This is a genomic window from Moellerella wisconsensis, assembly GCF_022592395.1.
In the GTDB taxonomy this organism is placed as follows: domain Bacteria; phylum Pseudomonadota; class Gammaproteobacteria; order Enterobacterales; family Enterobacteriaceae; genus Moellerella; species Moellerella wisconsensis.
Map to the genome: position 1 here is coordinate 2,191,513 of NZ_CP093242.1, position 230,686 is coordinate 2,422,198.

A 230,686-nucleotide genomic window follows, 5' to 3' on the forward strand; every position below is an offset into this window, starting at 1 on the left:
GTAACCGATCTAGTTGATAAGTATTGTGTTTCCACTCACCCGGTTTAACCAAACGTACCTCGCCAATATAAGTGGCGGCTAATCGGATAGTTCGCGGTATGTCCAATGAGCTATATACCGGGTTGTCAGTCAATAGTAGGGCGTAATTTCCTCGGCTATGGCGCTCATCAATCAGAGTTACATTAAAGCCATGGTGTTCAAGCAGACGAGATAAATATTGCCCCAGAAAATCATTGCGGCATAACACAGCGATCGGGAAGACTGAACGGTATTCTGGTACTTGGATTGGCAAATATTTACCGTTATATAGTGGAATACGTATCACAAAAGTACTGCCTAATCCATATTCAGAATTAATTTCAATATCACCATCCATTAAACTGGCTAATTTTTCACAAATGGCCAAGCCTAGTCCAGTGCCTTTACTGGCCATATTATTGTCATTATTGACTTGAAAGAAAGGATCGAATAGTTGCATTTGTATGGCAGAAGTCATGCCAATACCAGAGTCTTTAATCTCGATTCGTAAATAGTGTTCATCACGCCAGACGTAAAGAATAATAAATCCTGATTCAGTAAATTTAATGCTGTTATTCAGTATATTAGAAATTACTTGCTGAAGCCGCACTGCGTCATTATTAATTAAATCGGGGACATTAGGCTCAATAAATGAATACACTGATAGCCTTTTTTTAGCGATTAAAGGTACATAGTTAGATAAGACAAAAGAAAAAATCTCTCGGCAACTGAACGCTTTGTGTTCAATTTTTAATTGTTTAGATTCAATTTTAGAAAAATCTAAAATATCGCTGATAATCTGTAATAATAATGCAGATGAATTATCCATCGTTTTTACCAAACGATTAGCTTTACCCGGTAAATCATATGATTGCAATAATTCAATATTACCAATAATTCCGTAAAGCGGCGTTCTTAATTCATGACTAACGGTCGCCAAAAACATTGATTTAGCATGGTTTGCTTGCTCCGCTGCTTCGGCTACATCTTGCAGAGATTTTTCCATTTGTACTCGAATGCTAATATCAACAAAGACACAAATGGCTACCTCTTCATTTTGATAACGTGAATTCACGAAACTAATCTGCAAATGTGTTTGATTTGTGGTCACTACATCGATGTAATTAGAGGACTTCTCACGAATTATTTTTAATATTCGTTGTTTATCTTTATCATTGAGCAACTGGAAATAATCATGGGCTAATTCGTTACTTAATATATTTCCACCATCACTCACTCGTAGAATAATAATTCCGACTGGGGCAGAGGCCACTATTTTGTGGTTAAATTGTTCATGTTCTTCTAAGCGAATCGCATTATTTTCTGCTGGCGCAAGCATTTTTCTTTCCAACAACCAAATCATAATAACAATGCTAATAGCCGAGATGAAATTTAAAATAAAAGCGTTGAGTAAGGAAAGATTAAATTCAGCTAATAATCTATCCGTTGGTATAGAAAGAACTACACTAAGCGCCGAAGGAGATAAACGTTTTTTAAAAATTAATTTTGAATAATCATTATTAAAACCAAAATATGGGGTATCAATTGATTCAAGCATACTCGCAGAAATTGGAATTTTACTGATAGAGTTATAGATTACCGGCTGATTATTTTGATTAACAATCGCTAGTTCAAGCGGGCTATCATAGCGTTGATTAAATTGGCTAAGGCTTATATTTCTTTCTATGCCCATTAAACCAACTAATATTCCCTCTTTATAAATCGGGGACATTAGATATAACTGACCAGCATCAGGTTGTGGATTCGGAACAATCCAATATAAGCTGCGCTCTTGCCCCTGTGTTTTCATGCTCATATAGGCGCGCATATATTCATAAACTACCCGCTTCAGTAATTCAATATTTGAAGCGAACATTCGAATTGGAAAATCCACCATACAATGACTATTAACGCCGGCAATAAATACATGGTTAATACCTTGCGAGGCCGCAATGCTATCTTTCCAAAAATAAATTAATTGCTGGAAAGAGGATAAGTAATCTTGGGTTTTTTCTTTGAATATACGGCAATCGCCATTCACTTGTAATGGATGGTAAACAAAAGAAGAATGTTCGACTTTGTTAGAAAAAAAATCAGGTTGTGCTTTTCTTTTTTCAATATAACTTTCTGTCATAAATTGAATTGAGCGCAATGTACCGTTAGTTTCTCTTATATAAGCCTGCATATGATCATAGCTAGAATTAAACTGCTGACGAATATCTGATTTAGCTTGGTTAAACTGATTTATTAGGTAGGATAATGTAAGAATAGCTCCCATCGCCCACAGCATAAAGCCGAGAATTCGGAATAAATAACGGGATATTTTAAGCGATGTTCGAAAAGAAGATAAATATCTCAAGCGTATACCTAAACCTATTCAATACATTAAATTAGCTATCATAGATTATAATATCAGCCAGAGAATAAACAGTAGTAATTAGCGTTTGTTAAAATAAAAACAGACGGTAAACCGTCTGTTTTTTATTCAGCTTTCAGAATTAAACGTTATCTTCTACGCCATCATCTGTGTCTGGGGTTGCTTGTGCTCCATCAGAGTCAGTGATAACTTCACCTTCTAATTCTGTGGCTACATCACCATCAGCATCCAGTAATTCATCATCGTCTTCTGGCTCAGCAACACGTTGAAGACCAACAACCTTCTCATCTTCAGCAGTACGGATCAAGGTGACCCCCTGCGTATTACGGCCAACAATGCTAACTTCTGATACGCGAGTACGTACCAAAGTACCAGCATCAGTGATCATCATAATCTGGTCAGTTTCTTCAACCTGAATAGCGCCAACAACTTGACCATTACGTTCACTAACTTTAATCGAGATAACACCTTGAGTCGCACGAGATTTCGTTGGGTATTCACGTTCGTTAGTCCGCTTACCATAACCATTCTCAGTAACTGTTAGGATATCACCTTCGGCGCGCGGAATAATTAATGAAACAACTTTATCGTTATCCATCAATCGAATACCACGAACACCTGTAGCTGTACGACCCATTGAGCGTACGGCATCTTCAGCAAATCTAACCACTTTACCTTGTGCAGAGAACAGCATAACTTCGTTAGAACCGTTGGTTAAATCAACGCCAATCAATTCATCACCGTCATTCAGATTCACCGCAATAATACCGGCACTTCTTGGGCGGCTAAACTCTTTTAATGCAGTTTTCTTCACGGTACCACTGGCTGTAGCCATGAAGACAAAATAGCCATCTTCATAGTCTCTGACAGGCAGAATAGCCGTAATACGCTCATTCTGTTCCAGCGGCAGCAAGTTAACGATTGGTCGACCTCGCGCTCCCCTGCTGGCTTCCGGTAATTGATATACCTTCATCCAATACAAGCGACCACGGCTTGAGAAGCATAAAATTGTGTCGTGGGTATTAGCCACCAGCAAACGTTCGATAAAATCTTGTTCTTTTATTCGTGCTGCTGATTTACCTTTACCGCCACGGCGTTGCGCTTCGTAGTCTGATAATGGCTGATATTTAACGTAACCTTGATGTGACAGGGTAACAACAACATCTTCCTGGTTGATCAAGTCTTCGATATTAATATCGGCGGTATTCTCAGTGATTTCAGTACGACGCGCATCATTGTACAGATCGCGGATAGTTTCTAATTCTTCACGAATCACTTCCATCAGACGATCTGGGCTATTCAGAATAAACAGTAATTCTTCAATAATTTTGAGTAAATCACGGTATTCTTCGAGCAGTTTTTCATGCTCAAGCCCAGTTAATTTTTGTAAGCGTAAATCAAGAATCGCTTGGGCTTGTTGCTCAGTAAGATAATATTTACCGTCACGAACACCAAATTGCTCTTCCAACCATTCAGGACGTGCCGCATTATCACCCGCACGTTCTAACATTGCTGCGACGTTACCTAATTCCCAAGGCGATGCGATTAAGCCCGCTTTGGCTTCTGCAGGGCTCGATGCCCGGCGGATCAATTCGATAATCGGATCAATATTGGCTAAGGCAACCGCTAATGCTTCCAAAATGTGAGCACGATCGCGGGCTTTGCGTAATTCATAAATTGTACGACGAGTCACTACTTCACGACGGTGACGCACAAATGCTGAAATAATCTCTTTCAGATTAAGGATTTTCGGTTGGCCCTGATGCAGAGCAACCATGTTTATCCCGAAAGAAACTTGTAACTGAGTTAATGAATAGAGGTTGTTAAGAACCACTTCACCCACTGCATCGCGTTTAACTTCAATCACAATACGCATGCCGTCTTTATCAGACTCATCACGTAAAGCACTGATGCCTTCGATACGTTTGTCTTTAACTAGCTCCGCCATTTTTTCAATTAAGCGTGCTTTATTAACCTGATACGGGATTTCATTAACTACGATGGTCTCGCGACCATTTTTTTCGTCGACTTCGATATCAGCACGAGCACGGAGATAAATTTTACCTCGGCCAGTACGATAAGCATCGATAATCCCTCTGCGACCATTAATAATCGCAGCAGTAGGGAAATCAGGCCCTGGGATGTGCTCCATCAGACCTTCAATACTGATATCTTCGTCATCAATATAGGCTAAACAACCGCTGACCACTTCGCCCAAGTTGTGCGGTGGAATATTGGTAGCCATACCAACCGCGATACCTGATGAGCCATTAACCAATAAATTGGGTACACGGGTCGGCATAACTGCGGGAATATTTTCCGTTCCATCATAGTTTGGAACGAAATCGACCGTTTCTTTATCGAGGTCCGCCAGCAATTCATGGGCGATTTTAGCCATACGGACTTCCGTATAACGCATCGCTGCGGCTGAGTCACCATCGACTGACCCAAAGTTTCCCTGACCATCAACAAGCATATAGCGCATTGAGAATGGCTGTGCAAGACGAACAATTGTCTCATAGACAGCACTATCACCATGCGGATGGTATTTACCAATAACGTCCCCGACTACACGGGCGGATTTTTTATAGGCTTTATTCCAATCATTTCCCAGTACATTCATCGCAAAAAGTACTCTGCGGTGTACCGGCTTCAGTCCATCACGAACATCTGGAAGTGCACGCCCGACGATCACGGACATAGCATAATCCAAATACGAACTTTTTAGTTCTTCTTCGATGTTGACTGGTGTGATTTCTCTGGCAATGTCGCTCATGGAACCACTGTCCCTCATAACTTCGGATTCAAAGGTTTAGAACTATACCACAATTCGTCAATTTAATAAAAAAGAGAAGCGAGTATTTGTCTTTCAAGCTATGTATAATAGCCAAAAAAATTGAGTTATGGATCGGTTCAGCTACTATTTTTAACTATTGGTCGACCGTATCTCGGCAGTAATAGGTAATTTTATGCTTTTCTTCCACCGCTGGATCGCCAATTATGCACTTAAGGAGTTATCCCCTCATGACTAATGCCCCGCTAAATAATCAACAAAATGTTGATTTGCACGAAATCGAAAAATTTGAAGCCGTTGCTTCCCGCTGGTGGGATCTCGAAGGTGAATTTGCCCCACTGCATCGTATTAATCCCTTACGCTTAAATTATATTATGCAGCGCGTTGATGGGCTATTCGGTAAAAAAGTGCTCGATGTCGGCTGTGGTGGCGGAATTTTATCTGAAAGCATGGCACGTGAAGGGGCTATTGTTACAGGACTCGATATGGGCGCTGAACCACTGCAAGTAGCTAAGCTGCATTCATTAGAAAGTGGGATCCCGGTCGAGTATGTACAAGAAACTGTCGAAGAACACGCAGAAAAATATCCACATGCCTACGATATTGTTACCTGCATGGAAATGCTGGAGCATGTTCCAGACCCTGCATCTGTTGTGCGTGCCTGCGCAAAATTGGTTAAACCTGGTGGGCACGTTATGTTCTCAACCATTAATCGCAATAAAAAGGCTTGGTTAATGGCCGTCGTCGCAGCAGAATATATTATGAAGATTGTCCCCAAAGGCACGCATGATGCGAAAAAATTTATTCGCCCTTCCGAATTAATAGGCTGGGTTGATCAAACCCCATTAAAAGAGAAAAATATCATAGGGTTACATTACAATCCTATCACCGATAAATTCTGGCTAGGACCGAATGTGGATGTGAATTATATGTTACATACTCAGTGTGCTGATAAATAACACAGCACCGACCAATAAATCAGCAAACGAACACTCATTTACAATTTTTTTTTTTACTAATGTCGGCTAATCTAATTTCGCGCTTTCCTTTTGGGGTGCAGGTTACCGACATGATCACCTAATTTATCCAGAAACTTATCCACAAGATCAGCCAAAATTGTACACTTGATAAAATCCGTCATTAACATTATCTTGTTATCGAACAATATCAAAACCACTACATATAGTGTGATAAGACACCACCAAATACTACTCTCATGGGGTTACCCCGTGAGTTTTTTTTATGCTTGTCGCCACAGTCATATGTAGCACAACTCAAGGTATATCTGCTCATGAACCAGAGTCTGTTAGTCACCAAACGTGATGGACACAAAGAACGTATCGATCTCGATAAAATCCACAAAGTAATCACCTGGGCCGCTGATGGGCTCAATAACGTATCAGTTTCACTGGTGGAGTTACGTTCACAGATTCAGTTTTATGATGGGATCAAAACTTCTGATATCCACGAGACGATGATCAAAGCAGCCGCCGATTTAATTAGCGGTGAATCGCCGGATTATCAGTATGTCGCTGCTCGCCTTGCGATTTTTAATTTACGCAAAAAAGCCTACGGTCAGTTTGAACCACCAAAACTGTATGATCATGTGAAGCGCTTAGTTGAAATGGGCAAATATGATAAGCATTTGCTCGAAGACTACACCGTCGAAGAATTCCAGCAAATGGATGATTATATTGATCACTGGCGTGATATGAACTTTTCCTATGCCGCGGTTAAGCAATTAGAAGGGAAGTATTTAGTTCAAAACCGAGTGACCGGTGATATTTATGAAAGCGCGCAGTTCCTGTATATTTTAGTCGCAGCCTGTCTGTTTTCTCGCTATCCCAAAGAAACGCGTTTAGATTATATCAAGCGTTTTTATGATGCCGCTTCAACCTTTAAAATTTCATTACCGACGCCTATCATGGCGGGGGTTCGTACGCCAACACGTCAATTCAGCTCCTGTGTTCTGATTGAGTGTGGTGATAGCTTAGATTCAATTAATGCAACATCAAGCGCAATTGTTAAATATGTCTCTCAACGCGCAGGGATTGGTATCAATGCGGGTCGAATCCGCGCATTAGGTAGCCCAATCCGTGGTGGTGAAGCGTTCCATACTGGTTGTATTCCTTTTTATAAGCACTTCCAAACTGCGGTTAAATCTTGTTCTCAGGGCGGCGTACGTGGCGGTGCAGCAACTTTATTCTACCCATTATGGCATTTAGAAGTTGAAAGCTTGTTAGTGCTTAAAAATAACCGTGGGGTCGAAGGTAACCGTGTTCGCCATATGGATTATGGGGTTCAAATCAATCGCTTAATGTATCAGCGCCTGATTAAAAACCAAGACATCACGCTATTTAGCCCATCAGATGTTCCTGGCTTATATGATGCTTTCTTTGCTAATCAAGACGAATTCGAACGTCTGTATGTGGCTTATGAGCAAGATCCAGCTATTCGCAAATCAAAAATTAAAGCGGTGGAATTGTTTTCATTAATGATGCAAGAACGTGCATCTACTGGCCGAATCTATATTCAGAATGTGGATCACTGTAATACCCACAGCCCATTTGATCCGGCGATTGCACCAGTACGCCAATCCAATCTGTGCTTAGAAATTGCGTTACCGACCAAACCGTTAAGTGACATCAAAGATGAGAACGGAGAAATTGCTCTGTGTACACTGTCGGCCTTCAACTTAGGTGCGATTAACAGCCTTGATGAGCTCGAAGAGTTAGCCACGCTAGCAGTACGCGCATTAGATGCTCTGCTGGATTACCAAGATTATCCCATTATTGCTGCACAAAAAGGCGCTATGGGTCGTCGTACGCTAGGTATCGGCGTAATTAACTTTGCCTATTATTTAGCTAAAAATGGCGTACGCTATTCTGATGGCAGTGCTAATAACCTTACTCACCAAACGTTTGAAGCTATTCAATATTATTTATTAAAAGCCTCTAATGAGCTGGCAAAAGAGCAAGGCGCATGCCCTTGGTTCAATGAAACCACTTATGCAGCGGGTGTGCTGCCTATCGATACCTATAAAAAAGAAATCGACAAGCTAACCAACGAGCCTCTGCACTACGATTGGGGATCTTTACGCCGCGATATTCAACAATATGGCCTACGTAATTCAACGTTATCGGCATTGATGCCTTCTGAAACCTCATCGCAGATTTCTAATGCCACTAACGGAATTGAACCGCCGCGCGGTTATATCAGCGTTAAAGCGTCTAAAGATGGTATTTTGCGCCAAGTGGTTCCAGAATATGAACGCCTGAAAGATGCTTATGAGCTATTATGGCAAATGCCATCAAATACCGGCTACTTGCAATTAGTCGGCATTATGCAGAAATTTGTTGATCAGTCGATTTCGGCCAATACTAATTATGACCCAACTCGTTTCCCTAATGGCAGAGTTCCAATGAACCAACTGCTCAAAGATCTGCTACTGACGTATAAATTTGGCGTCAAAACGCTTTATTATCACAACACTCGTGATGGCGCAGAAGATATTCAGGGCGATCTGGAAGAAGTCATTGAAGCTGAAGATACCGACTGTGAAGGCGGCGCGTGTAAAATTTAATTTGAGGAAGCTATGTCTCATACGTATACCATCTTCTCACAGAAGAAAAATGACCAGTTACAGGAGCCGATGTTTTTCGGCCAACCGGTTAACGTTGCACGTTTCGATCAGCAAAAATATCCAATTTTCGAAAAACTGATCGAAAAACAATTGTCCTTCTTTTGGCGTCCAGAAGAAGTGGATGTGTCTCGCGATCGTATTGACTACAATGCGTTGCCTGATCATGAGAAACATATTTTTATCAGCAACTTAAAATATCAGACTTTATTGGATTCAATTCAGGGTCGTAGCCCTAACGTGGCTTTTCTACCTCTAATTTCGATTCCAGAGCTGGAAACTTGGGTTGAGACATGGTCATTTTCAGAGACAATTCATTCACGTTCATATACCCATATTATTCGTAATATTGTAAATGATCCGGCGCTTATTTTTGATGATATCGTCGAAAATGAAGAAATTTTAAAACGTGCTCGTGATATCTCGGCCTACTATGACACCTTGATTAATATGACTAATCAATACCATATGTATGGTGAAGGTGAGCATATCGTCAATGGTCAAGAAGTCGTTGTTTCGCTACGTGCACTGAAAAAACAGTTATATTTGTGCTTAATGAGCGTCAATGCCTTAGAAGCTATCCGTTTCTACGTTAGTTTTGCCTGCTCATTTGCCTTCGCTGAACGTGAATTAATGGAAGGTAACGCCAAAATCATTAAATTGATTGCGCGCGATGAAGCACTGCATTTAACCGGCACTCAGCATATGCTAAATCTGTTACGTTCAGGTCAAGACGATCCTGAAATGGCAGAAATTGCCGCCGAATGTGAAGATGAATGCTATCGCCTATTTGTCGATGCTGCTGAGCAAGAAAAAGAGTGGGCTAGTTATCTGTTCCGCGATGGTTCTATGATTGGTTTGAATAAAGATATTCTGTGCCAGTATGTTGAATATATTACTAATATTCGTATGCAGGCCGTTGGCTTGAAATTGCCTTTTGAAGGACGTTCAAACCCAATCCCATGGATTAATTCGTGGTTAGTCTCAGATAACGTTCAAGTTGCACCACAAGAAGTTGAAGTCAGCTCTTATTTAGTCGGTCAAATTGATTCTGAAGTTAATACCGACGATTTGAGCGATTTCGAGCTCTAATCATGTCGAGCCATAAAATCACCCTGCGCCAACCGCAGGGTGTTGATGTTCCCTTCCATTCGGAGCTTCACGACTCACTGCTTGAAGCTTTGGAAGATGGTCAGATTGCTGCTGAATACCAATGTCGAGAAGGTTATTGTGGCTCGTGCCGAGTCACTTTATTAACTGGCAAAGTGGCGTATCGCTGCCAACCATTGGCCTTTATTAATAAAGGCGAAATTTTGCCCTGCTGCTGTCACCCGTTATCGGATATTGAAATTGAATGACAGCGATTCATTATAGCCATTTATATTCAGTAGTTGATTGATCATACCGCTAAGGCCGACTTAAAATACAAAGGCGCTACTTATTGATTAAGTTGCGCCTTTTATTTATTAACCTATTAAATCGTCTATCAACTAATATCGATTCCTTACTTTCTCTCGATACTTCAATCCACGTCTATTTAATCATTACTTGGCTGTTGCTCACCTTTGCAGGGGTATCCACCGGCACAAAAAAGCGATATCTAATCCCTGATGTCATCTTGATTACAAAAATCCATACATTGCAGCAAAAACCCAACCAAACACACAAGAAACACTTACCCCGATTAAGCCGGGAAAAATAAAGCTATGATTAATAACATATTTACCGATTTTAGTCGTCCCTGAACGGTCAAACTGGATTGCCGCTAAATCGCTTGGATACGTCGGTAAAATATAGTAACCATAACAAGCAGGCGCAGAAGCGATGATATACGCTGGCTCGACTCCGATAGCCAAAGCAATCGGTACAATGGCAGCCAGTGCCGCCGCTTGTGAGTTAACAAATTTAGATACTAATAACAAAACTATCGCATATGCCCAAGGATACTCTTTAACTAGCGCGCCTAATGCACCTTTAATTTCATTCATATGCGCGCCAAACATAGTTTCGGCCATCCACGCAATGCCATATACCGCAACAATAGCTATCATTCCTGAACGGAACACTTCGTTTTTTGAAATTTGTGCTGGATTGGTTTTACAAATAATGATAATCAGCGCACCGGCTAATAACATAAACATTTGAATAACCAGTACCATCGATAAAGGCTTGTCATTGATCAGTGGACGCAATTCAGAAAATGCACCTAATGTAGCAACCACCGCTATTGAGGCCAAAAAAATCCACATAGCTACCCAGTTAATTGTCGGCAGTTTTTTATCGAGTAATGTTACTGTACCGCCATAAACATATTCACGGTTTTCTGGGTCAGAAATAAATTCTTGAAACACTGGGTCTTTATCTAAATCCTTGCCGCGAAACCAGCTAAAAATACCAATCGCTAATATACCTAACAATGTTGATGGAATAGTAATTGCTAATAAATCTAAAAATTCTAATGACTTACCATTAATAGTAACTCCACCCAGCATCGCCACTAATGAAACCACTGCGACAGAAACTGGGCTAGCAATAATGCCCATTTGAGCCCCGATGCTACTGGCTGCCATTGGACGTTCAGGGCGAATATTATTTTTAATCGCTGCATCGTAGATAATAGGCAATATGGTATACACGACGTGCCCTGTACCGCATAAAATAGTCAGAATACAAGTCACAAAGGGAGCAACAATAGAGATATATTTCGGATTTTTACGCAGCAACCGCTCGGCGATTTGCAGCATAACATCAAGCCCTCCTGACGCTTGCAAAGTGGCAGAAGCTGCCACAACAGCAATAATAACCAGCATTACATCGACAGGGGGTTTTCCGGGCGGGATACCAAACACAAAGACCAGAATAACCAACCCGACACCACCAAGTAATCCTAACGCCATACCGCCTTTTTTGGCCCCGTAAAACAGACAGACCAGTATGATCACCAGTTGTATTAAAAAATCCATATTGCCATCCTTTTTATAATGTTTGTTTACATTATGCGGAGGCTAAAATTACAATTGTTGACCTGGATTAATTATTAAACTAATTTAAATTAAATTAATATTGGCTTTTATCTTTCCTATCACATATTTTTTATTATCTATTTGCCATACTATTCTGTTATGTTTCTTTTCAAATAATTAGCAACATCCCACCTAATTTTATTCAACCTTACGTTGTCTGTTTAGTTTTATTTCAACAGTAATTCTAACAAATAAACCTTAATTATCGGTTAAATTTAACACTAAATGATGATCTTCATTATGCGTGTGTAAAATAATAATTACAGTTGTTGTAATTGATATTTGACACGTTTAAACAGATCGAATAATCTGCCTAACACATTAAGTATTCATTTTTAATCCGAGGAAGTTGTGAAGAATCGTACGCTAGGTAGCGTTTTAATCGTCGCTGGAACAACGATTGGTGCAGGGATGCTGGCAATGCCTCTGGCGGCCGCCGGTGTTGGTTTTCCTGTTATGACAGTCATGCTTGTCACGTTATGGCTATTGATGAGTTATACCTCTTTACTATTAGTCGAGGTCTATCAACACAATCCTGCGGATATGGGATTAGGCACTATCGCCAAGAAGTATCTGGGTCGTCCGGGCCAATTAGTGACGGGATTCAGTATGTTGCTATTGATGTACGCCTTAACAACCGCCTATATTGGTGGTGCTGGAGTCTTAATATCTAGTAGCTTATCTTCTTGGTGGGGATTATCTATCTCGGTCGAAACCTCGATTATTCTATTTACTCTAATTGGCGGTATCGTTGTTGGTATTGGTACTCATTCCGTCGACTTTATAAATCGCTTGCTGTTCTCGGCAAAAACTATTTTCTTGATTATCATGCTCGGTGTGATGATGCCGCATGTTGAAAGCGTAAACTTAATCAATATGCCGCTAGAAAAAGGTCTGGTTCTCTCTGCTATCCCAGTAATTTTCACTTCGTTTGGCTTCCATGGCAGCGTACCGAGCTTGGTCAGCTACATGAAAGGTGACGTGCGTAAATTACGCATGATTTTTATTTGCGGCAGCGCCATCCCGTTAGTCGCTTATATCTTTTGGCAAATAGCCACATTAGGCGCTATCCCGTCTGATACTTTCATGGGAATTTTAGCGCAACAAGCTGGATTAGATGGCTTATTAACTGCAATCCGTGACGTAGTCTCTACCCCACGAGTCAATGTGGCGGTGAGCTTATTTATGGATTTAGCACTCGCCACCTCATTCTTAGGCGTCGCATTGGGGTTATTCGATTATGTTGCCGACTTATTTAAACGCAGTAATGAGTTATCTGGCCGCTTGCAAACCGGCTTATTGACCTTTGTGCCGCCGGTATTATGTGCCCTGTTCTTCAGTAGTTTTGTTCAAGCTTTGACCTATGCGGCAGTAGCACTCTCGCTGTTAGCCTTAATTATTCCATCATTATTAGTGATGAGGGTCAGAAAGTTAGAAAAAGCCGGGGATTACCGTGTTATGGGCGGAAAACCTGTACTGATCATGGTGCTACTGTGCGGTATCAGCGTGATATTAATTCAATTTGCCATCGTCGGTGGTTTGCTACCAAGTGTTGGATAACAGAACAAAATCTATGCTAGTCGCAGTCATAATATAATAAAACATTACATAAAAAAGTAAAAAAGCCATGACAGAATTATTCTGACATGGCTTTTTGTCTATTAGCTATATTAACTATAAACTCAACTAATTATGGGCTCAATATTTCAAACCTAACGTTTAAACGATTAGAAACTCAACCCTGCGCCAAGATAAAATCCATCGGCAATTTTATTACTCGGACGATGATCAGCCCCTTTAACATCAATCATACGGTAGCCTGCATCCACCGACAGTGGTGAAAATATAGTGTAACGCGCACCCACTTTGGTCTCGGTGTAAGAATCGCTACCTGAGGTTAATCCCGCAGGTGCACCGTAAGCTTCACCATAAATATTTAATGACGGCATAACGGTCCAATTTAGCCCGGCACCTGCGGCTAACGCCATACCATCTTTATTATCTTTAGGTGATAAATATAACGCTTTACCCCCAACATAAGCTGAGACTGGTCCAAACGGTAACCCAAATGTCGCGCCTAAACTGCCCATTTGTCCGTTGTGATCACTACGCGTCCACGCACCATTGAATGCCAGACCTGAACCTTGAGTACCAATTCCGGCATTCATCTCGGTATAGTGTTCGCCCACCTGAGCCCCTAAAGAGATTGCCTGTGCGCTCCCGGTACACACCATCGCAGCTGCCGCCATTGCAATTAAACTTTTGCGCATAATTTTATCCTTTAATTTACTTAGCTTATTATTCTTCAATGATACTTAATAATAGTGAAACAAACCGCATATATTTATACTTTTATCTCTACATATATATAGTTTTGTAAATATATTAATGCCAATATTAATCACAGCAATTGGTCATAAGTATTAGTGTTATACTACCTATAATCAGATAATAATAACAATTGAATGTTTTTTATTCGCTTTCTACGACAGTAATTCACCTGTTTTTTTGAACTAAAAAAATGAAGGCTTAATGTGTGTAATTTAACTGGAGTTATATGATGAAGAAAAAAGGTCTTACAACTGCGGCGGGCGCTCCTGTTGTTGATAATAACAACGTAATGACCGCTGGTCCGCGTGGCCCTATGTTATTACAAGATATCTGGTTTTTAGAAAAACTGGCTCACTTTGACCGCGAAGTTATCCCTGAACGTCGTATGCACGCTAAAGGTTCTGGTGCTTTCGGTACTTTCACTGTAACTCATGATATTACCAAATATACACGGGCAAAAATCTTCTCTGAAGTCGGCAAAAAGACTGAAATGTTTGCCCGCTTTTCTACCGTCGCAGGCGAACGTGGTGCGGCTGATGCAGAGCGTGATATTCGTGGATTCGCCTTAAAATTCTATACTGAAGAAGGAAATTGGGATTTAGTTGGTAACAATACTCCGGTATTTTATCTGCGTGATCCACTGAAATTCCCTGATTTAAACCATATCGTTAAACGTGATCCTCATACCAATTTACGCAATATGGCCTATAAATGGGATTTTTTCTCACATTTACCCGAAGCTCTACACCAATTAACCATTGACGTCAGTGACCGTGGTATTCCAGCCGGTTATCGTTTCATGCACGGTTTTGGTAGCCATACTTACAGCTTCATCAACGATAAAAATCAACGCCATTGGGTTAAATTCCACTTCCGTTGCCAGCAAGGGATCAAAAATCTACAAGACGAAGAAGCCGAAGCGATTGTTGCTAAAGACCGTGAAAGCTCACAACGTGACTTGTTTAATGCAATTAAAGATGGCGATTATCCACGTTGGAATTTGCAAATTCAGATCATGCCAGAAGCTGACGCCTCTAAAGTCCCTTATAACCCATTTGATTTAACTAAAGTTTGGCCACATAAAGATTATCCATTGATCGATGTTGGTTTCTTTGAATTGAACCGTAACCCAGACAATTATTTTGCTGATGTAGAACAAGCCGCATTTAGCCCAGCCAATACCGTGCCAGGCATTGGTTTCTCGCCAGATAAAATGTTGCAAGGCCGCTTGTTCTCTTATGGTGATGCGCATCGCTACCGTTTAGGCGTAAACCATCATCAAATTCCAGTAAATGCCCCACGTTGCCCATTCCATAATTATCACCGTGACGGTGCCATGCGCGTCGATGGCAACAGCGGAAATGGTGTGACTTATGAGCCAAACAGTGCCGGTTTGTTCCAAGAACAGCCAAATTACAGCGAACCGCCATTAACTATTGAAGGTGCGGCAGATCACTGGAATCATCGTGAAGATACCGATTATTTCAGCCAGCCTCGTGCACTGTATGAATTACTCAGCGAAGATGAGCATCAGCGCATGTTTGCACGTATTGCCGGTGAGTTAATTGAAGCCAGCGAAGAAACACAGCAGCGCCAAATTGACTTATTCCGCCAAGTTCATCCGGAATACGGTGCTGGCGTCGAGAAAGCATTAAACGCGCTAAAATAATCGTGTTATCTAGTTGCTTCAACGTCAGGCAACTGTAGTCGTAGACACCCGCTTTGGCGGGTGTTTTTTCATGTTAAGGCCGCTCGGCAACCCAGCGTTTGATTGCTTGACGAGAGATCTTAATACCACCAGATTTTAATTGTTCATCGAGCCAATAAAAAGCCACAGGATACTGAAACACCGCCAATTTCGGCTTTAGCCATATTTGTAGTTGCTCTAGACACAAATCAGTCGTCCCTTCGATAACCGCTACCGGGCGATGACCAAATTCAATATCAGCACGCGGAACCACAAAACACTGAGTGACTTGCGGATGGCTCGCTATCACTGCTTCTATGTCCTCTGGCTGAATACCTTCGCCACCACTGAAAAATAAATTATCTAAGCGGCCTAAGATTTGATATTCACCGTCGATAAAAGCGCCTTTATCATTAGTAGCAAACCAACCTTGGAGATCTTCCTGCATCGGTTTTTCTGACGATAAGCATTTTAGCGGTACGATTTGATGATCAAACCAATAGCCTAACGCTTGGCTATCCGCACAAATTTGGATTTCACCATCAACCAATCGGACTTTTTTACCCATAAGTGGTAAGCCCACCCCGGGTTTACCATCGGCTCTTTTGGCACAAATAGTCGAGGCCATTTCAGTCATGCCATAACCACTCCAGCAACGGATCCCCTGCTTCTGCGCAGCGTCGGTTAATTCCGTCGGAATAGCCGCTCCGCCAAGTAACACATCGTGCAAAGTTTGTAGATGTGCTTCTGGCTGGGCCAATAAGCGCCATAATTGTGTCGGCACTAATGATGCGTGAGTTACCCCTTGCAATGCTTGCGCTAATGGCATTGAAGGCTTAATTGCCAAGATTGCACCGCGTAATAACCAGCGCCAAACAATCCCTTGACCAGAAACATGAAACAGCGGTAGCGATAATAACCAACAATCTTGTGGCTGATAGGTAAGCAATCCTAATACACCCTTGGCACTCAGTAAATGCGCCGCCGTATGATGTACCGCGGCTTTGGGTAATCCGGTCGATCCTGAGGTTAAAATCAACGTCGCTGGACGATACAGATCGCAAGGCGGCAATGCTTGAGAGAGGGGATTATCTGTTCGTACTTTGCCTGAGACTGATTTATTAGTCACGGCATCGGAGGTGATTAATTTTCCAGTACACAGCGCAGCAGCATCATAAGTTAAGGCCGGATAAGATAATGTTCGACAAGGCGTTGCTGGGTAAACGCTGTCTGTAGTCAAAATAGTCGGTTGCGAATCAAACTCAATCACAAAATCAATATTGAGCCGTGGCAACAATTGCGCCAACAAATCAATCGGTAAACGAGGATTCAACGGTAATACACGCGCACCACAGGTTATTAGTGCTAACTGGCACAACAGCAAATCTAGACTATTTTTACCGCGCAATACTACGCCATGGCCCGGTAGAACACCTTGAGCGACAAAACTGCAGCTATATTGTTCAATCCGCTGATTTAATTGATACCAACTCAGAGACTGAATGGCTTTAGCCTCTGTGCTTTCGGTGCCAATATCCACGCAGCTATCAACGCAACTATCAGTACAACTATTCGCCAACGAATCGGCAGAAAAATACAGTGCCGTAGCGTCACCGCGCTGAGCTGCCCAGTGACGCCACGGCCAATCAGTAAATTGACTCAGCACTGCCATGGAGCGCCTAAATCATTCAGCGTTAACGCCGGAATCGTACAATCTGGCCAGGTTCTCACTAGCTGATGTTGTATTAAATCCACCGTATCTAAACCTGGTAGCGTATTTGGGGTCAACCAATGTGCGATACGGGCTAGTTGAGTCAAACCAAAACTGGTCTCAATCGATGAGCTGATCACGGCTTGCAAACCACATTGATGCGCTTGTTCGATTAAGCGACGGCAATAGGACAAACTGCCCGTTAAAGTGGGTTTAATCACAATCGCGCTAACTCCCGCTTGCGCCATAACCTCAAAATCGGCCTCACGCACACTTTCATCCCAAGCAATAGCAATACCGGTATCTGCCGCAAATGACAACGATTCTGCACGCGTTTTGCAAGGCTCTTCGAGAAAATCAATCCGGGAGCGATATTCTGGATTGACATATTTGGCAAATCCATCAGCTTTTGCTCGGGTCCAGCTGCGGTTAGCGTCTAAACGCAAGCGTAAATCAGGGATGGCTTCTAACAATACATTCACCACCATACCATCGCGTACCGCTTCATATAATCCTACTTTAACTTTGGCAATTTTATCGCCAGCCATATCGTTCAAGCGAATGATGAGATCGTCAGGATCGCCAGTACACAAGGGCGCTTTGCGATAATCGGCGGTATCTGGTAATTGGCCCTGTAATTCTGCCAATGCACAGCTAATACCAAAGGCTACCGAAGGTAGATCGCTCATCGGCGGAGTGTTATCCCCCTGCGCTACCCACTGGCTTAACCATTGTTTTGCCGCTTCTGCAGCCTGTTCACAGGTTTCTTGGCTAAATTCGGGCAATGGTGAAATCTCACCCCAACCGGTCTTTTCACCTTCCTGTAACTGGACTAAAAAGCCATCACGAGTTTTAAGCCGCTGATAACGTAGAATAACGCCCGCCTCCATCGGCAGGCTAAAAGCATATAATTTGGCGCTTCGCATTATGGATTACGCTTGAATTTAGAGAAGTCCGGTTGGCGTTTTTGATTAAAGGCATTGCGGCCTTCTTGGCCTTCTTCGGTCATATAAAACAGCATAGTAGCATTACCCGCCAGTTCTTGTAGCCCCGCTTGTCCATCACAATCAGCGTTTAACGCCGCTTTTAAGCAACGTAAAGCCATTGGGCTATTTTCTAACATTTCACGGCACCAACGGACAGTCTCTTTTTCCAAATCTGCATACGGAACCACGGTATTAATTAAGCCCATATCAAGTGCTTGCTTAGCATCATACATACGGCATAAGAACCAGATTTCACGAGCTTTTTTCTGGCCAACAATGCGCGCCATATAAGCAGCCCCCCAGCCTCCGTCAAATGAACCTACTTTAGGTCCTGTTTGACCGAATTGTGCATTTTCAGCCGCAATAGTCAGGTCGCACATCATATGTAATACATGTCCTCCACCGACAGCATAACCCGCTACCATCGCCACGATAGGTTTAGGGCAAGTGCGGATTTGACGTTGGAAATCCAAAACATTTAAATGATGAACGCCGCTATCATCTTGATATCCGCCGTAATCACCACGAATTTTCTGATCGCCACCCGCACAGAAAGCATGCTCACCCGCGCCGGTTAAAATAATGGTGCCGATATTATCGTCGTAACGTGCATCGGACAGTGCATTGATCATTTCTTTCACCGTTTGTGGGCGAAATGCATTGCGTACCTCTGGGCGATTGATGGTGATTTTTGCAATACCATCTTCTGATTTATGATACAAAATATCATCAAATCCAGCAGAACAATCCAGCCAGTGAATCGGGGCATACAGTTTTTCTTCGCTTGGATAAAGCATGTTTTAAGTTCCTTTAACCACAATGTGATAAAAATTGGTGTATTGCATCAGCAAATGCATTCGGAGAAGCCTGATGGGCGTTATGACCCGCCTCAGGAATTAAATCCATCGGTAAGGCATATTGTTGTGCTAACCGGCGAAATTTTTGATCATGTTCACCGCATAAATAGAGTAAGGGGCAATCTATGCGCTGTAATTTATCGGCCATAAATGGCTGCTGAGCCAACGAGGTAGCCTCTAGCATATCCGCAATAGCCTGGGGATTATTATGACTACGCAAAGCAATAAGCTGTTGACGCTGTTGGTCATTTAATTGACTAAACACCGCTTGACGATACCAATCGTCTAAAACTTGGCTGAATGGCTGATGGCGAAAACGTTCGGCCCAATAATGATCATTAATAGAGCGCTGCCGTTTTTCTGAAAGATCAGTTAATCCGACATTTCCCCCTTCAATGATCAGCCCTTTTAGCCCTGAAGGCCGTGAATAACAAGCGTGATACATTGCCAAACGACCGCCTAATGAGTAGCCAATCAAGTAATAATCTTCAATCTGATACTGCGCCAAAGTCGCATTTATGAGCGAGCTTACTGGTGCAAATCCGGTACAGCTAATATTTACCGATTGCCCATGCCCCGGTAAATCTAATGCCAGCGAAGGATAATCTTTAAGCTGATTAATAATGGGTAGCCATTCGGTACTGTCTCCGAGTAACCCGTGCAGCCACACCAACCACGGCCCTGATTGGTAGCGATGAAATAAGCGTGCCGCCAGCATTATAGATTAGCCATCTGATTAACGAGCTGTTTTAAGGTTTGCGCACCGTGATCACCCTCGACACATAATTCCACCAACAAACAGCCGTGTTGATTATGCCAAAATTGTTCAATTGTTGTTTTTAATGATAACCAATCTGATGGCTGGCAATATTGCAGGCCAAACATAGCCGCTGCATGGGAAAACTCGACATTTTGTGGCATACAATAAAAACGCTGGCGCTGGTCATCAGGCGTCGGTAGCATTGAAAATATTTGTCCGCCATTATTATTAACTACAATTAACACTGTAGGCGCCGAAGGTTGACGCAGTAATGCTAAGCTATTGAGATCATACAACGCTGATAAATCCCCCACGATACTTAGGGTTGGCAATGTAGTCGCCCGCTGCACACCGGCAGTCGTCGAAATCAACCCGTCAATACCACTGGCACCTCGATTACTGTAAACTGGATAGCCTTTTGGCAATTGGCAAAAAGCATCAATCAGACGCACTATCAAGCTGTTGCCAACAAATAGCTGCCCACGTGGCGGCAATAATTCATTTAGCTGATGGGCAACGCCAGCTTCTGAGAATTGTTCGGCTAATTGCTGAGCCGTCAATTGATAAGCATACTGTGCAATTTGATTCAATTCAGTACACCACGGATCACGACGCTGAGGTGAATGCGCTTCTAGCCAGCCACCGATTGAGCAAGTTAATTTGCGCCCTTGATGCTGGGCAGGATCCAGCCGACCGGGTGTGCTATCGACAATCCAATATTCTTCTGGAGTACATTGAGCTTGCCATTGCAATAATCGTTTACCGGTTAAACTGGCTCCAAACTGGATAACCAATTGTGCCTGTTGCAAGAGTGCTTGCGCCTGTGGATTATTGAGCCATAAATCGGCACACGGTAAGGGTTGCCCGGTTTGCGACAACACGTCACTTAATAGTGGCCAACCGAGTTGTTCCGCCCAGAGAGCCACTTTTTCGCCCTCTTCGGCACTCATTCTGCCGGCAACCACAACACCGCGCTTTTGCCGCCAAAAGTACCAATCCGAAATATAGGCTACGCTAAGATTTAATGGTTCACTTAACCATGGAAGATTTGAATTCCACCAGTTACCTAGCTCGGCATGCCACTCATAATCGCCCTCGGTATCACCATACAGAGGCTCAGCAAACGGGCAATTAATATGAAAAGCACCGTGATGAAGCTGATTCATGCCATTATCGATAGCACTCACTAGCCAGCGCGCCGAGATATCACGCGCAGGTCGCGGCAGCATTAAACGCTGGGCGGGATGAGAGGCAAAAATATCGGTTTGTCGAATTGCCTGATTCGCACCGCAATCAATTAATTCTGGTGGCCTATCAGCGGTGATAAAAATGACTTTCTCACCAGTCAATCCAGCTTCAATTAATGCCGGATACAAATTTGCGACCGCGGTTCCAGAAGTCACGATAACGCCGACCGGTTCTTTAGTTGCTTTAGCGAGCCCTAAGGCTAAATGTCCGAGTCCACGTTCATCAAAATGGGTATGGCAATGCAGCTTACGGTTCTGCGCGGCCGCCAAGGTAAGCGGCGTCGAACGAGACCCCGGGGCAATACAAATATGCCGCATACCGTGACGAGTCAATGACTCGAGGATCACTTCCGCCCAACGACGATTAAACACACTATTCGGCATACTATTCGACATAACTCACTCAATTTATTTATGATTATTATAATTTTTGCACTGCATATTATTTGCCTAGTACATCTTATATTCAGTACATTTTATTCAGTAGATTAAAGCCACAACAGAGCTATCACATACAGCCTCATAATATTTCGTTTATATGATCCTGCGTATATTAGTGTAGCCGCCCGGCTAAAATTTTCTTGATCTAGGAACAATTTTCAACGAAATAATTGAAATAAATAAGAAAATAACCTTTTTAATTATACGGTTATTTTAGTATTTTAACTCAGGCTAATAAAATAAGTCATACCGCTGAACGGTTATCTTCGCGTCTAAGAATTGTTAAGCAATGAAATTAATCCCGCCGCTTTATTGTCAATTTCTTGCCACTCTTGTTCAGGGCATGAATCGCTGACAATCCCCGCGCCAGAATATAAATAGATATGATGGCCATTAATTTCAGCGCAGCGTAATGACACGGCAAACTCACTTTTATTAGAACTAATATAACCGCCACTGCCGGCATACCAACGGCGCTCAAACGGTTCATGCTCTGTCACAAACTGACGGGCAATTGTACGCGGTAATCCAGAGACTGCCGCTGTTGGCTGCAAGCGATTCAGACAATCGCTATCCGATGCTGAAAATAACACCGCCTTAATTGAACGCCGTAAATGCTGGACTTTGCGTAACCGGATAATTTCTGCGGGAGAAACATCCACCGCAGAAACGCGACCTTGCAGTTGCTGGCAGATATCGTCGACAACAACTAAATTTTCATGTTGATTTTTACTGTCTTCCATTAGCCAGCGAGCATTTTTAGCCGCGATTTGATCATCATCACTGCTCGCTACTGTTCCAGCTAATGCCTCAGTAAGCAACTGTTTCCCCTGACGTAAATATAAACGCTCAGGCGTTGATGAAATAAAACCCTGTTGCTTATCAAAAGCCAGCATAAAATGATAACACTGATGATTAACTTGCTGGCTGGCATATAAAAAATCTGCTACCCCTAATGGCGCTGCCAATGTCAGCGCTGTTTGGCGGGCCATCACCACTTTTTCTAACGGGTCAGTTTGCATTTTAGCAATAGCTAAAGTTAATAAACGGCACCATTCATCATGCTGGGGATGATGCTGCTGCTGTATAATTTGGGTATTCAATGTGTGTATATTAGCCGCCGGCTGCAATGACAATAGAAATTGTTCAGTCGCGGGAATATCTTCCTCGCCAAAGAGCGTCAGAATCAATCGCTGCCCTTGAAGATCACGCTGCCATTCCAAGCGCGGCAGAAAAAAGAACGCGCTATTTTCTGGTGGAGAAGAACAACTGCCACCGATAGCCTCCCAACCATTTAGCCCACAAATACGCATATCGGGATATTGAGGGTTCTCTAATAGGAATATTTCTCCCTCTTGCACCGAGTTAAATTTTTTCCCTAGCCCCAGCGCAGCACTTTCTTCATTGCCACAACGGGTTGCCCAATAGAATTGAGGAAAACACGGTTGTGCAGCAAGCCAATTGAGCCCAGAGAAATCAGCATCTGGTCTTACTGAATAAACTAATCTAGTTATTTCTTTTGGCGCTAATGACAACGTTGGTAGCAGGCATAGCAATTGAGTGATGACATTTTCAACACTGTTATTTTCATTATTTATTTTATCGGTAGCTGTTTTTTTACCGCGCATATTCTCAGCACTCTGATTGCTCACTTACCAGCCTCACTCGCTACATCACTGATTTAAGGAATAGATGATTATACGATTCAATAGAAAATATTAAAGCATTGATTATTTATATTAATTAAACATTCTCGGTATCCACGGCAGTTTATGCTAAAAAGAAATCTCGCTAACGGCGAAGTATTGTTAAGAATTAAGAACTGAGCATTAAGAGCGGTATATTTTATTAACCTTTGTTACCTACTGGATAAAAATCTATGAATACTGAACTCGTCCATGATAAAGAAATAGACAGAAAAACTATTCCCTCTGAAACATTAAAGCTATTGAGTATGTCTGACTCTCTGGTTAGTCGAAAGCCGGGAATATTTACTGTTGAGGATTTAATAAATATAAAAAAATACATTAACTTTAGTTTACTTTTACCTATTAAACATAAAGATATGGTTTTTGATACAAAAATCAGTCAGAAAAATACCCTACCCATAAAAATATCTGAACTTATCGATTTATTTATTAAAATTAGACAACATGCATTGAGCTGGAATAATGTTGAATATCAAGTTAAACAACAATCAATCGATTTAGAACTTACCGGTAGAAATATTACAATGACTGGCAATCAATTAATTGATTACATTAATCAAATGCCTTTATTAGAACGAATAAGCCAACGTATTGAGGAACTAGACATTTCCAATATTGAGTTAATTGGATTTTCCTCTGATGATTATATTATCGCCAATGAACTAGTTAATATTTTAGAGTTAATTAAAGATGATATTATTCTTCAATCAAAAAAAACCACGGTTGTTAGAAATACAGTCGCCGATTTTAGAACATATATAATTGGGGGTAATCTATCTAATGAACAACAGATAGATTCTTTATTATTTGCCACTCGAAAAATAAAACAACAATTAGAGGATATTATTGATAGTAATGAAACACATCATTTATTAAATCAAATTGAATTAAAAAAAGATGAAGTTGGTCAGTTAGAACAAGAGTATAGCCATTATGTTAAGTTGGCTTTTACTGGTTTAGCAGGTGGTATTATTGGCCTAATTATTACTGGTAGTATTTTTGGCGATAAAGCTGAAAAAATTAGAGCGCGGAAAAATATACTATTAAATGAAATTATTGCTCTTGAAGAACAAATTAATATTGATAAAAAATTAAATGGATTATTATCTAATATAACAGTTCGTCTACAACATATGGACAGTTATTTTCGTGATGCGCGGCTAGCTTTAGATCATCTTGATTACATGTGGCAGACTATTCTGGCTGAAATCAATGATTCAATAGCCAAATTTAAAACTATTAATAATAGTCACTGGCGGATTCAAGTCCGAAGTGCAACGCTAAGCCGCCTTTCTTAGCTCCGCAAACACCACCGAAGGTTGTCTGAACCCCAGACACTTGCGTGGCCTGCTGTTCAACGCTCCCTGATAGCGTTGTAAGTCTTCTTCTGTCACTGTCCGCAGGTCTGTTCCTTTCGGGATAAACTGTCTTAACAACCCATTCGTATTCTCGTTCAGCCCACGCTCATGCGAGGCATACGGATGGGCAAAGTACGTATCTGCGTTCAGTGCTTCTGCTATCGCCTTGTGCTCACTAAACTCTAGACCGTTATCGAACGTTATTGTGTGACATACATCCTGATACTCACTCAGCAGTGAGATAATGGCCTTACTGACTTCCACCGCATCCTTTGAAAACACCTTTTTTGTCAGGTAAATACGGCTTTTGCGTTCTGCCAGTGTCACGATAGCACCAGTGCCCTGTTTACCCTGCACCAAATCGGCCTCCCAGTCCCCCAGACGGCTACGGTCATCGACGACTGACGGCCGTAGCTCAATGGATACCGCGTCAGGGATGCGCCCTCGTTTCTGCCCGTAGCCCTTACGATATCGCCGTTTGCCCTGCCTAAGATGCCTGTACAACTCGCCACCGCTACGCTTATCCGCATAGATATACTGGTAAATCCATTCATGGCTGACGCTAAGACCAATAATGCTGCCAATTGCACTTATTTGCTCAGGACTCCACTTCCACTCCAGAGCAAATATCACGAAATCTATGGTCTGCTGAGGAATTGTCCTTTTGGCAGATGACAGCCGCCTATCACAGCACTTCTGGTGTGCCTGTTGTGGGTTATAACCAGTATCTGAAGTGTTACGCCTCAGTTCACGGGAGACCGTGGACTTGCTTACACCGATACGGATACCTATCTCATGGCAGGATAAATTATCCTCACGCAGTATCGATATCTGGTATCGTTGTCCTTCGGTTAGTTGCTGATACTTCATACTTACTCGCTCATCTTTGGTCGGAAGAGCAGGATAGCTTATCAGTAGCTAACCGTCCTTCCATCTAACATGACCGAGCGTTGCACTTATTATCTGAATTCGCGACTTATTGGCTCAATTCACTATTCAGCTCAAGAAAATTATTTTATCTTGGGATGCAGTCACCGATTATTCTCAACATTTAATCTTATTATTTGAACATAAAAATATAAATCCTCTCTCGCCAATATAAAATTTATTTTATCGGAGTAAATATGTCAGAAAATGATTTTCTACCTTCGACCTTAGAACCTATTGATATTTTTAATTTTAGAATGAGCGCTAATAGCATTAGTCAATTAATTCAACACAAGTCAGATTATAACCCTGATATCTATCAACGACTAATACGAATTAACCATAATAGCCAACGGTTAAATGAACATATTCGCTATTCATTACCCATCGTAACCGCTAACATTAGTAAACTTACGTTTAATGATACAATAAATATTTATCAAGAAATAGATGAACAACTAATTAGTAATACTAATCAGCAACAGATAAATGAATTGAATAACGCAAAAGAGCAATTAAAACAAGGTATTCATTATGATATTAATGAGTTGATATCAATTATTAAATTTATTATCAAAAAGCAAATTGAATATAATGATAATATTAGTGGCTATCAGCTCACTCAAGATATCGAGAAAATTAATCTGCGTTATCAACGTAAAAAAAATAATTTACAGGAGTTAATTACTGAAAAGCAAACTCAATTAAAGCAGGCAATAGAAAAAATCGATGTAATAATAGCTGCTGAAGAAATTATTATTCGCCGAAAATTAAAATCTTTATTTGAACAAAGTTTACCTAGTTCAGAAAAATTATCCTCACTATCTATTCCAAGTAATGAAATAGAAATTCTAAAAATGACATTATCATTTTTATCAGAATTTATTGATGTAATAGATTCTGGATTGGAGTTTAGTCTATTAGTTAATGCACGAATTATTCTTGCCGAAAAGCGAATTACCCTAGTTTTAGCTTTACAAACATTAACCTATAGACTTAATTCATTGACAAGTAAACTGGCATTGTCTGATGACATTAATCAGATTAACCAAAAAAGAAAATATATTTACCAACAATCACAAAATTTATGCCTTATTTGGCAATATTATAGTGACCAATTAACCATAGCCTTACATCACTCAGAATTTATACCGCAATTGACGCTTACTTTGCAGAAATTTAGCGCATTTATTGATAATTTAGCTTACCACTATAATCGATTATTGACAGATTAACCCTGATTACAGCCCATTAAGCCATAGGATTAATCGATTGAACTATCATCGATTGAACTATAATTAATTAAACTATAATCGATATCTTAAATAATCGGATTTAGGTGAGGTTAAAATATCAGCGATATCTTTATGATCTTATCTGGCGGAGATTTCGATTAGCGATAAAATTAAAGGCCCCCGATCATTGTTACTCTAACAATCGGGAGCCTTTTAATTACTAGAAATAGCCTGAAAAAGTATCGCTAATTCTTGTGACTACATTCTAATTTCATTATAAATTTTGCAAATTAGAAACTCATCAGTGCTTGTGCTGCATAATCTAATAATGGTTGTGGCCAAACGCCCAGCAACACAACCATAATCGCGCAAATAACAGCAACCACCGTGCCTAAAGTAGCTTTATTTGGGCCTGTGTAACGGTCAGCATGTTGCGCATCACGGCTATATAAACTCGCCATAAAACGCAGATAATAATATAGACCTATCGCACTACCCACCACTACCGCACCAGTCAACCACCATAAATCAGCATTAACGCCGGAGATGATGACATAGAATTTACCAATAAATCCTAAGGTAATGGGTACCCCAGCTAACGAGAGCATCATCACCGTCATGACCGTCGCTAATACTGGCTTATGCCAGAATAAACCGCGATAAGCGCTGAAATCATCCTGATCGTCGCCACGGTATGGGCTAGAAATAATACTCGTCACCCCAAAGGCGCCTAAACTGGCAAACAAATAACCGGTTAAATAAATCGCTACGGTTATCTGAGAAGCAATAGGATCGGCACGTAAAGCAACCAACGCTACCAATAAATACCCCATGTGGGAGATAGAAGAGTAACCCAGTAAACGTTTGATATTTTTTTGCGATAATGCCAGCAAGTTACCAAATAGAATCGATGCAATAGCGATTACACTAATTACGATTGATAACGTTTGGCTATCTGCGGCTGGCGCTTCATAAAATAAACGCATCAGTACCGCAAAAATACCAATCTTACTGCCGGTTGCCAAGAACCCAGCCACAGGCGCAGGTGCCCCCTGATAAACATCGGGAGTCCATAATTGGAACGGAAATAGCGATAATTTAAAACCAATCCCGACGATCATCATCCCCAAGCCAATCAAAATCAATGGCTGGTGGATAGTACTGTCAGCGAGGCTTTTGCCGAGGCCGACAAAGCTCATATCACCAGATTCAGCATACAGTAACGCCATACCGAACAGCAGGAATGACGAAGCTGCGGCGGATAACAGCATATATTTGATAGCCGCTTCCAAAGAACGACGCTGCTGGAAAGCATAACCAACTAAGCCAAATAATGGCAGAGAGATTAATTCAATCCCGATAAACAGCGTGGCAAGATGATTGGCCATGGATAACAACACGCCACCCGCTACGGCTATCGCCAGTAGCAAATGAAATTCATCTTTATTATCCGGATAACCTTCTAGCCATTGGAAAGCATAAATCGACGTAGCTATACCGGCCAAAAGGACTAAGGCGGAATAGAACAGCGTATAACTATCGATATGCACCAAACCGGTGACATCAATAGGGGTAAGGTTGTTAACGAAAATCAGTGATACCAGCGCGACAACGAAGCCGAACACGGTCACAGAAGCACTGGTTAAGTGATCGCGTCGCCACGCAATGGACAGCATCACAACCACCACCGTCAATCCGACGATCAACAGCGGTAACAGCGCGATCAGTTGTTGAGGAGTTATTGTCATGGCGAATTACAGCCTTAATGTTGAAAGTGAAGCCGAATACAGGTTTTGCAAGGTTTCCATCGCACCCGCTGAAGTATCCAGTACAGGTTGCGGATAAAAGCCGAGAATAACCAGTAATATAGCCAGAGTAATTAACACGCCGAACTCACGCGCTGATAACCCTTTAAATTCCTTCTCAGATTTTGGTGTTCCATAATATGTTTGCTGCATCATCCACAATGAGTAGACAGACGCAAACACTACACCAAATACCATAATACAAGTCACCACAGTAAACTGACTGAAGGTACCAAAGAAAATCAGGAATTCACCGATAAAGTTACCGGTTCCCGGCATACCCAATGTGGCGGCAGCAAAGAACAAAGATAACCCAGGTAACCATTTAATCCGTTTCCATAAACCGCCCATCATACGCATATCGCGCGTCTGGGTTCGTTCATATAACTGACCGCTGATAATAATCAATGCCGCGCCAGAAAGGCCGTTGGTCATCATTTGCAGTACCGCGCCTTGATAAGCCAGCGCAGATCCTGCATAAATCGCTACGGTTACAAAACCCATGTGCGATAAGCTACTGTAAGCGGCTAAACGCTTGATATCAGTCTGTTTAAATGCCAGCCATGCACCATAGAAAATACTAATTACACCCAACGCCATGGCTATTGGTGTAAATGTAATCGAGGCTTCAGGAAACAGTGGCAGCGTAAAACGTAACAAACCGTATGCCGCGGTTTTCAGCATAATACCAGAAATATCTACCGAACCTGCGGTTGGAGATTGTTCCTGTGTATCGGCCATCCAACCATGGAATGGTACCAATGGCATTTTTACCGCGAATGCAATAAAGAAGCCCAGCATTAACATAAACTGTACCGTTGGCGACATTGCCGTGCCTAACAGCTGGTTATAGTTAAAGGTCCAAACATCACTAGTGCGGAAATGGACAATCGCTAGACCAACAATCGAGATAAGCATGATCAAGCCACTGGCTTGGGTATAAATAAAGAACTTAGTCGCTGCGTTAATGTGCTTTCTGTTTTCAGAGCCTTTATGGCCCCAATTAGCAATCAGGAAGTACATCGGTATCAGCATCATTTCCCAGAAGAAGAAAAAGAGAAATAAATCGACAGCCAGGAAAATTCCCATCACACCGGCCAAGATCCACAGCAGGTTAAAGTGATAAGCGCCCTGATTCGGTTGGTTTTCACTCCATGAACTGAGAACGGAGAAGATCCCCATCACCGCAGTCAAAACCACCATTAACAGTGATAAGCCATCAACAGCCAGTTGAATGTTTATGCCCAGCGTAGGGATCCATGGCATGAAGAACTCTTCTTGCCAGATAGGTGCTCCCTGAGGGTTCACTAATGAGTAATCCCCTGTCAGCCATAGCTGAACGGAGAAAATAAGCGTTAATCCCATCGTAGCCAGCGCTATCCAACGTGGAGCGCGATGGCTAAATCGGTCAGCCTGCCAGCTCAGCAGGCCTCCGATGAAGGGAATAAGTATTAGCCAAGGTAATAGCATGGCGCAATGTGTCCCTTAATTAAACCAAAAGCAGCAGAGCTAAGATGAGCACTGCACCCAGCCCCATAGAGGCGATATACCAACGGATTTGACCATTCTCACTGACAGCCAGCCCTTTGTTTGCCCAACGGGACAAATGTGCAGGCAGGTTCATCAATGAATTCACCGGATCGCTTTCCAATAACCAAGCAGCCCCTTTGAATGGTTTAACAAAAATAACGTCATACAGCCAGTCAAAGCCCCAGCCGTGGAACCACAGCCCTGAGAACATCCGACCAAGCAAACTTTTTGCAATTCCATTGACCAGTTTACGGTTACCTAAGTACAGGAAGGCAACCACCAGTAAACCTGCAATCGCCAAGCCACCGGAGATAGTTTCTAATACTGTTTTACCCGCCTCATGAGCGTGCGAATTCACTGGGAATACGCCTTCAAGTGGCTGATGAATAAACAGAGCGCCAACAAAGGTAGCTAATACAGCTAACACAGTTAACGGTAATTTTTGGGTTATACCATTAATAGGCTGCGTTTTGATTTTTGCTTCGCCATGAAACGCGATGAAAATCATACGGAAAGTATACATTGCCGTCATAAACGCACCAACCAAACCGGCCCATTTCAGGATTTGCTGACCATCAATCGCCGCGCCCCACAAAATATCATCTTTACTGTAGAAGCCTGAAGTGACCAGAGGTAAGGCCGCAAGTGCGCTACCACCGACAATCATACAGACATAAATAAACGGAATCTGCTTGCGCAAGCCGCCCATTTTAAAGATATTTTGTTCATGGTGGCAGGCAATAATCACCGAGCCCGCCGACAAGAACAGCAATGCTTTAAAGAATGCATGTGTCATTAAGTGGAAAATCGCTGCATCCCATGCTTGCACGCCCAATGCCAAGAACATATAGCCTATTTGGCTCATGGTTGAGTAAGCTAACACACGTTTGATATCGGTTTGTACCAGTGCACAGAAACCGGCAAACAGCAACGTTACTGCACCTATAATCCCGACTAAATGTAAGATCTCAGGCGCCATCAAGAACAAGCCATGAGTGCGTGCTATCAGATAAACACCGGCAGTAACCATGGTTGCCGCATGGATTAAGGCAGACACTGGGGTCGGCCCCGCCATCGCATCAGCTAACCAAGTTTGTAACGGTAACTGCGCCGATTTACCAACGGCGCCGCCCAAGATCATCAGCGTTGCCCAGTTGATCATCACTGAGCCTTCCGCCAATTTCTGTGGCGCTAAAATAGCCATTTCACGGAAGTTCAACGTGCCTAATTCATTGAATAGGATAAACATACCGATAGCTAAGAATACGTCACCGACACGGGTTACAAAGAAGGCTTTCATCGCCGCTTTGCCGTTGTCTGGATTGGTATAATAAAAGCCAATCAGCAAATAACTGCACAGCCCTACCCCTTCCCAGCCCATGTACATCAGCATCATGTTATCGGCTAAAACTAACACCACCATGCTGGCAATAAACAGGTTAGTGTAAGCAAAGAAACGAGAATAGCCCTCTTCACCGCGCATATACCATGAGGCGTACATATGGATTAAAAAACCCACGCCAGTCACGATACTCAGCATGGTCAGAGACAGACCATCTAACGCTAAGGTAAAGGGAATATTAAAGCTACCGACCGAAATCCAATGCCACAGCGTTTGGCTATACACATAGCCGCCTTCGCTATTATGAGCAAGAAAATCAATCCCCGCATTGAGGGTCACTAATGCCGCTAATCCAACCGAACCTATTCCGACAATGGCGGAAACATTTTCTGACCAGCGTCCCCGGGAGAATGCCAGCAGCAAAAATCCCAATAACGGCAGCAGAATGGTTAAATAAAGTAAATTCATCCGCGCATCTCACTGACTTTATCAATATTCAGGTTCTGGCGATGGCGGTGGAGTTGTAACAACAACGCCAAGCCAATACTCGCCTCCGCTGCAGCCAGAGCAATTGCCAGGATATACATCACCTGGCCATCTGGTTGCCCCCAGAAACTCCCAGCGACGACAAAAGCCAACGCAGCAGAGTTAATCATCACTTCCAGTCCGATTAGCATAAACAGCAAGTTACGGCGAATAACAAGGCAGCTTAGCCCCATTACAAACAAAATTGCCGCCAAAATCAGACCATGTTGAAGAGGTATCATTTTTGTTCCTCCGCATGACGGTTACTGACGATATCACCGCGTTGGCTTTTATCTTCACGACCAATGTGGAAAGCCACCACTAGACCGGCTAATAATAGCAATGACGCTAACTCGACCGCTAAAACATACGGACCAAATAAGCTGATACCGACCTCTTTCGCGCTGATCATTTCACCGGTAATACCGTGAGTGTAAGACAAGCTGTTGATGCTGTAGATTAAAATTCCTAACAGCACCGCAGAAAGTATTGCCGGTCCAATCCACGCTTTCGGCGTTAACCATGCACGCTCCTGCTCAACCACCGTCCGGCCTAGATTCAGCATCATGACGACGAAGACAAACAGCACCATGATTGCGCCCGCATAGACGATTATCTCCAACGCACCGGCAAAATAAGCGCCAAGCGAGAAGAACACCACGGACAGTGCCAGCAAAGAAACCACCAGATACAGCAGTGCATGCACCGGATTGGTATTGGTTATCACCCTCAGTGTTGCCAAGATGGCTACCAGTCCGGCGATATAAAATGCAAATTCCATGAATATCGCTCCTTACGGCAACAGGTCTTTGACGTTAATCGGTTTGGCTTCGTTATCCGCCTCGCCTTTGTCTTTACCAGCTATCGCCATACCGGATTTACGGTAAAAGTTATAATCTGGATATTTACCCGGGCCTGAGATTAATAAGTTTTCTTTCTCATAGACCAGATCCTGACGTCTCCATTCGCCCATTTCAAAATCCGGTGTTAACTGGATTGCAGTTGTTGGGCAAGCCTCTTCGCATAAGCCACAGAAAATGCAGCGCGAAAAGTTGATACGGAAGAATTCTGGATACCAGCGACCGTCTTCATGCTCGGCTTTTTGTAGCGAAATACAGCCAACTGGGCAGGCAGCCGCACATAAGTTACAAGCAACACAACGCTCTTCACCGTCAGGATCGCGAGTTAACACGATGCGCCCACGATAACGGGGTGGCAGGTAGACCGGTTCTTCCGGATACATTAGCGTTTCGCGCTTCTCGAAGGCATGTAGCCCGACCATCCAAATACTGCGTACCTGGGTGGCGAAACCGACCACTAAATCTTTCAATGTCATGGTTCAATCACCCCTTATTGAGCGTTGCACAAAATTACTGCGGCGGTTACCAGCAGGTTTATCAGAGTCAATGGAAGACAGACTTTCCAACCAAATGACATCACCTGATCATAACGCGGACGCGGTAAAGAGGCACGGATCAAGATAAACATCATCATGAAGAACGCCGTCTTAATTGCAAACCAGATAAATGCTGGCAGGAATGGACCATGCCATCCACCAAAGAACAGTGTCACTATCAATGCCGATACGGTCACAATACCGATATATTCACCGACAAAGAACAGACCGAACTTCATACCGGAATATTCAACATGATAACCGTCAGCTAACTCTTGCTCAGCTTCTGGTTGGTCAAAAGGATGACGGTGACACACCGCAACCCCTGCGATAGCAAATGTCAGGAAGCCAAAGAACTGAGGAATAATATTCCACATATGCTCTTGGGAATTGACAATATCTAGCATGTTGAATGAGCCCGCCTGAGCCACAACGCCGAGCAGCGAGATGCCGAGAAACACTTCATAGCTAACGGTTTGCGCTGAGGCACGCATCGCGCCAAGCAATGAATATTTGTTGTTACTGGACCAGCCAGCAAACAGCACCGCATACACCGCTAGACCGGCCATCATCAGGAAGAATAAAATCCCGATATTTAAATCAGCCACATACCATGTTGGGCTAACCGGAACGATAGCAAAAGCCAAAAAGAGCGAACAAAACGCAATCACTGGTGCCAACGTAAAGATTTTTTTGTCGGCAAATTTAGGGATCCAGTCCTCTTTAAACAGCATTTTGAACATATCGGCTACTAGCTGTCCCATACCGAATGGACCCACACGGTTCGGGCCATATCGATTCTGGAATAATCCCAGAATACGACGCTCCCCGAGACTCATATAAGCACCACAGGTGACGACGACTAACAGAATCACGACTGATTTCAAGATTGAGATCAGCACTTCCATTACCGCCGGAGATAACCAATCCATCATGCAACACCTCGCAGGTTATTCACTGATATACCCGCCATTACAGGAGCGATACCCGGCATTCCCAGTGGCAGACCAATTTGTCCCTGAGCAAGATGGGCACTGATACGCACCGACAAACGATACGCTTGTCCAGCATGGCTAAATTCCGCCATTGCGCCCGGCGTCATTCCCAAGGTTTGAGCGTCTGATTGATTTAACATCACATACGGTTCTGGCATCCGTTGTTGGATAACCTCGGCACGTTGAGACATTTCGTCGCTGCCAAATAAATGGTAATAAGGCGCAACAATCCACTCGGATTCTTTTGGCTGGTAGGCCGCTGGTATCGTCGTGAAATAGCCGATATTGCCATCTTGACCGTCAAATAAACGCACACCAGGATCGCCAAAGCGTAAATGCCCACCGACTTCAGTTTGGAATTTATTCCATGCCTGTGGTGAGTTCCAGCCTGGCGCCCAAGCAAATGGAATTTGCTGACGTGGCGCGGTTGGGCTGTTATTTCCTTCCATAGAGAAAGCAAAGGCAGTGTCTTTATCTTGTGGCTGACGTTGCTCATGCACACTCACATTTGCCAGCATTGAGGTGCGGCCACTGTAGCGATGCGGTGAACGTGCCAGTTTTTGCCCACGAATACGGAATGAAGCTTTTGGTGCCGCATCGACAATCGGTGCAAACTGCGGTAATGCAGCCACACAATCAGCAATAACATCATCGAGTTGAGACCAATCAATTTCGCGCATCTGTGCTTCTGTTTGCAGCGAATGCAACCAACGCCAGCTTTCGTTCATCACAATCGAGTGATCGTAAAAACTGGGGTCGAAAACTTGGAAATAACGTTGTGCACGACCTTCCTGATTGACTAATGTTCCGTCGCTCTCGGCAAAACTCGCCGCAGGTAAGATAAGGTCAGCCTTATCCATAATCGCGGTACGTTGATGATCAGCGACAATTAGCTGTTTCAATTTAGTCAGTGCCGAATCAATCGCTTTGGCGCTACCGTGACGGTATAAATCATTTTCCATCACAATCGCGGTATCTACCGCACCGGATTCTATCTGTGCTAAGGCGCTATCCAGTGGTTCGGCATTCATCATGGCTAAACCAAAACTGTTAGCATGAGGCGCGATATAAGACAGCCCAACCTGATTACCCTTGGCTTTTAAAGCCAAAGCCACGTTGGCGGCAGCTTGAATAATCGCGTCACTGGCGGCGTGACTACCACTAATAATTAATGGTTTTTTAGCGCTGGCTAACGCTTGAGCAACCATCTCTACTTTAGCGCTTAACTCAGCGGAAAGCCCATCAACCGCCGGTGCTTCGCCATTAATCGCATGTGCAATCGCAAAACCAAAACGGGCTTGATCGTCAACAGCCGCACGGTAATTAAAGGCCGCCACATCGTCCAAACGCGTATCATCAACGTGAGTCACAAACAGCGGATATTTAGCTCGCTGGCCAATGTTCATCACTGCCGCGATTTGCCAGTCTGCCACTTTTTGGGCTGCTGCCATTTCACGCGCTTTACCTTTCACGGCTTGACGAACCGATAACGCCATACGTGCGCCGGTTTGAGTTAAATCTTCACCCAGCACCAGTACCGCATCATAGCCTTCGATTTCACGCAGATTCGGCGTATAAATACCACCTTTTTGCAGCAGATTAAGCATCAGCTCTAAGCGACCTTGCTCAGCCGCAGATAGGCCGGAATAGAAATTCTCAGCGCCGACCAGAGCACGCAGTGCGTAGTTACTTTCAATGCTGGCGCGGGGTGAACCGATACCAATCACTTTTTGTGCTTGGTTTAGGATTTGCGCACCACTGCGCATCGCATCGACCGCAGAGAGAACTTGCTGTACGCCGTCTTTTATTAACAGCGGCTGACGCGGACGATCTTTGCGATTGACATAGCCGTAACCAAAACGACCACGGTCGCAAAGGAAATACTGGTTTACCGAACCGTTAAAACGGTTTTCGATACGCCGTAATTCACCATAACGCTCGCCCGGGCTGGTATTACAACCCAAACTGCATTGCTGGCAAACGCCCGGTGCAAACTGCATATCCCATTTACGGTTGTAACGCTCAGAATGGGTTTTATCGGTAAAGACCCCAGTAGGACAAACTTCTACTAAGTTACCGGAAAACTCACTTTCTAAGGTTCCGTCTTCAGGACGACCAAAATAGATATAATTATGCGCGCCATAGACACCTAAATCGGTACCGTCGGCATAATCTTTGTAATAACGCACGCAGCGATAACAGGCAATACAGCGGTTCATTTCATGACTAATGAATGGGCCGAGATCCTGATTAAGATGTGTACGTTTGGTAAAACGATATTTACGCATGGTATGACCGGTCATCACTGTCATATCCTGCAAATGACAATTACCGCCTTCCTCACAGACTGGGCAGTCGTGTGGGTGGTTGGTCATTAGCCATTCAACGACGCTCTCGCGGAACATTTTGGCTTCTTCATCATCAATAGAAATGAAGGTGCCATCTGCCGCAGGCGTCATACAAGACATTACCAGTCGACCGCGAGTGTCTTCTGCGTTTTGGTATTGCTTAACCGCACACTGGCGGCAAGCGCCAACGCTTCCCAGCGCCGGATGCCAGCAAAAATAAGGAATATCCAGCCCTAATGACAGGCAGGCTTGTAACAGGTTATCAGCCCCGTTTACATCATATTCTTTGCCGTCTACATGTATTGTAGCCATAGTCAGCATGCTTCCCAAAGGCCCGCGTTTCGGCAGGCGTTAATCAAAAATTCTCACTTCGTGACCAACCTGTCGGAGAACCGACAGTGGGTGTTGTTACCAGTGATAGTTACTAGTATTGTTACCAGCGTTGCTTCAGCAAATTAGGCTGAATCCCCGCGATACTGCTTAAATTACGCAGATCTTGTTGCGAGATACCGGCTTCAAATTCATCACGAAAATATTTGATGGCGCTCTGTAGCGGTTCAACCGCTCCCGGAGCATGGGCACAAAAGGTTTTACCCGGCCCTAAAAAGCGACACAGCTGCTCAAGAGTTTCAATGTCTCCCGGCTGCCCTTCACCGCGCTCCAGTGCCTGAAGAATTTTCACGCTCCACGGCAAACCATCACGGCAAGGTGTACACCAGCCACACGATTCCCGCGCGAAAAATTGCTCCAAATTGCGCACTAACGAAACCATATTGACTTCGTTATCTACGGCCATCGCTAAGGCAGTCCCTAAACGACTGCCCGCTTTACCGATCGATTCAAAATCCATCGGTAAATCCAGATGATCGTTAGTCAAGAAGTCGGTCCCGGCACCTCCCGGTTGCCATGCTTTCAGGGTAAACCCATCGCGCATTCCGCCGGCATAATCTTCCAACACTTCACGCGCCGTCGTTCCGAAAGGCAGCTCCCACAGGCCCGGATTTTTTACCCGTCCAGAGAAGCCCATTAATTTGGTGCCCGCATCTTTACTTTTACCTGCGCTTAAGTCGATATACCACTGTGAACCGTGTTCCAAAATTGAGGGAACGTTACAGATAGTTTCTACATTATTAACGCAAGTCGGTTTGCCCCAAGCACCTGAGGTTGCTGGGAATGGCGGCTTAGAACGTGGATTAGCACGACGACCTTCGAGCGAGTTGATTAATGCGGTTTCTTCACCGCAAATATAACGGCCCGCACCGGTATGGACAAACAGCTCAAAATCAAATCCTGAACCTAAAATATTTTTGCCCAATAAACCTGCGGCTTTGGCTTCTTCAATCGCTCGACGTAAATGGCGTGCAGCATCAACATATTCCCCACGTAGGAAAATATAACCGCGATAGGCTTTCAGGGCATAAGCCCCAATCAGCATGCCTTCAATCAATAGATGGGGCAATTGTTCCATCAATAAACGGTCTTTATAGGTGCCCGGTTCCATTTCATCGGCGTTACATAAGAAATAACGCAAATTCATGCTTTCGTCTTTGGGCATTAAGCTCCATTTCAGCCCCGTGGAGAAGCCTGCGCCTCCCCGCCCTTTTAGGCCGGCATCTTTTACTAATGAGGTAACCTCATCCGGTGCCATACCTTTTAAGGCGCGCTCTGCACCTTTGTAACCGTTTGTGCTGCGGTATTCATCCAACCAAACTGGTTGATGGTCGTCACGCAAACGCCATGTCAGAGGATGGTTTTCCGCAGTACGGATAACTTGCTTCACTCCGGATACTGTCATGGATACTGCTCCAATAACGTTTTGATATTTTCAGGCTTGACGTAACTGTGTGTATCATCATCAATCATCATCGTTGGCCCTTTATCACAGTTACCCAAACAGCAGGTCGGCAATAAAGTAAAACGACCGTCAGCAGTGGTTTGCCCCGGACGAATATTCAGCTGGTTGATAATTTCGGCTTCAAGCCCCTGATAACCTGTGATATGGCAAACAACACTGTCACAATAGCGAATAATATGACGGCCAACAGGTTGACGGAAAATCTGGCTGTAAAATGTTGCTACCCCTTCCACATCACTGGCAGGGATCCCCAACGCATCGGCGATGGCATAAATCGCACCATCTTCTACCCAGCCACGTTGTTTTTGCACAATTTTCAGTGCTTCAATCGATGCCGCGCGCGGATCTTCATAGTGATGTTTTTCATGTTCGATAGCGTCACGCTCTTCGACACTCAGCTCAAAAGTAGGTTTGGCTGGTGGTTCGTACACGTTAACCACATCAAGATGGGCGGGCTGATTGTTAGCATTAAATTCATTCGGCATTGTTAGCGGTCCACATCAGACATTACAAAATCGATACTGCCCAGATAGACGATAAGGTCAGATACTAGGCTACCCCTGATAACAGCAGGAATTTGCTGCAAATGCGCGTAACTCGGCGTACGAATACGGGTCCGATAGCTCATTGTGCTGCCATCGCTGGTCAGATAATAACTGTTGATCCCTTTGGTCGCTTCGACCATCTGGAATGATTCATTTGCAGGCATTACCGGCCCCCAAGACACTTGCAAGAAGTGGTTGATCAGCGTTTCAATATGCTGCAATGTGCGCTCTTTTGGCGGCGGAGTAGTCAATGGATGATCGGCCTTAAATGGCCCTTCAGGCATATTCTTCAAGCACTGCTCAAGAATACGAATACTTTGACGCAGCTCTTCCACTTTCAACATCACGCGGTCATAACAGTCACCGTTATGGCCTACTGGCACTTCAAAATCGAAGTTTTCATAACCAGAATAAGGACGCCATTTACGCACATCGAACTCAATACCTGTCGCACGTAATCCCGCGCCAGTTACGCCCCATTCCAGAGCCTCTTTCGAGTTATACGCAGCTACGCCGACCGAACGACCTTTCAAAATGGAGTTTTTCAGCGCAGAGGTCACATAAGACTCAAGGCGTTTTGGTAGCCAATCGAGCAATTCGCGCAGCAGTTTATCCCAGCCGTGCGGTAAATCATGCGCTACACCACCAATTCGGAACCACGCAGGGTGCATACGGAAGCCAGTAATCGCCTCAACCACGTTGTACACTTTTTGACGGTCAGTAAACGCAAAGAATACCGGCGTCATCGCACCAACGTCTTGAATGAAGGTACTGATATACAACAAGTGACTGTTAATGCGGAACAACTCAGAGAGCATGACGCGAATGGTTTTAACGCGGTCAGGAACTTCGATGCCAGCCAGTTTTTCGACCGCCAAAATATAAGGCATCTCATTGACACAGCCACCGAGGTATTCAATACGGTCGGTGTATGGAATATAGCTATGCCATGATTGACGCTCGCCCATTTTCTCAGCACCACGATGGTGGTAACCGATATCTGGCACACAATCGACAATTTCTTCGCCATCAAGCTGAAGAATAATGCGGAAAGCACCATGAGAAGAGGGATGGTTAGGCCCCAAGTTTAGGAACATGAAATCTTCATTTTCATTGCCCCGTGCCATGCCCCACTCTTCTGGCTTAAAGGTTAACGCCTCCATTTCCAACGCTTCTTTCTCTTTTGTTAAGACAAAAGGATCGAACTCGGTAGCACGCGCGGGATAATCTTTACGCAGCGGATGACCTTCCCAATTAGGAGACATCAATAAGCGGCGTAAATTTGGGTGCCCTTGGAAGGTGATACCAAACATATCCCACACTTCTCGCTCATACCAATTGGCATTCGGGAACAGTGAAGTAATAGAAGGCACATTGAGATCTCTTTCGCACAGTGCGACTTTTAACATCAGGTCGCGATTACGCTCGATAGAGGTCAAATGATAAAAAACAGAAAAGTCTGCTTCAGGTAGGCCTTGTCTATGGATACGCTGACGTTCATCCGTCCCGTGCATATCAAACAACATGACATACGGTTTAGGCAGTCTTTTAAGAAAATCGATTATTGATAATAACTGTTCGCGTTTCACCCAGACTACTGGCATGCCAGTACGGGTGGCCTGAACAGAAAAGGCATCCGGGCCAAATTGATTGCGCAGTTCCAAAATCACAGGATCATCGAGGTGTTCCTGCGTTTGCCATGCTGGCTTGGTACCGTTTTGCGCTATCTGATCTGTCATCATTCTTCACCACAACGCTTGATCAGGTTTATTGTGACCGCAACACATTGCTCTGGTTACGCTGAATGGCTATAAGCCTTAAATTTCGTCTGGTGTCCGCAGATTAGTCACTGCGATACGCTCGCCGTGCTTTCTGTCTCTTTCTGACTGCATGTTGGCACGATAGACACCTTGATCGCCGACCACCCAAGACAATGGGCGACGTTCTTTACCAATAGACTCTTGCAGCAATAATAGTGCCTGCATATAAGCTTCTGGTCGTGGTGGGCAGCCCGGAATATAAACATCAACCGGGATAAATTTATCAACGCCCTGCACCACAGAATAAATATCGTACATTCCACCAGAGTTCGCACATGCTCCCATCGAAATAACCCATTTAGGTTCAAGCATCTGATCATAAAGACGCTGGATAACCGGAGCCATTTTGGTGAAACATGTTCCAGCAACCACCATGAAATCGGCTTGGCGTGGAGAGGCACGTAATACTTCTGCACCGAAACGTGCAACGTCGTGCACCGCAGTGAATGAGGTAACCATTTCTACATAGCAACATGAAAGACCGAAGTTATACGGCCATAAAGAGTTCTTACGACCCCAGTTAACCACATCGTGCAATGCATGAGACAGCTTGCCCATGTAGATATTACGACTAATATCTTGCTCCAGCGGATCGCCGACGATTTCCTGAGTTTGCAGGGGGTAACGGTCATTCTCCCCGTTAGGATCTATGCGGGTAAGCGTATAATCCATTGTTTAATGCCTCGCTTTTTACTGCGGATGATTATTGTTGGTTTTGATAACTTCGCTCGGACCATCGACCTGACGGCGTGAACGAATTGGGGTCCAATCTAGTGCACCTATGCGTACTAAATAAAACAGCCCGGCCAACAACACCAGAATAAAAATAGTAGCTTCAATAAAGCCCAGCCAGCCTACTTCACGAATGGATACCGCCCACGCGTATAGGAATAAAGCTTCTATATCGAAGATAACGAAGAACATGGCAACCAGATAAAACTTGGCTGACATACGAAGACGGGCACTCCCTACGGAATCGATTCCTGACTCATAAGGGACATGTTTAGCTCTTGCTTTTGACCGGCCACCTAGGAAATGTCCAGCAGTGAGCATGAAAGCACAGAGGGCGAGAGTTCCAATAAGGAAAATCGCAAATGCCCAGTGATGGGCTAACGCTTCAATTGATGTCGACATATTCGTTGCTTACTCGTTAAAAATGGTGCCAGTAATTCTGCTCTTATTATATAACGGCAGTGTCACACCATAATTTGCCCAGTTAATTGAGAAAAATAATCAAAAAGGAACAATCTACACCAAAAGCAGGTTGAAAGATCCTTATTGGCTTTCCTCCCCATACGGCTATTTTGCTTAATTGAGACAAAATAAACGCAATTTATTTACAAACAAAAGACAGTTAATTAACAAAAACCATCTTAAAACAGCTAAAACGTGTCAGTCTAACCATAAGCCTATCAACACGGCATATAGTCTAACTGATTATTCGCTTTTACTACACTATTATCTCAGGAAAAACCTGTTCTATTAGAGCATTTTATGGACTATTTTTTTGATCTAGCTCACGGTTTTATTGAAAAAACTTTGCTTCTGTTTACATTTAAATCAATTTTAGGCTAAGCCATAAAAATAGTATTTTTTGCTTTAAATCAATAGACTGTTATCACATTAGTTACTATTTTACTGATTTGATACATAAAATATTGTTAACAAGATAACAATATTTTAACCTACAAAGTGAAATTCAGGTTATGCCGGGAGCATCACGGAATATGATGACAAAAATAATCTTCTTATTCTGAATAATTATGGTGAGACGGTATAGACTAAGCACAATTTACACTATTAACCATACCAATTGAAAGGCTAATATTCTCTATTTTATCATCTGACGTATTACGTCAAAAATAGCGCTGTATATTGCTACCCTTCGGAGTGGGTTTGTCTGGAATAGCGTATTAAATAAGTTTTAAAACGCAGGCTAAAATATGATCTAATACGTTAAAATACTGATTTGAAATCTAGGCAATAAGCTGACTGTTATCGCCATTGAATCAATAGCGATAACAGTAAATAACTCAGTATGAATATATTTAATTAATGCAGATAATTAGGCAGTAGTATTGTCTGTGTCGGCAAGATTATCATCCCCTGCTGCAACCGTAGCATAGCTAATCTTTTTATTTTCGATCGCATTGAACACGGTCAATACTGATTCTTTTTGCTCATCCGCATTTTTATATAACCAATATTGAATATCTGGCAAACGAGGTAAACCATCGATTTCGCCTAAAATTCGTAAATCTGCATTCTGCATTTCCATCGGGCGAGCCGTCACACCGACTTCGGCATTTACTGCCGCACGGACCGCAGGTAAAGAAGCTGCTTCATAGGCGATATGCCAAGCTATCCCAGCTTCATCTAATGCTTCAATGCTTAGTTTTCGGAAAGGATTAGATTCTTCCATAGTGACTAACGGAATAGGTTCATTAGTACGTAATTGGAAATCTGCTGCGCAATGCCATAAAACAGGCACTGTGCGTAATGCAGTTTTAGGATGATGAGCAATACGCGCGGTGGTTAAAGCGAGATCGATTTCATGATTATCTAGCATGCCTTCAATAAACTGTGCGCGTTTGATGCGGATATCTACAGCCATTCGAGGATAAACAGAAGCGATTCTATTCAGCAGAAATGGCAACAATATATCGACAGTATCATCAGATGCGCCAATTCTTAATTCACCTTCGGCATCATTATAGGATAACGAAGCTGTCGCATCATCATTGGCACGCAATATTTGCCGAGCATATCCCAGCAACTGTAAACCGTGTGCAGTCAGCAGTTTATTACGACCATGACGTGCAAAAAGTTCTCGCCCAATTAACTGCTCTAGGCGCTGCATTTGTTGACTTACCGCAGATTGGGTACGACATACCGCGGCCGCAGCTGCGGCAAAGGTATTCAAATCCGCGACCGCAACAAAGGTTCTTAATAAATCTAAATCTAGGTTCATAATAGGGCGGTTAGAATTTATCATCATTTATTCTCTTATACTTTATAAGCCTGGTGTTTTGTGATCTCAAAAAAGAGACCTAGTATTCATTTTTTTAAACATTAGCAAAGTTATCTAAATCTACACATTCACCAGCATACTGTATGACCTTGGGCTAAATTAAAGTGATATAAAAATATATTTTTCTATATTTACTCTTCTTAATTAACTTTTAGCGTAGCGACAGTTGTATGCAAATATGAATGTTCTTTTTATGAATAAGTAAAAATAGTAGCATATTTAATGTAATTGCAATTAATTTAATGTAAATACATAAACATTACTTATGCTCGCTCATCATACCTGCATAGAACTGACCGATAAACAGCCGTTTAACCACTTTTAGCATAAATTTGGGGGGTTAAAACGATAAATATCACTAACAAGCATGATTAATTTAGAATTTAATAGATAAATTTTTAGCAAAATTTCGTATATTTCCACATGATTACTCAAAAAACCTTACAGTTTGATACAAAATAAATATTCTTATTAATCGCTACTTTTTAGCTAAGACATCTAATCCCCCACTAAAATTCAGCAATTAATTAGATGATAACTCCAACCTAAATAGAACAATTGGCGCTAACAACTAACTTAATGGGGATAAATGGTCATCAGACATTAACCTAACGGTCTTTTACAACCTTTTACACCAAAATTCTCGCGGATCTTCAAAAGCTTCCGTGGTAGGAGTACAGTGGTAAGACTTAGATTTGCTGGGATGCCTCCCTGCTGTAAATGCCGAAAGGTGAGTGAGAAGATAATGAATATCATAAAAAAATCGCACAAACTGGATAATGTCTGCTATGACATCCGTGGACCTGTATTAAAAGAAGCTAAGCGCTTAGAAGAAGAAGGCAACAAAGTTTTAAAACTGAATATTGGCAACCCGGCACCTTTTGGTTTTGATGCACCGGACGAAATTCTGGTTGATGTTATTCGCAACCTACCCAGCTCTCAAGGCTATTGTGACTCCAAGGGCCTATATTCCGCCCGTAAAGCTATCGTTCAATTTTACCAAGCTCGCAATATGCGCGATCTAACCGTTGAAGATGTCTATATTGGTAACGGAGTTTCTGAACTTATCGTACAGGCAATGCAAGCGCTGTTAAATAGCGGTGATGAAATGCTAGTACCTGCGCCAGATTACCCACTCTGGACTGCTGCCGTTTCTCTGTCTAATGGTAACGCCATTCATTATATGTGTGATGAGCAACAAGGATGGATGCCCGATATTGAAGATATTCGCCGTAAAATTACCCCACGGACGCGCGGTATCGTCATTATTAACCCAAATAATCCAACCGGTGCGGTCTATAGTAAAGAGCTGCTATTAGACGTAGTTGAAATCGCACGACAAAATAATTTGATTATTTTCGCTGATGAAATCTACGATAAAATTCTTTATGACGATGCCGTACATCATTCGATTGCCGCTTTAGCCCCAGACCTGCTCACCGTCACCTTTAATGGATTATCAAAAACCTATCGCGTGGCCGGTTTCCGCCAAGGGTGGATGGTGCTGAATGGTCCCAAAAAACACGCTAAAAGCTATATTGAAGGCTTAGAAATGCTAGCATCAATGCGCTTATGCGCTAATGTGCCAATGCAGCATGCGATTCAAACTGCACTCGGTGGCTATCAGAGTATTAGCGAATTTATCAATCCCGGCGGACGTCTTTATGAACAGCGTAATCGGGCATGGGAATTAATTAATCAAATTCCTGGCGTTTCTTGTGTTAAGCCTCAAGGCGCTCTATATATGTTCCCAAAAATTGATATTAAACGCTTTAATATTCACGATGACCAAAAAATGATCCTCGATTTGCTCTTGCAGCAAAAAGTCTTGTTGGTTCAAGGAACTGCTTTTAATTGGCCTGAGCCTGACCATTTCCGTATTGTCACTCTGCCGCGTGTTGATGATTTAGAAATGGCAATTACTAAATTTGGCCGTTTCTTAGAGCACTATCATCAATAGATGATAAAGATGAAAAAACCTTCATTCCAGCGAAGGTTTTTTTATTCTCCCCCCTCCATACAATCAAACACGGTCATTTACAAAATGTATTGCCTCACTCACAATGGACAAGTGCTTCTGGCATAATTTGTCTCCCTTGTATTTATAGCGTCATTAGCAGACAAGAGCGAACTGTATCCAGACATCAACTTAAGGAGAAATCATGAGCTATTTTTTTGCCCATATTGCCCGTATGAAGTTAATCAATCGTTGGCCTCTAATGCGCAATGTCCGGACTGAGAATGTGTCTGAACACAGTCTACAAGTCGCCTTTGTTGCTCATGCTTTAGCAATTATTAAAAATCGTAAATTTAACGGCAGTCTCAATCCGGAACGCATTGCATTACTCGCTATGTATCATGATGCCAGCGAAGTGATTACTGGCGATCTACCTACGCCTATTAAATATCATAATCCGCAAATTGCTCATGAATATAAAAAAATTGAGAAATACGCCCAGCAGAAATTAATCGCGATGCTACCAGAAGAGCTGCAAGAAGATTTTCGTTCACTGGTGGTTGAAGATTTACAAACAGAAGAAGAACATTCGTTAGTTAAACAAGCCGATTCACTGTGTGCTTATTTGAAATGTTTAGAAGAATTAGCGGCGGGTAACAGCGAATTTAAACTGGCCAAAAAACGTTTAGAACAAACATTAGCGGATAGAAAAAGCCCAGAAATGGACTATTTTATCGAAATTTTTGTTCCTGGCTTTTGTTTATCATTAGATGAAATAAGTAATTGATTATGAATCATAATCACGGTAGTCAGCTATCCTGCTTGACTTTACTACCGTGATTATTTTATTTATCAAACTTAATCATTAAACTAAGCTACATAACCTCGCTGCTGCACGACATCTCCCCAAGCCTGATTTACCCCGATAGCTATTTGCTCATCAATACCGTTCAATATTGAGCCAGAGTGCTGCTTGAGTGCAGAATAATTGATACCAGAATGTCCCATTAGATTCACTAATTGATCCACTGCCTCGCCAGTTAACGCCATATAATCGCGCTGATTATCTGACTCTCGCTCATTGGCATGGATCACTATTTTTGCCCGCTCTGTAGCAAGAGTTTCAGCAAAATAATTATCAAATGTGACCATACCTAGCGATTCAAATTGTTGTTGTGCACCTTGCGGTAATTCAAAACGTTTGAACCATAATCGTAAATCATTATTACTACGCTCAAAGCCTAAGTTATGGCGGTCTAATCCTTTTAAGACAATATAATCATTCGCTTGGATATCCATAACACGATTACTGATAATATCCTTGCTAACAATAAAACTATTACTTCCCCCGCCGCCATAAAACTGATTTTCATAGCCGCCTAATGAAATAATATCGTTGTCTTCACCGCCATCGAACACACTGAATTTAGATAAATTGCTAGCGATTAAATGATCTCGTCCGGTCCCTCCACTGATCACCGAGTGGTAGCCCATTAATTTTAGTCGATCATGGCCTTCTTGCGCATGTATTTGATTTTCATTACCAAAAATAGTGGCTAAATCATTTCCTTCGCCTAAACTCAATTTATTATTATTACCTATCACCACGGCATAATCTTGCCCTTGCTGCATCGAAACTTGATTGAAATTACCTGAAACTATCGCGTAATCCCCCCCTGTCCCCATCTCGATGATGCCATTTTCACCAAATACAAAGGCTTTGTCATTCCCATCTCCCATATATAGCGAATTCACCCGCCCGGCAACCAGACCAAAATCATCGCCCTTGCCACCGAACATAGTATTTTCTCGACCGGTAAGCACGCCTATATCATCGCCTTCCCCGCCAGAAAACAAATTGGAGAGACCCGAACCATAAAATGTATCATCCCCTCGTCCTCCCCAAAAATTATTGTTATCTCCGGTATAGGCGCCAAGATCGTTACCATCGCCGCCCCAGTTAAAATTGTAATTTCCCATCGAAAGATGAAAATCGCCATCATTTTTTAGGAAACCGCTGTGACGCAGAAAATCAACGGTTTTTTGCTCCATATTTAAGATGTCTTTAGTAAATTCACTGGATATTTCGGTTAGTTTTGTTGCCATTTCACTCTGTTTATCGCGATTAAATAGCATGGCAAAAATATTAGGCAGTTGTAATGAATTAAAACCAAAATCGCACGCTTCAGGCTGCGAATCTATCGCGGATGCCGTGGCTGAATGGGGATGATCAAATAGCAGATTTTCATCATCTGATGGCTGATCTATGCTATTGGGATCCGCAGCTATTTCACTATGTTTCTCAATTAATCCATGTTGTTGCAACGTTGTACGTATTCCTTCTTGACCCAACGCTAGATTAGCTTGCAGGCTATTGAGGATCGCCTGTGGATCGGTAAATTTACTTAACTGCTCGCCGCCAAATTGGAACATGATTTCACTCAGTTCTAACAATATCCCCTGTGTATCTAGCGGCTGGTTGTCGATTGAAATCAACGCGCCCGTCGCACTATATTGCACGCCAAAAATATCTGCTAAGGTGGTATCCGCATTTATACTCGCCATGCGTTGTAGCATTCGATGTTTAAATTGGCGCGGCATATCATCAATCGCATAAGTCCATGTGGTTTTAGGTAACCCTGTCGCGCTGTATTGTTGGCTAATAATGCCAAACAACGAGCCGATATTCGTGTCTAAAATAGACTGAATATTATCGCCGAATATAAAATTCCAATTTCCATGAGTAAGCTGAATATCCTCGCCCTGGCCACCGACCGCAAAATTAAATGTTATTTTTTGATTCAGCTGCTGTAATTTTTGCGCGCGCGAAAGCTTTTGCCCGTCCGCCTGAGAGGGATTTCCACTGAGCCACTGACTAAATCGTTTATTTAGATTAGCTTCAATATCAGCATCTAATCCGCGACCACTGCGCTGATATTGAGAATTTAACTCGGTTAACGTGGTGTAATCGACGTTGCTGTAGCCGTCTAGCGTTGCCATCTCGTGCAAATATTTTTGCACTCCCGCTAACGACCATTGCTGATCCTGAGTTTTTAGCCTGCCATTTTGCTCACCCGCATCGGCTATCTGTTGTAATTGCTGAGCCATACGCGCTGCACCATCAAAAGGATTAACTAATGGCGGCAGTGGAATAGATTTTTCTGCCATTAAAATCACATCGTTACTGCGCCCATGATTAAAACTAATATTGCGCGACCCAATAAAGATCTGTGCACCTTCAAAGGCTTGATATCCACCAATATTAATACTATGTTTGCTATCACCATCGCCAATATGCAGAAGCAAATTATTATCACCAAAATTAACGGCCTTAACCCCGCCATTACCGACTTTGATTACGGCATTACTGGTTCCCCAATTAAGGAGAGTGCTCTCCCCATCGCCAATTTGTACCTCTATATTTCCGGAATAACTAACGGACTTATCTGCCTCTGTAGATTGCGGTGCTGTCGGTGATTCAGAGCGCAGTGGAGGGGTGTAAATTTCACGATCATCACCAATGACACCATAGGCAATTTTAGGCTGTTGATTAAGCCCCATACGGTGAATATCAATCTCACCTTCTGCTATTCCCTGACGAATGGGTTCTTGGTAACTCACTATGTGATTATTATCGTTCCAATCTAAAACTACTTTATTCGACGCATGTTTCTTGTTCCATTTTCCGTGCTCATCACGGGTTTGTTTATGTCCATATAAATCAACAGCAACTTCACTATTGCGTGCCGATATCTTACAACGAATTTGCTGCTCTGCGAGTGATTGCATAAAGTCACGAGCAAACCCTTGCTGTTTATCTTCCCCGATTAGAGAACAACCCACTAGACTTATCTTGTGTGGCGATAGCGCTAAAATATTGTTCGCCTGAAAATTATTCTGAAAACGGGCTAAATTTACCGCTAATTGATCAGCAGAATAGCCGGCTAAACTTCGATGATCAGCTTGATGATTATCTTGGCTTAACTCTCGCCCATGCCCCACTAATTGCCAACGAATTTTGCCTTGAATTAACGAGGGATCGCCATACACGACACGGTAATCTCCTACACTATCTAACTGCACAATTACTGTGTTTTTAGGGTGCTTGCCCGCTAAATTTGCCGCTGCTTTTGCCACTGTGATATCATTTTCTAATTGGATAATAAGCTGCGTGTCGTACTGCGACTTGTGCGATTGACTGGGGGGATTTTCTAAATCATTTATAGAATTATTTCCTATAATATTGGTAGAGTTAACATCTAAACGCATCCAATTATCAACCTGACTATTATACAATAAACGCTCAGATGTTTGATTTAAGGCGTCATCTCCCCCGAGCAAATGTAATCCACGTTCAAATTGCGCGACGGCTATCTGCGAATTAATATTTCTACTTTGATCAGCATCTTGGCTGCTTTCAAAATCTATCGGCCAGAAGCGCTGATTTTCTGCATCGTACATTACGTTGCCTAAATGCAAATCCTGATGGTAAATATTGCGGTCGGCTAAATCAGCTACCATCGTCAAATACAACTCGCGTGCATTGATTGGCAATTGCTGTGCAGAAAGCGAAGAAACAACTGTTCCCGGCACTTTTAACATCGTTAAATAGACATTTCCTTGCCCATCACGATGCACATCAGCACTGCCATCACCATAAAACCGATTGAAATATATCGCTTCATTGACCGCAGATTCATAGGCTTGTCCCATATCCTTAATTAATAAATGTGGCTCTTTAGGATCGCAAATAACTAAACCAAACGAGCCCTCAGCGACTAAAATACCTTGACGTTGATATTCAGCTTTACGCATTTCAAATGGCGTCATTTCTGGCGTGATAGTTAATTTCAATCCGGTCTTACGTTTTGGTCCTAAAGGCGCTAATTGCTGCTGAAGAATATCGATTTTTGATAAATCACTAAACAGTGTTTTTAGTTGTGCAAATGTCTGATGTACATCAATTTTGTGGTTATTAGGATTAAATAACATGCGATCCATAACACTATGGTGAAAATAACGTCCAGTCCATGGGTCAAGGATCAAAGCATCTGGCGAATCTCCACCAATTCGTACGAATACATGGTCACCATCGCCGGTTAATTTTAATAACTCGACCTCCCCCTGATAATTATGATCATTAATAATTAAATGGGCAGCATACAATGCACGATCACCACAATTACCTACGCGGTACTGTTTTAATGTGGCAAAATATCGTGCGATATCATGAGGAAAATAAACCTGTCTAATGGTATTAATATTTCGGAGCATTTCCTGCCATTCTTTGTGTATTGCTGCACTATTTGGGGTAAATGTTTTTAAGTCTATAAAATCGATAGTACTAAGGAGGGTCGAGGATTTATTTAAATCATGATTTACTTTATCTAGGATATCGCAAGGATTAAAAGTAAGAGGATTAATATTGCTATTTTTTAATACTTCGATATTAATTCCTTGATGAAATTCAGCAGGTTTGATAGCTATTTTTTCTGCATGGCTATAAATTAATATTTTTGCTAAGTTCTTTTCTAAGATATTAATTAGACATTTTATATCACTATTTTTAGTATTATTATTTTTTTGTCGATCTACAAATATTTCACCTTTTTCTATATGCCTAATTTTTTCTTTTGAGATTTGAATTTGTAATTTTTTTTCGGTAGGTGTAGTTAACTCGACAGTAATAATATCATTATCATCAGAAATTATTTGAACATAACTTTTATTTCCTATCGAGAGTACTTTTTTCTGAGCTTGTAGCTGCTGTATAACATACTGTGCCTCACCCTCAATCGCCTGTTTCCATACACTATCAGAGGTTATTATCTTACTGTTTTTATACTGATTATATCCCATCTCTAACACAGTGGATTGTTCTCGCGCTTTAGAATGTTGCTCGGCAAAATAATTGGTAATAGGTGCTTGATAAAGTCTATCTGTCATTTGCTGAAAATCAGCATAATGATCAAATGATTGAATGCCAATATCAGGATCATATAACGAATAAATATATTGTCCTTCAGATTGCCCTTCGTAATTAGGATTTACTGAAATCGCCAGTGTTTGATGGCTTGAATTTAACTGAAAATAACTAGACTCTTGGCTATTTTTAATGCTATCCATTAATTTTTGATAACTGGCTTCCTCATTATTTAACCCGTTAATCTGATTATTTTTTGTCATCCCATTCTGTTCTAAATTATGTTTAAATTGTTGATTTACATGCTCAACAATGTGTTGTTTTTTTATTTTTATAGTTTCGTTATCTAGCAAGTTAATTTTATTAAGATGATTGGCGTGAATTAATGATTGTGTGGTTAATAATAAGTTTATCTGTGCCGATAAATATCGTTGATTATAAGTAGCAATTAATTGCTGTTCTACTGAATCAATATCCGTACTTTTAGTTGTTCGAACAGATTGCTGTTCTAAAAGATAATTTAACCACTGTAAATAGGCTTTTCCTCCCCCTGATCCATGTATTCGTTCTTCAATTAAATAACGGTTAGCTAACGCATTAGCCATCGCATGTTGCAGTGCTCTCGGAGCTGATTTTTGAAGTAAGTCCATATCATTGATAGGATCACCCGAAAATGTAGGTAGCCACTGTTTTAGTCTGGCTAATAATTTTTTTATCGGGCGAGAGTCGACAGAAGATTCGGCGAGTATTAATGAACGATGAATGTCATCAAGCGTATAATCGATTTCATGATCTGAAGGATCAATCACTGTTGATGAAGATGATTCGACCTTCTGCCCCCCTTGTTCCCATAGCGGCGCTAAATAATCATTGGTAAAACGATTCTCTGCTAGCGCACTATTTCTACGCTGATTGATACCTTCGGGAGCTAGCGATTGATCAAACAGTTCAGTCTGGGATAAAACTTGCTGAGCCGCTGAAATTAGCGGTGTAAACTGGTCTAATTTAATTTGATTACTCAATCGGCCATCGATTGGTTGCTCTGATGCTCGAATACCTGCTGTATCAATATTTAGTACGATTTCTGACTCACTAGATCCATCTAAATCTTCATTTTCCAATTCAACATCATTTAATTTATTAAGCGCTAATCCACTGACTGTTGCTGTCGTTCTCTGTGGACGATAATCATCATTCTGCTTCAAGGCTTTAACTTCATCGATACTTTGAGCCGCCAATTTTTTATTACTTACGATAATTTGGCGTTCGGCGGCATCTTTGGCTGCGGTACTTCGATTTAACGCTTGGTTTTTGCTGTTATTAGTCTCATTCTGTTGCTCTACAGCTTGCGCCACCTTTTGAGCAACCTGTTGCTGTGTAATAGTAATATTTGGTTCAATTACGGTGTAATCACTTTCAGTATTAATTAAAGCCTGTTCAGATTGGAGCACCGACGTTTTTACCTGGCTATAATTGGTACTTAATTGCTGTTCAATTGTATTTAATATTTGTGAGGAGTCTGCCAGGTGTTGCTGCGCTTTATCTTGAGTTTGATGTATAAATTGAGCCGCATATTGCTGACGCCAATGCATACCTGAACTTAATGGCTGTTGAATATTCGTTATTTCTGGCTGAGAAAAGAATATAGCTCGTTGTGCTATATCTGTTGCTTGACCACTTAATATCGACGAATTAGCGAGTAAACTTTGCTGTATTTCATCGCCATTGTGTACCAATTCCTGCGGCTGGCTATGATTCAATTGATCCAGCGAAAGTTGTGCATGAGATAAATGACGATTTTTTTCTTTATTTAGGCGCTGTTGTATCTCGAGTGCGGCCTGCTTATCTTGCATTACTGGTTGTAAAATATCAGGTGAAACAGAGCCCAGAGTAGAATTGTCAGTGGTGGATTGCACCCGCTCCGTCGTATTTAACGCAGTCGTATTTGACGATGCGTTTTCAACAGAAAATTGCTCCGCCAGACTGTCTAAATCCGGGGCTTTTAACTCACTGAGTTGATGCGTCAACGACGACTCTAGCGGTGCAGCTAACGATGTATTTTCCGTCAACATCAATCCAGCCAATTTATCCGGGATAGGCGAGATATGTATATCATCGACCCCCGAACTATTCCCCGATATTAAAGCGTTTTTGCCGCTAATAAGCTCATTTATTGCCTGACTTGCTGCATTCCCGAGCACGGATTGTTTTATGTTATCGAACAATGCTGCTAACTTATTACTTTGCGTATTGCTTGAAGCCACCGACAACGCATAAAAATCGCCATTACCCACCTTAATCGCGATATTATTACGCGCATAAGTGGCGTGGATCATTAATCCGTCGCCGATATGAATGTTGGCATTGCCCTTGCCTTTCATTACTGCGATATTCGTGCCGTCGCCAATGTGGCTGGTTAAAATATAATTGCCCCATACCGCATTAATCGCCGTGCCAGCGCCAATTTTGGTATTTATATGAGTATCCCCGTAAGCGGCAACAATATTAGTCCCGGTACCTATGGTGGTAGTAATATTTCCTTTAGCTTTTAATACGTTGATTTGTAGGCCATTTCCCATTTTAGTGGCTATATTTAATTTTCCCCACAAAATATTAACGCCCATCCCCGTACCAATCTGACTAATAATATTCGAGTCCCCTTTAGCGACAGATATCAGCCGGCCATCGCCTACCTTAGTTACTATATTCGCCTTACCTTTAGTACCAACATAATCATCACCATCGCCAAGATGAGTGATGATATTTGCGTCACCTTGAACCAGCGTAATTTCGCGTCCCTCTCCTATTTTGCTGATTATATTGGCGCGCCCTTTAGCAAAATTATAGCGTTCACCATTTCCAATTTGTGTGGCAATATTAGCTTTTCCCCATAGCGCATTAATAGATAAACCACTGCCTATTTTATTGATTAAATTGGCTTTTCCTTTAGCAAAAGCGACGGTATTACTGGGCTCTCTTTGGCTCAAATGCGTCATCACATTACCGCCATCTGAAACCAATAATCCAACCAAAGCCCCATCTCCCACTTTGGTTAAAATATTAGCTTTACCAAAAAGTAACCCTGCGGTCGGGCCATCACCGATATGGGTAATTACATTCCCCTTAGCCTTAGCAACAACCCCCATAAAACCATCACCAACTTTGGTAATAATATTAGCTTTACCCATGGCTAATGCGCCCGTTATACCGTCACCGACATGGTTCATAATATTGGCATCACCGAACATCAGTCCCAATGAAGTCCCCGAGCCAACTTTATTCATGATATTAATTTTTCCGAGGAATATACCGAGTGTTGTACTGTCTCCACGGTGTACATGCGTTAAAATATTGGCACTTCCAGCTAATAAAGCGGCAGTAAATCCATCGCCTACTTTAGTCAATACGTTAGCTTTTCCCAACATTATAGAAAACGTCTCACCATCCCCAACATGAGTAAAAATATTCCCAACCGCTAACATGGCATTTAAAATACAACCGTTACCAACTTTAGTGGCGATATTACCTTTTGCCGCCATGACTATAACCGTCGTACCGTGGCCTATCTGAGTAAAGATATTCGCTTTAGCTATCATCAAAGCGATAACATCATCTTCATTGTCGCTGTCGTTGACTTTAGTGAAAATATTGCCAATACCCGCCATAAAAGCGTAAGTATTACCTACCCCGATATGGGTAAAAAGATTTCCTCCACCTAGCATCGCAGCAATGATTTGACCATCACCGACTTTGGTAAAAATATTACCCGCCGCCCCCATAATACCTATCGTACGTCCATCACCAATTTGGGTGAAAATGTTCCCCAAACCAAACATGATCCCACTGACATTTCCATGCCCTACTTTGGTTAATATATTCCCTCCCCCCACCATTAAGCCAAAACTCTCACCATCCCCGAGATGTGTTAATACATTTAATCCGCCCCCCATAAATGCCTGAAGGTCGCCCACGCCCTGCTTAGTAATGATGTTGGCTCCACCTACAGCAATCGCCCATAAATGATTTTCTTTTTCTCTATCGCCTTGGTTAATTTGCGTTAGGATATTACCCATACCCAGCATATTGGCCTTAATATTACCGTTACCTATTTTAGTAATAACATTTCCCCCACCTGCCACAGATGTAGTTAAATTACCATTACCTTGATGAGTTAGTAGATTAAGACCTCCCGCGGCTAACCACAGGTTATCCCCATGCCCAAGATGAGTATGGGTATTCAATCCCCCCAACATATACAGCTTATTTCTCTCCTCGTTATCACCAGACATTATCGAGATATTCGCCATGGCTAAGAGATTAGCGTTATATTTCCCATTACCTTGACGTATAAAAACATTAGCCACACCTTTAGCCTCAATAGTCGTGGTTCCATGACTCACTTTATTTACTACGACATTGGCGATACCTTGCCCCTCAAAAACTAAATCACCTTGCTGCCCGGTTTTTAAAACTATATTCGCCCCCCCCGTTCCGCGAAAATAAGTATCTCCTTGTTTAGAACGGTGGTTAATAATATTAGCTATACCATTGCCTTCAAAATTAACTTGTCCGTTATCAACATCAGATACAATATAATTCGCTATTCCATTCCCCCAAAAAGAAATATCCCCTGTGGTTTCCGGTTTTTGTATATCTGATGGATTAAGTAATAAATTATTATGTTCACGTATGATTTTATTATAGCCGGCAGTTAAATTAACATTAATATCTCCATCTATTACTGAAGAGTATATATAATTAAAGGCTGAAATCCCTTTTATATTAACATTTCCCTTTTGTCCAAAATGAGAAACACTATTGTGAGCCGCCAATAGATTAGCATTAACATCACCATGAACAACATTTGAAACTATATTGTTATATACGGAAATGGCCTTACTATTAATATTTCCTTTTCGTCCAGAGTGCGTGACTTTATTGTACCCACCTAATAAATCAATATTAATATCACCTTGCCAAACTCGAGAAATTATTTCATTATAAGCCGCAATCCCATTAGCATTTATATCACCAACACCGCCTTGGCGAGTGATGCTATTATACCCTCCGGATAAATTAATATTAATATTACCAACATTAGCACTGGAGTAAATCTCATTATATCCTCCGACACCTTCAACAATTAAATTACCATTTCCTCCCATACGTTTAAATTTATTATATAAACTGTATGTTTTCGCATAGGTATGACCGGTTATTGCCTGATGCACTAGTTCTACACCGCCGGTAGCCCCAACATAATTAATATTGCCAGTTCCTAGACTGTGGATTTGTGCATAACCTGAGGCTCCACTTACGTTTAAATCGCCATCAGGGTTAGTAATCGACATATAAGCAGTCCCCCCAACGACGGTATCATTTCCCGAACCGGTATTTATAGTCACAGCTAATGTGGCTACTTTTATGTTATCATTGCCACCATGGGTATTAATTCTTAATCCATCGGTTAAACCTGAAAATAAGGTGGCTGGCGTTATTGCTATCGCATCGACATCATTATCTTCTTCATTACCTTCATAGGAACCCATAATGTTATATTCGAAAAAACTAACAATATCTCTTTTCTGACGTCGATTTTTAGGCAGAAGGCGATTACTTTCTTTTTCCTTAAATAAACCATTAGATGAACTTACACTTTCATTATTAACTTCTGTTATTTCTTTTTCATATGAATCTTTTTTTATTATTTCTTCTTTATTAGAAATTTTATTTATTCGCTTATCCATAAGACATGTCCTTTTAATAATAGGGGATATTAGAGTTAGCACTAACAATTATTAATAATGAAATATAAGTATTTTATTATTAATGATTAACATACTTAACTATTAATAAAAAACAATACTTACTGCTAATAATTAGCATTAGATTAATATCGAAAAAAACAATAAATGTCTGATGGAAATATTAATTATTTATTGGCTGATTTATGATGAGAATAAGAAGCTATAAATTGCTAACAGACTGAGATCATTGGCAGCCCTCTGCCATTAAGCCAATGGGCTGCCAAATAATTAAAAAGGAAATAAAACAGGGATAACTGCAATACTAATCAGCATCACAATAAAGGTAAACGGCACGCCGAATTTTAGAAAATCAGCAAATTTATATCCACCTGGGCCTAAGACTAAAGTATTGACGGGGGAAGATACCGGAGTCATAAATGCCGCCGATGCCGCCACGCCGATAACCATAGCAAAAGGCATCGGTGACACTTCCATTTGCCTTGCTGCCGCAATCGCAATCGGAGCCATTAACACCGCAGTGGCGGTATTAGAAATAAATAAGCCAATGGTTGCACATAAAATAAATAAGCACAGTAACATGACTCTCGGCCCCATATTACCCGCGACATCCATCAGAAATTTAACAATTAAATCAATACCGCCGGTTTTTTGTAATGCAATTGCAAATGGCATCATTCCCACAATCAAAATAATACTTGGCCAGTGAATTGATTTATAGGCACTTTCCATATCGATGCAACGAAATTTTCCCATCAATAAGCAGGCAATTAATGCGGCAATAAAGTTTGGAATTTCATTGGTCACCATCATAGCGACCATCAGCGCTAAACAGAATATCGCATGGGCAGCCTGAGATGATGCGGGAGCAACCGCCTCAATTTCCGCAGCTAAATTCAGCACAATAAAATGGCGTTTTTTGGTGGATAACACCCGAATTAACTTCCAATCGCCGATCACCAATAACACATCACCTAAGCGCAACGGCTCGTCAACTAATTTACCCTCTAACGCCATGCCATCACGGCGGATCCCGACCACGTTAAGCCCATAACGGGTGCGATAACGAATTTCCCGTAAACTTTTACCCAATAAGTCGGAATCGGGATTCATAGATACTTCGGCCATCCCTACATCGCGAGATTGGTCAGAAAAATATTCCCCCCGTAGCACCATCGGCTCCAGCATTTGCTCATGGCAAAATTGCCGCAATTCATCATCAGTTACCGAGATATCTACCAGCAAAACGTCTCTTTCACGCAGTTCAGTTCCGCCCGTCGCACTCACCATTACTCGACGAAATTTACGCCACCGTTCAATCCCCACAACGTTAGCTTCGTAGCGAGAGCGCAAATGTAATTCATCCAATGAATGCCCTATCAGCGGAGAACCTTTGCGGATCGCTAAACGACGTGCCCGGCCGGTTAAGCGGTAATCGCGGATTAAATCACGGAAAGTTCGCTGATAGCGTTCTGGCCCCTTATCCGGTTTATCTGAGCCTAACCAACGCCTTGCCACCCACATATAAGCAATGCCGGCGACTAAAATCAACAAACCTATCGGCGTAATAGAGAAAAAGTGAAAACCTTTTAGACCCTCCCGCACCAGCTCGCTGTTAACCACCATATTAGGCGGGGTCGCCACCAAGGTCATCATGCCGCTGATTAAGCCAGCAAATCCGAGCGGCATCATCAATCGGCCAGGCGAAGTTTTCATCCGCGCCGCAACACTGAGTACCACGGGAATAAAAATAGCCACCACTCCCGTTGAGCTCATAAATGCCCCCAATCCAGCTACGGTTAGCATCAAAAATACCAACATTTTACTTTCACTGCTGCCTGCTACACGTACTAGCCAATCGCCCATTTGGTAAGCAACACCGGTTCTGACTAAGCCATCACCTATCACAAATAAGGCCGCAATCAGTAAAACGTTTGGATCACTAAATCCTGAGGTTGCCTGTTCGAGACTCAACGTTCCACTGAGAACAAAGGCAATAATGACCAACAGCGCTACCACATCCATTCTGATTTTGTTGGTAGTAAAAAGAACAATTGCTATCAATAGCAGGGTTAATACCCACAGTAATTCGCCGTTCAAAATGGCCTCTTTCGTCGGTAAGAAACATCAGTGTGATCAATTTAGCTTAGTTAAGCATTTTTTCACCTTAAAATCTTTGATTAAACCCGCGCTATGATTAAAAGGCATTGAATAATAACCTCACCGATCAATACTTAGTGACTCGCCTCTAATCGCAGATACAAAAGATAGGATAGAATAGTCAAATTCCACCGAATAATTTAATATTATAGAAAGTAACATAATGAAAATTAGACGCTTTATGTATGGTGATGAATTACCTTTATTAGCGGTATTTATTTCTTCGGTGCGGGGCCTAGCTATACGGGATTATACCCCTGAACAAATTGATGCGTGGGCTCCGCAACAATCTGCTCGCTCTAAATGGGATAATGATGATTGGCAACAAAAAATGCGTACTTTACACCCATTTGTCGTCGAGATTAAACAGCAAATAGTTGGCTACGCCGATCTGCAATCCACCGGCTATATTGATCATTTTTTTGTAGCGCAGCACGCAGCACGTCAAGGCGTAGGTAGCTTATTAATGCAGCACATTGAGGCACAAGCCAAAATTCTCAACCTCTCTGAATTAACTGCCGATGTTAGCCTAACGGCAGAGCCGTTTTTTGCTCGACATGGTTTTCAAATCATCAAACGTAACCGTGCGATATGCCAAGGTGTAACCCTGCTTAATGCCAGCATGAAAAAATCAATTTAGGTATCAGGATGTTATTAATGAAAGGAAATAATGTAAGGAAGGAAATAAAATTATTATTCAACATTGATAGAACTCAAATCAGTGCTGCCAAACGACAGCACAGCTAATCAATGCGGCAAATACGACCCCGAATAGGGGGATAGATTAATCAACCGAAAGTGTAAAACTGCCAGTTGAACTATTATTTTCAATATTCAGTTGTTGCAGTGAATGGATAATTAAACTAATTTCATCACGGCGAGGCATCCCCTCAGGGGCATGAACCGCAATTACCTGACATCCTGCGGTTAGTGCAGAATGGATCCCCGCTGGCGCGTCTTCAACTGCCATGCACTGTTGTGGGGCTAACCCAAGTAACTCCGCGCCGAGTAAAAAGGGATCAGGTGCCGGCTTACCCCGTTTAACTTTCTCAAAAGTTACCCAATGTTTAGGTTCAGGCAATCCCGCTGCGTGTAAACGTGCCGTGGCAATCGGTACAGTGCCAGAAGTGACTATCGCCCAAGGGATAGCTAATTGATTTAACCGATTTAATAACTCGACAGCCCCCGGTAACGCAACTATTCCTGCCGTTTCGGTAGCTTCTAAATGCTCTAACCAACGAAACTTCGTGGTAATTTCTTCTTCGGTTGCAGTAGGCATAAAGTGACGTAATGATTCTAACGCTGGCTTACCATGAATATAGTTTTTTATTTCATCGTCGCTAATTCCTTGTTCTTTACCAAACAAGCACCAGCAATATTCGACGACGGCTAATGAATCCACCAGCGTACCGTCTAAATCGAATAAAAAACCTTTGCCTTGTAACGCCACTGTTATGCCCCTTGCTATATATTTATAATCGCGGTATTTACAATAATGGTACTTATAATAACGATATTAATAATACCTGTATTGATAAATAGGTTTATGCGTTGATAATTTGATTAATTTCCACCGCAGAAAGATGATATTGACGTGGACAAGACTGCCAAATATTTAGCATTCTCGAATATTTATCCCACATAGGTGTTTGTGAGTTAAACCCATGGGTTCCGCTATCAAAATGGGTATAACGCCCTTCGGTATTCACCATAAAACGCACATAGCTAAGATAACGCGCTTCGGTTGCGGCGTCGAATCCTAAAAATTGCACCCGACGAGGATCAACACCATCGATATCTTTTAGGTTCTCATGCGAGACTTGTAAGGCGTGATACATTTCCATGATATTAATAATTTGACGGCAACTATCTTCGGATAGTTCACCAAAATCTCTATCCAGCTCACGCATTTGTAAACCGAAACCACGTTCAATAACGGTTTGTAAACGGCGATAACGCTCAGCATTATCAGGGTCAAGCATGGTCATCATTTTATATTGATTGGATAAAATTAATCGCTGAGCATTGGTCATTTCCATTATGTCTCTCCTCACAGGAAAATTTTTTATTATCTTCGCATTCAACAATCCAGATGGACAGTCAAAACAAACCTTTTATTGATCTGGAAGGGGTTTTTGCCTTACTGATTGTTTAATCAGTATTTAATAATCTTAATCAACCAAAGTTAGCCACTAATGGAGGCATAAATAATGACAAAATTTAGACTCGAAATGTCATTTAAATTCATATAATTACAGCCGGTAATTATCAATCAACGCAACGTACTAGATATCTTCGATAAAAGATTTATCTAATTGTTTAAATGCGCGTTTAAGTAACTCAGCTAAAGAGAAATAGGTCGGCTGGCTTTCGATAGGCGCAATGGATAAACCGGCTTGAGAGAATTTTTCTCTAATTTCATAAAACCAATTCAATAATGAGGCCGGCAATGGCGTAGCCGCACGTTTACCGAGCCACCATAAGCCTTGCATTGGTAGGCTACAAGCAAATAGCGCAGTAGCTACGGCAGGGGCAAGTTGTCCTCCCAGCGCAATTTGCCACGCTAAAGTGAAAATTGCTATTGGTGGCATAAAACGAATGCCAAAACGGGTGGCCTTGATCATTCTATTTTCAGGAAAGATCGGCGCCAATTGTTTTTCCAGCGGAAAAGTATTCATATATTGCTTACCCAAGCGGAATTTTTTAAAAAAACCGGGGGTCGGCGTTGGCAATGTACTCATTATGGCTTCCTGTTTAATCAAATAGTTATTATTTTTATTCAAACAATTATTATTTGCAGCCTTAGCAGTATAGCGCTTTTATCTCGCTCGACCGAAGGATTTACACTTGTTGCATCAGAGTCAATACATCACTGGAGCGATAGCTTTGCCAATAGAATCAACATCAATTCATCAGTTTATTGAAAAAATATTCTCCGACGAGTTATGACCCTAATCAATTTCTCATGCAATTATTAAAAAAAGCATACAAAGAATAAAATATTTTTAGTAGAATTAGGTATATTTTGTTTTTACTGCATTTTTCTGGACTAGACCGTCAGCAACGAGACGGCTATCATCTAGCAGGTTATTGCATTAACATCTAGCAAGTTTATTGCATTAAATAGGTATATTGGGGATTTTATCGTTATTTCAATCCAAGATAGCCAAACATTTTCAGCGTAAATGACTTAAATTGCCACCAAATGCGCAACATGACGCACCTAAACAGCATAAGTTATCTTTCGGCTCGAACCCATGAGTCAACGCCGATGGTTTATTTCCCTCGGTAAACGCCATAAAATGTATGAGTTATCACGATAAATAGCGCAAGTTTATCCTGCTAAATTTGTTTTGCTGATATTTTAGGCTTTTTATCTTTATCATGATATCAGTCATGAAAAATCAGTTGAAAAATGCGCTAGTCTTTACAGCGCGACGCTCTATAGCAATGTTACATAAACTAAAAATTAAGCAAAATTTTGCTCACAAAAGTCTTTCTGCCTATTTCGGCGTAATTTTTTATTGTGCTGAATGACAGCAAGATGACTATACAACAACAAACAACAATAGGTATTTCCATGTCAAGTAAGCTGGTACTGGTTCTAAACTGCGGTAGCTCCTCACTTAAATTTGCTATCATCGACCCTGCAAATGGCGAAGAATATTTATCTGGTTTAGCCGAGTGCTTCAATTTGCCTGAAGCCCGTTTAAAATGGAAAATGGACGGCGCTAAACACGAAGCTGCTTTAGGTGCTGGCGCTGCGCACAGTGAAGCTTTGACTTTCATTGTAAACACCATTCTTGCTGAAAAACCTGAACTGTCAGCACAGATAGCCGCTATCGGCCACCGTATTGTTCATGGTGGTGAGAAATTCACTAAATCTGTTCTGATCGATGACCAAGTTATCGCAGGCATTGAAGCCGCTATTCCTTTTGCTCCACTGCATAACCCGGCTCATCTGATCGGTATCGAAGAAGCGCGTAAAGCCTTCCCTCATTTAGTGGGTAAAAACGTAGCTGTTTTCGATACTGCATTCCATCAAACCATGCCTGAAGAAGCGTATCTGTATGCTCTGCCGTACAACTTGTACACAGATCACAGCATTCGCCGCTATGGTGCGCACGGTACTAGCCATTTCTATGTTTCTCGCGAAGCGGCTAAAACACTGAATAAACCCGTTGAAGAATTGAATGTCATCACTTGCCATTTAGGCAACGGCGGCTCAGTTTCTGCTATCGTTAACGGCCAATGCGTTGACACTTCTATGGGGCTGACCCCTCTGGAAGGTCTGGTCATGGGAACGCGTAGCGGTGATATCGATCCTGCTATCATTTTCCATCTGCATGATTCTCTGGGCATGAGCGTTGACGAAATCAACAAAATGCTGACTAAAGAATCGGGTCTACTGGGTCTGACTGGTGTTACCAGTGACTGCCGTTATGTTGAAGATAACTATGAAGTTAAAGCTGACGCAACCCGTGCAATGAACGTGTTCTGTCACCGTTTAGCTAAATACATCGGTGCTTACGCGGCGCTGATGGAAGGCCGTCTGGATGCAATTATCTTTACCGGTGGTATCGGTGAGAACTCAGCCCACGTTCGTGAATTAACGCTGAATAAACTGGCTCTGCTTGGTTTTGAGCTTGATACAGAACGTAACTTAGCCGCTCGTTTCGGCAAAGAAGGTCTGATTACTACCGATAATAGCCGTCCTGCGCTGGTTATTCCAACCAATGAAGAATTGGTTATTGCACAAGATTCAGCTCGCCTGACTGCATAATAGCGTTAAAAACCGCCAGCCTAATCCGCTGGCGGTACTGTTTTAAGTAGAGAGCAACCGATAAAAAGAGGTTCCCGTGTCCCGTACAATTATGTTAATTCCGACCGGCACCAGTGTTGGTTTGACCAGCGTTAGTTTAGGTGTCGTACGCTCAATGGAACAGAAAGGCGTTCGCCTGAGCATGTTCAAGCCTATCGCTCAACCACGCAATGGCAACAAAGACCAAACCACTGAAGTTCTGCGCGCACACTCTAGCAACAATACCATTATCGAACCCCTGAACATGGAATATGTTGAGTCATTACTGACCAGCAACCAAAAAGATGTTCTGATGGAAGAGATTGTAGCGCGTTACCACCAGAATACTAAAGATGCCGAAGTCATCTTGATTGAAGGTCTGGTGCCTACACGTAAGCATCCATTTGCTCAATCGTTGAACTACAACATTGCTAAAACGCTGGGTGCAGAAATCGTATTTGTTACCGCACCGGGCAACAATTCTCCAAGCCAAATGCATGAACGTTTAGAATTAGTTCGTTCTGAATTTGGCGGTCAACGCAATGAAAGCATTATTGGTGTGATTGTTAACAAAGTTAACGCACCGGTTGATGAGCAAGGCCGTACTCGCCCTGACTTATCTGAAATCTTTGACGATTCAAGCAAAGCAACGATTGCTAATATCGACCCTAAAGAATTAGCTGAAAACAGCCCGCTGCCAATCTTAGCCTCTATTCCTTGGAATTTTGATCTCATTGCGACCCGTGCAATCGATATGGCTAAACATTTAGGCGCAAGCATTATTAACGAAGGCGAAATTAAAACTCGTCGCGTAAAATCAGTCACCTTCTGTGCGCGTAGTATTCCACATATGCTGGAACATTTCCGCCCTGGTTCACTGTTAGTCACTTCTGCTGACCGTCCAGATGTTTTAGTTTCTGCGTGTCTTGCAGCGATGAATGGCGTAGAAATCGGTGCTATCTTGCTGACGGGGGGTTATCAAATCGATGCACCTATCCGTGGTTTATGTGAACAAGCATTCGCCACCGGTCTGCCTGTATTTATGGTTGATTCAAACACTTGGCAAACTTCACTGAATCTGCAAAGTTTCAGTCTCGAAGTCCCATCTGATGACCATGACCGTATCGAACAGATTCAAAACTATGTTGCTCGCCATATCAGTAGCCAATGGATTGAATCACTCGTTGCCGATTCAGAGCGCCCTAACCGTCTGTCACCACCGGCTTTCCGTTATCAATTAACTGAACTAGCACGTAAAGCTGGCAAACGTATTGTACTGCCAGAAGGCGATGAGCCAAGAACTATCAAAGCAGCCTCTATTTGTGCTGAGCGTGGAATTGCCAATTGTGTGCTATTAGGTAATCCAGAAGAAATTCGCCGTGTTGCTGCAGCTCAAGGTATCGAGCTGGGTACAGGTATCGAACTGGTTGACCCGGTTAAAGTCCGTGAAATCTACGTTCCTCGTTTAGTTGAACTGCGTAAAAACAAAGGCATGACCGAAGTTGTTGCGCGTGAACAGCTAGAAGATAACGTGGTTCTAGGCACCCTGATGCTGGAAAAAGGCGAAGTTGACGGCTTAGTTTCTGGTGCGGTTCATACCACCGCCAATACTATTCGTCCACCACTTCAGTTGATCAAAACTGCGCCTGGCAGCTCATTAGTCTCTTCCGTATTCTTTATGCTACTGCCAGACCAAGTCTTTGTTTACGGTGACTGTGCTATCAATCCAGACCCAACCGCAGAACAATTGTCAGAAATCGCCATTCAATCTGCTGACTCAGCTAAAGCATTTGGTATCGAGCCACGTGTTGCGATGATCTCTTACTCCACCGGCAACTCTGGTGCAGGTAGTGATGTTGAGAAAGTACGTGAAGCGACGCGTTTAGCACAAGAAAAACGCCCTGACTTGATGATAGATGGTCCGTTACAGTATGATGCTGCGGTAATGGCTGATGTGGCTAAATCTAAAGCACCAAACTCTCCTGTTGCAGGTAAAGCCACCGTATTCATCTTCCCAGATTTGAATACCGGTAATACGACTTATAAAGCGGTACAACGCTCGGCGGATCTGGTTTCTATCGGTCCAATGCTGCAAGGTATGCGTAAACCTGTCAATGACTTATCTCGTGGTGCGTTAGTTGATGATATCGTGTATACCGTTGCACTGACCGCTATTCAAGCCGCTCAGGCTGAAGCACAGGCTGAATAAGTTAACTTATTCACGTTAATGCTGATTTGACAGTCCGTGTATTAAGGCATCCTTTGGGGTGCCTTTTTTATTGCGCTTTATTATCTTTTATTTCTTATGTTTTAGAGCAAATCACGGTTATTTATTTGCCGTAGATAAATAGAGCCACAATACATACCATTGGAATAAAAAAATCGATATAACAAATGAAATATATAAAAAATGAAATGGGCCAGAGGGATATAATGTGGAAGAAAATAAATGTCGCGGATATAAAGGCAATTAAAGATTAAACATAAAAACGGAATAAACCAAATTATCCCGTTTTATATCAATAATAGATCAACTAAAACGTTATTGGCTTTTATCAATATAGCTATTTTCGCTACTATCGGTATGACTTTCTAGGTTTTTTTCTACGCTACGTTCGATATCGCGATCTACGTTTCGATCGGCGCAATTTATCCCTTTAGTAAAATCATTATTACGCGTCAACCAGAGAGATAATGCCTTTAATGAATCTGGGGTAAACTCATCACAACGTGCGGTAATTTCGGTCGGCGTCAACCAGCTCACTTCCACCACTTCAGCTTCCTGCAAAGCGAATGGCCCATGACTCACACAACTAAATAATCCGCCCCAAACACGGCAGCTTTCAACTTCATAATAAAACACACCGTGCTCAGCAAAAGGGACGCCAGCAATACCTAATTCTTCTTCGGCTTCACGTTTCGCGGCATCCAACATGGTTTCATTAATAGTAACCACCCCACCGGCTGTAGCATCTAATAATCCAGGAAAAAAATCTTTGGTCGCAGTTCGACGCTGTACTAATATTTTGCCCATGCCATCATGAACAACAATATAGGTTGCTCGATGACGCAGATTTTGAGAGCGCATCTGCTGCCGTGTTGCCTGTGCGATAACCTCGTTATTTTCATCAACGATATCCACCCATTCAACCACTTCGGTATCTTGTTGTTCCATCCTCAAAACCTTTTTTATATCAGCTTATTAATTTGCTGTTCATGCCGTAGACGTTTACGTACTTTAAAATAATCATAACTTGTTCTGAAATAATCAGAAATTGCTGTAACACATTTATTATAAACAATTTACATTGAATTATGCGCTACAAAATATGCTTTTCCTGCCCACCTTGCAAGCGCTTCACTTAAAATTTGCTGCCTTGCTCTTTAAGTTGCTAACTAATGTTAATGTAATCTACAGTTATTCCCAATAATAGTTATACTAATATTAACCTAAAGTATAAATTTATCTGTCATTGACTCAATAATGACCAATAACATAGCGAGGTTTTTATGATTGATCTCTATTATGCGGCAACACCCAATGGCTATAAAATTAAGCTATTTCTGGAAGAAACTGGGCTGGAATATACAATCCATCCGATTAATATTAGCCAAGGTGACCAATTTGCGCCCGATTTTTTAGCTATTTCACCGAACAATAAAATTCCGGCGATTATCGATACCCAACCTACTGATGGTGGACAACCTATTTCCATCTTTGAATCTGGGGAAATCTTGATCTATCTGGCGGACAAAACCGGCCAATTACTAAGCCGCGATATCAGAACGCGCGTCGCACAATTACAATGGCTATTTTGGCAAGTCGGCGGATTCGGCCCGATGCTTGGGCAAAATCATCATTTCACTCAATATGCCTCCGAGAAAGTCCCTTATGCTATCCAGCGCTATCAAACAGAAACCGAGCGTTTATATCGCGTATTAAATAGCCAACTAGAAAAAACCTCTTATTTAGGCAGCGATGAGTTCAGTATTGCTGATATTGCCACATTCCCTTGGGCTAAATTTCATGAACATCATCACATTGATTTAAACGACTATCCGGCGGTAAAACGTTGGTTTGAGGTGATTGAACAACGCCCGGCGACACAGCGTACTTTTGCCTAAGCGATATACGATGATACACCTAACTTATCTGAAAAATTTATCGACCTGAAAGACAAAGGTATCCGGCAGCGGCGTCTAATGCTATACCTAATATCGTTAGCACGCACAAGAATCAAACCACAGGGATAACCGCAGGAGGATATTATGCACATTCTTGTCACTGGAGGCACAGGATTAATTGGAACGCGATTAATTCAGCAACTGATCCTTCAATCGCACCAAATCACAGTTCTTAGTCGCTCACCACAAAAAGTGTACAGCCAATTTTGTCGCGCAGTAAACCATTTAGGATCGTTACAAAATATAACCGATTTAAATCAATTTGATGCAGTGATAAATCTGGCGGGTGAACCGATAGCCGATAAACGTTGGACGGCGGCACAAAAGCAGCGATTATGTACTAGCCGCTGGGAGATCACTCAAAGATTAGCTACGCTGATTAACACCAGCAGCCAACCTCCTCAGGTATTTATTTCTGGCTCTGCCGTTGGTTATTATGGCAGCGGACACGACCAAAAAATACTAACAGAACAAAGCCCAGCGCATGACGAATTTACTCACCAGTTATGCAAACGCTGGGAGGAACTCGCACAACAGGCAGAAAGCCCAAAAACTCGAGTCTGTTTATTAAGAACTGGAATTGTCCTAGCCAAAAATGGCGGAGCCTTGGGAAAAATGTTGCCACCATTTAAATGGGGAGTCGGAGGGCCAATAGGCCGCGGTACCCAATATATGCCGTGGATACACCTGAATGATATGGTAAATGCCATTATCTTTTTATTAGATCATTCAACGCTTTCTGGGCCTTTTAACTTAACTAGCCCTAATCCTGTTCACAATGCACAATTTGCCAGCGCGCTAGGAAAAGTACTTCATCGGCCAGCCTTCATGCGGGTACCCGCATTAGTGATTCAAGCTATCATGGGCGAATCGGCAGTATTAGTTTTAGAGGGTCAACGCGCGCTCCCAGCACATCTGCAGCAAGCTGGATTTCACTTTGAGTTTTCTTACATCTCAGATGCACTAAACGATATCTTCAATTCGACGGCAAAATAGGCCACGCTTTGAAAGGCCATGATGCGTACGGTAAAAATGATGATGCGTAGCGTTGACCTTATACCAAAGCCACCACATCAGCAAAGGTAGGTGGTGGAAAATAAAGCATAATAAGCCTCAGTTACTTCGCGCCTTGCCAACGTTGGAATAACGGTTGTTCGGGTTCTATATCAAATTGATCAAGGATCCGATTGACCGTTTGATCAACAATATCTTGTATGGTTTGCGGTAAATGATAAAACGCAGGCATCGGCGGCATAATCATTGCCCCCATCTCAGCCGCTTGCACCATCAAGCGCAAATGCCCAATATGCAAAGGAGTTTCTCGCACACCGAGAACTAATTTTCGGCCTTCCTTTAATACCACATCAGCAGCGCGCGTCACTAGAGTATCGGTATAGCTGTGTACAATCCCTGACAGCGTTTTCATCGTACAAGGCATAATCACCATACCGGCAATCCGAAATGAACCTGACGAAATAGCAGCAGCGATATCACGGCTATCATAAACATGATCGGCTAATTCTTGCACCTGCCGTAAGCTATACTCAGTTTCAAGAGCCAACGTTTGGCGACCAGCAGCGCTCATGACTAAATGCGTTTCGACCTCAGCAATCGGCTTTAATACTTGCAATAACCGCACGCCGTAAATCGCACCACTCGCCCCGGTAATACCAATGATCAGTTTTTTCATTTCGTCTCTCATTAATCAAAGTGAAATTTGGCCGCGGCCGAGTAACTGATTTTATCAGCTTATTCAGCCAATTACTGCTAAAGGTTTTGAGGATAAATGATCGACGTGAAACCCAACTATCCCACCATAAGCGCGACTATAAAAACCAATAGACCGATAACAAAAAGGAGCACCAAAGTGCTCCTTTTGCCAAAGTGCTATTAATCAATATTTGCCACGATACCGGCTAATATCAACTAGCATCAACATTTAGCCTTCATTATAAATTTCTAAATCTTCAATTTCATGCTGATCTTTTACCTTTGAATCGTCATCTCGGCGTAGATTTTCAACATAATCAAGATAGGTCTGATCTATATCTTTGGTCACATAGATGCCATCAAAGACAGAGCATTCAAAAGTATCGATATCTGGATTTTCTTCATGCACCGCAGCCACTAAATCGGTTAATTCCTGAAAAATCAGCCCGTCGGCACCGATTAATTGGCGAATTTCATTGATTTCTCGCCCATGAGCGATTAATTCATTAGCATTTGGCATGTCAATACCATACACATTCGGGAAGCGAACTTCTGGCGCAGCAGAAGCAAAATAGACTTTTTTAGCCCCCGCTTCACGCGCTAGCTCAACAATCTGTTCTGAGGTAGTGCCGCGAACGATTGAGTCATCAACTAACAACACATTTTTATCGCGAAATTCTGCTCGATTCGCATTCAGCTTGCGACGTACTGATTTACGACGTTCTTGCTGACCCGGCATAATAAATGTCCGGCCAACATAACGATTTTTAACAAATCCCTGTCGGTAAGGCTTATCTAAAATATGCGCGATCTCTAATGCAATATCACACGACGTTTCAGGGATAGGGATCACCACATCAATATGAATATCGTCCCATTCGCGAGCAATTTTGGCCCCTAGTTTTTGTCCCATCCGCAACCTCGCGTTATAGACAGAAATTTTATCCATAAAAGAATCTGGGCGAGCAAAATAGACATATTCAAATAGGCATGGGGTCAATTGTGGATTTTCAGCACATTGACGGGTAAATAACTGACCTTTTTCGGTGACATAAACCGCTTCACCCGGAGCAACATCACGTAAGAATTCAAAACCGAGGGTATCTAAAGCCACGCTTTCCGAGGCTACCATATACTCTTCTCGGCCATTTTCCAGTGTACGACGCCCTAACACCAACGGACGAATACCGTGAGGATCACGAAATGCCAGCATACCGTGACCGATTATCAAAGCAACACAGGCATAAGCGCCACGGAGCTTTTTATGCATTGCAGCAACGGCAGAGAACACATTATCTGGCTCTAATGGGAAATGATCGAATTTATCCAGTTCGAATGCCAGTACATTTAATAAAATTTCTGAGTCTGAAGAGGTATTAACGTGGCGGCGAGCGGTTTCAAATAACTGCTTCGCTAACTCATGTGCATTGGTTAAATTACCATTATGCGCCAGCGTTATACCAAAAGGTGAATTGACATAAAAAGGCTGTGCTTCTGAAGCACTTGAGCTACCGGCGGTTGGATAACGCACATGGCCTAACCCCACCGAACCTTGTAGCCGCAGCATATGCCGGGTTTCAAATACATCTTTTACTAAACCGTTCGCTTTACGCAGGCGTATATTATTGTTGTCATCAATAGTTGCTATGCCCGCTGCATCTTGTCCACGATGTTGAAGCACCGTCAACGCATCATAAATTGATTGGTTTACCGGTGAAACACCGGCGATACCGACAATACCGCACATTTAGTCTTTCCTCATCAGCCACGCGGAGAGATATTCTCCGGCAGGAAACTTGACGCATTTTGCAGATAGTCAAAAAACCACCTGATTATATGACTGAACTGCGGGATCAGCTCTGAACGCTGCCACTCCTCACTTTGAGGTAACGGAGTAAAAGTATCGAGAAAAAATAACAGCGCCGATACAATCAATACACCGCGTAACGCCCCAAAACAAATCCCCAGAACACGATCTGTACCTGATAATCCAGTACGTTGAACTAGCGAGCTAATCACATAGTTAACAACGGCTCCGACAATCAACGTCGCGATAAACAGTGCTGCGATAGCCACTCCATTACGTACCATAATATCTTCGAAGCGCGTAAAATAAACCGCTAAGTAAGAGTAAAATTGGCTGGCGACAAAAAAGGCACAGCCCCAGGTAATCAACGAAAGTGCTTCACGAACAAAGCCACGGATCAGGCTTACCACTGCTGAGAAGCCAATTATGGCAATAATGACGTAATCAATCCAAACCATCTTTTATCCCAAAATTAAAACACCCAGCAAGGCGTGAGTGCATTTTAACAGAAAACGAAAACGTTTGCGTAACCAAATTTTGCCCTAATTTAAAAAATCAGCGCTGAAATTTAAAATTTATAATAACTGCAATTAGTTAGTTACTTTCTAAATAGCTAACCTCGCTTATCTCCAAACTATTTATGCCTAGATAGCAAAAGGCGGCAACAAATTTATTCCGGATAAATTGATAAGCCAGTTATTGTCGCACTGGTTATCACCGGATAAATAAGAAGCCGCCCATCATTTATCGTTTAAATTGACGCTATCAGTTACGGTTTATAGGGTTTGACTTGACCTTCTAAACTCGAAATACGTTTCAACTCAGCTAATGAGTTTTGTAATTTTTGTTTTGAAGCATCAGGACCGACAAAAATTCGCGTTAATTTACCATTAACAGGGGATGAAGGCACGGTATACGCCGAGTAACCAGAAAAACGCAATTTAGCAATGATTTCCTCAACCTTCGCCGCATTAGTTAATGCTCCAAGCTGCACCACATATCCGTGCCCTTGAGGCGCGCTTACCTCTGCTTTAGCCGTTGTTTCCTGCACCGGCTGAGGCTTAGGCTCAGGTTTTGGCTTAGGTTCAGGTTTAGGCTCGGGTTTAGACTGTGGTTTTGGCTCAGGCTTTGGCTGCGGTTTAGGTTCGGGTTTCGATTCTGGTTTAGAACTTACCGCCACCTGAATATTTTGTCCCGAAACTTGCCCAGCAATCGCACTGCCTTCTTTAACTTGCTCCGTCAGCGCCTCGGAGAGCATCGCTTCTGAAGTATTCTCAGAAATAGCCGCAGGGCCTGTTTGGCTAATCGGGGCAATAGCTTCGATATCTTCTTCATCACCCGGCTTTGGCACAATAGGAATTGATGCAAACTGGTCTTCATTATATTTCTTATCACCGTCAAGTAATGCAGGCAGAATAATCACCCCTGCAGCCACTAAAACAATGGCTCCGACTAAGCGATTTTGAAATTTACTGGCCACCGGTAATCCCCTATTTTTCCAATAATGTCATGACATGTGCCACAGTATGAAAAGAACCACACACCACGATAATATCGTGTTGCTTGGCGTCAATTTGAGCCTGTTTCCATGCAGATTCAACGCTGTCAAAGACCTGTGCTTCAGGCAAATATTGAGCTAAAACAGCGGCTTCAGCACCTCGAAACTCGGTTAATGGCGCCACGTACCAATCTGTAACTTGCGTGGCTAAACATTGTAAGGTACCGGCAATATCTTTATCACCTAGCATGCCAACGACAGCGCGGATCCGACATCCAGAAATCTTAGGTAATTCAGCCAGTTTAGCGACCAAATAACCTGCCGCATGGGGGTTATGTGCCACATCAAGGATTGTTAGCGGTTGACGATTGATTATCTGAAAACGACCTGGCAATTGAGCCGATCTCAATCCGTTATGAATAATGTCTTCGGTCAGTAACTGTTGCCATTCGGGATCGGTTTTCATTATACAATGCAATACACCGAGCGCAGTGGCGGCATTAGCTAACGGAACGTTAGGCAGGGGTAAATGCGCGTATTGACGCTCAGCAGTTTGCCATGACCAGCTATCGGCATTCTGAGTGAAGCACCACTCTTTATCGCGACGGAACAACTGAGTACCGAGCTGATCCGCAACTTGCTGAATAGATTTCGGCATGTCCGGTTCGCCAATCACCGCATAACAACCCGCGCGGAAAATACCGGCTTTTTCATAGCCGATATTTTCACGATCAGACCCTAACCAATCGGTGTGATCAAGGGCGATGCTGGTAATAGCCGTGATATCAGAATCCACTACATTGGTAGCATCCAGCCGACCACCAAGCCCAACTTCTAAAATCAATACATCTAGCTGAGCATCTTTAAACAGCTTTAAAGCCGCTAACGTGCCGTATTCAAAATAGGTCAGAGAAATATCTGCACGTTGGGTTTCTATTTCAGCAAAGGCCTGACAAAATGCTGATTCTGTCGGCTCTTGTCCTTGAATACGCACACGCTCGGTATAACGCACCAAATGCGGGGAGCTATAAACACCGACTTTTAGCCCGGCCGCCAGCAGAATAGACTCTAGTGTATGACACGTGGTGCCTTTGCCGTTCGTCCCAGTCACAGTAATAACTTTTGTTTTACCCTGCCCAGTTGGCGTGGATTGATTAAAATTCACCAATCCCATTTTACGCGCCACGTCACCGACACGCTCAAGCCCCATATCAATCGCTTGGCTATGCAGATCAGTCAAATAACTTAGCCACATCTCCAAAGAAGACGTGGCTTGTGGAATATTACTTGGGTTATGCATTATCTTTCTTTGATTTAGTTTCTGCGGTTCCCAAAGCCTCATGCTCTGCCATATCGACGCTATTTTCACCGTCGATAGTCACAATAAGCTCGTCTTCAATCACTTCTGGCTCTGAACCTTGTGGATTGGGCTGATTAGTTAACATTGCTAAAATATTGGCTAATTTATCCCGCATTTCAGGGCGGCGAATAATAATATCAATCGCCCCTTTTTCAATTAAGAATTCACTGCGCTGGAAACCTTGTGGTAATTTTTCGCGTACGGTTTGTTCAATAACTCGCGGGCCGGCAAAACCAATCAACGCTTTAGGCTCAGCGACATTAATATCGCCCAGCATCGCCAAACTGGCAGAGACTCCGCCCATTGTTGGGTCAGTCATTACTGAGATGTAAGGTAAACCACGCTCTTGCATTTTTGCTAAGGCTGCACTGGTTTTTGCCATTTGCATCAAGGACATCAAGGCTTCTTGCATTCGCGCACCGCCACTGGCAGAGAAACAAACCAGTGGGCAATTATCTTCTAACGCTTGTTCTACCGCACGGACAAAACGTGCCCCGACAACAGAAGCCATTGAACCGCCCATAAAAGCAAATTCAAAGGCTGCTGCAACAACCGGCATGCCTTTCAGAGTTCCTTTCATTACAATAATCGCGTCTTTTTCGCCGGTTTCTTTCTGAGCAGCAGAGATACGATCTTTGTATTTTTTAGAGTCACGGAATTTTAATAAATCTTTAGGCTCAAGCTCACTTCCCAGCTCTGTCATGCTGCCTTCATCTAAAAATGATTCCAGACGCTGACGGCCGTGAATGCGCATGTGGTGGTCGCATTTCGGACAAACTTGATAATTGCGCTCTAATTCAGCGCCATATAATACCTGTCCGCAGCTATCGCATTTCGTCCAGACACCTTCTGGGATATTGGCTTTATGCGAGTGGGTTAGGTTGCTCTTTTTTAAAATTTTCTCAATCCAGCTCATTAATGGACCTTTCTGTCTGATTTTTGGCATTCACCAGTGAGTATTTTATGCCATTAAACCACAATGATATCTCACTGTGGATAAAAAACTGATCAAACCTGTTTAAGGGTTGATTTATTTTTGTGCATTTACGCGTTTAGCTTTAGTTGCCGCACGGCGGTGACGAATAATTTCAATCACTCCCGGTAAGATAGAAACAAAAATAATCCCCACAATCAATAACTTGAGGTTTTGTTGTACCACCGGTAAATCACCGAACAGGTAGCCCGCATAAGTAAACGAAATTACCCAAAGCAGTGCACCTGTGACATTGTAAAAAGCAAAGTGACGATATGACATTTTGCCCATTCCTGCAACGAATGGCGCGAAAGTTCTGACGATGGGTACAAAACGCGCCAATATAATGGCCTTACCGCCATGTTTTTCATAAAACGTATGGGTTTTATCTAAATAGCTCCGACGAAAAATTTTAGATTCTGGATTACTGAATAATTTCTCACCGAAAATACGGCCGATAGTATAATTCAGCGCATCGCCAATAATCGCCGCCATAATCATTAATACCACCATAAGGTGAATATTGAGATCATTAGATGCCAATGCCGAGATTGCGCCGGCAACAAACAGCAGAGAATCTCCCGGTAAAAATGGGGTCACCACGAGTCCGGTTTCACAAAACAAAATCAAAAATAATATGCCGTAGACCCAAGTACCATATTCTGCAACTAATTCAGCCAGATGAACATCAATATGCAGAATAAAATCGATAATAAAGGTAATAAATTCCATACATTTCCTCGTTACAAACAGCATCCTTGCTGCCCAGTAGAATAGTCAATTTAAAATTTCAGTCCGATTCTAAATCGACAATAGACATAAATAATCAGAACTTACTACCTGCACTTTATTTAATCGCGCGTGATTGCCTATTGTTAGATTTAAACTTGTTAAATTTAAACTTGTTAAGTTTAAACATAGTTTCTTTTGCTAGATCCGCTGAATGCTCATTATAGTATCGAAATGATATTATCAATTAAATACTTATCAATTGAACACTCAGCAGAAAATGCAATTATCGCCGATTATACTAAATCATCTGCCAAAAATAGAGGCCCCATCACCGGGGTCGGTAAATTGAATTCTGCCGGATAATCGACCGCGACTAAATAGAGACCTTCAGCTTTAGCTGTGGCTGCCGCTTTACTTCTATCTTTCATCGCTAATAATTTGGCCATCCAATCAATATCCTGATTACCACAACCAATTTCCAACAAACTGCCTACGATATTTCTCACCATATGGTGAACAAATGCATTGGCTTTAATATCCACAACCACATAATCGCCGTGACGCGTTACCTTAATATGTTTCATATTACGCCAAGGAGATTTAGATTGGCATTGCATCGCACGGAACGAGGTAAAATCGTGCTCGCCCAGTAAGGCCTGCGCTGCGATATGCATGCGTTTTTCATCCAGCGGATAATGAAAATGTGTCATACCACGCGATAATACAGCCGGACGATAGCGGTGATTAAAAATAACATAGCGGTAGCGTCTCGCTGTGGCACTGAAACGAGCATGAAAATCAGCAGAAACGGCATGGCACCAACGTACTGCGATATCAGCGGGCAAATGCGTATTGACCCCCATCGTCCACGCTGATCCTTTCCGCTGAGCCGTTGTCTCAAAATGCACCACTTGCCCTGTGGCATGTACACCTGCATCGGTTCTGCCTGCACAAAATACATTAATCGGCTCATTAGCGACTTTAGATAACGCCGCCTCAAGCCGACTCTGTACGCTTTCAACATCTGACTGCCGCTGCCAGCCATAATAACCACTACCATCGTACTCAACGCCCAAAGCTATCTTTAATACTGGCGCTTGATCATTTGTAAACATTAGTAGAACTGCTCCTGGGTCAGTTTTTCTGCTGTTTCTACGGCCATTAATGCGCCGCCAAAGCGCACATTATCGGCGACTGACCAGAATTGAATAATTTCTGGAATACCGTAATCATTACGAATACACCCCACGCTAAGTAGCTCATTACCTGAGGCTTCAGTGACTTGGGTTGGGTAATCATTTTCATCGGTGACTTGAATATCATCAAAACCTTGTAACTCATCTCGCGCCTCTTCAGCGCCGATAGGACGTAAAGTTTCTAGATGAACAGTCTGTGCGTTGCCGTAAAATACTGGAGATTGTAAGAAGTTAACCGCCACCGGTAGGCCTTCGTCTTGTAGAACTTTACGCACTTGATCAACTAAACGACGTTCCTCGGGTACCGCACCTTCACTATCAGCGAGCAATGGCAGCATATTAAATGCTAATTGCTTACTAAAGCGACTCCCTTCTTCGGCGGGAACACCGTTTAGTAACCGTGCGCTCTGGCCAGCCAACTCATCGATAGCGGCTTTACCGTACGCAGAAACGGATAATAAATTAGTTAGCGTGATACGTCCTAAGCCAGCAACATCCATTAACGGTTTGATAGCGGTTAATAATTGACTCACTTGGCTATCTGCCACCGCAATAATATTACGATTGCGATAGTCCGCTAGCACTGCTGGGTTAACAGTCGGTACCACTAAAGGAACATCGGGTTCCATGGCAAATAACCCACTGCAATCAATTACGATGCAGCCATCTTGTGCTGCGATTTCAGCATATTGAGCCGAGGCCTCTGCGCCTGCTGCAAAAAAAGCTATCTGTGCTTGGGACCAATCAAAATCCGCAACATCTTTAACCAAGTAACTTTTACCCTCGAAGCGAATATTCTCTCCGGCACTGCGCTCACTGGCGAGTAGATACAGTTCGCCCACAGGAAATTCACGCTGCTGTAATAATGTTAAAATGGCTTCGCCGACCGCACCTGTTGCGCCTAACAGAGCAATATTCCAACCTTCTGTCATTGCTGTTTTCTCCAATATTGAAAACTAAGATGGTGCAAATGCACCCTCAAATTAACTGGGTTGTGAACCCTAACGCAGTAAGTTGCGCCAATGTTTCACGGTTATCGCACGCCACGCATAGAGACGACCATTCACGGCGTTCGGGATAATTTTTACGTAATTTATCAAATTCCCCAGCCATCGCCGCTACTTTTCGCAAAGGCGCATCATCGCGGCGCACATCATAAACTAAATGGATCAGTCGTTTTAATCTGTCTTGAGTAAGCTCACCACGTAATGTCACTGTGTCAAATTCGGGGACAGGCAATAAATCAGATAATTCAACTTGATGGGATAACCCTAGAAATTGACTATAAGCCTCAAAAACCTGTGTCGTACCTCGCGCTTTACCTTCTAACGAATAACCCGCGATGTGAGGCGTCGCGATATCCACTAACGCCATTAATTCAATCGATAAATTAGGTTCAGGTTCCCACACGTCCAGAATAACACTGAATTTTCGCCCCGCCTTGAGTTGTTTTAATAACGCTTGGTTATCAACTACTTCCCCTCGGCTAGCATTAATGATAATCGTCTCATCGGGTAACTTTTCCAGCGCCGGCTCATCAAGTAGATGATAGGACCGGTACTCGCCAGATTTGTTCAATGGTGTATGAAAAGTTAAGACATCGGCCTCAGCTAAAAGCTGTTCGAACGGCAAAAAATCTTCTTTATCGCCTTTATCATGACGAGGCGGATCGCATAATAATGTCTTAACCCCCCAGGCCTTGAGTCGTGCCGCTAGGCGTCCACCCACATTTCCCACACCGATAATACCGACGGTTTTATCGCGCAAATCAAAATTATCACGCTGCGCCAACATCATTAAGGCTGAAAAAACATATTCAACTACCGCAATCGCATTGCAGCCCGGTGCTGAGGAGAATCCAATGCCCGCTTGTGTTAATCCGTCAATATCTACATGGTCAAAACCAGCGGTCGCGGTACCGACAAACTTGACGGGCGTGCCTGCTAATAGTGCCGGGTCAACTTTAGTAATTGAGCGCACCATTAATGCATCGGCGTGTCGCAGTTCGGCAACAGGAATCGGGCGCCCCGGTATCGCCTTAACTTCGCCTAATCGGCTAAATAAAACTTCGGCGTAAGGCATGTTTTCATCAACTAAGATTTTCACGGCAGCTATCCTATGACTGTTGGGATACATATTTTAACGCGTCATTTTGCCACGTTAAGTCAGTAAAACCTACGATCAGTTACTGTTTAGCTTGTCTTTATTGCGAAAACGCTCGGGAGTCAGCCCAGAAATTTGCTGAAACATGGTGATAAAAGCCGACGAAGAGCTATATCCAACATCCAATGCTACTTGATGGATAGTTTTTCCTTGCGTTAATCCCGCAACCGCATGCAGATAACGTAAGCGCTGACGCCATTCACTAAATGACATACCCAGCGCTTGCTGGCAACGGCGCGATAACGTCCGTTCCGAGGTATAGCCACGCTTTGCCCAACAAGCTAGAGAGTCATTATTGGCGGGATCATGCTGTAATGCGCTGAGGATTGGCGCTAATAATTTATCTTTAGTGCCAGGTAAATAACTGTCTTCTGCGGGTAAGTATTTCAATTGGTCGATCAATACCTGCGCTAACCGCCTATCTTCTGGGCTCTCAGGTTCAATAACTTTACGCGAATACAAATCCGTCATGATTGCGCGAAAAATTGGACTTAGACGAATGACACAAGTATATGCTGGAAACTGGCCGCTAAGCTGATGATTGAAATCAATAATTTGAAAATTCACACTGCTTTTATTATAACTGGAATGCTCGGTTTGCGCGGGGATCCAAATACAAAATTCAGGCGGAGCAATATAATGCTGCCCTTCGACAACCATCTCCATAATGCCGCATACCACATACAATAACTGCCCAAACGGGTGTGTATGTGAGGAGAACTCCGTGGTTTTATCAATACTTTCCTGACGGCAAGCAATTAATTGGGGCTCATCTATTTGATGACATGTCAGTTGCACTTGCTGTGTATGCTTCATTTTCCGCCCTTTTAAGATTGGCTGGAAACCATTATCAGTTGTCTGATTATAGGTATATATAATAAACCAGACAAGTGTATACTGCCGATCAGTGTTGACTAGTATTGATCGAATTAATTGGGTTAAATTCTATTTTGTACGATATTTGTACAAAAAGGTGCGTCGTATAACGAGTTGAGTTAAAATGAAAAATATTCTATTTCCGCTGATTGCGGTTTTATTATGGTCGATGAATGCCATTGTAAATAAAGCGGCCTCTGAGGCTATCGATCCTGCCGCTATATCGTTTTATCGCTGGGCCATGGCATTGTTAGTCATGACACCTTTTGTCATCCGCTCGGTATGGAAGAACCGCCAAGTTATAGTCCAATATTGGTGGAAATTCGCCATTCTAGGGGCGCTCGGCATGATGCTGTATCAAAGCTTAGCCTATTATGCCGCGCACAGTGTTAGCGCGACGTTCATGGGAATTATGAATTCATTAATCCCACTATTGACCGTAGTAATCAGTATTTTTGTCTTACGAGTGATCCCTACCGTGGGTATCGCACTCGGAACCGTGCTCTCATTACTCGGTTTAAGCTGGCTGGTAAGCCAAGGAAATCCTGCATCATTGTTACAGCATGGGCTGGGATCCGGTGAATTAATGATGCTGATTGCCTCGGCGGCTTACGCGCTATACGGCGTACTCACTAAACGCTGGGCCATTCCTGTCGCTAATTGGGATTCGCTGTATATTCAAATTTTATTTGGCGTGATTTTACTGCTGCCTAATTTCTTATTGGCCGACGATGTTTCGTTAAATCGGCACAATATCGGCTTAGTCGCCTTTGCAGGGATTGCGGCCTCGATTATTGCGCCGTTTTTATGGATCCAAGGCGTTATTCGCTTAGGAGCAAACACTACCTCAATTTTTATGAATTTAGCGCCAGTATTCACCGCCATTATTGCTGTATTCGCTTTAGATGAACAATTAAAAAGCTATCATTTTATCGGTGGTGGCGTGGTATTACTGGGAGTAATGTTGGCACAACAATTACGTACCCCGCTAACTCAAATATTTAGCCGCAAAAAAATAGCAAGTGAGCGTACAGGCGTAAGCAATAAATAAAAATCAATAGTTATTAAAATGCGAAAATCTACTATGCTGTGACCATGAAAAAAGCCTCGGATTAATAATTTTAATCACGAGGCTTTTTATTATCTGGTTAACGCTATTAGTTTGATTTTATCTCTCACTCAGTGACTAATAACATTTTTTATACGCTGAGCAACAATTATTTTTTATATTTACTCATAACTAAAGTCGCGTTAGTACCACCGAAACCAAAGCTATTAGACATTACCGTGTTCAGTTCACGTTCGGTTGGCTGAGTAATAATATTCAATTTTTCCGCTTTATCATCTAAGTTATCAATATTGATACTTGGTGCAATAAAACCGTGTTCCAGCATCAGCAAGCTATAGATAGCTTCGTGTACGCCAGCTGCGCCCAGAGAGTGACCTGTCATTGCTTTAGTGGCTGAAATCGCTGGAGAATGATCGCTAAATACTTCGCAAATAGCTTCCAGTTCTTTTGTATCACCGACTGGAGTAGATGTTCCGTGAGTATTGATATAATCCACAGGACCATCGATAGTTTGCAGTGCCATATTCATACAGCGCACCGCGCCTTCGCCGGAAGGAGCAACCATGTCGGCGCCATCAGAAGTCGCACCATAACCGACGATTTCAGCATAGATATGTGCACCACGAGCCAGTGCATGTTCTAGCTCTTCAACGACTACCATACCGCCGCCGCCAGCGATAACAAAACCGTCACGATCTTTATCGTAAGTCCGTGAGGCTTTATCTGGTGTTTCATTGTATTTGGTTGATAATGCGCCCATTGCGTCAAATTCACAGCTCATTTCCCAGCTAAGTTCTTCACCGCCACCGGCAAAAACTACATCTTGCTTGCCTAATTGGATCAGTTCAACCGCATGGCCAATACAGTGCGCTGAAGTTGAACAAGCGGAACTGATTGAATAGTTAACACCTTTAATTTTGAATGGGGTTGCTAGACATGCAGATACGCCAGAAGCCATCGCACGAGTCACCATATAAGGACCTACGCCGCGTAACCCTTTGGCGCGCATACCGTCAGAACCCGCAACCTGATTACGTGGTGAACCGCCACCAGAACCAACCACCAAACCGGTCCGGAAATTAGACACTTGTTCTTCGGTTAATTTAGCATCGGCAATAGCTTGTTCCATCGCTAAATACGCATAAACCGAGCAGTCGCTCATAAAACGGCGAACTTTACGATCGATACTAGTTTTATCCGTATCCATTTTGACATTGCCCCAGACGTGACTACGCATCCCCGCCTGTTTAAATTCTTCTGAGAAAGTGATCCCGGAACGACCTTCCTTCAGAGAAGCCAGTACTTCTTCCTGGTTATTACCAATACTGGAAACAATACCCAGGCCAGTGATTACTGCACGCTTCATTTATTACCTCATGTCTTTATAATATGTTTACGGGATTATATACCAGCACTTTAGCGTACACTTGTAAGCTGAACAAGTCCGATCAGGGTAAATAAATGTATTTTTTATCTAAAATTAAAAATTTTTTCCCTTAAGGTAGCACCGCCCGACTAAGCCAGTTAAAATTCAGTATTGTTTTTAACATCACAGGTACTTGCGTGAAAAAAACGACCGTTCATAGCACCAAACTAAGCTGGAATGAGGATGGAACACCGATTTCCGAACAATTTGATGATGTCTATTTTTCTAATCAAGATGGCCTCGAAGAGAGCCGCTATGTGTTTTTAGCCGGTAACCAATTTCCTGAACGCTTTAAAACTCATCCAAGGCACGACTGCGTTATTGCAGAAACCGGCTTTGGCACTGGCCTGAACTTTATCACACTGTGGCAATCATTTAAGCAATTCCGCCAACAAAACCCCACCGCCGCACTGCGCCAACTGCACTTTATCAGTCTTGAAAAGTACCCTTTACAAGTTGAAGATTTACGTGCAGCGCATCAACGATGGCCGGAGTTGAAGCCGTTCACTGAGCAGCTGTGCCAGCAGTGGCCCCTGCCGTTACCCGGCAATCATCGAATTGAACTGGATAATGGCGCGGTGATTTTAGATTTATGGTTCGGCGACATTAACACGCTATTGCCCGCGCTCGATTTTACTTTATTCAATCATATTGACGCTTGGTTTTTAGATGGCTTTGCTCCGTCGAAAGATGCCGCCATGTGGAGTGAACAACTGTTCACTAGCATGGCGAGATCAATGCGCGAAAATGGCACTTTTGCTACCTTTACTTCGGCAGGTATGGTACGCCGTGGTTTGCAAAGTGCAGGCTTTACGCTGAAAAAAATAAAAGGTTATGGTCGCAAACGTGAAATGCTGACCGGCTATTTATCCGCAGTAGAAAAAAAAGCCCCGCGACCTTGGTATTGCCGCAAACCCGCAAGCTGCAGCTCGATGAATAATAAACCCGATATCGCCATTATTGGTGGCGGCATCGCTAGCTTAACTACCGCAGAAGCCTTAATGCGACGAGGCGCGCAAGTCACCCTGTATTGCCAAGATAATAACGTGGCGCTTAATGGTTCAGGTAACCGGCAAGGTGCACTATATCCGTTATTAAATGGTGCCGATGATCCGCTGGAGCGGTTTTTCATTGCAGCCTTTCCCTACGCTCGTCGATTTTATCAACGCTTAAATCAGCAAGGAGTTAGCTTTAGCCATCAATGGTGTGGTGTTACTCAGTTGGCTTACGATGAAAAAACGCTAAAAAAAATTACCGCTATACAACAAATAGAATGGCCAACCGACTTCGCTCAACCCCTCACTCGCCAGCAATTACAGTCTATTTGCGGTTTGGATGTCGGTCATGATGGGATACATTATGCCTTAGGCGGTTGGCTATCACCGGCGGAACTTTGCCAGAATTTATTGGCACATTTGCAACAGCAAGGTTTAGTTGTCCACTTTAATCATCGCGTGGTAAAACTGTCTCTCGACGATGAGAATTGGCAACTGGGCATAGATACCCCCGCCGGGCATCAGCAGCGTAACCATTCTGTGGTGGTGATTGCTAATGGGCACGCATTAATTCAATTTGCTCAAACTGAACGTTTACCGGTAACCGCAACACGCGGCCAAGTTAGCCATATTCCTAGCACCCCGCGCTTGCAGCAACTCGATAGTGTACTGTGCTATGACGGCTATCTTACCCCGGTGGACCCACACTACCAGCAACATTGTTTAGGAGCCAGCTATCAGCGTGAAGGAATAGATACCGACTATCATGAGGAAGAACAGCAACAAAACAAACAGCGCTTACTTGATTGTCTTCCTGAAGTAGAGTGGACTAAAGATATTGATATTTCAGAGAAAAAATCTCGCCAAGGAATAAGAGGTGTGATCCGTGACCATCTGCCGCTGGTCGGTAATGTCCCTCATTTTGAGCAGTTAATAACCCAATATGCCACACTGGCACAACAAATTAAGCAGCAACAACCGATTGCTGAAGCCGCGATATGGCCAAATTTGTTTGTTAACGGCGCATTGGGCTCGCGTGGCTTATGCAGTGCGCCATTATGTGCAGAAATTATTGCTGCGCAAATTTTTGCCGAGCCACTGCCGCTGGATGATGAAACGTTGGCCGATTTAAATCCCAATCGTTTTTGGATTAAAAAATTATTGCGCGGCCGTACGGTTACCACCAAACTTTTATGGCAAGAACCAAATTAAAGCGGATAGCAATGGCGATAATGATGCTGGGCCACTCGCGCAAAATTTATCACAATTAGCTGCATGAATAATTTATTCTTTGTTTTTCATTCACACAATCGCTGCATCGCGCAGCGGCTGTGTGGTGTAAAACCTGCCGCCGCTTCGCGCTGTAATATTGCCGTTAATGTGGGGGGCAATTGATGTTCATCGAGGATCACAAAGCCTAAGCGCTGATAATAAGGGGCATTCCAAACCACATAGCGAAAAGTGGTCAAGCTAATTGTTGCCATGCCGTGCTGTTTAGCATACGCGATAATAAACGCCATCAATGCCCCTCCTGCCCCTTTGCCTTGCCATTTTTGTGCGACTGATAATTCACAAATATGTAAATTATTGGCCGAACATTTATTATCAGCACACTTATTATCAAAATACTGCACATTAATAAATCCTATCGGCTGTGCGGTATCGGGTTCCACAGCGACCCAACTGGCATGGTTAGCAATAAACTGTTGATGTACTTCAACCGATTGCACCTCGCTGGTGGCTATCCAAGCGTATTCAGTATCCGTCAAAAAAATTTGTGCGGCGCTGCGCTCTATCTCGGTTAATAATGGGGCTTCATCGGGATGAGTCGGGCGAACAGAAAAAATAGACGGCATAATGAATTTATCAGTTGGTTAAGAGAGAGAGAGCCATGATAAATAGCAAGTTTAGATTTAAATTCAGGGAGCCCACAAGGCTGACGAGTTCCCTGACTCACGACGTTAGTACTAACAATTAATCGCGTACATTATCGAGCAATTGTTTCCATGTATCGAGCACCAATACTTGATCAGGTGGAGACAATTCACCGGCTTTAATGGCTTTTTGGATGCTCTCTTCAACACGTTGATATAATGCCTCAACGCTGGTGTCATTTTCTTCTTCTAACTCCGCCACAGCAAGGGTCAAGTGACCTCGCAGATAGCCTCCTGCAAAGAGTTCGTCGTCACTGCCGTGTTCAACCCTATCATCAATTTGTGCCAGGATGCGTGTTTCAAAATCCGCAAGCATGCTAAAAATCCTTACTGTAGTTAGTCAAATAAATCATCAAGCGGCAAAAGGATCTTCCGGATAAGGGAAGCTCTCAGCCGTTAAAGGGGGAGTATTGTAAAACGATTGTAGTTGTTTAATAAACCTTAATGGTCGCTCTGGGATACCATTTTCCAAATACTGCATCACTTGTGCATGCACTTTACGCTGGAATAAAATTCTATCGGGTTCAAAATCTCCCTCTAAATTGTCGCAACTGACATTAAATGGGAAACCCGCGGCAACACAGAATAACCAATCAAAAGCTTGTGGTTTGATTTCTACACGTTCAAATTCAGCTTGAGTTTGTTGATCTCGCCCATCAGGGCAATACCAATAGCCAAAATCGACTAATTTCCGCCGTTCTTCTCCCGCGATACACCAGTGTGAAATTTCATGTAACCCGCTGGCATAAAAACCATGAGCAAACACAATTCGGTGATATGGCACCTCATCATCGGCAGGTAAATAAATGGGTTCACCATCGCCTTTGACTAATTGAGTATTATAACTTTCGCTAAAACATTGATTAAAAATATCGATAAGATGCTGATAATGGTGTTCAATCATGAGTCGTTACGGTCAAATTAAAAGAGTGATGAGAGCCATGCATAAATTTTATCACCATGGCTATCGATTAATAATTTTAAGCTCATCAACAAAGAAATAATAACAATCATCGGTCGAATGAGTTTCTGTCCTTTGGTTAGAACCAAACGTGCGCCTAGGCGTGCGCCAATCATTTGGCCGACTAGCATAACAAATCCCAGCACCCAAAGCACATGACCGCCGATAATAAAAAATACTAATGAGCCCATATTCGAAGCAAAATTCAGTACTTTGGCATGAGCCGTTGCCTTGGCTAAATTAAATCCCAACAAAGAAACGCAGGCTAATGCAAAAAATGAACCGGTTCCGGGGCCAAAGGCGCCGTCGTAAAAACCAATCCCCGTACCGAAAATTAAGCCAAACGTCGAGGTGGATACACGTTGCTGTCGATCTTCAAGGCCAATTGCGGGGCTAAGCAAAAAGTACAGCCCAACAAATATCACCATTACTGGCAGTAATTGGCGTAAAAAATCGGTTGTGATCATTTGAATAATGATAGCGCCTGCCATCGCACCGACCACCGTCATAATAAATGGCAGCAGCATATCGCGCAGATTAACGGCCTTACGCCGGACAAAATAGAGACTGGCTGAGAAAGATCCTCCTACTGCCTGTAATTTATTGGTCGCTAATGCCTCAACAGGTGTAATACCTACCGACAATAAAACAGGAATAGTCAATAATCCACCACCACCAGCGATGGAATCAATAAATCCAGCCAATAACGCAACAAAAAATAATAACGCATAAATAGCCAACGCATAATTTTCTGATGCGCCGATAAGCCAATCCATAATATTTTCCCTAAAAATACGCTGCTTAACTTACTGTATTGACAGTATTACGCTATTTATCTCTCGTCAGACCGACAGTATTCAAGTGATTAAATATCAACAATCTCCTGTTATTTTCTCGGCCAATCGTTAATGGTTAGCCTCGAGCTTGTGGCTGGCTTAGATCAAAATAATGTTCTAACGAAATCAATAATTAATTATCAAAATAATAGGTTATCTCCAAGCACAAGTTTCAGCCATATAATTCTTAATGCGAAAATTAGGTGACCCAAACAGCTTGCACTTGGGGAACAATAACTAACTAAATGACGGCGCGGACGGCGTGACATCCGCACACTGTCCACGATGGCGTAATAAATGATCTAGCAGCACAATCGCTAACATCGCTTCGGCAATCGGGACGGCACGAATACCGACACAAGGATCATGACGGCCTTTGGTTATCATATCGACTTCTTTACCTTCACGATTAAGCGTACGTCCTGGGACCGTAATGCTGGATGTTGGTTTTAACGCGATATGGGCAATAATTGGCTGACCGCTACTGATCCCACCTAATACGCCTCCCGCATGGTTACTAGTAAAACCATGCGCGGTTATTTCGTCTCGATTTTCACTACCTTTCAATGAGATAACACCAAAGCCATCGCCAATTTCAACGCCTTTAACCGCATTAATGCTCATCATCGCATGTGCAATATCTGCATCTAAGCGATCAAACACTGGCTCGCCTAGTCCTGCGGGGACATTCTCTGCCACCACGGTAATTTTAGCGCCAATTGAGTCGCCTTGTTTTTTTAATCCACGCAATAGTTGATCTAAATCCTCTAGCTTGCTCGGATCAGGGCAGAAAAACGGATTTTCGCCGACAATTGACCAATCTTTTATCTCGCAATTAACCTCACCCATTTGAGTTAAACAGGCGCGGATTTCTACCCCGTATTTTTCTCGCAGATATTTTTTAGCAATCGCCCCTGCCGCCACACGCATCGCCGTTTCACGTGCAGAAGAACGCCCGCCACCTCGGTAGTCTCGTAATCCATATTTTTGCTCATAGGTGTAATCGGCATGCCCAGGGCGGAAAACATCTTTAATTTCGCTGTAATCTTGAGAACGCTGATCAGTATTCTCAATCAGCAAACCAATACTGGTGCCGGTGGTTACACCTTCAAACACTCCAGACAAAATTTTAACTTGATCGGGCTCTCTGCGCTGAGTGGTATAACGTGAGGTGCCGGGACGACGGCGATCGAGATCGCCTTGTAAATCAGCTTCGGTTAATGCCAGCCCGGGCGGTACGCCATCGACGATGCAGCCCAATGCAATCCCATGTGATTCCCCGAATGTCGTGACACGGAACAATTGCCCGATAGAGTTTCCTGCCATTGCTGATATTCCTATTAATTAAGTGGCTATATTGAATAGCTATTGTGATGTTATGTCATTATTTATCCTATTAATCACAATAGTTCAACTCACTGCAATAGTTCAACTAATTATATGCAAAATAACCCATTTTTAACGATAACCGAATAGTCTGTAATAGGATAGGGATCGCCTATTATGTACGTGCCATAAAAAACCAGACCCCTGTTATTTTCAGGGATCTGGCTCATAAAACATTATTGATGGTCAGATTAGCGCGGGGTCAATAGCCAATCTTCCAGCGATTAATTTAATCGATATACAACTCAAAATGATGATGGCACTCAATCAGTTGCTTACGCGTAAGCATGAATACGCCGTCACCGCCGTATTCAAATTCCAGCCAAGTAAATGGAATATCTGGATACTGCTCCATTAAATGCACCATGCTGTTGCCAACTTCGCATACTAGCACACCATTATCCGATAAGAATCGCGGCGCATTGGCTAAAATACGACGAACTAACTTCAGCCCATCACTGCCTGCTGCCAATGCTAGTTCAGGTTCAACCTGATACTCTTGCGGTAAATCGCCCATATCTTCAGCATCAACATACGGTGGATTAGTGACAATTAAATCGTATTTAACGGCAGGCATATCACGGAATAAATCTGAGCGAATAGGAATAACACGATGACTTAAGCCATGGTTTTCAATATTTTGCTCAGTAACCGCCAATACATCGACAGAAATATCGGCAGCATCGACTTCCGATAATGGGAATTCATGAGCACAGGCTATCGCAATACAGCCACTGCCTGTACATAAATCTAATATCGTTGACGGTTCGTCAGTTAAAATGCCAGAAAAATGATTATTAATCAGTTCACCAATCGGTGAGCGTGGAATTAATACACGCTCATCAACATAAAATTCATGTCCACAAAACCAAGAGCGGTTCGTTAAATAAGCCACCGGAATGCGATCGTTTATCCGGCGCAATACACGATCAATAATGCGATGGCGCTCCGAAGAGGTTAGTTTAGACGCTAACATCGCATCCGGCAGATCCAACGGTAAATATAACGTTGGAAGTACTAACTGCAACGCTTCATCCCATGCATTATCTGAACCATGACCATAATAAATATCGGCCGCATTAAAACGGCTCATGGTCCAACGCAGCATATCCTGAATGGTGCGTAACTCCGCAACCGCTTCATCTACAAAAATCTTATCCAAAAAATCTCTCTTCGGCCTTTCTAAAGCCACGGTTTATTAAAAATGATTGAGCGTAAGTTTGCCATGAAGTGACAGACAAATCAGCATTTGATTGACAGAATTTATTGGCTAGCATGTTTTCATCTAGATTTAATCTTGTTCATCATGCACCTATCCGCATCGCACCCCATAAACTGCAAAAATATCAAAAATAGAAAATTATTAGTAACATAATGAATTAATAAGAAAAATTAAATATCTCAGCTAATTATCTGTCTTTTTATTAGATTTAAATCAAATAAATGGCACTTTTTTTAGTATTTTTATTAGATTGATCCATAATGAAAACACAGATATACAACAGGATTAATCATAATCATCTTTTGATTTAACAAAAAAATTAATAAGTTAGCACCGTCTAATTTATTAATTAGCGTCTATACTTAATCATGAGTTTACATAATCACGTTGATGTATCGAAATTTAGGGAATCAATAGGAGATCACAATGAGTAAAACAAAACTGACTAAAGCCGAAGCTAAAGAAGCAGAAGCTGCACTGTTGCGTCCATTAACTACACCTACTGATTTAGGCGAAAAGGCAAGTCAGGATATTAGCGGTGCAATGAATGCCGTGTTAGCAGATATTTTTGCCATCTATTTAAAAACAAAAAATTTCCATTGGCATATGAGTGGTCCTCATTTCCGTGATTACCATCTGCTGCTTGATGAGCATGCTGATCAACTGTATGCAATGACCGATCCTATTGCGGAACGAATTCGTAAAGTGGGTGGTATGACCCTGCGCTCTATTGGTCAAATATCAAAAATGCAACGTATCAAAGATAATGATGCAGAATATGTAGAACCATTAGATATGCTGGCTGAGTTATGTGAAGATAATAAACAATTGGCTGCAGAATTCCGCGCTGCCCACCAAGTGTGTGATAAATATGGTGATATTTCTACTGCAAGTTTAATTGAAAACTGGGTTGATGAAACCGAACGCCGTGTTTGGTTCTTATTCGAGGCATGCCGCGAAGCGAAAACCTCGGGCCATTAATTCTCATTAACGGACCATTAAAGCATTATCTATGAATATTAGCGGGGCTTTGGCTCCGCTTTTTAGTGAACTATTTTTTTCAATGCTAGCCCAAATATGGGCTAAATTTCAGTGTCCAACTTATATTTATCGGGTTTATTTATCCTTTCCCCCTAAAATCTCACCAGTTTACGAACCAAAAATAACTAAAATCAGGTAAACTAAATAAAAAAGCATTGTGAAAAAATAAAATGAAAAATAAATTTGGACTTAATCAAGAAGATATTCTTTTATTTAAAGCATCGATTAATGGTGCCCGAAAAATTAAACAAGACACTATTGTTCATCCACCGAAGCGTAAGCAAATAACTAAACCTTCCGCACAACGAGTGATACAAGAACAAGTCGATGCCTCGTATTATTTTTCTGACGAATTTCAACCACTATTAGATAATGAAGGACCCGCGCGTTATTTACGCCCGAACGCCAGCCCGTACGAATTAAAAAAATTACGTCGGGGCGATTATGTCCCTGAATTATTTTTAGATTTGCATGGATTAACACAATTACAAGCCAAACAAGAAATTGGGGCGCTAATTTCAGCCTGTAAACGCGAGCATGTCTATTGTGCTTGCATTATGCATGGGCACGGTAAACATATCTTAAAACAGCAAACCCCGCTATGGCTGGCTCAACATCCTGATATTATTGCTTTCCATCAGGCCCCTAAAGAATGGGGAGGAAATGCCGCACTGCTACTATTAATTGAAACTGAAGAAACAGCGCGACGTTAACCCTTATTGGCTCATTAAGCGAACCTGATTTGGGCCAATTTGCCACTCTAACTGCCCTTTTTGGCGTTCTGTATCAAATTGAATGCTGGCGATAGAGGATGTACTAAACATCGGTGGCTGCTCTGCTGGGCACAATTGTGCGACTAAATATCCCACCAACGGTAAATGTGAAACAATCAGTATCGCGTTAATACCTTCTGAGGCCAGCGCACCAATGTAACTGGCGATATACTCCTCATTACCGCTAGGCGTTAATTGAGGCATTACTTCAGCCTCGGCGGGTAATGTTAATGAGCGAGTTAATACCTCGAGCGTCTGCTGCGCGCGCAAATAGGGACTAACCAGAACCTTATCGACGTGCGGTTGGCGTGCTTCTAGCCATTGCGCCATGATTGTCGATTCATCCCTCCCTTTTTGACTTAATGGACGCTCAGCATCACTCGCTGCATGCATAACTGCATCGCCATGACGCATAATATAAACCTGCATATTTCACCATTAGAGTCGCTTACTGCATGCTTGACTGAGTATCCGCGCTATATCAGATAGCATATTAAGCGACATACCAGCTGAATATTAGCCATAGAACTACAATATTAGCCTTAAAACTACAAGCGTTAAATGATGCAGCTATGCACTAACTATGCAGCAGCGAGCTTCTTCAATTAAGTTCATTATTGTCTTCCCTCAATCACACCAATAACCGCTAAATAACCAATATGATCAGTGTTAAACCACCAACTTTTTAATATTTCAATCACATACAAATCGGTGTGTTGAGAGCAAAAGACGATTTTGCATCAATTAAGGTAGAAATAAAATGACTTAATCAGCATTTTCCTGCAAAAAGACCAGCGAGTATAATATTTATCTTTTTGTTTAGCCGATTATTTATCAAAATAATCGCCGAATATTCAAACTTATTATTCAAACTTATATGACGGTTATCGCGCAGCTTTCCGCCATTTGGCAACTCAGGGAATATTTGATAGGACTCAATCTACAATAAGGCCAAACCGGTCTAAGAATAAAATTTCTGATTATTTTCAGCCATATGAAGTAATTTATCACAAGGTTCAAATTTATCACCCCATTGCTGAGCCAAACGTTGTAAAGTTTCAACCACTTTACAACTCCCCACGCTGTCAATATATCGAAATGGGCCGCCAAAGAATGGAGGGAAACCGATACCAAATACTGCACCAATATCGCCATCTCGCGGGCTACGAATAACCCCCTCCGCTAGACAACGTACAGATTCATTAAGCATTAACATGACACAACGCTCTGCAATATCAATTTTGCTCAATTTATTTAATGGCTTGATACCAATCAAAGGATAAATCGACGGATCTTCTAATCGACGATCCTTGTTCCAAAACATTAATTTAGACAAGCTCTGGGAAGATGCACTTTCAGGATATAAATAAAAACCTCGGTTATTTTTACGTCCCTGTCGCTGATCGTTAAGGATAATACTCAACACTTCCGGGGCATTAAAACGTTCACCGAGTTGCTGGACTAATATTGGCAAAATTTTAGTACAAACATCAATGCCGACTTCATCTAATAAATTCAATGGGCCTACGGGAAAACCAAAATCGACCAATGCCTGATCAATATGATGAATAGATTCTCCGGCTAATAAACAATTTGCGGCCTCACTCAGATAAGGCGCTAAAATACGATTAACATAAAATCCAGCGCTATCCCCCACCACAATTGCGGTTTTCCCCTGTTTTTTAGCCAATGCAACCACTGTAGCGATCGTCTGTTCGTCGGTGGTGGCATGAGGGATAACTTCGACTAATGGCATTTTATCGACCGGGCTAAAATAATGAAGACCGATCACTCGTTCAGGGTGTTGTGCCTCTGATGCAATTTGATGAATTGGCAATGAAGAAGTATTTGACGCAAAAATAGTCTTTTTTTGGCTTTTTGTTTCAATTTCTGCCAACATTTTTCTTTTTAAGCCCAGATCTTCAAAAACAGCTTCAATTACGATATCACTATTTTCCAAACCACTGTACTCAAGGCTACCGGATAAACGAGACATAATGCGTTCTCTTTGTTGGTGAGAAAGCTGCTTTTTGTTTACTCGCTGCGTCAATAAACGCCAACTATAATTAAGAGCCTGAGTTATTCCTTGATTATTGATATCTTTGATTCTAACCGGTAATTGAGCACGCATTGCCGTAACATAAGCGATACCTCCCCCCATTAGCCCGCCCCCAAGAATACCTACTTTAGCTATTTTTTCAGCTTTTGCCGTTGAGCCAGATTCATTTTTTAGTGCTGTAGAAGCAAAAAATAGGCCTCTTAATGCCGCAGAAACTGGCGTCATTGCTAATTCGCCAAACGCATTCGCCTCCGCTTGTAAGCCCGCTTGTATGCCCTTTTCTAGCCCAATACCCACCACCTGAATAATCTTTTCAATCGCAGGATAATGCCCTTTACTTTTGGCTAAGGCTTTTTTTCTGACCGAATTTAACACATTGTTAGCAATCAATTTATGGGATAATAATCGTTGCTGCCAAGCCAACGGTCGGCGGCATTTAAGTCCTAATTGGACTTGCTTTATCGCAGTTTCAAGTAAAATAGCCTGCGGCACAACATCGTCTACTAAGCGCATTTTTAATGCCTGCTTGGCTTTAATTGAGCGCCCAGTCAGCATTAAATCGAGAGCATTGGCAAGACCAATTAAGCGCGGCAAACGTTGAGTCCCCCCTGAACCCGGCAATAATCCTAATTGAACTTCGGGCAGCCCTAAACGGGTTTTATCATCGAGAGAACAAATTCGCGCATGGCAGGCTAATGCCAGCTCTAGACCCCCGCCAAGGCAAGCTCCATGGATCGCGGCAATAATAGGCAAAGGATAATTTTCAAGTTTTTCAAACAGTAATTGTCCCGCTTTCGCTAATGAACTAGCATCTTGTTTAGTTTTACACTGTGCAATCATGCTAATATCCGCACCAGCAATAAAGCTGTCGGCTTTACCCGAGGTGATAACTAACCCTTTTAGGCCGGGCGTCGCTTGTACCCGCTGTAAAATAGCAGCAAATTGATCGACAAATTCTGCTTTAAGAGTATTCACTTTCTCATTAGGCACATCTATAAAAATAATACCGACATTCTCTGCATGTACTTCAAACTGAAATGCCTCTGCGGCATATTCTGTTTTTAGAGAACCTGAATTTAGCGGTTCATGATTGTTAACTTCATGCTTTCGTTGGGCATTATTTTGCAGATCGTTATGTTGTAACTCATGATTTAGAGGATCATGGTTCATTATTCCACCTCCAGTATCATAGCAGCGCCTAAGCCGCCCGCTGCACAAGCGGTAGTTAATCCGAATCCTCCGCCTCTGCGACGTAGCTCATGTAAAGTCTGAGTGACCATACGCGCCCCTGTCGCGGCAAAAGGATGCCCATACGCTATAGACCCACCCAATACATTAAATTTATCCATATCAACCTCACCAATTTCATGGGCTAAACCTAATTTTTGTTGGGCAAATTGCTTACTACCAAACATTTTAATATTCGCCAGTGTCTGCGCGGCAAAAGCTTCGTGCATATCGATTAATGTTAAGTCACACAAGGTTAAACCTGCCCGTTTTAACGCCAGAGGTGTCGCATAAGAAGGCCCAAGAAGCATATCCTGCCAAACATCAATAGCAGAAAAAGCAAAACTTCGAATATAGCCTAGAGGCGTATAACCCAGCGCTAAGGCTTTAGTTTCAGTCATCATTAATACCGCAGCCGCCCCATCAGTTAATGGCGTGCTATTGGCAGCAGTAACTGTGCCATGTCGCTTATCAAATGCAGGTTTTAATTGACTATAAGCAGCTAAAACAGAATTAGTACGAATATTATTATCTTGCTGGAATGCTTGTTGATAAGGCGGGAAATAGGCGGTCATCACTTCCTCATTTAGCGCCCCTTTAGCCCATGCGTTGGCAGCCAATTGATGAGACCTATGCGCTAACTGATCTTGCTGCTCACGGCTAATATGATAGCTTTTCGCCATCTGCTCAGCGGTATCCCCCATCCGTAACCCGGTAGAATACTCGGCTACCGCAGGTGCAACGGGCAATAAATCATGCGGACGTAAGCCCGATATAATAGATAATTTTTGAGTCAGCGATTTTGCTTTGCTTAGGTCTAATAACGTCGCGGCTAATTTTTTACTTACGCCAATAGGCAACACCGACGATGAATCCGCTCCGCCGGCAATTCCCACAGAAATATGCCCCGCTAACATACTCTCCATTACGTTTGCTATTGCCTGAAAACTGGTGGCACAAGCCCGCGAGACGCTATAAGCATCAGTATTCACGCTCATACCGGTCGCTAATACAATTTCACGCGCAATATTGGGTGCTTCAGGCATTTGAACAACTTGACCAAATACCAATTGTTCAATTAATTGCGGATCAATACCACTGCGGATAATTAACTCAGAAACCACTGATTTTCCGAGTGAGATGGCAGGAATGCCTTGATAAGCAGTCGCTTGTTTAGCGAAAGGCAAACGCAATCCACTAACGATAGCAATTCGCTCTTTTGCAGCGGCAACACCTTCTGTACCAAGGGGAAATTGACTCATAGTAGCTCCTGCTAGCGCTATGCACGAATATAAATACAGTTAACATAATCCAAGTAAAGTCAAATTATAGAGTCAGAGGTCTGACCTGTTATTATTGTTAACTAATTATTCACAATTCGCCAAGGACGATAAGACAAAAATGCGAAGCTGCACACAACTTAATCATAATCTATAGAGATTTATCGGAAATTATTTGAGAAACAAGTCTGGCGGGTGATAACTCAGCGCACTAAATAACGACTGAATTTTATTCGGTTAGTGTATTGATTAGCGGATTAGTTAATAGCAATAGAAAAGAGGAAGATAAATAATTTGTAAGTTAACTTTAATCAAAACTAACTATTCTCCACCCGAATAACGGGCGGAGAATTAAATTAATCAATTGATTAACGCAGGCCTAATTGAAAAATTAGACTTTCAGCTTCGCAACTAAAACTAAAATCTGCGGTTAATTGAGCACCATCAGTGGTAGTTTCAATTTTATGGCTAATCACACAAGGATCAGATTCTACAGATTTCGCTTTTTCTGTTAGCGTTTTCAGCATGGCTTCAGCCTCTTGCTGAGTAGCAAACAAGTGCTGATACGATGCGGTACAGTCTTTATTATCAAGCACTGTACCCACATCTACACAGCAACATGCTGCCGTTTCTTCCGCGCTACAGCGTTTAATCGCATCAGTCATTTTAATCTCCCAATAAAACCGTTTGGTAAAAAGTTATCATAGCGCTCTCAACCCCCTTAAAACCAGTCATACCGCTGCTTTTCTAGCAATATTACTCATAAATTTGATCTAATCATGGTTTTCCGCTTATTCTGCACTTTTCATGCTATGTGGATGTTGATTTTTTGTTAAACAGCTCGCATTTTTGAAAACAATTGAGCGATAAATCAAAAACACACTTGCAACAATCAAGGTGGTCAGACCTATACTCTAGCAACTGGTCAGATTTGTCATCTGGGCAAGCGACCCTACAATCCAGCGCTTCTTGCGATAGAAGTCGCTTTAATTACAATAAAACATGAGGGTTTTGGTCATGAGCCAAAAAAACCTGTTCATTCGCTCAACATTAGCCATCGCCGTTGCCTTAATTTCTTCAAATGCAGGCGCAGCAGGCTTTCAATTAAATGAATATTCAACCACCGCACTAGGACGTGCTTTTTCCGGGGAAGGTGCAATAGGCGATAACGCAAGCGTAGGTAGCCGCAATCCCGCAGCAATGATGTTGTTTGATAGACCCGCTATCTCTCTCGGGGCTATTTATATCGATCCTAAAGTGGATATCAAAGGTAGCTCACCTAAAGGGAATAGCACCAATGCCAAAGATATCGCCCCCAGTGCCATAATTCCTAATGCGCATTTTATTTTTCCAATTAATGACAAATGGGCTGTCGGTTCTTCCATCACCAGTAACTTTGGCCTCGCCACTGATTTTAAAAAGGACTATGCGGCTGGACCGATTGGTGGGAAAACCGACCTTAAAACAGCCAATATTAACCTCAGTGGTGCTTACCGTTTAAATGATCACTTCAGTTTTGGTTTAGGCGTTAATGCAGTATATGCCGATGCTAAAATTACCCGTCATGCAGGCGATTTAGGTAAACTAGTAGGAAAACCAGCTAGTACCACGATGGCCAACTTAACTGGGGATACTTGGGGTTATGGCTGGAATGCCGGTATTTTATATGAATTAGATAAAGACAACCGATTCAGCTTAACCTATCGTTCTAAAGTTAAAATTAATTTCAAAGACGGTAAATACAAAAATGATATCCCTGTCGGAATGCTTCCGGGCTTTGTTGGCACAGACGGTGCTACCATAAAAGGTAAATTAGATCTTGAATTACCCGATATCTGGGAGATTTCAGGGTATAACAAAGTGGCACCTCAATGGGCAGTGCATTACAGCTTCGCCTATACGGACTGGAGCAGCTTTAAAGAATTGCGCGCTAACGCAAAAGGCAGCAATGAAGAATTATTTTATAAAGATGAAGGTTTTAAAGGCGCATACCGCCTAGCTTTAGGTACCACTTATTATCATGATAATCATTGGACCTTCCGTACAGGGATGGCTTTTGATGATAGCCCAGTTCCGGGTAACAAACGTTCAATTTCGATTCCCGATCAAGACCGCCTGTGGTTCAGTGCCGGTACAACTTACGCCTTTAATGAAAACGCCTCTGTTGACTTCGGCATTTCTTATATGAGCGGACAAACCGTTAAAATTAAAGAAAGACTATTAAACGTCACTGAAAAAACAAAAAATATTCCTAACCCAGAATACGAGTTTAAATCTAGCGGCTCTGCGTGGTTATCAGGAATTAACTTTAACTATAGCTTCTAGAAGCATTGCTTTAAAACATTACTTTAAAATGTTTAAGTTTAGAAATATCACTTTTAAAAATATAGCAATATTTAAATATCAATAGCGTTGTTAATAAAAACACAATAAGGGATAGGATTATCAACTATCCCTTATTTTATCCTCTTGTCATGTATTCGCTGGCATCATTTTGATAGCTCAGCGATAATATATAACCTGTATGTGATGTGCCCTTTTAAACACATTCACAGCCAATAATCATCTGTAATTAATAATTCAAATATTCTATATGATGTGAATTATTATCTTATCTATTGTTTTTATTTGTTTTTTTATAAAAAATACCCGTCAATGATCCAGTTCACATTTTTTAAACACTTGACCTTTTTTTACACTTCATTTATTAATTAAGTTAAGGCAAATTATATGTATTCGTTAACCGCGAACTAACACTAATTGCTGATTATAACTAAGCTAATTGAATGGCTAAATACGATTAAGCCTGTATTTTATCTCAGGATTAATTTCATCGTTAACTCTCCCTTTAGCTAACAATAACTTAATTTTACTTTCACAACATCACAACACTTGTAATAACTTTATTAACCCAATGATATTATGCAGGCAAGTGAAAAAGAGGTTTAGATATGACCACATAGGAGGATTATTATGGGTGTACTATTTTCTATCGGCTTTATTGGGATCCTCAGTGTCATGGCACTGATAGAAACCTTGTCTAACCGAGGCAATACTGAGAAATGAACTACCATACAACATCACTCTCTTACTGGTAAGAGTCGCCAATAAGAGAGTGATGCATCTAATTAATATTCTTTATTTACGATAAACAACCCAAAAATATTTTCCTTACCGCTAATATTTCAATCATTAAATCGATAACTAATTAATCTATTGAATCTAAATCGCCTTCGATAGCCACCGCATTAGGATTCGTTTCAGGGGAAAGTTCGCCCCCACGCGATAAGAAATCATTACGCTGGAAATATGCTTCACGCATCATTAAATAAGGGTCGGATGAATTCTTTAATAAGCCATCAGAATCAAGCAATTGAGCTCGTGTTTCTACACCTTCAAGTACCCATTTTCCAGCTGACATCCAAAACGTCAAATAGCTTAGTAACGGATAGGTTTTATCAACCCAATCGCCACCTTCTTCACGCACTGTAAAGCTACCGTACCCCGGTAGAACCACATAAGGACCATAGCCCACATCATAATAACCTAATGTATTACCAAAACGGCTAGGTTGTTCTTTGGCTAAATGTTGTGGATTCGCCATCGCGGCAACATCAATTAATCCACCCATACCGAAAACAGTATTTAAAAAGAAACGGTTAAAATGTTTAAATCCTTGTTTAATCTCACCCCGCAAGAAACTATTCACCATACTGGCTGGCTCTTCTAAGTTTCCAAAAAAATTACTCATTCCATTTCTAGCTGGCATTGGTACATAATCGCGCCATGCAACTGCGACTGGACGTAGTACATAGGGGTCTAACACATTGTAGTTAAAATTAAACATCGCGCGGTTAAATCCTTCTAACGGATCTGAGCGCTGTTGATGGTTAGTCTCTGTTGAACTTGAGCAGCCTAGCATTAATACAGCAGCCAAAATAACTCCGCTTAAGCGAAATCCCATAACATTCTCCGGCATATATAAGGGCCATACTTATTCTGTATCACCGCTTTATAACAGTAAAAATAATCTACTAATAATACTGATAAAATAAATTAAGTGTTAATTAATTTAGTTGCTAAATATTATTCTTACAAGAATAAAGCACTATTTATCCCGTTTGATTCATCTCCTTCCTGAATAACTAAAGCTCTATTCCTCACATATTATGGCTGAAAATTTACTTTATTCCTCTCCATGGCAACATTTCTGTTTATTCCTATATCCTCTAATTTAATTATTTGTTAATTATTAAATCCAAAAACCTTAATAATGAGTGATAACATGGCGCTGACACCATTAAAAATAATTGCCTCTGGCATCGCATTGCCGCGGAATAAGGTCTGGTCATCCCAATTAGATCAAAGACTGAATAAACAACTAGGTTATGTAGAAAAACATTCAGGAATTGAGTATCGTTACCATGCAAAGGATAATGATAGCCAAGCAATTTTAGCCGCAGAAGCTCTGCATAACACCTTATCAGCCCAACATATTGCTCCCTCAAGTATTGATTTATTGATTTCAGCTTCCGCAATCGCGGTTCAGGCATTGCCCTGTACGGCGGCACATATTCTTGCCGTTTCAGATTTGCCAGCTGGCATTGCCTGCTTCGATATTAATACCAGTTGTGTGAGCTTTATTAATGCATTGCAGGTTGCCGCTGGGTTATTAGCTACAGAACAATATCAGCGTATTGCTATTGTCTCGGCCGATTTAGCCTCACGTGGAATCGACTGGCAACATGAAGAATCATCATTAATTTTCGGTGATGGTGCTGCCTGTGTGATTGTCGAAAAAGGGGATGGCAACAGCGGCATTCTAACTTATCGGCTTGAAACCTACCCTCAAGGCCTTGATTTATGCGAAATTAGAGCCGGGGGGACACGATGTAATCCGCGTTCAGGCATGCAGCCTAGTGATTTTTTATTTCATATGCAGCCAAAACCGTTATTCCGTTTAGCATCATCATTGATTGAAGATTTTATGCAGCGCATACTGACACAAGCACACTTAACACTCAATCAAATTGATACCGTAATACCACATCAAGCCAGCCATCTATCACTTGAACATATGCGTCGGCGTTTAGGTGTTCCCACCGAAAATTTAATTGATATTTATCGCCATCACGGTAACCAAGTCGCCGCCTCTATTCCCACAGCATTACATCACGCGATTATTAGCGATCGTTTTTATGGTAAATCTTGTTCCATGCTGATAGGAACGGCGGCCGGGCTAGCGCTCTGCGCCATGATTTTAGTCCCATAGTAGAAGAGGGAACGATGAAAATCTTAGTCACTGGAGCAACCAGCGGATTAGGCCGTAATGCGGCCGAATGGCTATTACAACAAGGGCACCAAGTGGTTGGTTGTGGTCGTGATCAGCATGCAGGCGCTGAGCTAACCGCGCAAGGTATGGTATTTCAACCGATTGAGTTACTTAACTTAACCCACGAAAAAGCGCAACTATTAATCGCCGATTGTGATGCGATTTGGCATTGCGCGGCACTTTCTGCGCCTTGGGGTAAACGGGCTGATTTTGAAGCTATCAATTGGCAGGCAACCCAAATATTAGCTAATGTTGCTGGTGAGATGAATGTTGCTAAATTCGTCCATATCTCAACTCCAGCGATCTATTTTAATTTCAGCCACCAGCAACAGATCCCCGAATCACAAAGCAATACACAATTTGCCAACGATTATGCACGCAGCAAATATTTCGCCGAATTAGCTATCCAGCAATTAGTTAATCGATACCCCGCTACTCGTTATATCATTTTACGACCTCGTGGATTATTTGGCCCGCATGACAGAGTATTATTACCTCGCTTACTGGCACAAATTAGGCACAGTAAAGGAAAATTGATTTTACCCGCGGGTGGAAAAAATACTTTTGATCTCACTTATGTTGGGAATGTGGTTCACAGCATGCAGTTAGCAACGCAAAAACCCGATTTATCCAGCGGCGCTACCTATAATATTACCAATCAACAGCCTCAGCCTTTAATTCTCACCTTGCAGCAGCTATTTCAACAATTGGCGCTTAAATGCCACATAAAATCAGTACCCTATCCACTTTTATGGAGTTTAGCCGCGTTATTAGAAGCAGGCTCCTACATTAACCGTAAAGAACCTTTATTAACTCGCTATAGCGTCGGTGCCGCTTATTTCACCATGACACTGAATAATCAAAAAGCCCAACAAGAATTGGGATATTACCCTGTGTATGATATGAAAACTGGTATCGAATTAACTGCTAACTGGTTGAATAATAAGGCCATACTATGATTGAAATTCGTCGATTTGAAGTCGGTTATTGTACCCACCCGGGCTGTATTGCGTTGCAAGGTGCCAGTTTTAAAGCCTGCAAATTCCCGGCTAGGGCATGGCTTTTACAAAATAATCATCAGCGCTGGTTATTTGATACCGGATATGCTCAGCATTTTTATGATCATACCCGTCATGGCATTATTCGCTTATATCGGTCTATAACACCGGTCTATTTCGAAACTAAAGATTCACTAGTCAAACAATTACAACGTGAAGGTATTAGCCCTGCCGATATAAATGGCTTAATTATTTCGCATTTTCATGGCGACCACATTGCCGGATTACGTGACTTTCCACAGATTGATTATATTTGTTCCGGCGATGGCTGGCAAAAAACCCGAAAGCTGCGCGGATTTTCGGCCTTAAAAAATGCCTTTGTGCCTGGGCTTATTCCTGAGGATTTTGAAACACGCGTTAAATTTTATGAAGCTTTTCCTCGTTGTCCATTACCCGACGAATTACAAATTCTCGGCGAAGGCTTTGCGGTTAATACAGAGAAAACATTACTCATTGTTCCTTTGCCAGGCCATGCCGCGGGACATATTGGTTTATGCGTTTTAACCGAACAAGGATGGATTCTATTGGCGGCAGATGCAGCATGGTCACCGACCAATTATCGTCAATTACGCGGGCCTATGGCAATTGCCAATATCATCATGGATGATAAGCAAGCTTACTATGAAACTCTAAATAAATTACACGAAATAGACAAACGCCACGTCGAGATCCAGCTCTGCCATGAAGGAGAGTTAGCCTAATGTTAGCGACACTATGGCATTATTGGCGAGCATCTCAGCGCTCATTTGCCGATCGTTCTGCACTAGAGGCCCATCAGCAAGCCGCTTTTCAACGGCATGCTCAACGAATACTGACTAAAAGTCGCTATTTCGCCCCTTATGTTGGCAAACCCTTAGCCGAATATCCATTGATGAATAAGCAGATCATGATGGAAAATTTCAATGAAATGAACACCGTAGGATTATCAGCCGACATATTAATAGACTGCGCACAACGGAGTGAAAAATCACGCAATTTTTCACCAACCGTAGGCAAATATAGCGTAGGTTTATCTTCAGGAACCTCCGGTAGACGGGGCTTATTTGTTGTTAGCCCCAGAGAACAACATATTTGGTCTGGGGCCATGTTAGCAAAAACGCTGCCTAACGGTTTATTCCATGGCGAACGGGTCGCGCTTTTTTTACGAGCTAATAACAATCTATATGAGAGCGTAAATAATCGCTGGTTATCCTTTCGTTTTTACGATTTGATGGCAGACTTTCAACAACAATTAGCCCAATTAGCCGTTTATCAGCCCACCATTATTGTTGCACCGGCACAAGTCTTATGTGCGATAGCTAAAGCATGCCAGCGACAAAAAATCAGACTATCAACCAAAAAAGTAATTTCGGTTGCAGAGGTATTACAACCGCACGATAAACAATTCTTAGCGCAAACATTTTCCTGCGTCGCAGAAGTCTATCAAGCAACCGAGGGATTTTTAGGCTGTACTTGTGCTCACGGTACTTTGCATTTAAACGAAGCTTTTTTACACATCGAACCTAAATGGCTAGATAGTCACAGATTTTCACCGATCATTACCGATTTTACCCGCGAAACGCAGCCCATTATCCGTTATCAACTCGACGATATTCTCGTCATTCGTACGATACCTTGCCCCTGTGGTGATCCACAAATAGCGATTGAAAGAATCGAAGGTCGCTGTGATGATCAATTACAACTCAAAGATGAAACCGGTCATCCCATCACTATTTTTGCTGATCCTTGCGCACGATTAATCGCCAATCAACTTCCATTAACGGCAGATTTTCGATTAATACAACACGGCTCGCATCTCACACTGCAAGGTGAATGTAATTTATCCCAACTTAGCGAGTGCCAACACAAATTAATGGACTATTTTAAGCAACAGGGCGCAGATACTGAGATATTAGGATGGACATTACAACCAGCAATGATTGAATCACACTTAGCCAACAAGCGCCGCCGAATTATGCGCAGGGAGGAGGCATGAGACACCCGTTAGTTTATCGTATTTTATGCGGCATGATTGGCTGGGGCACGGTCGGAATTATTTATCAATTTACCGGCCAATTCTCTGAACATGCCACCAAATTAATGCCCAGCTGGCTAGATAAAAATATCGCTTACTCGGTACAAGGGATCTGGTTGTATTTATCTTTTTTCTTATTTATTCCCTGTGGTTATCTGCTAGCTGAGCGAAATAAGATAGTGCCTCTCATGCTCTCTATGCAGTTATGCGCTCTACTTTCAGGCATAATTTATCTTTTATTTCCGACCACCATGGACTATCCCAACACGCTTGAGCATGGTTTGGCTCAGCAATTAGTACTACAACTCGTTGCTATTGACACTCAACAAAATTTATTACCTTCATTGCACGTGTCATTAACACTATTGGTATTGTATGCATTATGGTCAAAAACCCACAAAATTCGAACCGCAGGCTATTTTGTTTGGGCTCTATTGATCTGCTTCTCGGTGATCCAATTGCGTCGACATTTAGTTATCGATGTCATTAGCGGCATAATCACCGCTACGATGGCTTGGTATGTTGTTGATAAAATTCAGCTTAGACGACAAGAGAACTACCATGAATGAATTAACTTTCCCGATTATTTTTATGTTGGCCGTGGTGATCATCGAAGGATTAATTATTACGCGCTCCCATCACCAATCGGTCAACTGGCGAGAGCTAACCTTCAATCTAAATTCTGGCCATATTATGCTGTGGCTATTCCGTGGATTAGAGTTATTCTGCTACGGATTTGTCGTCAGCCACTATTCTTTGGGTATAACAGATAACTGGTCGCCGCTTTGGGTCTGGATTTTGGCTATTTTAGCCTGGGATTTTGGTTTCTATTGGCTACACCGCTTACACCATACCTTCCGTGCCTTATGGGCGGTACATGTTGTTCATCATCAAGGGGAACAGTTTAATTTATCGCTAGGCGTTAGGAATTCTTGGTATTCATCGTTAACTTCAATACCGTTTTTTATGTTATTAGCCTTAATCGGCATCCCATTAGAAATTTTTATTACCGTCTCTATTGCTCATTATACCATCCAATTTTTTAATCACAGTGCGCTGATCCCTCCATTAGGATGGTGGGAAAAAATAATGGTCACACCGCACCACCATAAAGTGCATCATGTCAAACAAGGCCATTATTCACAGCGTAATTTTGGAGGTAGTTTTATTATTTGGGATAAATTATTTGGGACATATTCAGCATTACCCGACGCTGATTATCAATACGGTATCCGCGGCGAACCTGCCAGTGAAAACCCATTCATCGACAGCAATCGGCCTTTTTTACGCTTACTGGGTATCAAACGCCAAGTAATAACTAACTTTCAGTCTAAATATCATATACATGCCTTTGCATTAGTCAGCGGTACTTTACTGCTGTTCACCCTCGTGATTGGCTATGTTTATTTATACGGGTATGGCTATAACGGAACTAGCATGCAGCAAGTCAGCTTATTTATCCTCTTGGGGCTCGGCACGATTGCATTATCTGGCTTATCCTCCGGTTACTCTTGGGGGCTCTACAGCTGGTTTATTTTAGCCTCTGTTCTTGGCAGCGTGATTATCTTCTATTGGCACTGGCAAAATATTTTTTGGCTACTAACAACTAGCCTATTATGGCTGCATGCACTGGCGTTATTGTGTGGCTTAGGTAGAAATCCAAACCATGAAAATATTTATGTTAATTAAAACCATCATATTGAATAAAAATGCCAATATAAAGCCACTGCGCGCATTAGGTTATCATTCTCGTAGCGATTTAGCTTTTCATCGCGAACTGCAAGCTGCCGCGCAACGCTATTTGCAGCAGCATAATGATCATCGTTTCGCTGATCTACGTTTTTACGTCAAAAGCGGGATATTAATTTTATTGTGCCTAGGAAGTTATGCCATTAGTTTATGCGGCAATCTATTCAGCCTAAATAATATCAGCCTCAATTTTTATATTTTTTATCCTATATTTATTTGTTTTGCGCTGTTATTAGCGATTAATATCGTTCACGATGCCTCACATAACGCTATCTTTAAACAAGCTACAGCTAATCGTTGGATTAATTTTTGGATAACTATCCCTTTAGGTTTAGATCCTGATTGCTGGCGAGTACGGCATATTATTTTTCATCACGCGCATACCAATATTCGTTATTATGATTTAGATATTGAAGAAAACTTTCTATTGCGCCAAACCCCTTATCAGCGCTGGTATCCCTTTATGCGTTGGCAACATATTTATTGGCCTTTTATCGCAGCCATGACATTTCCAGCATTAATTTGGGGATACGATTGGCTCGATCGATTCAAATTTACTCGTGTTGCCGCTAAAATGCGCCATCAAGGCAGTAAAGGTATTGGATTGTTTTTATTATCTAAGCTACTGCATTTAATATTTACTATTATCATTCCCACATTATTGCTTGCGGATACAGGTATCGGGATCAGCACTATTTTGGGGGTTTATCTCGCTAGCCAAATGTTCGCCTCACTAATTTTTGTGGTATTAATTCTCGGCACACATTGGGCGAAAGCCACTTTTTATCTCGCCCCAGAACAAGGTAATATGCCACATGGTTTTTATACCCATACCTTTTCAACCACTTATGACTGGTATACCCGCCCTCAATGGATTAATTATTGGCTTGGTGGGCTTAATTTACATTTAACTCATCATCTATTTCCACATTGGAATCATCGACATTATTCGGCGCTAGCAAAGATTATTAAACACACCGCAGAAAAATTTGGTATGGATTATCACTGTATAACAGCAACTGAATTATTCCGCTATCAACAACGTTTTTTGAAATCGATGGGAGCAAATCAATATGCAAAATCTCCCACTTAATTGCTTGAAAACAATCAACAGCAAAAAATTAAATTTTGTTTATGCGGAGAGTCAATGAACCCATCGTCGGAATATATTCGCTTTTCAACCGCGGATGAAACCGCTTTTCATCAAGCATTACTCCAAGCTAGTCAGGATTATCTGCAAAAAAATAACGATCACCGTTTAGCTAATAAGCGAAATATAGTTGTCGCTGGGGGTTTATTTTTATTATCCATAGCCAGTTATCTTTACGCGTTATCCACACAATCTAGCGCTGTTTATATTATGGCTTACAGCTTTTTTGTCATCCTTATCATGTTTCTTAATGTTATTTGCCAACACGATGCCTGCCATAATACCTTATTTAAAAACACACGAATAAATCGTGTTATAGGACGCTTAGTCACGCTCCCTTTAGGTATAGATCCCGATTTTTGGCGTGTAAGACATGTTGATTACCATCATCATTACGCCAATATTGAACACTATGATCTTGATACCGAAGAAAATGGCATTTTCCGTCAAACACCATTTCAGCAATGGCGCGGTTTTATGCGCTATCAACATATTTACTGGCCGTTAATTGCTGCTTTATCATTATCATGGGTTGCACTAGTCTTTGATTGGGCTGACCGTACCGGAAGAACACGTTTACGCGAGAATAATGTATTATCTGGTTGGCAGGGCTGGTTACTGTTTTTACTCAGTAAATTATTGCATCTCACCGTAATGATTGGTTTACCTCTCGCTATAGCTCACACTCACGGGATCAGTATTAGCACGATTTTATTCACTTATTTAGTCAGCCAAATGATGGCTTCAATGCTTGTTGTATATCTACTGCTTGGAACCCATTGGGCTGAAACCAAGTTTTTCACACCTCCCGCCAATCATCAGATGCCCCATGGTTGGTATCAGCATAATTTTATGACCGCCTGCGATTGGTTACCCAGCCCTCATTGGCTGTGGCGATTGACCGGAGGATTAAATTATCATTTAACTCATCATTTATTTCCTGGTTGGCACCATCGCCATTATCCAGCCCTTGCCCAAATAATTGCGCGCCTCGCTGACGAATATAAAATGCCATATCGCTGTATTAGCTATCGTCAATTGGTTCAATCACAAATATCATTTCTGCGTCGAATGGGAACAAATAATATGAACAAAACTGATTAACGTAATTAGTTTCATATCAATTAGCTCAATATTAAATATTGATTAATATTGAGCTAAAAAAATAGAACCACTATGCTAGAGTAGCTACTATATTGAAATATAATAATAATTTAATAAAAACCAAATTTAGTTAGTTATCTAAACCAATTAATCATCCCAAAGATAAATAATAGAACTAATACAATAATCATAGTATTTTGAATGAATTTAATTAACTTTCGAAAAAAAATAGGCCAGTTCATTTGTATTCTGCCTTATAAATTACTTCTGATAAATATCATATCTATATTAAGTAAGTCTATAGTGAATATACTTGTATTAAATAAGCCTATGTTAAGTAAATTCACTTTAGCTAAGCCTGTAATAATAAAACAAAATAATCTAAATATGACATATTGAAGCAACACTGTAACACAGTTTCTAGATCCCTCTACCTCATTATCATCCTATTTTTATTCTCGTATCAGTCGGTAACATAAAACATTCAGTTAAAGGTGATGATAAATGTTATTGTAAAAAAATGCCTCGGCGTTTAGCCAAGGCGCCATTTTCTACCTGATACCAATGGATAAGGTAGAAAAGAACCGAATTCTTTAGTGATCCTGACACATTTTTCCTTTTTCAGCCTGAGTTAACGCTAAATCGAAAAATTAATGTGAAATTATTTACTAACCCACAATTGCCATTATATTAGCGTCAGAACAGCTTAGAAAATAGCTAATCGAACATAATCTAATTCATTTTATATAAATAATATAATTATATTGGATTATTATCAGATAACTAATTATACCTCTCTTCTATTTACACTGAATAAGCATGAGTTATTTTAAATTAATTAGTTTATTATTTTAATTTGATACATTTAATTTAATCACTGAGTCTCTAACAATTAATTTACCTTTAATCTCATTCTCTTTATGCGCTAATTCAGGATTTATTATTCTCATAATAGCTTGTTCAATAATTTCATCAAAAGGAAAATTAACGCTAGTAAGTTGCGGTAAAGTATATTCACACATCATCGTATTATCAAATCCAGCGATAGAAATATCCTCAGGTAATCGATAGCCCGCTTCTTTTAATGCTTTAATCGCCCCAAAAGCCATATCATCATTACCCGCGACTAACGCAGTAAATTTTATATTTCTAGCTAGAAGCTCTTTTGTCGCGGTATAACCACTAATCGATGACCAATCACCGAATACTACAAGCTGTTCATTTAAAGGGATATTTAGTCTCGCTAATCCTTTTTTATATGCAGCATAGCGATAATGATCACTAAATGAATCTTTCATTCCATGAATATAAGCAATTTCTCTATGCCCTTGCTCTAGCACAAAGTTTATTAATATTTCACTACTTTGAACGTGATCAGCAGTCACAAACTGTTCTACATAATTAGGTAAATAACGATTAATTACGATAATAGGCGTAGTATTATTGCTTATAATTTCTTCAAGTTCTTGAACAGATAAATATTGCGGATAAACAATAATACCTGAACATTTCATATCTAATAAAAAATTAATCGCTTTACGTTCGTCTTCTGCACTATGTTTACCATCCGCTAAAATTAACTGATGGTCATGTTTCTCACTGGATGAGGCAATATTATATACAATGGTCGAAAAATAAGAACCATTGTATAACGCATTGGTCATTACAAATCCCATTAAATAGGTTTTACTTGTCGCTAACTGACGCGCCAGTAAATTAGGCCGATAACCAATTTCATCAATTGCGGCCAAAACACGCTGTTTTACATCTTCACGAACAATATTTTTACCATTGAGCACACGCGATACTGTTGATTTTGAAACGCCCGCTTTTAGCGCTACATCAAGCATGGTAACCATAAGTAAACCGTCTTTGAAATAAAATGGAATGAAGAAGAAAGTTAGGCGGGATGAACGGCGGGCTATATTAGCTAGCTGACTATATAAGCTAGCTAATTAAATAGACTGTGCCAAGCTCCCAGCACAGCACAGTCTATCATATTGATTAGCGTTTTTCTCCGTTTGATTCAATAACCTCTTTAAACCAATAGAATGATTTTTTACGTGAACGAGCTAAGGTTCCTGTGCCATCATCATGCTTATCAACATAAATGAAGCCATAACGTTTTTTCATTTCGCCCGTAGTAAAAGAGACTAAATCAATACAACCCCATGGGGTATATCCCATAAGGTCAACACCATCAATTGTTACTGCTTTAATCATTTCATCAATATGAGCGCGTAAATAATCAATTCGATAGTCATCAATACAATATCCTTTTTCATCAGGCATATCGACAGCACCAAAACCATTTTCTACGATAAATATTGGTTTTTCATAACGTTCATATAATGAAGTAAGTGTATAGCGTAAGCCAACAGGATCTATCTGCCATCCCCAATCACTAGCTTTTAAGTACGGATTTTTAACCGAAAATTCACTACTCCCATCCATTGATTCAGCATTCGATTTTACTACATCTGATTTCACTGTATTAGACATATAATAACTAATACCAATGTAATCTACTTTTCCTGCGCGTAAAATAGCCTCATCATTTTCATCCATGAGGATGTTATAGCCTTTAATTTGCCATTCTTTTTTAGCATAGGCAGGATAATATCCACGCACCATTACATCTGAGAAATAATAACGATCACGCATAGCAATTTCGGCTAGCATCACATCATCAGGGTTCGATGAATAAGGATAGTAAGGAACAAATGCACACATACAGCCAATTTTTAAATCTGGATTAATTTCATGGCCTTGTTTTACGACTAATGCACTAGCCACAAACTGGTGATGAACCGCTTGATACATTGCTTCTTCAGGTTTTTCAAACTCGGAATATTTTACGCCAGAGCACATCCAACCAAAAATATCTGCAGCAACATTTTTCTGATTATTAATTTCATTAAATGTCATCCAATATTTTACTTTATGCTGATAACGTTCAATCACCACCATTGAAAAATGTACGAAATAATCAATAACTTTTCTATCCATCCAACCGTTATATTTTTTGGCTAAATAATAGGGCATTTCAAAGTGGCTAAGCGTAATAACCGGCTCAATGTTATATTTCAATAATTCATCAAATAAATCATCATAGAATTGTAATCCCGCTTCACAAGGTTCTGTTTCATCTCCATTTGGGAAAATACGGGTCCACGCGATACTAGTACGAAAACATTTGAACCCCATCTCTGCCATTAATTTAATATCATCTTTATAATGATGATAAAAATCAATAGCTTCATGATTTGGGTATTGCTCATTAGGATCAATCCCTTCGGTGATTTTTCTTAATCTACCATGAGCGCCTGAAGTTAAAACATCAACAACACTGAGGCCTTTTCCTGCTTGATCCCAACCACCTTCAAGTTGATGAGCAGCAACAGCTCCGCCCCATAAAAAATTGTCAGGTAAAGTATTACGCATGATTGCTCCTAATTTTCTGGTGATAACTTAAAAATTGGTTGTCCGGTAGTAATCTTTCCGGGCGCTGTCAATATCTGAAGTGGATACTCATCGCTATTGAGAACCAGAACTGGCGTCGTTAAATCGTAGCCGGCTTTCTCAATATTAGATTTATCAAATCGAATCAGTGGGTCTCCTGCTTTCACCCTATCGCCTTCTTTAACTAGTGTATGGAAATACTGTCCATTAAGTTTTACTGTATCGAGTCCCACATGAATTAATATTTCGACACCACTTTCGCAAGTCAAACCAACCGCATGTTGTGATCCAATCACAGAGGCAACAGTGGCATTGCACGGGGCACTGATTAGTCCGTCACTAGGAATTATGGCAATACCATCTCCCAGTAACTTCTGGGCGAAGCTTTCATCATTAACATTTTCTAATGGGATAATTTCACCATTGGCAGGGCTAATAAATGTATTATCAGCTACAAAAAAATTCGTTGTTGTAGATGGGGGTGATGTAGGTGCTGTTTCTGATAAATTCGTAGTTGCTCCATTCTGATGAGCACTTTCAGTTATCGCTTTGTCTTGCGGATCGTCAAATCCAATAATCAATACCAACACTACAGTGACAATAATCGCAACGGTAACTCCGATTACTTCACCAATAAATGAGCTTGGATTAGTAGGATTAATAGCATTAACCACAGTCAGTATGCTTGGTAACCCAGCATAGGCGTAGTAATAGCTGCCAAAGAAACTCGTAACAATAGCGCCAACCCCAGCCCCAATACATCCACAAATAAATGGCTTTTTCAGGCGTAACGTAACGCCATAAATAGCAGGCTCTGTAATACCAAAAATACCAGTAACACTTGCGGAGAATGATGTTGTTTTGAATTCTTTATTGCGTGATTTTAAACCACAGGCAAATGCTGCCGCCATTTGTCCAACAACAGCCATGGTTTGGAAAGCTTGGAAAGAGTCACGGCCATATAAGTCAAAGTTGGCCATAATCACCGGAGTAATTCCCCAATGAACCCCAAAAATAACGACAATTTGCCATAAACTGCCGATAACACCTCCGGCAAGGAATGGTGAAGTTTCAAACAACCAATTGTAACCATTTGCCAGACTTTCAGCGACATTGGTCATTGCAGGCCCTGTCAAAATCAATGTTACAGGTACTACAATTAGCATACAAATCAATGGGGTAAATAAGGCAGTAATAACATCAGGTAATATTTTTTCCACATACCGTTGTACCCAAGATAATCCCCAAACAAGAATTAATGGCGGTAATACTGAAGAGGTATAAACCGTTTGGGCTAACGGAAAGGATAAAAATGTAATTGATTCTCCACCAGCAATACGGCCAGCAATTGATGCCCACTCGGGGTTAATCAATGCACAACAGCACAATACCGCGATATAAGTATTACATTTAAAATGTTTGGCGGCGGTGATAGCGATAAATACCGGTAGAAAAGCGAATGGAGTCCATGACATAAAATTCAGAACACTAAAAGTTCCTGTGTTACTGAAACTAGGATCAATCAGCTTAACGATAATTAGTGCGCCTTGTAAAATACCTGCAGATGCCAAAATATACACAAAAGGTGCAAAAACAGCAGACATCGTTGCAATAATAGCGTCTAAAATCCGTTTTTTTTGTTTTGGTGCTGCCTGTAATAAATCTGAATCAACCAGTTTGCTCATGGCGCTATACACATCTGCAACATGAGTACCGATAACGATTTGAAATTGTCCACTGTTAATAATAACTGTAATAACACCCGGCATAGCTTTGATGTTATCAATCGCTTCTTTGGGGATTTCTTTTAAAACTAATCGTAAGCGAGTTGCACAGCGAGAAAAGCCGATAAGGTTATCTTCTCCACCGACCTCTTTAAGAATATCACTCGCTAATTTTGAATAATCTCGAATCTTTGTCATGAGCGTACCTTACTGACTTATATTTTGGAATATGCGCCACTGAAACCGATTTCAATGCATTGTTGACGTAATAAAACCATTCTGCAACCGGTTTCAATTTGTTTTGTGCGCTAGGCCGCAAAATTAAGAGGTACTATTTTATGGATTGAATAAGTCAAAAAGATGCTAAGCATAAGATAAAAATAGATAATACGAGGCTATTTCAGCGAAATATAATTTAGACAGGAAAATTTCAAAATAAGGGATGAAAAACACATTAGAACAGTTATCAGCTCTAAAATTAACCATGGAATAACCTATAATATGCCTTAAAATTGATTATTCCATGAAATAAACTCGTTAAATATCAGTCTGTTTATTTTTATTGAAAAACTAAAATACGTTGACGTTCAAAACCTAATTCACTTGCAAACTGAATATATTGATTTAATAGTTCAGCAGGCATTGTCGGTGTTCGAGATAATACCCATAGATAATTTTTATCCGGCCCTACAACTAATGAATATTGGTAATCATCATCAAGTTTAATAATATTATATCCACCATAAAAAGGACCAAAAAATGAAACTTTTAGCGCTCCCGTTTGTGGAGATTCAACAAAATAGGCTTTTCCGATGCTTTCCTTCCAATCTTTTTTAGTCGCGCTCCAACCTTTATTAACAACTTTAACACCACCATCTTCACGTAGAGAGTAATTTGCAGAAACTTGGGTTAATCCCTTTTCAAAACGGTTGTCAATTCTAGCAACCTCATACCACTCCCCTAGATAACGAGATAAATCAAAGTTCTTAATTGGATCAATATCACTTGGTACTTTAACGCTGCACCCATTAATCAGAAATGAACTGAACAAAATAAAAAATGAGCGAAACATATCCCCCCCGTTCTAATCAAGAAAATATCAAGAGTACCTCAACCAACTTTCATATTATTATATAATCTCTTTCACTGCCTTTTACTAGGTAATATCACTTAACTTATTTTTAGAATATATAATTTGCTACGCTGTTTAATCGATTTGGCTTATCTGCGTCAATTTGCTTTACGGTAAGCATGATGAGTAAACTCCAAGTAAATAAATTATTTTACTCATTATTTACCCAAGATGGCATGCGGCTGTCAACGAACTAATGCGAACTATGACGAACAGGATTTATTTGGAGATGCTGATTACAAAAGGATTTAGCGGACTGAGGTGAACTGCAACGAACTCGGTTATGGTGTCCCCTGCAGGAATCGAACCTGCAATTAGCCCTTAGGAGGGGCTTGTTATATCCATTTAACTAAGAGGACATCTACTATAATAACCAGTGTGCTATGCGGCGATAATGATACCGCCACCCTCTATGTAAATCAAGTTGTTACATCTATTCATAAGGGATTTTTCAGATTCTGTCCATTATCACTATAAACTATTCTTATTTTATTCTAAGGCTAGTTACTGATAAATAGTTAATTGAATGAACTATAAATATTAGAAAATCCCCTATTCTTGCCGATATACATTCTAGCCACAGCTCAGTATTCGATAAACAATTCGCTGAGTTGATCACTTTCTATCCATCAATTAGCTAGGATGCACTGATGATCCAAATAGATCTTTCCACTCTGATTAACCGACTTAATCCTATCACGCGCCAAGCGATGGAAAATGCGGCGGCGCGCTGTGTACATGAACAACAATCTGAAATTACAGTTTCACTTTTCTTATTGCAATTACTCGATGTATCTCTTTGTGATGTACCTCTAATTTGTGAGAAATCAACGGTTCAAATTGATAAGTTCATTACTCAACTAAGTTATTTTACCCCCCCTAATCAATTAATATCCCAAGAGTCTCCAAGCTTTTCACCATTACTTGTTGAATGGTTAAAAGATAGTTGGCTACTAGCTTCTGCGGAAATGCAGCATTCTCAACTGCGCTCTGGGGTAATGTTACTGACCCTGCTGCAAACACCTTACCGGTATCTGTCTCGTCCAGCGGCTGAATTATTAACTCCTATTAACCGGGAACAATTTAAGCTCTATTTTGATACTTGGCTATCAAGCTCTATTGAAAATAATACAGAAAGCCGCGATAACATGATGGCAACTGTCTCTTCGGAGAGTCTTTTATCACGATTCAGTCAAAATATGACTCAGCAAGCTGCTGACGGACGATTCGATCCTGTGCTCTGTCGAGATCATGAAATTGATTTATTAATTGATATTCTGTGCCGACGAAGAAAAAACAATCCAATCGTCGTTGGTGAGCCTGGAGTTGGAAAAAGCGCATTAATTGAAGGTCTTGCTCTACGTATTGTAGCTAATGATGTGCCAGAAAAACTTAAAAAAAGCCAATTATTAACGCTTGATCTCGCTGCTATGCAAGCAGGTGCTGCGGTTAAAGGCGAATTTGAAAAACGATTTAAAGGGATTATTCAGGAAATAAACCAATCTGCTCAGCCTATTATTTTATTCATTGATGAGGCACATACATTAATTGGTACTGGCAATGCTCAAGGAGGATTAGATGTATCTAATTTATTAAAACCAGCCCTTGCACGTGGTGAGCTAAAAACAATAGCTGCCACAACCTGGAATGAATATAAGAAATACTTTGAAAAAGATGCGGCGCTTACTCGACGCTTTGAACAAGTGCCAGTAAAAGAGCCTACAGCCGCTGAAGCCACTATTATAATGCGAGGATTGCGAGCAGTTTATGAATCTGCACATGGGGTATTTATTGACGATGAGGCCGTATGTGCCTGTGCAGAATTAAGCGCACGTTATTTATCTGGCCGTCAATTACCGGATAAAGCGATTGATGTTTTAGATACCGCCTGTGCACGTACCGCAATTAATTTGACCTCGCCACCAAAAAAGCTTTCAACATTAAAAACTAAGCTATATCAATATTCTATGGAGCAAGATTTATTAGTTCATGAACAACAATTAGGTTTGCATAACCATACCGAGCGTTTATCTAAATTAACCAATAAATCTGAAGAATTAAAACAACAACTAACTAGTTTACAAAATGATTGGGAAACACAACAAAATCTAGTTAATCAAATCATTAGATTACGCTCCCAACTTAGTGAGTCAATCAGCGATAATTGTCATGATATGAATAATATAGCCGCCATTAAGATGCAACTTAATCAATTAACTAATGAGTTAGATAAACTCCAACAATACTCGATGCTTATTTCTCCACATGTTGATAAGCACCAAGTCGCCGCAGTTATTGCAGAATGGACGGGGGTTCCACTCAATCGTTTATCTCAAGATGCGTTATCGGTTGTGACTGAATTACCTCGCTATCTTGAGCAATCAATCAAAGGCCAAACACTGGCTATTGCTGATTTACATAAACATTTACTCACTGCCAGAGCAGATTTACGCCGTTCTGGTCGCCCATTAGGTGCATTTTTATTGGCTGGTCCCAGTGGTGTTGGAAAAACAGAGACTGTTATTCAAATTGCCCAATTAATGTTTGGCGGTAACCAATATCTAACGGTTATCAATATGTCAGAATTTCAAGAAAAGCATACGATATCACGTTTGATCGGCGCTCCTCCTGGTTATGTCGGTTTTGGTGAGGGCGGTATATTAACTGAAGCTATTCGACGTAAGCCATATTCAGTCGTTCTATTAGATGAAGTTGAAAAAGCTCATCCTGATATCTTAAATTTATTCTATCAAGCTTTTGATAAAGGTGAATTAGCTGATGGCGAAGGCCGCATTATTGATTGTAAAAATATTGCTTTTTTCTTAACCTCTAATTTAGGCGACCAGATTATTGTTGATAATGCAGATCAACCAGACCTATTACGTGATGCGCTCTATCCTGAACTTACACGTTTTTTTCGCCCTGCTTTACTCGCTCGTATGGAAATCATTCCTTATTTACCACTAAATCAAGAGACATTAACCTCAATTGTTCAAGATAAATTAAGCTATTTAGAGAATCGTTTAAAACAGCGATTTAATGCTGAAGTTATAATTGAGGATGAGGTTTATAACGAGATATTAATCCGTGCTAATCGATCAGAGAATGGTGCCAGAATTTTAGAATCAATCATTGATGGAGCCTTACTACCGCCTTTATCATTGCTATTACTGCAATATGCTGCCCATGGTGATGATATTTCAATAATCAAGCTATCTGTTAAAAATCATGAGTTTATAGCACAAATAAATAATAATCCCGTAACACCTTAATCTTATTATTGCCTAAAATATCTTAAAAAATGCTTTGTTCCGTTGTAGCAAAGCATCTACTGTTTAGATTTAAAATAAACCAACTTTCAAATATGCAACAAGCAACTGAGATCTTCTACTACGATAAATACATCAAATATTAGAAATGAAATCTAATATCAATTAATATTTTTTAAGATTACAGATAGAATTATTAATCAAAAGATACCGCTTATTTTTCCAAATACAACCTTTAATTAAACTGAACTGTATACACATGCCACTGTCCACTTCCCCTAAAATAAGACAGCTATAATTAGATTTTCTGCCCTAAAATTTGCAGAGGTCATGATGAAAAAAGCTCGTTTTACTGAAACTCAAATCGTTAATATTTTAAAACTCGCTGATTCTGGTATGAAAGTGGAAGATATTTGCCGCCAAAATGGGATCAGCAACGCCACTTATTATAATTGGAAATCAAAGTATGGTGGCATGGAAGCGAATGATGTTAAACGATTAAAAGAGCTTGAAGATGAAAATGCGAAACTGAAAAAGCTCTTTGCGGAAGTTAGCCTTGAAAACCACGCGATGAAGGAGCTTTTCGCAAAAAAGGGTTGGTAGTGGCTGAAAAGAGATCCTGTGCTCAATCATTAAAAGAGGCAGGCTTATCAGTCATTAAGGCTTGTAAGCTAACGTCGTTGTCACGAGCCACGTTTTACCATCAGCAAATAGATTGGCGTAAAAAAGACCAAGTAGTGATCGATGCCATACAATCTGTGTTAGCGAAATCACCACAATCGGGATTCTGGAAATGCTATTTCCGACTGAGATTTCAAGGCTATCCTTTTAATCATAAACGAGTTTATCGCGTTTATTGTCGATTAGGATTGAACCTGAAACGACGGGTTAAAAAAGTGCTTCCGAAGCGTGAAAAAAGACCATTAGTGATAGAAAAAGTCCCGAATATTCAATGGGCATTGGATTTTATGCACGACAGTTTATATTGCGGTAAGCGCTTCAGAACTCTCAACATTATTGATGAAGGAACGCGTGAATGCTTGGCGATTGAGGTTGATACGTCATTACCGGCTGAACGCGTCATCAGGGTGCTTGAACGTTTAAAAGCCGAAAGAGGGTTACCGAAACAGATCCGAGTCGATAATGGCCCTGAACTCATTTCAGTTAACTTATTGAATTATTGTGAAGATAACCAAATTTTACTGTGCCATATTCAACCGGGAAAACCGCAGCAAAATGGGTTTATCGAACGTTTTAATGGTTCGTTCCGTCGAGAGTTTTTAAATGCGTATTTATTTGAATCATTAAGCCAAGTGCGAGAATTAGCGTGGTTTTGGCTGCAAGATTATAACCAAAATCGAACCCATGAAAGTTTAAATCACCTCCCACCGGAGGCCTATCGTCAACAGTTAGAAAACTCTAATTTAACGTGTCTCAATTAAAGGGGAGTGGACACCACTAGATGTCTCTATTGTGACAATTCCACGAGCAGCAGCACTGAGTTTTGAGCTTGCTAGCATGCTGCAGAGAGTCACAAAGTTCGAAAGGTTATCGGTTATTTATATTTTTATATCCAAATAGTCCAACAGAAATGATCATATCAGCTATAACTTTAATCTTAGCCTTAAAATCAGTTAGTTATAGATATGACTGATAATCAATTCTTTATTGTCGATGAAGCCTATGCTGCATTTTTTACTGCCCCAGCATTCAGTAGTCAATAGAATCAGTCAAAAAAAGAAAATAAACTGGAAATTTCGTACCCATTGATAATACAAATACTGTAGGCACGGTACCACAATCATAACATTTAATAATCCAAAATTTATAGGATATAACCTAGTTTCTAACAATGCATTACGAAGAATAGTCACCCAAATGCTAGATTAATTGGACTTAAAATTGATACCTATCATACATTAACTTCATTTTTACTAAATCAATGACAAGTTAACTGTCTACATAAAGCATATAAAAGAACAGAACATAATAACAGATCGTGAATTTCAACCAGCTATCGGTTGGAGCTATTAACATTAGGAATGTCCGAGTAAATGGTGCAGTTTGTCACAGTATAAAATCAGCTCCACGATAATTTTTCAATTAAAAATTTGCCATCCAATATATTAGTTATTGATAATTATTAGCCAATAATAAATTAGCTTATACACTTATTTAAAGATAGATCCATTTACGACAATCAATAAAAGATCAGATATTCTATTTTCACTACAATATAAAACAAACAAAAAAATACTCGCGCAAATAACAACAATACCCCCTAATTATAGATAAATATATCGTCCCCTATAGAAAGAAATATAGGCCCCTAAGCAGGAGCCTATATTAGATATAAGTAATTATTTTAACTTCATTGAATGTTTTTTATGCTAAGTTTTACTAGAAAATAGCTATACATAATAGAAATTAAACACAATTTATAAGCAAATACTCAGTCAGATAAGCTATTTATTTATATCTTGTTTTTATTTCTACCATAAAACATTAATTATTAGAGTAGAGGGTAGATTGAGTCACTAAACACTTTAGAGTCGCTATCTTCATCTTCATTGGCGCTTTCTTTTAAGATATCCTCAAAAAAGTCACCCATATTTACATCTAGTATTTTCAATACTTTAACTAGACAATCAATATCTATCCGGTTAACACCTCGCTCATAACGAAACAATTGTTGCTCACTAATATCAATCTCTTTAGCTAATTGAAAGACTGTATAACCTTGAGATTTTCTCAGTGACTTAATTTTTTGTCCAACGGCACAAGCGACAGGATATTTCGTATTCATAAACATTCTCGCTTCAATTTATAAAATTAATGGTAATAAAAAATCAGCAGGTGAATTCTGTGTCTTTTTATTGTTATGTTTATTTAATAATAAGGCATTTAGAAGTTAATAACTATATTTAAACCTTATATTTCGTTGAGGATGATATACTAGCCGCATAATTAGTTTCAACCAATCACAATATGACAATTAACATTTGTAACTAAATATGAGCATCATTTAATACCTCCCAACAAAAAACAAGATAACCAACAGAATCAAATAGTTAACAAAAAAACCCGTCAAATGAGTTAGGTTAACCTTGTACTAAACATGGTTAATTTAACCAGATAATCAACTACATTAATTATTTTACACCGATAAAAAACCCAAAAAAAATCAAAATAAATAGTATAATTTAACACTGTAACAATATTAATGATTATTCAAAATATAATCACTAAAAGAGCACTTCATCCGCGTAAAAGCACGTATCTATGTAAACCTAAGTAAATATATGTAATTGTTTTCAGCTTTGATATTTATTCCATTTAATATCAATACGTTATATTCTCGCATTTATGTTACAAAATTAACAATTCATTCAATTATAGAAATAAACCACTCTCTATACCTATAACAGATATTAATCAGTACCCGCTGCCAGCTTTAACTTAAGTTAAATGCAACGCCACCTTAACTTCAAAGTAAGATGGAACTCTTAGTAAAAGAAGCCCCTTATTGTGAATAACGGTTTCATTCTCCTTAGTTAAAATAAAACACCAATCATAATACTACAGTGCAACAATATAGATATATTCCCTATATTTATAAAAAATTTTAGCAGGTATATAAATAAATATTTATAATGTTAATAATCTTTAAAAAATTAGTATTTAGTCATTACAAAGTGAACTTTTATTTTAGATGTGCTCGCTCATTAACCTCTGATATTACACTAGTGATTACTAAAATTAGAGAGCTGCTATAAAATATAATAGATAACTAATAAATCTAAGCTTAGCTAAATTAAAAAAATCACAATTATCGCCTCATTTTCAAAATTAATTTCAGCGCAATAACCTAATAATATCTATTTTATATATAAATACGATATAAAAACTCAATTATACCAAGTAAGTTGAAATATAATACAAAATAAGATAAGGGTATAAGGTAGGTTTAAACTTTGATATATTTAAACTAAAAAATCTAATTGAGTTTTTTATAGGATGAAGGTTATTCATAAAGTACTCACGCAAGCTAGCGGATATAAAACGTCCACATAACTATCTGATAAGTTAAATTATTAATATTGTAAGTTCAATGGTTAGCAGTTGAACTCATATCTTTTAATTATCTCTAAAATAGATATATTTGATGGCGGTGCTATTATGATAATTTTATTTATAGGCTGATTTATCACAAAAATATGGGTTATGTTTTATTTTAAATTTTATTAACTACATAAAAAAAGCACTCAAATTACGACTATTAGATGACAAGGTTTTTATACTACTTAAGTGATTAAAATTAAATTTCCTCAATAAACATATCTTCATCAATTCATCTTGTATTTTTAGGCGATAATAATCTTATCATTATCGCTATTGGTACGTTATTTCATATTTAGCAGTAGAATCAATCATTTAACTCGATAAATGAGATAGCTAGTAGAGCGCCCTCGTCATGTTAATTTAATGAATAATAATACTGTCAGAGTCATCACAACGGGATCTTAAACCATTAGCGAACGCTTTTTAGGGCTTAACTTACGGAAAAAAGACATGCTAAAAAGAGAGGATAATCATCAATGTAGTCATATGGTAAGAATACTGAAGGTGACGGTATTGAAGGTGTTGAAGGTGTTGAAGGTGTTGAAGGTGTTGAAGGTGTTGATGGTGTTGATGGTGTTGATGGTGTTGATGGTGTTGATGGTGTTGAAGGTTTTTTAGATGGTGGGTCGTGCAGGATTCGAACCTGCGACCAATTGATTAAAAGTCAACTGCTCTACCAACTGAGCTAACGACCCATCTAGATATGGCTAATTTAAACATTATGGTATATTTAGATGGTGGGTCGTGCAGGATTCGAACCTGCGACCAATTGATTAAAAGTCAACTGCTCTACCAACTGAGCTAACGACCCATCTAGAAATATCAAACTGTTTTTATGAAGTGGTGGGCGATACCGGGCTCGAACCAGTGACCCCCTCCTTGTAAGGGAGGTGCTCTACCAACTGAGCTAATCGCCCACTTCATGGTAGCTATCATATTTATAAGTAATTGGTGGGCGATACCGGGTTCGAACCAGTGACCCCCTCCTTGTAAGGGAGGTGCTCTACCAACTGAGCTAATCGCCCAATTACTTATCAATTTTCACTTTAAATCTTTACTTCATTATCGTCAACAGAATATGGTGGGCGATACCGGGCTCGAACCAGTGACCCCCTCCTTGTAAGGGAGGTGCTCTACCAACTGAGCTAATCGCCCTGTCGTCGATGGAGGTGCATTATAGGGATACTTCTGACTGAGTCAACGATTTTTCTATAGTTTTTTTTCGTTCGTTGCAAAATTAATCAAGATGCGCCAAATATCGCCAACAGAGAATATCATTTAATCAATTTTGTGCAATAAGATTATCATTTTGCTAATTATCCTTTGTTCGCGATGAAACCAAATCTTTTATGAGCAATAATTTTTATCTGTTTTTTCTCACTTTATTCGATTTTTCATCGCCTAACCGTAATTACCTCATTGAGGATCCGCATGGCAGTGTTAAAATGGTCGAAATATTATTTATTTCACTACTCCCATCTTATCTATAAATGTTAAAAATTAGATGGGGACAAACACGTACGAACTAACGTAACGTAATAAGGCAATCCTGATGAGTAAAATTAAAACCCGTTTTGCGCCAAGTCCTACAGGCTATTTGCATGTTGGTGGTGCACGTACCGCACTTTATTCCTGGCTTTTTAGCCGTCATAATCAAGGTGAGTTTGTGCTGCGTATCGAAGATACCGATCTTGAACGCTCTACTCAGGAAGCCATTGATGCTATCATGGACGGGATGAACTGGCTGAATTTAGGTTGGGATGAAGGCCCTTATTTCCAGACTAAACGTTTTGAACGCTATAATGAAGTTATTGACCAAATGCTAGATGCGGGTACTGCATATCGTTGTTATTGCTCAAAAGAACGTCTTGAGGCGCTCAGAGAGCAGCAAATGGCCAATGGTGAGAAACCTCGCTATGATGGTTGCTGTCGTGATCATGCACATAGTCATACTCCAGATGAGCCGCATGTGGTACGTTTCCGTAATCCACAAGAAGGTTCAGTAATTTTTGATGATAAAATCCGTGGCCCTATCGAAATCAGCAATCAAGAGCTCGATGATTTAATCATCCGTCGTACTGATGGTGCTCCAACATATAACTTCTGTGTCGTTATTGATGACTGGGATATGGAAATTACCCACGTTATCCGTGGTGAAGACCATATCAATAATACTCCTCGTCAAATCAATATATTAAAAGCGTTAAATGCCCCAGTCCCTGAATATGCACACGTATCGATGATCTTAGGCGATGATGGTAAAAAACTGTCTAAACGTCACGGTGCGGTTAGCGTAATGCAATATCGTGATGACGGTTATCTGCCAGAAGCGCTACTGAATTATCTGGTTCGTTTAGGCTGGGCTCACGGCGACCAAGAAATTTTCACTCTCGAAGAGATGATCCAACATTTCAGTCTGGATGCAATTAGTAAATCTGCCAGTGCATTTAATACTGACAAATTACTATGGCTGAATCATCATTATATTAATACTCTCCCGCCAGAAGAAGTTGCCGTACATTTAGCCTGGCATATTGAACAACAAGGTATTGATACCCAAACAGGGCCACAATTAGTTGAATTAATTAAGCTATTAGGAGAGCGCTGTAAAACATTGAAAGAAATTGCAGAATCTTGCCGTTATTTCTATGAAGATTTTGATGCCTTTGATGCTGATGCAGCAAAAAAACATTTGCGTCCTGTTGCTCGTCAACCGTTAGAAGTTGTTAAAGCTAAACTGGCAGCAATTACTGAATGGACAGCTGAAAATGTACATCAAGCCATTGAAGCAACAGCTGCTGAATTGAATGTCGGTATGGGTAAAGTAGGCATGCCTTTACGAGTAGCTGTGACAGGCGCGGGTCAATCACCGGGGTTAGATGTCACTGTCCATGCTATCGGTCAGTCTCGTTCGCTGACTCGTATTGATAAAGCCTTAGCATTCATTGCTGAACGTGAGGCTTCTGCTCAATAATTTTATTATTTCTATTTATAGCCCCATAAGGTTTATTTTTATGGGGCTATTTTTGTACCATGAAATAAAGTAATCCAATAAATAACTTGACCTCAATAAAAAAATAATCGCAATATAGCACTCCCCTCATTATTCAAATACAAGGAATGTTATATGAATAAAAAATCATTATTTAAATATATTAGTCTGAGTGTTTTCATTAACAGTAGTGTTTCTATAGCTGATAATAACAATCAAACTAATCACATTATTCCTGATCAAAATAAACCTCAAACTTTAACTATAGATAATAAAAATATAGATACTGTAAATATTAATCCTGCAGATAAAGGCGGTTTGTCGCATAATTATTATATTAAATTTAATATTGATGAAAAAGGTTTAATTCTTAATAATAAAAAACAAGATAATATACCCGCTGCTAAAATGATCATTAGTGAAGTAACTTCAAAAAACCCAAGCTATATTAATGGAATAATTGAAATCGCTGGTGAAGATGCACATCACCTTATCGTTAATCCTAACGGAATAAGCTGTAATGGTTGTGGTTTCACTAATGAAACCACACTAGTGTCAGGAAAACTAATCAAGTTAAATCAAGGTGATATAAAAGGTGTCAGTTATAATAGAAAGGCAATTATCATAAATAACTTACGTAATGAACGAGCAAAAGGTGACCTTAATATCATCTCAAATAATATTAAATTTTCAGGAAGAAATATTAATAATAAAAATATTAATATTTATAGTATGGGGAGTGATAATTTCAATAAGAATGTTCAAAATCCAGAATTAATTACACAAAGAAGAGCAACTCATGTTAAGATTAAGAAATTAGCATCTATTACCTCTGGTGGATTATTTATCCGTAGTGATCATAGGTATAATATAAAAAACTATGGATTAATTGATGTAAATGAATTAAATATAACATCAAAAGGCCATTATTATGGCGCACCAAAATCAAAATTAAGAATAAGCTCTGAAAATACTAAACAATCATCTATTTTAAATTTAAGACAAGCTAAATTTTATAAGTCAGAAATTGAAATTAATAATAGCACATTAATGATCTCAGCAAATAACCTATCTAATAATAACGATATAGAGAAAAATAATCAGCTTAGATTAACCAATTCAAGATTGTATATTGGTGGAGGGTTTGACTATTAAAGTTTGTGTTTAATTCTATATTTAAAGCCGTACCTGGGCATACTCGATAGGGTATGCCCCACTTGTTGTATACTAATAATCTCCAAATTGCTATTACCTCTTACTACTGAAAAAATGAAAAACGCTCTATATTTCAGCAGACAAACGCAAAATTGCATTATTTAATTGACACTTTAGCGAAGCTTGAATATCATTCCGCGCAGATACAGAATTGTTCGGGGCTATAGCTCAGCTGGGAGAGCGCTTGCATGGCATGCAAGAGGTCAGCGGTTCGATCCCGCTTAGCTCCACCAATCTTTTCCAGATAGATTGGATTTTATCGTAATATAACTATGTAATCTAAACATATAGTTGATAAATAAAAATAATTTTGCTGTATTTCGGGGCTATAGCTCAGCTGGGAGAGCGCTTGCATGGCATGCAAGAGGTCAGCGGTTCGATCCCGCTTAGCTCCACCAATTATTAAACCCTGAAAGTGCGCTTTCGGGGTTTTTTACTATTGAGCAAATGATAAATCCACTCAGTGAATCATCCCCCGGTTTTTGTCCATCCTAGAAATCCATACCGTGCACTCGCTATTTAGATAATTCTCCTCTCTCTACAATCTATCGCTCTAACAAGCTAATAATTCATAGGCGATTTTGACCTATGATGGTTATCGTCTATTGTGGATATGAGCTGTTGCAGATATAGCTCACGGCGGTATTTTTAATCGTATTATTTTTTATACGCTATATTTCAGCAACTATACTGGATATAAATTGACGGCGAATTAAGCCATCTAGCCCAACTCATTGCTATTTCAGCTACAAAACATAACTACATATAGATAATCAGCTTAAAATCACTCTAGAGCTGCTAAGGCGCTTATTTTCGCTTTAACGGTTTGATTAGTCCATCAAGCCCTTCAATCTTAACTGCCAATGTCATCTCCATCAGTTGGCCTAAACGCCCTGCGGGAAAGGTTCCTTTGCGATAAAACCATAATAGATATTCTTCAGGAAGGTCGATCAGCGCCCTACCATGGTATTTACCAAACGGCATTATAGTATTAGCAATATCTAATAAATCTTGTTTTTCCATACAGACAGATATCCCTCAAAAATTTTAATCCCAATGATAAGCTGGTTATTCTTCATTATTCTTAGAATGTATTAATAAAATCTAATCTTAAAAATAATAAATAATATAACGCAAAACGGCATTCCGAAGAATGCCGTTTTTATATTCTATCGATGCTCTGAGTATCAGACGATTAATCCAACAACAGCAGCAGATAAGAAGCTAACCAGCGTTGAGCCATATAATAATTTCAATCCAAAGCGTGCAACAGTATTACCTTGCTTTTCATTTAAGCCTTTAATCGCTCCCGCTACTATTCCAATAGAAGAGAAGTTAGCAAAAGAGACTAAGAAAACAGACAGAATAGCGATAGAACGTGGAGATAATTCGCCAATAATTTTGGTCAAGCTATCCATGGCAACAAATTCATTAGATACCAATTTAACCGCCATTATCCCACCCACTTTTAATGCTTCATCCGCAGGGATACCGAGGATCCAAGCAAAAGGATAAAATGCATAGCCAAGGATAGTCTCAAAATCGACACCAAAGACCGCAGAGAAAATACCATTTACCATTGCTATCAAGGCAATAAAGCCAATTAGCATTGCTGCAACAATCAGGGCAACTTTAAAACCAGCCAGAATGTATTCGCCTAACATTTCAAAGAAACTTTGACCTTCATGAAGATTATTCATTTGAATATCTTCTTCTTTATCAATTTCATACGGATTGATTAATGATAAAACAACGAAAGTACCAAACATGTTCAACACCAATGCGACGATGACATATTTAGGGTCTAGCATAGTCATGTAAGCACCAACAATCGACATGGAAACGGTAGACATCGCCGTTGCTGCCATAGTGTACATTCTGCGATCTGACATTTTATTCAGTACATCTTTGTACGCAATGAAGTTTTCTGATTGGCCGAGCACCAATGAGCTCACCGCATTAAAGGATTCTAGTTTCCCCATGCCGTTAACTTTAGATAAAACAGTACCAATCGCACGGATAACTAATGGTAATATTTTAATGTGTTGCAAAATACCAATAAGCGCAGAAATAAAGATAATCGGGCAAAGCACTTGTAGGAAGAAGAATGCCAGCCCACCTTCCATCATGCCACCGAAGACAAACTCAGTCCCATGACGCGCATACCCTAAAAGATATTGGAAAATATTAGCGAAGCCACGAACAAAACCTTCACCTACATCAGAGCTTAAGAAAAACCACGCCAGCCCGATTTGGATAACTAGCAGCTGAATAATATAACGAGGACGAATTCCTCGACGGTTATTACTAGCTAAGATAGCCAGTCCACAAATTACAACTAGTGATAAGATAAAATGTAGGATTGAGGTCATTAGCGACTCCATCAGATCAGTAAATAATTAATGACCTCATTCTATGTAACAGGGAACAATAAAATGAGATTGAAGTCACAATAATATGAAAATGCTAAGAGCCTATTTTTAAAATAAGCCAGCTTGATCACACTTTAGAACTATTGCTAACTATTTGAAAAAAAAATTGATCTAGGTCAGTAGTCTCATCAAGAAACTAAATCCTCAGACTACTGTCCCCATTTTATGCTTCGCCAAAGAGGCGGATCATCTCATTTTCATCAATGACTTGGATACCCAATTCATTAGCTTTTACCAATTTAGAACCTGCGGCTTCGCCGGCTATTACCATATCTGTTTTTTTCGAAACACTGCCGGTAACCTTGGCACCTAAGGCCGCCAGCTTATCTTTTGCCTCATCTCGAGTTAATCGAGTTAACGAGCCGGTAAGCACCACTGTTTTGCCTGCAAACGGCGAATCAAAAGCACTAATATCCTGTACTTGAGCTTCCGGCCAGTAGATCCCTGCTTTGTTAACTAACTCATTGATAACGTCTTGGTTATGCGTTTCTCTAAAGAAATTAACTACATGCTTAGCCACCACATCACCCACATCTTGTACTGCTTTCAATGACTCGATATCAGCGGCCATTAAATCAGTTAAGCTGCCATAATGAGCCGCTAAATTTGCGGCTGTAGCTTCTCCAACCTCACGAATACCCAGAGCATAGATAAATCTAGCTAATGTAGTTTGCTTAGATTTTTCTAGCGCATTGACCAAATTGAGTGCTGATTTTGGCCCCATCCGATCGAGACCAGTTAATATTCCCGCAGACAATTGATACAATTCAGCCGGTGTATGGACATATTCTTTCTCCACCAGCTGATCGATTATCTTGTCGCCCATTCCATCGACGTCCATCGCGCGGCGTGAAACAAAATGTTTTAATGCCTCTTTTCGTTGTGCGCCACAAATTAATCCCCCCGTACAACGTGCGACGGCTTCACCTTCTATGCGTTCAATATCAGAACCACAGACTGGGCAATGGATCGGAAATACAATCTCTCGGCTATCTTTAGGCCGTTGATCTATCACAACATTCACAATCTGAGGGATCACATCACCCGCACGACGGATTACCACCGTATCACCGATATGTACGCCTAGACGGGCAATTTCATCGGCATTATGCAGTGTCGCGTTACTTACAATTACGCCTGCAACTTGTACTGGCTCTAGGCGTGCGACTGGCGTAATTGCACCTGTACGCCCAACTTGGAACTCAACATCTCGCAGTAATGTCATTTGTTCTTGCGCAGGGAATTTAAACGCCGTCGCCCAACGCGGTGCTCGCGCGACAAAACCTAAGGTTTGTTGCAAGCTTAATGAATCGACTTTAATTACCACGCCATCAATATCAAAGCCGAGGGTTGGACGGGCAGCTTCCACTTTATGATAAAATGCCAATACTTGTGCGCTACCTTTGCACAATTGAACCCACTCAGTGACTGGCAATCCCCACGATTTAAACTGCATCAATCGCTCATAATGACTACTTGGCAGTTCTCCGCCTTCCAGTAATCCAACGCCATAGCAGTAAAAAGTTAATGGGCGTTTAGCCGTAATTCGCGGATCTAATTGACGTAATGAACCGGCAGCAGCATTACGCGGATTAGCGAAAACTTTACCATCTGTACGTCGAGCGGCTTCATTTAATGCCTCAAAGCCTTTTTGCGGCATGAACACTTCACCGCGAATTTCGACACGCTGAGGAATATTGTCGCCAATCAAACGTAATGGAATCGCCTTAATAGTTCGAACATTAGCGGTAATATTCTCACCGGTGGTACCGTCACCACGGGTTGCCGCTTGTACTAATTCACCATTTTCATACAGCAAACTCACCGCCAAACCGTCGAGCTTTAATTCACAGCAAAATGTTAAATCGTCATTATTTTTGAGACGATCATGAATTCGCTTATCGAACGATAAATAGCTGGCTTCATCAAATACATTATCTAATGACAGCATAGGAATAGCATGACGTACGGTTTCAAACGCCGATAAAGGTTGCGCACCGACGCGTTGAGTCGGTGAATCTGAGGTTATCCACTGTGGATATTCTGCTTCAATGGCTTTCAATTCCTGCATCAACTTGTCGTATTCCACATCGGGAATTTCAGGGGCATCAAGCACATGATACAAATATTCATGATGACGCAGCTGTTGTTTCAGCTTGTCGAGGTGTTGTTGTTTTGTTTTCATGATCACCAACAGCGATAAAAAACCCCCATTTCGTGGGGGTTTTATTAATCGGAAATGATTAATTCAATGTATTGCGTATTCTAGCCTGATACACCTCAATTTTTTGAGGAGTCAGTAACTTACGTTCATCGTCCAACACAATACCGCCTACGTCTGATGCAATACGCTGTGCCGCTTGTAGCATCAATTTGAAATTTTGAACCGCATCACCATAAGATGGAACCATCAAGAACATAGTCACACCTGGTGTTGCAAAATTGGCCATCGTTTCAGGGTCAAATGAACCAGGTTTAACCATGTTGGCCATACTAAACAACACCGGTCCAGTCCCAGAAGGGCTCACATGTCGATGGAAAATTCGCATTTCACCAAACTGGAAGCCAGCCTGAAGAATACTTTGCAATAAAACTTCACCATCCAGCATTTGCCCCTGATGCGCCGCAACATGTAGAACCAATACTGTCTCTTTGCTACTGGCAGCCTGATTATCTTGCGACTCAGTGGTTTTCTCATTTGCCACTTGAGCTGATGGCTGTGCTGGCTGTGACGCCTTAGCCGTCGTTTCTGGCACTGATTCAACTGAATGTACTTTGGCTGGTTGCTCAGTCGGTTCTATTGGTTGCTCTGCTTGCCGTTGCTCTACGGGCGCAGATGGGGCTTGAGGCGCAGTCTCAACATTGACTGTCGGCTCAATCGCAACGCCAGCAGTTGGCTGAGGTTGTAACGGCTCAACTGGCTGCGGTTGCACTAACTCGCGTTCTTGCATCGGTTCATGCTGAGTAGCCGTCATCGGTGGTAACTCCGTAGTTTCCACACGTTGCTGAATTGGCTCCTGAGCTTGCACTTGAGGCGCGGGTTGTTCTCTTTTTTGTTGCGGTTCTACAAATAACGCCGAGTCTTGTTCATCCTCTGACGATAGTTGTTGATCCTCTTGTTTACGGCGTTTAATTGGGCGATTACGAAATAATTTAGAACGCTCTTTACGACTCGTCCACAAACCATGTAGTAACAGAGCTACTATGGCTATCGCACCCACGACCACTAATATCAGACGCAAATCCTGCATCGCTGCTATCTCTAGTTGTTAAATGATAATGCCAATATGGCAGAAACTTCTCCCCTAAGATTATTTGTCAAACGCGCTAAGTGCAACCCTCAGAACGCTTTTCTTGCAAGAAAGAGAATATTCCGCCCCCTGTTTGCGTATTTTTCAAACAAACACCGTCTAGCCAGACAAAAATACAGCCTATATGATACAGCTTCAACCGCAAAGGAGATAATAAGAAGTATGACGCATTCGACAAATTCGCGACAAAATAGGAGCGGCTTTTATTATTTTGCCCAAGGCTGGCATTTAGTCACCCGTCCGGGCATTAAACGATTTGTATTATTGCCACTATTGGCAAATATTATTTTACTGGGAGGTGCATTTTGGTGGTTATACAGCAAATTGGGGGATTGGATCCCACAATTAATGAGTTACGTTCCCCACTGGCTACAATGGCTTAATTATCTTATTTGGCCATTAGCGGTATTATCGGTATTACTGGTATTTACTTATTTCTTCAGTACCGTCGCCAATATTATTGCTGCGCCATTTAACGGCTGGTTAGCGGAGAAACTGGAATCTGAATTAACAGGGATCCCATCACCCGATATGGGTATGGCTGACCTTATCAAAGACGTACCTCGGATACTGAAACGCGAAATGGTCAAATTGGTTTATTTTGTCCCGCGCGCGATTATCCTATTACTGCTCTTTTTAATCCCTGGTTTTGGACAAACTGCCGCCCCCATTCTGTGGTTCATTTTTGGTGCGTGGATGATGGCTATTCAGTATTGTGATTATCCTTTCGATAATCATCGCGTTAGCTTTCCTTCAATGAAACAAGCCTTAAGCAAAGACCGACTCAATAATATTCAATTTGGCGGAGTAGTTAGCTTACTAACGATGATCCCTATTGTGAATTTATTGATTATGCCTGTCGCCGTCTGCGGCGCTACCGCAATGTGGGTAGACCGTTACCGTGAACAACATAAGCGCTTTTAATGTGTAGATAATATCAATATTAATCAGCAATATATCGATTAATAATCACATTAAGCACAGTAACTCATCTCCATACAGGGCGGCATCTTGCCATAAGCGCCAGTCGCCCTGCTCATTAATAACGATCGCTACAATTAAATCACCATTAAAACGATAAACACACCTTGCCAAAGCAATCTGCTGCTTGATAGAACAAATAGGAATAAAATGATAATTGGTTATAAGCTTATAGATAAAACATATTTGCAATAACCTATTGTTCACGTATGGTAATTCTAATTTTTTCAGTACGGCAGTACCTACATTTAATGAATATTAAGGATATCCGATGAGCAAAATCTATGATGATAATTCGTTGACAATTGGCCATACTCCTTTGGTTCGCCTAAAACATTTCGGTAACGGTAATATTCTGGCAAAAATAGAATCTCGTAATCCAAGTTTCAGTGTTAAATGCCGTATTGGAGCTAATATGATTTGGGATGCCGAGAAAAAAGGTACCCTGACCAAAGATAAAGAATTAGTTGAGCCAACCAGTGGGAATACGGGGATTGCTTTAGCGTATGTAGCTGCGGCAAGAGGCTATAAATTGACCCTTACCATGCCAGAAACCATGAGTATCGAACGCCGTAAACTGCTCAAAGCCTTAGGTGCCAAGCTAATTCTGACCGAAGGCGCTAAAGGAATGAAAGGCGCGATAGAAAAAGCTCAAGAAATCGTTAATAGTTCGCCTAATCGCTATTTATTATTGCAGCAATTCAATAACCCAGCCAACCCCGAAATTCATGAAAAAACTACCGGGCCAGAAATCTGGCAAGATACCGATGGCAAAGTTGATGTGGTAATTGCCGGTGTCGGCACAGGTGGTACCATCACCGGTATCGGACGCTATTTAAAACAGACACAAGCCAAAGATATTACCTTGGTTGCTGTCGAACCAGAAACCTCACCAGTCATCAGTCAAACCTTAGCTGGCGAGGAAGTCAAACCGGGTCCCCATAAAATTCAAGGCATCGGTGCGGGCTTTATTCCTGCCAATCTGGATCTTTCATTAATCGATCGTGTCGTAAAAATTACCGATGAAGAAGCCATCAGTACGGCGCGCGCGATTATGGAAAAAGAAGGTATTTTAGCGGGTATATCTTCTGGAGCAGCTATTGCTGCTGCCGTCAAAATGGCCGCAGAACCGGAATTTAAAGATAAAAACATTGTAGTTATCCTGCCATCATCCGGTGAACGATATTTGAGTACAGTATTATTTGCTGACTTAGCTGATGATTAGCCTAAAATAGCTAACTCGGTTAAAATTTAGTTACAAAAAGCACCTTAATGGTGCTTTTTTTGTGCATTAGATCAAAGTTTAGCATGTATAGAGATGATTTATTTCTATGGGTTTAGTATTAAATCACTAATTATTTCGAGCCTCGAAATTAATACCTTTCAGACGATGATTTTTGTTTAGTAGGCTGGTAAGCTAACTTATACTCTTTTGAATTATTCAGTCATTTAATTGACAAAGATTTGACGATAAACAATGCATGAAACCTTTTTATTGGTTCATACTCTAAGTATACGCAAAACCAGATTATTTCATCTACAATAATTCTGGATTTAATAAAAATCTAAAGATATTGAGGAAATATTATGTTCCAGCAAGAAGTCACTATTACAGCACCAAATGGTCTACACACTCGTCCAGCAGCGCAATTCGTTAAAGAAGCTAAGGCGTTTAAATCTGATATTACGCTGACTTCAAGCGGTAAATCTGCCAGCGCAAAAAGCTTATTCAAATTGCAGACTCTCGGCCTGACTCAAGGCACTTTAGTGACTATCTCTGCCGAAGGTGAAGATGAGCAACAAGCCGTTGAGCATTTGGTAAAATTGATGGGAGAACTGGAATAATTTGTTTGTTTTCAAACAAAATAACCAGTTATATTAATGTTCCATTCTCCATCCCTGGGTTTTCAATCCAGGGATATCAGTTTAGTAATTCACATTACGCCCAACTGTTAACTCTCAGCATCAGAACATCTCAGTAGTAAGGTAATATTATGATCTCAGGAATTTTAGTTTCACCCGGTTTTGCTTTTGGTCACGCCCTTCTCCTAAAAGAAGACCCTATTGTTATCAGCTCAAAAAAAATTGATGACAGCCAGATTGAATCAGAAATTCAGCGTTTTATTGATGGACGCAATAAATCAGCTGAGCAGTTAAATATTATCAAAGAGAAGGCTGAAAAAAATCTTGGCGCTGAAAAAGCAGAGATTTTTGAAGGTCATATCATGCTACTTGAAGATGAAGAGTTGGAACAAGAAATTATCACTCTGATTCAGAAAGATAAAAAAACTGCCGATGCAGCGGTACATTCAGTTATTGAAGATCAAGCGCAAGCACTTGAAGATTTAGATGATGAATATCTGAAAGAACGTGCGGCAGACGTTCGTGATATCGGAAAACGCTTACTCAAAAATATTCTAAACATGAATATTGTTGATTTAAGTGCAATTACTGAAGAAGTAGTTTTAGTCGCCCAAGACTTAACACCCTCAGAAACCGCACAGCTTAATTTAGATAAAGTACTTGGTTTTATTACTGATATCGGTGGTCGTACTTCTCACACCTCTATTATGGCTCGTTCGTTAGAACTACCTGCTATTGTTGGCACATCAGATGCAACCCGAGTGATTAAAAACGGTGATTATATTGTATTAGATGGTGTTAACAATAAGATTTATGTCAATCCTTCTGATGCCGAAATTGACAAACTAAAAGCATTCAGAGACGAATTTAATCAAGAAAAACATGAACTGGCAAAACTGAAAGATTTACCCGCCATCACTCTTGATGGACATCAGGTCGAAGTTTGTGCCAATATTGGTACTGTCCGTGATGTTGCTGGCGCAGAACGTAACGGTGCTGAAGGTGTTGGTCTCTACCGTACAGAATTTCTGTTTATGGACAGAGACACTCTGCCAACAGAAGAAGAACAGTTACAAGCTTATAAAGCCGTTGCTGAAGCGATGGGCAGCCAAGCAGTTATCGTCCGTACGATGGATATTGGTGGCGATAAAGACCTGCCTTATATGAATTTACCTAAAGAAGAGAATCCTTTCTTAGGTTGGCGTGCAATTCGTATTTGCCTTGATCGCAAAGAGATCTTACATTCTCAGTTACGGGCTATTTTAAGAGCCTCAGCTTTCGGTAAACTGCGTATTATGTTCCCAATGATTATTTCAGTTGAGGAAGTTCGCGAGTTGAAAGCTGAATTAGAAATACTGAAGTGTCAATTGCGTGAAGAAGGTAAAGCATTTGACGAAAGCATTGAAGTGGGTGTCATGGTTGAAACGCCAGCTGCAGCAGTTATTGCTCATCATCTTGCAAAAGAAGTTGACTTTTTCAGTATTGGAACCAACGATCTCACTCAGTATACTTTAGCCGTTGACCGTGGTAATGAACTGATTTCTCATCTATACAACCCAATGTCACCTGCTGTCTTAAATCTGATTAAGCAAGTGATCGATGCATCGCATGCTGAAGGTAAATGGACAGGAATGTGTGGTGAACTTGCCGGTGATGAACGAGCAACCTTATTGCTGCTCGGTATGGGTCTGGATGAGTTTAGTATGAGCGCAATTTCAATCCCTGGTATCAAAAAATTGATCCGTAATGCAAATTTCAAAGATACCCAAGCATTAGCAGAGCAAGCACTTGCTCAGCCAACTGCTCAGGATTTGATGAACGTTGTAGATACCTTTATCAAAGAAAAAACGTTATGCTAATAAGGGATGTACATTAAACCCGGTTCCATATTAAAACGATTAGGAGAAGGTCCATGGGTCTGTTTGACAAACTGAAATCACTGGTTTCGGAAGCTAAAACTAGCACTGACTATATTGAAATTATTGCGCCGCTATCGGGTGAAATTGTCAATATTGAAGATGTTCCTGATGTTGTTTTTGCAGAAAAAATTGTTGGTGATGGGATTGCTATCAAACCCGCAGGTAACAAAATTGTTGCCCCTGTTGATGGTACTATCGGTAAAATTTTCGAAACTAACCATGCATTCTCTATTGAGTCTGTTGATGGTATCGAACTCTTTGTTCACTTCGGTATTGATACCGTTGAACTTAAAGGCGAAGGTTTCAAACGTATTGCCTCTGAAGGCCAAACCGTGAAGAAAGGTGATTTAATCATCGAATTTGATCTGGCATTACTGGAAGAAAAAGCAAAATCTGTTTTAACACCAGTTGTCATTTCAAATATGGACGAGATTAAAGAACTGACTAAATTAAGCGGTTCAGTCACCGTAGGTGAAACCGTTATTATGAAGATCAAAAAATAATTATTGTTCTTCAACGTTCAACCATCAAACAACAGGCTGATGGCTAAACGGTTAAAAACCTATGCCCCATGGCATAGGTTTTTTTATCTTACTAGGGTCTATTGATCTTTCACATCGGTAACCACATCATGCCAGTGCATGCATACTGACATAGTTTCGTTCCAACTTATCGTATCTTGTTGCTATTGCTCGAAAATATTTAATTCTAGTAAACGTATTCTCGACTAAATGTCGATATTTATATAAACACCAATCTATGTCATCATTCCCTGCCTTATTGCTTTTTCGACGAGAGATCACGAGAATGGCTCCTTGCTCTTTAATTGAATCTCTCAATTTTTCGCTGTCGTAACCTTTGTCTGCAATAATATATTCTGATTTTGGTGCTCGACATATTAATTGCCCTGCATAGGCAATATTATGAACCTGTCCACCCGACAATTCGAAATGAACCGGAAGCCCATAGCTGTCTACCGCGAGATGAATTTTTGTCGAGTTCCCCCCGCGACTTTTTCCTATCGACTCATCACTTTCTGACACTGCTGCTGTACCATGTTAATGTGTTGATGTGTTGATGTGTTGATGTGTTGATGTGTTGATGTGTTGATGTGTTGATGTGTTGATGTGTTGATGTGTGCGAATAATATTACCATCAATAAAAATCTATTTAGAATCAGTAGATTCATACAAGATTTTAAAGAGTTGTTGTAAAATACCCTTTTTAGACCATAGGTGAAAACGACGAAATACGGTATTCCACAAACCGAAATTCTTTGGAAGGTCGCGCCAGAGACAACCCGTTCGCATCCTATAAAGGATCCCTTCTAGAATCATCCAATGTTCACTTTTGTTGTATACACGGCCGCTTTTAAGTATCAGCTTGTGTAGCCTATGCCACTGTTCATCTGTAAACATTGTGCTCGGCATGGTGGTTTATTTTTTTGATTTGTGGTGGATCCAATTATACCGAATCACCATACCGTCCAATTAATAATATCAAAAGATCAACAGCCCCTAGAATAGTGATATGCAAGCCAGCATCTCACTTATATCCTGTGTAATTGTGCCTGAGTTTTTTTTCGATATTTTTGGGGCGTCATACCAACAACTTTGCGAAAGGTATCATAAAAACGGCTAGAAGAATTAAACCCAGCGGTCAACGCTATATCGAATACCGTTTTATCGCTATCACTTAATAGCACTCGCGCATGATTTATTCGCATTGCCGTAATATATTGCTTCATCGTCAGTTGCATCACACTCTGAAATATTCCCATCGCATAATTCGGATTTAATTTTACATGCTCTGCTATCTGATTCACTGAAAGTGATTTATCATAATTTTCAGCAATAAACTCAAGCATTTGGCTGACATAAAATTGAGAATGTTTAGAAACACCATTATTCAGTGTCTTCGGCACTTTATTTATCAGTAAAGAATCCCATCCCATAAAGCCGAACCGTTTAATCATTAAACTGATTTCTTCAATAGTAATCTGCTTAATTTGTTCATTTGATTGCGTTAATTCAGCCTGCCAACGAGCCACTTCAAGTGGACTGACTTGATGGGGAAAATGTGACTTCACTACCATACCGTGAGTTATATGGTTAATAAGTTCTTTTTTTAATGGCCAAGATAAAAACAAATGCATTGGTAAATTAAAAATTGCCATCGAGGTACAATTGTTAACGCTAATTAACCGATGAGGAACACAAGCCCAAAATATCGTGATATGCCCCTGCTCTACACTGATTTTTTCGCCATTAATCAAATATTCAACATTTCCATCAAACGGAATATTAACCTCAACTTGCCCATGCCAATGAGGCATTGGCATCGCTTCTGGAGTCCGCAATTCAATTTCCATACGTTGGTATGCAGAATAGAGCGCTAACGGGCTAGTTGTGCCATGTTCTATTTCAATGTAATCAGGATTTAAATCATTGTTTTCAATTGGCATACTAATACCTTATTTATAATTACAATATTTGTAACTACGTGAATTGTAATTAAATTGTTACATCCAATAAAGATAAAATATGATTTTGCGGTATGGCTATTGATAGCGATGTACTACTTTAATCTTAATAACTGGGAATAATCTAGTCATTATTATTTAATAATGACTACTAAATCTAAAATATGTGACCAATATAACTTAACGATTTTAAACATTATTTTTTATTATCATAGATAAATACTCCTAACTTATATTAGTTTTATCCCAAAACATCATATTTATGTATTCAATATAATTGGATCTGAGGTTTTAGGAGTCTTTCTATCAATACATGGACGATTTTTGTTAAATTAATATGTCAGTATGGTGTTAGAGCAAGAAACTCATCAATTATCGCATACTGAGGGAAATCGATTATGACAGGTCCAAAAATTACATTTATCGGCGCTGGCTCCACGGTCTTCGTTAAACATATTCTTGGCGATGTATTTCACCGCTCAGCATTGAAAAACGCCCATATTGCATTGATGGATATTGACCAACGCCGCCTTGAAGAATCACATATTGTGGTTGAAAAACTGATGAAATCAGCGCAAGCAACCGGAAAAATAAGTTGTCATTCAGATCAAAAAGAAGCCCTAAAAGATTCTAATTTTGTCATCGTTGCCTTTCAAATTGGGGGTTATGAGCCTTGTACAGTCACTGACTTTGAAATCTGTAAAAAGTATGGTGTAGAACAGACAATTGCCGATACATTAGGCCCTGGTGGCATTATGCGTGCACTGCGTACCATTCCTCATTTATGGAAAATCTGTGATGATATGACCGATGTTTGTCCTGAAGCCACTATGCTCAATTATGTCAATCCAATGGCGATGAACACTTGGGCAATGTATGCAAAATATCCACATATTAAACAAGTAGGTTTGTGCCACTCAGTGCAAGGTACCGCAGAAGAATTAGCCCGTGATCTAGATATTGATTACCAAGATTTACGTTATCGCAGCGCAGGGATCAACCACATGGCATTCTATCTTGAACTAGAGAAAAGAAATGCCGATGGCTCATACTCAAGTATTTATCCTGAATTATTAAAAGCTTATGAAGCAGGCATAGCGCCTAAAGATAATATTCACGGTAATACACGTTGTAAAAATATTGTGCGCTATGAAATGTTCAAAAAACTGGGATATTTTGTCACTGAATCCTCTGAGCATTTTGCCGAATACACGCCTTATTTTATTAAACCGAACAGACCCGATTTAATAGAACGCTATAAAGTGCCATTAGATGAATATCCAAAACGCTGCGTTGAACAGATAGATAATTGGAATAAAGAATTAGCGGAATATAAAAATACTGATCGTATTGATATTAAACAATCAAACGAATATGCAAGTACCATTATTAACTCTATCTGGACCGGTACACCTAGCGTTGTTTATGGCAACGTACGTAATAACCAATTGATCGATAATTTACCTGAAGGGTGCTGCGTTGAAGTTGCTTGTTTAGTTGATGCAATGGGGATCCGCCCAACAAAAGTTGGTAAAATTCCGAGCCATCTGGCTGCATTAATGCAAACCAATATCAACGTACAAATGTTATTAACTGAAGCCGTTATAAATCAAGATAAACAACAAATTTATCGTGCCGCATTATTAGATCCACATACCGCAGCGGTACTTGGTATCGATGAAATATATACCTTAGTCGATGATCTAATTAAAGCCCACGGCAATTGGTTACCAGAGTGGATTCATAATTAATTATGAATAAAATGGTGCTGCCATAGTTATTATTCCATTAATATTTAATTATTTTATGGCTATTAGCTCGCAGCACCCAATGATAGATAACGAGGTAGTTGCAGGTAACTTCAACTAATAACCTTATGAGTATATCGATAAAAACTAAGCTCGGTTATGGATTTGGTGCCTTCGGTAAAGATTTTGCAATTGGTATTGTTTACATGTACTTGATGTATTATTACACCGATATTGTTGGCTTATCCGTTGGAGTAGTCGGCGCTATTTTCCTGATTGCTCGTATATGGGATGCCATTAATGACCCAATAATGGGATGGATAGTTAATAATACCCGTTCTCGCTGGGGAAAATTCAAACCGTGGATCCTTGTCGGTACCATCGCCAATTCAATCACCTTATTTCTATTATTCAGTGCCCACTTAATTGATGATAATTATCGCTTGGCTTATGTGGCGATTACTTATATCGCGTGGGGAATGACTTATACCATTATGGATATTCCATTCTGGTCTTTAGTCCCTACAATTACCTTAGATAAAAAAGAACGCGAACAATTAGTTCCTTATCCGCGTTTTTTTGCTAGCTTAGCCGGCTTTGTTACTGCGGGTATTACCTTGCCTTTTGTTAATTATATCGGAGGTGAAGATAAAGGCCTTGGCTTTCAAATGTTCACATTAATTCTGATTTTTTTCTTTGTTATTTCAACCATCGTAACCCTATGGTCAGTCAAAGAAGTTTACTCCTCCGGCCAAGTCATAAATGATCCTGATATTCATGTCAAACAAGAAGAAAGCTTAAACTTAAAAGAAATGATTAAGATTATTTTTAAAAATGATCAGCTTTTCTGCTTATTAGGCATGGCATTATCTTACAATATTGCCTCTAATATCATTACCGGATTTGCTATCTACTATTTCACCTATGTTATTGGTGATGATTCATTATTTCCTTATTATATGTCCTATGCTGGAGCCGCTAATCTTATTGCACTAATATTCTTCCATAAATTAGTCAGCTTCTTTGGCCGGCGGATATTATGGGCCTGTGCGTCTATTATGCCAATTTTAGGCTGCTGTGTTCTGGTATATTGCGCGATTATTGAAAGTCACAGCGCTACTATTATCCTGTTTGCAGGAATGTTACTTAGCGTAGGCTCTGGGTTGTTTTGGGTTTTACAAGTTATTATGGTAGCGGATACCGTAGATTACGGAGAATATAAACTTAACGTTCGCTGCGAAAGTATCGCCTATTCAGTACAAACTCTAGTGGTGAAAGCCGGCTCTGCATTTGCAGCTTTCTTTATTGGTGTTATGTTAGCGATTGTCGGCTATATTCCAAATGCAATGCAAACCCTAGAAACAATGGCCGGAATGCAATATATAATGATTTTGCTACCCAGTATTTTCTTTGCGATTACCTTATTCCTCTATTTTAAATACTATAAATTGAATGGTGATTTCTTACGTAAAATCCAAATTACGCTACTGGATAAATACCGTAAAACGCCTAATTCAGAAATAATCTCACAGCATAAAACTGAACCAAGTGCAGTCATAATAGATAAAGCTAAAATACTGTCTTAATATAGCTCAGACATAAATTATTATAAATATAATAGGAGAAAGCACTGGCTTTCTCCTATTAATTTAATTTTATTGATTTTATAGATACGAGAAAATTAATTAAATACACCCGTCGATAAATAACGGTCACCACGATCGCAAATAATTGCAACTACCACAGCTCCCGGATTTTCTTTAGCTACTTTTAGCGCACTAAATACTGCGCCTCCTGAGCTCACGCCACAAAAAATGCCTTCTTGCTGAGCCAGTGCTTTCATCGTGTTTTCCGCATCAGTTTGAGTGACGTCTAAAATACTATCAACTAATTTAGGCTGAAAAATAGCGGGCAAATAATTAGGAGACCAACGCCGAATGCCGGGAATTTGACTTTTTTCTGCCGGCTGCAAACCTATTATTTGCACATTATCTGATTTTGATTTTAAATATTGGCTAACACCAGTAATTGTTCCCGTAGTCCCCATACTGGAAACAAAATGAGTTATTTTACCGTCGGTTTGCTGCCAAATTTCTGGCCCAGTTGTTTTAAAATGTGCCAGTGAATTATCAGGATTATTAAACTGATCTAAAACTTTACCTTCACCTCTGCGCTGCATTTCTTGAGCTAAATCTCGAGCCCCTTCCATGCCAACTTCACGGCTGACCAAAATTAGCTCTGCGCCATAAGCACGCATTGATGCCTGACGTTCTAAGCTCATATTTTCTGGCATCAATAATTTCAAGTAATAGCCCTTTACTGCTGCAATCATGGCTAAGGCTATCCCTGTATTGCCGCTAGTTGCCTCAATTAAGGTGTCACCCGGTGTGATTTCTCCCCGTAATTCAGCCTGACTAATCATCGAGAGAGCCGCTCTATCTTTGACCGAACCTGCGGGATTATTACCTTCAAGCTTGACCCATACTTGTGCATCAAATCCTTGCGTTAACCGCTGTAACTGTACTAACGGCGTATTCCCGATAAATTGATCCAGACTTACCACAGTCAAATCCTTCTTATAATTTTAAATAATAATAAATCAGTACAGTAAAGATACTAGCGCAATAAATAATTACACGCACTCTTGTTGCCTGCCATAATGAAAAAATTTCAAGCCGAATAACTTTATCCGCATAAAGTCATTCAGTCTGAAATAAGATTGCTAGCTAATAATCTTGGCCACTAATAAGTTTTTTTGCGAATAAGCTTTTTTACGGATAAGCTTTTTACGGATAACACATCACCATTATTATATAAGCACTATTTAAGCACTACACGCTAATTCTCGTAACATTACTTGGTTATTATCTTGGTAAATACGCAGCTGTTTGGTGCCTAAAAAATAATGTTCACCGCGCACAGGAATATTCGCGCCAGACTGCCAAACGACTGAAATCGGTGACTGACCCCAACCCAATGGCTGTACCGTCAATTGCCAAAAGTGACCACGAGGCCCCGCTTCAATAATTTTAACGGGAAGCTGATGAAAACTATCACTTTGTTGAGCTAAACTAATTTCCCACGGCCTTATAAATACATCTACAGCACCTTGTTCAATAGGGGTATGTTGTAAACCAAAACTATACTTATCAATTAATAATTGAGATCCTTTGATAACGCCAGATAAATGATTTACTTCCCCCATAAACTCTAAAACAAAACGCGTCTCTGGTGTATGCCAAATTTGTTCCGGTGTACCCACTTGTTCAATATGCCCTTGGCTCATAACCACAATTTTATCAGCGACTTCCATAGCTTCTTCCTGATCATGGGTTACAAATACACTGGTGAATTTTAGCTCTTCATGCAATTGTCGTAGCCAACGTCTTAATTCCATACGCACTTGGGCATCCAGTGCACCAAAAGGCTCATCAAGCAATAAAATTTGAGGCTCAACAGCCAATGCTCTAGCTAAAGCTACTCGCTGTTTTTGTCCTCCAGATAATTGGGCGGGAAAACGCTGAGCCAAATGAGATAGCTGAACCATTTCAAGTAATTTCATTACCTTATGCTTAATTTCATTTGCAGAAGGGCGCTGTTTACGTGGCAATACCGTTAAGCCAAAAGCCACATTGTCAAACACACTCATATGTCGAAACAATGCATAATGCTGAAAAACAAACCCCACTTGGCGATCTTTAGCGTGCAAACGGCTAACATCTCGCTCATGAAATTTTAAATGCCCTCGGCTCTGTTGCTCTAATCCCGCAATAATCCTTAACAAGGTAGTTTTCCCTGAGCCCGAAGGCCCAAGCAAAGCCATCATTTCACCAGATGGGATATCCAAAGAAATATCGCGTAAAACTTGTGTGCTACCAAAATATTTACTGATGTTTTCTATCTGAATACTCATAACCTGTTTACTCCTGAATCGGTTAACTCCCGGCCGAATTTTGCTGATGGTTTAAACGCCATTGCAGTGCACTTTTAATAATCAGCGTGATAATCGCAATCAATGCTAAAATAGCAGCAGCAGTAAATGCCCCGACCGTATTATAATCCTGATGTAATAACTCAACCTGTAAAGGCAACGTATAGGTTTCTCCGCGTATGGCGCCTGAAACTACAGAAACGGCGCCAAATTCACCAATTGCTCGAGCGTTGGTCAACACTACTCCGTACAATAAGGCCCACCGAATATTCGGTAATGTCACACGCCAAAACATTTTCCAACCCGAGGCGCCTAATAGCACCGCGGCTTCATCCTCTTGGCTACCTTGGCTTAGCATCAATGGCACTAACTCACGGATAACAAACGGACAGGTTACAAAAATAGTTACCAAAGCCATCCCCGGCCAAGAGAACATTAGCTGAATATCAAAACCTTCCAGCCATTGACCAAACCAGCTGTTCGAACCATAAAATAGTAAATACAGCAGGCCGGCGACCACTGGTGAAACCGCAAATGGAATATCAATGAGTGTCAACAGTAACTGGCGACCGGGAAATTTAAACCGCGTCACTAGCCATGCCATCATAACCCCAAAAACCAGATTAACCGGCACAGTGATAAGAGCAATAAATACTGTTAAACCAATCGCATGTAGCATATCAGGATCCACTAAATTGAACAGAACCTGATCAATACCTTTAGCAAAAGCAGTCATGAATATCCAAATAATTGGGATCACTAATAGCAACAGTGAAAATAATAGCCCGATGATAATCAAGCTCCACTTAGCCCAATTTATTGGCGCTCGAGTAGCCTGTCTTAATGGTGTAATATCAGCCATCATTTGCCCCCTAAGCGTTTACCAAAACGACTTTGTACGATATTCGCGCTAAATAATAGCAGCAGTGAGACCGCCAAAATAACCGAGGCAATAGCACTGGCAGCCGCAAAATCAAACTGTTGCAACTGGCTGAAAATCATTAAAGAAACCACTTCAGTTTGCCATGCAATATTACCAGCAATAAAAATTACCGCGCCAAACTCACCTAAGCTACGTGTAAATGACAGAACAGTTCCGGCCAATAATGCCGGCGATAATTCCGGTAATACTACACGTCTAAATGCTTGCCAGCGGGTTGCCCCTAACGTTTGCGCCGCCTCTTCATATTCGGGTCCTAACTCTTCCAATACCGGTTGTACGGTTCTGACCACAAACGGGATACTAGTAAACGCCATTGCCACAGAAATACCCAGCCACGTATTCACCACTTTAATATCAAATTGATGTAAAAACTGCCCATACCAACCTGATGTCGCGAATAAGGTTGCCAATGTTAACCCTGCAACCGCCGTCGGTAAGGCAAAAGGTAAATCAACTAGACCATCCAGTAAAGTTCGACCAGGAAAACGGTAACGAGTTAATATCCAAGCTAAAATCATTCCAAACACCGCATTAAAGAGACTCGCGGCTAATGCTGCCAGTAAAGTGACTTTATAGGCTGCAACTACTTGCGGATAACTGATCACTGTCCAATATTGTTCCCATGTCATGCTAGACAATTGCACGACTAATGCACTCAGTGGCAACAATAATATTAGGCAGGTATACAATAAACTACTGCCTAATGTCAGACCAAATCCAGGTAAAAATCGTTTCCCAGCGCCAAACATTACTTACGCCCTTCAGCCAATAGCTGATCCAGTTTGCCACCGGTCATAAAATGGTTAGTCATAACTTGAGGCCAGCTACCAAATTGCTGTTCGACAGTAAATAGTTTGGTCTGAGGGAATTTATTGCTATTTTTTTCCATCACTTGCTTATCGTTAACCCGATAATTAAAACTGGTAATAATTTCTTGAGCTTCTGGGCTATATAAATAATTTAAATAGGCTTTTGCCACCGCCTCATTACCGTTTTTTTGAATATTTTTATCTACCCAAGTCACTGGAAATTCAGCTAAAATATCCACTGGTGGCACAATAACTTGATAATTATCTTCACCATATTGCTGACGAATATTATTCACTTCAGATTCAAAACTAATCAGTACATCACCTAAATTACGTTCAATAAATGTGGTGGTTGCTCCCCGTCCGCCGGTATCAAAAACTTCGACATTCTGTAAAAATTGTTTCATTTGCTGATAAGTTTTTGCTTGATCGTCGCCATTTTGTTGTTGAAATGCTCCCCAAGCTGCAAGATAGGTATAGCGGCCATTGCCTGAAGTTTTCGGGTTAGGAAAAATTAATTTAACATCTTGACGGACTAAGTCATCCCAGCTATGAATGCCTTTAGGATTATCCTTGCGTACCAAAAATGCCATAGTGGAATAATATGGCGAACTATTATTAGGTAATCGAGACTGCCAATCTGCCGGAATTAAATTACCGCGATCATGTAAAATTTGTACATCCGTCACTTGATTGTAGGTCACCACATCGGCTTTTAAGCCCTGTAAAATAGCTAGCGCCTGTTTTGATGATCCAGCATGTGACTGTTTAATAGTTAATTTGTCATCGGGATGTTGCTGCTGCCATTGTTTTTCAAAAGGCGGATTTAGTGCAGTAAATAACTCCCTCGCAACATCGTAAGAGCTATTTAATAATTCAGCACTCAGCATTTGAGGGCTAGCAAACAGAGTGCATGCCGTTAAGCTGGCGAGTATGGTTTTTTTGATTGATCCAGTTTTAATCAGTATCGTTTTCATTAATCACCTGCTTATTAAATGAAATATTTACAAACTATGCTGTTACTTTATCCGCTTTGTTTATAACTGTGTAGCTATGTATTCCTTTTTAATATAACGAATTCGCATTAGAAAGATAAAAATGCAATAAGCCTATTAAATTCTTTATATTTCAAATCATTATGGGTATAAGTTCGATTGAAGGATATTCATTTGAATAGTGAAAAAGAAGTGATTTAGCGCTGTGAACATAAATAAGCAGAGATTATCTTCAACTGCATATAAATAAATAACATCACGAAGCAATATACTCGCGTAAATATAAGCTGCATCCTTGCAGCTCTTGAATATTAATAATTATAATTAATTACTCCTACCATATTAATTATAAAGATAGCAGCGTTTCGATTGAGGGTGCAAAATAATAACTACCAGTGACTGCTTTAGTCATACGTAATAGATCATCATGTTTACCATCTAATTCGCCAAACATACTTAATAACTGCTTCTCTATATTATACAAGCGACCACAGTAAGCGATAAAATATAGCCCATGTTTTCCGCTCGCCGTTCCATAAGGCAAACTATGACGCATAATCGCTAACTCACCTTCACCTTCATCCAGCGCAACACGAGAAACATGAGAAGTGATATTGCGAGCATCTTCGTCCAACTCAATACTGTCTTTTTTGGTTCGGCCAATCATTTTCTCTTGTTCGTGTTCAGAGAAGCGCGCCCATTTATCCAGATTATGTTCATAACGCTGAACCAGAATATAGCTTCCCCCCATATCAATGCCTTCAGGGATCAACGTAACTTCTTCGCGTTCTTCACCCTGTGGATTTTCTGTTCCATCGATAAAACCACTTAAATCGCGTTCTTCGACCCAACGAAAACCGTGGATCTCTTCTTCAACGTGAATCACTTTGCCAAATGCTTTCAAGGCTGCTTGGGCTAAAGAGAAATTAATATCATGACGTTGTGACTGGATATGAATAAACATATCACGCTGTGTTGCTGGAGCTAATCCTTTGCCTAATGGGCTAAAAGGTTTAAGTTCAGGAGCGCTTTCTGCTGTCGATAATTGCTTCCAGATATCGGAACCAAAGGCTACAACTGCGCCGAGACGATCACTTGGGTATGCAAGTTGTAGTTTCTGTAATTCAGCAATAAAACGTTGGCACCCAGCTTTAATTTCGTCTAGTGGACCTTGGATCATCGCTTCAATAAAAATACCAAAACGACTATGATCTAATAAGATGCCACTCTGAGAATGAGACATAAAAAACCCTCAACAATAGATAAAATATAAACCCTACATATTTCATACTATTTTCATCATAAAAATAGTTGAACTATTTAGAATAATTATTGGCATCAATGTTAACTGATTTACATCAAGAATCATCTTGTTTTAAAACAATTTTTTTGTAGATGACCAAAAAATTACCCTAAACTTACATTTAGGGTAATTGCATTTAAATGAAATCAATAATCAGAAAGGAATAATTTCAATCGACAGTCATTTACGCCAAATAATCTGATTGATCTGCCAATGTTGTAGCACATCATCTGACGGCATTAATCCTTCTGGCCCTTGCCATTTACCAGTAAATCGATAACTAATGTTTTTGCTTTGTGGAGCTTGACATTCAATAGTAGGCTGCTGGTTAATCATCTCACCTTGTTCACAGACTCCATAAGCTTGCTGATAAATAGTTGAAAACGCATCGCCAATTTGAGTTCCCCAAGATGTTTTTACTTGAGAATCACTCACTATAATTGTCGATACGTTCCCTCCTTCAGGACCAATAACTTCAATTTTAACTTGTTCATCACTCATTCCCTGATAAATAGCTAAAATCTGACCTTCACTAGTTTGCATACCCGAACGTAAGCGATATTTATTGTCTAGCTGTTCACTAATCGTACTTTTGATCATTGGTGAAGAACTGGTTACCTCGCCAACCCCTTGTGGGGTAATTTCTAGCGAATGACCAAACCAATTCATCGGTGACAAACTCGACCAAAAAGCGCCCGTACCAGCACATCCACCCAGCATCAGCACACTGCTGATTAATGCCAAGCGAAGCGGAAGCGTTATCTTAGTGCCTTTATTTTGCATCTGATCCTCGATTGTACGGTGTTAATCTCTAATGTGAGTTGTGACAACGAAAATAATAAAACATTCATTATCATCTTAGCTAATTGACGAATAAATAAGATAAAGTGAAAAATAGTCGCTTGGGTAGCAATATCAAAAAATGAAGGTTAAAACATCATTATTCATTCATAATTTCTGAATTATTTACTCAGTATATTAAAATTTGTTGTGCGATTATCAGTATACAATTAAGCCTCTTGAATCACGCGATACAAATTAATGACTAGCTCAAAATGCAGTTCCATCATTTAGTCGTTTATTATAAATTAAACGTGCCGGTTGCTCGTCTTCATATTCCATTTTTTCGAACATGCAAATAGCCGAGTCATATTCTTCATTAACTAATAGCTCTATAACAGGGCAACCTTGCGCTAATAATTTTTTCTCTAAACGGCTAATCAAGGCATTAGCAATTCCTCGACCGCGATATTCAGGATGAACTGCAAGATAATATGCCCGACCTCTTACACCATCATAACCGCCCATTACTGTTCCAACAATTTCGCCGGTTACTTCTGCAACTAAGAAAAGATCGGCGCCACACTGTAACTTGCGTTCAATAATTAATTCGGGATCATAACCGAATTCATTAAGTTCGCAGCGCTCCCACAGCATCAGCACATCTTCAAAATCACCTTGACGAAAAATACGTATTTCCATGTTAATTACCTGTTTACACTGATTACTCTCTCATTATCTCTGCTTTTTTTACAGGATCAATATTAAAAATGAGTTTCACTATTAAAAAGGCTATACTTAACTCATAAACTTCATCAATAACTACGAAAAACATAGCATGGAACTCCCTGATATCTCTCGTATTAAACAATTTCTACTCGACTTACAAGATAGAATTTGCCAGCAAATTGCCAATATCGATGGTAAAAGCACATTTGAAGAACAAGTATGGGATCGCCCTGAAGGTGGAGGAGGCCGTAGCCGTGTACTTCGTGCTGGCGCTATTTTTGAACAGGCAGGTATTAATTTTTCCCATGTAAGTGGTGCCCAATTACCCGGTTCAGCCACAGCACATCGGCCAGAGCTTGCCGGACGCAGTTATCAGGCCATGGGCGTTTCTCTAGTCATTCATCCGCTGAACCCATATATTCCAACTACCCATGCTAACGTACGCTTTTTTATTGCCGAAAAAGACGGTGAAGCCCCAGTGTGGTGGTTTGGTGGAGGGTTTGATCTAACTCCTTATTATGGATTCGATGAAGATGTCATTCATTGGCATACTGTAGCACGCGATCTATGCGTACCTTATGGCGAGCAGGTTTACCCTAAATACAAACGCTGGTGTGATGATTATTTTTATCTTAAACACCGTGATGAACCGCGTGGTGTGGGTGGCCTATTTTTTGATGACCTAAATCAGCCTGATTTTGCGACCAGTTTTCAATTTACTCAAGATGTTGGCAATGCTTTTTTAGCTGCATATGTACCAATAGTCACGCGCCGTCAAAATCATACTTGGGGGGAGCGTGAACGCCAATTCCAATTATATCGCCGCGGGCGCTATGTCGAATTCAATCTGGTTTGGGATAGAGGCACACTATTCGGCCTACAAAGTGGTGGAAGAACTGAATCGATTTTAATGTCTCTGCCACCATTGGTACGCTGGGAATATGATTATTCTCCAGAACCGGGTTCTGAAGAAGAAAGACTATATCAGCATTTTTTAGTCCAGCATAAAGAATGGATTTAAATTTAGTACCAGATAAAAACCGACATAATTAACTGAATAAATACAGCATCTTTCATAGGTGCTGTATTTATTTGTAGCTAAAAAACTCAATGACTAATAAAAAACGTTATCATTCAAAGCTTTATAAAATTTCTCTTTCGCGATAATAATCAATTCCCTTAATCCGAAATGAGATTTATTTATGAATAATACCTTAGGTCGTACCTTTGTTTCCCCCTTACTAATAAAAGCTTTGAATGACGAAGATGAGTGCCCTAATCTAGCCTCAACACTCATCCATACTAATGCGGTTATGAACCAATCATATGATGAAGATGAAATTATAGAACATCGTCGGGCATTTTATGATGATCAAACGGTATTATATAATAACTACCGTATTATACGTGATGCACAGCAACAGGTTGAAAATAAACAACATAATCATTTATCTTTACCAATTTGCCGCCGTTATCCTTCGAACCCGACTCTTGTCCCAACTACCCCACATATGGCGCATGAAGATTTTCCGGTAGTATTAACTGAAGGTGAAATAAAAGCTCAGCAACCAATAGCTCATTTTATCTATGACAAAATAGGTATTATTTCTCAGTTCTTTGCTGAAAAATTAAATATTAGTGATGTACTAGGCTGCCGTAGTGAAGTAAATGCAATTATTCATTATGGTAAAAATTACGCCAATGCTTTCTGGAATGGCCAAGCCATATTCTTTGGTGATGGGGATGGTCGTAGAATGGGGGCGTTTTATAATGATATTGATATTATTGCTCATGAACTCAGTCACGGATTTATTACTTCAAATGCTAATTTCACCTATTTATTCCAGTCAGGGGCATTAAATGAATCCGTTGCAGATGTTTTTGGTATCATGGTAAAACAGTATATTCAGCAGCAAGATGTGCATCAATCAAATTGGTTACTGGGAGAAAATTTATTTCTAGATAGGCAACGTGCACCGGGGCTGCGTTCAATGTCGGATCCTGGCAGTGCTTTCTATTTCTCAGCGAGTATCAAAGATGACCAAGTGGGTCATATGAATAAATACCGTTATTTATCGATTTATCAAGATAATGGTGGCGTACATAGTAATTCAGGGATCCCAAATAAGGCATTTTACTTATTAGCTAAATCATTAGGCGGGTATTCATGGGAAAGAGCGGGTAAAATCTGGCTTAACGCATTACTGGACGAAAATGCTAATCCATCGACTGATTTTAGGCAATTTGCTAAATTAACCGTAAAACATGCATCACAATTATTTGGCATAGAAGTTGCGTATGAAACCCGAAAAAGCTGGTTTGATGTTGGAATAGATACGTAATTTAGTTACTGATTTTAAAGGATAAATCATCTAATTGACATTACGATAAAAATATACCCCAATTATGCTTTTGCTCGATTATCACTAAAAAGCAAATTACATAACTTGGGGTATAATTATCATTGAAAAATTAATTATTAACCTTTTTTCAAATGACTTAGCAGACGTTTACGCTTACGTAGCTGGGTAGCGGTTAACACATTCTTTTTATCGGCAAATGGGTTAACGGACTCTTTAAATTGGATACGTATTGGTGTACCCATGACTTTTAATGATTTACGGAAGTAATTCATCAAATAGCGTTTATAAGAATCAGCCAGATCAGAGACTTGGTTACCATGAATAACCACAATTGGTGGATTATGTCCCCCCGCATGGGCATATTTCATTTTCACACGGCGACCACGGATCATTGGAGGCTGATGATCATCCTCCGCCATCTTCATGATGCGTGTCAGCATAGAGGTACTAATGCGACGCGTTGCTGATTCATAGGCTTCTTGAATAGACTCAAACAAGTTACCCACACCACTGCCGTGTAACGCAGAAATAAAGTGAATACGGGCAAAATCGACAAAACCAAGACGCAATTCAAGCATATCTTTAACGTGGTCACGATCTTCTTGTGACATGCCATCCCATTTATTAACGGCAATCACTAAAGAACGACCTGAATTCAGAATAAAGCCTAGCAGCGATAGATCCTGATCAGAGATGCCTTCACGAGCATCAATAACTAGTAGCACCACATTGGAATCTTCAATCGCTTTCAATGTCTTGATTACTGAGAATTTTTCAACTGTTTCAGTAACTTTACCGCGCTTACGTACTCCAGCCGTATCGATAATGATATATTCACGGCCATCTCGCTCCATTGGAATATAAATACTGTCGCGAGTTGTACCAGGCATATCAAAAACAATCACTCGATCTTCGCCTAAAATACGGTTAGTCAGCGTTGATTTCCCTACATTTGGACGACCAACAATTGCCATTTTAATCGGCAGTGTCGATGGATCAAAGTCTTCTTCTTCTTCGGCAGCTTCTAATGCTTCAGCTTCCATTGCAGCCCAATATGCAGCATTTTCTTCTTCATCCGTGAGCTCAACCTCTTCTTCTTTAGGATAAAAAGGTTTTAAACATTGCTCAATCAGCTGAGTAATTCCGCGACCATGAGATGCCGCAATAGAATGGATCTCGCCTAATCCTAAAGAATAAAAATCACCGATAGAGGTATCAATATCAATACCATCAGTTTTATTCGCCACTAAATAAGTTTTTTTCTTGCGGCTACGTAAATGCTTCGCGATACCCTGATCTGCCGGCATGAGTCCTGCTCGGGCATCGACTAAAAATAATACAATATCTGCTTCTTCAATAGCTTGCAGTGATTGTGATGCCATATGGGTTTCAACGCCATCTTCGGCACCATCAATACCACCCGTATCGATAATAATGAATTCCTGTCCCTCTACTTCAGCTCGACCATATTTACGGTCACGAGTTAAACCAGGGAAATCAGCAACCAGTGCATCTCGGGTACGGGTTAATCGGTTAAATAACGTGGATTTTCCTACGTTCGGACGCCCAACCAGCGCAACGACAGGTATCATCTTTGGTGCCTCACAACTTAAATTTACAATAACGATTCTGAGGCTTAAACAACATAGCCTTCTCAGAAAACAAAAAAACGAAACGGCCCCTGTCTTTCAGGAACCGTTAATTTTAGCTATAAAATCACAGAATGTCAGAAAATTAACGCGTTAACAGATAGACTTTTCCGTTTCTCGCTTGAACCATCAGTTTATCACTGGCGACTACTGGACGGCTTAACAAGCCAGAACTGTTAATTTTATTCTGTGCAACAAAACTACCATTACTCATATCTAGCCAATGCAAATAGCCTTCGCCATCACCCACAACTAGATAGCCATTATACATTTCAGGCGGTGTCAAATTACGATGCAACAACTCTTCTTGCGTCCATAATGTCACACCATCACTTTTACGAATCGATAATACACGGTCATTTTGATCAACCAAATACAGGTTTTCGCCGGAGACGACCATATTATTGACTGATCCTAAATCACGTTTCCAAGTTACTTGACCAGAACGCATATCTAGGGCTGATAAAGTTCCGTTATAACCGATAGCATAAATAATGCCATCGTCAATAATTGGAGTCATATCAACATCGTTCAAGCGTCCGATTTCGGTAGAACTTGTTATCTGAGATATACGCTGTTGCCAAATTAATTGGCCCTGAGACAGCAATACGGCACTAACACGGCCATTATCACCGCCCACAACAGCAGCACCATAGGCAATAGCCGGTGCTGATTCTCCGCGTACAGATAATGATGGAGTATCCATATTGACACTCCATTTCAGCTCACCGGTGTTTTCATCCAATGCCTGTAACATACCATTGCTAGTATGCGTCAGTACCAGACCTTCACCGACTACAGGGCGCGAAAGTGCTTCACCAGCAACATCAACATCCCAAATAACTTGGCCGTCTTCTTTATTCAGCGCGATCATTTTAGCGCGTTCGGTACCAATAAATAATTTGTCACCAGATACTGCTAAACCGCCAGAAAGTAACGCGGATAAATTGGCAGACAGAAAGCCTGTTCGTTTAGATAAATCAACTGACCAAATCTCTTTTCCACTGTCTAACTCAAACGCTTTCACTAAACCTTTGCGATCTGCGGCATAAACAGCGGTGCCATCCCAGATAGGTGATAAGTCAGAATAAAATTCTCCAACACCATCGCCTACTGATCTGTCCCAGACAATACTTGGGGTAAACTGATTTTCAACTTGTGGCAATGGCGCCATAACAATTGAGTCAGTTTCGCTCGAACAGCCCACTAAAAGAACAGAAGCGACCAGACCAACTAAAAGTGTTTTCCGCAGCTGCATGTTTATCGTTCCCTTTATTCGTTGTTAGTTAGACACATTATTCAGTTTCAGGGTCATCAAAGATTTCAGTGCCTGAGAACCATCCGCTTCTAATCCTTTGCTATAAGCAGCTTTGGCGCCAGCTTTGTCACCTTTGTGCAATAACGCATCACCACGGACATTCTCTGCTGCAGTACCCCAACCTTTCCCGGTAATTTTATCCAAAGAAAGAATGGCTGCATCAGCCTTATTCTGTGCCAACTGAACACGTGCAAGACGAAGATGGATCAAATCCTTGAGCTCATCTGTTTTTGCTTTTTCTATTGCAGCAGTCAATGATTTCTCTGCATCAGCTAACTTATTATTTTCAACCGCTAGCTGTGCTAATTGTAAATCTATCAACGCGCTATAAACATCTTTGGTATCCGCTGCAAATTTTTCTGCCGCAGCCACTGATTCAGCTGAACCGGTATGTAATTGTGCTGAAACTTTTTCAAAAGTCTGCGCACTTTCCTGTAACTGGTTGGTCTGATGAGACTGCCAGTAATTCCAGCCGACAACTGCACCAATGCCTAAAACTAGGCCAATGACTATCGCTTTACCATTGTCGATAAAGAAATTCTTAATTGCATCTACCTGTTCATTCTCATTGGTATAGACTTCCACAAGTCTCTCCTTAACCTAACAGTTCAGTCAAATGTGCCGTAATATCATGCTGTGCAATAGTATTTTGCTGACCATTGCGTAAATCTTTAACCGTCACTTGTCCTTCACGGATTTCATCTTCACCGAGAATTAACGCGACTTTAGCTCCGTGTTTATCCGCACGACTCAACTGCTTCTTAAAGTTACCACCACCGTGGTTAGTCATCAGTCGCAGTGATGGCATTTCATCACGAATTTTTTCCGCTAACAACAATACCGCAGGTTTGCTATCGGTGCCAAATGAAGCAAAATAGACATCGGCGACTGCGGTATCTGCTGTAAATTCGGGGTTAACTTCTTGCACCAGCAGAACCATACGTTCCATGCCCATAGCAAAACCCACCGCTGGCGTAGAATGGCCACCTAATTGAGCTACCATACCATCATAACGCCCGCCCGCACATACTGTTCCTTGCGCGCCTAATGCTGTTGTTACCCACTCAAAAACAGTACGATTGTAATAATCTAAGCCACGAACTAAACGCTGATTAATACGATACGTTATACCAGCTGCATCTAGCAATGCACATAAACCTTCAAAATGCTGTTTAGATTCATCATCAAGATAGTCAAAAAGTTTTGGTGCATCATTTAATAATTGTTGTACACCAACATTTTTAGAATCTAAAACTCGCAAAGGATTAGTGTACATACGACGCTGGCAATCCTCATCGAGACTCTCTTTATGCTGCTCTAAGAATTCAACCAACGCATCGCGATAACTTGCACGAGCTTCGACTGAACCAATCGAGTTCAGTTCCAATGTTACGTGCTCTGCAATACCTAATGCCCGCCACCAGCGTGCGGTCATCATAATAATTTCAGCATCAATATCGGGGCCAGCTAAACCAAAAACTTCTGCACCCATTTGGTGAAATTGACGATAACGCCCTTTTTGTGGTTTTTCATAGCGGAACATTGGACCAAAATACCACAAACGTTGTTCCTGATTGTACAGCAAACCATGCTCGATACCTGCACGCACGCAACCGGCAGTATTCTCAGGGCGCAGGGTTAAGCTTTCTTCATTGCGGTCGTTGAAAGTGTACATTTCCTTTTCAACCACATCGGTAACTTCACCGATAGCTCTGCGGAATAGCGGGGTATGCTCTACAATCGGGGTACGGATTTCACTGAAACCATAACCGCGTAAAATGCTTTTTAGCGTCTCTTCAATTTTCTGCCATACTCGAGTATCTGCTGGCAAATAATCGTTCATACCACGAATGGCTTGGATATTTTTTCCCACGTTATTTCTCTATTTTTCAACAATCACATGGCTCTGATTATAAAAGCGAAGTGTTATTAGGTTCAATCAACAAACAACAATAATGCCACTGAAAGTGGAAATATTTTGTCTTACCTGATGTTATTTACATCTAAGGTATGGCTAATTGAGTGCAAATCCTATCGTTCACTTAATTAATCGAGATGATATTGGTATTAAAGTAAAAACAAAACTGGCTCATTAATCGATGAGCCAGTTTAAATTAATTATCGATTTGGTTAATCTCGATACGTTTCTTTTCGTCCATAATAGCAGCTTTAGCGCGAATTTTAGCTTCTAGTTGATCAATCATATTATTGTTGTCTAAGCGTTCTTTCTGACGAACACCATCTTCATAGAAACCACTTTTTGTTTTCGCACCCGCGATACCCATTGTCGAGACTTCAGCTTCGCCGGGACCATTGACCACACAACCAATAATCGAAATATCCATTGGCGTGACAATATCTTCCAGCCGTTCTTCTAGCGCATTGACGGTACCAATAACATCAAATTCTTGACGTGAACAAGTTGGACAAGCGATAAAATTAATCCCTCGTGCCCTGATGCGCAGTGATTTTAAGATATCAAAACCTACTTTAACCTCTTCAATCGGGTCTGCAGCTAAAGAAATTCTCAGCGTATCGCCAATCCCTTCAGATAATAGCATACCTAATCCAATCGCTGATTTTACTGAGCCTGCCCGCGCCCCACCTGCTTCAGTGATTCCCAAATGCAGTGGCTGATCAATTTTTTGTGCCAGTAAACGATAAGAACCCACCGCTAAGAACACATCCGAGGCTTTGACACTGACTTTAAATTGGTGGAAGTTTAGCCTATCTAAAATATCAACATGGCGCATTGCAGATTCAACCAGTGCTTCTGGCGTAGGTTCACGATATTTCTCTTGAATATCTTTTTCTAGCGAGCCCCCATTTACCCCAATACGAATAGGTATATTATAATGGCGAGCACAATCAACTACCGAGCGAATACGGTCTTCACTGCCAATATTACCTGGGTTAATCCGCAAACAATCAACGCCATACTCCGCGACCTTCAATGCAATGCGATAATCAAAATGAATATCAGCCACTAAAGGAACATTAACTTGCTGTTTAATCAGCTTAAATGCCTCTGCGGCATCCATGGTAGGAACTGAAACGCGAACAATATCAACCCCGACCCGCTCTAATGCTTTAATTTGTCGAACCGTTGCTTCAACATCGGTAGTCCGTGTATTGGTCATCGACTGAACTGCAATAGGGGCACCATCTCCAATCGGAACATCGCCCACATAAATACGCGTAGATTTACGTCGTTTTATTGGTGATCTATTATTCATTTTTTTTATTCTCCGAGCTGCCCTATGACTATATTATTTATGACCATAGCCGTTGATTCATGTTCTTTATTACTGTGAATAATCCTATCGATTACTCGCTGCCTGTATTACTACGCAACCTGCACTATATACACATTAACTCGCTAAAAACTATCTTAATAGTGCGCGTATCTCGGTGAAATAATCCCTCAATAGTGCCTCTCGATAGCATTAAGCTTCAGGTATTTTTAATTTTGCCGCGCGACTAGCTTTAACAAAACGACTTAAATCAATATTTTTACCTTGGAATTGAACTTGAACATTAGCTGGCGCACCTAGAGTCACTTGATACGGTAATTTACCGGTCAAATTCAATGTATCACCACGTTTTTTCGTTCCGCTGAATAATACTTTTTTATTCGCATCACGAATATCTAACCAGCAATCACCGGTAAAATTCAGGTTTAATGTATCATTTTTAACGACAGCTGCAGGCTCTGCGGTCTCATTGTTTATCTGGCTACGATCGATAGGTGCGGGAGTCACTTGACTGCCAGGCAAAGGAACAGTTCTGATAGTTTCTGGCTGCGTTACCGCAGCTTGAGTACTCGTATCGGAGGTTTCCTCTGACGCTACATTACTGGACGCTGCCCCTTGCGATAAACTATCAAATGGAGAGCTTGGCGTTGTAGATTCATTGTGTTCCACTGTTTGGGATTTTTCATTATCTTGCTGTGAAATGATCTTCTCATTCTGTTCTGCCATAGAAACAAACTCTTGTTTCTGAGCTTGATGATCTTGCCACCACCATACACCGACCATAGCAATGAGAATGATAAATATAACCCACGTTAACTTCATCAACCAGCCTTCACGTTTTTTACGCTTCTTGCCTAAAGAATAGCTTTGCATCGGTGAAACTTTGGCTTCTTGAATCGGGTTGTCTTTATTGAGCAATGCTAATATCTGTTGTTCTGGCAAATTAACCAGACGAGCATATAACCGCATATACCCCCTCAGAAAAGTCGGTTCAACGCCTGCGGGTTTACTATCTTCGTCTATCGCACGCACTATCGCCACTTTTAGGCACAAGCGTTCAGCTATAGTTTCTTGAGACAGCCCCATAGATTCCCGTGCTTGGGATAACAGTTGCCCGACAGTAAGTTGTGTATCTGATGTATTATTTTCGATATTCATTGGCTGACAACACTGATTCTGAGGTTAATAAAGATAAGATTGAATGACCGATTATAAACACACTCAATACTTATGGCGTAATATTTATCTGATTAATTTAATATTTTACATTAAATCCCAAGCAACGGTTGATAAATCCCTTGATAATCCTATTTATAATCATATGATCAATTTACTGTTCTCCTAGCAAACCTACTATATAACTATTTTTATATGATTATTTTTATCCCCTTATGGCTTATATCAACAATTGCTTGGTTACCCAGTCAATTAGCGATTAATTTACGTTAATCACTGAGTGTCAGCATAAATTATTTAGCGATAGCATAAAACTCTAGAACTCAGACTGCCTTAACCGAGATTGGTTCCCCAACCATACGCTTTTTTAACGTACGTTTAGTTCGATCAATTACCTCACCCGCTAACTGACCACAGGCTGCATCGATATCATCACCGCGAGTTTTACGCACAATAGTGGTGAATCCATATTCCATCAATACTTTAGAGAAACGGTCGATTCTACTGTTTGAGCTACGGCCATAAGGTGCTCCTGGGAACGGATTCCATGGGATCAAGTTAATTTTACTCGGGGTATTTTTCAAACATTCAGCTAACTGATGCGCTTGCTCTACACTGTCATTAACATGATCGAGCATCACGTATTCAACAGTAACTCGCCCTTGGTTGGCGTTAGATTTGGATAAATAACGGTTAACGCTATCAAGGAACATTTCAATATTGTATTTTTTATTAACCGGAACAATATCATCGCGCAATTCATCGGTTGGTGCATGTAGTGAAATAGCTAATGCAACATCAATCATGTCGCCCAATTTATCCAGAGCTGGAACCACGCCTGAGGTTGATAAAGTTACACGGCGTTTTGATAGGCCAAAACCAAAATCATCCATCATGATTTCCATAGCTGGCACTACATTATTCAGATTAAGTAATGGCTCACCCATTCCCATCATTACGACGTTGGTAATTGGTCGACGTCCGCTGGATTTTAGCGAACCGATAATTTTTGCAGCACGCCAAACTTGACCAATAATCTCCGAGACTCGCAGATTGCGGTTAAACCCTTGTTGTGCCGTGGAACAAAATTTACACTCTAACGCACAGCCCACTTGTGAAGATACACACAACGTTGCTCTGTCATCTTCAGGGATATAAACAGTTTCAACTTGTTGATCACCAACAGTAATAGCCCATTTAATCGTACCATCAGAAGAACGTTGTTCTTCTGCCACTTCTGGAGCACGGATCTCAGCAACTTGTTTCAATTTAGCGCGTAGCACTTTATTGATGTCGGTCATCTGATCAAAATCATCGTAGCAATAATGATACATCCATTTCATGACCTGATCGGCACGAAACGGTTTTTCGCCCATTTCAGCAAAAAATTGGCGCATTTGTTTACGATCTAAATCGAGTAGATTGATTTTTTCAGCCGGTTTTTCTGAAGGAATAGCAGGTGAAGTCGCACATTGTGCGTCGTTGGTTAGTTCAGACATTGTGGTTTGCCTCGTTGTTACACTTTACGGCGTATGCTGAGAATGATACTCAGCACGGCAATAAACAGATTTTCAAATAATAAAAAAATAAATCGCCCTATTAATTAAATTAACAGGGCGTGATAACGTACAAGTTATTCGGTATTGTACAAATTTTAAAATAATAATGCTACACCTGCGCGCTTCAAGTTATAAATCCTACCGCATAAGCGGCTCACGAATAATGAACCGAAACTGCCAAAATAGCTTTTATTTTTAAATTTAAATCTTAACGCGGACAGATTTCATCTTCAGCGAAGAAATAAGCAATTTCACGGTTAGCAGATTCAATAGAGTCTGAACCATGAGTCGCGTTTTCCGTGAAGCTGTCTGCAAAATCAGCACGCAGAGTACCGGCTAATGCGTTTTCTGGGTTAGTTGCGCCCATCAGGTCACGGTGGCGTAATACAGCATTTTCGCCTTCCAGAACTTGTACCATGATCGGGCCTGAAATCATGAATTCAACTAAACCATCGAAGAAAGGACGGCCTTTATGTTCTGCATAAAAACCTTCGGCTTGTTCACGGGTTAAATGTAACATTTTTGCCGCGATAATTTTAAACCCAGCGCTTTCAAAACGGGCATAAATAGCACCGATAACATTTTTCTTTACTGCGTTAGGTTTAATAATTGAAAAAGTGCGTTGAACCGTCATAAATAACCTCTTAGCTTTTATTTGACATTAATGTCTGTTGTTTTAATTATTAAAACTTTTATCTCATTGCCCGCTTATCATTATTAGGCTAATGCAACATGAGGTTGCTTGGCGTTAATGTAGCCCTACCGTGATCCATAAGCATAGAAAAAATAAGGCGTTGATTATAAAGATTGTTAATATAATTGCCTACAGTAATATCAACATTTCGTTAATCTATTTGCAGCAATTATCACTATTTTTTCGCATAAGTCACATTTTAATCCTATCAGCTGAATTATTTAACTTAATAAGTTTACTTTACACTGAAATTTAGCAAGGCCACTTGCCCACTTAAATCAAGAACCGAAACTTGATAATTACCGACTTTGTCTAATCTAAGAACTAACGGTTGATCATGAAAATTTTCAGCCACTTGCTCACCGTTTAAAAACCACCACTGTTTCCCCTTCCCTCCTTGAGTTACTAAACGTAAATCCAAGCTTCTCTGCCCCGGTAAGCGTTTTAATACATCATTATTTCTGAGGCCAGAAATTAACAAGGGCGGTGCTTCACTATTTTGCGGAGGGCAATTTTTATCAATTTTAGGCAGACGATTAATACGACGCTCACTTGCTGGCAACCATGATTCGAGAGTAATCGGCCATAAATCAATCGTTTTTTGCTGGGCATCTGGGCAATCAGCAGCAACTTGTAAACCTGACGAATTTATCCATATATTTTTTTTAATGCCAAAAATGGACTCTTGTTCGTTAGCCAACAGCGTAGGAGGGATAGTCTCGTCTAGAATCCAGCTTAATCGACGTTGGCGGCAATTAGTGTCGCCTTTCGGCAATACAGTTCCACTTGGCCAGCAAATCATCGCTTGTGAAACAGAAGCAGGTTTTTGATCTTTAGGCAGCGGTACATTATCTTGCGCCATACGCAGCAGCAATAAATTGTTAACTTGCCCCATAATCGGTACCGCTGTCGCAAAACCAAATTGTCCTGCAACTGGCGTACCGTCTGGGCGTCCAACCCATACACCAATAGTATAACGAGGATTAATCCCGATAGCCCAGGCATCACGATAGCCATAACTGGTGCCCGTTTTCCATGCTAAGCGCACCTGAGCAGACAAACTAGCTTCAGGCATGGGGCGCGATTCTCCCCCCATGATACGCCTAACAATCCATGCAGCGCCCGGCGAGAATAATCGCCTATTGTTTAACGGATCATCAGGTTTAAAGCGTAACGGAGAAACGAGTCCCTCACGTCCGAAGGCACTAAATGCACTAACCAGTTGATCCATTCTCGCCGCAGTACCGCCTAAAATTAACGATAAATTGGGTTCACTGGCTAAAGGAAAACGCAGTTGTGTTCCTACATTACGTAGTTTAGCGGTGAAGCGCTTAGCCCCATAGGCTTCCATAAGCTGCACCGCGGGTAAATTAAGTGAACGCACCAATGCATCGCTGGCACTTACCGGCCCATTGAATCCACTGTCAAAATTCCCGGGCCGGTAGGCATCGAAGCGCCGCGGTACATCTTGCAGCAGGGAGCCGGCATGAATAAGCCCATCATCCAGCGCTAAGGCATATAAAAACGGTTTCAATGTTGAACCCGGTGAGCGCCATGCGCTGATCATATCGACATGGCCAAATCGGCTATTATCTTGAAAATCCAGTGAGCCTATATAGGCTTTGACCGACATATCGCGATGATCAACCACCAGCAATCCCAAGGAGGTTTTTTCGGGAAGCTGACTTTTCCAATTATAGGTCATTTGCTCTAGCTGGCGCTGTAATCCGGCATCAATCGTGGTGTGATGTATCGGCCCTATTTCGCCTTGGATAATTCGACGCGCTAATAATGGCGCTGAATTTGGTGTTTTTCGCGCGGCTAACCAAATTTTTTCTTGTTTAATATCAGCTATTTTAGCTGTTGACCACACCCCATATTGAGCCAGCCTATCAAGTACTTTGTTTCTAGCAGCTTCTGCGCGTTCAGGGTATCTATCAGGACGTAAACGGCTTGGTGCCTGTGGCAGAACTGCGAACAATGCCGCTTCACTGGCGGTTAATGCCGCCGGTGATTTATTTAAATAAACCCAACTTGCGGCGCCGATACCTTCAATCGTCCCTCCGTAAGGCGCGCGATTTAAATACATTTCTAAAATCTGCGGTTTAGAATAGTGGTATTCTAATTGCGCCGTACGCCACAACTGTTTGAGCTTTCCTCCGATGGTTCGAGAGTGTGGATCTATTAATCGAGCAACCTGCATCGAAATAGTACTGCCGCCTGAAACAATACGCCCTGAGCTTAAATCTTGCCATGCCGCGCGCATTAATGAGAGTGGATTTATCCCTGGATGATGATAAAAATAACGATCTTCATAAGTTAACAACGCTTCAATATAGTCTGGTGAAACCTCATTCAGGGTGACTGGATAACGCCAAATTCCTTGTTTATCGGCAAAACGCCATAATGGTGTACCGTCTTCGGCGACCACTGTCTTCGCCATCTCGATATGCTTAATCGGCAGCGGCCACAGTTTATCTGCCAGCCACAAGCTCCCCAGCAAAAAAAACAATATACAGAATGAAATCAACACGATATGCAATAATCGTCGAAACCAACGTTTCATGGGCTTAGCTTCATAAATATAGTTTCATAAACAGGACATTAACAAAATAAGGTCTATAACTAGAGCGTATTAATCCAAAGAATAAAGGCCTTTACGCTAACAATATATTTACCAATAAATAACCCTTATTTCCGGCTTAAATTAGCCAAGAAATAAGGGCATCAGAGGATAAATTTAACGTACTACTTCCAATTTATTCACAGTATTACCAACCGCTCGCCATGCAGGAACATACATCGATTCGACTTGCGGAGCAGGCACACTATAAACTCCCGGTGTTACCGCGCGTGCCAAATACAGCAACGTCGTTGGTCGATAAGCATTCACCTCAATAGCGGCTACATAACGATCATCACGATATTCAGTGTGACGGATAGCGCCCTGCTGCATATCATTAATTGCCTCTTGTAGATTCGGCGCAGTATCACTCAAGTTAGCGCTGCTATTGGCCAGATTCTGGTTTTCTAACTCCAATCCTGCCGGTAATAAATCCACGACTAAGGCATCGGGAACCGATTGATCCGCATTAACGTCTAACTTAACCACCACCATTTCACCGCTTCTCAATCGGTCTAACTGAATAGGGTTACCTTGTAAGTCTAAATAACTGCGTTTAATTTGTAATACATTAGACATCGGCGACGGTGCAGATTGAGGGTAACCGACCACTGTCACACGATTATACAGTGTATTTTCACCGTGATTTTCAATCGAAATCCCAGCTTGAATTTGTGACGATGTTAATAGCTCATTCAATGGTTTATCCGAGATAACGGGGGGCTGTTGTTGATTAATCACCGCCTCCCAAGGGGCTTCGGTTTGATTTATATAGTAACGTCCAGCCAAATATAACGCGTTACTTTCTTGCGTGGAGAAATAACGTTTACCGGTTAATTCATTAACTACATTTTGCAATTTTTGATCACGCGATTTTGGCATCAAATTATATTCATTCAGTAAGGCAATAATCATCGCATCATCACGTACCTGGCTGCCGTAATCTCCCCAACCGCCTTGACGTGGACGCTGTTTTTTCAGCCCTTGAATAATAGCTTCTTGCGCGCGTGATTTGTCGCCCATCAGATCTAACGCGATCCCCAATTGCACTAAAGCCAATCCACTTTGCGCATTATCTTTACGTTCATAGATTTGACGCAATGCGCCTAAAGGTGCTTTTTGTTGCGACGCAAGGACTAAGCCCGCGTAAGATTGGGCTGCAAATCGCATTGCTTCTGGATTGTCGGCGTAAGGAGTCGATATTTGCTCTTTATCTTGTAAATAGCTTAATAAGCGATTATTGGCACTATTCAATGCCTCGGCAGGCACTGCATAACCTCGTTGATTGGCACGATACAGAAAATCTGTTGCATATGGAGTTAACCAAAATTCTTCGCTGCCGCTTCTGTCCCACAAAGAGAAACTGCCATCATGACGCTGCATACTCAATAAATGAGGGATCCCCAAATCAAGCGCTTTACGGCGATCTTGATCGGTTTGCGATTTAATCCCTAATTTTTGTAATTCGGCCTGATTAGAATACAGCGATGGATACAATCCACTGACCGTTTGCTCCAAACATCCATAAGGATAGGCAAATAATTCGCTGATATAACGAGATATTTGTAATGGTGCACGGCTAGTTAACAACACTTGTCCTTCCAGTGTGTCTGGGGATAATCCGCTTATCGCCTCTGACGGTAAGGTCCAAATATTACCCGGCTGAATAGACTCGGCAAAAGCCACCGTCTCTGCGGGCTGCGCTGGACGCACGCCAATGTTCCACTGGTTAGTATACGGTTTAAGCTGCTCATTCGGAACAGTTAATCCGTTGATTGTCATACTAATTTTTCCTTCACCAAAGCCATAATCGGCTTTAACTGGTAAATTAATAGAGGTACGCTTACCCGCCTCTAAGCTCAGTTCTTTACTGCTAGGCCCTTGTAATTTAACCAAACCTTGAGCTTTGAACGACACCGTCAACTGTTGTGTTTGCTGCGTGAGGTTGGTCAAATCGAGAGTAAAATAAGAGTTATCTCCCCCAGCCATAAAACGTGGCATTGACATTTGCGTGACTAACGGCGCGGCAACTACCACTTTGCTGTCGGTTTGACCGAAATCTTTGCCGTTCCATGCCTGAGCCATAACCCGTAATTCACCATTAAAATCGGGGATCGCTAACGAAATTTCACCTTCCCCTTGGGCATTCAGCGTCACGGGTTGCGCTTGCTCCGCAATTATCTGCACCTCGGTTAACGGTTTCATGCCGCCTTTATCTACTGCCGTATCTTCGCCATCACCACCAAAACGCAAGTTAGCAAATTTACCCTGCCCTTCAATTAGGTTGCCATAGACATCGTACTGATCAACGCTATACCGTTTACGGCCTAAAAATGCACGGTACGGATCGGGGGTTTTAAAATCAGTAATATTCAGTACGCCAGTATCCACTGCTGATACTAGAACATTGATTTTTTCTGGCAGCGGCTTGCCATCCTGAGCCGTGGCTTTAATTTTCACCGTTAAATCTTGATTAGGACGCATTTTCGGTGGCGTATCGACACTCAATGCAATCTTGCGATTCACATCGGCTAACGGTAAATGCAGCACGCCAACCGCGCGTTTTACCGTCGCTTGTTTAGAATCATCCCCTGGACGAATAACCACCGCACTCACATACAGATCATGCCGTGCCCATTGCTTATTAATAGGCAAATCAATATCTAACCCTTTTTCAGGTACATTGATTTCTTGCCACCATAATGGGCCATTACTCGATTCTAGCAAGATATAACCTTTACCAGCGGTCGGTGATTCGATATGAACAACGGCTTTTTCACCCGCGGTATAAGCCGGCTTATTCAAACTCAATTTAACTTGATCAGGACGAATAGCGCCCGTCCCCCCCGTGTTATCTTGCCATGAATATCCCGCCCAAAATTGCAGACTAGAAACTAATTGGTTTTCTGGATTGAGCACCTCTAAACGATAAGATCCCCAGTCAACAGGGAAAGAAACTTTGGCACTGCCGTCGGGTTGAATAGCAATATTTTCATTGGCCATCACCAAATCTTTTTGATCAAAATTAGCTTCCCAGCCACCACTTTCTGACCAGCGCCAATAATAATCGCGACGTTCATAAACCAAACGTGTAATTAAATTATCCGCCTGATATTTTTTACCCGCGGCATCTGCATAAACTAATTCAAATTCTGCCAGCGAGTTTTCATCAACGTTATAACGCATTTCATCGCGGTCAGTCGAATAGTTATAAATTTTCTTCTGGTTAAATAGTGGACGAATACCCACCAGTTTTTCCGCCGGCCACACCGCTTGTTCTGCTCGACGAGTCACCGGTCGTCCGCCGGTTTCTAGTAAACTGGCTTGCAGAACCACATTAATTGGCGAGCGAATAGTCCGCCAATTATTGGCGTCAATTTCAAGACTTGATGTCCCGTCATCATTGAGGGTTAAATCAAATTCATCCAATTTACGACGCAATCCATCTTCATTAACTGCCCCGAATTCAAAACCCGGTAATTTAGCGACAGCCTCTCGGGATGGGCGCATAAACACTTGGCCTTGCAATTGATTGCCACTGGCAGGAGCACCGTATAAATAACGCCCTTCAATAGAAAAATCAATTGGTTGGTTAGAAAGCACTGGGGTAGAATGGCCGCTAATATCCAGCGCCATACGCTCAGGCATGAAATCTTCAACGTGGAATTTGTAAAAACGCAGCGGAGAGCCATCGCCTAAATCAAAACGTAATGTCCACATGCCGGTATCAGCATTTTTAGGAATTTCGAATTGATATTGATATAACCCATCATGATCAGCTTGTGCCTGCCAAACAAAACTGCGTGCCACTTGGCCGTCAGTTTTTAGTACATCGACTTTTACTGGTTGTGATTTAATCGGCTGACCATCGCCATCGCGCAGTAATCCATTCACCAACAATAATTCACCAGGGCGATACAGATCGCGAGGACCAAAGACAAACAGTTGTTTAGCATAACCTTGCGGTCCGCCAATATCGAACTCAGAAAGATCTAATGCTGGTTGGGTTAAATCAATCATGCTGGTTTGCCCATCTAACGTGGCTAGCAGCAATTTTCCACCTGCTAATTTTTCTAATTTCGCATGCCCGTCGCTGTCCGTTGTGGCTTTAGCGATCAGCTGACCTTTTTCATCGAGAATTTGTAGTTCGACATTTTTCAGTCCATTACCTTTGGCGAGTGATTGGGTAAAGACATCAATTTGGTCTTGATAGCTGTGCAGTGACACGCCGATATCGCTGAGAGTAAATACCGTAGCGGGAAATTGATAACTGTAGCCGCCCGCTTTTTGCATGATGGCAAGATAAACTCCATCTTGTTGTAATTCTTTAATATCTTTTAATGGCAGCAGAATGCTTTGGCGGGTATTTTTATCTGGATTTAAATCAAATCGTCCGGTGTAGGCCAGTTCAGTTTTATCCAGAAATTCTTCTGAATACCAATATTCATAATTGCTACGGTATTGCCATGCCGCTAAAAATTGAGGCAATTGCGCCTGTTTAATGCGAAAAAAATTGACATCAACTTTATCAACATTCAAGGCGATAACCGGCAAGCCCATGGAAAACTTACTCGGCAATAAAGAGCCTTTGCTCGCGAAGCCAATGGTTGGAATAATATTCGCCGTGGTTATTTTATGTTCAAATGTCTCATTCAGCGTACGCTGATTAATTGCTTTAATGCCGGGGTCGAGGGTTAAGCGTAATTCTCGTGACGGTGGTAAATGGCGTAATCTTAATTCCATTTGATTATCAGAAAGCTCCCACCCGCCGTCTAATTTACCCTCTTTCACATCGACTAAATGAGCAAACTGACTGAAATCTTGATCGGCCGCTAACGGTACAGAGAATGTCACTACCAGTGCGCTGGCACCATCCAGCTGTAATTCTGAGGCATCCAAAACACTAACTTCTTTACCGGCATAACGCTTGGCTAATGCCTCGGCTGACATTTTACTCGCCGGTTGAGCTGCCGCCTGTGGCACAGTGTGTGGTGCCGAGGTCTGAGAAGAGGATTTCTCTGCCGCTGTTGTTACCGTATCAGATTTGTCATCACAGCCTGACAAGGCAAAAACCGAGGCTAATGCCACGACAAGATAACGTTTATTGGTCGATAATCCGGTGAATAAATGAGGTTTCATCTCCGCCCGCTCTCCTTTGAATGGGATATTTTTTGTTATATTTATGCCACCGCCAAACGAGATGCCTAGCCACGCGGAGTAGGGTATTTCTCCAGGCCAAACCTTAGCTTAGCGTTTGGAAAATCTGTTACTAATGTGGTTATTCTGCCTGAACTACATGGTTAATTTAACCAATTTAGTCAATACAATTTGAATAAACGCGATATTTGGTAGGCACGTTTTTGGTCAATACTTTATTTGTGTCAACACTTTATTGAGTAGACACTTTATCGAGTAGACACTTTATCGAGTAGACAATGTAACAGAGTGTGCGGTTGACTGAAATAAGATAAAAGGACGAATTTGCTGATCAGGCCAGCGTTTCTCTGGCCCTAGTATTGAAGACGGACTCACGGTTGCGAACGGTACAAATAAACTGTGTTTAGGGAGAGTACGCCCGTGGTTTCCCTGTATCTATTAGGTATTTTTTATAGGAATAGCATCGCGGATAAATCCACCTAAACGGCGCTGATAAAAAGGCGCAATATGCTGAGTCATAAAATGGCTGATCCCTGCCTCGTCTTCATTAACCAAACAGAAATCAATCGACTCACCATCTTCTAAATGTTCACAAGCCAAAGTTCCAGCTTGATGAATAATATTGTCCAGAGTGTCTTCATCCCAATCGCCTGTCATTTCTAGGCCTATCAACATTACCGCAGGATCCTCACTTTTCTCTTCCTGTGCGAGCACCAAAAAAGCACGGCGAATAAGTTTATGCTGTTTGAATAACTCACTGAGGGTATTTACCAAAGCTGGAGGTTGATTTTCTACGGCTGATAACTTGATTGCACTGCCGCTGGGGACAGTAATTTTAGCTACCTGAATATCGTCATTCGGAGTGACTAGCTCTGGTTTCGGCTCTTGAGGGTGTGACATCTGCTCGCTCCATACTTATATAAATCAGTAATATAAAATAAGCCAATCATGAAATAGGCAATAAGCACTAAATAATCTGCTTATAGTAAAAAAACAGACACTGAAAGTCTCGCCCTCAGTGCCTGATAACTTATTTATTTCTTCTTTTATTATGACTTATTTCTACAGTTATAAGAGAAATAAGTTTACTGTGCTTTTTTTATCAATAGATTAGCCAATGTTCTTACACCGATACCTGTTGCACCTTCCGCCCATAAACTGACTGCCGATTTACGATAAGTTGCAGAGCAATCAATATGCAGCCAGTTATGGCGATAATCTTCCACAAAATGCGATAAGAATGCGGCAGCTGTACTGGCCCCCGCAGTATTCGATGGTGAAGCAATATTGTTGAGGTCAGCAAATCCAGACGGTAACTGCTGGCGATGGAATTCCGCCAATGGTAAGCGCCAGAATAATTCTAATTCTTCATTGGATGAATCTAATAATTCATTCACGAGTTGATCATCAAAGCTCAGTACCGAGTGATAATCATTACCCACCGCTACTTTTGCCGCGCCGGTTAATGTCGCCGCATCAATAATAAATTGTGGTTTTTCTGCGCTGGCGTCAATCAAACCATCCGCCAATACTAAACGACCTTCCGCATCGGTATTCATAATTTCTACCGATTTACCATTACGATAACGAATAATATCGCCAAGTTTGAAGGCATTGCTGCTAACCATATTATCGGCAATACACAGAATAAGTTTGACGCGTTTTTTTAAGCCACGGCTAATAGCTAAAGCTAAAGCACCACTTAAAGTGGCGGCTCCACCCATATCTGATTTCATCGAACTCATAGATGAAGAAGGTTTAATGCTATAACCGCCAGAATCAAAAGTAATCCCTTTACCGACCAAGCACGCAAATACCGGCGCATTTGCATCGCCCGTTGGATTATAATCAATAGATAACAAGACCGGCTGACGGCTTGACCCACGACCAACGGTATGGATCCCCATATATCCTTGGTCGACTAAATCTTCTCCTTTAACAATACGATAGCTAATATTTTCTCCATCGATATGACAGAATAAATCGATAGCTCGTTTCGCCAATTGCTCGGGGCCTACTTCTTCGGCAGGCGCATTGATCACGTCACGCACCCAATCAATAATGCGGATACGATTTTCTAATTCAACCCGATCAGCATCTGCTAGATTGGGCCATTCAATCGTGCGCATACCTTTGGGTGCACGAAAACCTTGCCAAAATGCCCAGCTTTTTTCTAAATCCCAGCCTTCACCGACTAAGGCTACATTACGGATCCCTTGGCTATCAATTTTGCGGCCTGCACTTTGTACCGCGCAGTATTTTCCTGGATGTTTCAAATGAATTGTCATTCCCTGCTCATCAGCACTGAGCAGTGCGCCTTCTCCCCAGCGAGGATCGGCGGCTTGCGTTGAAATCATTACAGGCATAATTTGTTTTGTCATTGTTTCTCTCACTTTAATTGTTCTAAATATCGATGAGTTTAACGCGGCCGAACTCATGCCTTGGTAGCATATTAGTGAATAATTACATTTAAGGTGTATTTATACAGCTCGACACATTATTCCTAGATTAACGCATAACCCAAACGATAAGTAGTATGAAAATGCGGACATCACAGTAAAATATAGCGTCATCGCGGCTAGCAACCCCAAAAAATAGTATGCCGTTATATTATAAAATGCATAATTGGCGAGCGTCAGAGATAAATAAAGCGCAATCGTTCAACAATAAATATATAAATAAATTTTGTAATTAATTCATTTTGCTACATAAAAAATGGGCGCTATATTAATAGCAACCCATGATAAGACCGTAAAATCGTTAATAAGATAAGCTCAAACCTATTTAAGCGAACTCATCTAGCCAAACTAATAAAATAGCCTCAAGAATTTTTTCGTTAGATTTTTGCGGATCATCGGAAAATTGTTCCAACTCGCAGATCCATTGGTGCATATCGGTAAAACGCACTGTTTTAGGATCGATATCGGGAAACTGATCGTACAGTGCTTCACCGATCTCACGGCTATCTGACCATGTTAAGCTCATAATAACGCTCCGAAAAATGGCACAAATTAATGCTCACGTGCATGGTTAACGGTATATTTAGGGATCTCGATAACTAAATCTTCATCGCTCACTGTCGCTTGACAGCTTAAACGACTTTCAGGCTCAAGTCCCCAAGCTTTATCGAGCATATCGTCTTCCAGTTCTGAGCTTTCTTCAAGAGAATCAAAACCTTCACGGACAATACAATGGCAAGTGGTACAAGCACATGACATTTCACACGCATGTTCAATATCAATTCCTGAGCGCAAGGCCACGTCCAGTATTGATTCTCCCGCCTGTGCTTCGGCAACTGCACCTTCGGGACATAAATGGCTATGAGGTAAAAAAACAATTTTTGGCATAGTTATATCTCATCCACAGAATGACCAGACAACGCCTGACGAATAGAATCATCCATACGACGCGCGGCAAAATTCTGAGTTTGCTTATCCAGGAGTTTAATCGAATGTTCAATTGCAACAGGATCTGTGCCCTGTACAGTTTCAATCAAGTTATTGGCCGCCTGATCGATGGCAACCTGTTCTTCTTTTGATAATAAATGTGCATCTTGCTCTAATGCACGGGTCAAACTTTCGAGAACGCGAGCGGCTTCAACTTTTTGCTCCGCTAAACGACGCGCGGTTAAATCATCTTGCGCGTTAGACATCGAGTCTTTAATCATTCCAGCAATTTCTTGATCGGTTAATCCATAAGAAGGTTTAACCTGAATAGATGCCTGAACACCGGTTGATTTTTCCATCGCACTAACGCTCAGTAAACCATCAGCATCAACTTGGAAAGTAACGCGAATATGAGCCCCTCCCGCTGGCATTGGTGGAATACCTTTTAAACTAAAGCGTGCTAATGAACGACAATCACTGACCATTTCACGCTCACCTTGCACAACATGGACGGTCATACCGGTCTGGCCGTCTTTAAAGGTAGTAAATTCTTGCGCCCGTGCTACCGGAATAGTGGTATTGCGGGGGATTACTTTTTCGACCAAGCCGCCCATCGTTTCTAATCCAAGAGACAACGGAATAACGTCTAATAACAGCATTTCATTATCGGGTTTATTTCCGACCAGAATATCGGCTTGAATCGCCGCGCCAATCGCCACAACTTGATCGGGGTCTATCGAGGTCAATGGCGTTTTTCCAAAATATTCACCGACCATATCTCTAACTAAAGGTACCCGCGTCGAACCACCGACCATCACCACATTAATAATTTCATCCGTTGTGACATCAGCATCTTTCAATGCACGACGACAGGCCATTAACGTACGTTTAACGTAAGAGTGAATCAATGAATCAAAAGTTTCACGGCTAATTTCGCCCTGCCATTGTGGCAACACAATCTTCGCCAGCGATTGACTGCTCAGCTCAATTTTAACTTGCGTGGCGATATTCAATAATTGCCGATTAAACTGATAGTCTTGGGTATCCGTCAATCCCGCTTGTTGTGCTATCCATTGCGCCAGTACCTGATCAAAATCATCACCACCGAGTGCGGTATCCCCCCCGGTCGCTAATACTTCAAACACACCTCTGCTTAACCGCAGAATTGAAATATCGAATGTGCCTCCGCCGAGATCGTAAACAGCGATCAACCCTTCTTGGCCTGAATCCAAACCATAGGCAATAGCGGCAGCCGTCGGCTCATTCAATAAACGTAGAACATGCAAACCTGCATGGCGTGCGGCATCTTTGGTTCCTTGGCGTTGAGCATCATCAAAATAAGCCGGGACCGTAATAACGACGCCATCGAGTTGCCCATCCAATGTTTGTTCTGCTCGCTGAGCCAGTGTTTTAAGAATATCAGCAGAAACTTGAATAGGATCAACTTGGCCGCTCGCTGTTTGAATAAATGGCAAACCGTTTTCGCTGGCGGTTAATTTATAGGGCAAGTGCGGATAACGCTGTTGAATATCAGTTAAGGAGCGCCCCATCATACGCTTTACCGAAATGACCGTATTGCAAGGATCTTGCTCCGCCATCTGCTTCGCATCCCAACCAACAATAGGTTGAGCATGTTGATAATTAACGATAGAAGGCAGTAAATAGCGGCCTTGTTCATCGACGAGAGTTTGTGCCTCACCGCTGCGTACAGTCGCGACCAATGAATGGGTCGTACCGAGATCAATACCAACCGCAAGGCGACGTTGATGAGGTGCCGCTGATAAGCCGGGTTCACTTATCTGAAGTAATGCCATAATTATTTACCTTAAAAATCGTCGAATAACCGCTCTTCAAGCTGCTGAGCCTGCTGCTGCAATTTGTCCAGAAAACGTAATTTACGCACCGTATCGGCCGCTTGTTCCCAGTTTTTTGCCGCAATCTGTTGCTCCATCAGTGCCATACGAGAAGCTATCATTTGCGCAACGTTAGACAAAAATTGGGTTAATAGCGTCTCTGCTTGTGGACTGTTTTCAATCGTATCTAATTCTTCACGCAGCTCTAATTGCTCGATTAAAAATGCAGTATCGTGCATGGTATGCTGTTCATTATTAATGTCATAATCGTGAAGTGACAGCATATATTCTGCGCGTTTTAATGGATGTCGCAACGATTGATAAGCCGAATTGATGGTCGCAGCCTGCTGAAGAGCCTGCATTTTGTCTTGCTCTGATTGGGTGGCAAAACGATCAGGATGATACTGGCGTTGCAGTTCCTGATAACGCTGAGTTAATTTCTCGCGATCTATAGCGTAGACTGGGTCAAGCCCGAAAAGCGTAAAGTAATCCATAAATGCTCTGGTATTAAGGAGCTGATAGAACAACTGCCATCAGCTCATCTGCTGGGATCAGTCAAAGTGATTTTTTAAACTGTATGATATTAAAACTATATATTGAAACTAAATGTTAAATCATACGTTAAAACTTTCACCACATCCGCATTCGCTATTAACGTTCGGATTGTTAAATTGAAAGCCTTCGTTTAATCCTTCTTTGACAAAGTCCAACTCAGTTCCATCTAGGTAAACCATACTTTTACCATCAACGATAACTTTAACACCTTTATCTTCAAAAACGGTGTCTTCTTCGTTAATAGTATCTGCAAATTCAAGAACATAAGCCATTCCTGAACACCCAGAAGTCCTGACACCCAGACGCAATCCTTCACCTTTACCACGATTTTTCAGAAATGCCTGAACGCGTTGAGCAGCACTTTCCGTAAGGGAAATTGACATTGTGAACCTCACTCTGCAACAATTTTGCACAGTAATATATGCAAAAAAAGTCATGCAAACAAACAAAGGCAGACACTGTCAATTAAGCAGTATCCGCCCTTCAATCACTATCATTATATACTGATAACTCTTCGCTTATAGCGGAGTATTAGCCGGGTTACAGTTTAACGTCAAAAGTTAATCATTTCGCTAATTATTAATAAACTAAATAAGCATACGTGATTATTTCTATCGTTTGTCGCCTCACTACATACTAACTACGCGCCACTACACTCCAGTACACTGCGAATTATTATAAGTATATCGGGCGGTTATTATTTACCCTGACGTTTACTTTTATAATCCGCAATCGCTGCTTTAATGGCATCTTCGGCCAAAATAGAACAGTGAATTTTTACTGGCGGTAACTCGAGTTCTTCAGCGATTGTGGTATTTTTTATCGCTTCTGCTTCGTCTAATGATTTGCCTTTCATCCACTCAGTAACTAAAGAGCTTGAGGCAATCGCAGAACCACAACCGTAAGTTTTAAAACGTGCGTCTTCGATGATACCTTCATCGCTGACTTTAATCTGAAGTTTCATTACGTCACCACATGCAGGTGCACCGACCATGCCGCTTCCTACTGAAGGATCGCTATTGTCAAAAGAACCAACATTGCGTGGATTTTCATAATGATCAATTACTTTTTCGCTATAAGCCATGTTTAAACTCCTGAAACTGCCTAATTAATGATGAGACCATTCGATGCTACTGATATCCACGCCTTCTTTATACATATCCCATAAAGGAGATAATGCACGTAGATGTTCAATAGCTTTATGAATTTGCACGATGGCATAATCGATTTCTTCTTCAGTGGTAAAACGACCGAAGGAGAAGCGAATCGAGCTGTGAGCCAGTTCATCATTCATGCCAAGTGCGCGCAGAACATAAGAAGGTTCTAAGCTCGCAGAAGTACAGGCAGAACCTGACGATACAGCCAGATCTTTTAGAGACATCATCAATGATTCACCTTCAACATAGTTGAAGCTGACATTTAGAATATGGGGAGCACCATTTTCTAAATCACCATTCAGATAAACTTCTTCAATATCTTGAATGCCGTTCCATAAACGTAGACGTAATTGACGTAAATGTTCTGATTCTTCAGCCATTTCAGCTTTAGCAATGCGGTAAGCTTCACCCATGCCCACAATTTGATGAACCGGTAAAGTACCTGAACGCATACCGCGCTCATGACCGCCACCATGCTGCTGGGCTTCAAGGCGAATACGGGGTTTACGGCGCACATAAAGAGCACCAATCCCCATAGGACCATATAATTTATGCGCAGAGAAAGACATTAAATCAACTTTCAGTGCTGCCAAATCGATAGGTAATTTACCAACGCTTTGCGTCGCATCAACATGAAAAACAATACCACGACTACGGCATAATTCACCGATAGTCGCAATATCTTGCACGATGCCGATTTCATTATTAACGTGCATAATAGACACTAAAATAGTGTCTTCACGCATGGCAGCTTCTAGCTTGCTTAAATCAATTAAGCCATTGCTTTCAGGGGCAAGATAAGTAACCTCGAAACCTTCGCGCTCTAGCTGGCGACAAGTATCAAGGACCGCTTTATGTTCAGTTTTACAGGTAATGATGTGCTTACCTTTCTTCTGATAAAAATTGGCTGCGCCTTTAATCGCCAAATTATCAGACTCTGTCGCACCAGAGGTAAATACGATTTCACGCGGATCAGCATTCACTAATTCAGCAATTTGATTACGAGCAATATCTACAGCTTCTTCAGCTTGCCAACCAAAACGGTGAGAACGGGATGCTGGGTTACCAAACACGCCATCCATTGTTAGGCATTTCATCATTTTTTCAGCAACACGCGGATCAACCGGGGTAGTTGCTGAATAATCTAAATAAATCGGTAATTTCATTACTCACTTGCTCCGTAAGACAAAAGTTGTCTCAATATTCAATTCTATCTATTGTATTTCAAGGGAGTTAGCTGCGCTATTATTGTAGAATCATCTGATGTCCAAGATGTTCTCGTTTGCCACTTTGCCTAACTCATCCTTAACTTAGATATAATCGGTTTAATATAATCGGTTTAGATATAATCTATTTGCATACTAACTACATAACTCGCACGGCAACCAATTAATAACTGGATTACCGTGAATACTGCCGAATTATGCTCTTACGTTAATAATAGATTCAGGCGTAATCCCTAAAGGGGCTGTTTTACGACCGCTATTATTTTGATTTTGACGGTCAGCAACAACCTTAACATCATGATTATTCACAAGTTCCTCAAGGCTAATACCACTTAAGAAACTAGTAATACGGTCGCTTAAGTCACGCCACAGTGAATGAGTCAAACAACGATCACCATTTTGGCAACCGTCTTTATTCCCCTGACAACGGGTGGCATCAACAGATTCATCAACCGCAGCAATAACTTCAGCAACAAAAATTTGACCGGGTTCGCGACCTAATAAATATCCACCACCCGGACCTCTGACACTAGAAACCAGTTCATTTTTACGTAAACGAGAAAACAACTGCTCAAGATAAGAAAGCGAAATTCCCTGACGTTCTGAAATGTCGGCCAGAGGGACAGGTCCCGTTTGAGAATGTAACGCAACATCCAGCATAGCTGTTACCGCATAACGCCCTTTAGAAGTGAGTCTCATAGTGTATACTCCGAGGTAAATAATAGATGAAATTGTGTCATTCCTGAGTAATTTAGTCAACTATTTACCTGACTATTTCACTCAACTATTATTTCAATGCTTATTTTGATACTTTTTCAGCACTATTTTTTTCATCGCTACTTTTCGGTGCACCACTTGCCCACTTCTCCATCGACGTTAAAATTCCACGCAAAATATGCAGCTCTTGGGTCTCTACATGAGCTCGGGTAAATAAGCGACGTAAACGGCTCATTATGATCCCGGGATGGGCTTTACGAATAAACCCTGAATGATTTAATACCTGCTCAAGATGCACATAAAAACGTTCGATATCTTCCGATGGCGGATATTCTACCGTATATTCTTCTTCGGTGACTGTGTCGTTTTGCTGTTGACGAGCCAGAAATGCCATACGGATCTCATAGCTAACTAACTGAACTGCCATGGCTAAATTCAACGACCCGTATTCTGGATTGGTTGGAATATATAAATGGTACTGGCATTTTTGTAATTCTTCGTTGGTCAAACCCACACGCTCACGCCCAAAAACAATGGCGACTGGCGAACGTTGAGATTGAGTCACCGCTTTTTCACCACAATCACGCGGCTCGACCATTGGCCATGATAATGTTCGAGAGCGTGCACTGGTGCCAATAACTAATTCACACCCTTCTAATGCCTCATCTAAGGTATTAACTATTTTGGCATTACCAATCACATCACTCGCCCCCGCAGAAAGCGCAATAGAATGAGAATCAGGCTGAACTAATGGATTGACTAAATACAGATTCGATAGCCCCATGGTTTTCATGGCTCTAGCAGTAGAGCCCATATTACCGGTATGGGAGGTTTCAACGAGGATAATGCGGATATTGTCTAGCATGATATTTTGTGTTTTTTCGAAAAAAGATCTCACAAGCTTAACACAAAATTGATTACGATGCCGAATAACTGTATAGTATGCAGCTCTTAAATTCGTTCTTTAACATCCCGGTGGAAAAAACCCATGCATCCGATGCTCAATATCGCCATACGTGCTGCACGTAAGGCGGGAAATAAAATCGCTCAAAATTACGAAAATCCGAGCAATATTCAAGTCACACAGAAAGGTATGAATGATTTCGTCACTAATGTTGACCGTGACTCTGAACGATTGATTATTGACATCATTCATAAATCTTACCCAGATCATACAATTATCACTGAAGAAAGTGGTGAATTGTCAGGTAAAGATCAGGATATACAATGGGTAATTGATCCACTGGATGGCACTACCAACTTCACTAAACGTCTTCCTCATTTCTCAGTCTCTATCGCTGTACGCGTTAAAGGCCGTACAGAAGTGGCTGTTGTTTATGATCCAATGCGCAATGAATTATTCTCAGCGGTACGTGGCCAAGGCGCTCAATTAAATGGTTATCGTTTACGTAGCTCTGATGTTCGCGAACTGGAAGGCACTATTATTGCCACTGGATTCCCTTTCAAATTAAAACAGCATTCTGCTGTTTATATGAAAATTATGACTAAGCTGTTTGAAAGCTGTGCTGACTTCCGTCGTACAGGTTCAGCAGCATTAGATTTAGCTTATGTTGCGGCAGGCCGTGTCGATGGTTATTTTGAAATCGGTTTAAAACCTTGGGATTTCCTTGCTGGCGAATTGATTGTACGTGAAGCAGGCGGCATTGTGACTGACTTTGTTGGCGGTCATAACTATATCGCTTCTGGTAACATTGTTGCAGGTAATCCACGTGTCGTTAAAGATATATTAGCGTCAATGCGTGATGAGCTAAATGAAGCCTTAAAACGTTAATTTAACTTCGCGTTTTAGCCTATTCTAAAGGCTCCTATGTAAAGTCAGATATTTAAAGGCCAGAGTGTGAAACGTCTTCACTCTGGCCTTTTTGTTTAACTAGCCATTCTGTTACATCTACGCTTTACTCTATCATCCATAAATTACTTCATAAATAATGGCTAAGAAAAACCGATTACTGCTACTGCGCTACAATTTTAGGCCGAATAAAGATTGCTGGTAGGGCTAATAGCGCCATAAAATAAAACACTAAGCTGTGTTGATCAGGCACTCGTTCATACATAAAGCCCACAATAACAGTAACTATGGCTAATCCACCGCCCATGGCTAACGCCGAATAAACAGCCTGTAGCGGAATGATCTCATCTTCTTTACGCGCACTAATAAATCGCATAGCCGCAAGATGACATACGGTAAATGTTCCCGCATGCAATATTTGCACCACGATTAACACCGGCAATGCAGTAAATGCGCCCATCAAACTCCAGCGTATCACTCCAATAATAGCGGATAATAACAATAAGTTACGTGCGCTCCAGCGACGGAATAAGCGATGGCTCATAGTAAAAACAATCACTTCAGCTACCACACCCAATGACCATAAATTACCAATCACCGAATCCGAATAGCCGGCTTCTTTCCAATACAACGATGCAAAACCATAATAAGCCGCATGAGCGCCCTGAAGCAGCGTAACGCAGACTAAAAAGCGCCAAACTGAGCTGTCAGCAATCAACTGTTTGAACGAGATTTTAGGTCCATGGGTTGATTTTTTGATCCCCGCAGGCATGATGGCTGGCTTAAGTAACGTGGCAAGTAGCAGAGCTAATATACTGATAATCAGTGCGATCATGATAGTTTTATGCCCCCAAACACCGGACAAATAACCAATTAGCGAGGAACTAATAATAAAGGCTATCGAGCCCCAAACACGTAATCGACCATAATCAAAGGTAAATTGCTTTTGCCAAGTGCCCGCCAACGAATCGCTTAATGGCACCATAGGGGCAAAAAATAGGTTAAAACCTATCATTACAAAAAATAACCATGCCCAATGGGAACCAAAAGAAAAACCAACCGCAAATATTAATGTAAGTAGCGCTAATATACGTAACGCTGAGATCAATTTAGCGGGATCTTTAACCGCCGGCGTAATCAGTAGCGCCCCGATAAAACGCGCAGATAATCCGATGCCAAGTAATAAGCCGATCATTTGCGCATCGATGCCCTCTCCTTGTAACCAGATTGACCAAAACGGCAAGAAAATACCGTAGGCAAAAAAGTAGGTGAAGTAATCTATCGCTAGCCAGCGTGTTGATGGAATGACCATCCCTATCCCCCATTTTTAGAAAGCAAAAAACCCGCTATGCGAGTTTATCGCAGCGGGTTAGAGATTATATCCCCTTATGGCCTAAATTATAGATACAAAGGTTGATAAACGAGCCTTGTACCTAAGATTTTTAATGCCTGAGGAATATAATTTATATTAACTTAAGCGTAGACTGGGTATTTAGCGCAAATATTTAATACTTTTTGCTTAATACGCTCAATTGTTGCTTCGTTGTTAAGATCATCAAGAATATCGCACATCCAGCCCGCCAATTCACGTGCATCAGCTTCATTAAAACCACGGCGAGTAATTGCTGGTGTCCCAATACGTACGCCAGAAGTTACAAACGGACTTTTAGGATCGTTAGGTACGCTATTTTTATTGACGGTAATATTCGCACGACCTAATGCAGCATCGGCATCTTTACCAGTAATATCTTTATCAACTAAATCAACTAAGAACAGGTGATTTTCTGTACCGCCGGAGACCACTTTATAGCCGCGTTGTTGAAACACATCGACCATGGCTTTAGCATTTTTAGCAACTTGTTGTTGATAAACTTTGAATTCTGGTTCCATAGCTTCTTTTAATGCCACCGCTTTACCCGCGATAACGTGCATTAAAGGACCGCCCTGTGAACCTGGGAATACCGCTGAATTCAGTTTCTTATACAGCTCTTCGTCACCACCTTTAGCTAAAATCAGGCCTCCACGTGGGCCGGCTAGCGTTTTATGAGTTGTGGTAGTAACAACGTGAGCATGTGGAACCGGATTAGGATAAACATCTGCAGCAACTAAACCAGCAACGTGCGCCATATCAACAAATAAATATGCGCCAATGCTATCAGCGATTTCACGCATTTTAGCCCAGTCTACAACGCCAGAATAGGCAGAGAAGCCACCAATAATCATTTTAGGCTGATGTTTTTTAGCTTGAGCAGCGATATCGTCATAGTCGATTTTACCGCTTTCGTCGATACCGTAAGGAACGATATTATATAATTTGCCGGAGAAGTTTACTGGTGAACCGTGGGTTAAATGTCCACCGTGTGCTAGGTTCATACCCAAAACAGTATCACCTGGTTTCAGTAATGCCATATAAACAGCCGCATTTGCCTGAGAACCTGAATGTGGCTGTACGTTTGCGTAATCTGCACCAAACAGTTCTTTTGCACGGTCAATGGCTAATTGCTCAACCACATCAACGAATTCGCAACCACCATAATAGCGTTTGCTTGGATAACCTTCGGCGTACTTATTGGTCAGCTGAGACCCCTGAGCTTGCATAACTCGTGGGCTAGTGTAGTTTTCGGAAGCAATTAACTCAATATGCTCTTCCTGACGTTTTACTTCATTTTCCATCGCTTCCCACAGTTGTGGGTCGTAATCTGCAATATTCATTTCACGCTTTAACATTCGCTTCTCCTGCCTCAGCTAATACAAAGTAGTCAATCATTCGAACCTGAATGCCAACAGTGTAAACTCTTTTTCTTCATGGTGATAGCCCTAACATCAAATATTACGCAATCGATTGCATTATTTTTAAAATGATTTTGGCTACAATCTATTAACATTATTAAATACCATCAATAAAAGATAAATCGACAGATATCACTAAAAATACGCCTTATATTAATCGATAGTTAGCAAGCCATGACTTTAAATAGGTTTATTAAAATCTGACTATTTACATTACCTTTAAAACGATATAAGTTGCATCTATAATACATGTTATAAATTCTCATGATATAATGAGAAATGTTCAGGAGAACCTGCATGATCGATCACCAGACTATCGCAATTGTTAAATCAACTATTCCCGCTATCGCCGCGACCGGCCCTAAATTAACCGCGCACTTTTATCAACGGATGTTCAAACATCATCCTGAGTTAAAAGATATTTTTAATATGCGTAATCAAGAAACCGGTGATCAACGCGAAGCGTTATTTAATGCCATTTGTGCCTACGCTATCAATATTGAGACCCCAGAAGCACTAATGTCAGCAGTTGAAAAAATTGCTCAAAAACACGCTAGTTTAAATATTAAACCAGAACACTATCCGATTGTTGGCGAGAATTTACTGGCGGCTATTGATGAATTACTCAGCCCAGGCCAAGAAGTATTAGATGCATGGGGGCAAGCCTATGGCGTATTGGCAAATATTTTTATTCAACGTGAAGCTGAAATTTATCAAAAAAATAAACAGAAAGTTGGCGGCTGGCAGGGACTACGTGAGTTTACACTGGTAAAAAAAATACCGCGAAGCGAACTGATTACCAGTTTTGAATTTGCCCCTGTCGATGGTCAGCCGGTGGTAGATTATTTAGCCGGCCAATATCTTACTATTTATATCAATGATGCGAGATTTGATAATCAAGAAATTCGCCAATATTCATTAACTGAAGCAGCTAATGGTCATAGCTATCGAATTGCGGTTAAGCGCGAATCAAAAGGTGCAGTATCGAATTACCTGCATCAGCATTTAAACCAAGGTGATCGGGTTAAATTAGCCCCACCTTGTGGCGACTTTTATCTCGATATTGCATCAGAGACACCGGTGACTCTGATTTCGGCGGGGGTTGGATTAACGCCAATGTTGAGCATGCTCCATCATCTTAAACAAACTCAGCATACGGGAGAAATTCACTGGCTACATGCTACAGATAATGGCAAGGTACATGCCTTCGCAGATGAAGTTAGCGATTTGATTTCAACGCTGAAAAAAGCTCAATCTACCGTTTGGTATAATACCCCGAATACAGATGACCAATTAGGGATAGATTATCACCATCAGGGATTAATGGATCTTTCAATGATTAAAGCTCAGATAATTAATCCTAAGATGCACTATTACTGCTGCGGTCCCGTCGAATTTATGCAATTTATTGCACGACAATTGATAGAGATGGGTGTCAGTTCTGATAATATTCATTATGAATGTTTCGGTCCACATAAGGTCTTGTAAACCCAATTATTCATCTCTTATCATTTCTTATTTGCGGTAACGGGGGTCCCATAAGCACACGATTCCATCCCATTCCTGTGTGTTTATTCCGTTACCGCAACTTTTTAGCGTCGCTAAACTAAATATCCCCAATAATTCTACTACAGAAAATTTATTGTCTCGTCTTTAATACAGTAGATTTATGGTGGTATATAAACATCATACTCCACCACTATTAGCGATTAAATAGCTTCGTCATCCTGCTCGCCGGTACGAATACGAATGACTCGAGCAACATCGTAAACAAAGATTTTACCGTCACCGATTTTGCCCGTTTGTGCCGTCTGCATAATAGTTTCTACGCAGCTCTCGACAATATCATCAGGTACCACTATCTCAATTTTTACTTTAGGTAAAAAATCGACCATATATTCTGCACCACGATATAACTCGGTATGGCCTTTTTGACGACCAAAACCTTTAACTTCGGTAACAGTCATTCCGGTAATACCCACTTCAGCCAGAGCTTCACGGACATCATCTAATTTAAACGGTTTAATAATTGCATCAATCTTTTTCATAAAACAATCCTGTTATGACCAGTTTTTGCGACCGAAACCCGAAGTGATGGGATAACGACGATCTTTACCGAAATTACGTGCCGTTATACGTGGCCCAACAGGTGCTTGGCGGCGTTTATATTCATTAATATCCACTAAACGAATGACTTTATGTACAATCTCTGCATCAAATCCTTGAGCAATTAATTGTTCAACTGATAAGTCTTTTTCGACATAACCTTCCAGCAAAGCGTCTAATATTTCATATGGTGGTAAACTGTCTTGATCAACTTGTCCGGGCGCTAACTCAGCAGAAGGAGGACGATCAATTACACGCTGTGGAATAGCTGGAGAAACCGTATTGCGATATTTAGCTAATTCAAAAACGATTGTCTTAGGTACATCTTTTAACACATCGAATCCGCCCGCCATATCACCATATAAGGTAGAATAACCCACTGCAGATTCACTTTTATTACTGGTTGTCAGCACTAAGCGACGGCGTTTATTTGACATCGCCATCAAAATAACAGCGCGGCAACGAGCCTGTAAATTCTCTTCGGTGGTATCCGCTTGAGTATTCGCAAACATCGGCTGTAATTGAGTCATAAAAGCATCAAACATTGGCTCGATGGAGACAATATCAAATTCAACACCCAGCAATTCAGCTTGCTCTTTCGCATCATGAATACTCATTTCCGACGTATAACGAAACGGCATCATGACAGCTTGCACATGTTCTTTACCAATGGCATCAACAGCAATTGCTACCGTTAATCCCGAATCAATCCCGCCCGACAATCCAAGGATCGCTCCATTAAATCCATTCTTGTTAATATAATCGCGTGTTGCTAATACTAACGCTTGATAAACTTGTGCTATCGGCGTCAATACTGGTGCCGGTTTATCCATCGCTATAATGTTTACATCATCAAACTGACATAAAGCAATTTGCTCATCAAAAGCCGCTAAACGGTGAGTTTGATTACCCTGCTGATCAAATACTTTTGAACAGCCATCAAACACTAATTCATCCTGTCCACCAACCTGATTTAAGTAAATAATCGGTAACTGTGTCCGTAAGCAATGATTTTTCAATAATTGTGAGCGGATATGGGGTTTTTCTCGATTATAAGGCGACGCATTAATGGTTAATAAAATTTCTGCTCCCGCCTGTTTCACCGCATCAACCGGTGCGTCAAACCAGACATCTTCGCAAATTAATACTCCTAAACGATAACCTTTAAAATCAATAACACAGCTTTGATCGGCAGCAGCAAAATAGCGTGGTTCATCGAAAACACCGTAATTCGGTAATTGTTGCTTAAAATAACGAGCTTTTAATGCTCCCTGCCAGAAGAATGAGAGCGCATTATAAGTTTTACCTTGTTCTTTCCAAGGGTGTCCCACAATTATTGCGGCATGCTCACTTGCCGACTGTAAACGAGCTAACTGAGCATTACAACGTTGATACAAATCATCGCGGAACAATAAGTCTTCAGGCGGATAGCCTGTCAGGGCTAATTCTGAAAAGACCACCAAATCAGCGAGATCTTTTTGCTCCTGGACAATTTGCAACATACGTTCGCTGTTGCCTTCGATATCACCAACCACCCAATTAATCTGGGCTAATGCGATGTTAAGCTTACGACTCATAAGGTCTTTATTCTCCCGGAGCGTTTAAAATATAGCGTGTTGAAAACACATAATTTAACCTGACTAACTCAAGATCTTCAGCCACTAATAGCTACGTTATTCTTTGAAATCATTAACATCAAGTTCATGTCGTGCCAATAATTTATAAAATTCAGTTCTATTGCGACCCGCCATACGTGCCGCTTGAGTCACATTGCCTTTAGTCATTTGCAACAGTTTACGTAAGTAATTGAGTTCAAATTGATTTCTTGCCTCGACAAAAGTTGGCAATGCCGTATTTTCACCTTGAAGCGCCTGTGTAACCAGCACTTCACTAATCACTGGCGACGTAGTCAATGCCACACACTGTTCAATCACATTAACCAATTGACGCACATTACCCGGCCAGCTTGCCGCCACTAAACACTTCATTGCCTCAGTCGAAAAACTTCTCACAAAAGGTTTATGCCGGATAGCCGAGCTACGTAAAAAATGATTTGCCAGCAAAGGAATATCTTCTGCACGTTCATTTAAGGTTGGAATACGTAAATTAACCACATTCAGACGGTAAAATAAATCCTCGCGAAATTCTTTCTTTTCCATTGCCTTAGGTAAATCACGGTGCGTAGCTGACAGTATCCGTACATCGATATCTAAATCTCGATTACTGCCCAAAGGACGCACTTTACGCTCTTGTAACACCCGCAGTAACTTAACCTGCAAAGGCATCGGCATATCGCCAATTTCATCAAGGAACAGTGTGCCGCCTTGAGCGGCAAAAAATAGCCCTTCACGGCTGCTTACCGCACCGGTAAATGCACCTTTAGCGTGGCCAAATAATTCAGATTCTAATAATTGTTCTGGCAATGCCCCGCAGTTAATGGCAATAAATGGCTTTTTCGCCCGCGGGCTGGCTTTATGAATAGCTTGTGCTAAAACCTCTTTCCCCGTGCCGCTTTGACCATTAATCAATACACTGACATCGGATTGTGCGACCATACGAGCTTGTTCTAATAACCGTAACATCAATGGGCTACGTGTCACAATGCCTTCATTCCACTCTTCTGCGCTGAGTGGTCCAGCAGAAAGTGCTAATGCTTCGTCGATAGCTTTATACAACGCATCACGATCTACCGGCTTCGTCAAAAATCCAAATACACCGCGCTGAGTTGCTGCAACAGCATCAGGAATCGAACCATGGGCAGTTAAAATGATCACTGGTAAATTAGGATGCTGTTTTTGTATTTCATCAAACAGCGTCATACCGTCCATTTCATCCATACGCAAATCACTGATAACTAATTCAATTTTTTCTTTGGTCAGCATTTTCAAGGCTTCAGGACCACTTTCTGCGGTAACAACTCTGAAACCCTCGCTGGTTAAACGCATACCCAGTAATTTCAGCAGACTCGGATCGTCATCCACTAACAATAAATTTGCTGATTTACGTGCTGTCATTGCGTTTATCTCCTATATATTATTGTGAGTACTCGATTATTCTTTAGAAGTACTCGTTGCGTCTTCCGTAGGGTTGACTGTCTCGACTGGCGGTTGCTGCAATGACGTCTGTTCATCTGCGGGTTTATCTGTCGCCGGTTTTTCCATTTCAGCGGACGGAATATTTTGAGTCTGTTTACGGGATGAGAGCTGGCGCTCAATATCGGTTAGATTTTCTAATTTACGCGACACATTATTTAATTCAAATTCAAGCCGTGCATTTTGCTCTTTTAAGCGATCTATTCTATTGTCACTGTCTTGTTGTAAACGCTTAAAACGCAGGTTTATCTCAGTCAGATTAATCGCCTGTACTTGCTGCTCTCGCCACAATTGCAACAACGGCCTAACCGCCGTAGGGAATTGTAAACTATAAGTATTCAAGTTATCGACAATTTTACGCCGTTCAGCCACTGTCGGTTCTGCTGCATTTAATAAAATACTCTGCTGAAAAACTTGCCACCAGTGATTAGCATCAATTTGATTTGCATCGGTACGAGCTTCATTAGTGGATAATCTGTCCGCGCAGTCCATGACACGTAGCCAATATAATGAGTTTTCGCGTACATTTGGCTGTTCCATATTCCAAATATTCTCACAATCGGTATAACGGTAATCAACCACTTTATCTTCTGGCAAAACCGATTGAGTTAACGTACTTAACGGAGATTGTCCATTAACTCCCACACAACCGACTAAAATAAACGGCAACATTAATCCCCCCAGTCGCAAAAAATTGACTGAGTAAGCTGTTGTTGAGCGTTTAAATTTCACGATTGCTGCGTGAAAACTTGCTCGCGACCATTGATTGGCAGCCAGCAAGGATCCTATAGACCTGATCATCATTATTATTCATTCTCTGCTGTTAACGGCAGCTCAATTCTGAAACAAACATCCGCTGATTTGCTGGAAATTAATGTCAATTCGCCGCCCATCTGCCGAATACAATCTTTGGCAATACTGAGGCCTAAACCGCTACCTTTGACAGCCCCTTTGCGGACTAATGAGCCTTGATAAAAAGGTTCAAAAATCATACTTTGCTCAGATTCAGGAATTGGTGTACCTGTATTAGCGACTTCTATTTGAATTTTATTGCCATATTGCCGACTGGTAATCCAAATATTACCTGATCCGCTGCCATAGTGCACCGCATTGGAGTAAAGATTATCTATCACTCGGGTTAATAATGTCGGTTCCGCTAAACAATGATCGGCTTTTAACTTCACCTCAGTCGCCATATTTTTAGCTCTTGCTGGCAAATTATGGGCGCTAACAATATCATCAATCAGCTTTTTCAAATCAACCCATTGGGCTTCCGGTGGGCTATCAGCCAACTTACGATTATAGTCTAATAGCTGCTCAATCAGCTGCTGTAAATGTTTGCTGCTGTTATCAAGAATTTCAACCACTTCTTTTTGCTCGCCATTTAACGGGCCAACTACTTCGTCTGCTAATAACTCGGTCCCTTCTCGCATACTGGCTAATGGCGTTTTTAATTCGTGTGAAATATGACGTAAAAACTCATGCCGCTGAGATTCTAACCACGCTAAACGTTCGCTAAGCCAAATAATCCGCTGGGCTAACGATCGTAATTCTCGCGGCCCCTTAAAACGGTCAAGATTATTAGTTAACGTTCTTCCAGTACCTAAGCGATTGATCATGCGTTCAATACCTTTCACTGGCCCAATAATCATGCGAGTAAATAGCGCGACTAATAACACACTTAATAAAAATAAAATTAAACTTTGCCAGCCAAATAATTGACCTTTATTGGCGATAGCCGTTTGTAAATGCTCTCCGCGACTAAAAATAACATGCCGAGTAACTTCAGCAAGGTGATTATTCGCCAGAGAAAATTGTTCTAATGCCTGAGACATAGCTGGCTCTGGCTGGCTACCTTCGCATTGAATTTCTTTTAATTGCGCTAACAAATTGATAATAGGTGCTGTTATTTCATCATTGGGCAAAATAACGGCTTGCCGCTCAAGCATAGTGGTATATTCATGGAATTGTTTTTTATAGATGGCATTACGCGATTCGTCACGTAGCACGCAAGATTGCCGATAGGTTCGTTCGATATCGAGAGCTAAACTGCTGATAACTTCACGCCGACCAGCATCAAGTAAAGTCGTACGGTTAATTTCAGCCGCCTGATTACTCAGCTGCTCTAAACTTTGATAGGCCTGATAGGCCAGTACCAGCAACGGTAATAATACCAGCCAGAAAGCCATCACTACGAGTTGGCGCAATGAGCGCGGAAATAGACGCCACTTATTCAAAGAAATCATCTCATTACCTGTATATTTTCTTTATGGTAACAGAACTATTTACCGAGTGTGAACTTGATTAATCGGTTTAATCACATAATTAGACTGATTTTATGATTAATCTTTAACCCAAGATAAAATTTGGTCATCAATGATAGTGAATTATTGTGATGCCGCATGAAAGAAAGAGAAAATAAATGAAGGGCGATACATAACGGTGAGAGCAGGATGGTGGAATGAAGCGTTTTTCTTCATTCCACCCGTGATAACATACTTTATTAGTTATATTCCACTGATCTTGCTTATATAAGTTATTTATCTATAACTCATATAGGTGGCGCCTCACTCAACGTGTCGTCCTTTACGTGATAAGGCCCGAGGGCGAATATCGATATTACCGGACGGTAGGCACCTTACTCTGGCGTCATTCTGATTTTATGTGGTATATCCCCACCCTAATGTGGACCGACATAATGAGTTGAATGAGCAACTGATTTATATAATGCATCATCCGTGCCAAGTTTTCAAATTAATATTTAATCGACTGATATATAAAGAAATTGAACTTTAAAACTCAAATTTTAATCTTATGCTACCGTTTTTGTTCCCACAAATAGCCGATACTGTCTCTTATTTGAGACACTAAAATCAGCTTTATTTAATTACCTTTAAAATCAATAGTATAAATGTCTCCTATTTGAGACAATAATAAAGCTAATTGTCGGCATATCACGACAAGCTATATTTATAGCTAAAAAAAACCCTGCCGAAGCAGGGTGGAAATAACAAGATAGTTTATTGATATTACGAAATAAATTAACCTAATTGACGGCGCGCATTACGGAAAATACGCATCCATGGGCTATCTTCGCCCCACTCAGCTGGGTGCCACGAGTTACTAACGGTACGGAAAACACGTTCAGGATGTGGCATCATCACAGTAGCACGCCCATCCGTCGTCGTGACTGCCGTAATCCCATTAGCTGAACCATTTGGGTTAGCCGGGTATTGCTCTGTCACTTGGCCAAAGTTATCGACAAAGCGCAACGCCACTAAATGATTGGCTTCTAACTGCTGTAAATGTGCTGGATCACGAACTTCAACTAAACCTTCACCGTGCGAGACGGCAATCGGCATACGCGATCCCACCATATCTTTAAATAGCAATGATGGGCTATCTGCGACCTCAACTAAACTAAAACGAGCTTCAAAACGTTCAGACCGATTGCGAACAAAGCGTGGCCATAATTCAGCACCGGGGATCAAACTACGTAAATTCGACATCATCTGACAGCCATTACACACGCCCAATGACAAGGTATCCGGACGATTAAAAAACGCCGAAAATTCATCACTTACTCGCGGATTAAACAGAATTGATTTAGCCCATCCTTCGCCCGCACCTAAGACATCTCCATAAGAGAATCCACCACAAGCCACCAGCGTATGGAATCCTTCCAATGAACGATTACCTGCCATTAAATCACTCATATGCACATCGACGGCATCAAAACCGGCACGATGGAAAGCTGCAGCCATCTCAACATGCGAGTTAACGCCCTGCTCACGCAGTACTGCCACTTTTGGCTTAGCCCCACGCATAATATAAGGCGCGGCGATATCTTCAGAAATATCAAAAGTCAGCTGGGGATTCAGCCCCGGATCGGTCAGGTCAAGTTTGGCCTGATGCTCTTGATCTGCACATTCGCTATTATCTCGAATACGTTGCATCTGCCATGTGGTCTCAGCCCACCATTGGCGCAAAGTACTGCGACGTTCTTGATAGACAATAGTGTCTCGGCTACTAATAATAATATCATCACCAGAGGTTGCACTACCAAGTTCGAATAAGCAATCAGCTAGCCCTGCCTCAGCAAAACACGCCTTTACATACGCTAAGTCTGACGCGCGGATTTGCATTACTGCACCTAACTCTTCGCTGAATAATGCGGCTAAAATATCATCGTCAAACGCACTGATATCCACCTTGATACCACAGTGCCCAGCGAACGCCATTTCAGCCAATGTCACCACTAAGCCCCCATCGGAGCGATCGTGATAGGCCAATAATTTTTGCTCGCCAATTAAACGCTGAATCGTCTGGAAAAAGGCCGCTAATAATTGAGGAGAACGAACATCAGGCGTACTACTGCCTAACTGGCGATAAACTTGGGCTAATGCCGATCCACCGAGCGCATGATGTCCCTGTCCCAAATCGATTAATAACAGTCGGTTATCAACTTTGGTGGTTAATTCCGGCGTGACAGTTAAGCGCACGTCTTCAACCCGACCAAACGCGGTGATCACCAATGATAACGGCGATGTCATCTCTTTAGTTTCGCCATTTTCATCCCAACGCGTTTTCATCGACATCGAATCTTTGCCTACAGGAATAGTTATCCCTAACGCAGGACATAATTCTTCACCAATCGCTTTTACGGCGGCATACAATCCCGCATCTTCACCTGGATGCCCTGCGGCAGCCATCCAATTAGCTGATAGCTTAATACGTTTTAAATCTTGGATATAAGCCGATGCAATATTGGTTAGAGCTTCCCCCACCGCCATACGTGCAGAAGCCGCGAAATCCAATAATGCGATTGGTGCACGCTCACCAATAGACATAGCCTCACCATAGTAGCTGTCTAGGCTCGCCGTCGTTACCGCGCAATCGGCGACCGGAATTTGCCACGGTCCCACCATTTGATCACGCGCTACCATGCCAGTCACAGAGCGGTCACCAATGGTGATTAAGAATGTTTTTTCAGCCACTGCTGGCAAATGCATAATACGTTTTACCGCATCGTGTAACTCAATCGCCGCTCTATCTAATGCCTGTGCTGGCGCCTGCTGGGTTGTAACATCGCGCAGCATTTTGGGTGTTTTACCTAACAATACATCTAGTGGCATATCGATAGGATGATTATCAAAATGTTGATCATTCAATAATAAATGATGTTCTTCTGTCGCTTCACCAATGACCGCATAAGGTGCACGTTCACGTTGACAAATTGCTTCAAAGATTGGCAATTTTTCAGGAGATACAGCCATAACATAACGTTCTTGCGATTCGTTACACCACACTTCTAGTGGGCTCATGCCCGGTTCATCATTTAGAATTTTGCGTAATTCGAAACGACCACCTCGACCACCATCGCTTACCAACTCAGGCATCGCATTGGATAAACCACCAGCACCGACATCATGAATAAAAAGAATCGGATTATCGTCGCCCATTTGCCAGCAGCTATCGATAACTTCTTGGCAACGGCGTTCCATTTCTGGGTTATCCCGTTGAACCGAAGCGAAATCTAAATCTTCATCGGATTGACCGGAGGCCATCGATGACGCAGCTCCGCCACCTAAACCGATATTCATTGACGGACCACCGAGTACAATCAGCTTAGCCCCAACGGAGATCTCACCTTTCTGGACATGATCTGCACGGATATTACCGATCCCACCGGCAAGCATGATCGGCTTATGATAACCGCGTAATTCCTCACCGTTATGACTGGTGACTTTTTCTTCATAGGTGCGGAAATAGCCCAACAGTGCGGGACGACCAAATTCATTATTAAATGCAGCGCCGCCTAATGGACCGTCCATCATAATATCGAACGCACTAACAATGCGTGATGGTTTACCGAAATCTTCTTCCCATGGCTGTTCAAAACCGGGAATTCTCAGATTAGACACAGAAAATCCGACTAAGCCCGCTTTAGGTTTAGCGCCACGCCCTGTTGCACCTTCATCACGAATTTCTCCACCAGACCCCGTTGCCGCCCCCGGCCATGGCGAAATTGCTGTTGGGTGATTATGCGTTTCGACCTTCATCAAAATATGGGCATCTTCTTGATGATAATCGTAATTGCGGTTTTGTGCATCGGGGAAAAAACGCCCAACTGAAGAACCTTCCATTACCGCAGCATTATCTTTATAGGCAGACAATACATAATCAGGTGTCTGCTCGAAGGTGTTTTTGATCATCTTAAACAACGATTTAGGCTGAGCTTCACCATCAATAATCCAATCGGCATTAAAAATTTTATGACGGCAATGTTCAGAGTTAGCTTGTGCAAACATATACAGTTCGATATCGGTAGGATTACGCTGTAATTTTGCGAAGGCCGCCAATAAATAGTCAATTTCATCATCAGCTAAGGCTAATCCCATCGCTGTATTAGCCTGTTCAAGAGCACTGCGCCCCTGAGATAATATATCAATCACCTTCAGCGGTGCAGGCTGATGCTGTACAAACAAAGCAGCGGCTTGATCCATTGAGGTAAATACCACTTCCATCATACGGTCATGCAATACAGCAGCAACCGCCTGCTGTTGAGTATCAGTCAACGTATCCGCTTGTATATAATAAACAATACCGCGTTCAATCCGCTTAACTGCCGTTAAACCACAATTATGCGCGATATCGGTAGCTTTAGATGACCATGGAGAGATAGTTCCGGGTCTTGGCGTAACCAGTAATAACCTCCCGAAAGGCGTATGTTCCGGAAGCGATGGGCCATATTTGAGCAGACTTTCCAGCTTTTCTTTTTCACTATCACTTAGCGGTGCCGCTAAATCAGCAAAATGTACATATTCAGCGTAAATATCAGTAATTGGGATCTCTTGTTGCTGAAATAATGTCAGTAAGCGGGAGATACGGAATGCTGATAAAGCAGGTGAGCCACGCAAAATTTCCATAGTCTTTGATTCTCTCTTTTGAACGCCAGCCCTGACCATCAATGCAGGGGAACTGATGCCATTATAAAGCAATGTTCACCAATACGAAACCGTTTGCGTGAGCAAAAATAAAGCAAAGTGATAAAATATCTCTCATATAAAATAGACAATTTTTGTTGCACCGCGCTAAATTGTTTCGCAGAATGTCAGATTACTGGGAATATAACCATACTAAATTTAGCTCGATTTGAGTTTTTATTACGACAACACCAGTACCACTAACGAGATATAATTGTTTGAATAATTTAAAAATACATTATTTCGTTATCGCTATTATTGCTTTTTTATCTGCCGCTATTATTGGCTTAGATACTCATTGGTCAGGCCACCAGGAATCGCAGTTAAAAAAAATACTGTCACGCAAAGAGTTGCGCGTCAGTGTTATCAGTTCACCACTGATCTATATTAACGATAAAAATGAAATTAGCGGTTTTGATTATGAACTCGCACAACATTTTGCCGATTATCTCGGCGTCAAACTTAAGGTTACGGTTAGACCAACCATAAATCAGCTGTTTGATGATCTAAAAAAAGATAAAGCTGATCTAGTCACGGCGGGCTTACTGTATAATCAAGATCGCTTAAAAAATGCCCAAGCGGGTCCACAATATCTATCCGTATCGCAACAATTAATTTACCGGAAAGGTACGACTCGACCTAAATCATTTGATCAAGTTAACGGGAAATTTGTGGTCATGGCAGGCTCCGCGCATGCTAGAACGCTCAAACAGTTAAAACAATTTTATCCGGAACTAAGCTGGCAGGAAACCAACGACTATAGTACCCACCAGCTGCTAGAAATGGTGGCTGAAGGGATAATAGACTATACGCTCGAAGATTCTATCTCGGTATCACTGCAACAGCGTATTCATCCTCAAGCCGCGATTGCGTTCGATCTCGGTGAAGAAAATGCCATCACTTGGTATATGGAGCGAACAGCAGACGATAGTCTCAACGCGGCTTTGCTGGATTTTTTCAATACCAGTAATGAAGAAGAATTGTTAGCCCGCTTAGAAGAAAAGTATTTTAGTCATGTCGGCAGCTTTGATTATTTTGATACGTTGACCTTTATTAGTGCTATCAATAAAGTCTTACCTGATTATCGGCCCTTATTTGAAAAATATGCGCATAATATTGATTGGCGTTTATTAGCGGCGATCGCTTGGCAAGAATCCCACTGGGATCCACAGGCAACATCCCCCACAGGAGTACGTGGTCTAATGATGTTAACCAAGCCGACAGCAGCTACCATGGGAGTGCAAGACCGTTTAGATCCCGAAGAAAGTATTAAAGGTGGGGCGGCTTATATTGAATATATTATGCAACGTTTACCGGTATCTATCCCCGACGATGAACGCATTTGGTTTGCTTTAGCCGCGTATAATATGGGTTATGGTCACATGTTAGATGTACGTAAACTAACTGAACAGCAAGGAGGCGATCCAAATCGATGGTTAGATGTTAAATCTCGCTTGCCATTGTTGACCCAGAAAAAATACTATACCCAGCTCAACTACGGCTATGCACGTGGGCATGAAGCCTATCGCTATGTCGAAAATATTCGCCGTTATCAGCAAAGTTTAGTCGGTTATCTATATAATCAAGAAAATAAGCCGTTAACGGAGCCTGATGAACTGCAAGCCCGTTTGTTTGCACCTATAGACGAGAGTACCTCATCAGCCATTATTAAGCAGAATAGTGATTCAAATATCGAGCCAAATAGTTATCCAGCAACTAAATCTTATTCTGTACCACAAGAAAAAGTAAGTCTGAAAAATCGGCAGAATCAGTCAATGCCAAATAAAATATCTGCGGTAAATCCGGGGAATATTCTCGGCGATCATTTTCTTTCGATTTATCATAAAAGAACAGAGCAATTGCAGAGACAAGCTAGTCAACAATCTCATGATGATATTCGCTCTATTCCGCTGATGCCTAGTACAGAACATTAACTCCATTGTTAACTATCAATTAGTTCGAACTTGGCTACCCGTAGACGAAGTACTGAAAATGAAACAATAACTCCCCCCTAGTAGTTTCTCCAAGGGGGGAGTTGATTCAATAGCGCGATTAAATTAAGCAACTTAAATATTAATAAATATCCCTATTGTTGTGCTGATTTAGCTGCAGCTTGAGCTAATAATTTTTGCTGTTTTTTCTGCTCACGACGTAACTTAAAAAATTGACTTAATAAATCAGCACATTCTTCAGCTAATACCCCAGAAACCACCTCTATGCGATGATTCATTCCTGGATGCCCTATAACGTCCAATAATGAACCACAGGCGCCGGTTTTAAAATCACTCGCTCCATAAACTAAACGCCCTACTCGCCCATGGATCATCGCACCAGCACACATAACGCACGGCTCTAATGTGACATACAGTGTAGTATCTAATAAACGATAATTAACTAATCGCTCCCCCCCCGCGCGAAGTGCAATAACTTCTGCATGTGCGGTGGGATCATTATCACTAATTGGTCGATTCCAACCTTCAGCAATTAATTGATCATTTTTAACCAATACTGCTCCCACAGGTATCTCGCCAATATCCTGAGCTTTTTTAGCTAACTGCATCGCATATCGCATCCAGTATTGATCTCTCTCGGATTGGGTCACATCAACCTCATCGATATTAAATAATCGATAATTATTGCTGATGTATGCTTTGACTGCAAATCATCATCAGCTGAAAAGAGCTAATTTTGCCGCAAATCCCATAAAAAAGGTCCCTACAGCGCAATTTCCTACTTTAGCTAAACCTTGCTGCTGACGAAAATAGCGAGCAATAAAATAGCCACCAAAAATCAATGTACTCAAATAAGTAAAACTCACCAATTCTAATATTAACGCTAAGACTAAATAGGAAAGCGAGGTATGTGCATAGCTAAAGTCGATAAATTGAATAAAAAATGACATAAAAAATAAAATGGCTTTCGGGTTAGTTAAGCTCAGCATTAACGCTTTAGTAAACTGATCTTCAGTGCGGACAGCTATGGCAGAGTTATCCTGTGGTCTGGTGCGACATAGCAAGTTAAAATAGAGGATCTTGCCTCCTAAATACAGTAAATAAGCGGCACCTAAATAACGAATTAAATCAAATAAAAACGGAGAGGCTTTAATCAGCGAAGCAACGCCAATAAAAGAAAGAAAAATCAATATAGCGTCCCCAGTAAAAACACCTAATGCTGCTTTATACCCCGCACGAGTTCCATAAGAAGTACTTGATTTTAAAACATAAAGTGAATTGGGCCCAGGAACTAGAATAATCAGAATCAATCCTGCCATATAGGTCCAAAAATTAACAATACCAATATCTTCAAACATTTTATTCCTTGCTTTTTACGCTTTTAAATTGTTATTAAAAATATTCATACAAATTTTTTAACACAGATTTTTCATTTTGTGAATGGATAAACTATTGCCAATAAATAAATTTCCTAAAATGAACACTATTACTCATCTAAGGAATACATATTTATTTACTTAAATTCATTCCACAATCGAAATAATATGACATATATTATTTTAATAAATGAAAGTTATTGGTATAAAATAACGGAGTACAAATTATGAGTAATTATCAAATTGCAGTTATCGTTGGTAGTTTACGTACCGACTCTCTAAATAGAAAACTCGCTCGGGCCCTAATAAAATTAGCTGATAATAGACTCTCCTTTAATTTTATTGATATCAGCAAATTACCTCTTTATAACCAAGATGATGATCTCGTTCCAAAAACTGAAGTTCTTGATTTTCATTCCCAAGTTACCCTCTGTGATGGCTTACTAATCGTCACTCCTGAGTATAATCGTTCAGTGCCTGGTGTGTTAAAAAATGCACTGGATCATGGCTCAAGACCTGCCGGAACAAATATCTTTTCGACAAAACCAGCTGGAATTATTGGTACATCAATGGGATCAATAAGCACCGCATTAGCTCAGCAACATCTGCGAAATATTCTCTCTTTTTTAAATGTTCAAACGATGCCCCAGCCTGAAGGCTTTATTCACTGGGTAGATGGAATGATTGACGATCAAGATAATATTACCAATGAAAGAACACTAACTTTCCTACAACAATGGATGGATAAATTTTCTACTTATACCATTGCCAAAATTGCCAATAAATAAAGAGCATGTCGTTTTTGTTTTATGCTGGTGACTAATAAAATTATTAGCCAGCATAAATCACATCCTAAATATCATTAATTATTTATCATCATTAAAGACTATAACAAACAAGTCAATTAAGGAATATCACTTCAAGACTGACATTTATTAATTAGAAAACTCAAATGAGAATTAAATCAATATATGAATACAAATTAAATTATTTAAATTAACCAAATAAAAACAACTAATGACTTAATTCAAAATATAAATTTATTTTTTAAATTAACCATTGTTTTATCTAGTTTTGTAAATGCGCTAATTATATTTTTATTTATTCTCTATACTGAAAATCAACATCAATAATAAAATCTCCGAGGCAATTATGTCATTAAATAAAAAAGAGCATGTTAGTTATAATATGGTCGTTATCCTTGTCGGGATGATGGCCGCGTTAGCGGGGCTATTCTTTGGTTTAGATACCGGTGTTATTGCAGGAGCTTTACCTTTTATTAGTAAAACTTTCCATATCTCTGCCTTACAACAAGAATTAGTTGTAAGCTCCATGATGTTTGGTGCTGCTGTCGGTGCAATATCCAGTGGCTGGCTAACTTCCTTTCGAGGACGTAAAGGCACACTACTGATAAGCGCTATGTTATTTATTATTGGCGCAATAAGCTCAGCTTTCTCACCAAATGTTGAAGTTTTGATTATTTCACGTTTAATTTTAGGTTTAGCGATTGGGATTTCTTCATTTACCGCGCCGATCTATTTATCAGAAATAGCACCGAAGAAAATACGTGGTGGGATGATTTCGATGTATCAATTAATGATCACTATCGGTATTTTAGTGGCATTTATTTCTGATACTGGATTCAGTTATGATGGTGCTTGGCGCTGGATGCTGGGTATTATTACCATTCCTGCTATCTTATTATTAATTGGAGTCTCTTTTCTCCCCGAAAGCCCACGTTGGTTAGCAACAAAAGAACGTATGGGCGAAGCAAAAGATATTTTATTAAAACTTCGACAAACATCACAAGAGGTTGAAATAGAGCTAACAGAAATAGAAAATAGTTTAAAATTAAAACAAACAGGATTTAAATTATTTAGACAAAATAATAATTTTCGTCGTGCTGTGATCCTTGGGATTGGCTTGCAATTTATGCAACAGCTCACCGGAATTAATGTGATTATGTATTATGCGCCGAAAGTTTTTTCTTTGGCCGGTTTTGCATCCACAACACAACAAATGTACGGTACCATATTAATTGGTTTAATTAATGTTATAGCTACCTTTATCGCGATTTCAATTGTTGACCGCTTTGGTCGACGACCAATCTTATTAACTGGCTTTGCCGTCATGACTATCGGAATGGGTGCATTAGCCTTTATGTTCCAAATGGATAATCACACCGTATTTAGTCAATATTTTAGTGTGTTAATGCTGCTGGTATTTATTTTAGGCTTTGCAATGAGCGCCGGCCCACTAATTTGGGTATTATGCTCTGAAATTCAGCCTTTAAAAGGGCGTGATTTTGGTATTACTTGCTCAACCAGCGCAAACTGGATAGCAAATATGCTAGTCAGCGCTACATTCTTAACCTTATTAAATAAATTTGGTGATTCCAATACATTCTGGATTTATGCGGTTATGAACTTTATCTTTATTATCATTACCTTTATGTTTGTACCTGAAACTAAACGGGTATCGTTAGAGCATATTGAGAAAAACTTAATGAGCGGTTGTTCATTACGTCAACTAGGTAAATAATCGATATTATCTTTAGCATAATAAGTAGGCTCTTAGGGCCTACTTATTGCGGCTAAATAGCGTCTATTTATCCTAAATCTTAATCAGATTATATTTATTATTTACATTAATCTCTCTTTAGTCATTGCTCTATTTTCCAGTTATTGACTTTATATTACGCAGTCTGCAACTAAAATACCGTTGGTTTAGTATTGTTTTACCGGAGATATTTTCGTTTAGCCTTTGCTTAACTCTTCAGGATCAACTTCTACTCTTTAATGTCTAGGTTTTAAATTCTAAGGTTTAAATTTTGATATTAATTTCTAGAAATAAATTACTAATACTACATAATAATTTATTGATTATTGTTTGAGTAAATATTTATTTTTTAGTTAAAATAGACATTAATTCCAATTTCACGTAACGAATAAGTGCAAGATATAAGTTACTAATATTCAACCAGATAAATTATAAGATGTTGATATGGCTTTATTAATTACCAAAAAATGCATTAATTGCGATATGTGTGAACCCGAATGCCCGAATGATGCTATCTATATGGGGGATGAAATATACGAGATTGATCCGAACCGCTGTACTGAATGTATCGGTCATTATGACAAACCAACTTGTCAATCGGTATGCCCTATCAATAATACTATTATAATTGATCCCGCATATATAGAATCACAGGATCAATTATGGGATAAATTTGTACTACTTCATCACGCTGATAAAATTTAGTCTATTTACTATACCGGCATTACTCATGTTTTTTCTGCAATCACGGTCGCACAAGCATAGCTACGTTCGTCAGTAATAGAGACGTGAAGTGTCGAGATACCCAGCGACTGTGCTAACTTTAATGCGGCTCCAGATAATGATAATACCGGTTTACCCAATGCATCATTTTTAATTTCAAATTGATTGAACGCTAATCCTTGGCGGATCCCCGTACCTAATGCTTTGGCCGCCGCTTCTTTCACGGCAAAACGCTTAGCTAAATAACGTTCTGGTTGAGCATGATGCAAATATTGTGCTAATTCATGCTCGGTCAAAATACGTTTGGCAAGACTACTGCCCGAACGTTCAATCGCTCGGCTAATTCTGGATATTTCGACGATATCCGTACCGAGCCCAACAATAGCCATTAATTACGCGCTTCCTTAAGTAACTGTTTCATATCAGAGACAGCTTGCGCCAAGCCGCTAAATAATGCGCGCCCAATAATTGCATGGCCGATATTTAATTCATAAATTTCTGGCAATAACGCAATACGCTGGACATTATGATAGGTTAATCCATGCCCTGCATTTACTTTTAAGCCTTTACTAGCAGCATAAGAAACACCATCTTTAATACGACGAAACTCTAATTCTTGCTCATTCGCAGAGGCTGCATCAGCATAAGCCCCCGTATGGATCTCAATAAATGGAGCTCCTACTTGTTGAGCAGCGTCAATTTGTTGATGATCGGCGTCGATAAATAATGAAACTTGAATGCCTGCCGCGGTTAAACGTTTAACAGCATCGGTAATTTTATCTTTTTGACCAGCAACATCTAATCCGCCTTCTGTAGTAACTTCTTCTCGTTTTTCAGGCACTAGGCAGCAAAAATCAGGCTTGATTCGGCAAGCAATATCAACCATTTCATCAGTCACTGCCATTTCTAAATTCATACGAGTCTGAATTGTATTTTTTAATAACTCGATATCTCTATCTGTAATATGGCGGCGATCTTCGCGTAAGTGCACTGTAATTCCATCAGCACCCGCTTGTTCAGCTACAAATGCCGCCTGTACTGGATCGGGATATTGTGTACCTCGCGCATTTCTTACCGTTGCAATATGGTCAATATTTACACCTAATAACAATTCAGCCACGTTTTACTCCTACAATCTTGTTTGAATTGGGATGTTTTTTCTACCTCTATCCTACTGCAAATTTATCTTTTGGTGTAAAAAATATCAGACTTTATATTGTCACAGACAATAAATGATATCGCATACACAAATTCATCAATATTTTTCAGATCCACTTCGCAAATTTATTGACTAATTTTATTGAGTGATTGTTTATATTTAACATACTGGATAAGATGATTTTAATAAATTAAACGGTATATTTTATTTTTAATATAAAAAATAAAATATAAATATGGCTAAAAACACCAATCAATCAATTAGAATATATAAATAAGAATATTAATCATAAGGAGAGAGTAAAATAAAAATAACTTTATTTAATATGAAAATAATTATTATATTATGAACCTATAATAACTAAACTAAACTTTCATCAGGCTTATTTATATTTATTTGGCTAATAGGACGGGTAAACTGACGAAATAATTCACGACTTTTTAATGGTTTTCCGCCTAAATAAGGCTTTAGTGCTATCCGTGTAAATCTTTTTGCTGCTTTCAAACTATCAACATCAGAAAACTCACGCTGTGATAAAGCTTTCAGTTGCTTGCCTGTAAAACTGAAATTATCGATAATTAAGCTACCGATAAATCCTTTCTCTTCACGGTAACGATAAGTCATGGTATCTGAAACTGGTTCGCCACTTCCTGCACAGTGAAGGAAATCAACGCCATAACCAATATGAGATAATAAAGAAAGTTCAAAACGACGTAACGCGTGCTCCGGGGTATATTCACTAGCCGCTAGAGTCTGAAGGCATTCTAAATAATCAAAGAATAATGAAGAATAAGCGGTACCTTGCTCTAAGATCCGAGAAACTAATTCGTTAACATATAAACCACTGTACAATACCGTACCAGATAACGGCAAAGCTAAAGAAACAGCATCTGCACTAGTTAAGGTTTTAACTGCACCTTTTCCTCCCCAGCGGATCAACAGAGGAGTAAAGGGCTGAAGACAGCCCCTTAATGGTGAACGGTTACGGCGAGCACCTTTGGCTAAAATACACACCCGCCCTTCGCCCTCAGTGAACATATCTAATAATAGACTAGTTTCACTATAAGGCCTTGCGTGAAGTACAAATGCTCGCTGCCAACCATTCACAGAGATAGACCTATTATTTTAGATCATCAACATAGCCGAGGCTGCGTAATGCACGTTCATCATCCGCCCAGCCTGCTTTCACTTTCACCCATAGTACTAAATGTACTTTAGTATCAAATAATCTTTCCATATCGATACGGGCTTCAGTGCCGATAGTTTTAATTTTGCTGCCTTTATTACCAATAACCATTTTCTTTTGTCCTTCTCGTTCAACGAGGATCAGACCGTGAATATGGTAACTGCCTTTATCTGTGACAACGAATTGTTCAATCTCTACCGTTACTGAATAGGGTAATTCTTCGCCTAGGAAACGCATCAGTTTTTCACGGATAATTTCAGAGGCCATAAAACGCTGAGAACGATCAGTAATATAATCATCAGGGAAATGATGATCTGCTTGAGGCATATGTTTACGAACAATCTTAGCAATGGTATCGACGCCCATGCCTTTTTCGGCACTGATCGGAACAACATCTAAGAAGTTCATTTTTTTACTAATAATACCAATATGTGGCAGTAAAATTGTTTTATCAACCACATTATCAATTTTATTGATCGCTAAAATAACAGGACAGTGCAAGCTTTTTAGCTTATTCACTACCATTTCATCATCAGCGGTCCAGTTAGTTCCTTCAACGACAAAGATAACCAATTCAACATCACCGATAGAGCTAGATGCTGCACGGTTCATTAAACGGTTAATTGCTCGTTTTTCTTCAATATGTAAACCAGGAGTATCGACATAAATGGTTTGGTACTCATTTTCTGTATGAATACCCATAATACGATGTCGAGTGGTTTGTGGTTTACGCGAAGTAATGGATATTTTCTGTCCCAATAATTGGTTCAGTAATGTAGATTTGCCTACGTTAGGTCGGCCGACTATTGCCACAAAACCGCAATAGTTTATTTGTTCGGTCATTCAAGCTCCAAAATTTTTAATGCTTGCTCTGCAGCTGCTTGCTCAGCTTTACGACGGCTTGAACCTACACCAGTTACCGGCTGTTCAATACCGCTAATTTGACAATCTATAGTAAATTCTTGATCGTGAGCTTCACCTTTAACCTGTACAACTAAATAAGTCGGTAGAGGTAAATGACGGCCCTGCAGATATTCTTGTAAACGTGTTTTTGGATCTTTCTGTTTATCACCCGGACTAATCTCATCCAGTCTTGACTTATACCAATCAAGAATAATTCTTTCAATAGTCTGGATATCACTATCTAAAAAGATCCCGCCAATTAATGCTTCTACTGTATCAGCCAAAATAGACTCGCGGCGAAACCCGCCACTTTTAAGCTCCCCAGGACCTAAGCGTAAACATTCACCCAGTTCAAACTCACGGGCGATTTCTGCTAGCGTATTCCCACGGACAAGTGTGGCTCTCATTCGGCTCATATCACCTTCATCTACTTTCGGAAAGCGATGATAGAGATCATTTGCAACAACAAAACTTAGAATTGAATCACCTAAAAACTCTAAGCGTTCATTATGCTTACTATTCGCACTGCGATGTGTCAGTGCTTGGACTAATAGATCATGCTGTCTAAAATGGTAACCCAGCTTACGCTGTAACTTCTCAATTAAAATAGGGTTCATGCGCGACCAACCGACTTTAGTAGATTGATAAAAAAGCACACGCAACAGACCTGTAAAATCCCTGACTTTACAAAACTGTTGCGTTTGCACTGACTTTTTTAATAGGACATTTCAATAAATCGAACTGAAATCCGCTTAAAAATAAGCCAATCAGATTAATATAAATTATTGTACACTGTGATGCTAAATAAAGCTTCGTAAAATGTGGGTTTTAAATTTAAAACCCACATCAATAACTATTGATACGGCTACTGATAATACAGTTACTGGCTTATCGGCCCCATTCGACTAAAACGGATCCCTGTCGGCCATTCATTTTCTTGCTTATCCAAACTTAACCAGATAAATACCGCTCGTCCAACAAAATTTTGCTCTGGAACAAAGCCCCACATACGACTGTCGGAACTATTATCTCGGTTATCTCCCATCATAAAATATTGTTTTTCTGGAACAATCCATTCATTGAGTGGCATTCCAGGCTGAATATAACGGGATTCAGTCATTGCTTGTCTAATAATCAAAATTTGGTGTTGAACATCACCTAATTTTTCCGTTCTTTCATATTGACGCAAGGCATAATTAGGAACTGGCTGATCCAAAGGAATTTGATAGTTCCCTTTCTGACTTTCCACTACAGAATCAACATTAAAGAACATTGTCCATTCACTCGGATCAAGCGGCCCATAGACAATAGGTAACTCTTTTTGGCAATCATTATTAGAACAATTTGGATAAATAGTCAGTTCTTTGGCCTGTGGGTTATAAACAATCTTATCGCCCGGTAATCCAATTACACGTTTTACGAAATCAACATTAGTGTCTTTCGGGTATTTAAATACCGCGATATCACCACGCTGCGGTTTTCCCGTAGCAATTAATGTTGTTTGTGTCACCGGATCTTTCAGCCCATAAGCAAATTTTTCCACCAGCATAAAATCGCCAACCAATAAGGTTGGCATCATTGAGCCGGAAGGGATCTGAAAAGGTTCATAAATAAAGGAACGAACTATCAGTACAATGGCTAACACAGGAAAAATAGATGTACTTGTTTCCATCCAACCTGGCTTGCGAACTACCTTTTTTAGCTCTTCCTGATCTATACTACCTTTAGTCATTTCCTGAAGCTTTTTAAGCTTACGCTTTCTTGCTGGCGCAAACTTAAATCGATCCAAACACCAAATAATCCCGGTAAACAGTGTTGCCAGCGTCAGGATCAAGGCGAAGGTATTAGCCATTGATACTCCTTTTCAAATTAGTTGTCTTTTCCGACATGTAATATCGCTAAGAATGCTTCTTGAGGCAGCTCTACGTTACCGACCTGCTTCATACGTTTCTTACCATCTTTCTGTTTCTGCAACAGTTTTTTCTTACGACTAATATCACCACCGTAACATTTGGCAAGTACGTTTTTACGTAATTGTTTAACCGTAGAACGAGCTATAATATGGTTGCCAATGGCTGCCTGAATAGCAATATCAAATTGCTGACGAGGGATTAGCTCTTTCATTTTTTCAACCAATTCACGACCACGATATTGAGAGTTAGATTGGTGAGTAATCAATGCTAAGGCATCAACGCGCTCGCCGTTAATAAGTACATCAACTCTTACCATGTCAGAGGCTTGGAAACGTTTAAAACCATAATCCAGAGAAGCATAACCACGTGAAGTTGATTTTAATCGATCAAAGAAATCCAAAACCACTTCTGCCATCGGAATTTCATAGGTCAATGCAACTTGGTTTCCGTGATACACCATATTGGTTTGCACCCCTCGTTTCTCGACACAGAGGGTGATTACATTGCCTAAATATTCTTTTGGCATCAACATGTGGCATTCAGCAATCGGTTCACGTAGTTGATTAATATTATTTAATGGTGGCAATTTGGACGGGCTATCAACTTGAATAACCTCACCATTAGTCATTTCAACCTCATACACTACCGTTGGCGCGGTAGTGATAAGATCAAGATCATATTCGCGCTCTAACCGCTCTTGGATGATTTCCATATGGAGTAATCCAAGGAAACCACAACGGAAACCAAAACCTAATGCAGTTGACGTTTCTGGCTCATAGAATAATGATGCATCGTTTAAGCTCAGTTTACCTAACGCATCACGGAAAGCTTCATAATCATCAGAGCTTACTGGGAATAATCCAGCATAAACCTGTGGTTTTACTTTTTTAAAACCGGGTAATGCTTTATCTGCTGGCATACGAGATGTTGTCAAAGTATCACCAACCGGCGCGCCTGTAATATCTTTAATAGCGCACACTAACCAGCCAACCTCACCACAATGCAACGTATCACGTTCAACACGTTTAGGGGTGAAAATACCTAAGCGATCGGCATTATAAACTTGGCCTGTACTCATGACCTTGATTTTTTCGCCTTTACGCAAGGTACCGTTTTTAATCCTGATAAGCGATACTACGCCCAGATAGTTATCAAACCATGAGTCAATGATTAACGCTTGAAGAGGTGCATCCGCGTCACCGGTGGGATGGGGGATATCTCGAACTAAACGTTCAATAACTTCTTGTACGCCAACACCGGTTTTAGCCGAGCAGCGCACTGCATCGTGAGCATCAAGGCCCACAATGTCTTCAATTTCATCGGCGACACGCTCAGGATCCGCGGCTGGTAAATCGATTTTATTCAGAACAGGAACAACTTCTAAATCCATCTCGATAGCGGTATAGCAGTTCGCCAGCGTCTGCGCTTCCACGCCTTGCCCAGCATCAACCACTAACAATGCACCCTCACAGGCAGCCAAAGAGCGAGAGACTTCATAAGAAAAGTCAACATGGCCTGGTGTATCGATAAAGTTCAACTGATAAGTTTCACCATCAGCGGCTTTATAGTCGAGCGTAACGCTCTGAGCTTTAATGGTAATCCCTCGTTCACGTTCAAGATCCATAGAATCCAGAACTTGGGCTTCCATTTCACGATCGGTTAAACCACCACAAATTTGAATTATACGATCCGACAATGTTGATTTGCCGTGGTCGATATGAGCAATAACTGAAAAGTTTCTTATATTATTGATTTTCAAGGTAATATCTTCTTTTAAATTGCCTTACAAAATCAGCTTAGGGTGAATTTCATACCCAAAGCTAAAACGCTATGTATGTCACAAGTTGAGTAATTGGCAACATTTTACATAGAAGAGATAGTTAACACAAAGATTCAATGTAAAACTAAGGTAAATCCTGTGTATTAAGGCAATTGATACAGCTAAAAATAGCTAAAACGCTAATTTATAGCGCGACAATGCTATGAATAATTGGTATGAGTTTTCAATAATTAAGAGAATTCGTAAATAAAATAATCATCGTAGTTATTATGTTAGATTGTTAGTCGAAGTCAAATCTATACGTCAAATATAGTGAGGAGGAGAATCCTTCATCGCTCAATGAGCACTCACTAGAATGTCACTTTAATTATTCTCACCGAGAGTTTTATTCTGTTTTTTTACTGACAAACACAGAATTGTCAGCATTCAGTACGAGTAAGAAGTTCGGTTGGAGGTAAACCAATCTGTAAAATAACAGGTTCAAATGCGGCTTCGCCAGCCCAATAATGAGCTATTTTTTTAGCTAATAGAAAGCCCACAATGCCACCAATCATTCCACCGATAAACACCCAGATCTGAGAAAAATCATTGGCTTGTAGAATACCAGCCAATAAAAATAACCCTAATAAAGGTGATAAATAAACTAACATCGCTGAACGTAATAAACTACCTTCAGAAATGCCAACTTCTACTTTTTGTCCAACTTCAAGTGGTTGATCAATAGAAATTTCGAGCTGGTGCTCAATTTCAGGGGTTATTTTATCTAGCACGTAAGAACCACAAGCACCACGAGCACTACAACTTCCGCAACCAGAGGAGGCACCATAACGCAATAATGCACGGCCTTGATGCCAACGAATAACGGTTGCCCACTCTTTAATCATTTTTCCAACTCCTAAAAACGAATACTGGATGCAATTTGCTTCGCCGTAGCTAATGGCAGTTCACCAATGATAGTAACCTCATTTTGCCCTTGAGTTAACGTATAAATAGTTCGACGCCCTCGGCTAATAGGTTGCTCGATGAGTTTACCATTTCCGGCTTTCGTCACATTAACAGAGAAACTAAACAGCCCGTCGCTAAACATAGCCGTTTCAAGTTGATCACCTTGCTGAATATTACGCCGAGAGCGAGATATTTCCTCAAAACCTGGTGGAACAGAACCTACACGCCAAGTGAATGCTGGTTTTTCATTTTTAGGCGCCACTAGTAAAGGTGGAAGATTCAATTTACTCAACGCGATTAACGAATCATGCACCAACTTACTATCTAACACCGTTGAAATCACTCTAAATTGCTCTAGTGTTTCGTTGTTATTATCGAGTAAATCAATTCTCAATGGTAAGCGTGTTTCTTCATCAATTAATAAAACATAATTAAAGCGAGAGTTATCTTTCGAGATAACACGAATAACTAAACAAGGACGATCACCAATATGTGTGCGGCCAGCATCGATAAAGTTATAATATGCGCTTAATTGTGGGAAATTAGCAAAAATGACTGACGGTAGGTGATCAACGATATATTGACCATTTAGGCTAAAAGCATCAAAACCAGGCTCAAAATAGCTAATGACATTGCCTTTTTGCACGATTTCTCGGCGCGATGAATCCATTTGGATCATCTGAGCCACCGGCTGCTTATTAATCAAGCCATGCCGATAACGGCCAGGAGTAATACTCTGTGGGCTAATAGTGATAAAGGAGACTTCGTAAGACAAGCGTTGAGCGGCATTCCCCATATCTTCTAACACTGTTTCAGCTCCAGATTGTGCCGCTGAAACAGTGCTAGATGCTAGTAGGCCGCCCGCCAAAAAGACGACGGATAACCAATATTTCATTATTGCTGTTTAGCTCCAGCAGAAGAGACAGGCTGCATAGGTTGATCACTATTTTGCAACATAGAACGGCGCTCGATCTCATACTGTTGAAGCATAGTATTGATACGCTGATTACGTTGTTCTACCTGCATTTGTTGTTCATTACCAAATAATTGCTCATTAGATACATTTAGGCTCACAGGTGCCCCTGCTCCCACCGGTACAGTATTAAAAGCGGCATACTCTGGCTGAGCCACAATATCACCATCTTTATTATATTGTTGAACACCTACAATAACTGCTAATGAAACACATGCAGCCATACCGACTTGTGTAATTTGGCTCGCCCAAGGACGAATTTTTGCCCAAATAGGTGCCCCCCAATGAGCCGGGGTAGGTTGTGATTCTGGAATTGCTTGCGGATTCAACTGCACTGGCTCATTTTCAAGCGCCAGAGCAACTTGGCTCGCAATATCAAAATGGACAACCTCACCGGTATCACCACGCAATGTATCACGGATGAGATGATAGCTCTCCCAGCGTTGCTGTAACGCTGAATCTTGCGAGACAGTGCTGATAAATTCTGGTTCCAGAACTTCACCATCCATCAATGCGGAAAGTTTCTCTCTTTGCATGCTTAAATACCCTTAAGTTATTAGCACCACAATTACATTTACTGTCAGTGTTGTTGGATCAGTGGCTGCACTTTACTATCGATGGCTTCTCTGGCCCTGAAGATACGCGATCTCACTGTACCGACGGGACAATCCATGACTTCTGCTATTTCTTCGTAGCTCAGTCCATCAAGCTCCCTAAGTGTTATCGCCATGCGTAAATCTTCAGGAAGCGATTCAATAGTTTTAAAAACCACACGTTTTAATTCTTCTGACAACATTAAATTCTCAGGGTTCGAAATTTCTTTTAGCGCACTGGCAGCTTCAAAATTTTCTGCATCACTGGCTTCTAAATCTGAAGCCGGAGGACGGCGACCCTGAGCCACTAAATAATTCTTCGCTGTATTAACGGCGATCCGATACAGCCAAGTATAAAATGCACTATCACCGCGAAATGAACTGATCGCACGATAAGCTTTAATAAAAGCTTCCTGAGCGACATCAGGCACATCAGCTTGCGGTACATAGCGTGAAACTAGGCTTGCAACTTTATGCTGATATCTAACTACCAACAAATTGAAGGCCTTTTTATCGCCTTGCTGTACCTTATCGACCAACATTTGGTCTGTCTGTTGCTCGCTCATTCCAGGCTAATTCTCCTGAATTCAGGCTCCACATAAATCATCACGTCACCAGTTATGTTATCCATTACTTTAGCAAGCATAACTTTTGAGTCGCAAAAATTAGCGAAGTTCAATTTAATTGAAAATAAAATAATAAAAGATACGATCTATTCCTGGCGGATCGTTAAGGATCGATAAGATCCACTAGCTAAAATCCCAATAGCCACGCATAAAAATTGTTCTTCTGACAACCCATTCAATCGTCTAAATGGCTAAAATAAGCGTGTTAAAAATGCAGCCTAGCTACCGATAATTTGAGTTATAACAGGTATATATCGCAAAATAGCTTTGCACCAAATGATAGGCTAACATGAAACCTCTCATTTATACTAAAAAAAGCAAACACCTATGAAGACTATTACACAGCATTACACAGACGTGCTTATTATTGGTAGTGGTGTCGCCGGATTATCTACGGCTTTACGATTGGCACCGTTCCATCGAGTTACATTACTTAGCAAAAGTCACCTAAGCGAAGGCGCATCATACTATGCTCAAGGCGGAATTGCTGCTGTTTTTGATGATACTGATAGTATCGAATCTCACGTTGAAGATACCCTTATTGCAGGTGGTGGTATTTGTGATAAAGAAACCGTCGAATTTATCGCCTCTAATGCACGTAATTGTGTACAGTGGCTTATCAAAAAAGGGGTTTTATTTGATACGGAAATTACCGATAGCGGCACAACACAGTATCATTTAACTCAAGAAGGCGGACATAGCCATCGTCGTATTTTGCACCATGCTGACGCGACAGGTAAAGAGGTCGAAACCACACTCGTCGCACAGGCAATGGCTCACCCTAACATTACAGTAAAAGAACGTTATAATGCTGTTGATTTAATTCGCTCCGATAAAGTTGGGCTACCGGGCACTGCTCGCGTTGTCGGCGCCTATGTGTGGGATCGTCAGCAAGAGCAGGTCGTAACAATCCGGGCTAAAACTGTGGTATTAGCTACCGGTGGAGCCGCCAAAGTCTATCAATACACTACCAATCCCGATATTTCCTCCGGTGACGGCATTGCAATGGCATGGCGTTTAGGTTGTAGGGTAGCCAACCTAGAGTTTAATCAATTTCATCCCACATGCTTATTTCATCCACAAGCCAGAAATTTTCTATTAACTGAGGCCTTACGGGGAGAAGGCGCATATTTGCGTCGTCCAGATGGCAGTCGCTTTATGACTGAAATAGATAAACGCGCAGAGCTGGCTCCTCGGGATATTGTTGCTCGTGCTATCGATCATGAAATGAAGCGCTTAGGTGCTGATTGTATGTATCTTGATATTAGCCATAAACCGGCAGAATTTATTACGAGCCACTTCCCAACTATTTATGAAAAATTGCTAACATTAGGATTAGATTTGACTCACGATCACATTCCTATCGTTCCGGCTGCGCACTACACCTGTGGAGGCGTTATGGTTAATCACTCAGGGCAAACTGATGTTACACATCTTTATGCCATTGGTGAAACTAGCTATACCGGCCTACACGGCGCGAATCGTATGGCATCAAATTCATTACTTGAATGTTTAGTTTATGGATGGTCCGCAGCTGAAGATATCCACCAACAAATTGCGGATATTGCTGAAATACCTTTATTACCAGAATGGGATGAGAGCCGAGTTCATAATTCAGATGAGCAAGTTATCATACAACATAACTGGCATGAATTAAGACTATTCATGTGGGATTATATGGGGATCGTCCGAACAACTAAGCGACTAGAACGGGCGCTACGTCGTATTCATTTATTGCAACAAGAAATCCATGATTATTATGCTAATTTCCGTATTTCAAATAACTTACTGGAATTACGCAATTTGGTACTAGTCGCCGAATTAATGATCCGTTGCGCATTAAAACGCCATGAAAGCCGAGGATTACATTACAACCTCGATTTTCCACACCAACAACCAAATTCAGGGCCAACTATCCTTAAACCCTAAAAATATACCGAGCTAACGATTTAGTCATAAGCCTTCCCTCCGGTTATACCTAGAGGATATACAGATAATAGATAACTCGCCGGGGGCTTTAACAATATAGATAAAAAATAGTAGATTAAACCAAATCAATAATTTACATAAAAATCAGTAATCCACTGAATAAATTGAGGAGTATAGGTTTTTCCGTCATCCTGTTTTAGCACTAAAGAGTCAATTAGCGTTTCTGTCGGCTGTTGACTAAAAGCTAATAACACACGATGAATTGGCGTCGTCGATTTATCAGAAATATTAGTACGTTGAAATACTGACCACCCTTGTTGTAAGGCTAATTGCTCGACATTTTCAGCGACATCGCTCGGCAATACCACACAAAAAAGGCCATCTGCCGTTAATAGCTTTTTAGCGCACATTAATAAACTTTGATGATTCAATGTGCCGGTATAACGTGCTTGATCTCGATACAAGTCACGGCAAGAGACCGCCGGTTCAAAATACGGTGGATTACTCACTATGAGCGCATATTTATTCTGCGTCTGTTGAACAAAATCGAGCACATTTTCAGCATAAACTTGCAGCCTATCAGCCCAAGGTGAGGCCTGAAAATTCTCAGCTGCTTGCTCAGCAGCTACGGGATCTAATTCAATCGCATCAATATGCAATCTAGGTTGTCGTTGTGCTAGCATAAGTGAGATTAAGCCGCTCCCACAGCCAATATCTAGTGCCTTACAAGCATTCTCTACCGGCGCCCATGCACCAAGTAACACACCGTCCGTCCCAACCTTCATGGCGCATCGGTCATGCCCGACAAAGAATTGTTTAAATGTGAAACCACCTTTACGGTATCGCTTAACCGTCTGCCCCATCATTTTATCCTTTTTATCCAGTTAACGTGCCAAGCAAACCGAGCAGAGTAGCAAAATGCCAGAAAAATATCACGGCTGAAAGAGAGAAAATAAATCATTGAAGCAACACGCGGTAATATTGTTGAATGAATTTTACACTTTTATATTCATGTGACTGTATTATGGGCAGAAAATAGGCTGAATACACTGGTTATATCCCTCCAGTTATTCTCATTTAGTCGTTCAATAATGATCCCATACACAGCACAAAACAGGTACACTAACGTCTACGGTAGATATTTTCAGGTGAACTATTCATATAACCTGTTTATAATCGGCGCCCCAAATAGAGGTATATAATGACTGCAACAACTTTTACTGAACTTGAACTTGATGAAAGCCTAATTGATGCGCTGACAGGTAAAGGCTATCAACGCCCCACAGTTATCCAAGCAGCAACTATTCCTGCTGCAATGGAAGGCCGTGATGTTCTAGGTTCGGCTCCTACAGGCACGGGTAAAACCGCGGCTTTTTTATTGCCAACGATCCAACATTTGCTCGATTTTCCGCGTAAAAAATCTGGGCCACCACGGGTATTGATTTTAACTCCGACCCGTGAACTTGCTATGCAAGTCGCTGAACAAGCAAGAGAACTCTCTGCTTACACTCATCTTGATATCGCAACTATCACTGGTGGTGTGGCTTATATGAACCACGCTGAAGTTTTCAGTGAAAATCAAGATATCGTGGTCGCGACAACAGGCCGGCTTCTGCAATACATTAAAGAAGAAAACTTTGACTGCCGAGCGGTCGAAATCCTGATCTTAGATGAAGCTGACCGTATGCTCGATATGGGATTTGCCAATGATATCGAGACAATTGCTGGTGAAACTCGTTGGCGCAAACAGACCATGCTGTTTTCTGCCACCTTGGAAGGCAATGCCGTTCGCGATTTTGCTGAGCGTATTCTGGAGAATCCATTAGAAATAGATGCCGATCCTTCACGTCGTGAACGCAAAAAAATCCAACAATTTTATTATCGCGCTGACAACATTGAACACAAAACGGCATTACTGTGCCATTTGCTCAAACAAGAAGATGTGACTAAATCGATTGTTTTTGTTCGTAAGCGTGAACGTGTGCGTGAAGTCGTTCAATGGCTGCGTAGCGCCGGTATTGAACCAAGCTACCTTGAAGGTGAAATGGTTCAAGCAAAACGTACTGATGCAATCAAACGACTGGATAGTGGACAAGTCAAAGTGTTAGTCGCTACCGATATCGCATCTCGCGGATTAGATATCGAGAACATTAGCCACGTATTTAACTTTGATTTGCCTCGTACCGCAGATGTCTATCTGCACCGTATTGGCCGTACAGCACGTGCTGGCCGTAAAGGTATTGCTATCTCGTTAGTTGAAGCACATGACTATCCATTATTCGGTAAAGTAACTCGTTATATCGAAGAGCAAATTAAAGTTAGAGTGGTGGATGAATTACGTCCATCGACTAAAGCGCCTTCAGATAAAATGCTGAATAATCCTAAACCGTCTAAGAAAGTACTCGAAAAACGTAAAGAGAAGAAAAAGCAAGAAGAGTCGAAGAAAAAAGTCAAAGTCCGTCATCGGGACAGTAAAAATATTGGTAAACGCCGTACTCCTGCTAATACAGAAAATACTGCAACAGATAATCCAAAACCATCAGTTAAATCATCGACTAAATCATCAAGTAAGCCATCAACAGAGAAAAAGCGTGCTAAATAATTAGCCCATTCTCGATAACAGTCGCGGTGAAAAGCCAGTCAGTTAATGACTGGCTTTTATGTTTATATATTCCGCGCCATTATTTAATTAGCTCATTAATTGTAATAATTTAACTCGCAATAACTGGCTTTCTGTATTTAATAACTTACTTCCAATAATATGCTGAGATAAAATATCGTGCCCGGTCATTTGCTGTGCATCCCGTATCAATCCATTAGCACCGTGAGCTAATAAATCAGCAGCAACATTTAACGCATGACTATTTAGAGCATAATGCAAAGCTGTTTTTCCATAAATATCAATATCATTAATCCGCGCCCCCGCAGATAACAAACGCTGAATATCAGCTCTATTACCACAACTAGCGGCTTGGTGTAACGAGGTTGCATACAATTTCATGCTAGGCTCATTGGCATTAATTATCTCCTCGGGGATGAACGATTGTACCGGGGTGACATCCTTCTCTGACGATTGATAAGCATATTTTAATCCAGGTATCGATTGCCACGGCTGATACCAAGACATTACCTCAATAATTTTATGTATTGTATGCGCTAATAAACAGCGCACTATTCTTTTTGATGGCCGCAGTCTATCCAATAACGATTCGGATTGGCTGTAAGGCAGAGAGATCCGCAGCCCAACACTTTTAGGAATGGCTAAGGTTTGCTGAAAATAATCCAACCAATCATGTTTAACCGTATAAAAACGCAGTTTACCTACATTTACTCGGCGAATAATATCTTCACTTTTCAGCCCAATAGCCGTAATCATCCGGCGTGATACCCCCGCAGGGCTAAAAGTAATAGTTGGTGCATTTGCGGCCAGTCCAGCGACAGAAGCTAATCCTCCCCCGAGTGAATGGCCAATACAAATCAATTTATGCGATGCAATTTTAGTTAATATATTAACTAAACCAATCGCTTGATAATATTGTGGCTCATATAATCCCAATCCTTGGCGAATATTGGCATAAAGATCTTTTAATTCATTTGAGCCAGTAAAACTTAAAATGTACATGTCAGTATAGCGATAAATAGCGGCAGAAAAGCCGGTATTGGTATCATACAGTGCCGTTTGATTAATCCCTAGGAGTGCAAGTTGTTCATCATTAAGCCTATTAATATTTGGCAACCCTAGACTAAAAGCCAAATAGCTATCTTGAGCCAGTAATGCCAAATTATAATCTTTTTGTTGTGATAATCGGCTAATAAAATCTTCAGCCATCAACTCATCAGGCCAATCAATTTCGGTTACTGGTAACGCTCTTAATAATGGCTGTATTTGACAACTACTTTGCGATTGATGGAGATAAAAATCACGCAATACATCATCAGAGAGCGCTTCAGGCAGATCTTCAACAGGTAATGATAAATTATTGGTGTGATATTGATACATGATGGTTCTTTCCTCATAGGTCGCCAGGCCTAATCAAAAAGAATTTTTACTAACGAGTAAATATTAAATTAAAACAGCATACATTAAAAAACCACCGTCCAATGAAGAACGGTGGTAATATTATTAAGTACTAATTATCCGACTTGTGTAGGATTTATTTGTGCTGAATTACAGACTTTCAGTGAAAGTACGTGTAATAACGTCACGTTGTTGTTCTGGAGTCAGTGAATTAAAACGCACTGCATAGCCAGAAACACGAATAGTTAATTGTGGGTATTTTTCTGGGTTATTAACCGCATCTTCTAACGTTTCACGGCTTAAAACGTTAACATTAAGATGCTGACCACCTTCAACGCGTACTGTTGGTTTCATTTCCAACGGAACTTCACGATATTCGAACTCGCCCAGTGTATTTTTAGCCACGACTTGACCTTCATCGTAACCTTCTTTCGCACAAATACAACGTGCTTCGTTTTTCTCGTCATCCAGCAACCAGAATGAATTTAATAACGCTGCATTATTTGCTTTAGTAATTTGAATACCTGTAATCATGCCAACCTCCACGTTCGTTAGAGATTTATATCAATCTCTTCATTTGATTATTCATTGGATATTTGGTCTAACCAATGTTTCTTTATATTATATAACAGTTAAAACCCCTACTTTCTTTGATATTAATCAACAAATACCCGTCATCACTTTAGTGACCTAGCGCAAGAGCATGATTTAAATCAAAATTGCATTTGATGCTTCTTACGAAAATTATTGTAAATTTTCAAAAAAAGTTGAATGCTAGATATAAAGAAAGTAATAAAAAATATAAACAAAACACGCTGCAACTTTATCTCCGTGGCAGGACACAGTAAGCTTAGCGGCAGAATATCAATAGAATGGATGACGTATGTCTAATGAAATAACTTGGGACGATATTATAGGCCGTGAACAGCAACAAGCTTACTTTACCGAAACGCTGTCTTTTGTCGCCAATGAGCGCCAACAAGGTAAAATAATTTATCCACCAGCAGAAGATGTGTTTAACGCCTTCAAATATACCGCATTAAACGATATCAAAGTGGTTATTCTCGGGCAAGATCCCTATCATGGGCCAGATCAAGCTCACGGATTATCTTTTTCTGTACGCCCGGGAGTACCTGCGCCCCCCTCTTTGGTCAATATGTATAAAGAGCTAGAAAAAGATATTGCCGGTTTTACTCGCCCTACACACGGCTATTTAGAAAGCTGGGCACGCCAAGGTGTTTTATTATTAAACACGGTACTAACCGTTGAGAAAGGCAAAGCGCACTCTCATGCGCATTTAGGCTGGGAAACCTTCACTGACAAGATAATTAATGAAATTAATCAGCAACGCAATGGTGTAATATTTTTACTCTGGGGGTCTCATGCCCAAAAGAAAGGCCGCTTCATTGATAGCCATAAACATCATATCCTTAAGGCTCCGCATCCCTCTCCGCTCTCGGCCTATCGTGGATTTTTAGGTTGTGGACATTTTTCGCAAACCAATCAAATTTTACAGCAACAAGGGCTAAATCCCATTAACTGGCAACCTGATTTACCTATCACTGAATAGTTAAATTTACTGATGCTATTTGATTAGTCGTATAAATATACTGGCGGTTTGATACCGCCAGTATGAAAGCATGCTCTATTTATCTCGATTTATTTCTTATAACCTAAGCCACTCGCTAGCCAATTAATTTTCCGGGGGTTATTTGTAAAAATAATCACCCTCTGACAGAATATCACCCTTGGTAGTTTCCAATAATTGATTTAAATTATCCATATGCGCTTTGATTTCATTACTTGCCGCATCCAGTAGCACACACATTGCGGTGACTTTCTCAATATAATGTTGAGTTTCATGATAACTCATACTTAAATCACTCAAACTATTCTTTACCTGCATCATATCTGCAGAAGATACAGTAGATTGCATCCCATCCATGACCCGCGTTTTTTTCTTTTTTAAATCAGTATCTCGTTGATTTAATAACGAAGCAGCTTGTTTTAATTTGAATAGGTTACGCTGTAAATCTTCACCAACTCCACCGATACACTTAGCTTGCCATTTTGCCGCTTTACGCTGAGCTTCATTTTCGCCTAACTTAGTCACCACTTCAGCTTTATTTTTAGTGTACATATTTTTCTTTCGTGATTTGACCATTCCTTGACGTTTCATAATAACTTTATGCGCCATCGTGGCGACTTTTTTACTGATCCCGCCATCAGGAATAAAGTCTAATGGCATTAAAATTCGATTATGTAAATCCTTAACTACTTTAGAACGAAATTTATCTAAGCCACTACGTTTCATGCGATATAATAAACCGCTACGCCCTTCATTATATAAATCGCCCGCTTTATCTAAAAAATCTTGTCCACTGGTTGCCCCTGAATTTAATTGACTAAATTGCTGCTGCCCCATGCTAGGAGTTACCATAGAATGCATTTTAGAACTTACCGCTTTTGAAATATGCGTCGAATACATAGCCTTAACCGACTCCACTAGCTGGGAACGTTCCAACTGCATCATTTTTTCATCTAGCAACTGCATAGGTTTATTCGCTAAACCATAATCAAGACCGTAATCAAAGGCTTTTTGGCCATTATCTGAATTAACTTGGTCTAATAACATCGACTCGATACCCATGTATTTTTCCTTTTTTTGTTAATAAAATTCCGTTTCAATATCTATAATAATTAGATGAACTACAGGGTCGCTATTTTGCTATTAGCCACCTATTAATACACTCGGCAATCCCATAATAATTGTGCCACCATGTGCGGTTAAATCCCCCATCCTTGCAGCCGGTTTTTGATTGATTAATACCGTCATACTGCCTTTTACGATGCTATCAGGGACACCAACACAAAGACACATTTGCCCCACGGTTGCCGCCGGTATTGCGCCAATCAATACGGTTACTGGCAGCGGTAATATTGGCCCGCCAACATGCGGTATCGGCACAGGTGCCGGAGTAACCATTGGGCACAAATGCATATCGGTCATTCTTGCAGCAGGTAGCATTAGACACGCCCTTGATCTATAGCGGCGGTTCCGTTACCACCTTTAGCGATATCTAACGCAATCTCGATTACGGGCAAATATAACGAGCTTTCCTGCTCATTATCAGATAGTGCCACCATTAAATTAATCGCCCCAGCTACTGCTTGTGCATACAAAAATTGCGGTGGAGCTACCGCCGGTTGAGTGCTATCCAACATGCTTCCACCGCTCCAAAATGCAGCTTGCGCAACCCATCCTGCCCCCGTATCCAATCCAGAGCTTGTGACCGCATTACCGGCTAATTGCCGACACTTTTCATCTCCATAGCGCACCCACATTTGAGCTGCTTGCAAGGCTTTATGTTCATTATCCTGCCATGAATGAATTAATTGACTACAACAACATGCCCACCATACTGACTCCCTTACCGGTAACGCATGGGCCAAAAACAGCACTAAATCAGTATGACGAGCTAATGTATTTAGCTGATTAATAAACGCTAATGGCGCTGCATACTCTTTAGCAATAACTAACAATTCCTTATCTGGCGCAAATTTAATTAAGATGTCATTAACCTGCTTATAAGGGATTTTTATTAATTCCATATTGAGCTCCTAATTAATTTTGGTAATTGCACCTTGTATTTGCACCATTGCTCCCGCTTTAACTTCAGTCATTGCCGAGCCGTTAATAGAAACAATAGCGCCAGATAATTGAGTTTTAGCCTGCGAATTAATCTCTGTCATAGCTGATTGCACACAGACTTTAGCTTTACCATTAATTTTTATTTGTGGTGATTCAATAGTAATTTCAGAAGGAGAGATCGTAATCTGACTAGCTCCAACTTTTAATTTAATCTCTGATTTTCCGCTCAACGTAATTACATTTGCTTCTAGCAAAGCATTATTAACAGCTTTAATTTGAATATCTTTTTTAGCAGCTAAAGAAATCGATTTTTGGCTATCAATATTAAAATTATCGAGGCTGGTGAGTTGTAATATTTTATCGCTTTTAATATTAAATTGCTCTTTACTGTACAGTGTGGCTGTTTTATCAATTTCAGTATTCAGTAGTCCTTTAATATTAATATTAAAATTATTTTTACTGAGGATCTGTAGATCTTTCTGTGCTGATAACCGAATTAATTCATGATCTTTCTTATCTTCAAAACTCAGCTCATTACCTTCATTATATTTTCCATTCGGTGTAGATAAACTTTTAAAACCACTACACGAAGGTGAATCAAAGGGTAATTGACAGCTATTATTATAAAATGATCCCACTACAACTGGATTATCTGGATCACCATTAATAAATTGTACTAATACCGAATCTCCTACTCGAGGCAAAAATTGCAATCCGAATCCTTTACTAGCGATCGGTTGTAATACGTTTAACCAGCAAGAACTGTATTCATTTTTCTGGTCATGATGTAGAAAATCCCAATGAAAGTGGACCTTGATACGTCCCAATTTATCACGATATATTTCAGTATTATCGGGGCCAGTGACTTCTGCACTATGTAATCCATGGCAGACGGGCTTAGGAATATAATGTAAATGATAAGGACAATGCGTTGGAAAACAGTCAAACTTATTATGATATTGAACTTGCTGGTTCGACTCACTGCATGCAATAAAATGAGTTATCGTACTGATATAATAATCGGCATTAGATGCTTTATTCGGATGATCGACTAAAGAAAATAACGCACCAGAAGATAACGATAATACCGACGAACCACCACTAAATTGATGATGATTTCTATGCTCTGCTTCCATTTTAGATAGTGCATATTTCTTAGCTATCGATTTATTTTGGCTATTTTGCGCATAGAACTCATGTTTTAACTGTGTCTTTCCGGACACTTTGGATTTTTCTGTTGAAAAATAATCTTCATTTTTATCTGCAATATAATCATGGAAACTGACAGAGAAATGACTTAATTCATGGCTACTGCACCAGTCACTAATACAATTTAACTTATTATTTTTCTTACTATATGCCAATTGTTCCGTAGCTAACGCTGGTAGTTTCTGCGGTTGATCAATAATGATTAATCCCGCAGATTTACTCTCTAATGAATGAAAATAATTCCATCCTTCGGCTGCTAGTAAACGATGAATAAAATCACCATCACTTTCATCTAATTGGCAACAATATTCGTGCTGAATTCCCGAGCTTGAAAGCGAAAATGATACATGTTGTTTAGCGTTATTTTCTGCAATTACCTTTTCAATAATTTGTTGACTCGTTAATTGCTGAAATACTCGCCGTTTACTTCCTTGAGATAATAAAGTTAAAATATCACAAGCAGAAATACGATAAAAATATTGCATTTTTTCTTCATGATAATGAGTCAACGATATTTTATTAATCATGGCCGAGAAATGACGTTTTTCTGCTATTGAATTAAATGAAATATTAATAACTTTACCAAGTAATTCAATAGTTAACTGGCTATTAGAAACAACATCAATCACTATACTCAATGTTCCTGATAGCCGCTCATTACACTCCATATTACTTGCAACATAATGCTGATTATCTATAGTCACAAATAATGGTCGTGCTTTATATTCGAGTTCATCCATAAACTCACCTCACGTTATTACATAATAAGATTATGCTATCTGATTTATTGAGTAAAATATGAAGTAAATAGTCTGTTTTTTATTAAATTGAATGTTCAATCAGCTCCATTAATTTATCTTTTAGGGTCATTATTTTTATCTTTTCACGTTTACTACAATAATCTAAGTTTATAGTGCTAATCCATACCCATAATGAATACCAATCATCGGAACTAGCAACCATATTCACACCTCGTTGCTGGTTAGTAGAAGCGTAATATTCAGTATATTGCCAGTTGTTCAACTGATCACGTGGATAACCTAACGGTAATGCAGCGGAAAAATCAATTAATACATATCTTTTTAATCTATTGTTATACAAAATATTGGCTGGTTTGATATCGCCATGGCACCAACCACTGCAATGACAATGTGTAATAATATCCATGATAGGAATTATGCTATCAATAAAAAAATTCAACTCACTGTATTTTAGCAAAGTAAATGGTTGTAATCGTCGATAATAACGAGTAATAATTATTTTTTTAATATCATTAAAGCTAATAATCTGTTGTACTCGGATATCATAACAATCTAAAAGAGCATTAACTTCACGCTGATATTGAATATCATCTAAAAATACACGCCGAATATAACGTTTATTTTTATCAAATATAATATAAGGTGATTTATTAATTTGGTTATTTATCATTGGCTAAAATAGTCATTGGTAACGATAGTTGCTCAAATAATTGTTGTGATATTACAATAGATTGATTATTTATTTGATACTCAAATAAAAATTGATATTTATCTATTTTATAATCGATACGCGGAAACTCACCTTCATTAGTATTCTTTTCATTATTAAATAATAACCGGAAAACACCCCATTGCCCTTGATAATTATTCGCATATAATTGTAAACTATCTTTATAAAAGCCTAAATATAAATCACCATCTAATCCAATTTCGGGCCATGAAATAATATCCCAGAAACGTGGACCATGGCGATAACGAAAACGTAATTTACTATCATATAACTGAATTTCCGTTAAGCTCGGTGTTAACATAATAGGTTTAATCGAAATATTAACCTGAGCTTGAGTATTATCTTCTGAGATGAAAAAGATTGATTGCACTTTTTTTGCCGTATTTAGCTGCGATATAAAATATGAGGATAAAGCTAAATTCTGACCATCATTAACTCTTAGCACTATCATTTTTTTAGAATAAGTAATAAATGGTGATAATAATGTCATAAATTCATTTAATACTCCTTGAGCTTGAAAAAAATCATTCAATGCGGTCAAGGAAACATCACGAGGAGAATCTGAGAATGGAAAGCGACCCAATATTTTATGTTGATATTCGGGATAAACATCATTTTTCCAGCGGCTATCCAAATAATGTGCAGTTGCATTTAAAATAAATTGCCAATTATAATTAACCAGCTGATTAGTCCACTGTTGCAGAGGATCAGGATATTTTTTTATCGTTGTATTTAATCCTGATAGCATATCATCTGTTTTATTTATATGCCCTACTGCTATTTGATAGAAAAAATCATCTCCCGTAGCTTGCGCTGTATCATATTCCCAGAGCGTGGATAACCTATGAAACTGATTAAGTAACTCATTAATCGGTAATTCACCATTCTCTGAAGCGTTAATCAACTCATGATATGCTTGGAATGACTTATTAACTCTATAACCGGGCTGTAACTCACGAAGTTTATTACCCATCGCGCCTTCAACTCGTTGAGCTTTTTTTAATAATTTGGTAGTTTTAATTAATCCTAATTGTGTTGATACAGATTTTCCATCTGCAATATTTGGCGTATTATCCTCATTGAGTAATGTATTTGTTGAGATAAATTGTAGCATATCGACCAATACATTATTATCAGGATCAGATAATAAGCTCATTGTCTCTGCAAGTTGTCTTTGACTAATAATTGGCTTAATTTTTAATACTGAAATCAATTGTTTCCATACTTTAATGTATTCAGAAAGATATAATGTATTAATTCGACGACTCATTTTAGCTAATTCTAATAAATTTACCTCGGTAGATCCCCCTCTCATTTTTTTCATATTAATCATTTCCTCACGCAGTAAGGAAGAATTTGACGAGAGATCGATCGCTTGATAGCCTTCCTTAGTAAAAATAAAGGGTATAGTAGATTTATTTAATGCCGTATCAGCCAATAAAAAAACTCTATCAATATTAGGGCCAATAATCTGGGACAATAAAATTTGCTGATTAAATTCTGGGCGCTGCTTGATTCTTTGATAGAGAATATTATCTAACTGCGTCGAATCAATCATAGATTCATAACTTTTGATTAAATCAAACGGAATTTGCGAAGAGTTTTTTTCAATTACTCTTATCGGCATTGTTTCAATTAGCTGAATTAATTCAGTTAAACTTTCACTATCAGAAAAATCGGCATTATTACTAATATGAAATGACAAACTTTGTGGATTAAATAGGGTTTTATCATATAACATTTTATAATGATAAATCGCTTGATATAAATTAGCTTCATCACTCGTAGAAGAATCAATCATAATTTTCTTTAAAATACCCTCAAGAATAGGTAACAATATTTCAGCTATTTTCTGTTGATTAAATTTTACTAATTCCTGATTAATATTTGATTGATTAAAACTAATATAATGATACCAAGCTAATTTTCTTTCACTCAGTGTAACTAAATTTTGAATAGAATTTAGCAGCTTTATTTTATGATTAATACTAAGATGAGGATGGAAAGCGCGATTGAAATAATCAAGTTCATCACTAACTTGTGCTATCCAGCGATCATTGATTTCCCAATTATTATGTAATTGACGGCCAAATAAAGTCATTCCTAATATCATAAATATAATAATAAGCGAATTACTAATGTAATATTTTATATTCTGATAATTATTTAAGCTAGATTGCTGCTTAGACTTTATAATTATATGTTCTAAAATCCCTGTCATAAAGAAAGAACGTTCAAGCAATATATTAGTATTATTATTGTAGATAACTCCATCATATATTTCATTTGCGCTCTTTGATAATAAATCATATTTAGGATTAGTGAGCTTTTGACAATAAAAAGAAATATAATTAAGTGAAATATAAAAATTTTGATTTTTATTACCTTGTATAGATTGAAAATAATCTTTAAGTAATAATAATAACATTTGAAATTGATAAGGAAAAGAAACAATACCTATACTATTATTTTGCATATCTAATCGTTGATATTGTTGATTAACTATATTAAATAAAATACTTTTGATATTTTCTTCATAATCACGATTAAAGAAACAACTATCATTATTATTTATTTCCCAAGCTAATAAACCAAGATTTTTATCGTTTTCATTTGAGGTTATATAGGAATAAAAATCAGTCAAAGTATCCAAATGAGAATGTAATAAGGTAACAGATAACTTTAACCCTGATAATATATTAATATTATTTATTAGCTTAAATCGAGATTCGCCCAATGTTATACGTTCATTCTGATTTAAAGATAACAAGTAATTACATGAGGTAATAAATATAATACCATCTAAAGCCTTTCTAGGACGATAGCGTAATAATATAGTAACTATTTGATTAAAAGTACGGGCATGACTAACTTCTTCAACCTCAATAATGATCATTGTAGAACTTGACCACAGAGAAATACTTTCATTACATATTGATTTTATTAATTTAAATCCATTATCAATTAAATATTGTGTTTTTCCACTTTTACTTTCTCCTGTTAATAAAAAAAACGCTTTACTATAATGAGAGTTAGATTTAAATATATTATTTTTAAATAATTCCTTAAATGCAACATTAATAATCTTATTAAATACTATATGTTCCTTTATCTTTCGCGGCGGGAATTTTATATTTGATAATAAATAACCTAGAAAAATAACTATTAATACAGAGAATATAGTATTCATTATGATATAAATATTACTATCACTTAAAAAAAACCAGCCTAATAGGTTAAGTGCCTGTAATGCAATAAACAACAATGATAACAGTATTACTTTTTTCATAATATAAAACTCTGCTAAAACAGATAAAATTTAATTGATATCATTATTAATTAAACTAATAACATCTTGACTAAGATAATAATAACCATACTCTGAGATACCAATCATAATGAAAAATAATAAAATTAAAAATGTTGTTATTAATTTATAATTAAATATATTTCTAGGATATAGTTTATTTCTAGTTAATGTTATTTTTCTAGATGTTTTTTTTATTTTAACTACTACTGACATGTTTAATTTAAGATAAACAGAATGATAGATATTTGCTAACCGATTATTATCGTGCAGATACTTACCTTTAAATCCTAAAGATAAAATATAATATTGAAGTTCAAGAAAATCAGTTAATAAATCCGGTTTTCTATAGGCACTATCTAAAAAATCAAAGAAATATTCGCCACCTTCTCTACTATTAAAAACCAAGCTTAATAAAGAGGAGTTTTCCCAACCAGAATCTTGTCCCCAAGCTGTATTTAATATTAACTCATCAAAAGAAGCACAAAAAATAAAGGCTGCTTTTTCTATAATACTATCATGATAACGAGAAGTTTTACCATAATGAATGAATTCATTTATTTTCTTTAATATTGAGTTTCTAAACTGTGTAATATCTTTAGGTCTATTTTTTTTTACTATATAAATATATGTTATTATTATTGGTGTTGCAATTTCAATTAATTTATTACCATAAGGCAATGCGATAGGTTGAATGTTATCAGTTAATGAGTTTGGTATATTAGTAATTTCAAATGAATTAATACTGCTATCACGCTCTCGTT

174 protein-coding genes, 8 tRNA genes and 1 pseudogene (2 of these 183 running past the window's edge) are annotated in these 230,686 nt (G+C 40.7%); 52 read left to right on the forward strand and 131 right to left on the reverse strand.

Annotation, left to right across the window (positions count from 1 at the left end):
• Window positions 1-2,377 carry the 5' portion of a two-component system sensor histidine kinase RcsC gene (gene rcsC / locus MNY66_RS09715; protein WP_241500751.1) on the reverse strand. Its footprint begins 446 nt before the window's first position, so only the first 2,377 of its 2,823 coding nucleotides appear in the window; it begins with the start codon at window positions 2,375-2,377; its stop codon lies off the left edge, out of view.
• A 139-nt stretch (window positions 2,378-2,516) separates the two neighbouring features.
• Window positions 2,517-5,171 carry a DNA topoisomerase (ATP-hydrolyzing) subunit A gene (gene gyrA / locus MNY66_RS09720; RefSeq protein WP_047256999.1) on the reverse strand — a complete coding sequence of 885 codons (2,655 nt, stop codon included), beginning with the start codon at window positions 5,169-5,171 and terminating at the stop codon, window positions 2,517-2,519.
• Window positions 5,172-5,419: 248 nt separating this feature from the next.
• Between gyrA and ubiG the strand changes: the two genes are divergently transcribed.
• The 4 genes from ubiG to yfaE all read left to right on the forward strand — a co-directional run bounded on the left by ubiG (window position 5,420) and on the right by yfaE (window position 10,187).
• Entirely contained in the window at window positions 5,420-6,148 is a 729-nt protein-coding gene (ubiG, locus tag MNY66_RS09725) for a bifunctional 2-polyprenyl-6-hydroxyphenol methylase/3-demethylubiquinol 3-O-methyltransferase UbiG (protein ID WP_047257000.1), read from the forward strand.
• A gap of 332 nt (window positions 6,149-6,480) precedes the next feature.
• Entirely contained in the window at window positions 6,481-8,772 is a 2,292-nt protein-coding gene (gene nrdA / locus MNY66_RS09730; protein ID WP_047257001.1) for a class 1a ribonucleoside-diphosphate reductase subunit alpha, read from the forward strand.
• A gap of 12 nt (window positions 8,773-8,784) precedes the next feature.
• On the forward strand, window positions 8,785-9,921 hold the full coding sequence (gene nrdB, locus MNY66_RS09735; protein WP_047257002.1) for a class Ia ribonucleoside-diphosphate reductase subunit beta: 1,137 nt from the start codon (window positions 8,785-8,787) through the stop codon (window positions 9,919-9,921).
• Between the two features lie 2 nt (window positions 9,922-9,923).
• A complete protein-coding gene (gene yfaE / locus MNY66_RS09740; protein WP_047257003.1) occupies window positions 9,924-10,187 on the forward strand; it encodes a class I ribonucleotide reductase maintenance protein YfaE in 264 nt (87 codons plus the stop codon).
• A gap of 264 nt (window positions 10,188-10,451) precedes the next feature.
• On the opposite strand, the gene MNY66_RS09745 is transcribed toward yfaE, so the two are convergent.
• Window positions 10,452-11,792 carry an anaerobic C4-dicarboxylate transporter gene (locus tag MNY66_RS09745; protein WP_047257004.1) on the reverse strand — a complete coding sequence of 447 codons (1,341 nt, stop codon included), beginning with the start codon at window positions 11,790-11,792 and terminating at the stop codon, window positions 10,452-10,454.
• A gap of 471 nt (window positions 11,793-12,263) precedes the next feature.
• Here MNY66_RS09745 and tyrP point away from each other — a divergent pair, with 471 nt between their 5' ends.
• Window positions 12,264-13,412, forward strand: coding sequence for a tyrosine transporter TyrP (gene tyrP / locus MNY66_RS09750; RefSeq protein ID WP_241500752.1), 1,149 nt, complete (start codon window positions 12,264-12,266; stop codon window positions 13,410-13,412).
• Window positions 13,413-13,579: 167 nt separating this feature from the next.
• Here the strand turns inward: tyrP and MNY66_RS09755 are convergent, their stop codons facing one another.
• Complete coding sequence (locus tag MNY66_RS09755) at window positions 13,580-14,122, reverse strand: YfaZ family outer membrane protein (protein ID WP_047257006.1); 543 nt, start codon at window positions 14,120-14,122, stop codon at window positions 13,580-13,582.
• A gap of 290 nt (window positions 14,123-14,412) precedes the next feature.
• On the opposite strand from MNY66_RS09755, the gene MNY66_RS09760 reads away from it, so the two are divergent.
• Entirely contained in the window at window positions 14,413-15,852 is a 1,440-nt protein-coding gene (locus MNY66_RS09760; protein ID WP_047257007.1) for a catalase, read from the forward strand.
• Between the two features lie 73 nt (window positions 15,853-15,925).
• Here MNY66_RS09760 and menE read toward each other — a convergent pair whose 3' ends face one another.
• From menE to MNY66_RS09790, 6 genes are all read right to left on the reverse strand, one after another.
• Window positions 15,926-17,542, reverse strand: coding sequence for an o-succinylbenzoate--CoA ligase (gene menE, locus MNY66_RS09765; RefSeq protein WP_241500753.1), 1,617 nt, complete (start codon window positions 17,540-17,542; stop codon window positions 15,926-15,928).
• A complete protein-coding gene (menC, locus tag MNY66_RS09770) occupies window positions 17,530-18,507 on the reverse strand; it encodes an o-succinylbenzoate synthase (RefSeq protein WP_241500754.1) in 978 nt (325 codons plus the stop codon). The genes menE and menC overlap by 13 nt, the downstream gene beginning before the upstream one ends.
• Window positions 18,507-19,364, reverse strand: a complete 858-nt coding sequence (menB, locus tag MNY66_RS09775; RefSeq protein WP_047257010.1) for a 1,4-dihydroxy-2-naphthoyl-CoA synthase — start codon at window positions 19,362-19,364, stop codon at window positions 18,507-18,509. Before menB ends, menC begins: the two co-directional genes overlap by 1 nt.
• A gap of 13 nt (window positions 19,365-19,377) precedes the next feature.
• The gene (gene menH, locus MNY66_RS09780; RefSeq protein WP_241500755.1) at window positions 19,378-20,142 is read right to left on the reverse strand and encodes a 2-succinyl-6-hydroxy-2,4-cyclohexadiene-1-carboxylate synthase; all 765 of its coding nucleotides are present in this window, start codon (window positions 20,140-20,142) and stop codon (window positions 19,378-19,380) included.
• Window positions 20,142-21,815: a 2-succinyl-5-enolpyruvyl-6-hydroxy-3-cyclohexene-1-carboxylic-acid synthase gene (menD, locus tag MNY66_RS09785; RefSeq protein WP_053908090.1), complete on the reverse strand. Its 1,674-nt coding sequence runs from the start codon at window positions 21,813-21,815 to the stop codon at window positions 20,142-20,144. The genes menH and menD overlap by 1 nt, the downstream gene beginning before the upstream one ends.
• Window positions 21,816-22,144: 329 nt before the next feature.
• Entirely contained in the window at window positions 22,145-23,500 is a 1,356-nt protein-coding gene (locus MNY66_RS09790; RefSeq protein WP_047257033.1) for an isochorismate synthase, read from the reverse strand.
• A 251-nt stretch (window positions 23,501-23,751) separates the two neighbouring features.
• Here MNY66_RS09790 and MNY66_RS09795 point away from each other — a divergent pair, with 251 nt between their 5' ends.
• Window positions 23,752-24,879 carry an alpha-xenorhabdolysin family binary toxin subunit A gene (locus MNY66_RS09795; protein WP_241500756.1) on the forward strand — a complete coding sequence of 376 codons (1,128 nt, stop codon included), beginning with the start codon at window positions 23,752-23,754 and terminating at the stop codon, window positions 24,877-24,879.
• Here the strand turns inward: MNY66_RS09795 and MNY66_RS09800 are convergent.
• The gene (locus MNY66_RS09800; protein ID WP_140035165.1) at window positions 24,862-25,809 is read right to left on the reverse strand and encodes an IS30 family transposase; all 948 of its coding nucleotides are present in this window, start codon (window positions 25,807-25,809) and stop codon (window positions 24,862-24,864) included. The two genes, MNY66_RS09795 and MNY66_RS09800, sit on opposite strands and share 18 nt — an antisense overlap.
• 254 nt (window positions 25,810-26,063) lie before the next feature.
• Between MNY66_RS09800 and MNY66_RS09805 the strand changes: the two genes are divergently transcribed.
• A complete protein-coding gene (locus MNY66_RS09805) occupies window positions 26,064-27,101 on the forward strand; it encodes an alpha-xenorhabdolysin family binary toxin subunit B (RefSeq protein WP_241500757.1) in 1,038 nt (345 codons plus the stop codon).
• A gap of 290 nt (window positions 27,102-27,391) precedes the next feature.
• Here the strand turns inward: MNY66_RS09805 and nuoN are convergent, their stop codons facing one another.
• The 14 genes from nuoN to MNY66_RS09875 all read right to left on the reverse strand — a co-directional run bounded on the left by nuoN (window position 27,392) and on the right by MNY66_RS09875 (window position 44,257).
• Window positions 27,392-28,849, reverse strand: coding sequence for an NADH-quinone oxidoreductase subunit NuoN (gene nuoN / locus MNY66_RS09810; protein ID WP_047257014.1), 1,458 nt, complete (start codon window positions 28,847-28,849; stop codon window positions 27,392-27,394).
• A 6-nt stretch (window positions 28,850-28,855) separates the two neighbouring features.
• Window positions 28,856-30,376 carry an NADH-quinone oxidoreductase subunit M gene (gene nuoM, locus MNY66_RS09815; RefSeq protein ID WP_241500758.1) on the reverse strand — a complete coding sequence of 507 codons (1,521 nt, stop codon included), beginning with the start codon at window positions 30,374-30,376 and terminating at the stop codon, window positions 28,856-28,858.
• 19 nt (window positions 30,377-30,395) lie between these two features.
• Window positions 30,396-32,246 carry an NADH-quinone oxidoreductase subunit L gene (nuoL, locus tag MNY66_RS09820; protein WP_047257016.1) on the reverse strand — a complete coding sequence of 617 codons (1,851 nt, stop codon included), beginning with the start codon at window positions 32,244-32,246 and terminating at the stop codon, window positions 30,396-30,398.
• Window positions 32,243-32,545 (reverse strand): NADH-quinone oxidoreductase subunit NuoK, encoded by a 303-nt coding sequence (gene nuoK, locus MNY66_RS09825; protein ID WP_047257017.1) that lies wholly within the window; start codon window positions 32,543-32,545, stop codon window positions 32,243-32,245. Before nuoK ends, nuoL begins: the two co-directional genes overlap by 4 nt.
• Complete coding sequence (gene nuoJ, locus MNY66_RS09830; protein WP_047257018.1) at window positions 32,542-33,084, reverse strand: NADH-quinone oxidoreductase subunit J; 543 nt, start codon at window positions 33,082-33,084, stop codon at window positions 32,542-32,544. The genes nuoK and nuoJ overlap by 4 nt, the downstream gene beginning before the upstream one ends.
• Window positions 33,085-33,096: 12 nt before the next feature.
• A complete protein-coding gene (nuoI, locus tag MNY66_RS09835; RefSeq protein ID WP_047257019.1) occupies window positions 33,097-33,639 on the reverse strand; it encodes an NADH-quinone oxidoreductase subunit NuoI in 543 nt (180 codons plus the stop codon).
• Window positions 33,640-33,653: 14 nt separating this feature from the next.
• A complete protein-coding gene (gene nuoH, locus MNY66_RS09840) occupies window positions 33,654-34,631 on the reverse strand; it encodes an NADH-quinone oxidoreductase subunit NuoH (RefSeq protein ID WP_047257020.1) in 978 nt (325 codons plus the stop codon).
• Window positions 34,631-37,363: an NADH-quinone oxidoreductase subunit NuoG gene (gene nuoG / locus MNY66_RS09845; protein WP_047257021.1), complete on the reverse strand. Its 2,733-nt coding sequence runs from the start codon at window positions 37,361-37,363 to the stop codon at window positions 34,631-34,633. The genes nuoH and nuoG overlap by 1 nt, the downstream gene beginning before the upstream one ends.
• 112 nt (window positions 37,364-37,475) lie before the next feature.
• Window positions 37,476-38,837 carry an NADH-quinone oxidoreductase subunit NuoF gene (gene nuoF / locus MNY66_RS09850; RefSeq protein WP_047257022.1) on the reverse strand — a complete coding sequence of 454 codons (1,362 nt, stop codon included), beginning with the start codon at window positions 38,835-38,837 and terminating at the stop codon, window positions 37,476-37,478.
• The gene (gene nuoE, locus MNY66_RS09855; protein ID WP_047257023.1) at window positions 38,834-39,382 is read right to left on the reverse strand and encodes an NADH-quinone oxidoreductase subunit NuoE; all 549 of its coding nucleotides are present in this window, start codon (window positions 39,380-39,382) and stop codon (window positions 38,834-38,836) included. The genes nuoF and nuoE overlap by 4 nt, the downstream gene beginning before the upstream one ends.
• 2 nt (window positions 39,383-39,384) lie before the next feature.
• Window positions 39,385-41,184, reverse strand: coding sequence for an NADH-quinone oxidoreductase subunit C/D (gene nuoC, locus MNY66_RS09860; RefSeq protein ID WP_187120216.1), 1,800 nt, complete (start codon window positions 41,182-41,184; stop codon window positions 39,385-39,387).
• 75 nt (window positions 41,185-41,259) lie between these two features.
• Entirely contained in the window at window positions 41,260-41,934 is a 675-nt protein-coding gene (locus MNY66_RS09865) for a NuoB/complex I 20 kDa subunit family protein (RefSeq protein ID WP_047257025.1), read from the reverse strand.
• 18 nt (window positions 41,935-41,952) lie between these two features.
• The gene (locus MNY66_RS09870; protein WP_047257026.1) at window positions 41,953-42,396 is read right to left on the reverse strand and encodes an NADH-quinone oxidoreductase subunit A; all 444 of its coding nucleotides are present in this window, start codon (window positions 42,394-42,396) and stop codon (window positions 41,953-41,955) included.
• Between the two features lie 931 nt (window positions 42,397-43,327).
• Entirely contained in the window at window positions 43,328-44,257 is a 930-nt protein-coding gene (locus MNY66_RS09875; protein WP_047257034.1) for a LysR family transcriptional regulator, read from the reverse strand.
• Window positions 44,258-45,038: 781 nt separating this feature from the next.
• Between MNY66_RS09875 and MNY66_RS09880 the strand changes: the two genes are divergently transcribed.
• Window positions 45,039-46,253, forward strand: a complete 1,215-nt coding sequence (locus MNY66_RS09880; protein WP_047257027.1) for a pyridoxal phosphate-dependent aminotransferase — start codon at window positions 45,039-45,041, stop codon at window positions 46,251-46,253.
• Window positions 46,254-46,455: 202 nt separating this feature from the next.
• Window positions 46,456-47,037 carry a 5'-deoxynucleotidase gene (gene yfbR / locus MNY66_RS09885; RefSeq protein ID WP_047257028.1) on the forward strand — a complete coding sequence of 194 codons (582 nt, stop codon included), beginning with the start codon at window positions 46,456-46,458 and terminating at the stop codon, window positions 47,035-47,037.
• An 83-nt stretch (window positions 47,038-47,120) separates the two neighbouring features.
• Here yfbR and rtxA read toward each other — a convergent pair whose 3' ends face one another.
• Both rtxA and MNY66_RS09895 read right to left on the reverse strand, forming a co-directional pair.
• Window positions 47,121-57,920: an MARTX multifunctional-autoprocessing repeats-in-toxin holotoxin RtxA gene (rtxA, locus tag MNY66_RS09890; RefSeq protein ID WP_241500759.1), complete on the reverse strand. Its 10,800-nt coding sequence runs from the start codon at window positions 57,918-57,920 to the stop codon at window positions 47,121-47,123.
• A 288-nt stretch (window positions 57,921-58,208) separates the two neighbouring features.
• Window positions 58,209-60,038, reverse strand: a complete 1,830-nt coding sequence (locus MNY66_RS09895; protein WP_047256117.1) for an SLC13 family permease — start codon at window positions 60,036-60,038, stop codon at window positions 58,209-58,211.
• A 223-nt stretch (window positions 60,039-60,261) separates the two neighbouring features.
• Here MNY66_RS09895 and MNY66_RS09900 point away from each other — a divergent pair, with 223 nt between their 5' ends.
• The gene (locus MNY66_RS09900) at window positions 60,262-60,738 is read left to right on the forward strand and encodes a GNAT family N-acetyltransferase (RefSeq protein WP_241500760.1); all 477 of its coding nucleotides are present in this window, start codon (window positions 60,262-60,264) and stop codon (window positions 60,736-60,738) included.
• A 144-nt stretch (window positions 60,739-60,882) separates the two neighbouring features.
• On the opposite strand, the gene MNY66_RS09905 is transcribed toward MNY66_RS09900, so the two are convergent.
• The 3 genes from MNY66_RS09905 to yfbV all read right to left on the reverse strand — a co-directional run bounded on the left by MNY66_RS09905 (window position 60,883) and on the right by yfbV (window position 62,839).
• Entirely contained in the window at window positions 60,883-61,548 is a 666-nt protein-coding gene (locus tag MNY66_RS09905) for a sugar phosphatase (RefSeq protein ID WP_047256115.1), read from the reverse strand.
• A gap of 94 nt (window positions 61,549-61,642) precedes the next feature.
• Window positions 61,643-62,137, reverse strand: coding sequence for a YfbU family protein (locus MNY66_RS09910; protein WP_047256114.1), 495 nt, complete (start codon window positions 62,135-62,137; stop codon window positions 61,643-61,645).
• 246 nt (window positions 62,138-62,383) lie between these two features.
• Window positions 62,384-62,839 carry a terminus macrodomain insulation protein YfbV gene (yfbV, locus tag MNY66_RS09915; RefSeq protein WP_047256113.1) on the reverse strand — a complete coding sequence of 152 codons (456 nt, stop codon included), beginning with the start codon at window positions 62,837-62,839 and terminating at the stop codon, window positions 62,384-62,386.
• An 839-nt stretch (window positions 62,840-63,678) separates the two neighbouring features.
• On the opposite strand from yfbV, the gene ackA reads away from it, so the two are divergent.
• Together ackA and pta are read left to right on the forward strand one after the other, a co-directional pair.
• Window positions 63,679-64,881, forward strand: coding sequence for an acetate kinase (ackA, locus tag MNY66_RS09920; protein WP_047256112.1), 1,203 nt, complete (start codon window positions 63,679-63,681; stop codon window positions 64,879-64,881).
• Between the two features lie 91 nt (window positions 64,882-64,972).
• Window positions 64,973-67,108, forward strand: coding sequence for a phosphate acetyltransferase (gene pta, locus MNY66_RS09925; RefSeq protein ID WP_241501882.1), 2,136 nt, complete (start codon window positions 64,973-64,975; stop codon window positions 67,106-67,108).
• Between the two features lie 333 nt (window positions 67,109-67,441).
• Here pta and yfcD read toward each other — a convergent pair whose 3' ends face one another.
• Window positions 67,442-68,074 (reverse strand): NUDIX hydrolase YfcD, encoded by a 633-nt coding sequence (gene yfcD / locus MNY66_RS09930; protein WP_082120802.1) that lies wholly within the window; start codon window positions 68,072-68,074, stop codon window positions 67,442-67,444.
• A gap of 335 nt (window positions 68,075-68,409) precedes the next feature.
• Between yfcD and MNY66_RS09935 the strand changes: the two genes are divergently transcribed.
• Both MNY66_RS09935 and MNY66_RS09940 read left to right on the forward strand, forming a co-directional pair.
• Window positions 68,410-69,024: a glutathione binding-like protein gene (locus MNY66_RS09935; protein WP_241500761.1), complete on the forward strand. Its 615-nt coding sequence runs from the start codon at window positions 68,410-68,412 to the stop codon at window positions 69,022-69,024.
• 144 nt (window positions 69,025-69,168) lie between these two features.
• Window positions 69,169-70,080, forward strand: coding sequence for a TIGR01777 family oxidoreductase (locus MNY66_RS09940; RefSeq protein WP_241500762.1), 912 nt, complete (start codon window positions 69,169-69,171; stop codon window positions 70,078-70,080).
• A gap of 121 nt (window positions 70,081-70,201) precedes the next feature.
• Here the strand turns inward: MNY66_RS09940 and MNY66_RS09945 are convergent, their stop codons facing one another.
• From MNY66_RS09945 to MNY66_RS09995, 11 genes are all read right to left on the reverse strand, one after another.
• Window positions 70,202-70,774, reverse strand: coding sequence for a UbiX family flavin prenyltransferase (locus MNY66_RS09945; protein WP_241500763.1), 573 nt, complete (start codon window positions 70,772-70,774; stop codon window positions 70,202-70,204).
• Window positions 70,775-71,023: 249 nt separating this feature from the next.
• A complete protein-coding gene (gene purF, locus MNY66_RS09950; protein ID WP_047256107.1) occupies window positions 71,024-72,541 on the reverse strand; it encodes an amidophosphoribosyltransferase in 1,518 nt (505 codons plus the stop codon).
• Between the two features lie 14 nt (window positions 72,542-72,555).
• Entirely contained in the window at window positions 72,556-73,059 is a 504-nt protein-coding gene (cvpA, locus tag MNY66_RS09955) for a colicin V production protein (RefSeq protein WP_047256106.1), read from the reverse strand.
• Window positions 73,060-73,370: 311 nt separating this feature from the next.
• Window positions 73,371-74,081 carry a cell division protein DedD gene (gene dedD / locus MNY66_RS09960; RefSeq protein WP_047256105.1) on the reverse strand — a complete coding sequence of 237 codons (711 nt, stop codon included), beginning with the start codon at window positions 74,079-74,081 and terminating at the stop codon, window positions 73,371-73,373.
• A 10-nt stretch (window positions 74,082-74,091) separates the two neighbouring features.
• Window positions 74,092-75,399, reverse strand: a complete 1,308-nt coding sequence (gene folC / locus MNY66_RS09965) for a bifunctional tetrahydrofolate synthase/dihydrofolate synthase (RefSeq protein ID WP_241500764.1) — start codon at window positions 75,397-75,399, stop codon at window positions 74,092-74,094.
• Window positions 75,392-76,375, reverse strand: a complete 984-nt coding sequence (gene accD / locus MNY66_RS09970) for an acetyl-CoA carboxylase, carboxyltransferase subunit beta (protein ID WP_241501883.1) — start codon at window positions 76,373-76,375, stop codon at window positions 75,392-75,394. The genes folC and accD overlap by 8 nt, the downstream gene beginning before the upstream one ends.
• Window positions 76,376-76,489: 114 nt before the next feature.
• Window positions 76,490-77,164: a DedA family protein gene (locus tag MNY66_RS09975; RefSeq protein WP_053908052.1), complete on the reverse strand. Its 675-nt coding sequence runs from the start codon at window positions 77,162-77,164 to the stop codon at window positions 76,490-76,492.
• A 293-nt stretch (window positions 77,165-77,457) separates the two neighbouring features.
• Window positions 77,458-78,279, reverse strand: coding sequence for a tRNA pseudouridine(38-40) synthase TruA (truA, locus tag MNY66_RS09980; RefSeq protein ID WP_047256101.1), 822 nt, complete (start codon window positions 78,277-78,279; stop codon window positions 77,458-77,460).
• Entirely contained in the window at window positions 78,279-79,292 is a 1,014-nt protein-coding gene (locus MNY66_RS09985; protein ID WP_047256100.1) for an aspartate-semialdehyde dehydrogenase, read from the reverse strand. Before MNY66_RS09985 ends, truA begins: the two co-directional genes overlap by 1 nt.
• A 46-nt stretch (window positions 79,293-79,338) precedes the next feature.
• Window positions 79,339-80,466: a 4-phosphoerythronate dehydrogenase PdxB gene (gene pdxB, locus MNY66_RS09990; RefSeq protein ID WP_241500765.1), complete on the reverse strand. Its 1,128-nt coding sequence runs from the start codon at window positions 80,464-80,466 to the stop codon at window positions 79,339-79,341.
• Between the two features lie 75 nt (window positions 80,467-80,541).
• On the reverse strand, window positions 80,542-81,339 hold the full coding sequence (locus MNY66_RS09995) for an AraC family transcriptional regulator (protein ID WP_241500766.1): 798 nt from the start codon (window positions 81,337-81,339) through the stop codon (window positions 80,542-80,544).
• A 184-nt stretch (window positions 81,340-81,523) separates the two neighbouring features.
• On the opposite strand from MNY66_RS09995, the gene MNY66_RS10000 reads away from it, so the two are divergent.
• The gene (locus MNY66_RS10000) at window positions 81,524-82,450 is read left to right on the forward strand and encodes a DMT family transporter (RefSeq protein WP_241500767.1); all 927 of its coding nucleotides are present in this window, start codon (window positions 81,524-81,526) and stop codon (window positions 82,448-82,450) included.
• Window positions 82,451-82,616: 166 nt separating this feature from the next.
• Here the strand turns inward: MNY66_RS10000 and fabB are convergent, their stop codons facing one another.
• Window positions 82,617-83,834, reverse strand: a complete 1,218-nt coding sequence (gene fabB / locus MNY66_RS10005) for a beta-ketoacyl-ACP synthase I (RefSeq protein WP_241500768.1) — start codon at window positions 83,832-83,834, stop codon at window positions 82,617-82,619.
• Between the two features lie 197 nt (window positions 83,835-84,031).
• Between fabB and mnmC the strand changes: the two genes are divergently transcribed.
• On the forward strand, window positions 84,032-86,101 hold the full coding sequence (gene mnmC / locus MNY66_RS10010; protein ID WP_241500769.1) for a bifunctional tRNA (5-methylaminomethyl-2-thiouridine)(34)-methyltransferase MnmC2/FAD-dependent 5-carboxymethylaminomethyl-2-thiouridine(34) oxidoreductase MnmC1: 2,070 nt from the start codon (window positions 84,032-84,034) through the stop codon (window positions 86,099-86,101).
• 86 nt (window positions 86,102-86,187) lie between these two features.
• Here the strand turns inward: mnmC and MNY66_RS10015 are convergent, their stop codons facing one another.
• The 6 genes from MNY66_RS10015 to prmB form a co-directional block, all read right to left on the reverse strand.
• Window positions 86,188-86,745: a GNAT family N-acetyltransferase gene (locus MNY66_RS10015; RefSeq protein ID WP_241500770.1), complete on the reverse strand. Its 558-nt coding sequence runs from the start codon at window positions 86,743-86,745 to the stop codon at window positions 86,188-86,190.
• Between the two features lie 118 nt (window positions 86,746-86,863).
• Complete coding sequence (locus tag MNY66_RS10020; protein ID WP_047256094.1) at window positions 86,864-87,139, reverse strand: YfcL family protein; 276 nt, start codon at window positions 87,137-87,139, stop codon at window positions 86,864-86,866.
• A gap of 36 nt (window positions 87,140-87,175) precedes the next feature.
• Window positions 87,176-87,727 carry an elongation factor P hydroxylase gene (locus tag MNY66_RS10025; protein WP_241500771.1) on the reverse strand — a complete coding sequence of 184 codons (552 nt, stop codon included), beginning with the start codon at window positions 87,725-87,727 and terminating at the stop codon, window positions 87,176-87,178.
• Window positions 87,728-87,744: 17 nt separating this feature from the next.
• The gene (locus MNY66_RS10030; RefSeq protein ID WP_053908045.1) at window positions 87,745-88,560 is read right to left on the reverse strand and encodes a TSUP family transporter; all 816 of its coding nucleotides are present in this window, start codon (window positions 88,558-88,560) and stop codon (window positions 87,745-87,747) included.
• Window positions 88,561-88,857: 297 nt separating this feature from the next.
• Window positions 88,858-89,946, reverse strand: a complete 1,089-nt coding sequence (gene aroC, locus MNY66_RS10035) for a chorismate synthase (RefSeq protein ID WP_241500772.1) — start codon at window positions 89,944-89,946, stop codon at window positions 88,858-88,860.
• Between the two features lie 289 nt (window positions 89,947-90,235).
• Window positions 90,236-91,168 carry a 50S ribosomal protein L3 N(5)-glutamine methyltransferase gene (gene prmB, locus MNY66_RS10040; protein WP_047256090.1) on the reverse strand — a complete coding sequence of 311 codons (933 nt, stop codon included), beginning with the start codon at window positions 91,166-91,168 and terminating at the stop codon, window positions 90,236-90,238.
• Window positions 91,169-91,654: 486 nt separating this feature from the next.
• Between prmB and MNY66_RS10045 the strand changes: the two genes are divergently transcribed.
• Window positions 91,655-92,209: a Dps family protein gene (locus MNY66_RS10045; RefSeq protein ID WP_241500773.1), complete on the forward strand. Its 555-nt coding sequence runs from the start codon at window positions 91,655-91,657 to the stop codon at window positions 92,207-92,209.
• A gap of 230 nt (window positions 92,210-92,439) precedes the next feature.
• Window positions 92,440-92,982, forward strand: a complete 543-nt coding sequence (gene smrB, locus MNY66_RS10050) for an endonuclease SmrB (RefSeq protein WP_047256088.1) — start codon at window positions 92,440-92,442, stop codon at window positions 92,980-92,982.
• Between the two features lie 3 nt (window positions 92,983-92,985).
• Here smrB and sixA read toward each other — a convergent pair whose 3' ends face one another.
• The 4 genes from sixA to MNY66_RS10070 all read right to left on the reverse strand — a co-directional run bounded on the left by sixA (window position 92,986) and on the right by MNY66_RS10070 (window position 98,273).
• Entirely contained in the window at window positions 92,986-93,471 is a 486-nt protein-coding gene (gene sixA / locus MNY66_RS10055) for a phosphohistidine phosphatase SixA (RefSeq protein WP_241500774.1), read from the reverse strand.
• A gap of 532 nt (window positions 93,472-94,003) precedes the next feature.
• Window positions 94,004-96,271 carry a fatty acid oxidation complex subunit alpha FadJ gene (gene fadJ, locus MNY66_RS10060; RefSeq protein ID WP_241500775.1) on the reverse strand — a complete coding sequence of 756 codons (2,268 nt, stop codon included), beginning with the start codon at window positions 96,269-96,271 and terminating at the stop codon, window positions 94,004-94,006.
• Window positions 96,271-97,590 (reverse strand): acetyl-CoA C-acyltransferase FadI, encoded by a 1,320-nt coding sequence (fadI, locus tag MNY66_RS10065; protein ID WP_241500776.1) that lies wholly within the window; start codon window positions 97,588-97,590, stop codon window positions 96,271-96,273. Before fadI ends, fadJ begins: the two co-directional genes overlap by 1 nt.
• Before the next feature lie 386 nt (window positions 97,591-97,976).
• A complete protein-coding gene (locus tag MNY66_RS10070; protein ID WP_082120800.1) occupies window positions 97,977-98,273 on the reverse strand; it encodes a YfcZ/YiiS family protein in 297 nt (98 codons plus the stop codon).
• Window positions 98,274-98,625: 352 nt separating this feature from the next.
• Between MNY66_RS10070 and fadL the strand changes: the two genes are divergently transcribed.
• Window positions 98,626-99,933, forward strand: coding sequence for a long-chain fatty acid transporter FadL (gene fadL, locus MNY66_RS10075; RefSeq protein ID WP_047256085.1), 1,308 nt, complete (start codon window positions 98,626-98,628; stop codon window positions 99,931-99,933).
• Between the two features lie 883 nt (window positions 99,934-100,816).
• Here fadL and mlaA read toward each other — a convergent pair.
• On the reverse strand, window positions 100,817-101,572 hold the full coding sequence (mlaA, locus tag MNY66_RS10080) for a phospholipid-binding lipoprotein MlaA (RefSeq protein ID WP_047256084.1): 756 nt from the start codon (window positions 101,570-101,572) through the stop codon (window positions 100,817-100,819).
• Between the two features lie 321 nt (window positions 101,573-101,893).
• Between mlaA and MNY66_RS10085 the strand changes: the two genes are divergently transcribed.
• Genes MNY66_RS10085 through MNY66_RS10120 form a run of 8 tightly spaced genes read left to right on the forward strand, consistent with a single transcriptional unit; the run spans window position 101,894 to window position 110,015 of the window.
• Entirely contained in the window at window positions 101,894-102,880 is a 987-nt protein-coding gene (locus MNY66_RS10085) for a 3-oxoacyl-[acyl-carrier-protein] synthase III C-terminal domain-containing protein (protein ID WP_414738783.1), read from the forward strand.
• A 14-nt stretch (window positions 102,881-102,894) separates the two neighbouring features.
• Window positions 102,895-103,899 carry an NAD-dependent epimerase/dehydratase family protein gene (locus MNY66_RS10090; protein ID WP_241500777.1) on the forward strand — a complete coding sequence of 335 codons (1,005 nt, stop codon included), beginning with the start codon at window positions 102,895-102,897 and terminating at the stop codon, window positions 103,897-103,899.
• Window positions 103,896-104,699 carry an MBL fold metallo-hydrolase gene (locus MNY66_RS10095; protein ID WP_047256081.1) on the forward strand — a complete coding sequence of 268 codons (804 nt, stop codon included), beginning with the start codon at window positions 103,896-103,898 and terminating at the stop codon, window positions 104,697-104,699. Before MNY66_RS10090 ends, MNY66_RS10095 begins: the two co-directional genes overlap by 4 nt.
• A complete protein-coding gene (locus MNY66_RS10100) occupies window positions 104,699-105,973 on the forward strand; it encodes a F390 synthetase-related protein (RefSeq protein ID WP_241500778.1) in 1,275 nt (424 codons plus the stop codon). Before MNY66_RS10095 ends, MNY66_RS10100 begins: the two co-directional genes overlap by 1 nt.
• Entirely contained in the window at window positions 105,970-106,581 is a 612-nt protein-coding gene (locus MNY66_RS10105; protein WP_047256079.1) for a phosphatase PAP2 family protein, read from the forward strand. The genes MNY66_RS10100 and MNY66_RS10105 overlap by 4 nt, the downstream gene beginning before the upstream one ends.
• Window positions 106,574-107,701: a sterol desaturase family protein gene (locus MNY66_RS10110; protein ID WP_241500779.1), complete on the forward strand. Its 1,128-nt coding sequence runs from the start codon at window positions 106,574-106,576 to the stop codon at window positions 107,699-107,701. The genes MNY66_RS10105 and MNY66_RS10110 overlap by 8 nt, the downstream gene beginning before the upstream one ends.
• Window positions 107,679-108,854, forward strand: coding sequence for an acyl-CoA desaturase (locus MNY66_RS10115; protein WP_241500780.1), 1,176 nt, complete (start codon window positions 107,679-107,681; stop codon window positions 108,852-108,854). The genes MNY66_RS10110 and MNY66_RS10115 overlap by 23 nt, the downstream gene beginning before the upstream one ends.
• A 54-nt stretch (window positions 108,855-108,908) precedes the next feature.
• A complete protein-coding gene (locus MNY66_RS10120; RefSeq protein ID WP_241500781.1) occupies window positions 108,909-110,015 on the forward strand; it encodes a fatty acid desaturase family protein in 1,107 nt (368 codons plus the stop codon).
• 851 nt (window positions 110,016-110,866) lie between these two features.
• Here the strand turns inward: MNY66_RS10120 and MNY66_RS10125 are convergent.
• The 5 genes from MNY66_RS10125 to MNY66_RS10145 all read right to left on the reverse strand — a co-directional run bounded on the left by MNY66_RS10125 (window position 110,867) and on the right by MNY66_RS10145 (window position 116,692).
• A complete protein-coding gene (locus MNY66_RS10125) occupies window positions 110,867-111,874 on the reverse strand; it encodes a LacI family DNA-binding transcriptional regulator (RefSeq protein ID WP_241500782.1) in 1,008 nt (335 codons plus the stop codon).
• 145 nt (window positions 111,875-112,019) lie between these two features.
• Window positions 112,020-113,462, reverse strand: a complete 1,443-nt coding sequence (locus tag MNY66_RS10130) for a 6-phospho-beta-glucosidase (RefSeq protein WP_231637026.1) — start codon at window positions 113,460-113,462, stop codon at window positions 112,020-112,022.
• A 5-nt stretch (window positions 113,463-113,467) separates the two neighbouring features.
• On the reverse strand, window positions 113,468-115,399 hold the full coding sequence (locus MNY66_RS10135; RefSeq protein ID WP_241500783.1) for a glucose PTS transporter subunit IIA: 1,932 nt from the start codon (window positions 115,397-115,399) through the stop codon (window positions 113,468-113,470).
• A gap of 361 nt (window positions 115,400-115,760) precedes the next feature.
• Window positions 115,761-116,273: a lipocalin family protein gene (locus MNY66_RS10140; RefSeq protein WP_047256074.1), complete on the reverse strand. Its 513-nt coding sequence runs from the start codon at window positions 116,271-116,273 to the stop codon at window positions 115,761-115,763.
• 344 nt (window positions 116,274-116,617) lie between these two features.
• A tRNA-Arg gene (locus MNY66_RS10145) sits at window positions 116,618-116,692 on the reverse strand.
• Between the two features lie 291 nt (window positions 116,693-116,983).
• On the opposite strand from MNY66_RS10145, the gene tssH reads away from it, so the two are divergent.
• Together tssH and MNY66_RS10155 are read left to right on the forward strand one after the other, a co-directional pair.
• Window positions 116,984-119,605 carry a type VI secretion system ATPase TssH gene (tssH, locus tag MNY66_RS10150; RefSeq protein WP_241500784.1) on the forward strand — a complete coding sequence of 874 codons (2,622 nt, stop codon included), beginning with the start codon at window positions 116,984-116,986 and terminating at the stop codon, window positions 119,603-119,605.
• Window positions 119,606-119,935: 330 nt separating this feature from the next.
• A protein-coding gene (locus tag MNY66_RS10155; RefSeq protein WP_395351331.1) for an IS3 family transposase occupies window positions 119,936-121,044 on the forward strand; the annotation gives its coding sequence in 2 pieces (ribosomal slippage) (window positions 119,936-120,188 and window positions 120,188-121,044; 1,110 coding nt in all).
• 1,070 nt (window positions 121,045-122,114) lie between these two features.
• Here MNY66_RS10155 and MNY66_RS10160 read toward each other — a convergent pair.
• The 6 genes from MNY66_RS10160 to MNY66_RS10185 form a co-directional block, all read right to left on the reverse strand.
• Entirely contained in the window at window positions 122,115-122,408 is a 294-nt protein-coding gene (locus MNY66_RS10160; protein WP_047256119.1) for a helix-turn-helix domain-containing protein, read from the reverse strand.
• 1,935 nt (window positions 122,409-124,343) lie between these two features.
• Window positions 124,344-124,419: transfer RNA gene (locus MNY66_RS10165), tRNA-Lys, on the reverse strand.
• A 40-nt stretch (window positions 124,420-124,459) separates the two neighbouring features.
• Window positions 124,460-124,535 (reverse strand) — tRNA-Lys (locus MNY66_RS10170).
• A gap of 30 nt (window positions 124,536-124,565) precedes the next feature.
• Window positions 124,566-124,641: transfer RNA gene (locus MNY66_RS10175), tRNA-Val, on the reverse strand.
• A gap of 32 nt (window positions 124,642-124,673) precedes the next feature.
• Window positions 124,674-124,749, reverse strand: a tRNA-Val gene (locus MNY66_RS10180).
• A gap of 54 nt (window positions 124,750-124,803) precedes the next feature.
• Window positions 124,804-124,879, reverse strand: a tRNA-Val gene (locus MNY66_RS10185).
• A 397-nt stretch (window positions 124,880-125,276) separates the two neighbouring features.
• Between MNY66_RS10185 and gltX the strand changes: the two genes are divergently transcribed.
• The 4 genes from gltX to MNY66_RS10205 all read left to right on the forward strand — a co-directional run bounded on the left by gltX (window position 125,277) and on the right by MNY66_RS10205 (window position 128,329).
• On the forward strand, window positions 125,277-126,698 hold the full coding sequence (gene gltX, locus MNY66_RS10190; RefSeq protein ID WP_047256072.1) for a glutamate--tRNA ligase: 1,422 nt from the start codon (window positions 125,277-125,279) through the stop codon (window positions 126,696-126,698).
• Window positions 126,699-126,851: 153 nt separating this feature from the next.
• Window positions 126,852-127,871: a two-partner secretion domain-containing protein gene (locus tag MNY66_RS10195; protein WP_241500785.1), complete on the forward strand. Its 1,020-nt coding sequence runs from the start codon at window positions 126,852-126,854 to the stop codon at window positions 127,869-127,871.
• 217 nt (window positions 127,872-128,088) lie between these two features.
• Window positions 128,089-128,164, forward strand: a tRNA-Ala gene (locus MNY66_RS10200).
• Window positions 128,165-128,253: 89 nt separating this feature from the next.
• Window positions 128,254-128,329, forward strand: a tRNA-Ala gene (locus tag MNY66_RS10205).
• A gap of 409 nt (window positions 128,330-128,738) precedes the next feature.
• On the opposite strand, the gene MNY66_RS10210 is transcribed toward MNY66_RS10205, so the two are convergent.
• From MNY66_RS10210 to zipA, 4 genes are all read right to left on the reverse strand, one after another.
• Window positions 128,739-128,954 carry a DUF3820 family protein gene (locus tag MNY66_RS10210; RefSeq protein ID WP_241500786.1) on the reverse strand — a complete coding sequence of 72 codons (216 nt, stop codon included), beginning with the start codon at window positions 128,952-128,954 and terminating at the stop codon, window positions 128,739-128,741.
• A gap of 164 nt (window positions 128,955-129,118) precedes the next feature.
• Window positions 129,119-130,303 (reverse strand): NupC/NupG family nucleoside CNT transporter, encoded by a 1,185-nt coding sequence (locus MNY66_RS10215; RefSeq protein ID WP_047256069.1) that lies wholly within the window; start codon window positions 130,301-130,303, stop codon window positions 129,119-129,121.
• A gap of 223 nt (window positions 130,304-130,526) precedes the next feature.
• Window positions 130,527-132,548: an NAD-dependent DNA ligase LigA gene (ligA, locus tag MNY66_RS10220; protein WP_047256068.1), complete on the reverse strand. Its 2,022-nt coding sequence runs from the start codon at window positions 132,546-132,548 to the stop codon at window positions 130,527-130,529.
• A 58-nt stretch (window positions 132,549-132,606) separates the two neighbouring features.
• Window positions 132,607-133,614, reverse strand: coding sequence for a cell division protein ZipA (zipA, locus tag MNY66_RS10225; protein ID WP_241500787.1), 1,008 nt, complete (start codon window positions 133,612-133,614; stop codon window positions 132,607-132,609).
• Between the two features lie 222 nt (window positions 133,615-133,836).
• On the opposite strand from zipA, the gene cysZ reads away from it, so the two are divergent.
• From cysZ to crr, 5 genes are all read left to right on the forward strand, one after another.
• Window positions 133,837-134,598, forward strand: a complete 762-nt coding sequence (cysZ, locus tag MNY66_RS10230) for a sulfate transporter CysZ (RefSeq protein WP_047256066.1) — start codon at window positions 133,837-133,839, stop codon at window positions 134,596-134,598.
• Between the two features lie 328 nt (window positions 134,599-134,926).
• Window positions 134,927-135,880, forward strand: coding sequence for a cysteine synthase A (gene cysK / locus MNY66_RS10235; RefSeq protein ID WP_047256064.1), 954 nt, complete (start codon window positions 134,927-134,929; stop codon window positions 135,878-135,880).
• A gap of 362 nt (window positions 135,881-136,242) precedes the next feature.
• Complete coding sequence (gene ptsH, locus MNY66_RS10240) at window positions 136,243-136,500, forward strand: phosphocarrier protein Hpr (RefSeq protein WP_047256063.1); 258 nt, start codon at window positions 136,243-136,245, stop codon at window positions 136,498-136,500.
• Between the two features lie 149 nt (window positions 136,501-136,649).
• Entirely contained in the window at window positions 136,650-138,377 is a 1,728-nt protein-coding gene (gene ptsI / locus MNY66_RS10245) for a phosphoenolpyruvate-protein phosphotransferase PtsI (RefSeq protein WP_047256062.1), read from the forward strand.
• Between the two features lie 53 nt (window positions 138,378-138,430).
• The gene (gene crr / locus MNY66_RS10250) at window positions 138,431-138,940 is read left to right on the forward strand and encodes a PTS glucose transporter subunit IIA (protein WP_241500788.1); all 510 of its coding nucleotides are present in this window, start codon (window positions 138,431-138,433) and stop codon (window positions 138,938-138,940) included.
• 126 nt (window positions 138,941-139,066) lie between these two features.
• On the opposite strand, the pseudogene MNY66_RS10255 reads toward crr, so the two are convergent.
• Both MNY66_RS10255 and melR read right to left on the reverse strand, forming a co-directional pair.
• Window positions 139,067-139,867: pseudogene (locus tag MNY66_RS10255) on the reverse strand (IS5 family transposase).
• Between the two features lie 119 nt (window positions 139,868-139,986).
• A complete protein-coding gene (melR, locus tag MNY66_RS10260; RefSeq protein WP_047256060.1) occupies window positions 139,987-140,901 on the reverse strand; it encodes a transcriptional regulator MelR in 915 nt (304 codons plus the stop codon).
• 413 nt (window positions 140,902-141,314) lie between these two features.
• Between melR and melA the strand changes: the two genes are divergently transcribed.
• Together melA and melB are read left to right on the forward strand one after the other, a co-directional pair.
• The gene (melA, locus tag MNY66_RS10265; protein ID WP_241501884.1) at window positions 141,315-142,670 is read left to right on the forward strand and encodes an alpha-glucosidase/alpha-galactosidase; all 1,356 of its coding nucleotides are present in this window, start codon (window positions 141,315-141,317) and stop codon (window positions 142,668-142,670) included.
• A 125-nt stretch (window positions 142,671-142,795) separates the two neighbouring features.
• Window positions 142,796-144,253 carry a melibiose:sodium transporter MelB gene (melB, locus tag MNY66_RS10270; protein WP_241500789.1) on the forward strand — a complete coding sequence of 486 codons (1,458 nt, stop codon included), beginning with the start codon at window positions 142,796-142,798 and terminating at the stop codon, window positions 144,251-144,253.
• A 95-nt stretch (window positions 144,254-144,348) separates the two neighbouring features.
• Here melB and cysM read toward each other — a convergent pair whose 3' ends face one another.
• The 8 genes from cysM to MNY66_RS10310 form a co-directional block, all read right to left on the reverse strand.
• Window positions 144,349-145,230, reverse strand: a complete 882-nt coding sequence (gene cysM / locus MNY66_RS10275; RefSeq protein ID WP_241500790.1) for a cysteine synthase CysM — start codon at window positions 145,228-145,230, stop codon at window positions 144,349-144,351.
• A 261-nt stretch (window positions 145,231-145,491) separates the two neighbouring features.
• Complete coding sequence (gene cysA / locus MNY66_RS10280) at window positions 145,492-146,580, reverse strand: sulfate/thiosulfate ABC transporter ATP-binding protein CysA (RefSeq protein WP_241500791.1); 1,089 nt, start codon at window positions 146,578-146,580, stop codon at window positions 145,492-145,494.
• 22 nt (window positions 146,581-146,602) lie between these two features.
• Window positions 146,603-147,460, reverse strand: a complete 858-nt coding sequence (cysW, locus tag MNY66_RS10285) for a sulfate/thiosulfate ABC transporter permease CysW (protein WP_241500792.1) — start codon at window positions 147,458-147,460, stop codon at window positions 146,603-146,605.
• The gene (gene cysT / locus MNY66_RS10290) at window positions 147,460-148,290 is read right to left on the reverse strand and encodes a sulfate/thiosulfate ABC transporter permease CysT (protein WP_047256054.1); all 831 of its coding nucleotides are present in this window, start codon (window positions 148,288-148,290) and stop codon (window positions 147,460-147,462) included. Before cysT ends, cysW begins: the two co-directional genes overlap by 1 nt.
• Window positions 148,290-149,312, reverse strand: coding sequence for a sulfate ABC transporter substrate-binding protein (locus MNY66_RS10295; RefSeq protein WP_414738784.1), 1,023 nt, complete (start codon window positions 149,310-149,312; stop codon window positions 148,290-148,292). Before MNY66_RS10295 ends, cysT begins: the two co-directional genes overlap by 1 nt.
• Window positions 149,313-149,691: 379 nt before the next feature.
• Window positions 149,692-150,588, reverse strand: a complete 897-nt coding sequence (locus tag MNY66_RS10300; RefSeq protein ID WP_047256052.1) for a Dyp-type peroxidase — start codon at window positions 150,586-150,588, stop codon at window positions 149,692-149,694.
• Between the two features lie 240 nt (window positions 150,589-150,828).
• Window positions 150,829-151,431, reverse strand: coding sequence for an RpoE-regulated lipoprotein (locus MNY66_RS10305; protein ID WP_047256051.1), 603 nt, complete (start codon window positions 151,429-151,431; stop codon window positions 150,829-150,831).
• 267 nt (window positions 151,432-151,698) lie between these two features.
• Window positions 151,699-152,130, reverse strand: a complete 432-nt coding sequence (locus MNY66_RS10310) for a GNAT family acetyltransferase (RefSeq protein ID WP_047256050.1) — start codon at window positions 152,128-152,130, stop codon at window positions 151,699-151,701.
• Between the two features lie 136 nt (window positions 152,131-152,266).
• Here MNY66_RS10310 and hemF point away from each other — a divergent pair, with 136 nt between their 5' ends.
• Window positions 152,267-153,178, forward strand: coding sequence for an oxygen-dependent coproporphyrinogen oxidase (gene hemF, locus MNY66_RS10315; protein WP_047256049.1), 912 nt, complete (start codon window positions 152,267-152,269; stop codon window positions 153,176-153,178).
• Between the two features lie 181 nt (window positions 153,179-153,359).
• Window positions 153,360-154,499, forward strand: coding sequence for a M4 family metallopeptidase (locus MNY66_RS10320; protein ID WP_241500793.1), 1,140 nt, complete (start codon window positions 153,360-153,362; stop codon window positions 154,497-154,499).
• A gap of 137 nt (window positions 154,500-154,636) precedes the next feature.
• On the opposite strand, the gene der is transcribed toward MNY66_RS10320, so the two are convergent.
• From der to trmJ, 21 genes are all read right to left on the reverse strand, one after another.
• On the reverse strand, window positions 154,637-156,112 hold the full coding sequence (gene der, locus MNY66_RS10325; protein ID WP_047256047.1) for a ribosome biogenesis GTPase Der: 1,476 nt from the start codon (window positions 156,110-156,112) through the stop codon (window positions 154,637-154,639).
• Window positions 156,113-156,254: 142 nt separating this feature from the next.
• A complete protein-coding gene (gene bamB / locus MNY66_RS10330; protein ID WP_053908007.1) occupies window positions 156,255-157,427 on the reverse strand; it encodes an outer membrane protein assembly factor BamB in 1,173 nt (390 codons plus the stop codon).
• A gap of 24 nt (window positions 157,428-157,451) precedes the next feature.
• Window positions 157,452-158,072: a YfgM family protein gene (locus MNY66_RS10335; protein ID WP_241500794.1), complete on the reverse strand. Its 621-nt coding sequence runs from the start codon at window positions 158,070-158,072 to the stop codon at window positions 157,452-157,454.
• Window positions 158,073-158,082: 10 nt separating this feature from the next.
• A complete protein-coding gene (gene hisS, locus MNY66_RS10340; RefSeq protein WP_241500795.1) occupies window positions 158,083-159,360 on the reverse strand; it encodes a histidine--tRNA ligase in 1,278 nt (425 codons plus the stop codon).
• 241 nt (window positions 159,361-159,601) lie between these two features.
• Complete coding sequence (ispG, locus tag MNY66_RS10345; protein ID WP_047256043.1) at window positions 159,602-160,723, reverse strand: flavodoxin-dependent (E)-4-hydroxy-3-methylbut-2-enyl-diphosphate synthase; 1,122 nt, start codon at window positions 160,721-160,723, stop codon at window positions 159,602-159,604.
• 210 nt (window positions 160,724-160,933) lie between these two features.
• On the reverse strand, window positions 160,934-161,899 hold the full coding sequence (gene rodZ, locus MNY66_RS10350) for a cytoskeleton protein RodZ (RefSeq protein WP_047256042.1): 966 nt from the start codon (window positions 161,897-161,899) through the stop codon (window positions 160,934-160,936).
• 341 nt (window positions 161,900-162,240) lie between these two features.
• A complete protein-coding gene (gene rlmN, locus MNY66_RS10355; protein ID WP_047256041.1) occupies window positions 162,241-163,416 on the reverse strand; it encodes a dual-specificity RNA methyltransferase RlmN in 1,176 nt (391 codons plus the stop codon).
• Window positions 163,417-163,684: 268 nt separating this feature from the next.
• Window positions 163,685-164,110, reverse strand: a complete 426-nt coding sequence (ndk, locus tag MNY66_RS10360; RefSeq protein ID WP_047256040.1) for a nucleoside-diphosphate kinase — start codon at window positions 164,108-164,110, stop codon at window positions 163,685-163,687.
• Between the two features lie 295 nt (window positions 164,111-164,405).
• The gene (gene pbpC, locus MNY66_RS10365; protein ID WP_241500796.1) at window positions 164,406-166,736 is read right to left on the reverse strand and encodes a peptidoglycan glycosyltransferase PbpC; all 2,331 of its coding nucleotides are present in this window, start codon (window positions 166,734-166,736) and stop codon (window positions 164,406-164,408) included.
• Window positions 166,737-166,910: 174 nt separating this feature from the next.
• Window positions 166,911-171,932, reverse strand: a complete 5,022-nt coding sequence (locus MNY66_RS10370; protein WP_241500797.1) for an alpha-2-macroglobulin family protein — start codon at window positions 171,930-171,932, stop codon at window positions 166,911-166,913.
• Window positions 171,933-172,388: 456 nt separating this feature from the next.
• On the reverse strand, window positions 172,389-172,850 hold the full coding sequence (locus MNY66_RS10375; protein ID WP_047256037.1) for an enhanced serine sensitivity protein SseB C-terminal domain-containing protein: 462 nt from the start codon (window positions 172,848-172,850) through the stop codon (window positions 172,389-172,391).
• 185 nt (window positions 172,851-173,035) lie between these two features.
• Window positions 173,036-174,331, reverse strand: a complete 1,296-nt coding sequence (gene pepB / locus MNY66_RS10380; RefSeq protein ID WP_241500798.1) for an aminopeptidase PepB — start codon at window positions 174,329-174,331, stop codon at window positions 173,036-173,038.
• Window positions 174,332-174,734: 403 nt separating this feature from the next.
• On the reverse strand, window positions 174,735-174,935 hold the full coding sequence (gene iscX / locus MNY66_RS10385; protein WP_047256035.1) for a Fe-S cluster assembly protein IscX: 201 nt from the start codon (window positions 174,933-174,935) through the stop codon (window positions 174,735-174,737).
• A gap of 26 nt (window positions 174,936-174,961) precedes the next feature.
• The gene (gene fdx, locus MNY66_RS10390; RefSeq protein ID WP_047256034.1) at window positions 174,962-175,297 is read right to left on the reverse strand and encodes an ISC system 2Fe-2S type ferredoxin; all 336 of its coding nucleotides are present in this window, start codon (window positions 175,295-175,297) and stop codon (window positions 174,962-174,964) included.
• A 2-nt stretch (window positions 175,298-175,299) separates the two neighbouring features.
• The gene (hscA, locus tag MNY66_RS10395; protein WP_053907997.1) at window positions 175,300-177,150 is read right to left on the reverse strand and encodes a Fe-S protein assembly chaperone HscA; all 1,851 of its coding nucleotides are present in this window, start codon (window positions 177,148-177,150) and stop codon (window positions 175,300-175,302) included.
• 11 nt (window positions 177,151-177,161) lie between these two features.
• Window positions 177,162-177,683, reverse strand: a complete 522-nt coding sequence (gene hscB, locus MNY66_RS10400) for a co-chaperone HscB (RefSeq protein WP_047256032.1) — start codon at window positions 177,681-177,683, stop codon at window positions 177,162-177,164.
• Window positions 177,684-177,803: 120 nt separating this feature from the next.
• On the reverse strand, window positions 177,804-178,127 hold the full coding sequence (iscA, locus tag MNY66_RS10405; protein ID WP_047256031.1) for an iron-sulfur cluster assembly protein IscA: 324 nt from the start codon (window positions 178,125-178,127) through the stop codon (window positions 177,804-177,806).
• A gap of 314 nt (window positions 178,128-178,441) precedes the next feature.
• Window positions 178,442-178,828 (reverse strand): Fe-S cluster assembly scaffold IscU, encoded by a 387-nt coding sequence (gene iscU, locus MNY66_RS10410; protein WP_047256030.1) that lies wholly within the window; start codon window positions 178,826-178,828, stop codon window positions 178,442-178,444.
• 24 nt (window positions 178,829-178,852) lie between these two features.
• On the reverse strand, window positions 178,853-180,067 hold the full coding sequence (locus tag MNY66_RS10415) for an IscS subfamily cysteine desulfurase (RefSeq protein ID WP_047256029.1): 1,215 nt from the start codon (window positions 180,065-180,067) through the stop codon (window positions 178,853-178,855).
• A 255-nt stretch (window positions 180,068-180,322) separates the two neighbouring features.
• Window positions 180,323-180,826: a Fe-S cluster assembly transcriptional regulator IscR gene (gene iscR / locus MNY66_RS10420; RefSeq protein ID WP_047256028.1), complete on the reverse strand. Its 504-nt coding sequence runs from the start codon at window positions 180,824-180,826 to the stop codon at window positions 180,323-180,325.
• 100 nt (window positions 180,827-180,926) lie between these two features.
• Entirely contained in the window at window positions 180,927-181,709 is a 783-nt protein-coding gene (gene trmJ / locus MNY66_RS10425) for a tRNA (cytosine(32)/uridine(32)-2'-O)-methyltransferase TrmJ (RefSeq protein ID WP_241501885.1), read from the reverse strand.
• A 123-nt stretch (window positions 181,710-181,832) separates the two neighbouring features.
• On the opposite strand from trmJ, the gene suhB reads away from it, so the two are divergent.
• Window positions 181,833-182,636 (forward strand): inositol-1-monophosphatase, encoded by an 804-nt coding sequence (gene suhB / locus MNY66_RS10430; RefSeq protein WP_047256026.1) that lies wholly within the window; start codon window positions 181,833-181,835, stop codon window positions 182,634-182,636.
• Between the two features lie 181 nt (window positions 182,637-182,817).
• On the opposite strand, the gene MNY66_RS10435 is transcribed toward suhB, so the two are convergent.
• Complete coding sequence (locus MNY66_RS10435; RefSeq protein ID WP_047256025.1) at window positions 182,818-183,966, reverse strand: 3-phenylpropionate MFS transporter; 1,149 nt, start codon at window positions 183,964-183,966, stop codon at window positions 182,818-182,820.
• A gap of 161 nt (window positions 183,967-184,127) precedes the next feature.
• Window positions 184,128-185,381, reverse strand: a complete 1,254-nt coding sequence (glyA, locus tag MNY66_RS10440; protein WP_047256024.1) for a serine hydroxymethyltransferase — start codon at window positions 185,379-185,381, stop codon at window positions 184,128-184,130.
• 360 nt (window positions 185,382-185,741) lie between these two features.
• Here glyA and hmpA point away from each other — a divergent pair, with 360 nt between their 5' ends.
• Complete coding sequence (gene hmpA / locus MNY66_RS10445; RefSeq protein ID WP_241500799.1) at window positions 185,742-186,932, forward strand: NO-inducible flavohemoprotein; 1,191 nt, start codon at window positions 185,742-185,744, stop codon at window positions 186,930-186,932.
• A 221-nt stretch (window positions 186,933-187,153) separates the two neighbouring features.
• Here hmpA and glnB read toward each other — a convergent pair whose 3' ends face one another.
• From glnB to purL, 6 genes are all read right to left on the reverse strand, one after another.
• Entirely contained in the window at window positions 187,154-187,492 is a 339-nt protein-coding gene (gene glnB / locus MNY66_RS10450) for a nitrogen regulatory protein P-II (RefSeq protein WP_047256022.1), read from the reverse strand.
• 12 nt (window positions 187,493-187,504) lie between these two features.
• Window positions 187,505-189,127, reverse strand: coding sequence for an NAD+ synthase (locus MNY66_RS10455; protein WP_241500800.1), 1,623 nt, complete (start codon window positions 189,125-189,127; stop codon window positions 187,505-187,507).
• 96 nt (window positions 189,128-189,223) lie between these two features.
• On the reverse strand, window positions 189,224-190,564 hold the full coding sequence (gene glrR, locus MNY66_RS10460) for a two-component system response regulator GlrR (RefSeq protein WP_047256020.1): 1,341 nt from the start codon (window positions 190,562-190,564) through the stop codon (window positions 189,224-189,226).
• A gap of 36 nt (window positions 190,565-190,600) precedes the next feature.
• A complete protein-coding gene (gene qseG / locus MNY66_RS10465) occupies window positions 190,601-191,446 on the reverse strand; it encodes a two-component system QseEF-associated lipoprotein QseG (protein ID WP_241500801.1) in 846 nt (281 codons plus the stop codon).
• Window positions 191,447-191,448: 2 nt separating this feature from the next.
• Window positions 191,449-192,888, reverse strand: coding sequence for a sensor histidine kinase (locus MNY66_RS10470; RefSeq protein ID WP_047256019.1), 1,440 nt, complete (start codon window positions 192,886-192,888; stop codon window positions 191,449-191,451).
• Window positions 192,889-193,683: 795 nt separating this feature from the next.
• On the reverse strand, window positions 193,684-197,571 hold the full coding sequence (gene purL / locus MNY66_RS10475) for a phosphoribosylformylglycinamidine synthase (RefSeq protein WP_241500802.1): 3,888 nt from the start codon (window positions 197,569-197,571) through the stop codon (window positions 193,684-193,686).
• 275 nt (window positions 197,572-197,846) lie between these two features.
• On the opposite strand from purL, the gene mltF reads away from it, so the two are divergent.
• On the forward strand, window positions 197,847-199,562 hold the full coding sequence (gene mltF, locus MNY66_RS10480; RefSeq protein ID WP_047256017.1) for a membrane-bound lytic murein transglycosylase MltF: 1,716 nt from the start codon (window positions 197,847-197,849) through the stop codon (window positions 199,560-199,562).
• A 152-nt stretch (window positions 199,563-199,714) separates the two neighbouring features.
• Here the strand turns inward: mltF and tadA are convergent, their stop codons facing one another.
• Both tadA and leuE read right to left on the reverse strand, forming a co-directional pair.
• Complete coding sequence (tadA, locus tag MNY66_RS10485) at window positions 199,715-200,200, reverse strand: tRNA adenosine(34) deaminase TadA (protein WP_241501886.1); 486 nt, start codon at window positions 200,198-200,200, stop codon at window positions 199,715-199,717.
• 96 nt (window positions 200,201-200,296) lie between these two features.
• Window positions 200,297-200,938: a leucine efflux protein LeuE gene (gene leuE, locus MNY66_RS10490; protein ID WP_047256015.1), complete on the reverse strand. Its 642-nt coding sequence runs from the start codon at window positions 200,936-200,938 to the stop codon at window positions 200,297-200,299.
• Between the two features lie 245 nt (window positions 200,939-201,183).
• Between leuE and MNY66_RS10495 the strand changes: the two genes are divergently transcribed.
• The 3 genes from MNY66_RS10495 (at window position 201,184) to MNY66_RS10505 (ending at window position 204,220) form a co-directional block, all read left to right on the forward strand.
• Window positions 201,184-201,744, forward strand: coding sequence for an NADPH-dependent FMN reductase (locus tag MNY66_RS10495; protein ID WP_241500803.1), 561 nt, complete (start codon window positions 201,184-201,186; stop codon window positions 201,742-201,744).
• A gap of 364 nt (window positions 201,745-202,108) precedes the next feature.
• Window positions 202,109-203,497, forward strand: a complete 1,389-nt coding sequence (locus tag MNY66_RS10500) for a sugar porter family MFS transporter (RefSeq protein WP_047256013.1) — start codon at window positions 202,109-202,111, stop codon at window positions 203,495-203,497.
• A gap of 462 nt (window positions 203,498-203,959) precedes the next feature.
• Window positions 203,960-204,220, forward strand: a complete 261-nt coding sequence (locus MNY66_RS10505) for a YfhL family 4Fe-4S dicluster ferredoxin (protein ID WP_047256012.1) — start codon at window positions 203,960-203,962, stop codon at window positions 204,218-204,220.
• A gap of 23 nt (window positions 204,221-204,243) precedes the next feature.
• Here the strand turns inward: MNY66_RS10505 and acpS are convergent, their stop codons facing one another.
• From acpS to rpoE, 11 genes are all read right to left on the reverse strand, one after another.
• Window positions 204,244-204,627, reverse strand: coding sequence for a holo-ACP synthase (gene acpS / locus MNY66_RS10510; RefSeq protein WP_047256011.1), 384 nt, complete (start codon window positions 204,625-204,627; stop codon window positions 204,244-204,246).
• Window positions 204,627-205,358, reverse strand: coding sequence for a pyridoxine 5'-phosphate synthase (pdxJ, locus tag MNY66_RS10515; protein ID WP_047256010.1), 732 nt, complete (start codon window positions 205,356-205,358; stop codon window positions 204,627-204,629). Before pdxJ ends, acpS begins: the two co-directional genes overlap by 1 nt.
• Window positions 205,359-205,757: 399 nt before the next feature.
• The gene (recO, locus tag MNY66_RS10520; protein ID WP_047257082.1) at window positions 205,758-206,504 is read right to left on the reverse strand and encodes a DNA repair protein RecO; all 747 of its coding nucleotides are present in this window, start codon (window positions 206,502-206,504) and stop codon (window positions 205,758-205,760) included.
• Window positions 206,505-206,517: 13 nt separating this feature from the next.
• Window positions 206,518-207,426 carry a GTPase Era gene (gene era, locus MNY66_RS10525; protein WP_047257083.1) on the reverse strand — a complete coding sequence of 303 codons (909 nt, stop codon included), beginning with the start codon at window positions 207,424-207,426 and terminating at the stop codon, window positions 206,518-206,520.
• A complete protein-coding gene (rnc, locus tag MNY66_RS10530) occupies window positions 207,423-208,103 on the reverse strand; it encodes a ribonuclease III (protein WP_047257084.1) in 681 nt (226 codons plus the stop codon). Before rnc ends, era begins: the two co-directional genes overlap by 4 nt.
• A gap of 263 nt (window positions 208,104-208,366) precedes the next feature.
• Window positions 208,367-209,338, reverse strand: a complete 972-nt coding sequence (gene lepB, locus MNY66_RS10535; RefSeq protein WP_047257085.1) for a signal peptidase I — start codon at window positions 209,336-209,338, stop codon at window positions 208,367-208,369.
• A 17-nt stretch (window positions 209,339-209,355) separates the two neighbouring features.
• Window positions 209,356-211,152, reverse strand: a complete 1,797-nt coding sequence (lepA, locus tag MNY66_RS10540; RefSeq protein WP_047257102.1) for a translation elongation factor 4 — start codon at window positions 211,150-211,152, stop codon at window positions 209,356-209,358.
• A gap of 446 nt (window positions 211,153-211,598) precedes the next feature.
• On the reverse strand, window positions 211,599-212,063 hold the full coding sequence (gene rseC / locus MNY66_RS10545; RefSeq protein ID WP_241500804.1) for a SoxR-reducing system protein RseC: 465 nt from the start codon (window positions 212,061-212,063) through the stop codon (window positions 211,599-211,601).
• An 11-nt stretch (window positions 212,064-212,074) separates the two neighbouring features.
• Window positions 212,075-213,019 carry a sigma-E factor regulatory protein RseB gene (rseB, locus tag MNY66_RS10550; RefSeq protein WP_241500805.1) on the reverse strand — a complete coding sequence of 315 codons (945 nt, stop codon included), beginning with the start codon at window positions 213,017-213,019 and terminating at the stop codon, window positions 212,075-212,077.
• On the reverse strand, window positions 213,019-213,633 hold the full coding sequence (gene rseA / locus MNY66_RS10555) for an anti-sigma-E factor RseA (RefSeq protein ID WP_047257088.1): 615 nt from the start codon (window positions 213,631-213,633) through the stop codon (window positions 213,019-213,021). The genes rseB and rseA overlap by 1 nt, the downstream gene beginning before the upstream one ends.
• A gap of 44 nt (window positions 213,634-213,677) precedes the next feature.
• The gene (gene rpoE / locus MNY66_RS10560) at window positions 213,678-214,256 is read right to left on the reverse strand and encodes an RNA polymerase sigma factor RpoE (protein ID WP_047257089.1); all 579 of its coding nucleotides are present in this window, start codon (window positions 214,254-214,256) and stop codon (window positions 213,678-213,680) included.
• Window positions 214,257-214,643: 387 nt separating this feature from the next.
• On the opposite strand from rpoE, the gene nadB reads away from it, so the two are divergent.
• Window positions 214,644-216,245 (forward strand): L-aspartate oxidase, encoded by a 1,602-nt coding sequence (gene nadB, locus MNY66_RS10565; RefSeq protein ID WP_241500806.1) that lies wholly within the window; start codon window positions 214,644-214,646, stop codon window positions 216,243-216,245.
• 125 nt (window positions 216,246-216,370) lie between these two features.
• Here nadB and trmN read toward each other — a convergent pair whose 3' ends face one another.
• Window positions 216,371-217,108 (reverse strand): tRNA(1)(Val) (adenine(37)-N(6))-methyltransferase TrmN, encoded by a 738-nt coding sequence (gene trmN, locus MNY66_RS10570; RefSeq protein WP_241500807.1) that lies wholly within the window; start codon window positions 217,106-217,108, stop codon window positions 216,371-216,373.
• Window positions 217,109-217,446: 338 nt separating this feature from the next.
• Between trmN and srmB the strand changes: the two genes are divergently transcribed.
• On the forward strand, window positions 217,447-218,847 hold the full coding sequence (gene srmB, locus MNY66_RS10575; protein WP_241500808.1) for an ATP-dependent RNA helicase SrmB: 1,401 nt from the start codon (window positions 217,447-217,449) through the stop codon (window positions 218,845-218,847).
• Between the two features lie 87 nt (window positions 218,848-218,934).
• Here the strand turns inward: srmB and MNY66_RS10580 are convergent, their stop codons facing one another.
• Together MNY66_RS10580 and grcA are read right to left on the reverse strand one after the other, a co-directional pair.
• Complete coding sequence (locus MNY66_RS10580; protein WP_241500809.1) at window positions 218,935-220,245, reverse strand: Tle-like phospholipase domain-containing protein; 1,311 nt, start codon at window positions 220,243-220,245, stop codon at window positions 218,935-218,937.
• A 168-nt stretch (window positions 220,246-220,413) separates the two neighbouring features.
• Entirely contained in the window at window positions 220,414-220,797 is a 384-nt protein-coding gene (grcA, locus tag MNY66_RS10585) for an autonomous glycyl radical cofactor GrcA (RefSeq protein WP_047257094.1), read from the reverse strand.
• 349 nt (window positions 220,798-221,146) lie between these two features.
• On the opposite strand from grcA, the gene ung reads away from it, so the two are divergent.
• Complete coding sequence (gene ung / locus MNY66_RS10590; protein ID WP_241500810.1) at window positions 221,147-221,833, forward strand: uracil-DNA glycosylase; 687 nt, start codon at window positions 221,147-221,149, stop codon at window positions 221,831-221,833.
• A gap of 138 nt (window positions 221,834-221,971) precedes the next feature.
• Here the strand turns inward: ung and MNY66_RS10595 are convergent, their stop codons facing one another.
• The 7 genes from MNY66_RS10595 to icmH form a co-directional block, all read right to left on the reverse strand.
• On the reverse strand, window positions 221,972-222,913 hold the full coding sequence (locus tag MNY66_RS10595) for a hypothetical protein (RefSeq protein WP_241500811.1): 942 nt from the start codon (window positions 222,911-222,913) through the stop codon (window positions 221,972-221,974).
• Between the two features lie 81 nt (window positions 222,914-222,994).
• Window positions 222,995-223,291, reverse strand: coding sequence for a PAAR domain-containing protein (locus tag MNY66_RS10600; protein WP_047257097.1), 297 nt, complete (start codon window positions 223,289-223,291; stop codon window positions 222,995-222,997).
• Window positions 223,291-223,875 carry a DUF6931 family protein gene (locus MNY66_RS10605; protein WP_053907967.1) on the reverse strand — a complete coding sequence of 195 codons (585 nt, stop codon included), beginning with the start codon at window positions 223,873-223,875 and terminating at the stop codon, window positions 223,291-223,293. The genes MNY66_RS10600 and MNY66_RS10605 overlap by 1 nt, the downstream gene beginning before the upstream one ends.
• 9 nt (window positions 223,876-223,884) lie before the next feature.
• The gene (locus MNY66_RS10610) at window positions 223,885-225,864 is read right to left on the reverse strand and encodes a type VI secretion system Vgr family protein (protein ID WP_047257099.1); all 1,980 of its coding nucleotides are present in this window, start codon (window positions 225,862-225,864) and stop codon (window positions 223,885-223,887) included.
• Window positions 225,865-225,946: 82 nt separating this feature from the next.
• Window positions 225,947-226,555 (reverse strand): serine/threonine-protein kinase, encoded by a 609-nt coding sequence (locus MNY66_RS10615; protein WP_241500812.1) that lies wholly within the window; start codon window positions 226,553-226,555, stop codon window positions 225,947-225,949.
• The gene (locus MNY66_RS10620; protein ID WP_241500813.1) at window positions 226,545-229,904 is read right to left on the reverse strand and encodes an ImcF-related family protein; all 3,360 of its coding nucleotides are present in this window, start codon (window positions 229,902-229,904) and stop codon (window positions 226,545-226,547) included. Before MNY66_RS10620 ends, MNY66_RS10615 begins: the two co-directional genes overlap by 11 nt.
• A 30-nt stretch (window positions 229,905-229,934) precedes the next feature.
• On the reverse strand, window positions 229,935-230,686 hold the 3' portion of the coding sequence (icmH, locus tag MNY66_RS10625) for a type IVB secretion system protein IcmH/DotU (RefSeq protein WP_241500814.1). Its footprint extends 40 nt past the window's final position; only the last 752 of its 792 coding nucleotides appear in the window; its start codon lies beyond the right edge, outside the window; the stop codon is at window positions 229,935-229,937.

Bases quoted from the DNA above. Each gene is read 5' to 3' on its own strand.
- gyrA (WP_047256999.1), bottom strand. From the start codon at position 5,171: ATGAGCGACATTGCCAGAGAAATCACACCAGTCAACATCGAAGAAGAA.
- ubiG (WP_047257000.1), top strand. From the start codon at position 5,420: ATGACTAATGCCCCGCTAAATAATCAACAAAATGTTGATTTGCACGAA.
- nrdA (WP_047257001.1), top strand. From the start codon at position 6,481: ATGAACCAGAGTCTGTTAGTCACCAAACGTGATGGACACAAAGAACGT.
- nrdB (WP_047257002.1), top strand. From the start codon at position 8,785: ATGTCTCATACGTATACCATCTTCTCACAGAAGAAAAATGACCAGTTA.
- yfaE (WP_047257003.1), top strand. From the start codon at position 9,924: ATGTCGAGCCATAAAATCACCCTGCGCCAACCGCAGGGTGTTGATGTT.
- MNY66_RS09745 (WP_047257004.1), bottom strand. From the start codon at position 11,792: ATGGATTTTTTAATACAACTGGTGATCATACTGGTCTGTCTGTTTTAC.
- tyrP (WP_241500752.1), top strand. From the start codon at position 12,264: ATGCTGGCAATGCCTCTGGCGGCCGCCGGTGTTGGTTTTCCTGTTATG.
- MNY66_RS09755 (WP_047257006.1), bottom strand. From the start codon at position 14,122: ATGCGCAAAAGTTTAATTGCAATGGCGGCAGCTGCGATGGTGTGTACC.
- MNY66_RS09760 (WP_047257007.1), top strand. From the start codon at position 14,413: ATGAAGAAAAAAGGTCTTACAACTGCGGCGGGCGCTCCTGTTGTTGAT.
- menE (WP_241500753.1), bottom strand. From the start codon at position 17,542: ATGGCAGTGCTGAGTCAATTTACTGATTGGCCGTGGCGTCACTGGGCA.
- menC (WP_241500754.1), bottom strand. From the start codon at position 18,507: ATGCGAAGCGCCAAATTATATGCTTTTAGCCTGCCGATGGAGGCGGGC.
- menB (WP_047257010.1), bottom strand. From the start codon at position 19,364: ATGCTTTATCCAAGCGAAGAAAAACTGTATGCCCCGATTCACTGGCTG.
- menH (WP_241500755.1), bottom strand. From the start codon at position 20,142: ATGCTGGCGGCACGCTTATTTCATCGCTACCAATCAGGGCCGTGGTTG.
- menD (WP_053908090.1), bottom strand. From the start codon at position 21,815: ATGCCGAATAGTGTGTTTAATCGTCGTTGGGCGGAAGTGATCCTCGAG.
- MNY66_RS09790 (WP_047257033.1), bottom strand. From the start codon at position 23,500: ATGCGCGGTAAAAAAACAGCTACCGATAAAATAAATAATGAAAATAAC.
- MNY66_RS09795 (WP_241500756.1), top strand. From the start codon at position 23,752: ATGAATACTGAACTCGTCCATGATAAAGAAATAGACAGAAAAACTATT.
- MNY66_RS09800 (WP_140035165.1), bottom strand. From the start codon at position 25,809: ATGAAGTATCAGCAACTAACCGAAGGACAACGATACCAGATATCGATA.
- MNY66_RS09805 (WP_241500757.1), top strand. From the start codon at position 26,064: ATGTCAGAAAATGATTTTCTACCTTCGACCTTAGAACCTATTGATATT.
- nuoN (WP_047257014.1), bottom strand. From the start codon at position 28,849: ATGACAATAACTCCTCAACAACTGATCGCGCTGTTACCGCTGTTGATC.
- nuoM (WP_241500758.1), bottom strand. From the start codon at position 30,376: ATGCTATTACCTTGGCTAATACTTATTCCCTTCATCGGAGGCCTGCTG.
- nuoL (WP_047257016.1), bottom strand. From the start codon at position 32,246: ATGAATTTACTTTATTTAACCATTCTGCTGCCGTTATTGGGATTTTTG.
- nuoK (WP_047257017.1), bottom strand. From the start codon at position 32,545: ATGATACCTCTTCAACATGGTCTGATTTTGGCGGCAATTTTGTTTGTA.
- nuoJ (WP_047257018.1), bottom strand. From the start codon at position 33,084: ATGGAATTTGCATTTTATATCGCCGGACTGGTAGCCATCTTGGCAACA.
- nuoI (WP_047257019.1), bottom strand. From the start codon at position 33,639: ATGACATTGAAAGATTTAGTGGTCGGTTTCGCCACCCAGGTACGCAGT.
- nuoH (WP_047257020.1), bottom strand. From the start codon at position 34,631: ATGGATTGGTTATCTCCGGCGGTAATGGAAGTGCTGATCTCAATCTTG.
- nuoG (WP_047257021.1), bottom strand. From the start codon at position 37,363: ATGCTGACTATGGCTACAATACATGTAGACGGCAAAGAATATGATGTA.
- nuoF (WP_047257022.1), bottom strand. From the start codon at position 38,837: ATGACAGTATCCGGAGTGAAGCAAGTTATCCGTACTGCGGAAAACCAT.
- nuoE (WP_047257023.1), bottom strand. From the start codon at position 39,382: ATGCCGAATGAATTTAATGCTAACAATCAGCCCGCCCATCTTGATGTG.
- nuoC (WP_187120216.1), bottom strand. From the start codon at position 41,184: ATGATGACAGATCAGATAGCGCAAAACGGTACCAAGCCAGCATGGCAA.
- MNY66_RS09865 (WP_047257025.1), bottom strand. From the start codon at position 41,934: ATGGATTATACGCTTACCCGCATAGATCCTAACGGGGAGAATGACCGT.
- MNY66_RS09870 (WP_047257026.1), bottom strand. From the start codon at position 42,396: ATGTCGACATCAATTGAAGCGTTAGCCCATCACTGGGCATTTGCGATT.
- MNY66_RS09875 (WP_047257034.1), bottom strand. From the start codon at position 44,257: ATGATAAATTCTAACCGCCCTATTATGAACCTAGATTTAGATTTATTA.
- MNY66_RS09880 (WP_047257027.1), top strand. From the start codon at position 45,039: ATGAATATCATAAAAAAATCGCACAAACTGGATAATGTCTGCTATGAC.
- yfbR (WP_047257028.1), top strand. From the start codon at position 46,456: ATGAGCTATTTTTTTGCCCATATTGCCCGTATGAAGTTAATCAATCGT.
- rtxA (WP_241500759.1), bottom strand. From the start codon at position 57,920: ATGGATAAGCGAATAAATAAAATTTCTAATAAAGAAGAAATAATAAAA.
- MNY66_RS09900 (WP_241500760.1), top strand. From the start codon at position 60,262: ATGAAAATTAGACGCTTTATGTATGGTGATGAATTACCTTTATTAGCG.
- MNY66_RS09910 (WP_047256114.1), bottom strand. From the start codon at position 62,137: ATGGAAATGACCAATGCTCAGCGATTAATTTTATCCAATCAATATAAA.
- yfbV (WP_047256113.1), bottom strand. From the start codon at position 62,839: ATGAGTACATTGCCAACGCCGACCCCCGGTTTTTTTAAAAAATTCCGC.
- ackA (WP_047256112.1), top strand. From the start codon at position 63,679: ATGTCAAGTAAGCTGGTACTGGTTCTAAACTGCGGTAGCTCCTCACTT.
- pta (WP_241501882.1), top strand. From the start codon at position 64,973: ATGTTAATTCCGACCGGCACCAGTGTTGGTTTGACCAGCGTTAGTTTA.
- yfcD (WP_082120802.1), bottom strand. From the start codon at position 68,074: ATGGAACAACAAGATACCGAAGTGGTTGAATGGGTGGATATCGTTGAT.
- MNY66_RS09935 (WP_241500761.1), top strand. From the start codon at position 68,410: ATGATTGATCTCTATTATGCGGCAACACCCAATGGCTATAAAATTAAG.
- MNY66_RS09940 (WP_241500762.1), top strand. From the start codon at position 69,169: ATGCACATTCTTGTCACTGGAGGCACAGGATTAATTGGAACGCGATTA.
- MNY66_RS09945 (WP_241500763.1), bottom strand. From the start codon at position 70,774: ATGAAAAAACTGATCATTGGTATTACCGGGGCGAGTGGTGCGATTTAC.
- purF (WP_047256107.1), bottom strand. From the start codon at position 72,541: ATGTGCGGTATTGTCGGTATCGCCGGTGTTTCACCGGTAAACCAATCA.
- cvpA (WP_047256106.1), bottom strand. From the start codon at position 73,059: ATGGTTTGGATTGATTACGTCATTATTGCCATAATTGGCTTCTCAGCA.
- folC (WP_241500764.1), bottom strand. From the start codon at position 75,399: ATGCATAACCCAAGTAATATTCCACAAGCCACGTCTTCTTTGGAGATG.
- accD (WP_241501883.1), bottom strand. From the start codon at position 76,375: ATGAGCTGGATTGAGAAAATTTTAAAAAAGAGCAACCTAACCCACTCG.
- MNY66_RS09975 (WP_053908052.1), bottom strand. From the start codon at position 77,164: ATGGAATTTATTACCTTTATTATCGATTTTATTCTGCATATTGATGTT.
- truA (WP_047256101.1), bottom strand. From the start codon at position 78,279: ATGTTTACAAATGATCAAGCGCCAGTATTAAAGATAGCTTTGGGCGTT.
- MNY66_RS09985 (WP_047256100.1), bottom strand. From the start codon at position 79,292: ATGACAGAAGGTTGGAATATTGCTCTGTTAGGCGCAACAGGTGCGGTC.
- MNY66_RS09995 (WP_241500766.1), bottom strand. From the start codon at position 81,339: ATGAAGCATACACAGCAAGTGCAACTGACATGTCATCAAATAGATGAG.
- MNY66_RS10000 (WP_241500767.1), top strand. From the start codon at position 81,524: ATGAAAAATATTCTATTTCCGCTGATTGCGGTTTTATTATGGTCGATG.
- fabB (WP_241500768.1), bottom strand. From the start codon at position 83,834: ATGAAGCGTGCAGTAATCACTGGCCTGGGTATTGTTTCCAGTATTGGT.
- MNY66_RS10015 (WP_241500770.1), bottom strand. From the start codon at position 86,745: ATGCCGTCTATTTTTTCTGTTCGCCCGACTCATCCCGATGAAGCCCCA.
- MNY66_RS10020 (WP_047256094.1), bottom strand. From the start codon at position 87,139: ATGCTTGCGGATTTTGAAACACGCATCCTGGCACAAATTGATGATAGG.
- MNY66_RS10025 (WP_241500771.1), bottom strand. From the start codon at position 87,727: ATGATTGAACACCATTATCAGCATCTTATCGATATTTTTAATCAATGT.
- MNY66_RS10030 (WP_053908045.1), bottom strand. From the start codon at position 88,560: ATGGATTGGCTTATCGGCGCATCAGAAAATTATGCGTTGGCTATTTAT.
- aroC (WP_241500772.1), bottom strand. From the start codon at position 89,946: ATGGCAGGAAACTCTATCGGGCAATTGTTCCGTGTCACGACATTCGGG.
- MNY66_RS10045 (WP_241500773.1), top strand. From the start codon at position 91,655: ATGAGTAAAACAAAACTGACTAAAGCCGAAGCTAAAGAAGCAGAAGCT.
- smrB (WP_047256088.1), top strand. From the start codon at position 92,440: ATGAAAAATAAATTTGGACTTAATCAAGAAGATATTCTTTTATTTAAA.
- sixA (WP_241500774.1), bottom strand. From the start codon at position 93,471: ATGCAGGTTTATATTATGCGTCATGGCGATGCAGTTATGCATGCAGCG.
- fadJ (WP_241500775.1), bottom strand. From the start codon at position 96,271: ATGAACCATGATCCTCTAAATCATGAGTTACAACATAACGATCTGCAA.
- fadI (WP_241500776.1), bottom strand. From the start codon at position 97,590: ATGAGTCAATTTCCCCTTGGTACAGAAGGTGTTGCCGCTGCAAAAGAG.
- MNY66_RS10070 (WP_082120800.1), bottom strand. From the start codon at position 98,273: ATGACTGATGCGATTAAACGCTGTAGCGCGGAAGAAACGGCAGCATGT.
- fadL (WP_047256085.1), top strand. From the start codon at position 98,626: ATGAGCCAAAAAAACCTGTTCATTCGCTCAACATTAGCCATCGCCGTT.
- mlaA (WP_047256084.1), bottom strand. From the start codon at position 101,572: ATGGGATTTCGCTTAAGCGGAGTTATTTTGGCTGCTGTATTAATGCTA.
- MNY66_RS10085 (WP_414738783.1), top strand. From the start codon at position 101,894: ATGGCGCTGACACCATTAAAAATAATTGCCTCTGGCATCGCATTGCCG.
- MNY66_RS10090 (WP_241500777.1), top strand. From the start codon at position 102,895: ATGAAAATCTTAGTCACTGGAGCAACCAGCGGATTAGGCCGTAATGCG.
- MNY66_RS10095 (WP_047256081.1), top strand. From the start codon at position 103,896: ATGATTGAAATTCGTCGATTTGAAGTCGGTTATTGTACCCACCCGGGC.
- MNY66_RS10100 (WP_241500778.1), top strand. From the start codon at position 104,699: ATGTTAGCGACACTATGGCATTATTGGCGAGCATCTCAGCGCTCATTT.
- MNY66_RS10105 (WP_047256079.1), top strand. From the start codon at position 105,970: ATGAGACACCCGTTAGTTTATCGTATTTTATGCGGCATGATTGGCTGG.
- MNY66_RS10110 (WP_241500779.1), top strand. From the start codon at position 106,574: ATGAATGAATTAACTTTCCCGATTATTTTTATGTTGGCCGTGGTGATC.
- MNY66_RS10115 (WP_241500780.1), top strand. From the start codon at position 107,679: ATGAAAATATTTATGTTAATTAAAACCATCATATTGAATAAAAATGCC.
- MNY66_RS10120 (WP_241500781.1), top strand. From the start codon at position 108,909: ATGAACCCATCGTCGGAATATATTCGCTTTTCAACCGCGGATGAAACC.
- MNY66_RS10125 (WP_241500782.1), bottom strand. From the start codon at position 111,874: ATGGTTACCATGCTTGATGTAGCGCTAAAAGCGGGCGTTTCAAAATCA.
- MNY66_RS10135 (WP_241500783.1), bottom strand. From the start codon at position 115,399: ATGACAAAGATTCGAGATTATTCAAAATTAGCGAGTGATATTCTTAAA.
- MNY66_RS10140 (WP_047256074.1), bottom strand. From the start codon at position 116,273: ATGTTTCGCTCATTTTTTATTTTGTTCAGTTCATTTCTGATTAATGGG.
- tssH (WP_241500784.1), top strand. From the start codon at position 116,984: ATGATCCAAATAGATCTTTCCACTCTGATTAACCGACTTAATCCTATC.
- MNY66_RS10160 (WP_047256119.1), bottom strand. From the start codon at position 122,408: ATGAATACGAAATATCCTGTCGCTTGTGCCGTTGGACAAAAAATTAAG.
- gltX (WP_047256072.1), top strand. From the start codon at position 125,277: ATGAGTAAAATTAAAACCCGTTTTGCGCCAAGTCCTACAGGCTATTTG.
- MNY66_RS10195 (WP_241500785.1), top strand. From the start codon at position 126,852: ATGAATAAAAAATCATTATTTAAATATATTAGTCTGAGTGTTTTCATT.
- MNY66_RS10210 (WP_241500786.1), bottom strand. From the start codon at position 128,954: ATGGAAAAACAAGATTTATTAGATATTGCTAATACTATAATGCCGTTT.
- MNY66_RS10215 (WP_047256069.1), bottom strand. From the start codon at position 130,303: ATGACCTCAATCCTACATTTTATCTTATCACTAGTTGTAATTTGTGGA.
- ligA (WP_047256068.1), bottom strand. From the start codon at position 132,548: ATGAAAACAAAACAACAACACCTCGACAAGCTGAAACAACAGCTGCGT.
- zipA (WP_241500787.1), bottom strand. From the start codon at position 133,614: ATGCAGGATTTGCGTCTGATATTAGTGGTCGTGGGTGCGATAGCCATA.
- cysZ (WP_047256066.1), top strand. From the start codon at position 133,837: ATGACGCATTCGACAAATTCGCGACAAAATAGGAGCGGCTTTTATTAT.
- cysK (WP_047256064.1), top strand. From the start codon at position 134,927: ATGAGCAAAATCTATGATGATAATTCGTTGACAATTGGCCATACTCCT.
- ptsH (WP_047256063.1), top strand. From the start codon at position 136,243: ATGTTCCAGCAAGAAGTCACTATTACAGCACCAAATGGTCTACACACT.
- ptsI (WP_047256062.1), top strand. From the start codon at position 136,650: ATGATCTCAGGAATTTTAGTTTCACCCGGTTTTGCTTTTGGTCACGCC.
- crr (WP_241500788.1), top strand. From the start codon at position 138,431: ATGGGTCTGTTTGACAAACTGAAATCACTGGTTTCGGAAGCTAAAACT.
- melR (WP_047256060.1), bottom strand. From the start codon at position 140,901: ATGCCAATTGAAAACAATGATTTAAATCCTGATTACATTGAAATAGAA.
- melB (WP_241500789.1), top strand. From the start codon at position 142,796: ATGAGTATATCGATAAAAACTAAGCTCGGTTATGGATTTGGTGCCTTC.
- cysA (WP_241500791.1), bottom strand. From the start codon at position 146,580: ATGAGTATTCAGATAGAAAACATCAGTAAATATTTTGGTAGCACACAA.
- cysW (WP_241500792.1), bottom strand. From the start codon at position 147,460: ATGGCTGATATTACACCATTAAGACAGGCTACTCGAGCGCCAATAAAT.
- cysT (WP_047256054.1), bottom strand. From the start codon at position 148,290: ATGTTTGGCGCTGGGAAACGATTTTTACCTGGATTTGGTCTGACATTA.
- MNY66_RS10300 (WP_047256052.1), bottom strand. From the start codon at position 150,588: ATGTCTCATTCTCAGAGTGGCATCTTATTAGATCATAGTCGTTTTGGT.
- MNY66_RS10305 (WP_047256051.1), bottom strand. From the start codon at position 151,431: ATGCAAAATAAAGGCACTAAGATAACGCTTCCGCTTCGCTTGGCATTA.
- MNY66_RS10310 (WP_047256050.1), bottom strand. From the start codon at position 152,130: ATGGAAATACGTATTTTTCGTCAAGGTGATTTTGAAGATGTGCTGATG.
- hemF (WP_047256049.1), top strand. From the start codon at position 152,267: ATGGAACTCCCTGATATCTCTCGTATTAAACAATTTCTACTCGACTTA.
- MNY66_RS10320 (WP_241500793.1), top strand. From the start codon at position 153,360: ATGAATAATACCTTAGGTCGTACCTTTGTTTCCCCCTTACTAATAAAA.
- der (WP_047256047.1), bottom strand. From the start codon at position 156,112: ATGATACCTGTCGTTGCGCTGGTTGGGCGTCCGAACGTAGGAAAATCC.
- bamB (WP_053908007.1), bottom strand. From the start codon at position 157,427: ATGCAGCTGCGGAAAACACTTTTAGTTGGTCTGGTCGCTTCTGTTCTT.
- ispG (WP_047256043.1), bottom strand. From the start codon at position 160,723: ATGAATAATAGATCACCAATAAAACGACGTAAATCTACGCGTATTTAT.
- rodZ (WP_047256042.1), bottom strand. From the start codon at position 161,899: ATGAATATCGAAAATAATACATCAGATACACAACTTACTGTCGGGCAA.
- rlmN (WP_047256041.1), bottom strand. From the start codon at position 163,416: ATGTCTGAACTAACCAACGACGCACAATGTGCGACTTCACCTGCTATT.
- ndk (WP_047256040.1), bottom strand. From the start codon at position 164,110: ATGACGGTTCAACGCACTTTTTCAATTATTAAACCTAACGCAGTAAAG.
- pbpC (WP_241500796.1), bottom strand. From the start codon at position 166,736: ATGAAACGTTGGTTTCGACGATTATTGCATATCGTGTTGATTTCATTC.
- MNY66_RS10370 (WP_241500797.1), bottom strand. From the start codon at position 171,932: ATGAAACCTCATTTATTCACCGGATTATCGACCAATAAACGTTATCTT.
- MNY66_RS10375 (WP_047256037.1), bottom strand. From the start codon at position 172,850: ATGTCACACCCTCAAGAGCCGAAACCAGAGCTAGTCACTCCGAATGAC.
- pepB (WP_241500798.1), bottom strand. From the start codon at position 174,331: ATGACAAAACAAATTATGCCTGTAATGATTTCAACGCAAGCCGCCGAT.
- iscX (WP_047256035.1), bottom strand. From the start codon at position 174,935: ATGAGCTTAACATGGTCAGATAGCCGTGAGATCGGTGAAGCACTGTAC.
- fdx (WP_047256034.1), bottom strand. From the start codon at position 175,297: ATGCCAAAAATTGTTTTTTTACCTCATAGCCATTTATGTCCCGAAGGT.
- hscA (WP_053907997.1), bottom strand. From the start codon at position 177,150: ATGGCATTACTTCAGATAAGTGAACCCGGCTTATCAGCGGCACCTCAT.
- hscB (WP_047256032.1), bottom strand. From the start codon at position 177,683: ATGGATTACTTTACGCTTTTCGGGCTTGACCCAGTCTACGCTATAGAT.
- iscA (WP_047256031.1), bottom strand. From the start codon at position 178,127: ATGTCAATTTCCCTTACGGAAAGTGCTGCTCAACGCGTTCAGGCATTT.
- iscU (WP_047256030.1), bottom strand. From the start codon at position 178,828: ATGGCTTATAGCGAAAAAGTAATTGATCATTATGAAAATCCACGCAAT.
- MNY66_RS10415 (WP_047256029.1), bottom strand. From the start codon at position 180,067: ATGAAATTACCGATTTATTTAGATTATTCAGCAACTACCCCGGTTGAT.
- iscR (WP_047256028.1), bottom strand. From the start codon at position 180,826: ATGAGACTCACTTCTAAAGGGCGTTATGCGGTAACAGCTATGCTGGAT.
- trmJ (WP_241501885.1), bottom strand. From the start codon at position 181,709: ATGCTAGACAATATCCGCATTATCCTCGTTGAAACCTCCCATACCGGT.
- suhB (WP_047256026.1), top strand. From the start codon at position 181,833: ATGCATCCGATGCTCAATATCGCCATACGTGCTGCACGTAAGGCGGGA.
- MNY66_RS10435 (WP_047256025.1), bottom strand. From the start codon at position 183,966: ATGGTCATTCCATCAACACGCTGGCTAGCGATAGATTACTTCACCTAC.
- glyA (WP_047256024.1), bottom strand. From the start codon at position 185,381: ATGTTAAAGCGTGAAATGAATATTGCAGATTACGACCCACAACTGTGG.
- hmpA (WP_241500799.1), top strand. From the start codon at position 185,742: ATGATCGATCACCAGACTATCGCAATTGTTAAATCAACTATTCCCGCT.
- glnB (WP_047256022.1), bottom strand. From the start codon at position 187,492: ATGAAAAAGATTGATGCAATTATTAAACCGTTTAAATTAGATGATGTC.
- MNY66_RS10455 (WP_241500800.1), bottom strand. From the start codon at position 189,127: ATGAGTCGTAAGCTTAACATCGCATTAGCCCAGATTAATTGGGTGGTT.
- glrR (WP_047256020.1), bottom strand. From the start codon at position 190,564: ATGACAGCACGTAAATCAGCAAATTTATTGTTAGTGGATGACGATCCG.
- qseG (WP_241500801.1), bottom strand. From the start codon at position 191,446: ATGATGATCAGGTCTATAGGATCCTTGCTGGCTGCCAATCAATGGTCG.
- MNY66_RS10470 (WP_047256019.1), bottom strand. From the start codon at position 192,888: ATGATTTCTTTGAATAAGTGGCGTCTATTTCCGCGCTCATTGCGCCAA.
- purL (WP_241500802.1), bottom strand. From the start codon at position 197,571: ATGGAAATTTTGCGTGGCTCACCTGCTTTATCAGCATTCCGTATCTCC.
- tadA (WP_241501886.1), bottom strand. From the start codon at position 200,200: ATGCGATATGCGATGCAGTTAGCTAAAAAAGCTCAGGATATTGGCGAG.
- leuE (WP_047256015.1), bottom strand. From the start codon at position 200,938: ATGTTTGAAGATATTGGTATTGTTAATTTTTGGACCTATATGGCAGGA.
- MNY66_RS10495 (WP_241500803.1), top strand. From the start codon at position 201,184: ATGAGTAATTATCAAATTGCAGTTATCGTTGGTAGTTTACGTACCGAC.
- MNY66_RS10500 (WP_047256013.1), top strand. From the start codon at position 202,109: ATGTCATTAAATAAAAAAGAGCATGTTAGTTATAATATGGTCGTTATC.
- MNY66_RS10505 (WP_047256012.1), top strand. From the start codon at position 203,960: ATGGCTTTATTAATTACCAAAAAATGCATTAATTGCGATATGTGTGAA.
- acpS (WP_047256011.1), bottom strand. From the start codon at position 204,627: ATGGCTATTGTTGGGCTCGGTACGGATATCGTCGAAATATCCAGAATT.
- era (WP_047257083.1), bottom strand. From the start codon at position 207,426: ATGACCGAACAAATAAACTATTGCGGTTTTGTGGCAATAGTCGGCCGA.
- rnc (WP_047257084.1), bottom strand. From the start codon at position 208,103: ATGAACCCTATTTTAATTGAGAAGTTACAGCGTAAGCTGGGTTACCAT.
- lepB (WP_047257085.1), bottom strand. From the start codon at position 209,338: ATGGCTAATACCTTCGCCTTGATCCTGACGCTGGCAACACTGTTTACC.
- rseC (WP_241500804.1), bottom strand. From the start codon at position 212,063: ATGATTAAAGAGTGGGCAACCGTTATTCGTTGGCATCAAGGCCGTGCA.
- rseB (WP_241500805.1), bottom strand. From the start codon at position 213,019: ATGAAATATTGGTTATCCGTCGTCTTTTTGGCGGGCGGCCTACTAGCA.
- rseA (WP_047257088.1), bottom strand. From the start codon at position 213,633: ATGCAAAGAGAGAAACTTTCCGCATTGATGGATGGTGAAGTTCTGGAA.
- rpoE (WP_047257089.1), bottom strand. From the start codon at position 214,256: ATGAGCGAGCAACAGACAGACCAAATGTTGGTCGATAAGGTACAGCAA.
- nadB (WP_241500806.1), top strand. From the start codon at position 214,644: ATGAAGACTATTACACAGCATTACACAGACGTGCTTATTATTGGTAGT.
- trmN (WP_241500807.1), bottom strand. From the start codon at position 217,108: ATGGGGCAGACGGTTAAGCGATACCGTAAAGGTGGTTTCACATTTAAA.
- srmB (WP_241500808.1), top strand. From the start codon at position 217,447: ATGACTGCAACAACTTTTACTGAACTTGAACTTGATGAAAGCCTAATT.
- MNY66_RS10580 (WP_241500809.1), bottom strand. From the start codon at position 220,245: ATGTATCAATATCACACCAATAATTTATCATTACCTGTTGAAGATCTG.
- grcA (WP_047257094.1), bottom strand. From the start codon at position 220,797: ATGATTACAGGTATTCAAATTACTAAAGCAAATAATGCAGCGTTATTA.
- ung (WP_241500810.1), top strand. From the start codon at position 221,147: ATGTCTAATGAAATAACTTGGGACGATATTATAGGCCGTGAACAGCAA.
- MNY66_RS10595 (WP_241500811.1), bottom strand. From the start codon at position 222,913: ATGGGTATCGAGTCGATGTTATTAGACCAAGTTAATTCAGATAATGGC.
- MNY66_RS10600 (WP_047257097.1), bottom strand. From the start codon at position 223,291: ATGCTACCTGCTGCAAGAATGACCGATATGCATTTGTGCCCAATGGTT.
- MNY66_RS10605 (WP_053907967.1), bottom strand. From the start codon at position 223,875: ATGGAATTAATAAAAATCCCTTATAAGCAGGTTAATGACATCTTAATT.
- MNY66_RS10610 (WP_047257099.1), bottom strand. From the start codon at position 225,864: ATGGATGAACTCGAATATAAAGCACGACCATTATTTGTGACTATAGAT.
- MNY66_RS10615 (WP_241500812.1), bottom strand. From the start codon at position 226,555: ATGATAAATAACCAAATTAATAAATCACCTTATATTATATTTGATAAA.
- MNY66_RS10620 (WP_241500813.1), bottom strand. From the start codon at position 229,904: ATGAAAAAAGTAATACTGTTATCATTGTTGTTTATTGCATTACAGGCA.